Source organism: Streptomyces sp. NPDC104307 (assembly GCF_055584045.1).
Window position 1 is genome coordinate 1 of record NZ_JBVJMU010000012.1, and the last position, 229444, is coordinate 229444.

Annotated in this window: 193 protein-coding genes, 2 tRNA genes, 2 pseudogenes and 1 riboswitch (1 of these 198 cut by a window edge); of the genes and pseudogenes, 74 read left to right on the forward strand and 123 right to left on the reverse strand. The window is 71.4% G+C overall.

Annotated elements, in window-relative coordinates; genetic code table 11:
* Positions 1-394: 394 nt before the first annotated feature.
* Together ACZ601_RS26210 and ACZ601_RS26215 are read right to left on the reverse strand one after the other, a co-directional pair.
* The gene (locus tag ACZ601_RS26210) at positions 395-1762 is read right to left on the reverse strand and encodes a phosphomannomutase/phosphoglucomutase (RefSeq protein WP_469542246.1); all 1368 of its coding nucleotides are present in this window, start codon (positions 1760-1762) and stop codon (positions 395-397) included.
* Between the two features lie 111 nt (positions 1763-1873).
* Positions 1874-2254, reverse strand: coding sequence for a DUF3499 domain-containing protein (locus tag ACZ601_RS26215; protein WP_311305363.1), 381 nt, complete (start codon positions 2252-2254; stop codon positions 1874-1876).
* A gap of 323 nt (positions 2255-2577) precedes the next feature.
* On the opposite strand from ACZ601_RS26215, the gene ACZ601_RS26220 reads away from it, so the two are divergent.
* The gene (locus tag ACZ601_RS26220) at positions 2578-3006 is read left to right on the forward strand and encodes a metallopeptidase family protein (protein WP_440579292.1); all 429 of its coding nucleotides are present in this window, start codon (positions 2578-2580) and stop codon (positions 3004-3006) included.
* Between the two features lie 76 nt (positions 3007-3082).
* On the opposite strand, the gene ACZ601_RS26225 is transcribed toward ACZ601_RS26220, so the two are convergent.
* The 3 genes from ACZ601_RS26225 to ACZ601_RS26235 all read right to left on the reverse strand — a co-directional run bounded on the left by ACZ601_RS26225 (position 3083) and on the right by ACZ601_RS26235 (position 9311).
* Positions 3083-4618, reverse strand: coding sequence for a DUF5719 family protein (locus ACZ601_RS26225; RefSeq protein ID WP_469542249.1), 1536 nt, complete (start codon positions 4616-4618; stop codon positions 3083-3085).
* Complete coding sequence (locus tag ACZ601_RS26230) at positions 4615-8583, reverse strand: glycosyltransferase family 2 protein (protein WP_469542252.1); 3969 nt, start codon at positions 8581-8583, stop codon at positions 4615-4617. The genes ACZ601_RS26225 and ACZ601_RS26230 overlap by 4 nt, the downstream gene beginning before the upstream one ends.
* A gap of 464 nt (positions 8584-9047) precedes the next feature.
* The gene (locus ACZ601_RS26235) at positions 9048-9311 is read right to left on the reverse strand and encodes a WhiB family transcriptional regulator (protein ID WP_024494319.1); all 264 of its coding nucleotides are present in this window, start codon (positions 9309-9311) and stop codon (positions 9048-9050) included.
* Positions 9312-10034: 723 nt separating this feature from the next.
* On the opposite strand from ACZ601_RS26235, the gene ACZ601_RS26240 reads away from it, so the two are divergent.
* The 3 genes from ACZ601_RS26240 to ACZ601_RS26250 all read left to right on the forward strand — a co-directional run bounded on the left by ACZ601_RS26240 (position 10035) and on the right by ACZ601_RS26250 (position 12900).
* Complete coding sequence (locus ACZ601_RS26240) at positions 10035-10526, forward strand: cysteine dioxygenase (protein WP_469542255.1); 492 nt, start codon at positions 10035-10037, stop codon at positions 10524-10526.
* Positions 10527-10630: 104 nt separating this feature from the next.
* Complete coding sequence (cofD, locus tag ACZ601_RS26245; protein WP_440577895.1) at positions 10631-11587, forward strand: 2-phospho-L-lactate transferase; 957 nt, start codon at positions 10631-10633, stop codon at positions 11585-11587.
* Complete coding sequence (locus ACZ601_RS26250; protein ID WP_469542258.1) at positions 11584-12900, forward strand: coenzyme F420-0:L-glutamate ligase; 1317 nt, start codon at positions 11584-11586, stop codon at positions 12898-12900. Before cofD ends, ACZ601_RS26250 begins: the two co-directional genes overlap by 4 nt.
* A 164-nt stretch (positions 12901-13064) precedes the next feature.
* Here ACZ601_RS26250 and ACZ601_RS26255 read toward each other — a convergent pair whose 3' ends face one another.
* From ACZ601_RS26255 to ACZ601_RS26265, 3 genes are all read right to left on the reverse strand, one after another.
* Positions 13065-14045 (reverse strand): DNA-3-methyladenine glycosylase family protein, encoded by a 981-nt coding sequence (locus ACZ601_RS26255; RefSeq protein ID WP_469542260.1) that lies wholly within the window; start codon positions 14043-14045, stop codon positions 13065-13067.
* Positions 14046-14134: 89 nt separating this feature from the next.
* A complete protein-coding gene (gene manB / locus ACZ601_RS26260; protein ID WP_469542261.1) occupies positions 14135-15226 on the reverse strand; it encodes a mannose-1-phosphate guanylyltransferase in 1092 nt (363 codons plus the stop codon).
* A gap of 297 nt (positions 15227-15523) precedes the next feature.
* Entirely contained in the window at positions 15524-16861 is a 1338-nt protein-coding gene (locus tag ACZ601_RS26265) for a peptidoglycan recognition protein family protein (protein WP_469542264.1), read from the reverse strand.
* Between the two features lie 138 nt (positions 16862-16999).
* Here ACZ601_RS26265 and ACZ601_RS26270 point away from each other — a divergent pair, with 138 nt between their 5' ends.
* The 5 genes from ACZ601_RS26270 (at position 17000) to ACZ601_RS26290 (ending at position 24955) form a co-directional block, all read left to right on the forward strand.
* Complete coding sequence (locus ACZ601_RS26270; RefSeq protein WP_440578142.1) at positions 17000-17749, forward strand: TIGR03089 family protein; 750 nt, start codon at positions 17000-17002, stop codon at positions 17747-17749.
* 233 nt (positions 17750-17982) lie between these two features.
* Positions 17983-19503, forward strand: coding sequence for an LCP family protein (locus ACZ601_RS26275; RefSeq protein WP_469542267.1), 1521 nt, complete (start codon positions 17983-17985; stop codon positions 19501-19503).
* Positions 19504-19726: 223 nt separating this feature from the next.
* On the forward strand, positions 19727-21517 hold the full coding sequence (locus ACZ601_RS26280; protein ID WP_469542269.1) for an LCP family protein: 1791 nt from the start codon (positions 19727-19729) through the stop codon (positions 21515-21517).
* A gap of 49 nt (positions 21518-21566) precedes the next feature.
* Positions 21567-23285 (forward strand): LCP family protein, encoded by a 1719-nt coding sequence (locus tag ACZ601_RS26285; RefSeq protein ID WP_469542272.1) that lies wholly within the window; start codon positions 21567-21569, stop codon positions 23283-23285.
* Between the two features lie 206 nt (positions 23286-23491).
* Entirely contained in the window at positions 23492-24955 is a 1464-nt protein-coding gene (locus tag ACZ601_RS26290; RefSeq protein ID WP_469542274.1) for an LCP family protein, read from the forward strand.
* Positions 24956-25010: 55 nt separating this feature from the next.
* Here the strand turns inward: ACZ601_RS26290 and ACZ601_RS26295 are convergent, their stop codons facing one another.
* Positions 25011-25559: an acyl-CoA thioesterase gene (locus ACZ601_RS26295; RefSeq protein WP_073738542.1), complete on the reverse strand. Its 549-nt coding sequence runs from the start codon at positions 25557-25559 to the stop codon at positions 25011-25013.
* A gap of 119 nt (positions 25560-25678) precedes the next feature.
* Between ACZ601_RS26295 and ACZ601_RS26300 the strand changes: the two genes are divergently transcribed.
* The 4 genes from ACZ601_RS26300 to ACZ601_RS26315 all read left to right on the forward strand — a co-directional run bounded on the left by ACZ601_RS26300 (position 25679) and on the right by ACZ601_RS26315 (position 29943).
* A complete protein-coding gene (locus ACZ601_RS26300) occupies positions 25679-26992 on the forward strand; it encodes an LCP family protein (RefSeq protein ID WP_440578042.1) in 1314 nt (437 codons plus the stop codon).
* 102 nt (positions 26993-27094) lie between these two features.
* Positions 27095-27652, forward strand: coding sequence for a TetR/AcrR family transcriptional regulator (locus ACZ601_RS26305; protein WP_469542279.1), 558 nt, complete (start codon positions 27095-27097; stop codon positions 27650-27652).
* 115 nt (positions 27653-27767) lie between these two features.
* On the forward strand, positions 27768-29462 hold the full coding sequence (locus ACZ601_RS26310) for an alpha/beta fold hydrolase (protein ID WP_469542282.1): 1695 nt from the start codon (positions 27768-27770) through the stop codon (positions 29460-29462).
* A 46-nt stretch (positions 29463-29508) separates the two neighbouring features.
* The gene (locus ACZ601_RS26315) at positions 29509-29943 is read left to right on the forward strand and encodes a VOC family protein (protein WP_469542284.1); all 435 of its coding nucleotides are present in this window, start codon (positions 29509-29511) and stop codon (positions 29941-29943) included.
* Positions 29944-29985: 42 nt separating this feature from the next.
* Here ACZ601_RS26315 and ACZ601_RS26320 read toward each other — a convergent pair whose 3' ends face one another.
* The 3 genes from ACZ601_RS26320 to ACZ601_RS26330 form a co-directional block, all read right to left on the reverse strand.
* Positions 29986-30756, reverse strand: a complete 771-nt coding sequence (locus tag ACZ601_RS26320; RefSeq protein ID WP_469542286.1) for an MBL fold metallo-hydrolase — start codon at positions 30754-30756, stop codon at positions 29986-29988.
* Between the two features lie 160 nt (positions 30757-30916).
* Complete coding sequence (locus tag ACZ601_RS26325; protein WP_469542289.1) at positions 30917-31723, reverse strand: class I SAM-dependent methyltransferase; 807 nt, start codon at positions 31721-31723, stop codon at positions 30917-30919.
* On the reverse strand, positions 31720-32199 hold the full coding sequence (locus ACZ601_RS26330) for a hypothetical protein (RefSeq protein WP_440578045.1): 480 nt from the start codon (positions 32197-32199) through the stop codon (positions 31720-31722). The genes ACZ601_RS26325 and ACZ601_RS26330 overlap by 4 nt, the downstream gene beginning before the upstream one ends.
* Before the next feature lie 168 nt (positions 32200-32367).
* Between ACZ601_RS26330 and ACZ601_RS26335 the strand changes: the two genes are divergently transcribed.
* Positions 32368-33534 (forward strand): MFS transporter, encoded by a 1167-nt coding sequence (locus tag ACZ601_RS26335; RefSeq protein WP_469542667.1) that lies wholly within the window; start codon positions 32368-32370, stop codon positions 33532-33534.
* On the opposite strand, the gene ACZ601_RS26340 is transcribed toward ACZ601_RS26335, so the two are convergent.
* The 7 genes from ACZ601_RS26340 to ACZ601_RS26370 form a co-directional block, all read right to left on the reverse strand.
* On the reverse strand, positions 33500-33955 hold the full coding sequence (locus ACZ601_RS26340) for a hypothetical protein (RefSeq protein ID WP_469542291.1): 456 nt from the start codon (positions 33953-33955) through the stop codon (positions 33500-33502). The two genes, ACZ601_RS26335 and ACZ601_RS26340, sit on opposite strands and share 35 nt — an antisense overlap.
* 59 nt (positions 33956-34014) lie before the next feature.
* Entirely contained in the window at positions 34015-35643 is a 1629-nt protein-coding gene (locus ACZ601_RS26345; protein ID WP_469542294.1) for an ABC transporter substrate-binding protein, read from the reverse strand.
* A 32-nt stretch (positions 35644-35675) separates the two neighbouring features.
* Positions 35676-37802 carry an ATP-binding protein gene (locus tag ACZ601_RS26350; protein WP_469542297.1) on the reverse strand — a complete coding sequence of 709 codons (2127 nt, stop codon included), beginning with the start codon at positions 37800-37802 and terminating at the stop codon, positions 35676-35678.
* Between the two features lie 102 nt (positions 37803-37904).
* Positions 37905-38855 (reverse strand): hypothetical protein, encoded by a 951-nt coding sequence (locus ACZ601_RS26355; protein ID WP_469542299.1) that lies wholly within the window; start codon positions 38853-38855, stop codon positions 37905-37907.
* Positions 38856-39105: 250 nt separating this feature from the next.
* A complete protein-coding gene (locus ACZ601_RS26360) occupies positions 39106-39678 on the reverse strand; it encodes a DUF4276 family protein (RefSeq protein ID WP_469542302.1) in 573 nt (190 codons plus the stop codon).
* A gap of 8 nt (positions 39679-39686) precedes the next feature.
* On the reverse strand, positions 39687-40856 hold the full coding sequence (locus ACZ601_RS26365; RefSeq protein ID WP_469542305.1) for an AAA family ATPase: 1170 nt from the start codon (positions 40854-40856) through the stop codon (positions 39687-39689).
* A 148-nt stretch (positions 40857-41004) separates the two neighbouring features.
* Entirely contained in the window at positions 41005-42162 is a 1158-nt protein-coding gene (locus ACZ601_RS26370) for an acyl-CoA dehydrogenase (RefSeq protein ID WP_469542307.1), read from the reverse strand.
* 177 nt (positions 42163-42339) lie between these two features.
* On the opposite strand from ACZ601_RS26370, the gene ACZ601_RS26375 reads away from it, so the two are divergent.
* The gene (locus ACZ601_RS26375) at positions 42340-43683 is read left to right on the forward strand and encodes a UDP-glucose dehydrogenase family protein (RefSeq protein WP_469542310.1); all 1344 of its coding nucleotides are present in this window, start codon (positions 42340-42342) and stop codon (positions 43681-43683) included.
* Between the two features lie 228 nt (positions 43684-43911).
* Here the strand turns inward: ACZ601_RS26375 and ACZ601_RS26380 are convergent, their stop codons facing one another.
* Positions 43912-44424, reverse strand: coding sequence for a CGNR zinc finger domain-containing protein (locus ACZ601_RS26380; RefSeq protein ID WP_469542313.1), 513 nt, complete (start codon positions 44422-44424; stop codon positions 43912-43914).
* 112 nt (positions 44425-44536) lie between these two features.
* Here ACZ601_RS26380 and ACZ601_RS26385 point away from each other — a divergent pair, with 112 nt between their 5' ends.
* Positions 44537-44896, forward strand: coding sequence for a VOC family protein (locus tag ACZ601_RS26385; RefSeq protein WP_469542316.1), 360 nt, complete (start codon positions 44537-44539; stop codon positions 44894-44896).
* Between the two features lie 9 nt (positions 44897-44905).
* On the opposite strand, the gene ACZ601_RS26390 is transcribed toward ACZ601_RS26385, so the two are convergent.
* The 3 genes from ACZ601_RS26390 to ACZ601_RS26400 are packed head-to-tail and all read right to left on the reverse strand — an operon-like array spanning position 44906 to position 47774.
* Positions 44906-46093 carry a dipeptidase gene (locus tag ACZ601_RS26390; protein ID WP_469542319.1) on the reverse strand — a complete coding sequence of 396 codons (1188 nt, stop codon included), beginning with the start codon at positions 46091-46093 and terminating at the stop codon, positions 44906-44908.
* 5 nt (positions 46094-46098) lie between these two features.
* Positions 46099-46638: a 5-(carboxyamino)imidazole ribonucleotide mutase gene (gene purE, locus ACZ601_RS26395; protein ID WP_469542321.1), complete on the reverse strand. Its 540-nt coding sequence runs from the start codon at positions 46636-46638 to the stop codon at positions 46099-46101.
* The gene (locus ACZ601_RS26400; protein ID WP_469542324.1) at positions 46635-47774 is read right to left on the reverse strand and encodes a 5-(carboxyamino)imidazole ribonucleotide synthase; all 1140 of its coding nucleotides are present in this window, start codon (positions 47772-47774) and stop codon (positions 46635-46637) included. Before ACZ601_RS26400 ends, purE begins: the two co-directional genes overlap by 4 nt.
* A 164-nt stretch (positions 47775-47938) precedes the next feature.
* Between ACZ601_RS26400 and ACZ601_RS26405 the strand changes: the two genes are divergently transcribed.
* Positions 47939-48490 (forward strand): GtrA family protein, encoded by a 552-nt coding sequence (locus ACZ601_RS26405; RefSeq protein ID WP_469542326.1) that lies wholly within the window; start codon positions 47939-47941, stop codon positions 48488-48490.
* A gap of 115 nt (positions 48491-48605) precedes the next feature.
* On the opposite strand, the gene ACZ601_RS26410 is transcribed toward ACZ601_RS26405, so the two are convergent.
* A complete protein-coding gene (locus ACZ601_RS26410) occupies positions 48606-49871 on the reverse strand; it encodes an ATP-binding protein (RefSeq protein ID WP_440574402.1) in 1266 nt (421 codons plus the stop codon).
* Positions 49872-49886: 15 nt separating this feature from the next.
* Positions 49887-50564, reverse strand: a complete 678-nt coding sequence (locus tag ACZ601_RS26415) for a response regulator transcription factor (RefSeq protein WP_018104033.1) — start codon at positions 50562-50564, stop codon at positions 49887-49889.
* Positions 50565-51003: 439 nt separating this feature from the next.
* On the opposite strand from ACZ601_RS26415, the gene ACZ601_RS26420 reads away from it, so the two are divergent.
* Complete coding sequence (locus ACZ601_RS26420) at positions 51004-52500, forward strand: peptide MFS transporter (RefSeq protein ID WP_440574403.1); 1497 nt, start codon at positions 51004-51006, stop codon at positions 52498-52500.
* 81 nt (positions 52501-52581) lie between these two features.
* On the opposite strand, the gene ACZ601_RS26425 is transcribed toward ACZ601_RS26420, so the two are convergent.
* The 6 genes from ACZ601_RS26425 to ACZ601_RS26450 form a co-directional block, all read right to left on the reverse strand.
* On the reverse strand, positions 52582-53952 hold the full coding sequence (locus tag ACZ601_RS26425; protein WP_469542670.1) for a hypothetical protein: 1371 nt from the start codon (positions 53950-53952) through the stop codon (positions 52582-52584).
* Positions 53953-53990: 38 nt separating this feature from the next.
* Positions 53991-55127: a hypothetical protein gene (locus ACZ601_RS26430; RefSeq protein ID WP_469542331.1), complete on the reverse strand. Its 1137-nt coding sequence runs from the start codon at positions 55125-55127 to the stop codon at positions 53991-53993.
* Entirely contained in the window at positions 55124-56125 is a 1002-nt protein-coding gene (locus tag ACZ601_RS26435) for a COG1470 family protein (protein ID WP_469542334.1), read from the reverse strand. Before ACZ601_RS26435 ends, ACZ601_RS26430 begins: the two co-directional genes overlap by 4 nt.
* A gap of 45 nt (positions 56126-56170) precedes the next feature.
* A complete protein-coding gene (locus ACZ601_RS26440; protein WP_469542336.1) occupies positions 56171-56884 on the reverse strand; it encodes a peptidase in 714 nt (237 codons plus the stop codon).
* A 198-nt stretch (positions 56885-57082) separates the two neighbouring features.
* Complete coding sequence (locus ACZ601_RS26445; RefSeq protein WP_469542339.1) at positions 57083-57631, reverse strand: ATP-binding protein; 549 nt, start codon at positions 57629-57631, stop codon at positions 57083-57085.
* A 236-nt stretch (positions 57632-57867) separates the two neighbouring features.
* Positions 57868-58236 (reverse strand): STAS domain-containing protein, encoded by a 369-nt coding sequence (locus tag ACZ601_RS26450; RefSeq protein ID WP_440574408.1) that lies wholly within the window; start codon positions 58234-58236, stop codon positions 57868-57870.
* A gap of 282 nt (positions 58237-58518) precedes the next feature.
* On the opposite strand from ACZ601_RS26450, the gene ACZ601_RS26455 reads away from it, so the two are divergent.
* A complete protein-coding gene (locus tag ACZ601_RS26455) occupies positions 58519-59481 on the forward strand; it encodes an RNA polymerase sigma factor SigF (RefSeq protein WP_469542673.1) in 963 nt (320 codons plus the stop codon).
* Positions 59482-59604: 123 nt separating this feature from the next.
* Here the strand turns inward: ACZ601_RS26455 and hutI are convergent, their stop codons facing one another.
* Genes hutI through hutU form a run of 4 tightly spaced genes read right to left on the reverse strand, consistent with a single transcriptional unit; the run spans position 59605 to position 65172 of the window.
* Positions 59605-60792 carry an imidazolonepropionase gene (gene hutI / locus ACZ601_RS26460; RefSeq protein ID WP_469542342.1) on the reverse strand — a complete coding sequence of 396 codons (1188 nt, stop codon included), beginning with the start codon at positions 60790-60792 and terminating at the stop codon, positions 59605-59607.
* Positions 60793-60845: 53 nt separating this feature from the next.
* Positions 60846-62267 carry a formimidoylglutamate deiminase gene (locus ACZ601_RS26465; RefSeq protein ID WP_469542345.1) on the reverse strand — a complete coding sequence of 474 codons (1422 nt, stop codon included), beginning with the start codon at positions 62265-62267 and terminating at the stop codon, positions 60846-60848.
* A complete protein-coding gene (locus ACZ601_RS26470) occupies positions 62258-63469 on the reverse strand; it encodes an allantoate amidohydrolase (protein ID WP_469542676.1) in 1212 nt (403 codons plus the stop codon). The genes ACZ601_RS26465 and ACZ601_RS26470 overlap by 10 nt, the downstream gene beginning before the upstream one ends.
* 41 nt (positions 63470-63510) lie before the next feature.
* Positions 63511-65172: a urocanate hydratase gene (hutU, locus tag ACZ601_RS26475; protein WP_469542348.1), complete on the reverse strand. Its 1662-nt coding sequence runs from the start codon at positions 65170-65172 to the stop codon at positions 63511-63513.
* A 233-nt stretch (positions 65173-65405) separates the two neighbouring features.
* Between hutU and ACZ601_RS26480 the strand changes: the two genes are divergently transcribed.
* The 4 genes from ACZ601_RS26480 (at position 65406) to ACZ601_RS26495 (ending at position 67580) form a co-directional block, all read left to right on the forward strand.
* The gene (locus ACZ601_RS26480; RefSeq protein WP_469542351.1) at positions 65406-65828 is read left to right on the forward strand and encodes a hypothetical protein; all 423 of its coding nucleotides are present in this window, start codon (positions 65406-65408) and stop codon (positions 65826-65828) included.
* Positions 65825-66622 (forward strand): transcriptional regulator, encoded by a 798-nt coding sequence (locus ACZ601_RS26485; protein WP_469542354.1) that lies wholly within the window; start codon positions 65825-65827, stop codon positions 66620-66622. The genes ACZ601_RS26480 and ACZ601_RS26485 overlap by 4 nt, the downstream gene beginning before the upstream one ends.
* Before the next feature lie 38 nt (positions 66623-66660).
* Entirely contained in the window at positions 66661-67131 is a 471-nt protein-coding gene (locus ACZ601_RS26490) for a roadblock/LC7 domain-containing protein (RefSeq protein WP_469542356.1), read from the forward strand.
* A 74-nt stretch (positions 67132-67205) separates the two neighbouring features.
* Entirely contained in the window at positions 67206-67580 is a 375-nt protein-coding gene (locus tag ACZ601_RS26495; RefSeq protein ID WP_440579529.1) for a hypothetical protein, read from the forward strand.
* Positions 67581-68047: 467 nt separating this feature from the next.
* On the opposite strand, the gene ACZ601_RS26500 is transcribed toward ACZ601_RS26495, so the two are convergent.
* Together ACZ601_RS26500 and ACZ601_RS26505 are read right to left on the reverse strand one after the other, a co-directional pair.
* Positions 68048-68893 carry a MurR/RpiR family transcriptional regulator gene (locus ACZ601_RS26500; protein WP_440575329.1) on the reverse strand — a complete coding sequence of 282 codons (846 nt, stop codon included), beginning with the start codon at positions 68891-68893 and terminating at the stop codon, positions 68048-68050.
* A gap of 115 nt (positions 68894-69008) precedes the next feature.
* Complete coding sequence (locus ACZ601_RS26505) at positions 69009-69455, reverse strand: MarR family winged helix-turn-helix transcriptional regulator (protein WP_469542360.1); 447 nt, start codon at positions 69453-69455, stop codon at positions 69009-69011.
* A gap of 59 nt (positions 69456-69514) precedes the next feature.
* On the opposite strand from ACZ601_RS26505, the gene ACZ601_RS26510 reads away from it, so the two are divergent.
* The gene (locus ACZ601_RS26510) at positions 69515-69898 is read left to right on the forward strand and encodes a hypothetical protein (RefSeq protein WP_469542363.1); all 384 of its coding nucleotides are present in this window, start codon (positions 69515-69517) and stop codon (positions 69896-69898) included.
* A gap of 96 nt (positions 69899-69994) precedes the next feature.
* A complete protein-coding gene (locus ACZ601_RS26515) occupies positions 69995-70411 on the forward strand; it encodes a hypothetical protein (protein WP_469542365.1) in 417 nt (138 codons plus the stop codon).
* Between the two features lie 14 nt (positions 70412-70425).
* Here the strand turns inward: ACZ601_RS26515 and ACZ601_RS26520 are convergent, their stop codons facing one another.
* Positions 70426-71187, reverse strand: a complete 762-nt coding sequence (locus ACZ601_RS26520) for an SDR family oxidoreductase (RefSeq protein ID WP_440575333.1) — start codon at positions 71185-71187, stop codon at positions 70426-70428.
* A gap of 147 nt (positions 71188-71334) precedes the next feature.
* Between ACZ601_RS26520 and ACZ601_RS26525 the strand changes: the two genes are divergently transcribed.
* The gene (locus tag ACZ601_RS26525; protein ID WP_469542367.1) at positions 71335-72150 is read left to right on the forward strand and encodes a helix-turn-helix transcriptional regulator; all 816 of its coding nucleotides are present in this window, start codon (positions 71335-71337) and stop codon (positions 72148-72150) included.
* A gap of 269 nt (positions 72151-72419) precedes the next feature.
* On the opposite strand, the gene ACZ601_RS26530 is transcribed toward ACZ601_RS26525, so the two are convergent.
* A complete protein-coding gene (locus ACZ601_RS26530; RefSeq protein WP_469542370.1) occupies positions 72420-73829 on the reverse strand; it encodes a cystathionine beta-synthase in 1410 nt (469 codons plus the stop codon).
* Between the two features lie 164 nt (positions 73830-73993).
* Between ACZ601_RS26530 and ACZ601_RS26535 the strand changes: the two genes are divergently transcribed.
* From ACZ601_RS26535 to ACZ601_RS26545, 3 genes are all read left to right on the forward strand, one after another.
* Entirely contained in the window at positions 73994-75085 is a 1092-nt protein-coding gene (locus ACZ601_RS26535) for an SGNH/GDSL hydrolase family protein (protein WP_469542678.1), read from the forward strand.
* A gap of 147 nt (positions 75086-75232) precedes the next feature.
* Positions 75233-76453 carry an acetyl-CoA C-acetyltransferase gene (locus tag ACZ601_RS26540; protein ID WP_073738500.1) on the forward strand — a complete coding sequence of 407 codons (1221 nt, stop codon included), beginning with the start codon at positions 75233-75235 and terminating at the stop codon, positions 76451-76453.
* A 332-nt stretch (positions 76454-76785) separates the two neighbouring features.
* A complete protein-coding gene (locus ACZ601_RS26545) occupies positions 76786-77625 on the forward strand; it encodes a hypothetical protein (protein ID WP_440575348.1) in 840 nt (279 codons plus the stop codon).
* Positions 77626-77710: 85 nt separating this feature from the next.
* On the opposite strand, the gene ACZ601_RS26550 is transcribed toward ACZ601_RS26545, so the two are convergent.
* On the reverse strand, positions 77711-78028 hold the full coding sequence (locus ACZ601_RS26550) for a hypothetical protein (protein ID WP_073738498.1): 318 nt from the start codon (positions 78026-78028) through the stop codon (positions 77711-77713).
* Positions 78029-78131: 103 nt separating this feature from the next.
* On the opposite strand from ACZ601_RS26550, the gene ACZ601_RS26555 reads away from it, so the two are divergent.
* On the forward strand, positions 78132-78359 hold the full coding sequence (locus ACZ601_RS26555) for a DUF4287 domain-containing protein (protein ID WP_440575337.1): 228 nt from the start codon (positions 78132-78134) through the stop codon (positions 78357-78359).
* A gap of 87 nt (positions 78360-78446) precedes the next feature.
* On the opposite strand, the gene ACZ601_RS26560 is transcribed toward ACZ601_RS26555, so the two are convergent.
* Together ACZ601_RS26560 and ACZ601_RS26565 are read right to left on the reverse strand one after the other, a co-directional pair.
* Positions 78447-79307, reverse strand: coding sequence for a Bax inhibitor-1/YccA family protein (locus ACZ601_RS26560; protein WP_024491449.1), 861 nt, complete (start codon positions 79305-79307; stop codon positions 78447-78449).
* A gap of 111 nt (positions 79308-79418) precedes the next feature.
* Positions 79419-80423, reverse strand: a complete 1005-nt coding sequence (locus ACZ601_RS26565; RefSeq protein ID WP_469542374.1) for an ArsR/SmtB family transcription factor — start codon at positions 80421-80423, stop codon at positions 79419-79421.
* A 150-nt stretch (positions 80424-80573) separates the two neighbouring features.
* On the opposite strand from ACZ601_RS26565, the gene ACZ601_RS26570 reads away from it, so the two are divergent.
* Complete coding sequence (locus ACZ601_RS26570; protein ID WP_469542376.1) at positions 80574-81884, forward strand: MFS transporter; 1311 nt, start codon at positions 80574-80576, stop codon at positions 81882-81884.
* A gap of 1 nt (position 81885) precedes the next feature.
* Here ACZ601_RS26570 and ACZ601_RS26575 read toward each other — a convergent pair whose 3' ends face one another.
* A complete protein-coding gene (locus tag ACZ601_RS26575) occupies positions 81886-82479 on the reverse strand; it encodes a DinB family protein (protein WP_469542378.1) in 594 nt (197 codons plus the stop codon).
* 245 nt (positions 82480-82724) lie between these two features.
* Between ACZ601_RS26575 and ACZ601_RS26580 the strand changes: the two genes are divergently transcribed.
* A complete protein-coding gene (locus tag ACZ601_RS26580; RefSeq protein ID WP_469542380.1) occupies positions 82725-83198 on the forward strand; it encodes a carboxymuconolactone decarboxylase family protein in 474 nt (157 codons plus the stop codon).
* Between the two features lie 144 nt (positions 83199-83342).
* Here ACZ601_RS26580 and ACZ601_RS26585 read toward each other — a convergent pair whose 3' ends face one another.
* A complete protein-coding gene (locus ACZ601_RS26585) occupies positions 83343-83549 on the reverse strand; it encodes a superinfection immunity protein (protein ID WP_440575340.1) in 207 nt (68 codons plus the stop codon).
* A 68-nt stretch (positions 83550-83617) separates the two neighbouring features.
* A complete protein-coding gene (locus tag ACZ601_RS26590) occupies positions 83618-84292 on the reverse strand; it encodes a TetR/AcrR family transcriptional regulator (protein WP_469542384.1) in 675 nt (224 codons plus the stop codon).
* Between the two features lie 106 nt (positions 84293-84398).
* Here ACZ601_RS26590 and ACZ601_RS26595 point away from each other — a divergent pair, with 106 nt between their 5' ends.
* Positions 84399-85148: a hypothetical protein gene (locus tag ACZ601_RS26595; RefSeq protein WP_469542386.1), complete on the forward strand. Its 750-nt coding sequence runs from the start codon at positions 84399-84401 to the stop codon at positions 85146-85148.
* A gap of 7 nt (positions 85149-85155) precedes the next feature.
* Here the strand turns inward: ACZ601_RS26595 and ACZ601_RS26600 are convergent, their stop codons facing one another.
* A complete protein-coding gene (locus ACZ601_RS26600; RefSeq protein WP_469542388.1) occupies positions 85156-86304 on the reverse strand; it encodes a PP2C family protein-serine/threonine phosphatase in 1149 nt (382 codons plus the stop codon).
* Positions 86305-86591: 287 nt separating this feature from the next.
* A tRNA-Leu gene (locus ACZ601_RS26605) sits at positions 86592-86677 on the reverse strand.
* Positions 86678-87320: 643 nt separating this feature from the next.
* Here ACZ601_RS26605 and ACZ601_RS26610 point away from each other — a divergent pair.
* Together ACZ601_RS26610 and ACZ601_RS26615 are read left to right on the forward strand one after the other, a co-directional pair.
* Positions 87321-88091: an ABC transporter ATP-binding protein gene (locus ACZ601_RS26610; protein WP_440575344.1), complete on the forward strand. Its 771-nt coding sequence runs from the start codon at positions 87321-87323 to the stop codon at positions 88089-88091.
* A 105-nt stretch (positions 88092-88196) separates the two neighbouring features.
* Entirely contained in the window at positions 88197-90725 is a 2529-nt protein-coding gene (locus ACZ601_RS26615; protein ID WP_469542391.1) for an ABC transporter permease, read from the forward strand.
* Between the two features lie 72 nt (positions 90726-90797).
* Here the strand turns inward: ACZ601_RS26615 and ACZ601_RS26620 are convergent, their stop codons facing one another.
* A complete protein-coding gene (locus ACZ601_RS26620) occupies positions 90798-92102 on the reverse strand; it encodes a class I SAM-dependent methyltransferase (protein WP_469542393.1) in 1305 nt (434 codons plus the stop codon).
* Positions 92103-92464: 362 nt separating this feature from the next.
* On the reverse strand, positions 92465-93850 hold the full coding sequence (locus tag ACZ601_RS26625) for an NAD(P)/FAD-dependent oxidoreductase (RefSeq protein WP_440579102.1): 1386 nt from the start codon (positions 93848-93850) through the stop codon (positions 92465-92467).
* Between the two features lie 599 nt (positions 93851-94449).
* On the opposite strand from ACZ601_RS26625, the gene ACZ601_RS26630 reads away from it, so the two are divergent.
* Together ACZ601_RS26630 and ACZ601_RS26635 are read left to right on the forward strand one after the other, a co-directional pair.
* Positions 94450-94722 (forward strand): type II toxin-antitoxin system Phd/YefM family antitoxin, encoded by a 273-nt coding sequence (locus ACZ601_RS26630; protein WP_469542396.1) that lies wholly within the window; start codon positions 94450-94452, stop codon positions 94720-94722.
* Entirely contained in the window at positions 94719-94988 is a 270-nt protein-coding gene (locus ACZ601_RS26635; RefSeq protein WP_469542398.1) for a type II toxin-antitoxin system RelE family toxin, read from the forward strand. The genes ACZ601_RS26630 and ACZ601_RS26635 overlap by 4 nt, the downstream gene beginning before the upstream one ends.
* 231 nt (positions 94989-95219) lie before the next feature.
* Here ACZ601_RS26635 and ACZ601_RS26640 read toward each other — a convergent pair whose 3' ends face one another.
* The 7 genes and pseudogenes from ACZ601_RS26640 to ACZ601_RS26670 form a co-directional block, all read right to left on the reverse strand.
* Positions 95220-96191 (reverse strand): Ppx/GppA phosphatase family protein, encoded by a 972-nt coding sequence (locus ACZ601_RS26640; protein WP_469542401.1) that lies wholly within the window; start codon positions 96189-96191, stop codon positions 95220-95222.
* A 102-nt stretch (positions 96192-96293) separates the two neighbouring features.
* Positions 96294-96833 (reverse strand): DUF501 domain-containing protein, encoded by a 540-nt coding sequence (locus ACZ601_RS26645; protein WP_371772795.1) that lies wholly within the window; start codon positions 96831-96833, stop codon positions 96294-96296.
* A gap of 80 nt (positions 96834-96913) precedes the next feature.
* Positions 96914-97384 carry an FtsB family cell division protein gene (locus ACZ601_RS26650; protein ID WP_073738483.1) on the reverse strand — a complete coding sequence of 157 codons (471 nt, stop codon included), beginning with the start codon at positions 97382-97384 and terminating at the stop codon, positions 96914-96916.
* 98 nt (positions 97385-97482) lie between these two features.
* A complete protein-coding gene (eno, locus tag ACZ601_RS26655; protein WP_440577539.1) occupies positions 97483-98763 on the reverse strand; it encodes a phosphopyruvate hydratase in 1281 nt (426 codons plus the stop codon).
* A 320-nt stretch (positions 98764-99083) separates the two neighbouring features.
* Entirely contained in the window at positions 99084-99830 is a 747-nt protein-coding gene (locus ACZ601_RS26660) for a transglycosylase family protein (protein ID WP_469542405.1), read from the reverse strand.
* Between the two features lie 4 nt (positions 99831-99834).
* A riboswitch (cyclic di-AMP (ydaO/yuaA leader) is annotated at positions 99835-100006 on the reverse strand.
* Between the two features lie 334 nt (positions 100007-100340).
* The gene (locus ACZ601_RS26665) at positions 100341-101330 is read right to left on the reverse strand and encodes a transglycosylase family protein (protein WP_469542408.1); all 990 of its coding nucleotides are present in this window, start codon (positions 101328-101330) and stop codon (positions 100341-100343) included.
* A gap of 106 nt (positions 101331-101436) precedes the next feature.
* A pseudogene (locus tag ACZ601_RS26670) lies at positions 101437-101715 on the reverse strand (cytochrome P450); the annotation flags it as partial.
* A 46-nt stretch (positions 101716-101761) separates the two neighbouring features.
* Between ACZ601_RS26670 and ACZ601_RS26675 the strand changes: the two are divergent.
* Positions 101762-102997, forward strand: a complete 1236-nt coding sequence (locus ACZ601_RS26675; protein WP_469542411.1) for a cytochrome P450 family protein — start codon at positions 101762-101764, stop codon at positions 102995-102997.
* Positions 102998-103044: 47 nt separating this feature from the next.
* Here ACZ601_RS26675 and ACZ601_RS26680 read toward each other — a convergent pair whose 3' ends face one another.
* From ACZ601_RS26680 to ACZ601_RS26730, 11 genes are all read right to left on the reverse strand, one after another.
* Complete coding sequence (locus tag ACZ601_RS26680; protein ID WP_469542414.1) at positions 103045-104019, reverse strand: nucleoside triphosphate pyrophosphohydrolase; 975 nt, start codon at positions 104017-104019, stop codon at positions 103045-103047.
* A gap of 31 nt (positions 104020-104050) precedes the next feature.
* Positions 104051-104707 carry a SurA N-terminal domain-containing protein gene (locus ACZ601_RS26685; RefSeq protein ID WP_440577544.1) on the reverse strand — a complete coding sequence of 219 codons (657 nt, stop codon included), beginning with the start codon at positions 104705-104707 and terminating at the stop codon, positions 104051-104053.
* A gap of 157 nt (positions 104708-104864) precedes the next feature.
* Positions 104865-105266 carry a GtrA family protein gene (locus ACZ601_RS26690; protein ID WP_440577545.1) on the reverse strand — a complete coding sequence of 134 codons (402 nt, stop codon included), beginning with the start codon at positions 105264-105266 and terminating at the stop codon, positions 104865-104867.
* The gene (locus ACZ601_RS26695) at positions 105263-106231 is read right to left on the reverse strand and encodes a glycosyltransferase family 2 protein (RefSeq protein WP_469542418.1); all 969 of its coding nucleotides are present in this window, start codon (positions 106229-106231) and stop codon (positions 105263-105265) included. The genes ACZ601_RS26690 and ACZ601_RS26695 overlap by 4 nt, the downstream gene beginning before the upstream one ends.
* Before the next feature lie 160 nt (positions 106232-106391).
* Positions 106392-107924 carry a serine/threonine-protein kinase gene (locus ACZ601_RS26700; protein ID WP_469542420.1) on the reverse strand — a complete coding sequence of 511 codons (1533 nt, stop codon included), beginning with the start codon at positions 107922-107924 and terminating at the stop codon, positions 106392-106394.
* Positions 107921-108592 carry a hypothetical protein gene (locus ACZ601_RS26705; RefSeq protein WP_469542423.1) on the reverse strand — a complete coding sequence of 224 codons (672 nt, stop codon included), beginning with the start codon at positions 108590-108592 and terminating at the stop codon, positions 107921-107923. Before ACZ601_RS26705 ends, ACZ601_RS26700 begins: the two co-directional genes overlap by 4 nt.
* A 158-nt stretch (positions 108593-108750) precedes the next feature.
* Entirely contained in the window at positions 108751-109830 is a 1080-nt protein-coding gene (locus ACZ601_RS26710; protein WP_469542427.1) for an NlpC/P60 family protein, read from the reverse strand.
* Positions 109831-109839: 9 nt separating this feature from the next.
* Positions 109840-110322 (reverse strand): poly-gamma-glutamate biosynthesis protein PgsC/CapC, encoded by a 483-nt coding sequence (locus tag ACZ601_RS26715; protein WP_073738471.1) that lies wholly within the window; start codon positions 110320-110322, stop codon positions 109840-109842.
* Positions 110319-111980: a poly-gamma-glutamate synthase PgsB gene (pgsB, locus tag ACZ601_RS26720; RefSeq protein ID WP_469542431.1), complete on the reverse strand. Its 1662-nt coding sequence runs from the start codon at positions 111978-111980 to the stop codon at positions 110319-110321. Before pgsB ends, ACZ601_RS26715 begins: the two co-directional genes overlap by 4 nt.
* A gap of 6 nt (positions 111981-111986) precedes the next feature.
* On the reverse strand, positions 111987-114272 hold the full coding sequence (locus ACZ601_RS26725; protein WP_469542433.1) for a cache domain-containing protein: 2286 nt from the start codon (positions 114270-114272) through the stop codon (positions 111987-111989).
* A 383-nt stretch (positions 114273-114655) separates the two neighbouring features.
* Entirely contained in the window at positions 114656-115786 is a 1131-nt protein-coding gene (locus ACZ601_RS26730; RefSeq protein WP_469542682.1) for a CapA family protein, read from the reverse strand.
* A gap of 179 nt (positions 115787-115965) precedes the next feature.
* Here ACZ601_RS26730 and ACZ601_RS26735 point away from each other — a divergent pair, with 179 nt between their 5' ends.
* Entirely contained in the window at positions 115966-116886 is a 921-nt protein-coding gene (locus ACZ601_RS26735) for a hypothetical protein (protein ID WP_469542436.1), read from the forward strand.
* A gap of 27 nt (positions 116887-116913) precedes the next feature.
* Here ACZ601_RS26735 and ACZ601_RS26740 read toward each other — a convergent pair whose 3' ends face one another.
* Together ACZ601_RS26740 and ACZ601_RS26745 are read right to left on the reverse strand one after the other, a co-directional pair.
* Entirely contained in the window at positions 116914-117669 is a 756-nt protein-coding gene (locus tag ACZ601_RS26740; protein WP_440575447.1) for an HNH endonuclease family protein, read from the reverse strand.
* Between the two features lie 135 nt (positions 117670-117804).
* Positions 117805-118671: an SCO6745 family protein gene (locus tag ACZ601_RS26745; RefSeq protein ID WP_469542439.1), complete on the reverse strand. Its 867-nt coding sequence runs from the start codon at positions 118669-118671 to the stop codon at positions 117805-117807.
* Positions 118672-118776: 105 nt separating this feature from the next.
* Between ACZ601_RS26745 and ACZ601_RS26750 the strand changes: the two genes are divergently transcribed.
* Positions 118777-119352: a TetR/AcrR family transcriptional regulator gene (locus ACZ601_RS26750; RefSeq protein ID WP_469542441.1), complete on the forward strand. Its 576-nt coding sequence runs from the start codon at positions 118777-118779 to the stop codon at positions 119350-119352.
* A 101-nt stretch (positions 119353-119453) separates the two neighbouring features.
* On the forward strand, positions 119454-120761 hold the full coding sequence (locus ACZ601_RS26755; RefSeq protein WP_469542444.1) for an SGNH/GDSL hydrolase family protein: 1308 nt from the start codon (positions 119454-119456) through the stop codon (positions 120759-120761).
* Positions 120762-120846: 85 nt separating this feature from the next.
* Here ACZ601_RS26755 and ACZ601_RS26760 read toward each other — a convergent pair whose 3' ends face one another.
* Together ACZ601_RS26760 and ACZ601_RS26765 are read right to left on the reverse strand one after the other, a co-directional pair.
* Positions 120847-121626 (reverse strand): GntR family transcriptional regulator, encoded by a 780-nt coding sequence (locus ACZ601_RS26760; RefSeq protein ID WP_469542446.1) that lies wholly within the window; start codon positions 121624-121626, stop codon positions 120847-120849.
* On the reverse strand, positions 121623-122165 hold the full coding sequence (locus tag ACZ601_RS26765; protein ID WP_469542449.1) for a GntR family transcriptional regulator: 543 nt from the start codon (positions 122163-122165) through the stop codon (positions 121623-121625). The genes ACZ601_RS26760 and ACZ601_RS26765 overlap by 4 nt, the downstream gene beginning before the upstream one ends.
* A gap of 162 nt (positions 122166-122327) precedes the next feature.
* Between ACZ601_RS26765 and ACZ601_RS26770 the strand changes: the two genes are divergently transcribed.
* The gene (locus ACZ601_RS26770) at positions 122328-122735 is read left to right on the forward strand and encodes an ATP-binding protein (protein WP_469542452.1); all 408 of its coding nucleotides are present in this window, start codon (positions 122328-122330) and stop codon (positions 122733-122735) included.
* A gap of 8 nt (positions 122736-122743) precedes the next feature.
* On the opposite strand, the gene ACZ601_RS26775 is transcribed toward ACZ601_RS26770, so the two are convergent.
* Together ACZ601_RS26775 and ACZ601_RS26780 are read right to left on the reverse strand one after the other, a co-directional pair.
* Positions 122744-124084 carry an MFS transporter gene (locus ACZ601_RS26775; RefSeq protein ID WP_469542455.1) on the reverse strand — a complete coding sequence of 447 codons (1341 nt, stop codon included), beginning with the start codon at positions 124082-124084 and terminating at the stop codon, positions 122744-122746.
* Positions 124081-124701 carry an ArsR/SmtB family transcription factor gene (locus ACZ601_RS26780; RefSeq protein WP_469542458.1) on the reverse strand — a complete coding sequence of 207 codons (621 nt, stop codon included), beginning with the start codon at positions 124699-124701 and terminating at the stop codon, positions 124081-124083. The genes ACZ601_RS26775 and ACZ601_RS26780 overlap by 4 nt, the downstream gene beginning before the upstream one ends.
* Before the next feature lie 115 nt (positions 124702-124816).
* Between ACZ601_RS26780 and ACZ601_RS26785 the strand changes: the two genes are divergently transcribed.
* Positions 124817-126274, forward strand: coding sequence for an ATP-binding protein (locus tag ACZ601_RS26785; RefSeq protein ID WP_469542460.1), 1458 nt, complete (start codon positions 124817-124819; stop codon positions 126272-126274).
* A 71-nt stretch (positions 126275-126345) separates the two neighbouring features.
* Here ACZ601_RS26785 and mfd read toward each other — a convergent pair whose 3' ends face one another.
* Entirely contained in the window at positions 126346-129879 is a 3534-nt protein-coding gene (mfd, locus tag ACZ601_RS26790; protein ID WP_469542463.1) for a transcription-repair coupling factor, read from the reverse strand.
* Positions 129880-130265: 386 nt separating this feature from the next.
* Between mfd and ACZ601_RS26795 the strand changes: the two genes are divergently transcribed.
* Complete coding sequence (locus ACZ601_RS26795) at positions 130266-131276, forward strand: helix-turn-helix transcriptional regulator (RefSeq protein WP_469542685.1); 1011 nt, start codon at positions 130266-130268, stop codon at positions 131274-131276.
* A 371-nt stretch (positions 131277-131647) separates the two neighbouring features.
* Here ACZ601_RS26795 and ACZ601_RS26800 read toward each other — a convergent pair whose 3' ends face one another.
* On the reverse strand, positions 131648-132913 hold the full coding sequence (locus ACZ601_RS26800; protein WP_469542466.1) for an amidohydrolase: 1266 nt from the start codon (positions 132911-132913) through the stop codon (positions 131648-131650).
* A gap of 208 nt (positions 132914-133121) precedes the next feature.
* Here ACZ601_RS26800 and ACZ601_RS26805 point away from each other — a divergent pair, with 208 nt between their 5' ends.
* Positions 133122-133298, forward strand: a complete 177-nt coding sequence (locus ACZ601_RS26805) for a thiazolylpeptide-type bacteriocin (RefSeq protein WP_390089589.1) — start codon at positions 133122-133124, stop codon at positions 133296-133298.
* Between the two features lie 99 nt (positions 133299-133397).
* Here the strand turns inward: ACZ601_RS26805 and ACZ601_RS26810 are convergent, their stop codons facing one another.
* The 14 genes from ACZ601_RS26810 to ACZ601_RS26875 form a co-directional block, all read right to left on the reverse strand.
* On the reverse strand, positions 133398-135386 hold the full coding sequence (locus ACZ601_RS26810) for a TOMM precursor leader peptide-binding protein (RefSeq protein WP_469542469.1): 1989 nt from the start codon (positions 135384-135386) through the stop codon (positions 133398-133400).
* Positions 135383-136138, reverse strand: coding sequence for an ABC transporter permease (locus ACZ601_RS26815; RefSeq protein ID WP_440579049.1), 756 nt, complete (start codon positions 136136-136138; stop codon positions 135383-135385). Before ACZ601_RS26815 ends, ACZ601_RS26810 begins: the two co-directional genes overlap by 4 nt.
* Before the next feature lie 50 nt (positions 136139-136188).
* Complete coding sequence (locus ACZ601_RS26820; RefSeq protein ID WP_440579051.1) at positions 136189-137145, reverse strand: ABC transporter ATP-binding protein; 957 nt, start codon at positions 137143-137145, stop codon at positions 136189-136191.
* Positions 137146-137188: 43 nt separating this feature from the next.
* Positions 137189-138304, reverse strand: a complete 1116-nt coding sequence (locus tag ACZ601_RS26825) for a peptidase M50 (RefSeq protein WP_469542473.1) — start codon at positions 138302-138304, stop codon at positions 137189-137191.
* Positions 138301-139377: a lantibiotic dehydratase C-terminal domain-containing protein gene (locus ACZ601_RS26830; RefSeq protein ID WP_440578926.1), complete on the reverse strand. Its 1077-nt coding sequence runs from the start codon at positions 139375-139377 to the stop codon at positions 138301-138303. The genes ACZ601_RS26825 and ACZ601_RS26830 overlap by 4 nt, the downstream gene beginning before the upstream one ends.
* Positions 139374-142097, reverse strand: coding sequence for a lantibiotic dehydratase (locus tag ACZ601_RS26835; protein WP_469542476.1), 2724 nt, complete (start codon positions 142095-142097; stop codon positions 139374-139376). The genes ACZ601_RS26830 and ACZ601_RS26835 overlap by 4 nt, the downstream gene beginning before the upstream one ends.
* 47 nt (positions 142098-142144) lie before the next feature.
* On the reverse strand, positions 142145-143731 hold the full coding sequence (locus tag ACZ601_RS26840; protein WP_469542479.1) for a nitroreductase family protein: 1587 nt from the start codon (positions 143729-143731) through the stop codon (positions 142145-142147).
* 28 nt (positions 143732-143759) lie between these two features.
* On the reverse strand, positions 143760-145736 hold the full coding sequence (locus ACZ601_RS26845; protein ID WP_469542482.1) for a TOMM precursor leader peptide-binding protein: 1977 nt from the start codon (positions 145734-145736) through the stop codon (positions 143760-143762).
* Positions 145726-147948 (reverse strand): TOMM precursor leader peptide-binding protein, encoded by a 2223-nt coding sequence (locus tag ACZ601_RS26850; protein ID WP_469542485.1) that lies wholly within the window; start codon positions 147946-147948, stop codon positions 145726-145728. The genes ACZ601_RS26845 and ACZ601_RS26850 overlap by 11 nt, the downstream gene beginning before the upstream one ends.
* A 4-nt stretch (positions 147949-147952) precedes the next feature.
* The gene (locus ACZ601_RS26855) at positions 147953-149734 is read right to left on the reverse strand and encodes an AfsR/SARP family transcriptional regulator (RefSeq protein WP_440577744.1); all 1782 of its coding nucleotides are present in this window, start codon (positions 149732-149734) and stop codon (positions 147953-147955) included.
* A 284-nt stretch (positions 149735-150018) separates the two neighbouring features.
* On the reverse strand, positions 150019-152598 hold the full coding sequence (locus tag ACZ601_RS26860) for an ABC transporter permease (RefSeq protein WP_469542490.1): 2580 nt from the start codon (positions 152596-152598) through the stop codon (positions 150019-150021).
* Entirely contained in the window at positions 152595-153383 is a 789-nt protein-coding gene (locus ACZ601_RS26865; protein ID WP_440577746.1) for an ABC transporter ATP-binding protein, read from the reverse strand. The genes ACZ601_RS26860 and ACZ601_RS26865 overlap by 4 nt, the downstream gene beginning before the upstream one ends.
* A 353-nt stretch (positions 153384-153736) precedes the next feature.
* Complete coding sequence (locus ACZ601_RS26870; protein WP_469542493.1) at positions 153737-154615, reverse strand: aldo/keto reductase; 879 nt, start codon at positions 154613-154615, stop codon at positions 153737-153739.
* Between the two features lie 14 nt (positions 154616-154629).
* Positions 154630-155568, reverse strand: coding sequence for an NAD-dependent epimerase/dehydratase family protein (locus ACZ601_RS26875; RefSeq protein ID WP_469542496.1), 939 nt, complete (start codon positions 155566-155568; stop codon positions 154630-154632).
* Between the two features lie 70 nt (positions 155569-155638).
* Here ACZ601_RS26875 and ACZ601_RS26880 point away from each other — a divergent pair, with 70 nt between their 5' ends.
* Positions 155639-156541, forward strand: coding sequence for a LysR family transcriptional regulator (locus tag ACZ601_RS26880; RefSeq protein WP_469542498.1), 903 nt, complete (start codon positions 155639-155641; stop codon positions 156539-156541).
* A gap of 22 nt (positions 156542-156563) precedes the next feature.
* Here the strand turns inward: ACZ601_RS26880 and ACZ601_RS26885 are convergent, their stop codons facing one another.
* Entirely contained in the window at positions 156564-158018 is a 1455-nt protein-coding gene (locus tag ACZ601_RS26885; protein ID WP_469542501.1) for an MFS transporter, read from the reverse strand.
* Positions 158019-158230: 212 nt separating this feature from the next.
* Here ACZ601_RS26885 and ACZ601_RS26890 point away from each other — a divergent pair, with 212 nt between their 5' ends.
* On the forward strand, positions 158231-158686 hold the full coding sequence (locus ACZ601_RS26890) for a MarR family winged helix-turn-helix transcriptional regulator (protein WP_440578900.1): 456 nt from the start codon (positions 158231-158233) through the stop codon (positions 158684-158686).
* Between the two features lie 28 nt (positions 158687-158714).
* Here ACZ601_RS26890 and ACZ601_RS26895 read toward each other — a convergent pair whose 3' ends face one another.
* The 3 genes from ACZ601_RS26895 to ACZ601_RS26905 all read right to left on the reverse strand — a co-directional run bounded on the left by ACZ601_RS26895 (position 158715) and on the right by ACZ601_RS26905 (position 163429).
* Positions 158715-159608 carry a cellulose-binding protein gene (locus tag ACZ601_RS26895; protein ID WP_469542505.1) on the reverse strand — a complete coding sequence of 298 codons (894 nt, stop codon included), beginning with the start codon at positions 159606-159608 and terminating at the stop codon, positions 158715-158717.
* Positions 159609-159818: 210 nt separating this feature from the next.
* Positions 159819-162446, reverse strand: a complete 2628-nt coding sequence (locus tag ACZ601_RS26900; protein WP_469542507.1) for an SUKH-4 family immunity protein — start codon at positions 162444-162446, stop codon at positions 159819-159821.
* A 5-nt stretch (positions 162447-162451) separates the two neighbouring features.
* The gene (locus ACZ601_RS26905; protein ID WP_469542509.1) at positions 162452-163429 is read right to left on the reverse strand and encodes an SMI1/KNR4 family protein; all 978 of its coding nucleotides are present in this window, start codon (positions 163427-163429) and stop codon (positions 162452-162454) included.
* Between the two features lie 304 nt (positions 163430-163733).
* Here ACZ601_RS26905 and ACZ601_RS26910 point away from each other — a divergent pair, with 304 nt between their 5' ends.
* Positions 163734-164267 carry a YwqJ-related putative deaminase gene (locus ACZ601_RS26910; RefSeq protein ID WP_440576752.1) on the forward strand — a complete coding sequence of 178 codons (534 nt, stop codon included), beginning with the start codon at positions 163734-163736 and terminating at the stop codon, positions 164265-164267.
* Between the two features lie 10 nt (positions 164268-164277).
* Positions 164278-164811, forward strand: coding sequence for an SUKH-3 domain-containing protein (locus ACZ601_RS26915; protein ID WP_311305215.1), 534 nt, complete (start codon positions 164278-164280; stop codon positions 164809-164811).
* A gap of 27 nt (positions 164812-164838) precedes the next feature.
* On the opposite strand, the gene ACZ601_RS26920 is transcribed toward ACZ601_RS26915, so the two are convergent.
* A complete protein-coding gene (locus tag ACZ601_RS26920) occupies positions 164839-166146 on the reverse strand; it encodes a sensor histidine kinase (RefSeq protein ID WP_440576750.1) in 1308 nt (435 codons plus the stop codon).
* 192 nt (positions 166147-166338) lie between these two features.
* Between ACZ601_RS26920 and ACZ601_RS26925 the strand changes: the two genes are divergently transcribed.
* From ACZ601_RS26925 to ACZ601_RS26950, 6 genes are all read left to right on the forward strand, one after another.
* Positions 166339-166410, forward strand: a tRNA-Gln gene (locus tag ACZ601_RS26925).
* Between the two features lie 108 nt (positions 166411-166518).
* Positions 166519-167967, forward strand: coding sequence for a bifunctional UDP-N-acetylglucosamine diphosphorylase/glucosamine-1-phosphate N-acetyltransferase GlmU (gene glmU / locus ACZ601_RS26930; protein WP_469542513.1), 1449 nt, complete (start codon positions 166519-166521; stop codon positions 167965-167967).
* Between the two features lie 120 nt (positions 167968-168087).
* A complete protein-coding gene (locus ACZ601_RS26935) occupies positions 168088-169062 on the forward strand; it encodes a ribose-phosphate diphosphokinase (protein ID WP_024490433.1) in 975 nt (324 codons plus the stop codon).
* A gap of 201 nt (positions 169063-169263) precedes the next feature.
* On the forward strand, positions 169264-169842 hold the full coding sequence (locus tag ACZ601_RS26940; protein WP_469542517.1) for a 50S ribosomal protein L25/general stress protein Ctc: 579 nt from the start codon (positions 169264-169266) through the stop codon (positions 169840-169842).
* 105 nt (positions 169843-169947) lie between these two features.
* Complete coding sequence (gene pth, locus ACZ601_RS26945) at positions 169948-170541, forward strand: aminoacyl-tRNA hydrolase (protein WP_073738449.1); 594 nt, start codon at positions 169948-169950, stop codon at positions 170539-170541.
* A 110-nt stretch (positions 170542-170651) separates the two neighbouring features.
* Positions 170652-171122 (forward strand): hypothetical protein, encoded by a 471-nt coding sequence (locus tag ACZ601_RS26950; protein WP_469542520.1) that lies wholly within the window; start codon positions 170652-170654, stop codon positions 171120-171122.
* A gap of 26 nt (positions 171123-171148) precedes the next feature.
* Here the strand turns inward: ACZ601_RS26950 and ppc are convergent, their stop codons facing one another.
* On the reverse strand, positions 171149-173878 hold the full coding sequence (ppc, locus tag ACZ601_RS26955) for a phosphoenolpyruvate carboxylase (RefSeq protein ID WP_469542522.1): 2730 nt from the start codon (positions 173876-173878) through the stop codon (positions 171149-171151).
* A 343-nt stretch (positions 173879-174221) separates the two neighbouring features.
* Here ppc and ACZ601_RS26960 point away from each other — a divergent pair, with 343 nt between their 5' ends.
* Both ACZ601_RS26960 and ACZ601_RS26965 read left to right on the forward strand, forming a co-directional pair.
* A complete protein-coding gene (locus ACZ601_RS26960) occupies positions 174222-175196 on the forward strand; it encodes an acyl-CoA desaturase (RefSeq protein ID WP_440576745.1) in 975 nt (324 codons plus the stop codon).
* On the forward strand, positions 175193-175879 hold the full coding sequence (locus ACZ601_RS26965; RefSeq protein WP_440576744.1) for a TetR family transcriptional regulator: 687 nt from the start codon (positions 175193-175195) through the stop codon (positions 175877-175879). Before ACZ601_RS26960 ends, ACZ601_RS26965 begins: the two co-directional genes overlap by 4 nt.
* A gap of 75 nt (positions 175880-175954) precedes the next feature.
* Here ACZ601_RS26965 and ACZ601_RS26970 read toward each other — a convergent pair whose 3' ends face one another.
* Positions 175955-176752, reverse strand: a complete 798-nt coding sequence (locus ACZ601_RS26970) for a trans-aconitate 2-methyltransferase (RefSeq protein ID WP_469542525.1) — start codon at positions 176750-176752, stop codon at positions 175955-175957.
* A 103-nt stretch (positions 176753-176855) separates the two neighbouring features.
* Here ACZ601_RS26970 and ACZ601_RS26975 point away from each other — a divergent pair, with 103 nt between their 5' ends.
* Positions 176856-177350: a MarR family winged helix-turn-helix transcriptional regulator gene (locus tag ACZ601_RS26975; RefSeq protein ID WP_440577794.1), complete on the forward strand. Its 495-nt coding sequence runs from the start codon at positions 176856-176858 to the stop codon at positions 177348-177350.
* Here ACZ601_RS26975 and ACZ601_RS26980 read toward each other — a convergent pair.
* Positions 177312-178133, reverse strand: coding sequence for a LuxR C-terminal-related transcriptional regulator (locus ACZ601_RS26980; protein WP_469542528.1), 822 nt, complete (start codon positions 178131-178133; stop codon positions 177312-177314). The two genes, ACZ601_RS26975 and ACZ601_RS26980, sit on opposite strands and share 39 nt — an antisense overlap.
* Before the next feature lie 270 nt (positions 178134-178403).
* On the opposite strand from ACZ601_RS26980, the gene ACZ601_RS26985 reads away from it, so the two are divergent.
* Positions 178404-178850: a GNAT family N-acetyltransferase gene (locus ACZ601_RS26985; RefSeq protein WP_469542530.1), complete on the forward strand. Its 447-nt coding sequence runs from the start codon at positions 178404-178406 to the stop codon at positions 178848-178850.
* 19 nt (positions 178851-178869) lie between these two features.
* Here ACZ601_RS26985 and galK read toward each other — a convergent pair whose 3' ends face one another.
* Genes galK through galT form a run of 3 tightly spaced genes read right to left on the reverse strand, consistent with a single transcriptional unit; the run spans position 178870 to position 182074 of the window.
* On the reverse strand, positions 178870-180057 hold the full coding sequence (gene galK, locus ACZ601_RS26990) for a galactokinase (protein ID WP_469542532.1): 1188 nt from the start codon (positions 180055-180057) through the stop codon (positions 178870-178872).
* Complete coding sequence (gene galE / locus ACZ601_RS26995) at positions 180054-181034, reverse strand: UDP-glucose 4-epimerase GalE (RefSeq protein WP_469542534.1); 981 nt, start codon at positions 181032-181034, stop codon at positions 180054-180056. The genes galK and galE overlap by 4 nt, the downstream gene beginning before the upstream one ends.
* Positions 181031-182074: a galactose-1-phosphate uridylyltransferase gene (galT, locus tag ACZ601_RS27000; protein ID WP_469542537.1), complete on the reverse strand. Its 1044-nt coding sequence runs from the start codon at positions 182072-182074 to the stop codon at positions 181031-181033. The genes galE and galT overlap by 4 nt, the downstream gene beginning before the upstream one ends.
* 277 nt (positions 182075-182351) lie before the next feature.
* Between galT and ACZ601_RS27005 the strand changes: the two genes are divergently transcribed.
* Both ACZ601_RS27005 and ACZ601_RS27010 read left to right on the forward strand, forming a co-directional pair.
* Complete coding sequence (locus ACZ601_RS27005; RefSeq protein ID WP_469542539.1) at positions 182352-184022, forward strand: sodium:solute symporter family protein; 1671 nt, start codon at positions 182352-182354, stop codon at positions 184020-184022.
* Positions 184023-184037: 15 nt separating this feature from the next.
* Positions 184038-184334 (forward strand): hypothetical protein, encoded by a 297-nt coding sequence (locus tag ACZ601_RS27010; protein WP_469542542.1) that lies wholly within the window; start codon positions 184038-184040, stop codon positions 184332-184334.
* A 57-nt stretch (positions 184335-184391) separates the two neighbouring features.
* Here ACZ601_RS27010 and ACZ601_RS27015 read toward each other — a convergent pair whose 3' ends face one another.
* From ACZ601_RS27015 to ACZ601_RS27035, 5 genes are all read right to left on the reverse strand, one after another.
* On the reverse strand, positions 184392-185084 hold the full coding sequence (locus ACZ601_RS27015; protein WP_469542544.1) for a response regulator transcription factor: 693 nt from the start codon (positions 185082-185084) through the stop codon (positions 184392-184394).
* 221 nt (positions 185085-185305) lie between these two features.
* Positions 185306-187192 carry an outer membrane protein assembly factor BamB family protein gene (locus ACZ601_RS27020; RefSeq protein WP_469542547.1) on the reverse strand — a complete coding sequence of 629 codons (1887 nt, stop codon included), beginning with the start codon at positions 187190-187192 and terminating at the stop codon, positions 185306-185308.
* Positions 187193-187311: 119 nt separating this feature from the next.
* Positions 187312-189210: an outer membrane protein assembly factor BamB family protein gene (locus tag ACZ601_RS27025; protein WP_469542550.1), complete on the reverse strand. Its 1899-nt coding sequence runs from the start codon at positions 189208-189210 to the stop codon at positions 187312-187314.
* A 274-nt stretch (positions 189211-189484) separates the two neighbouring features.
* Positions 189485-191386, reverse strand: coding sequence for an outer membrane protein assembly factor BamB family protein (locus tag ACZ601_RS27030; RefSeq protein ID WP_469542552.1), 1902 nt, complete (start codon positions 191384-191386; stop codon positions 189485-189487).
* 172 nt (positions 191387-191558) lie between these two features.
* Positions 191559-193382 carry an ABC-F family ATP-binding cassette domain-containing protein gene (locus tag ACZ601_RS27035; protein WP_469542555.1) on the reverse strand — a complete coding sequence of 608 codons (1824 nt, stop codon included), beginning with the start codon at positions 193380-193382 and terminating at the stop codon, positions 191559-191561.
* Between the two features lie 171 nt (positions 193383-193553).
* Here ACZ601_RS27035 and ACZ601_RS27040 point away from each other — a divergent pair, with 171 nt between their 5' ends.
* Positions 193554-194219, forward strand: a complete 666-nt coding sequence (locus ACZ601_RS27040; RefSeq protein WP_469542558.1) for a lipoprotein — start codon at positions 193554-193556, stop codon at positions 194217-194219.
* Between the two features lie 94 nt (positions 194220-194313).
* Here the strand turns inward: ACZ601_RS27040 and ACZ601_RS27045 are convergent, their stop codons facing one another.
* The 5 genes from ACZ601_RS27045 to rsmI form a co-directional block, all read right to left on the reverse strand.
* On the reverse strand, positions 194314-195216 hold the full coding sequence (locus tag ACZ601_RS27045) for a 4-(cytidine 5'-diphospho)-2-C-methyl-D-erythritol kinase (protein WP_469542561.1): 903 nt from the start codon (positions 195214-195216) through the stop codon (positions 194314-194316).
* Positions 195213-196088, reverse strand: coding sequence for a 16S rRNA (adenine(1518)-N(6)/adenine(1519)-N(6))-dimethyltransferase RsmA (gene rsmA / locus ACZ601_RS27050; RefSeq protein WP_469542564.1), 876 nt, complete (start codon positions 196086-196088; stop codon positions 195213-195215). The genes ACZ601_RS27045 and rsmA overlap by 4 nt, the downstream gene beginning before the upstream one ends.
* A 74-nt stretch (positions 196089-196162) precedes the next feature.
* Positions 196163-197029 carry a TatD family hydrolase gene (locus ACZ601_RS27055; protein ID WP_469542566.1) on the reverse strand — a complete coding sequence of 289 codons (867 nt, stop codon included), beginning with the start codon at positions 197027-197029 and terminating at the stop codon, positions 196163-196165.
* A gap of 40 nt (positions 197030-197069) precedes the next feature.
* Positions 197070-197504 (reverse strand): hypothetical protein, encoded by a 435-nt coding sequence (locus tag ACZ601_RS27060; protein WP_469542569.1) that lies wholly within the window; start codon positions 197502-197504, stop codon positions 197070-197072.
* A 160-nt stretch (positions 197505-197664) separates the two neighbouring features.
* Positions 197665-198552, reverse strand: a complete 888-nt coding sequence (rsmI, locus tag ACZ601_RS27065; protein ID WP_440575510.1) for a 16S rRNA (cytidine(1402)-2'-O)-methyltransferase — start codon at positions 198550-198552, stop codon at positions 197665-197667.
* A gap of 61 nt (positions 198553-198613) precedes the next feature.
* Between rsmI and ACZ601_RS27070 the strand changes: the two genes are divergently transcribed.
* A complete protein-coding gene (locus ACZ601_RS27070) occupies positions 198614-200392 on the forward strand; it encodes a dolichyl-phosphate-mannose--protein mannosyltransferase (RefSeq protein ID WP_469542572.1) in 1779 nt (592 codons plus the stop codon).
* Positions 200393-200471: 79 nt separating this feature from the next.
* On the opposite strand, the gene ACZ601_RS27075 is transcribed toward ACZ601_RS27070, so the two are convergent.
* Positions 200472-200765 carry a hypothetical protein gene (locus ACZ601_RS27075; protein WP_469542575.1) on the reverse strand — a complete coding sequence of 98 codons (294 nt, stop codon included), beginning with the start codon at positions 200763-200765 and terminating at the stop codon, positions 200472-200474.
* Between the two features lie 334 nt (positions 200766-201099).
* Between ACZ601_RS27075 and ACZ601_RS27080 the strand changes: the two genes are divergently transcribed.
* The 3 genes from ACZ601_RS27080 to ACZ601_RS27090 all read left to right on the forward strand — a co-directional run bounded on the left by ACZ601_RS27080 (position 201100) and on the right by ACZ601_RS27090 (position 204255).
* The gene (locus ACZ601_RS27080) at positions 201100-202755 is read left to right on the forward strand and encodes a penicillin-binding transpeptidase domain-containing protein (protein WP_469542578.1); all 1656 of its coding nucleotides are present in this window, start codon (positions 201100-201102) and stop codon (positions 202753-202755) included.
* Between the two features lie 136 nt (positions 202756-202891).
* The gene (locus ACZ601_RS27085; RefSeq protein ID WP_440575517.1) at positions 202892-203407 is read left to right on the forward strand and encodes a YbaK/EbsC family protein; all 516 of its coding nucleotides are present in this window, start codon (positions 202892-202894) and stop codon (positions 203405-203407) included.
* The gene (locus tag ACZ601_RS27090; protein WP_469542581.1) at positions 203404-204255 is read left to right on the forward strand and encodes an EamA family transporter; all 852 of its coding nucleotides are present in this window, start codon (positions 203404-203406) and stop codon (positions 204253-204255) included. Before ACZ601_RS27085 ends, ACZ601_RS27090 begins: the two co-directional genes overlap by 4 nt.
* A 408-nt stretch (positions 204256-204663) precedes the next feature.
* On the opposite strand, the gene ACZ601_RS27095 is transcribed toward ACZ601_RS27090, so the two are convergent.
* The 5 genes and pseudogenes from ACZ601_RS27095 to ACZ601_RS27115 form a co-directional block, all read right to left on the reverse strand.
* Positions 204664-205851, reverse strand: a complete 1188-nt coding sequence (locus tag ACZ601_RS27095) for a PP2C family protein-serine/threonine phosphatase (protein ID WP_469542583.1) — start codon at positions 205849-205851, stop codon at positions 204664-204666.
* A 38-nt stretch (positions 205852-205889) separates the two neighbouring features.
* A complete protein-coding gene (locus tag ACZ601_RS27100) occupies positions 205890-207230 on the reverse strand; it encodes a glycosyltransferase (protein ID WP_469542586.1) in 1341 nt (446 codons plus the stop codon).
* 53 nt (positions 207231-207283) lie between these two features.
* Positions 207284-208432 (reverse strand): non-hydrolyzing UDP-N-acetylglucosamine 2-epimerase, encoded by a 1149-nt coding sequence (gene wecB / locus ACZ601_RS27105; RefSeq protein WP_469542589.1) that lies wholly within the window; start codon positions 208430-208432, stop codon positions 207284-207286.
* A 115-nt stretch (positions 208433-208547) separates the two neighbouring features.
* A complete protein-coding gene (locus ACZ601_RS27110) occupies positions 208548-209273 on the reverse strand; it encodes a response regulator transcription factor (protein WP_469542592.1) in 726 nt (241 codons plus the stop codon).
* A 146-nt stretch (positions 209274-209419) separates the two neighbouring features.
* A pseudogene (locus ACZ601_RS27115) lies at positions 209420-209775 on the reverse strand (transposase); the annotation flags it as partial.
* A 361-nt stretch (positions 209776-210136) separates the two neighbouring features.
* On the opposite strand from ACZ601_RS27115, the gene ACZ601_RS27120 reads away from it, so the two are divergent.
* The 3 genes from ACZ601_RS27120 to ACZ601_RS27130 all read left to right on the forward strand — a co-directional run bounded on the left by ACZ601_RS27120 (position 210137) and on the right by ACZ601_RS27130 (position 213650).
* On the forward strand, positions 210137-211246 hold the full coding sequence (locus ACZ601_RS27120; RefSeq protein ID WP_469542595.1) for a DUF1996 domain-containing protein: 1110 nt from the start codon (positions 210137-210139) through the stop codon (positions 211244-211246).
* Positions 211247-211426: 180 nt separating this feature from the next.
* Positions 211427-213184, forward strand: a complete 1758-nt coding sequence (locus tag ACZ601_RS27125) for a discoidin domain-containing protein (protein ID WP_469542598.1) — start codon at positions 211427-211429, stop codon at positions 213182-213184.
* Between the two features lie 19 nt (positions 213185-213203).
* Positions 213204-213650, forward strand: coding sequence for a DoxX family protein (locus tag ACZ601_RS27130; protein ID WP_469542686.1), 447 nt, complete (start codon positions 213204-213206; stop codon positions 213648-213650).
* Between the two features lie 107 nt (positions 213651-213757).
* Here ACZ601_RS27130 and ACZ601_RS27135 read toward each other — a convergent pair whose 3' ends face one another.
* From ACZ601_RS27135 to ACZ601_RS27155, 5 genes are all read right to left on the reverse strand, one after another.
* A complete protein-coding gene (locus ACZ601_RS27135) occupies positions 213758-214552 on the reverse strand; it encodes an SDR family NAD(P)-dependent oxidoreductase (RefSeq protein WP_469542601.1) in 795 nt (264 codons plus the stop codon).
* A complete protein-coding gene (locus tag ACZ601_RS27140) occupies positions 214549-215709 on the reverse strand; it encodes a serine hydrolase domain-containing protein (RefSeq protein WP_469542688.1) in 1161 nt (386 codons plus the stop codon). The genes ACZ601_RS27135 and ACZ601_RS27140 overlap by 4 nt, the downstream gene beginning before the upstream one ends.
* Before the next feature lie 74 nt (positions 215710-215783).
* Entirely contained in the window at positions 215784-216557 is a 774-nt protein-coding gene (locus tag ACZ601_RS27145) for an energy-coupling factor ABC transporter ATP-binding protein (RefSeq protein WP_440577339.1), read from the reverse strand.
* Positions 216554-217393, reverse strand: coding sequence for a cobalt ECF transporter T component CbiQ (gene cbiQ, locus ACZ601_RS27150; protein ID WP_469542605.1), 840 nt, complete (start codon positions 217391-217393; stop codon positions 216554-216556). Before cbiQ ends, ACZ601_RS27145 begins: the two co-directional genes overlap by 4 nt.
* A complete protein-coding gene (locus tag ACZ601_RS27155) occupies positions 217393-218457 on the reverse strand; it encodes an energy-coupling factor ABC transporter permease (RefSeq protein WP_469542608.1) in 1065 nt (354 codons plus the stop codon). The genes cbiQ and ACZ601_RS27155 overlap by 1 nt, the downstream gene beginning before the upstream one ends.
* 200 nt (positions 218458-218657) lie before the next feature.
* Here ACZ601_RS27155 and ACZ601_RS27160 point away from each other — a divergent pair, with 200 nt between their 5' ends.
* The gene (locus ACZ601_RS27160; protein ID WP_440577342.1) at positions 218658-219020 is read left to right on the forward strand and encodes an SsgA family sporulation/cell division regulator; all 363 of its coding nucleotides are present in this window, start codon (positions 218658-218660) and stop codon (positions 219018-219020) included.
* 197 nt (positions 219021-219217) lie between these two features.
* On the opposite strand, the gene ACZ601_RS27165 is transcribed toward ACZ601_RS27160, so the two are convergent.
* Entirely contained in the window at positions 219218-221446 is a 2229-nt protein-coding gene (locus ACZ601_RS27165; RefSeq protein WP_469542612.1) for an MMPL family transporter, read from the reverse strand.
* Between the two features lie 167 nt (positions 221447-221613).
* Entirely contained in the window at positions 221614-222186 is a 573-nt protein-coding gene (locus ACZ601_RS27170) for a TetR/AcrR family transcriptional regulator (protein ID WP_440577344.1), read from the reverse strand.
* Positions 222187-222365: 179 nt separating this feature from the next.
* Between ACZ601_RS27170 and ACZ601_RS27175 the strand changes: the two genes are divergently transcribed.
* The 4 genes from ACZ601_RS27175 to ACZ601_RS27190 all read left to right on the forward strand — a co-directional run.
* Positions 222366-225647: a S41 family peptidase gene (locus ACZ601_RS27175; protein WP_469542615.1), complete on the forward strand. Its 3282-nt coding sequence runs from the start codon at positions 222366-222368 to the stop codon at positions 225645-225647.
* Positions 225644-227500, forward strand: coding sequence for a glycoside hydrolase family 15 protein (locus ACZ601_RS27180; protein ID WP_469542618.1), 1857 nt, complete (start codon positions 225644-225646; stop codon positions 227498-227500). The genes ACZ601_RS27175 and ACZ601_RS27180 overlap by 4 nt, the downstream gene beginning before the upstream one ends.
* 90 nt (positions 227501-227590) lie before the next feature.
* Complete coding sequence (locus tag ACZ601_RS27185; RefSeq protein WP_469542621.1) at positions 227591-228979, forward strand: mycothione reductase; 1389 nt, start codon at positions 227591-227593, stop codon at positions 228977-228979.
* Positions 228980-229141: 162 nt separating this feature from the next.
* On the forward strand, positions 229142-229444 hold the 5' portion of the coding sequence (locus ACZ601_RS27190; protein ID WP_469542624.1) for a ferritin-like domain-containing protein. The gene runs 234 nt beyond the window's last position; only the first 303 of its 537 coding nucleotides appear in the window; it begins with the start codon at positions 229142-229144; its stop codon lies off the right edge, out of view.

A 229444-nucleotide genomic window follows, 5' to 3' on the forward strand; every position in this document is an offset into this window, starting at 1 on the left:
CGCGCCTCATACATCGGCAAGGCTGGAAGCGGGGGCGGCGAGGCTGGTGCGGGGCTGGGGTGACGCCCCGGTGGGCGGGCTCCCGCGCCTCATACATCGGCAAGGCTGGAAGCCGGGCTCGGCTGGACTCGCGCGGGGCTGGGGTGACGTACAAGTAGGCGGGCTCGCGCCTCATACATCGGCAAGGCTGGAAGCGGGGGCGGCGAGGCTGGTGCGGGGCTGGGGTGACGCCCCGGTGGGCGGGCTCCCGCGCCTCATACGTCGGCGAGGCTGGTCTTGCGGGAGGCTGCTTGTGTCGGGAGCGGTGGATCAGGGTGCTGATCCAGGCCTGCGGATTACGGCCGGGGTCTCCTTGGACGCGGGCACAGCTCAGCGCCTCCGGCCCGTTTGCTGATCACGGCCTGCGGATTACCGTCAGGGCCTCGTCGCGTACCGCTGCCATCGTCTTCTCGTCCCGGGCCTCGACGTTCAGGCGCAGCAGCGGTTCGGTGTTGGAGGCGCGGAGGTTGAACCACCAGTCCGGGGCCGTGACGGTCAGGCCGTCCAGCTCGTCGGTGCTCACGCCCTCGCGGTCCGCGAACGCGGCCCGGACGTCCGCCGTGCGGGCCGGCTGGTCGTCGACCGTGGAGTTGATCTCGCCGGAGCCGGTGTAGCGGTCGTACTGGGCCAGCAGGGCCGAGAGGGGCTCCTCCTGGCCGCCCAGGGCGGCCAGGACGTGGAGGGCGGCGAGCATGCCCGTATCCGCGTTCCAGAAGTCGCGGAAGTAGTAGTGCGCCGAGTGCTCACCGCCGAAGATCGCCCCGTGTGCGGCCATCTCCGCCTTGATGAAGGAGTGGCCGACCCTGGTGCGGACCGGGGTGCCGCCGTTCTCCCGTACGACCTCCGGGACCGAGTGGGAGGTGATCAGGTTGTGGATGACCGTGCCGCTGCCGCCGTTGCGTGCCAGTTCGCGGGCGGCGACCAGGGCGGTGATCGCCGACGGGGAGACTCCCTCGCCCCGCTCGTCCACCACGAAGCAGCGGTCCGCGTCGCCGTCGAAGGCCAGGCCCAGATCGGCGTCCTCGGCCAGCACGCGGGCCTGGAGGTCGACGATGTTCTTCGGGTCCAGGGGGTTGGCTTCGTGGTTCGGGAACGTGCCGTCCAGTTCGAAGTACATCGGGACCAGCTCGACGGGCAGGTCCGCGAAGACCGTGGGGACCGTGTGGCCGCCCATGCCGTTGCCCGCGTCCACGACCACCTTCAGCGGGCGGATCGCGGACAGGTCCACCAGCGACAGCAGGTACGCGGCGTAGTCGGTGAGCGTGTCCCGTTCGGTGACCGTGCCGGGGGTGGCGGCCGGCTGCGGGGCGCCGGTCTCGGACCACTGCTCGACCAGGGTGCGGATCTCGGCGAGGCCGGTGTCCTGGCCGACCGGGGCGGCGCCCGAACGGCACATCTTGATGCCGTTGTACTGGGCCGGGTTGTGCGAGGCCGTGAACATCGCGCCCGGCAGGTCCAGTGCCCCCGACGCGTAGTACAGCTGGTCCGTCGAGCACAGGCCGATCATCGTGACGTCCGCGCCCCGGGCGGCCGCACCGCGGGCGAAGGCGCCCGAGAGGCTCGGTGATGTGGGGCGCATGTCGTGGCCGATCACGATCGCGGCCGCGGCCGTCACCTCGACGAACGCCGCTCCGAACCGCTCGGCCAGGGCCTCGTCCCACTGGTCGGGCACGACTCCGCGCACGTCGTACGCCTTCACGAGCTGCGACAGGTCTGCAGTCACGGGACGGTCCTCCTGAGGGTTTCTGCGGACCGCCAAACTACCCGGCGGCCGGAGACCCCCCGCGCGCCGGGCGTACCGGCGCACGCTCAGGACCCGGCGTACCGCGACCGCTCAGGACTCGGGCGAGCGCAGCACCCGGAGGTGGCCCCGGCGGGCGACCTCCGCCGGATCCGCGGTACGACGGCCGCCGCCGCCCCTGGGCCCGTCGCCCCGGTCCTGCGGGCGCGCCGCTTCCCGTACGGCGTTGGCGAGCGCTTCGAGGTCGTCACCGCTGGGGCGCACGGGCGCGGAGGGGTCGGAGAGCCGGACGACCTCCCAGCCGCGTGGCGCGGTCAGCCGCTCGCTGTGCTCGGCACAGAGGTCGTAACAGTGGGGCTCGGCGTAGGTGGCGAGCGGGCCGAGGACCGCAGTCGAGTCGGCATAGACGTACGTCAGTGTCGCGACGGCAGGGCGGCCGCACGCGGTGCGCGAACAGCGACGTACAGGGCTCACGATGTTGGACGCTACCGCACTCTTGAGCGGGCTGCGACGACTCTCCCCCGGCTCACCCCACCGTGTCGCCCTGTGACCCGCGGTACGGCCACCCCCGGGAGAACCCTCCTGACCTGCGCGACAGCGGAAGATCGCAGGTCAGGAAGGCAACCGTTCCGGTCGCCGCGCACGGCAAAAGCTGTCATAGGACAAGCGGAGGACGGTCACGAGCGGGGCCGGAACCGGGCTCCCCCGTGGCCGGATTGTTCAAGAGCGGACAGGCCGGTTTCGTCCCCGCGCAGCCGCCGTCCACTCGTCGCGCGGAGCGTTACGCTGCGTCGGTGATGGACAGTCCCGTACCGCCCCACCCGTCCGAGCCGCGACCGCGGCGCCGAGACCGCCACGGCCGAGGCATGCGCGGGCCCGTCGCACCGCCCCAGGTGCCGCTCTCGGCCAGCCGGGCGGACAGCTTCCGTGATCTCGTCCAGGACTCCGTGGAACGGCTGGAGCGGCGCTGGCCGCAGCTGGCCGAGGTCGACTTCGTGGTCCTCGATGTGCCGAGCACCGGGGAGGAGACCGTTCCGCTGGGGAACGCGCTGTCCGCCGAGAAGGGGCGGCCGGCGCAGATCGTGGTCTACCGGCGCCCCGTCGAGATCCGTACCAAGAACCGCGACGAGCGCTCACTGCTGGTGCACGAGGTCGTGGTCGAGCAGGTCGCGGAACTGCTCGGACTCGCCCCGGAGTCGGTCGACCCGCGCTACGGGCAGGAGTAGGGGAAGAGGGAAGGGGCGCGTCTCCTCAGCCCCTGGGCCCCGTGCCCCTGCCCCCTGCCCCCTGCCCCCTGCGCGGTCAGTCGTCCAGGACCGACAGGTCCTGTTCGGCCGCCGGTACCTCGACCGTTCCGCCGTCGTCCGACAGGGTCTGCACCGTGAACATCGGGATGCCGTCCTGCGGGAGTGCGAGCGTGCGGGCGGCGTGGACCGGGCCGCCCGACTGCGTCTGAACCGTCAGCGCGTACGTGCCCTTGAGGCCGGACGGGACCGGCGGGGTGACCGCCAGCGTCGTGCCCGCCGCGACCTTGTACGTCTTGCTGACCGGGGTGCCCGCCTTGCTGCCCGCGGACGCCGTGACCTTCACGGTGCCGGCGGCGCCCGGTGCGGTGAGCGAGAGCGTCGAGCCCTTCGACCGGTTGTCGGCCACGGTCGCCTGCGCGCCCACCGGTCCGGTCGCCGGGATGTAGCCGACCTCCTGCTTGTCGCCCTTGCCCCGGACCACCCGCAGAGCGGCCACCACGGGAGTGGCCCGGTCCTTCTGGGTGGGGGTCAGCAGCAGGGAGCCCGCCTCGCCCCGGGTGAGGTTCTTCAGGTCGACCCCGGCCGTCATCCGCGACTTCACGTGGAGATCCTCGTTGCCCACCGGGGCGAACGGGCCGGTCTTGCCGAGCAGCCGCACGTTGAGGTCCGCGTCGTCCTCGCCGGGGGCGAAGGCCACCAGCCGGACCGAGGTCGCGTCCGCCGGGATGCCGGGCAGCACCAGGGTGCCGGCCGGGGCGGCGGAGGCGGTGAGCCAGTCGCTGCCGGTCTTGCTGTCGGCCGTCCTGACGACCGCGCCGACCCGCCCGGTGCGGGTGGTGACGTGGACGGTCACATCGTCGGCGGCCTTGCTGGTCAGCGTCGAGATCAGGACCCGGACGCCGGATCCGGCGGGGACCGTGATGCCCTCGCCGACATCGGACTTGAGCGTGCCGTCCGGTCCGTACAGCTCGATATCGGCCACCGCGGCGGTGTCGTCCGGGTTGGTGAGGTTGACGTAGTCCTCACGGGTCTTCGCGGTGCTCGCGGCCGGGAACCAGAAGTCGGTGTCGGGTGCCGTGCAGCTGACCCCGAGCACACCCCGTCCGTCGCCGGCCTCGACCGTGGTGGTCTGCTGGGCGCTCCAGCCGGGCGCGAGCCGGCCGGTGGCGGTACCGACGAGAGCGGGGGCGTCCGAACCGGACACGTCGGCGGTCACCGGCTTGCCGGGCTCCTTCAGGGCAACGACAGGCTTGTCCGAACCGGCCGCCTTGTCCTTGGACTTGTCCTTGCTCTTGCTCTTGTCCTCGGACTTGGACTTGTCCTTCTTCTTGCCGGCCGCGGGTGACTTCAGTTCGGCCGTACCGGCTTCGCCGTCGCCGTCCGCAGGCGGGGTGAAGGACGTGTACGCCGTCTCCGCGAGGTCCGAGAGACCGGGCGCCGGGCAGAGCAGGCTGGACCGCTCCACGGGCAGCCGGGAGGACGCCCCGGCCTCCGCCGCACCGTCGTCCCCGGGCACGGTGATCGCGGCGAATCCGGTGACTGCGGCGAGGGCGACGGCCCCCGCGATGAGGGACAGGCTGGTGGACTTCACTCGGACTCGCCTCGCGATGCGTTACCGGTCGGCCACGGGTTCTGGCCCGGGGCGGGGTTCTCGTCGGGATTCTGGTTCTGATCCCGGCTCTGGTTCTGGTTCTGGTTCTGGTCGTGGCCCTGTGGGTCGTACGGCTGCTGGTCCCCGTACTGGCCCGTGCCGTACTGGACGTTGGGGTCGTACGGGGTATTGGGGTCGTACGGGGCGTTGCCGTACTGCTCACCCGTGCCGTACTGGGCGTTGGGGTCGTACTGCGCGTACTGCCCCTGGCCGTACACCGTGTAGTCGCTCTGCTGCTGCGGATAGCCGTACTGGTCGTACGCGCCGGGGGCGTTCTGCTGCTGCCCGGCTCCGTACTGGCCGTCCTGGTACTGGCCTTCTTGGTACTGGCCCTCCTGGTACTGCGGGTAGTCGGCGCCCTGGTACTGCTGGGCGTCCCATTCCCCGTACTGCTGCTGCGGCACCGCCGCGTACTGGCCCGTGTCGCCGTCCGCCTGCTGCGGCACCGCCGCGTACTCACCGGTGTCGCCGTCCGCCTGCCGCGGTACGAAGACGTCCTGGCCGTCGTCGTCGGCGGCGGCGGGCGGTTGCGGTTCGGCGGACGGCTGCTGGGGCGGGGCGTACTCCGCCCGCTCCCCCGCGTCGCCGTCCTCGTCGACGTATTCGACGTCTTCGTCGCCGTCCTCGCCCTCCGCCTGGGCGGCCGCGCGCAGCCTGCGTGCCCGGCGGCCCTCGCCCGCGACCGGCTCGGCGGGGACCGGCACGGTCTCCTCCGGCAGGTCGTCGTCGATCTCCCGGCGGCGGCCCGGCAGGGCCAGGACCAGCAGGACCAGGCCGAGCGCGGCCTGGGCCCAGATCCACGCGGAGTGCGTGATCGACGCCTCGTACGTGAGGCTCAGCGAGCCGCCCCCGGTGGGGAGCTCGAAGCCCTGGGCCCAGCCGTCGACGGTCTTGCGGGTCAGCGGCCGGCCGTCGAGCGTGGCCTGCCAGCCGGGGTCGGCGGCATCGGCGATCCGCAGCACCCGGCCCGCGCCGCCCGCCGGGATCTCGGTGTGCGCCTCGACCGGGCTGGAGCCCACCGGCAGCGGCTCGGCGTCGGCATCGGCGGCGGGCGGGACGATCATGAGCCGGGCGACCTGCCGGTCGACGCGCCAGAGCGCGCTGCCGTCCAGCTGGCTGAGCCGGCTGAGACCGGGCGTCGCGTCGAGCACCCGGCTCATCTGCTTCGGGGCGCCGTCCCGTACGAGGACGTAACGGATCGCGAAGCCGCTGAGCTGGCTGCCCTGGTCGGCGCCGGAGCCCGCGACCAGGTTGCCGACGACCTTGTCGAGGTGGCTGTTGCCGCCGCCCGCCGCGGCGAGTTCGGCGTCGCCCAGGCGGGCGCCGGAGCCGCGGACCAGGGTGTACGCGACGCTGGAGGGCGATGTGCCGTCGAGCACCAGCGTGCGCGGCTGGTCGCGGGTGCCGCTCTCCTCCGCGACGAACGCGGGCACCTGCACCGGGTCGCGCCGCTCCAGCGGGCCCGCGGCGCCGCCGATCATCCAGCCGACGGCGGCCAGCACGGGTGCGATGCCCGCGGCGAGCGCGATCAGGACGGCGACCGGCTGGCGCCAGCCGAAGCTGAGTTCCGCGACCCGGATGCGCGCACCGTCCGCGCCGACCAGCGCGGCGGCGATGAGCGCGGCGCCGTAGACGAGGGTGGCGGGTCCCGCCCAGCCGGAGCCGTTGGCGAGCCCGGCGAAGGCCAGCCCGACCAGGGCCACGACCCAGGCGGTCCGCACCGCGAACTGCCGCTCCCCGCGCAGCAGCGCGGCCAGCGCCGCGAGCACGATGCCGAGCAGCAGGACGCCGCCCGCCGCCTTGGGCCCGCCGGGGCTGATGCCGAGCAGATCGAGGGCGGAGGCCGATCCCGTACCGGCCTCCAGGCCCGCTTCCTTCAGGAAGGACGAGGGGCTGGTCAGCAGGGAGAGCGACCAGGGCGCCAGGACGAGCAGCGGGGTGCCGACGGTGGCGAGGAAGCGGAGTCCGTAGGCCGTGATGTCGTTGCGGCGCAGCGCGAGGACACCGATGCCGAGGACCACCGCGAGCGGCCACACGATGGGGGTGAACGCCATCGTGAGGGTGAGGAGCAGGGTGTACGCCCAGGTGGCGCGCCAGCTGCCCCGGCTGTCACCGCTGCCGCGCATCCCGTGCGCCGAGACGGCGGCGCGGGCGATCAGGGGCAGCAGGACGAGCAGGACGGCGGTGCCGAGCCTGCCGGTCGCCAGGGCTCCGGTCGCGGCGGGCAGGAAGGCGTACGCGACGCTCGCCCAGGCCCGCAGCAGCCGCGAGGGGATCAGCGGGCGGGAGACGAAGTACGCGGTGAGTCCGGCCAGCGGGACCGAGCAGACCAGCAGCAGGGTGAGCGCGAATCCGGTGGAGCCGAGGAACAGCGCGGACAGCGCGGAGATCATGGCCAGGTAGGGCGGCGCGGTCTGGGTGCCGCCGGTGCCGACGGTGTGCCAGGCGTCCGCGTACCGGCCCCACAGCTCGGAGACGTCGCCGGGTGCGGGCAGCAGGGCGCCGCCGGCCAGCGCGCCGCCGCCGATGAGGCTGCGGCAGGCGACGAGCGAGACGAGGAGCAGGACGGCGAAGAGCACCGGTCCCGGCTTGCGGCCGACCTTCTTCAACTTGGCGAACTGGTCGATCTCCAGGAAGTCCGCGTCGTCGCCGCCCGGTCCGGACTCCACGGCGCCGTGCCGCGAGCCGCCGGACTCGGCCTCCGTGGAGCCGCCGAAGTTCCCGGCGACCTGTTCCACGGTGGCGCGGACGGTGGCGCCGGGCGCGGGGAAGAGCCCGCGCAGCTCCGCCGGGTCGATGGCCCCCTTGCCGCGTTGGCGGCGGGCCGCGAGGATCCTGCCCGGCCGCAGCAGCGTGCCGAGGAGCCCGGCGACCTCGTCGAGCGCCTGCCCCGGCACCTTGCCGACGAGGTAGGCGAGCGTACGCAGCAGAGTGCCGAGCACCAGCCGGAACAGCGCCCAGGGCAGCAGCTTGCCCCGGGCGTTGACGAGCATCGTGTAGACGGCGCCGGCCTTGTCGACGCGGTGCGGGCTGGAGACGGACCGCCCGGCGCAGTCGATGGGGCGCCGTTCGCGGGCGGACGCCTCGGCGTGCCGCAGGACGGCGTCGGGGGCGATCAGCACCCGGTGCCCGGCCATGTGGGCGCGCCAGCACAGGTCGACGTCGTCGCGCATCAGGGGGAGCCTGCGGTCGAAGCCGCCGAGCTCCTCCCACACGTCACGGCGGATGAGCATGCCGGCGCTGGAGACGGACAGCACGGTACGGACCTGGTCGTGCTGGCCCTGGTCCTGCTCGCGCCGGTCGAGACCGGTCCAGCGGCGCCCGCTGTTGGCGATGGAGACGCCGACTTCGAGGAGCTGCCTGCGGTCGTACCAGCCGCGGAGCTTGGGGCCGACGATCGCGGCGTGCGGGTCGTTGTCGACGACGCGCAGCATCTCGGCGAGCGCGTCGGGCTCGGGGGCGCAGTCGTCGTGGAGCAGCCAGAGCCACTGCACCGGTTCGCCGTGCGGCAGTTCGGGCAGGTCGTAATTGTCGTCACGCCAGGACCGGGTGACCGGGTCCCAGCCGCTGGGGCGTTTCAGGTACGGCAGGTCGTCCGGGGTGAGTACACCGGCGGTGCGGCTCGCCTCGTCGACTGCGGTGCCGAAGCTCGTACGTCGCGCGAGGTGCAGGACGCGGTCGGCGCCGAGCGCCTCCGTGACCAGCCGCGCGGAGTCGTCGGCGCTGCCGGTGTCGGCGGCGGCGACGCTCTGTACGGGACGTTCCTGCCCGAGCAGCCCGGCGAGTGCGTCGGGCAGCCAGCGTGCGCCGTCGTGGGAGACGAGCACGGCGGTGACGACATGCCTGGGGAACTCTGGGGCGGCGGCGGCCGCGTACGGCGCCGTCGAATGGCTGTGCACGGACATCGAGGTACGGGCCCTCCGGCCGGGTCCGGGGGAACGTACCCCCGGGGGCTGCATCGGTGTACACGCGCGCCCTGTCGGGTCGTTGGCGCGTCTCGGACGGGGCCCCACACTAACGGTACGGATAACCGGGGTGGCGCGGAGCGGTTGAACGAGAGCGACGGTACGGGGCCGGGGGCGGTGCACCGGGCACGGCGATGGCCCGCCGCCTGCGGGCAGGGTGCAGGCGGCGGGCCATGGGCGGGCCGGGTCGGAGGCAACTCCGGGGAGCGGTCCGCTCGCCGGAGTCCGGCGTCTTCCGGCCGGGCTCAGGGTCTTCTGGTCAGGCGCTTGTGATCAGGCGCTTCTGATCAGCGGCTGCGGATCAGCGGCTTCTGATCAGCGGCTTCTGATCAGCGGCTGCGGCTGCGGGCTTTCTTCGGGTTCCCCGGCCAGTGCGCGCCAGATCGCGGCCTCGGATCGCGCCCTCAGATCGCGGCCTTCTTCAGACGCCGTCGCTCGCGCTCGGAGAGACCGCCCCAGATGCCGAACCGCTCGTCCTTGGAAAGGGCGTACTCAAGGCATTCGGACCGGACTTCACAGGCGAGACAGACCTTCTTCGCCTCGCGGGTGGATCCGCCCTTCTCAGGAAAAAAGGACTCAGGGTCGGTCTGGGCGCACAGCGCGCGCTCCTGCCAGCCGAGTTCCTCGTCCGCGTCCTCGACCAGCAGTTGCTGGAACAGCTCGGTCATGTGCGCCCCTCGTCTGTCTCTTGCGTCCCCGTGATGCGGCCGTTATCGAATCGGCCGAACGACACGAGTGAAATTACAAGTGTGTAGCTTCGTGCCAGTCAAGCGCAGATCTGCTATTGGGCCCGGTATTCACTCTGCGGCACCAAGCCTATGCGGTAAGTGTTCAAATAACCAAAAACCTGACATATGCCATGGGCCTCTCGCGCGCCCATCGCGCGATCACCCGTCACGGAGAGGAACTCCCTGGAGGGCGGGCACGTTGCGATTCGATCACCGAAGCGATCAAGATCACAGTCGGGTCACGGAGCCGCAACCGCGTTTACGGGCACCTCTGCTGCGCCATGTCTCCCCGACGAGCGCTGCACAAACCTTTCTCCGCTCGGAGCAACCGGATGAGGTGAAACATTAGCCTCAAATCGGGCATTGGGTTGACAGTCCGAAGGTTCTCCGGCTCTCCTTGATGTCATGCCAGTGACCTCAGCGATGCGCGTCACCCACATCCGTGGGTTCCGTAGCGCTGTCCAGGCTCGCTGTTGCTGTTCCAGCTGTCTCAGCTGTTGAAGCCCTCGCGCTCCAGCCCGACACAGCTCATCCCGGACCCCCGGACCCTCCCCTGCGGCCTTCACGGCCCGTGGTCACCCGGTCCCCACGGTCCTCGCGACACCCCCGCACCCCCACCGGACCCGCACTCCCGTGCACTCCCGCCGAGGAACCACCGCACCCATGAACAGCGACAGCGACCTCCAGATCGCCGGCGACCTCCTTGAGGTCCAGCACCTCCTGCGCCCCGCCCGTGAGCACCCCGCCACGGTGGCGGAGTTCGCCGGGCTCGCCCGCTCCATCGCCGACGACCGCCCCCGCTGGGCCCCGCTCGTCCAGTACGACGCCACCACCCGCTGGTACCACCGGCTGCTCAGCCTCCCCGGGTACGACGTCTGGCTGCTCAGCTGGATCCCGGGCCAGGGCAGCGGGCTGCACGACCACGGCCCGTCCTCCGGTGTACTGACCGTGCTGGACGGCGAGCTGACGGAGCGTACGGACCGGGGGAAGCGGACGCTGGGCTCCGGCGCCCAGCGCGTCTTCGCCCCCGGCTACGCCCACGAGGTGGTCAACGACTCCCTCGAACCGGCCGTCAGCCTGCACATCTACTACCCGGGCCTGACCGACATGCCCATGCACGCCTCGCAGCGCGCCGCGTCGACGGTCACCGCCTGACGACGCACCACCACCCCGACAACGATCAGGCTTCGCCTGACAGCCCCACCCGTCGCCCGCCACCACCCCGACAACGATCAGGCTTCGCCTGACAGACTGTTTCCATGCGCATTGTGGTTCTGGCCGGCGGTATCGGTGGTGCTCGTTTTCTGCGTGGCCTCAAGGAGGCCGCGCCCGACGCGGACATCACGGTGATCGGCAACACCGGTGACGACATCCATCTGTTCGGGCTCAAGGTCTGCCCCGACCTCGACACCGTCATGTACACCCTCGGCGGTGGCATCAACGAGGACCAGGGCTGGGGGCGTACCGACGAGAGTTTCCACGTCAAGGAGGAGCTCGCGGCCTACGGCGTGGGCCCCGAGTGGTTCGGCCTCGGTGACCGCGACTTCGCGACCCATATCGTCCGCACCCAGATGCTCGGCGCGGGCTATCCGCTGAGCGCCGTCACGGAGGCGCTCTGTGCGCGCTGGAAGCCGGGGGTCCGGCTGCTGCCGATGTCCGACGACCGGATCGAGACCCATGTGGCGGTGGACGCCGACGGCGAGAGCAAGGCCATTCACTTCCAGGAGTACTGGGTGAAGCTCCGCGCCTCCGTCCCCGCCCAGGCGATCGTGCCCGTCGGTGCCGAGCAGTCCAAGCCGGCGCCGGGCGTCCTGGAGGCGATCGCCTCGGCCGACGTCATCCTCTTCCCGCCGTCGAACCCCGTCGTGTCCATCGGGACGATCCTCGCCGTGCCCGGTATCCGGGAGGCCATCGCCGAGGCCGGAGTGCCGGTCGTCGGCCTCTCCCCCATCGTCGGTGACGCACCGGTGCGCGGGATGGCCGACAAGGTCCTCGCCGCGGTGGGCGTCGAGTCGACAGCCGCGGCGGTCGCCCAGCACTACGGCTCCGGGCTGCTCGACGGCTGGCTCGTCGACACCGTGGACGCGGGCGCGGTGGACGAGGTGGAGTCCGCGGGCGTCCGCTGCCGCTCCGTCCCGCTGATGATGACCGATGTCGCCGCCACCGCCGAGATGGCCCGGCAGGCGCTCGCGCTGGCGGAAGAGGTACGGGCATGAGCACTGCCCCGGACGCCGCGCCCTCCTTCCGGCTGTGGGCGCTGCCCGGGATGCCCGAGGTGCGGGCCGGTGACGATCTCGCGAAGCTGATCGCCGCCACCGGACCCGGTCTCCTCGACGGTGACGTCCTCCTCGTCACCTCGAAGATCGTCTCCAAGGCGGAGGGCCGGATCGTCGAGGCCACCGACCGGGAGGCAGCGATCGACGCCGAGACGGTACGGGTGGTGGCGCGGCGCGGGGCGCTGCGGATCGTCGAGAACCGGCAGGGCCTGGTCATGGCCGCGGCCGGGGTCGACGCCTCCAACACCCCCGCCGGAACGGTCCTGCTGCTGCCGGAGGACGCCGACGCCTCTGCGCGGGCGATCCGGGACGGGCTGCGGGACGCGCTCGGCGTCAAGGTCGGCGTCCTGGTCACGGACACCTTCGGGCGGCCGTGGCGCAACGGGCTGACCGATGTCGCGATCGGCGCGGCCGGGGTGCGGGTGCTGGACGATCTACGGGGCGGGAGCGACGGGCACGGCAATCCGCTGAACGCGACCGTCGTCGCCACCGCGGACGAGCTGGCCGCTGCCGGTGACCTGGTCAAGGGCAAGGTGAACGGACTGCCCGTAGCGGTGGTGCGCGGGCTCGGCCACCTCGTGGACCCGGCGTCCGACGAGGGCGCGCGGGCGATGGTGCGGGTCGCGGCCGACGACATGTTCCGGCTGGGCACGTCGGAGGCGGTACGGGAGGCGATGACCCAACGGCGCACGGTGCGCGAGTTCACCGAAGAGCCGGTGGACCCGGGCGCGGTGCGGCGGGCCGTGGCCACGGCGGTGACGGCGCCCGCGCCGCATCACACGACGCCGTGGCGGTTCGTGCTGCTGGAGTCGCCCGAGTCGCGGACCCGGCTGCTGGACGCGATGCGGGACGCGTGGATCGCGGATCTGCGGCGGGACGGGAAGAGCGAGGAGTCGGTCGCCAAGCGGGTGCGGCGCGGCGATGTGCTGCGCCGGGCGCCGTACCTGGTGGTCCCGTGCATGGTGATGGACGGCTCCCACACGTACGGGGACGAGCGGCGGGACGGCGCGGAGCGCGAGATGTTCGTGGTCGCCGCGGGGGCCGGGATCCAGAACTTCCTGGTGGCGCTGGCGGGTGAGCAGCTGGGGTCCGCGTGGGTGTCCTCGACGATGTTCTGCCGCGAGGTCGTGCGGGAGGTGCTGGCGTTGCCGTCTTCGTGGGATCCGCTGGGGGCGGTGGCCGTGGGGCGGGCGGTGGAGGCGGCGGCGCCGCGGGTGGGGCGCGATGCGGAGGCGTTTGTCGTGGTGCGGTGAGAGGCGGTGGCCCGGTGGGTGGTTTCGGGGCTCTGCCCCGGACCCCGGTCCTCAATCGCCGGACGGGCTTGATTTTGCCCGGCCTCGGATGTGATGTGCCGGACAGGCTTGATTTTTCCCGGCTCGGATGTGATCCGCTGGGGCGGGCCTGAGTTCGCCCGGTCCTACAGGCGCGCGATGTCGCCCCGGGTCATCCGGGGTGCGTGGCGGGGCGGGGTGTTGCCCGAGAGCATGATCAGGCGGGTGGCCCGGTGGCGCTGGCCCTCGTACGGGGACAGCAGGGTCAGCATCTCCTCGTCGTCGGCGTTCCGGTTGCCGGCCAGCGCGTGGCCGACGATGCCGGGCAGGTGGAAGTCCCCGACCGTCACCGCGTCCGGGGCGCCGTTGGAGCGCTGCAGGGTCTCGGCGGCCGTCCAGGGGCCGATCCCCGGGATCACCTGGAGGCGGGCCATCGCCTCGGTCAGCTCCATGGTGGCGGCCTCCTCCATGCGGCGGGCCACCCGGACCGCGCGCAGGATCGTCGCGGAGCGCTTGCTGTCCACGCCCGCGCGGTGCCACTCCCAGGACGGGATCAGCGACCAGGTGCGGGCGTCCGGCATGACGTACAGGCCGTACTCCTGCGGGCCCGGCGCCGGCTCGCCGTACTTGCGGACCAGGAGGCGCCAGGCGCGGTACGCCTCGTCCGTGGTGACCTTCTGTTCCAGCACCGACGGGATCAGGGACTCCATCACCAGGCCGGTGCGCAGCAGCCGCAGTCCCGGTCGCCGGTGATGGGTCACGGCGAGCAGCCGGTGGCGCGGGGTGAAGGCCTCCGGTTCGTCACAGGCGCCCAGCAGCGTCGGCAGCTGGTCCAGCAGCCAGGCCGCGCCGGGCCCCCAGGCGGCCGCCTCGATCCGCCCTTCGCGGGCGACGACATGGAGGGTGCCGGGGCCCGCGGGGGTGCGGCTGGCGCGGCGGACGGAGCCGTCGGCGGACATCCGGAAGGTCGGGTCGGCGGGGCCCCGGCGCAGCGGGCCGAGGACGAGCCGCAGGTCGAACGGGCCCGGCGGGGTCCAGTCGCGGGTCAGCGCCGCCGGTTCGGGCGTCGTCACCTGGCGCGGGACGGCCGCGCGCGGGGCGCTGCGGGGAGCGAATCGTCCTGCCACGGGTGAGGTCCTCGGTAGTCGGGGGTGCCTGTCGAGGGTACGGCTGATTCCGGCCATTCGGGGTGTGCTGCGAGGAGCGGCTCGCCCGGTCATTCGTCCGAGGAGAAGCGCACCGACGCGGCGGGCAGGTGTGCCCCGCACCAGATCCGGACGCCGTCGCGCAGTTCGTTGTCGGCGCCGACCCTGGCCCCGTCCCCGATGACCGCGTCGGCCAGCACCGTACGGCTGCCGATCCTGGCGCCCGCTCCGACCAGGGAGTCCGTGATCACCGCGCCGGGTTCGACGACCGCGCCCGCCAGTACGGCGGAGCCCTCGATCCGGGCGCCCGCGCCGATGACGGCGTCGGCGCCGATGACCGTACCGCCGGTCAGTTTGGCGTCGGGGGCGACCGTGGCGGTCGGCAGCACGAGCCGGTCGCCGCAGCGGCCGGGGACGGCCGGGGAGGGTGCGCGGCCCAGCACCAGGTCGGCGGAGCCGCGTATGAAGGCCTGCGGGGTGCCGAGATCCAGCCAGTACGTGGAGTCGACCATGCCCTGGAGATGAGCGCCGGAGGCGAGGAGTCCGGGGAAGGTCTCGCGCTCCACGGAGACCGGGCGGCCGGTCGGGATGGTGTCGATGACGGAGCGGCGGAAGATGTACGCGCCCGCGTTCACCTGGTCGGTGACGATCTCCTCCGGGGTCTGCGGCTTCTCCAGGAACGCGGTGACCCGGCCGGTGTCGTCCGTCGGTACGAGGCCGAAGGCGCGCGGGTCCTCGACCCGGGTGAGGTGGAGTGAGACGTCCGCCCCGGAGTCGGCGTGCGAGGTGACGAGCGCCCGGATGTCGAGGCCGGTGAGGATGTCGCCGTTGAAGATGAGGACCGGTTCGTCCGGGCCCGAGGTGAGCCGTGCGGCGACGTTGCGGATGGCGCCGCCGGTGCCGAGCGGTTCGCGTTCGGTGACGTACTCGATGTGCAGGCCGAGCTCCGAGCCGTCGCCGAAGTACGGCTCGAAGACCTCGGCCAGGTAGGACGTCGCGAGGACGATGTGCTCGACTCCGGCGGCACGGGCACGCGCCAGCTGGTGCGTGAGGAAGGGGACGCCTGCCGCCGGAACCATGGGTTTCGGGGTGTGCACCGTGAGCGGGCGCAGCCGGGTTCCCTTGCCGCCCACCAGGAGGATCGCTTCTTTTGCCTCTGTCACAGCACTGTCTCTGCTTCCTGCTGGGGCCGGGCCTGGTGAGAAGCTGCTGTCCGATCTCCGCTGGATCAGCGCGGGGCGTCCGGCGCGGTCGATCGCAAGGCGCCGGAGTGTCCTCATGGCGGAGCCATTCGGGCACTTCTGCAACGCCGCGAGCGGCCGTGCCGGACGCCCCGCGCCCGGCGGAGATCGGACAGCAGCTTCTAAGGCTGGCCAGTGTATGCAGACCGGAGGGGGTGTCCTCGGTCAGCGGCCCGCAGCAGGACCCGGGGCGCTCTGCGTCCTTCGGCTCCTTCCGGGTCAGCGGCCCTGGAGCTTGGCCGAGCTGGTCCGGGTCGTGCCGAGCTTCTTGTAGAGACGTGCTCCGGGGCATTCGGTTGCGAAACCGTCCCGGTGGCCGGAGATGACGTTGAGTTTGACCTTCTTGCCCTTCTTGTACTTGTTGCTGCCGCCCGACACCAGGGTCACCTTGCCCTTCGGGTTGGCCTTGAAGAGCCCGAGCTTCCAGGCGGTGAGCTTGGCGACGGCGTTGACGGAGGCGGCGGGCGGGTTGGTGCCGCTGAAGGTCCCGAGCACCACGACGCCCATGGTGTTGGTGTTGAAGCCGAGGGTGTGCGCGCCCATGACGGCCTTCGTCACGCCGCCGGCCCGGCCCTCGTAGATGTTTCCGCACTTGTCGACGGCGAAGTTGTAGCCGATGTCGCGCCAGCCGTTGCTCTTGACGTGGTAGCGGTAGATGCCGCGCAGCACCGAGGGCGCCTGGGAGCAGGTGTAGTTGTTGCCGGTGGCGCTGTGGTGGACGAAGGCCGCCTTGACGGTCTTGGTGTAGGCGAAGGCCTTCTCGCGGATCTTCTCGTCGGCGCCCCAGCCCTTGCGGGTGATGATGCGCGGGCGGGGGCCGATGTACGGCTTGGCGCCCGGCGCGTATCCGGCGGCCGCGTCGGTCGCGGACCTGCTCAGGGCGGGGAGCTCGGTGGCGTTCCGGGCCGAGGCGCGGTCGGCTCCGGCCGCCCCGGTGGCGGGCGGCTCCTGCGGGTCCTTGCCGGGGTCGACGAGTTCGAGGTGCAGCCCGGCGGGCAGCGGTACGGGGGTGGCGGACGCGTCGCGGGTGGCTGAGGCGTCCGGGGCCTCGGGGTCCACCCGGACCTCGACGCCGTCGGACGCGCCGACCCAGAGCGGGGCGGTGGCGCCCCGGACCGCGCTCGACTCGCGTTCTGCGGTGCCGGGGTCGGCGGAGTGCTCGGCGTTGTGCGTCTCCAGGTCCTGCCAGCCGGACCAGCGGCCGGTGGCGGTGGAGCGGGTACGGACCTGGGCGGTGCCGTGGAGTTCGGTGTTCACGTCGTCCCAGACGACGCCGACCATGGAGAACGGGTGGACGTCGCGCTCGGTCAGCCCTTGTCCGGCGGCTGGTGAGGCGGGTTCACCGGGGGCCCGCGCGGAGGCGGTGGACAGGGGGGACAGGGCCAGCGACTGCGTCGAGCCGGGCAGTGCGGCGGGTTCGGACGCCTCGGCGGGTACGGAGCCCGCGGTGGCCGGGTGGACGGGGGTGTCGGAAGCGGCGCCCGCGGGCGCGGCGAGCGGCAGCGCGAGAGCTGCCGCGCAGGTGACACCGATGGAGGATGCAATGAAGGCACGCATACAGATGATCCTGAGCACAAGCGGACAACTCCGGCGACCGGTGTTTCCCGCGGCAATTGACGGCCCGTCTGCCGAACCGGTGTACGGCTCACCCGAGGCACCCGGTCCGGCCCGCCGCCGCCACGTAACCTTGCGCGGATGAACGCCAGCGACCGCACCCCTGCCGACCTGCTGCGTTCCGCGCTCGCCGCGGACCCGGCCCGCCCCATGGTCACTTTCTACGACGACGCCACCGGAGAACGCGTCGAACTGTCGGTGGCCACCTTCGCCAATTGGGTGGCCAAGACCGCCAACCTGCTCCAGGGCGACCTCGCCGCGGAGCCCGGTGACCGGCTCGCCCTGCTGCTCCCCGCGCACTGGCAGTCCGCGGTCTGGCTGCTCGCCTGTTCCTCGGCCGGCGTCGTCGCGGAGGTGGGGGGCGATCCGGCCGCCGCCGATCTGGTCGTCACCGGACCGGACACGCTGGAGGCCGCGCGGGCCTGCCGCGGTGAGCGGATCGCGCTGGCGCTGCGCCCGATGGGCGGCCGGTTCCCGCAGCCGCCGGAGGGCTTCGCGGACTACGCGGTGGAGGTGCCGGGCCAGGGCGACCGGTTCGCGCCGTTCGCCCCGGTGGACCCGGACGCGCCGGCGCTGACCGTGGGCGATGTGGCGCTCAGCTCGGCGGAGCTGGTCGCGCGGGCCCGCGCGGACGGTGCGGCGCTGGGCCTGGGCGCCGGGTCACGGCTGCTCTCGGGGCGTACGTACGACACCTGGGACGGCCTCAGCGCCGGGCTGTTCGCACCGCTGGCGACCGGGGGCTCCGTGGTGCTGTGCCGGCACCTCGGGGAGCTGGGTGAGGACGGGCTGGCGCAGCGCGTCGAGAGCGAGCGGGTCACCCTGACCGTGTGACAGCGGTCCGCGCGGCGGCGCTCCCGACGAGAGCCGGGGCGCCGCGGTACGACAAGCGGTCCGAGGGCCACCCGTCCGGCCCATCGTGGGCCGAGCCCTCCGGGCGATTCGTCAACTCCGGTACATGATCTGCGGTACAGACCACTCAAGGCACAACCAAGCGTGAGGTTCAGCCGTCTACTTCTGCAACCGGCGGCCCATCGCGCCGCCGAACGTGAAGGATGGACGCAGACGTGACCGAAAGCGCCGGCACTCCGGCCGACCCCGACGACTCGGCCGCGGGCGAGGACCAGACGCCGGACGGGTCGCCCGGCGCGGCGCCCGGCGGGAAGCGCGCGCCGGAGGACGCCCCGGGAACCGGAACCGCCCCGGAAAGCAACCCCGGGAACGCCTCGGAGAACGCCTCCGAGGACTCCCCGGCGAGCACCCCGGGCGGCGAGACCCGCAGCGGCTCCGGCAGCGGGCCGGGGGGCGGCTCCGGCAGCGGCTCCGCCGGCGGGGCCTCGGACGGGCCGCCGCCCGAGGGTCCCGGATCCGGTACGAGCCTCGACATCACCGTCAAGCGCAAGCGGCACTGGCTGCGCTGGACCGCGCTCGGGGCCTCGTTCGTCGTCCTCGTCGCGGCGGGCACCGGCTGGTGGCTGTACAAGAAGCTCGACGGCAACATCAAGGTGGACACCTCCGCGGCCGCCGAGCTCAAGGCGTACGAGAAGGAGCGCCCGCCCTCCGTCGTCCACAACGCGGAGAACATCCTGCTCATCGGCTCCGACAGCCGGGCCGGGGACAACCGCGAGTACGGCCGCGACGACGGCGGCAGCCAGCGCTCCGACACCACGATCCTGCTGCACCTGGCCGCGAACCGGAAAAGCGCCACCGCGATGTCCATCCCACGCGACCTGATGGCGAACATCCCGGCCTGCCACAACGCGGACAAAACTGTCAGCAGGCCACAATTCGCCCAGTTCAACGGGGCTTTCGAGCTCGGTGGAACCGCCTGCACCATCCGCACCGTCGAAAAGATGACAGGCGTCCGCATCGACCACTACATGGTCGTCGACTTCAACGGCTTCAAGGACATGGTCGACGCGGTGGACGGCGTGGAGATCTGTCTCAAGGAACCGATCAACGACAGCGCGGCCCACCTCAAGCTCCCGGCGGGCCGCAAGAAGCTCAACGGCGAGCAGGCACTCGGGTACGTACGGGTCCGCAAGTCGATCGGCAACGGCAGCGACACCGAACGGATGGACCGCCAGCAGCAGTTCCTGGGCGCGCTCGTCAACAAGGTGCAGAGCAACGGCGTCCTCCTCAACCCGACCCGGCTCTACCCGGTACTGGACGCGGCGACGAAGGCGCTCACCACGGACCCGGGCCTTGACACCCTGAAGGACCTGTACGACCTGGTACGCGGCATGCGCGACGTACCGACCGACAAGGTTCAGTTCCTGACCGTCCCCCGGCAGCCGTACTCGGCCAACCGGAATCGGGACGAACTGGTACAGCCCGATGCGGACAGGCTCTTCAAACAACTGCGCGACGACAAGCCGCTCACGGTGGTTCCCGCAGATCAGCTCAATGGTGACGACGGCAAGAACACCGACGGCGGGGAGGGCTCGGAACATTCACAGGATGAAGACAGCGACGGCCGGTCCGGTGAGCCCACGGATGGCGAATCGGGCGCGACAGGCGCCCCGGGACCCAGCCCCACGCCCACCTATTCGGGTAACAACGCCGCGACCGACCTGTGCAAGCAGTAAAGCAATTGCCAAGCAGCCATCAACGTTCGGCGTGCAATGGGAAGAATGCCCGGTTGTAAGGGCCGTGGAATATGTCACGCCCATCGCTCGGCGCCGAACCGGACGGATAGTGTGACGCGATCCGGTTGCTCCGGGCCCCAGGGCCGAGCACTTCCGGAGCGAAAGATTGAGCGCCTTTCGGGGGAGGCGCCTCGCGTGGCACCGACGGAGGACTCAAGCAACCGTGGATGCACAAGGCCGTGGGCGGGCGGAAGACATCGATCCCGCAGACCAATGGGTCCTCAACCCGGACACCGGCGATTACGAACTGCGACTGAACCAATCCGGAGGGGATTCGGGTGGCGGTCAGGCCTCTTCCGGGCCGCGCGGCGGCCGACGCCCTGACGCCGGCCGTGAGAACGCCGGCCGGCGGCGGGACTCCCCGCGCGACGCCGCCGGACGTGGCGCCGGGCCCGGCCGCGAGGTGCCCAGGCAGGGCGGTCGCCGGTCGACCCGCGGCCAGGAGACCCGCGCCAAGGAGGGTTCGGGCCCGTCCTCGAACGAGAACGGCGCCGGCCGCCGCAAGCGCAAGGCCCCCAAGGCCCGCCGCAAGAAGGCGCTGATCTGGACGGGCGGCGTGGTGGCCTTCCTGCTCGTCGGGGTCTCGGTCGGCGGTTACGCGCTGTACCAGCACTTCAACGGCAACCTGAACTCCGTGGACATCGGCGACGCCGGCAACAAGGACGTCATCACCGCCGACGCGCCCCTCAACATATTGGTCATCGGCACGGACAAGCGGACCGGCAAGGGCAACGAGGGCTACGGCGACAAGGGCAGTACCGGCCATGCCGACACCAACATCCTGTTCCACGTCTCCAAGGACCGCACCAACGCCACCGCGCTGAGCATCCCGCGCGACCTCATCACCAACATCCCGGAGTGCAAGTCGAGGCAGCCGGACGGCACCGACAAGGTCATCCCGGGCACGGAGAACATCCGGTTCAACGTCAGCCTCGGCCAGTCCGGCCGTGACCCGGGCTGCACGATGGAGACCGTCAAGGAGCTCACCGGCCTCAAGGTCGACCACTTCATGATGGTCGACTTCAACGCGGTCAAGGAACTGTCCACGGCGGTCGGCGGCGTCAACATCTGCCTCGCGAGGCCGATCAAGGACGCGGACTCCCACCTCGACCTCTCTGCGGGCGACCACAAGATCCAGGGCGAGGAGGCGCTGGCGTTCGTACGGACCCGGCACGCCTTCGCCAACGGGAGCGACCTGGACCGGATCAAGGTCCAGCAGCAGTTCATCGGCTCGATGATCCGGCAGATGAAGTCGGACGACACCCTGACCAGCCCGACGAAGCTCTTCAAGCTGGCGGACTCGGCGACCAAGGCCCTGACCGTCGACAAGGCCATCGGTTCGGTGCCGAAGCTGACCACGCTCGCCAAGGAACTCACCAAGATCGACACGAAGAACATCTCGTTCGTGACGCTTCCGGTGATCGACAACCCGGCGGAGCCGAAGCCGATCACGGTCGTCGTGGACCCGGTGAAAGCGCCGCAGCTGTTCTCGATGATGCAGGCGGACACCTCGCTGACCGAGGTGGCCGCGCAGAAGAAGGCGGCCAAGGGCAAGCAGGACTCCCTCCTCAAGGGCACCAAGGCGGCGGCGGGCGACGTGCGCGTCGACGTCTACAACGGCGGCGAGATCTCCGGAGCCGCTCAGCAGACCGTGACCTGGCTGCAGAACGAGAAGGGCGTCCTCAAGTCCACCAACAAGGCCAACGCCCCGGCGAAGGCCGCCAGGACGACGCTTGAGTACGCCCCGAACCAGGCGGACCAGGCACGGGCGCTCGCCGCGATGATGGGGCTCCCCGGATCGGCGCTCAAGAAGGGCACCACCGACGCCGAAGGGCTCCAGGCGATGGTCCTGACCCTCGGGAGGGACTTCAAGGGCGCGGGCACCCCGATCACCGGACCGGCCAAGATCGACATTCCGAAGGCCAGTGCCGACAAGGCAGAGTGCGCCAAGTGACACCGGGTCACTGCGCGATATCGCGAGACTGAGCAGCAGGGGGGTCCCGGTGGGACGGAGCAGCACACCAGGGGAGGGAACGCGACCACGGGTCCGGCATGCCGGTCAACTCGGCTGGGACGACGGCCTCTACGAGGACGGGAAGGGCGACGCCCCGACACCCGACGGCAGCGGGGACGACGCCGGTCGCGGTCGCTCCGAGGGGGGCGGGGGCGGCGGCCGCCGCGCCGCGGGCCACGGCGGGCGGCGCGGCCGGCCCCGCCGCGCCGGCCGGACGAAGAAGCGGCGGATACTGCGCTGGATCGCCTTCTCCCTCGCCTTCGTCATACTCGGCACCGGCGCGGCCGGTTACCTCTGGTACGAGCACCTCAACGGCAAAATCCGTAAGAGCGCGCGCAGTGCGGGCAACAGCGCGGCGGAGAAGACCGCTCCGAACGCCGCGGGCCAGACCCCGCTGAACATCCTGATGATCGGCTCCGACAGCCGCAACAGCGCGGCGAACCTCAAGCTCGGCGGCTCGAAGGAGAGCGTGGGCGGGACGCCGCTGGCCGATGTGCAGATGCTGCTCCACGTCTCGGCCGACCGGAAGAACGCCTCGGTCGTGAGCATCCCCCGGGACACCCGCGTCGACATCCCGGCGTGCAAGAACCCCGACACCGGCGAGAAGTTCGCCGCCACCAACGGCATCATCAACGAGACGCTGCGCGGTGGCGCCGGCTGCACCCTGGACACCTGGGAGAAGCTCACCGGGGTCTACATCGACCACTGGATGATGGTCGACTTCGCGGGTGTGGTGGACATGGCGGACGCCGTGGGCGGCGCCTGGGTGTGCGTCAAGCAGAACGTCAACGACGTGCCCAAACCCGGTGTGCCCGGTGGCTCCCATCTGCGGCTGACGGCGGGCAAGCACAAGATCAAGGGCGAGGACGCGCTGAAGTGGCTCCGGACCCGGCACGCCTTCGCGAGCGACATCGGCCGGTCCCAGGCGCAGCACATGTACCTGAACTCGGTCCTGCGTGAGCTGAAGAGCCAGAACGCGTTCACGGACTCCGGCAAGCTGTTGAACCTCGCCGAGACCGCCGTCGACTCGCTCCAGGTCTCCGACGAGATCGGCACGGTGAAGAAGCTGTTCGACCTCGGCATGCAGCTGAAGAACGTGCCGCTGGACAAGATGAACATGCTGACGATGCCCCGGATCCAGGACCCGGAGGACCCCGACGCCCACGTGCTGCCGAAGCCGGGTGCCGCGGAGAAGCTCTGGGCGCTGATCCGGGCCGACGAGTCGCTCGACCCCAAGGACCGCGCCAAGGCGAAGAAGAAGACACCGGCCGGACCGAAGGCCGGCGCCCCCGCCTCCCTCGGGGTGACGGTCGTCAACGGCACCTCCGGTGACGGCCAGGCCCCCACCACCGGCCGCGCCGCGCAAGTCCAGGAGCTGCTGAAGGCCAAGGGCTTCACCGAGGCGGACACCTCGACCGATCCCGGCTCCGCGCGGACGACCGAGGTGGCCTACCCGAAGAGCTCGGGCGCCCAGGGCAGGTCGGACGCGCTGTCGATCGCGAAGGCCCTGTCGATGCCGACGAGCGCCGTGAAGGAGACCCCGGACGGGGCCGGCCTGATGCTCACGGTCGGCTCGGACTGGCGGACGGGTTCCACGTTCCCGAAGGCCGCGGCGGACGACAGCGATCCGCTGGAGGACACCGAGTCGGTCAACGGTGCCAAGTCGGACGAGTGCATGGACGTGTACTGGCCGTACCGCCAGATGTAACGGACGCGCGGGACACGAATGAGGGGGCGCCGGGGGGTCAGAACCCCGGCGCCTGGGGCTGAGAACGGCACCGGGCGGCAATATTCGGCCTTCTTGTTACCGCGAATGGGGGAACCCGGAGCGCGCCGCCGGGTTGCGGGCCGGGATGCAGATCGTATGGGCCTACCGTGCGACAGGTCCCCCTTGCACCGCGGAGGTGTCCCCCCGTGCCCACGCCGCACCGCTCCCCCCGTCCGCCCCGGCCCCGCGCCGCTCCCCCGCAGCGCCGACGGCCCAGAAAGCAGGACGAGAGACCACGCTGGGGCATGCGGATGGCGACCGGTCTCTCCGTGCTGGTCCTCGGGGCCGGTGGCATCGGCCATGCCGTCGTGACCAACCTGGAGAACGGGATCGACCGGATCGACCCGTTCAAGGACATGAAGAACCGGCCCTCGGGCGGTCACGGCATGAACCTGCTGCTGGTCGGCACCGACGGGCGCGACAAGATCACCAAGGAGGAGAAGGCGAAGTACCGGCTGGGCGGCGCGCCCTGCCACTGCACCGACACGATCATGCTGGTGCACCTGTCGTCGGACAAGAAGCGGGCCAGCATCGTCAGCCTGCCGCGCGACAGCTACGCCGAGATCCCCGAGCACCGGGACCAGACCACCGGCGAGGAGCACGCGGCCCATCCGGTGAAGCTGAACGCCGCCTACGCCGAGGGCGGCCCCAATCTGACCGTGCGGACCGTCGAGCACATGACGGGCGTCAAGGTCGACCACTATCTGGAGGTCGACTTCACCAGCTTCATGACGACGGTCGACACCCTGGGCGGGGTGCGGATCTGCACCACCCGGCCGATGAAGGACTCCTACACGGGTCTCGATCTCGCGGCGGGCACCCATGAGCTGGACGGTGGCCAGGCGCTCCAGTACGTACGCTCCCGGCACATCGACGGCGCCGCCGACCTCGGCCGGATGCAGCGCCAGCAGAAGTTCATGGCCTCGCTGATCAAGCAGGCGACCAGCAGCGGGGTGCTGCTGAACCCGGTGAAGTTCCGCGAGGTCGCCTCGACGATGCTGAAGTCGGTACGGGCCGACAGGGGCTTCGGTACGCAGCAGATGCTGGACCTCGGCCAGGCGATGCAAGGTTTCTCCGCCGCCTCTTCGGAGTTCACCTCGGTGCCGATGAGCGATGTCGCCTACCCGGTCAAGGGCATCGGCTCGACGGTGAAATGGGACCCGGAGAAGTCGAAGCAGCTCTTCCAGGCGCTGCGCGAGGACAAGCCGCTCACGGTGAAGCGGCCCGAGCAGGCGCCGGCGAAGAAGGTGGACGTGCCGCCGCGGCAGATCCGGGTCCAGGTCTACAACGGGACCCCGAAGGACGGCCTCGGCTCCACGGTCGACGCCGCGCTGCGCGGCACCGGCTTCGACACCACCCGGGCCCCGCTCAACGGGGAGCAGCGCGATCTCAAGCACACCGTGGTCACGTACGACCCGCGCTGGGACCGGTCCGCGAAGTCGCTGGCGGCGGCGCTGCCGGGGGCGGAGCTGATGCCGGTGAAGGGCCAGGGCGCCACGATGAAGGTGACCGCGGGCACGGACTACGCCAAGGTGGAGCGGGTCCGCGCCGACGAGCCCGATCCGAGCGGGTTCGGGGCCGTCACGGGCGACGAGGTGACGTGCCCATGAGCGCCCGTACGTAACAGTTTCCGAGCCCCGGTCCTCAGCCCCCGGTCCTCAGTCCTCAGTCCTCGATGCCGTCGGCGGCGCGCTTCTCGCGCAGTTCCCTGATCGCGCGGCGCCGGGCCAGCCGGTGCGTACGGCGGATCTGTGCCTCCTGGTAGCGCCGGTTGTCCCGCTCGGTCTCCGGGATGACCTGCGGTACGGCGCGCGGGCGGCCGTCCGCGTCGACCGCCGCGAACACCAGGTAGGCGCTGCCGACCTGCTGCGCCGGGGTCGACTCGTTCCACCGCTCGGCCATGACGCGGACGCCGACCTCCATCGAGGAGCGGCCGGTCCAGTTCACCTGGGCGCGGACGTGAACAAGGTCACCCACGCGGACCGGCTCCAGGAAGACCATCTCGTCCATCGAGGCCGTCACGGCGGGGCCGCCGGAGTGCCGGCCCGCGACGGCGCCCGCCGCGTCGTCGACCAGCTTCATGATCACGCCGCCGTGCACCGTACCCAGCAGATTCGTGTCGCTGCCGGTCATGATGTGGCTGAGGGTGGTCCGGGAGGCTGCGGTCGGCTTGCCCGGAATGTCGCCCTCCGGGCGCGGGGCCTGATCTGTCATGCCCTCCACCTTATGCGGGGGCTTCGAGCCCGTCGCAATGCATCAGCTTCGCAACAGCCCAGGTCCGATTTCCCTTACACCCTGTAATAGCAGTGGGCCCGGCCTGCACACTGGACCGCATGAACGATTGGCCCGAGGGCTGGAACGACGACAACCGCGGCGGCAACCGCTACGGGCAGGGAAGCGCGAGCGACCGGCCCGAGAGCGCCCGCGCGATGCCGCACGTCCAGCGCCCCGTCCCGCCCCAGCAGTCCGCTCCCTCGCAGCGGCGCCCCGCGCCGCCGAGACAGCGGCAGGTGCCGCAGCAGCCCGGCGGCTACGACGAAGGACCGCAGTACGACAGTGGCTACAACACGGGCCAGGTCTACGGCGGCGGCAACAGCGGCGGGCACGGCGGCGGCCAGGGCGGCGGCCCCGGTGACGGCGGATACGTCCAGGGCCGACCGGCGGCCGCGCCCGACTGGCGGCGCCGGATCAAGATCGGCGCGCTGGTCCTGGTGGTCGTGGTGCTCGGTGTGTCCATCGGCACGTACTTCTGGGCCGACTCCAAGCTGAAGCGCGACGTCGACCTCTCCAAGGTCATCGAGCGGCCGAAGGCGGGCGACGGCACGAACTACCTGATCGTCGGCTCCGACAGCCGCGAGGGCATGACGGCCGAGGACAAGAAGAAGCTCCACACCGGCTCCGCCGAGGGCAAGCGGACCGACTCGATGATGATCCTGCACGACGGCGGCGACGGCCCGACGCTGGTCTCGCTGCCGCGTGACTCGAACGTCGAGATCCCGTCGTTCGTCGGCTCCGAGTCCGGCAAGAAGTACGAGGGCAAGGGCCGCACGACCAAGCTGAACGCCGCGTACGCCGAGGACGGGCCCGAACTGCTCGTCCGTACGGTCGAGTTCAACACCGGTCTGCACATCGATCACTACGTCGAGATCGGCTTCGGCGGCTTCGCCAAGATCGTGGACGCGATCGGCGGCGTCGAGCTGGACATCCCGAAGGCGTTCAAGGACAAGAACTCCGGCGCCGACTTCAAGGCGGGCAAGCAGACCCTGAACGGTGAGGAGTCCCTCGCCTTCGTCCGGACCCGGTACGCCTTCGCGGCCAGCGACCTGGACCGTACGAAGAACCAGCAGAAGTTCCTCGCGGCGCTGGCGAGCCAGACGGCGACGGCGTCGACGATCCTCAACCCGTTCAAGCTCTACCCGACGATGGGCGCCGGTCTGGACACCCTGGTCGTCGACAAGGACATGTCCCTCTGGGACCTGGGCCAGATGTTCTTCGCCATGAAGGGCGTCACGGGCGGCGACGGCACGTCGATGAACATGCCGATCTCCGGCTCCACGGGCGGCAACCTGGTCTGGGACAAGGCCAAGGTCAAGCAGCTGGTCGAGCAGCTCAACAACGACGAGAAGGTCACCGTCTCCAGCAACTGAGGCGGACACCCCGCGACGGCCCCGCCCACCGGGCGGGGCCGTTCGCCGTCTCCGCCCGCACACGGGGTTGTACGAATATGTAGATCGGTCTAGTTTGGCCCCATGGGACAGAAGGGCGCCGAGACGCGGGCACGACTGCTGGACGCGACACAGGATCTGATCGAGTCCGGGGGGTACTACGGCGCCGGGCTGAACAGGGTGATCGCGGCCAGCGGCACGCCACGCGGTTCGCTCTACTTCCACTTCCCCGAGGGCAAGGACCAGATGGTCGGCGAGTCCGTCCGGCGGGCCGGCCGGACCATCGCCGACGCGTTCGGCGGGCTGGCCGAATCCAAGCCGCCGGCGGCCGAGTTCGTGGCCGGGATGCTGAGCTACCTGGGTGACCGGCTGGAGGCGTCCCACTGGCACAAGGGGTGCCCGGTAGCCGCGGTGGCGCTGGAGACGGCGGCCACCAACGACGCCCTCCAGAAGGCCTGTTCTGACGTCTACGGGTCATGGGAGGACGCCCTGCGCACACAGCTGGCCGACCGCCCGGACGCGGAGGACCTCGCCGTCACGATCCTGGCCCTGATCGAGGGAGCGCTCCTGCTGGCGCGGGCGCACCGCAGCAGGAAGCCACTGGAGAGCGTCGCGCGCCAGGTCGGCGCGCTGCTGGGGTGAGGGCCCGGCCCGCCGCGACCGGCGGGCCGCCTGCCGTTCCGTCGTTCCGCTGTCCAAAAAATATGCAGACCGATCTATTAATTACTCGCTGGAAATGACTCGCTGGAGGAGAAACATGGACGCGATCGTCTTCGGTGCGACCGGATTCATCGGCCGCTCCCTCGTCGCCGAGCTGCTCACCCGGGGCCGGCGGGTGGCCGCCGCCGTGCGCGAGGACACCCTCACGCCGTGGCTGGACTCCCAGGGGGTCGGCACCGCCCGGCTGGAAGTGGTGACCGCCGACATCACGCGCCCGCTCTCGGGACTGCCCGAGGCGCGCGACGTCTACAACGCCGCAGCCCGGTACGCGTTCGGCCTCGGCCTTCAGGAGGCGCGGGCGGTCAACGTCACCGGGGCGCTCCATGTCGTCGAGTGGGCCGCGACGCTGCCCGGTCCGCGCCGGCTGGTGCACATCAGCGGGTACCGGGTGGGCGCGGCGGCCGAAGGAGGCCCCGACTACGCGACGCAGGGCGCCTACGAGGCGTCGAAGACGGAAGGGCATCTCGCGGTGCTGGACCGCGCCCTCGCCCTGGGGGTCCCCTTGAGCGTCGTCAATCCCAGCACCGTGATCGGGCCGGGGCAGTACCTCGGCCTGGGCTCGCTCGTCCAGGACCTGTGGAACGGCCGGCTTCCCGCGGTGCCCGGCGGCCCCGGCACCTTCCTGCCGGTCGTGACGGTCGGCCACTTCGCACGGTTCCTGGCCGAGGTCCCCGAGGCGCCGGCCGGTGAGCACTACTGGGTGCTCGACGACACCACTCCGCCCCTGCCAGAGCTGCTCGGTACGGTCGCCCGCCACACCGGGGTGAGGGCGCCCCGCCGGACCGTTCCCGTCGGCCTGCTGCGACGCCTGCCGCGCAGGCTGACCGGGGCAGACCCCGAGACCCTGTCGTTCCTGTCCGACGACCGCTACCCGACGGACTCCGCCCGCGCCCTCGCCGCGAAGGCCGGTCTGGAGATGCCTCCGGTGGCCGATGCCCTGCGCGCCTGGGCCGACGAACTGGTGGCCGCCCGCTTCGGTGCCGCGTCGCCCTGGCTGCGCCCCTACGGCTTCCGGACCGTGGCGGGCAGCCGCACGTGGGTGGCCGGAGAGCGGCACCGCCCCGGCCATGTCCTGCTGCACGGGCTGCCGATGAACGCCGACCTCTGGGCGCCCCTCACCGCGCACCTGCCCGGCCCGGTCCTGACCGCCGACCTGCCGGGCCTCGGCCGCTCGGGCGCCACGGACCGCTCCATGGACGCCTGGCTGGCCGGACTGATGGAGCCGGTCCGCACCCGCCCGGCGCTGGTCGCGCACTCGCTGGCCTGTGGGCCGGCCCTGCGCTTCGCCGTCGACCGTCCGGACCTCGTCGGCGAACTCGTCCTCATCGCCCCCGCGTTCCTCCAGGCGCCTTCGTCCCGGCTGACCCGCTCGGCACTCGCCGCGCCGCTCCTGCGCCGGATGTCCGCCGCCCGGCTGGCCCGGGTGCTGGGTGTCCCCGACGGGCCGGCGACGGAGAGTGCGGTGGCGGACCTGCGCCGTCGTGGGGCGGCGCGCCGGGTGGTGGCGGCCATGCGCACGGGGGCGGCCGCCCGCGAGGAGTCGCGGGCCCTGCTGGACCGGGTGACCGTACCGGTCCGGATCATCGTGGGCTCGGCCGACCCGCTGACGGCCGCCACCGGCCACCCGGTGACCGAGCTCCCCGGGGCCGGGCACTACCCGCAGCTGACGCACCCGTCCGAAGTCGCCCGGCACCTCATTGACGACAACGGCGCGCCCCCCGAACGGATGTGACACCCGTGCCCCTTGACCGTTCTCCCGGCGCAGTTAGGGTGAGCCGATGTCAACGATCAGGCAGTTCCAGGTCACCTTCGACTGCGCGGACCCCGAGCGCGTCGCCCGTTTCTGGTGCGAGGTGCTGGGGTACGTCGCCCCGACGCCGCCGGAGGGGTTCGCCACGTGGGACGAGTTCAACAGCACGCAGCCGGCCGAGAGCCGGGGCGCGTGGTTCGCCTGTTCCGATCCCTCGGGGGTGGGCCCGCGGCTCTTCTTCCAGCGCGTTCCCGAGGGCAAGGCCGTCAAGAACCGGGTGCACCTCGACGTACGGGTCGGCACCGGGCTGGTGGGGGAAGAGCGCCTCGCCGCGCTTGAGGCCGAGTGCGTCCGTCTGGTCGCGCTCGGCGCGGTCCGCGGGGAGCTCCTGCGGGCCGACGGCGAGAACGAGTCGTGCCAGCCGATGCAGGACGTCGAGGGCAACGAGTTCTGCCTCGACTGACCCGCCGGGCACGCCGGGCACGCCGGGCACGCCGGGCACGGCCTAGCCGATCCGGAACACCGCACCGGGGGCGGCGTGCTCGACGGGCCCGGCGAACCGTGCGGAGGCCCGTGCCACCGCCTGTCCCGGCGTGAGGAAGGGGCCGACGTGCGTGACGAGCAACCGGCCCGCCCCGGCCGCGGCGGCGGTGTCGCCCGTCTCCTCCGGTGTGTGGTGCACCTGTTCGCCCTCGGCGGGCGGCTGCGCGCTCTCGGCCTCGCACAACAGCACGTCGCATCCCCCGGCCAGCTCCGTGAGGGCCGCGCAGGGTGCGGTGTCCCCGGAGTACACCAGCGACCTGCCCGCCGCCTCGACGCGCACGGCGAAGGCGGGCATGCCGTGTGCCACCGCCCGGCTGGTCAGCCGGAGCGGGCCGGTGGTCACCTGATGCCCGTCGTACAACTCCGTTACGGCGAAGGCTGATTCGACCGGGCTGCGGTCCGGGCCGTTGGTCAGGAAGTGGGCCAGCCGGTCGGCGGTCCCGGGCGGGCCGTAGAGGGGGATCGGCGCTTCGAGGCGGATGTCCGCGTAGAGGGCGCCGTAGTACGCGGTGAGGAGGTCCGCGCAGTGGTCGGCGTGCAGATGCGAGATCCAGATGGCGTCGAGCTCGTCCAGCCGCGCGTGACGCTGCAGCGGGCCGAGCGTCCCGCTGCCCGCGTCGACCCAGACGCGGGTGCCGCCGCTCGACACGAGATAGCCGGAACACGGGTTGTCCGTAAGCGGGTACGGGGTCGCGCTGCCCAGGACCGTGAGGCTGAAAGACTCGTCACTCATCACACGATCATGTCAGCCCACCCCGGCTACCGGACGCGACCGCACCTTTCCGCACCGGCCCACCACGTCACCGGTTCCGCCCTCAAACGCCGGACGGGCTTGAGGGGTCGCCCCGGACCGGCTTGAGGGGTCGCCCGGACCGGCTGAACGCGGCTCGGCGCTACACCTTTCCCTGGGCCAGCAGGGCGAGGTGCGGCAGGGCCAACTCGCCGCCCTCCGAAGCGAATTCCTCGCACAGCACGTCGTACTCGCGCTTCGCCGCCGCCACGCCCTCCGGGCCCCGGCTGTTGACCAGCTGCCCGATCGCGGCGACTCCGGCGGCGGGGCCCGCCCACCAGTCCTCCGCGTCCGTGCGGTGGTCCCAGGACAGCGGATCGCTCCGTACGTCCCCGAGCCCGGCCGCCGTGAGCAGGGCCGCGAGGCCGGGTGCGGTGCGCGGGAAGTTGTGCTCCTCGTCGACCGTGGCCAGCCAGTCGGGCCGCACCAGTCCGGCCGCCTCCGCGGCCCGTCCGACCAGCCGCTGACCGGATCCTCCGGGCACCTGCCAGATGGTGACGGCGACCCTGCCTCCCGGGCGGGTGATCCGGCGCAGCTCGACGAGCGCGTCCAGCGGCCGGCCCACGTGGTTGAGCACGAAGTTCGCCACGACCGCGTCGAACTCGCCGTCGGGGTAAGGGAGCTGGGGCAACGAGCCGTTGCGCACGTCCACCCCGGGCGCCGCCTTCCGGGTGACGGCGACCATGCCGGGTTCGGCGTCCACGGCCCGTACGACCGCGCCCCGGCCGACGGCGGCGACCGTCACGCTGCCGCTGCCGCACCCCACGTCGAGCAGCCGGGTCCCGGGCCCCACGGCGGCGGCGTCCAGCAGGGCGGGCACCGTGCGGGCGCAGAGCAGGGCGAAGGTCCGGGCGTAGCTCTCGGCCCGCCCGTCCCAGATCCGCCGCTCACTCACGTCGAACGCGGTCATGCGATACCTCCTGCGCTCCGGCCTTGCGGCTCCACTTCGTCCAGATCCTCGTGGAGCGCGTCCAGAACCCGCCCCGTGCGCCGCCCCTCCGGCGACAGTTCGGCCAGACACCAGCCGGGCAGCCGGGCCTCGGTGCCGGGCGGCAGATCGCCGTCCGCCGGTCCGGCCAGTCCCTGGAGCAGACCGAACGCGGTGTCCTTCGCGATCTCCCGGGCTATCTCGCCCAGTTCGTCCGGGGTCAGCCCGAGCCGCAGGGCCCGGCCGACGGCCCCGGCCGCGGGCCCGTCCTCCCGGTAGGCCTCGACCCAGCCGGGCGCCGCCGCGCTCCAGGCGTCGATGTCCTGCCAGACCATGCGCAGGAACCGGAACCGGGCCAGCTGAGGAAGGTTCTCCTCGGCCTCCGACTCCGCCCAGCCCACCGCGTCTTCGGCACCCAGCGCCTCGAACAGGCCGATCAGCTCCGGCAGCTCGTCGATGTCCGTCATGGGTAGGGAAGGTACGCCACCGGCCCCGGGGCGGCGGAACCGCACCCGCCCCGGGGTCTTACGTTCGGACCGGGCGGCGTTCGCCTTGTCTGCCACACTGTTCGAGTGATCGTCGAGCTTGCCAGGAGACAGCGGGGGCCTGCGGTGCTCGCCGCCCTGATGCTGGCCGCGTTCACGTTCAACACGGCGGAGAACCTGCCGATCGGCCTCCTGGAGCTCATCGCCGAGGGCCTGCACGTGTCCCTGCCGTCGGTCGGCTACCTGGTCACCGGTTACGGCGTGACGGTCGCCGTCGCCTCCCTGCCGCTGGCCCACTTCACGCGGACGCTGCCCCGGCGCCATGTGCTCACCGGGCTGCTGGCCGCGCTCGTGGTGTCCAGCCTGGTCGCGGCGGCGGCCGGTTCGTACGGGACGCTGCTCGGGGCCCGGCTGTTGACGGCACTGGCCCAGGCGCTGTTCTGGGCGGTGATGGGGCCGGTCGCGGTGGGCCTGTTCCGGCCCGGGGTCCGGGGGCGGGTGGTCGGGGCGCTGTCCGTGGCCGGTTCGCTCGCCCTGGTGCTCGGTGTGCCCGCCGGTACGTGGCTGGGCCGGCAGAGCGGCTGGCAGGTGCCGGTCGCGGTGGTGGCGGCGCTCGGGGCCGTCTCGCTGGTGACGATCGCGGCCCTGCTGCCGACCTCCCGCCCGGAGGAGGGGCACGCCGCGTACGGGAGCGCGCCCGACGCGCGCCGGTTCGGCACGGTACTGGCGGCCGGAGTCCTCTCCGCCACCGGGGCGTTCGCGGGATACACGTACGTCGTCAAGTTCCTGGGCGACGTGGCCGGGTTCTCCGGGAGCGCGGTCAACGCCCTGCTCGTGGCGTTCGGCGTGGCGTGCCTGGCCGGGGTGAGCGTCACCGGAGTGCTGCTGGACCGCTTCCCGCAGTCGGTGCTGGCCGGCGCCGTCGCCACGCAGGCGGTGGGCATGCTCGGCCTGTACGCGACCGGCGGCAGCCCGGTGGCGGCGGTGGTGTTCCTGGCCCTGACGGGCGGTGCGCTCGGACCGGTGTTCATGGCCACCCAGAACGAGATGCTGCACTGCGCCCCGGGCCGTACGGACATGGCTCTGGCCGCCAACTCCGGTGGCTACAACGCCGGTATCGCGTCGGGCGCCGCGCTCGGCGGACTGGTCCTGACGCATTTCGACGTCCGGGGCACCTTCCTCATGGGCGGCCTGCTGACGGTCGCGGCCTGCGCGGTCCTGCTGGGCGAACGGCTGCTGCCCCGGGGCGCGGAGGGGAGGCGGGGCGGCCGCCTCAGCCGCGCGAGCTGCGGACGAGCCAGGGGCTGAGCATGGTGCGCGCGATGAGCTCCTTGTACGTCTCGTCCCCGGGCAGCGCCACGACGAGCCAGCGGCCGGCCGGGAAGCGCTTGACCTTGACGTGGGCCGTGCCGCCGTACACGGAGCGCAGGAACGCGGGTACGGAGTTCCGGGGGATGTCGTTGAACTCCACCCCCTCGACGGTGATCTTCGCGTCGTCCTCGGGAAACAGCTGAACGCTGACCACGGGCGTACCGCCCAGTTCGACGAACGCCTCGTGCGGCAGTGCGCCGTCCGCGTCGAGAACGGCGAAGGCGCCCGCCGAGGTGCGCCGGGAGGTCTGGTCCGCGCCGATGTCGTCGGTGACCGTCATCTCCAGTTCGTACGCGCGCGCGACCTCGCGGACAGCGGAGACGGCGGCCTCTGTGGTCGGCAGGTGTGGGTGTCCCATGCCGTCGATCATGCCTCAGCGGGAACGTACGGGGCGAAGCCGCCCGTGCCCGCGGCGCCTCATGGGCAGGAGCCGTCGAAGTTGTCCTCGTAGGTGCGGTAGACCCGGTCGGGCTTCTTCTCCTTCCCGTCCTTACCGGTTTCGCCGTCCTTCCCGGCGGAGGGTGCGGCCGGGTACTCGATGACGGGAACGGGCTTGCAGACGGCCCACTTCCGGGTGTCGGGGGAATCGTCGAAACCGAAGGTTCCGCTGGCTCCGCGCATGCAGTTCACGCAGCTCGCGCCCTTGTCGGTCCCCAGGATGTTCATGTTGATGACGGTGTTGTACACGTCGTCATGGCTGGGCAGTTCGACGGCGCCGGGCTTCTTCTGCCGGTCCCCGCCCTTCCCCTCTCCCTCTTCGCCGTTGATGTCGTCGTACGCCCGGTCGGTGGCCTGGGCGAGCACGGTGAAGGCGTCGTGGTACATCACCGCGTAGCCGTCGTCCAGGGGCTTCGCGCCCCAGGCCGGGTTGTCCGGCATGGTCTTGCGGAGCTTCTCGAATGTCTCCAGGAAGCCCTGGGGCCCGGCCGGGAGCCGCACGGGGTCCTTCCAGGACAGGGTGTCGACCGAGGCCGCGCCGACGAGGGTGATCCGGGCGGCACGCAGGTGCGCGGTGATCTCCGTCCCGGTCGACTCGGGGTCCATGCCGATCCCCACCTTGAGGATGCGGGTGGGCATGGTGTGGTCGCAGGAGGGTTCGCTCGCCAGCTGGTTCACCAGATGCGGCAGGTCGTGATCGCGGCCCGCGAAGAAGACCGTGTCCGCCTTGGTCAGGCAGATGCTCCGGGCCACGTCGGCGAAGCGCTGGGGGACGCCCTTGTCGTCACCGATGAGTCCCAGGTAGGACGCCTGGCGCTGCTTCAGTCCGTACTTCTTGCCGAAGTGCTTGAGGAAGACGTCCCGCAGGTCGGTGGAGTAGCTGTCCTGCTCCCGCCGGTCGGAGACCAGGAATCCGGTCTCGCCCCCCGGGTTCTTCTCCAGGTACGAGCCGAGCGCCCGCACCAGGAGGTCGTTCGAGGGGGAGGTCTTGAAGAAGTATCCGGCCTGCATCGTGGTCGACGTGAGTATCGGGCCGATCGTCGGAATCCGCTGCCCGGAAAGGGCCTTGGCCGCCGCGAGCGTGTCCGGGGTGCTGTTGGGCATGCCGAATACGCCGACCAGCGGCGCCTCCTTGTCGGCGGCCATCGGGGCGAGCCGCTCGACGACGGGCCCCCAGTGGTCGAGGTCCTTCCCGTCGTTGGCCAGCAGCAGCTGGTACCGGGGCCCGGCCTGCGCGTTGGCCCGGAGCTGTGCCACATGGGCACCGGCCAGCCCGCGGGCGATCTGCGCCGTGCTCATGGAGCTGGTGGCGTCCGTGGTGAACGGCATCATCAGGGCGATGCGCACGTAGGGGATACGCGCCGCGCCCCTCTCCGGGTCCTTCCATCCCTTCTCGACCCGGGCGTTCTCGTCCGCCACGTCGCGTATCAGGCCGTCCAGTTCCGGGTCGCCGTCCAGGACCCCCGCGGTGACGCCGACACATTCCTTCGCCGCTTCCTCGAAGCCGTCACCGCACTTCTCCGGCAGCGCCCGTACGACCACAAAGGCAACCGCCGCGAGCAGAACGACGACCACGATCAGGGCGATGACTCTGTCTCCCGGGCCCATGGCCCGGATTCTGAAACGGTCCAGCACAGTTCTCACTCCTCGCCGCGGAGAGGGCCGCGTCCGTAGTCGGGTCCGTGCGTCGGGCAGGGCCTGCGCTCACGTACGGCGGCCGGCCAGGAGCGGGCCGCCTCGTTGAGCGCCGCCCGGCCCGACGGATGACGCATCGACAGGAAGGCCAGCTCGGAGCCGATGTCCTGGCACAGGTCGTCCATCGGTTCCGCGTACGTCTCGGACAGGTACCAGAGGGCGTGCAGCAGCCGGTTGACGGACCGGTGTATGTCGTCGGCCTCCGCGTACAGGTGGTCATGGGCGCCCCGGGCGATCTCGGCGCGGTGGTCGGTCCACCGGTCCCGGGGCGGGTGCGGGGCCGAGGCGACGTGGGGCAGGGCGTCGAGCCAGCGGCCGGCCGGCCAGCTCCCGAAATACTCCGTCAGCCGGCTCACCACCGGTTCCGCCTCCCCGACGGCGAGCACGTGCCGCAGGACGTCCGGCTCGTGGCCGGCTCCGCGCTCCTCGTGATGCTGCCGCAGCAGTCGGTGCAGCTCCGCCCAGCCCCGCCCCGAGCCGGCCTCCGCGCAGGTCCGGCGGGCCTCGTGGACCAGGAGGGCCCGCAGGAAGGGGTCGGCCACGAATCCCGCCCGCGCACCGGACCCGTCGCCGCCCGCACCGCCCGCACCGTCCTGCCCGTCCTCCCCGGCCTGCGGACCGTCGGCCCAGTGCTCCTCCTCCAGATACCGGGCCGCGGTGGGAAGTCCCGCGCCGGGGAGTCCGCCGTCGGCGAGCACGGCCGCGGTGCTCAGGACCTGTGCGGCGGCCCGGTCGCGCGCCAGGGCGAGCGGCGCCAGGTGGGCGCGCAGCTGCGGCTGGGGCACGAGCCGCTCCAGCAGTACCTCGCCTGCGGGCCGGCCCTCCTCTGCGGGCAGGTCGAGCAGGGTCTCGGGGTCGACGGCCTGCCCGGCGCGGATGACCGCCTCGCACAGCACCCGGCTGCCCTGCGGATGCCCACGGGTGAGGGAGTACAGGGCGGACGGCAGATGGCGGGGCAGCGGGACCTGGGCCGCGTCGAGCATCAGCAGCAGGTCCGCACGGCCCAGCGGGGGCAGCGCGACCGTGAGCAGTCCGGCCGACGGCGAAGAGCCGACGGGGCGCTCCCAGCCGGACTCGTGGGTGAGCCCGGACAGTTCCCGGGCCGTCGCGTCCGGGTAGCGGGCCGCGTCGTCGCCCAGCCGGGTCGCCACGACGACCAGCGGGTCCTGGACGTCCGGTCCGGGCGCGGCCCGGTGGTCGAGGACCAGGCCGAGGAAGCGCCGCCCGGCCTCGGTGTGCGCGTTGTCCAGCAGGACCAGCGGCCGGGGCGCCCGGTTGACGCGCTGCCACCGCCCGTAGGCGTCGGCGAGGTCTTCGAGGAAGGCCGCGATCAGGGTGCGCTCGACGGCGTCCTGGAAGTCCCCGCCCTGGTGGAAGCGGAGACTCAGCCGGATCAGGGCGGCCTCCCCGTCCTCGGAGCCGCTGGACCGGTTCCGGTACCACTCCTGCACCGACTTTCCGGCGCGGGCCCGCGCGTGCCGCCCGAAGTACTGCTGGACGACCGCCTCCGTGACCGGTGCCAGATCGTGCTGCCGCCGGTCCGGGTCCGCGAGGCGCTCGCTGACGTCGTACGTCCAGTCCGTGCCGTCCCCCTCGGCCCCCTCCGACCCCTTCGCCAGCCCGCAGGCGACGAGCAGCCGCGCGATCCGGTCACGGGCCAGCGCCTGCTGCTCCTCGTCGCCCCGGTGCCAACTGGATACGGCGAACAGCCCCGGCAGCAGTCGGGAGAAGCGGAGCCGCACGGCTCCCGGCACCGCCGGCGCGAGTTCGCAGGCCAGTTGCTCCAGGATCTCGACCACCGCGGAGGTGTTGGCCGCCACGGGGCCGAGCCGGTGGGCCTGTTCGACCCGCGCGGCGTCCACCCTGCCGAGCGGGATCCGCCCTCGGTAGGACGCGTCCAGGGCGTCGAGGACCGCGGTCCTGCCCATTCCGTGGCCGCCGGAGAGCAGCGTCAGGGGAAGGTCGCCCCGGTGCTCCTGGGGCACCAGTTCCCGCCGGTCCGGCGCCATGCCGACCAGTCGGGGAACCAGCCCCCGCACGATCGGATCCCGTGCGTACAAAGGCGTCCGCATCGCCCTCCCCCGTTCCGCCGTCCTGCTCCGTCCTGCTCCGTCCGGTGCGGACCCCGCCCCACGTGCCCGCTGCCCCGCGCGTCCGCTGCCCCGCCCCGTGCGTCAGCCGCCGAGCATCCTGCCCAGCGCCTGGCCGACCGCGTCCATGAGGAGCTGCCGGCCGACCGTGTCGGGAGCGGAGGTGAGGCAGCCCCGAATCCGTTCCATCAGGCCGCGCTGCCGGTCCGGGGGCGGCTCGTCGTCGGGGACACCGCCGCCCGCCAGCGCGTTCGCGCTCCTCAGGAGGTCCGCGAGTGCCTCCGGATCGAGATGGAGAGCCGGGGCCATCTCCGTGATGAGGCTGGCCAGACCGGCGGGCTGGAGCGCGGTGTGCATCTCGATGGAGGTGTGCACGCTGTGGTCGGAGTCGCCCTGGGTGAGGTTCTCGATCGTCCCGGCCTCTATGTGGGTGTGCTGGGCGGGCCGGCGGTACTCACGCTGCTGTGCCACGTACGCCCCGATGTCCGTGACGCCCGCGAGCACGACCGCCACGCCCTGCGAGGTGAGCGCCACGTGTGAGCCGACGTCATGGTGGAACGGCGGTCCCTCGCAGGTGATCAGCTCTTCGTCGGCCAGGTAGGTGAGGGCTCGGGCGACCTCGCTCCGGGAGAGGGCGTCGCCGAGGAAGAAGACGTCCGGCGAATCGAGGAAGCCGCTGATCCGCAACGGCTGCCGGTGCGTGTTGGCGTGGATCCAGTGCAGTACGGCCCGCGCCGCGTGCCGGGTCCGCTCAGCGGCGTTCGCCCGCAGCGCCTGGAGCCAACGGGCACGCTCCGCCCCGGCGGCCCGCAGAACGACCACGGGAGCCCCGGTCACCGCCCCCGGCCCGTCGACCGTCTCGATCAGCTCCTCGGCGCACAGGTGGTCGACGAGAAGCCTCACCGCGCTCATGGGGATGCTCTGGAGAGAGCCGAACCCCGCGCAGGAGACGTGCCGGTGCAGCGCGCCCTCCGCCCTGTCCCAGACCCACAGCAGGAGGCGGGGACCGTACCTGTCGACGTATGCGTCAAGCACGTCGTGGCCGGGTAACGCCGGTATGGGATCTGACACAGACAAGGTCCTGTTCCTACTTGTTCTTCGAGGGCTCAGCTGCCGCACCTACCCCAGCTTCATCCCTCTAATCAGCTCGGCCCAAGAGAATGCGCGTCAACTTCGTTACGGATAAACGGAATTGATGGCTCACCCACCGGCCCTCGCCTCGCTCCTCCCCCTGCACCACGAAGGCGCGCAGGTCCAGAAGCCAGGCCGGTGGTGCAGTCCGGGGCTAACGGACCAGGAGCTCAACGGCATGGACCATCCGACGGAACGATCTGCTCCGCGCCGCCGCCACTCGCAGATCCATCACGCCGGAGAACTTCGCCTGATGCAGGGTCTCCTTGTACGACTCCCGCATCAGACCCTCCAGCTGACTCTTGGCTCCCCGCTTGGCTTCGGGGTCGCTCGGAGACAACGCGTCGTCCATCACCGCAGGATGCCCTCGCAGCGATTCGGCGGCCGCCAGGAACCATGCCTCGTATTCGTGCCGAGCGATCACGATCTCGACAGGAACCGTCACCAGGCCCTGTTCGGGAACAAGCAGGCCGGCCAGCTCTACCGGACAAGTGATGTCGCTGTCGTCACCGTCCCGGAGAACCAGTACACCGCCCCGGCCGCTCACCCGGGCAGCCTGGAAGCGGATCGCCTTGCTCAGCTCGTCGGGCTTGCGCATCTTCCCTGAGTCGAGGCGGAACGGCTGTGCGACCTCCGCATAGGTGCCGTTGAACTCTGCGGCGATCCGCGTGATGAGTTCGCGTACCGCTGTCACTTCTCCGTGGCCCTCCACGATCGGGGCCACCATGGGGACGGTCACTGGGCAGCCTCCGGCAGCAACTGGTCCGTACGCAGCAACTCCCCCGGCGTATAAAGGTGTTCTCGCATGGCCAGCGCCCCGGCTGCATCGAGCGGTCCGATCCTCGTCTCGCCGCCGACCGAACGGACCGCGCGCAGCTGGGAGAGTTCAAAATCATGGCGGTCCAGCAGATCGGGACTGTGACTCGTCACGATCACCTGACGCCGCTCGCTCGCGTCGCGCAGGGCATCCAGCAGAACACCGGCCGCAGCCGGGTGCAGGGCACTCTCGGGCTCCTCGATCCCGACTGTGCTGAGCGTGGAGCCCGTCCCGGCGAACAACGCCACCAGCACCCCGAGTGCTCGCAGTGTGCCGTCGGAGACCGAGTGGGCCTGGAATCGCCAGGGATTCTTCGCGCCAGGAACGTCCTGGGCGAACTCCAGCGTTTCCCAGTTGCCCAGATCGGAGCGGGACACCTCGTGCATGCCGGGCACGATCTGCTGGAGGTACGCCTCGATCCTGGCCTTGTCTGCCACCTCCAGCCGATGGAGGACACTCGCGATATTGGCACCGTCGCGCTGCAGGAACTCGCCTGTGTCCGGCGTCTGCGGCTGGCGCATGACATCGGGGTTCAGGCTGAACACACTGATTCCCGCAAGACCGTCGAAGACAGGCCGGAAGGCCTCCAGCCCCGCTGCGGACACGAGGTACAGGCGCTGCTCGCTCACCGGCGGCATCACCGGCTCCGAAGAATCCTTCAGTACGCCCTTCTCGACGCGGAACCTCGCGTCCGCGTGTCGGTTCCCCTCCTGATCCCTCGCGTCGAGCCACACTCGGCAGTCCTCACGGCTGACCCGGAATCCGCCACCTTTGACCGCGGCGACCTCGAACCCGTACTCGCCGGTATATCCCGGGCCCCGGAATTCCAGATCGATGGAGAAGTGCGTCGGATGCCCGGTGGATCGTCTCCGGACCTCCGCCACCCCTCCACGGCTTCGCAGCGCCTGGTCGAGCGAGGTCTGCAGCGCCTCGGAAAGCAGACGCAGTGCGTCCAGGAAGTTGCTCTTGCCCGATCCGTTGGGCCCCACGAGCAGCAGCAGCCGCCCCAGATCGACGTCGGCCTCCGCAATGCTGCGGTAATGCCGCAGCCGCACTCTGGTCAGCGAGAAATGGTTGTTGTCCTGCATCCGGTCAGTCTGACAGCAGGCGCTCCCAACCGGGACGTACGCGGTGCGGGGGCCGGGGCCGACCTTCCGGAACCGCGAAGCGCCCCGCACCCGGGACGATCGGGTTGCGGGGCGCTGTGCCCTGCGTCCACTGCCGACAGCGGTCCCGCTACGGCAGGTTGCGGGCCATCACAATCCGCTGGACCTGGTTCGTACCCTCGTAGATCTGGGTGATCTTGGCGTCGCGCATCATCCGCTCCACCGGGTAGTCCCGCGTGTAGCCGTAGCCGCCCAGGAGCTGGACCGCGTCCGTGGTGACCTCCATCGCGACGTCGGACGCGAAGCACTTGGCCGCGGCGCCGAAGAAGGTGAGGTCGCCGTCGAGGCGCTCGGACTTGGCGGCGGCCGAGTAGGTGAGCTGGCGGGCCGCCTCCAGCTTCATGGCCATGTCCGCGAGCATGAACTGGATGCCCTGGAAGTCGCCGATCGGCTTGCCGAACTGCTTGCGCTCCTGGACGTAGCCCTTGGCGTAGTCCAGCGCGCCCTGGGCGACGCCGAGGGCCTGGGCGGCGATCGTGATGCGGGTGTGGTCCAGGGTCTTCATCGCCGTGGCGAAGCCGGTGCCCTCCTCACCGATCATGCGGTCGGCGGGGATGCGGACGTTGTCGAAGTAGACCTCGCGGGTCGGGGAGCCCTTGATGCCGAGCTTCTTCTCCGGGGCGCCGAAGGAGACGCCCTCGTCCGACTTCTCGACGACGAACGCCGAGATGCCCTTGGAGCGCTTGGTCGGGTCGGTGACCGCCATGACCGTGTAGTACTCGGAGACGCCCGCGTTGGTGATCCAGCGCTTCACGCCGTTGAGGACCCAGAAGTCGCCGTCGCGGACGGCCTTGGTCTTCATCCCGGCGGCGTCGGAGCCCGCGTCCGGCTCGGAGAGGGCGTACGAGAACATCGCGTCGCCCTTGGCGAGCGGGCCCAGGTACTTCTTCTTGAGGTCATCGGAGCCGGAGAGGATCACCGGGAGCGAGCCGAGCTTGTTCACGGCCGGGATGAGGGAGGAGGAGACGCAGGCGCGGGCCACCTCCTCGATCACGATGACCGTGGCGAGCGCGTCGGCGCCGGCGCCGCCGTACTCCTCGGGTACGTGGACGGCGTGCAGGTCGGCGGCGGTGAGGGCGTCCAGCGCCTCCTGCGGGAAGCGGGCCTCCTCATCGACCGCGGCCGCGTGCGGGGCGATCTTCGCCTCGGCGAGCGCACGCACCGTCTCACGGAGCATCTCGTGCTCCTCGGCCGGACGGTACAGGTCGAAATCGGTCGAACCCGCCAAGACTCTCACTCCCCAGGATGCAGCTAACTACCGTTAAGTAACCTAATTTTAGGTGCCCGCCCCCGCAATGGCATACGAGCTGGGGCCGTGAGCTTCGCGACAGCCGGAATGGAGCGTTTCAGGGGCACGACTATGCTCGTTCACCGCACGTCTGTCCGCATCTCCCAGGAGCACTACATGGCCCTCAGGATCACTGTGATCGGCACCGGCTACCTCGGCGCCACCCACGCCGCGGCCATGGCGGAGCTGGGCTTCGAAGTGCTGGGGCTGGATGTCGTGCCCGAGAAGGTCGAGCTGCTCTCGGCCGGCCGGGTCCCGATGTACGAGCCGGGGCTGGAAGAGATCCTCAAGAAGCACGTCGCGGGCATCGAGGGCGCCAGCGGCCGGTTGCGCTTCACCACCTCGTGGGAAGAGGTGGCGGAATTCGGTGACGTCCACTTCGTCTGCGTGAACACCCCGCAGAAGCACGGCGAGTACGCCTGCGACATGAGCTACGTGGACAGCGCCTTCGCCTCGCTCGCACCGCTTCTGACCAGGCCCGCCCTGGTCGTCGGCAAGTCCACCGTGCCGGTCGGCTCCGCGGCCCGGCTCGCCGCCCGGCTCGCCGAGCTGGCGCCCGCGGGCGACGCCGCGGAGCTGGCGTGGAACCCGGAGTTCCTCCGCGAGGGCTTCGCCGTCAACGACACGCTGCACCCGGACCGGATCGTCGTCGGCGTGGAGAGCGAGCGGGCCGAGAAGCTGCTCCGCGAGGTGTACGCCGCACCGGTCGCGGAGGGCTCGCCGTTCGTGGTGACGGACTTCCCGACCGCCGAACTGGTGAAGACCTCGGCCAACTCCTTCCTCGCCACCAAGATCTCCTTCATCAACGCCATGGCCGAGGTCTGCGAGGCAGCCGACGGCGACGTCGTGAAGCTGGCGGAGGCCATCGGCCACGACGAGCGGATCGGGAAGAAGTTCCTGCGCGCGGGCATCGGCTTCGGCGGCGGCTGCCTGCCCAAGGACATCCGGGCCTTCATGGCACGCGCCGGTGAGCTGGGCGCCGACCAGGCGCTGACCTTCCTCCGCGAGGTCGACTCCATCAACATGCGGCGCCGCGGCCACATGGTGGAGCTGGCCAGGGAGGCCGTCGGCGGCGACTCGTTCCTCGGCAAGCGGGTGGGCGTCCTGGGCGCCACCTTCAAGCCGGACTCGGACGACGTACGCGATTCGCCCGCCCTGAACGTCGCCGGGCAGATCCACCTCCAGGGCGGCCAGGTCACCGTCTTCGACCCGAAGGGCATGGACAACGCCCGCCGCCTCTTCCCCACGCTCGGCTACGCGGACACCGCCCTGGACGCGGTGCGCGGCGCCGATGTGGTGCTGCACCTGACGGAGTGGAGCGAGTTCCGCGAGCTGGACCCGGTGGCGCTGGGCGAGGCCGCGGGGCGCAAGCTCATCCTGGACGGGCGCAACGCGCTGGACCCCGTGGTGTGGCGCGAGGCCGGGTGGACGTTCCGGGCGATGGGACGGCCGAAGGCCTGAGCGGCTAGGGGTGTCCGCAAAGTCCCGTCGTACGCCCGCAGGGCGTGGCCCGTGGCGTCTGGTGCTTCCCCAAGCTCTCGGCTTCGCTCGACCAGGGGAGACCCCATTTCTCGGCGTGCCGGCCGACATCCCTCGTACTGGATGTACTTGGGATTTCGGCCGGTGCGGCGAGAGTGCGTGCCAGGCGTCACGGGCCAGGCGGGACTTCGCGGACACCCCTAGGCCAGCTCAGCCCTGCCTCGCGCGGTACGCGCGCATCTTCGCGCGGGCCCCGCACACCGACATCGAGCACCAGCGGCGGCGCCCCGCCGGGCTGCGGTCGTAATAGGCCCAGCGGCAGTCCGCCGCCTCGCACACCTTGAGCCGGTCCCAGGTCCCGTCCGCGCAGGCGGCGGCGACGGCCGTCGCGACCCGGGCGGTCAGTCCGGGCGGCTCCTCCACCGCGCACAGCACCGCCGCACCCGACTCGTCCACCCGGACCCGCAGGGGCGCCGCCGCCAGCAGCCGGTCCAGCAGGGACACCGAGCCGCCCTCGGGCGGGCGGTGGCCCGCGTGGGCCAGGCAGACGGCGCGCAGGGCCTCGCGGAGCGCGCGGGCCGCCGGGACGTCCGGGCCTGCCAGGCCGAGTCCGGCGCGCCCCTCCGCCGTGTCGAGGGTGTCCGCGCCGGTCTCCACATCCAGGGTGTTGACCAGGGCCTCGATCAGCGCGAGCCCGCCGGGCGCGGAGTCCCTCTCATTCATGGTTGCGACGTTACCTCCATTGCGGGAGCATGCAGTAACGGTTACCGGTTGAGTCGGATTGCCGGTAACCACATGCCCACATCTGCCCGCATCTGCCCAAGGAGGAAGCGTCATGGCTGTAGCCGTACTGGGTGCCGTCGTCCTGGACTGCCCGGATCCCACCGCCCTGGCCAATTTCTACGCCGGACTGCTCGGCGGGAAGGTCGAGCAGCAGGAGGGCTGGGTGGATCTCACGGGCATCACCGGCACTCCGCTCGCCTTCCAGGCCGCGCCCGGCTTCGTACCGCCGCAGTGGCCGCGCCCGGACGGCTCGCAGCAGTTCCATCTGGATCTGACCGTGCCGGATCTGGACGCGGCGGAGCGCGAGGTGCTGGCGCTGGGGGCGACGGTGCTCGAAGCGGACGACCGGGAGCGGACCTTCCGGGTGTACGCCGATCCGGCGGGGCACCCGTTCTGTCTCTGCGCCTGCTGAACCGGCCGGTCAGCCGTCCAGCTGTTCGATCGTGGCGTGCGACGGGCCCCGGTCGGCGGACAGCTCGCGCGACACGTCCTCGGCCGCGCGCAGCACCCGTACCGCGTTCTGCCACGTGAGCCGGGCCAGGTCGGCGGCGGACCAGCCACGGCCGAGGAGCTCCGCGATCAGGTTCGGGTACCCCGCGACGTCCTCCAGGCCCTGCGGGAGGAACGCGGTGCCGTCGTAGTCGCCGCCGATGCCGATGTGGTCGATCCCGGCGACCTCGCGCATGTGGTCGAGGTGGTCCGCGATCGTCGCCACGGTCGCCATCGGGCGGGGGTTCGCCGCCTCGAAAGCGGCGTGGATCCTCATGCCCCGCTCGGTGGTGTCCAGGTGGTGCAGGCCCTGGGCGCGCATGTTCTCGTCGGCGGCCTTCGTCCAGGCGACGGCCGCCGGCAGGACGAACTTCGGTACGAAGGTCGCCATGGCGATGCCGCCGTTGGCCGGGAGCTGGGCCAGTACGTCGTCGGGGATGTTGCGCGGGTGGTCGCAGATCGCCCGCGCGGAGGAGTGCGAGAACATCACCGGCGCGGTGGAGGTGCGCAGGGCGTCGCGCATCGTGGTGGCCGCCACGTGCGAGAGGTCGACCAGCATCCCGGTGCGGTTCATCTCCCGGACGACCTCGTGGCCGAACGGGGAGAGCCCGCCGACGCCCGGCTCGTCGGTCGCGGAGTCCGCCCAGGCGATGTTGTCGTTGTGGGTCAACGTCATGTAGCGGACGCCGAGGGTGTGCAGGGCGCGCAGGGTGCCCAGCGAGCTGTTGATGGAGTGGCCGCCCTCGGCGCCCATCAGGGAGGCGATGCGGCCCTCGGCGCGGGCCGCCTCCATGTCGTCGGCGGTCAGCGCGCGGCGCAGGTCCGCAGGGTGCCGGGCCAGCAGCTCGGTGACCGCGTCGATCTGCTCCAGGGTGGCGCTGACGGCGTCCTCGCCCGCCATGTCGGACCGGACGTAGACGGACCAGAACTGGGCTCCGACGCCGCCCGCGCGCAGCCGGGGGATGTCGGTGTGCAGATGAGCCGACTGGTCGGTGGCGATGTCGCGCGCGTCGAGGTCGTAGTTGACCTGTTCGCGCAGTGCCCACGGCAGGTCGTTGTGCCCGTCGACCACGGGGTGCTCCGCGAGGAGTTCCCTGGCCTGCTCCAGCCGGTCCGTCATGGTGCCTACTTTCCGAAGCCGAAGGTGTCGGGGTTGCCGACCTTGGTGCGCAGCCGCTTGCCCTTCTCGGTGGCCTGGTCGTTGAGCTCCTGCTGGAATTCGACCATGCGGGCCTGGAGCTCGCTGTCGTGGGCGGCGAGGACGCGGGCCGCCAGCAGGCCCGCGTTGCGCGCGCCGGCGACCGAGACGGTGGCGACGGGGACTCCTGCGGGCATCTGCACGATGGAGAGCAGGCTGTCCATGCCGTCCAGGTACTTCAGCGGCACCGGTACGCCGATGACCGGCAGCGGGGTGACGGAGGCGAGCATGCCGGGCAGGTGGGCGGCGCCGCCCGCCCCGGCGATGATCGCTTTCAGGCCCCGGCCCGCAGCGTTCTCGCCGTACGCGATCATCTCGCGCGGCATGCGGTGGGCGGAGACGACGTCGACCTCGTAGGGGATCTCGAACTCGTCGAGGGCCTTGGCCGCCGCTTCCATGACGGGCCAGTCGGAGTCCGAGCCCATGACGATGCCGATGACCGGTGCGGCGGAGGCGGGCGAAGTCATTCTGTGATCGTTCCTCGCAGGTAGTCGGCCGCGTGCCGGGCGCGCTCGCGCACGTCCGCCAGATCGTCGCCGTAGGTGTTGACGTGGCCGACCTTGCGGCCGGGCTTCACGTCCTTTCCGTACATGTGGATCTTGAGCTGCGGGTCCCGGGCCATGCAGTGCAGGTACGCCTGGTACATGTCCGGGTAGTCGCCGCCCAGGACGTTGCTCATGACCGTCCAGGTGGCGCGGGGGCGCGGGTCGCCGAGCGGGAGGTCCAGGACGGCCCGGACGTGGTTGGCGAACTGCGAGGTGATCGCGCCGTCCTGGGTCCAGTGCCCGGAGTTGTGCGGGCGCATCGCCAGCTCGTTGACCAGGATCTGCCCGTCGCGGGTCTCGAAGAGCTCAACGGCGAGGTGGCCGACGACACCGAGCTCGGCGGCGATCCGCAGCGCGAGCTGCTGGGCCTCACCGGCGAGCCGCTCGTCCAGCTCGGGGGCCGGGGCGATGACCGTGTCGCAGACGCCGTCCACCTGGATGGACTCGACGACCGGGTAGGCCACCGCCTGGCCGTGCGGCGAGCGGACGATGTTGGCCGCCAGCTCCCGTACGAAGTCGACCTTCTCCTCCGCGAGGACCGGGACACCGGCCCGGAAGGGCTCGGCCGCGTCCGCCTCGGAGCGGACCACCCAGACGCCCTTGCCGTCGTAGCCGCCGCGCACGGTCTTGAGGATGACGGGGAAGCCACCGGCCTCGCGCGCGAAGGCCGCGGCGTCGGCCGGGTCCGCCACGATGCGGTGGCGGGGGCAGGGCGCGCCGATCTCGGTGAGCTTCGCGCGCATCACCCCCTTGTCCTGGGCGTGCACCAGCGCGTCGGGGCCGGGGCGCACGGGGATGCCGTCCGCCTCCAGGGCCCGCAGGTGCTCGGTCGGCACGTGCTCGTGATCGAAGGTGATCACGTCACAGCCGCGCGCGAAGGCACGCAGCGTCTCCAGGTCGCGATAGTCGCCCACGACGACTTCATTCACGACCTGCGCCGCCGAGTCCTGAGCGGTGTCGCTGAGGAGCTTGAACTTGATGCCGAGGGGGATGCCCGCCTCGTGGGTCATACGGGCGAGCTGACCGCCACCGACCATGCCGACTACCGGGAACGTCACTCATCCAGGGTATCCGCACGCCACGGGGGCTCCCGACGACGGTCCGAGGTGTCCGGTCCGCCACACCCGTACCGGTGCTCACGGGCGGCCGACGGGCGGGCTGGTTAGCATGGCCGGGTTGACGGAACCTGAAGACGAACCGACAGACGGGCTGAGCAATCACCATGAGTGAACGGGGCGCACTGCGGGCCCGGCTGGATCTGCTGGCCCGGGAGATCGCCAAGTTCGGCGTGGTCGGCGCGGTCGGTCTGGTCGTCAATATCGCGGTATCCAACCTGCTGTGGCGCTACACGGACATCCCGACGGTCCGGGCGGGCCTGCTCGCCACGTTCGTCGCCATCCTCTGCAACTACGTCGGCTTCCGCTACTGGACGTACCGGGACCGCGACAAGAGCGGACGGACCCGCGAGCTGACGCTGTTCCTGCTGTTCAGCGCGGTGGGGGCGGTCATCGAGATGGGTGTGCTGTACGCGGCGACGTACGGGTTCGGCTGGGACACCCCGGTGCAGAGCAATGTCTTCAAGATCCTCGGGATCGGGATCGCGACGCTGTTCCGCTTCTGGTCCTACCGGAGCTGGGTGTTCAAGGCGCTGCCTGACAAAGAGGGCGTGCTGAGCGAGGGGGAGGCGCTCGTGCCGTCTGCGGTCTCCGTGCCGGTGCCCGCGCCCGCGTCCCCGCCTGCGGTGCGGGTCGAGGCGGATACGGCGCAGCTGTAGGCCTCGGGCGCGTCCGGGGTGACGCCTTGTCCTCAATCGCCGGACGGGCTTGGTTTGGCCGTACGCGGCTTGATTCGGCCGGGATCAGCTTGGCCGTACGGATCGGCCTGTCCGGTTACCTCACCGGGCGTTCCGGTTCATTTCTGTTCAGGGCCACCCGGCTGAGGAACAGGGCGAAGACCGGGGGCTGCTGCTGGAGCAGTTCGAGGCGGCCGCCGTCCGCCTCCGCCAGGTCCCGGGCGACCGCGAGGCCGATCCCCGTGGAGTTGCGGCCGCTGATGGTCCGCTCGAAGATCCGCGCGCCCAGGTCCGCGGGGACTCCGGCGCCCTCGTCCGTCACCTCGATGACCGCCTGGTTGCCGGTGACCCGGGTGCGCAGGGCGACCGTGCCGCCACCGTGCATCAGCGAGTTCTCGATCAGCGCGGCCAGCACCTGCGCGACCGCGCCCGGGGTGCCGACGGCCCGCAGCCCCTGCTTGCCCGAGCGGACGATGGCGCGGCCCTCGCCCCGGTAGGCCGGGCGCCACTCCTCGATCTGCTGCTTGACCACCTCGTCGAGGTCGAAGACGACGGCGGAGCCGGTCCGCGGGTCGCGGGCGTTGGTCAGCAGCCGCTGGACCACGTCCGTGAGGCGCTCGACCTGGGTGAGGGCGATGTTCGCCTCCTCCTTGACCGTCTCCGGGTCGTCGGTGACCGAGATCTCCTCGATCCGCATGGAGAGCGCGGTCAGCGGCGTACGGAGCTGGTGGGAGGCGTCGGCGGCGAGCCGGCGCTCCGCCGTCAGCATCCGGGCGATCCGCTCTGCGGAGGAGTCGAGCACATCGGCGACCCGGTCCAGCTCCGGCACCCCGTACCGCTTGTGGCGCGGGCGCGGGTCGCCGGAACCGAGGCGCTCCGCCGTCTCGGCCAGGTCGGTGAGCGGCGAGGTCAGTTTGTTGGCCTGGCGCACCGCGAGCAGGACGGCGGAGACGATCGCCAGCAGCGCCACCGCGCCGATGATCATCAGGGTGCGGCCGACCTCGCGGGTGACGGCGGAGCGGGACTCCTCGATGGTGACCCGCTCGCCGTGCTCACCCACTTCTGTGGCACTGATCACGCTGCCGCTGGGGCGCTCGCCCACCTCGATCGGTTCGCGGCCGACCATCTTCACCAGGGCGTAGCGCTTGTCGTCGACCTGTTCGGCCAGCACTCCGGGGTTGATCCGCTCGGAGCCCAGCAGCCGGCTCTCGATGACGCTGATCACGCGCAGCGCCTCGGAGTCGACGCTCTCCTGGGCGCTGCTGCTGATGGTGCGGGCCTCGACGATGACGAGGGAGACGCCGAAGACGGCGATCACCACGAGCACCACGGCGAGGGTGGAGTTGATCAGTCTTCGGCGCATGAGTGTTTCTGTACGTCAGCTCTTCTCGAAGCGGAAACCGACGCCCCGGACGGTGGCGATGTAGCGCGGATTGGCCGCGTCGTCCCCGAGCTTCTTGCGGAGCCAGGAGATGTGCATGTCGAGGGTCTTGGTCGACGACCACCAGGTGGTGTCCCAGACCTCGCGCATCAGCTGGTCGCGGGTGACGACCCGGCCCGCGTCGCGGACCAGGACCCGCAGCAGGTCGAATTCCTTGGCGGTGAGCTGGAGTTCCTCCTCGCCCATCCAGGCCCGGTGCGACTCGACGTCGATCCTGACGCCGTGAGTGGCGGGCTGCGGGGCGGGCTCTGTGGCCCCGCGGCGCAGCAGGGCCCGGACCCGGGCCAGGAGTTCGGCCAGCCGGAAGGGCTTGGTGACGTAGTCGTCGGCGCCGGCGTCGAGGCCGACGACCGTGTCGACCTCGTCGGCGCGGGCGGTCAGCACCAGCACCGGCACGGTGTGGCCCTCGGCGCGGAGCCTGCGGGCGACTTCGAGGCCGTCCATCCCGGGCAGCCCCAGGTCGAGTACGACCAGGTCGATGCCGCCCTGGAGGCCGGCGTCGAGAGCGGTCGGACCGTCTTCGCGGACCTCGACCTCGTAACCCTCCCGACGCAGGGCGCGGGCCAATGGCTCCGAGATGGATGCGTCGTCCTCGGCGAGCAGTACACGGGTCATGGAGTGATGGTAGTCCGCGCGGCGGACCAGGAGTGAGGTGATCCAAAAGCCCTGCGGGTCTGCGCCCCATTCAGGTCCAGACCTTCGAATGTGGGAGTGTGGTTGCACTCCCACCTGTGATCCATGTCTCAAGTCCTTTCATATCCACTTCTGTCGTGTCGTATGGTGTCTCAACGCCTGTTGCACTACTCAAAGACCTTTGGGCAGCTATAAGCACCCAGGGTCTCTTTTGTGTGCGGGGCCGGTACCCGCCGGCCCGGAAGCCGAAGTCCCCATTGAACGACCCAGTGAATGACCTGTGGGCCGGGCCCGGAACGCCAATGAAGGCACCGGGCGTGGATCCCGACGCGGTGGGCGTACCCGCGTCGGTGCCGGCCTCCCCCCACCGGGCGCGTACCGCTTCACGAGGCGCCGCGTCCCGAGCAAGCAAGGATCGACCATGGCGTCCAGCCTGACGAAGGACCCTGCCGGCCCGACTGGCACGGAGAAGACCTTCTTCGGCCACCCCCGCGGCCTGGCCACGCTCTTCATGACCGAGATGTGGGAGCGTTACAGCTTCTACGGCATGAAGGCACTGCTCCCGCTGTACCTGATCGCGCCCGGCGGGCTGCACATGAACGCCGCCACCGCGACGACGATCTACTCCGCCTACATGGCGATGGTCTACCTGCTGACCATGCCGGGCGGCTGGCTCGCCGACCGCTTCTGGGGGCCGCGCAAGACGGTCGCCATCGGTGGCGGTGTCGTCATCCTCGGTCACATCACGCTCGCCGTGCCCAACTCGGCGACGTTCTTCGCGGGCCTCGCCCTCGTCGCGCTCGGCTCCGGCCTGCTGAAGGCGAACATCTCCACGATGGTCGGCCACCTCTACAAGGGGCCGAAGGATCCGCGCCGTGACGGTGGCTTCACGCTCTTCTACATCGGCATCAACGTCGGTGCCTTCCTCGCCCCGCTGACCATCGGCACCGTCGGCGAGAACGTCAACTGGCACTTCGGCTTCGCGCTCGCCGCGGTCGGTATGGCGCTGGGCCTCGCCCAGTTCATGCTCGGCACCCGCCACCTGAGCCCGGAGAGCGATGTCGTCGCCACCCCGGCGACGGAGGAGGAGAAGCGCTCCGCCCTGCGCAAGGGCCTGATCTGGCTGATCGTCGCGGTCGTCTTCTACGGCCTGCTCGCCGTCACCGGCAACTTCGTCGACTGGGCGGTGCTGCCGATCACCGTCGCCGGCCTGGTCATCCCGGTCGCCGTCCTGGTCCGCATGAAGCGCGACAAGGAACTGACGAAGACCGAGCAGTCCAAGCTGTCGGGCTACATCTGGTTCTTCGTCGTCGCCGCCGTCTTCTGGATGATCTACGACCAGAACGGATCGACCCTGTCGATCTTCGGTGAGAACTCGACGACGAACAGCCTGCTCGGCTTCGACTTCCCGACGTCCTGGTACCAGTCCCTGAACCCGATCTTCGTCATGGCAGCGGCCCCCGTGATGGCCTCGGGCTGGCTGTGGCTGAACAAGCGCGGCAAGGAGCCCAGCACCGCCGTCAAGTTCGCCTCCAGCCTCGTGCTGATCGGCGTCTCCTTCGTCGTCTTCCTGATCCCGCTGATGGACACCGCCGCCAACGGCGGCCGGGTCAGCCCGATGTGGCTGGTGGCGATCTACTTCATCCAGACCGTCGCGGAGCTCTGCCTCTCCCCGGTCGGCCTGTCGGTCACCACGAAGATGGCCCCGGCGAAGTACAGCTCCCAGATGATGGGCGTCTGGTTCCTCGCGGTCACCGCGGGCGACTCGGTGACCGGTCTGCTCACCTCCCCGCAGCTCGGCGTCGACCTGAACACCACGGCCGCCGTCGCGGTCGAGGCGGTCCTCGCCGTCATCGCCGGTGTCGGCATCTGGATGTACCGCAGGAAGGTCACCCAGCACATGAGCGACGAGAGCTGACCGCACCGCACGCACCGGGCAGGGGCCGCCGCACCGATTCCACGGTGCGGCGGCCCTTCCCGTATGCGTACCCGCCTCGGCTCAGCGGCCGGAGCGCAGCCTGCGCCACGGGGTGAACGTGAACACCGCGCCGCCCAGCAGGATCGCCGTACCGGCGACCAGGCCGAGTGCGCGCAGGGCGCCGTTGTCCTCGGCACCGGTGGCCGCGAGGCCGCCGCCGGAGGCCGTACCGCCGCCCGCCGCGGCCGCCGCCCCGCCGGAGCCGGAGCCCGAGGTGTCGCCGCCGCCGGACGCGCCGCCCTGCTGGGCGGTGGTGTCGAGTTCGAGCGACGCCTTGACGGCGCCCTTGACCGTGCACGGGATGTTGATCTTCGAGCCGCCGAGCGTGACGTCGATCGTCAGGGTGCCCGGAGTGAGCGTGGACTTGCCGGAGGCGCCCGGCTTGTACGTGCCGGTCATGTCGGGCAGGTCGACCGGCTTACCCGTCTTCAGCGGATCGGGGTTCCCCGGTCCGGTGACGGCGACGGAGCCCTTGTCGGCGCCGCCGACGACGATCTGCATGGACGGCTTGAGCGCCCCTGCGGGCAGGTCGGCCGGGCTGTCCATCACACCCTTGGCCGTCTTGACCGTGAGCCCGTAGCTGCCGCCGTTCTTCTTGGCGTTGACCGTCACCTTGGACTCGATGGAGGCGGGTCCCGGCGACTTGCAGGCGAAGTTGACGGCGACCTCCTTCCCCGGGAAGTCGGTGGCACCGCCGGTGCCGCCCGAACCCGCGGTGGCACCCCCGGCGTCCGTACCGCCGGTGTCGCCCCCGGTGGCCGTGCCCCCGGTGTCGGCGCCACCCGCGTCCGTACCGCCCGCGTCCGTACCACCGGCATCCGTGCCACCGTCGGTCGTACCACCGGCATCCGTGCCGCCGTCGGTCGTGCCGCCGGCTGTGGTTCCGCCGCCGTCGGTGACCTTGATCGTCGCGCCCGGCTTCACCGTCTCCTTCGGGGTGCACTTGGTGTCCGTGGAGATCGGCTTGGAGACGTTGATGTTGTACGCGTCCGGCGTCAGCGTCAGGTCACCGGCCTTCTCCAGCTTCAGCGATCCCTTCATGTCCGAGAGGATCATCGCGGAGTTCTTGGGGATCGGCGGGTTCTGCCGGGGTCCCTCCATCTTCAGGTCACCGGTCGCGGCGCCGCCCAGCTTGACGGTGCCGGTCGGCTGGACCGTGTCCTTGCTCAGGTCCAGGACATCGGGGTTCTTGGAGGCGGCCGCGACCGTCTTCCACACCACCTCGACGGTGTCCCCGACCTTCGCCTGCGCGGGTGCGGTCAGCTGCACCTGGGTGGTGCCCTCCACGGGCGGCAGTCCGGAGATGGCCGGGGGTATGCACTCCGTCTTGTACGAGATGTCGGCGGCCTGGGCAGGGCTCGCGGCCAGCAGCATGCCCGCCCCGCCGATCATCATCGCGACTCCCGCCGCGACCGTCCTGCGTTGCGTACTCACGAATGTCCCTTCGTCGTCGGTCTGTGCTCTGACGGTGCGGAATCAGGGGTGAACCACGGCAGCGCGGCCGTGGTGGTGCCGCCCGTGCCCGCCGCGGGCGCGGAGCCCTCGGACGGCGCGGGTGCCCGCCGCAGCCTCGGCAGCCGGGCCGTCACCTCGGCGAACCGCTCGGGGCGCCGGCGCGGCCGGGCCGCTGCGTGCGCGGAGCGCGGCCGGACCTTGTCGACGACCGCCATGCCGATACGGAACACGGCGGCGGGCACGACGAGGCAGAGCAGGATCCAGAAGAGCGTCACGCCCCAGGGGCGGCCGACGCCCCACGGCTGTTCGGCCAGCACCTTGGTGCCGTACTTCAGCGAGACCTGGTAGTCGCCGTGGGCGCCCGCCGTCAGCCCGACGGGCAGCTCGATCCGCGCCTTGCGGCCGGGCTCGACGGTGCCGCGCCACTGCCGCTCCTCCCACTGCGGGGCGTAGACGCCGTGTGCGGTGCCGACCTGGAAGACCGGGTCCTTGACCGGGGCGGAGCCCAGATTGCCCACGGTCAGGACGAGCCGGCGGGACGGCGGGGCGCCGAACCAGGTGAGGATCCCGCTGTCGCCCTCCAGCCGGGTGGTGGCGAGGACGGCGAGCTTCCCGTTCCCGTCCTGCTTGGGCAGTGCGGCGACGGGGTGTCCGGCGACGACGAATGCGGCGTCGGCCACGGACTGGTCCCCGGTGACCGTCGCGACGTGCACCACGCAGGGGCACGGTACGGGCGGCTCCGCGACCGGCAGCTTCTTGCTGAACGCGCCCTTGGAGTCGGTGGTGACGGCCCTGCCGTCCGCGTTGGCGCAGGAGTTGGTGCCGCCGATCACCCCCCGGTCCGGGCTGGACCGCCCGCAGACCAGCATCATCAGCAGGGTGTCCGGCCGCCAGCCGGTGCCCTTGACGGTGATCTCGCCACCCTTGCCCGCCTGCTTCCCGGAGAGGGTGACCGCGGGTCTCTGGTCCGCCGCGCTGCGACCGGTGGCGTGCGCGCCGGTCGCGGTCAGCAGCAGGGCGGGCAGTACCGCAGTCAGCAGGGCGGCGAGTAACAGAGCCGCCCGCGCGCGGCCGTCGCTCCGGAGTGCCGCCGGTCCGGTCCGTCCAGTCACGATTCCGCTCCCGCCTTCACCAAGTGCCTCTCGTCGGAGTGCTGTTGCCGGTCAGGGGACGGGGCGGCCCCGGTGGAGCCGTGCCCTTCGCGCCGTGCCGCTCGCCGCCTCCGGTGGGCGTACGTGCCCGCGGCGGCCCCGGCCAGGAGCAGCAGCGCGCCCCCGGTGAGCGGCAGCCACGGGACGAAGAGCGCGGAGGCCGTCGCCTCGCTGTGCGCGCCGCCGCCGGCGGTGACGCGCAGCCGGACGGTGGCGGAGCCGAGGGCGGGGGTGTCCCGCCACGGTTCGGTGAGCCGGACCCGCTGTCCGGGCAGCAGCTCGACGGGCAGAGTGCGGGCGTCGCGTCGCAGCAGGGCGGCGAACACCCCGTCGGCGCTGACGGTGAGCCGGGGCGCGAGGACCGCGTTGCCCCGGTTGACCAGCGTGTAGTGGATGGTGCCCCCGGACACCTTGACGTCCTCGACCGTGAGCGCGGCCAGCGTCGGCCCGCCGACCCGCAGCTGGACCCGGACGCCCACCGAGCGGCCGCCGCTCTCCGCGACGATCGCGCCCGGGTGGTCACCGGGCAGCGCGTCCTGCGGCACCGTGACGGAGACGGGCACCTCCGCGCGGGTGCGGGCGGGCACGGTCACCTTCTCCGCGGCCGTCCGCAGCCAGGCCCCGGTACCGGTGGAGCCGTGCGCGCCGCGTACCGCGAAGCCGCCCTTCGCGGTGTTGTACGCGTCGGCGCCGCGCAGTCGTACGGTCAGCGGGTCCGGGCCCGGGTTGGTGACCGAGAGCCGGTCCTGGAGGACGCTGCCGGGCAGGCCCTCCAGGTAGAAGTACGGTCTGCCGCCGTCCCGGCCCGCACCGTTCGCCGCGGGCCGCGCCGTCCACGCCGGGGCGGCCGGGTGCTCGGTGGCACCGGCCACCGTGGTCATGGCGGTGGTCCACCACAGGGCGGCGAGCAGCGGTACGGCAAGGGCGAAGCGGGTGAGGTGACCGGTCAACGGCGGCATGGGCGGGCTCCCTGGTGCGTGACGGCGGCTGCGGTTCGCGGGGAGTCAGCCCGTGGCCCGCTGCCCGCGCCTGGTCAGCCACAGCACCCCGGCCGCGCCGGACAGCAGCACCGTCCCGCCGAGCGTGCCGAGTGCGACCGCCGAGTCGAGCGGGCCGGTCTTGGGCAGCGAGGACCCGCCGTCCGGCGTGCTCTGCCCGCCGCCGCTCGCGCTTCCGCCGCTCGCGCTTCCGCCGCCGCTCGCGGTTCCGCCCGGGGCCGTGACGTCGAGGGAGAGCGAGGGGCCCGGGTTGTTGGACGGGGTGCAGGTCGTCGTCGTACCGAGTGCCTTGATGGTGAGCACTCCGGCGGTGAAGTCGACCTTGCCGCTCTTCTTCGGGGTGTACGTCCCCGACAGATCACTGATCTTGATGGGGCTGTTGGCGGGGATCGCGGCGGAGTTGGCAGCTCCGGTCACCTGGACCTGGCCCGGGTCCGCGCCGCCCACCTTGACCACCGCACTGGGGTTCATCGCGCCCTTGCCCAGTTCGACCGGGCTGGAGGAGACGCCCTTCTGGAAGGACATCGTGAGCTTGTAGCCGCCGCCGCTCTTGACGCTCTTGATGTCGATGGGCGACACGGCGGCCTTGTCCCCGATCGGGGTCTTGCACTTGTAGTTGACGTCGACGACCGTCGCGTGGGCGGCGGGCGCGGCCATCAGCACCACCGCCCCCGCCAGCCCGGACGCCAGCGCGAGAGCTGTTCGCTTCTGGTACGACACCTCGAATTCCCCTCATGCCGGGAGTCGCCGTGCGCCGCTTCCGTGCGACCCATATAGCTGACGACACATCAGATTTGGCGCTCAAGGTACGCCCGGGGCCTTGTGGAGGGAAGACAAAGAGCGCGCCGATCCGGCGCGCTCTTCGAGGTGCGTGGGGCCCGGGGTACGGCCCCGGGGCGGGCGGGAAGCCCGTGTCGGCTATGCGGGGGCGGCCAGCTCCGCCCAGACGGTCTTGCCGGGTTCGCCCGGCACCCGTACGACTCCCCAGTCCAGGCAGAGCCGCTGCACGATGAACATGCCGTGCCCGCCGGGCCGGCCGGCCCGGTGCGGGGTGCGCGGCGCGGGCTGTCCCGCGCCACCGTCGACGACCTCGACCCGCAGCGCCTTCGGCGTGCGCCCGATCCGCAGCTCGTCGGGGCCCTCCGCGTGCAGGCACGCGTTGGTGACCAGCTCGGAGACGACCAGCAGGACGTCCTCCGCGGCCGCCCGGCGGTCGGCGGTCGAGGCGGGCAGCCAGCCCCATTCCTGGAGCGCCGTGCGAGCGAAATCACGGGCCGTCGGCACGATGCCGCTCACCTGCCGCAGGGACAGCGTGCGCCACTGCCGCTCGCCCGGACCGGCCGGACCCTCGGAAGAAGCGCCGGGGCCCGCGTCCGCGCCGGGGCCCGCGTCGGCATGCGCACCCACGCCCGCGCCCTCCGGCTCGCGGCCGAGGTCGCCCGGTGGATGCTGCCGGGTGGTGCTCATCAGCGCTTCACCTCACCGATTCACCATGTCGCCATTGAACAGATACAGATACACATACGCATTACAGACAGGGACGCCGGTTCGGGCATCGGCCGGATATGGAGCTTGCGGCTCACCACGATGGCTCACCGGGGTGTCTCCTGCCCGGCGGAATCGTGACAACACCCACTTCGGCTACGCGGATCGCGTGACACGAGCAACACGCGGGGCGCACGGGGTGGCTGAACGCACCACGATCAGTCTTCCAGGGCCTCTTCGAGGGAGCCGTGAACGGTGAAAACCGCTTCGGCCCCGGTGATCTCGAATACCCGCGCCACCACCGGCAGCATTCCGGCCAAATGGACCCCTCCCCCGGCCGCCTCCGCCTTGAGGCGGGCACCGAGCAGCACGTTCAGCCCGGTGGAATCACAGAATTCGAGTCGCGAGCAGTCCACCACCAGGCGCGCACGCCCTTGCTCGACCGCGCTCTCCAAGGGCTCGCGCAGCAGATCCGCCGTGTGGTGATCGAGCTCACCCGCCGGTGTCACAACCTCGCTGCGGCCCACGGTGCGGGCCTCGACCTGAAGCCGACCCCGGTTCGCGCTGCCGACCGTCCCGCGGTCCATGCCCGTCCCTCTTCGCCGATCGTCACTCTCTGCATAACGATGCATGCAGATGCGTTGCAGCTGTCGCTGACGTTCCTGAAACACTACGCGTTCCGTGCGCCACGCGGTAGCCGAAGACCTCAACAAACCGGACATATAGCGGTAATTGGAGCTTGTAACGAGCCATACGGACCGGTAAGGGTAGGGGGACACCCAAAACACGGCCGGCTTTGGAGGCGCCGCTTCACCGCAGGAACACGTATAGGCATCGGCAGCCATATGCCGAGAACGATGGAGGAGACCATGTCACCCCGGCTCGACGAACCGCGTACCCACAACGCGACGTCAGCATGTCCTCAGGGACTGACCGAATCAGACTCCCCTGCCGCGACCGTCCTGGACGGCACGCGCTCAAGCCCCACCAGCAGTGATTACGGCGATACCGACAGCACCACCGGCGGACTCGTGGACCTTCCCGAGATCCCGCCCGCCTCCGAGATGGGGCCGCTGGACGCCAGGGCGCTCTCCAAGACGCTCTTCGCCCGGCTCGAATCCCTCGAAGAGGGCACCCACGAGTACTCCTACGTGCGCAACACGCTCGTCGAGCTGAACATGGCTCTGGTCAAGTTCGCCGCCTCCCGGTTCCGCTCCCGCAGCGAACCGATGGAGGACATCATCCAGGTCGGCACCATCGGCCTGATCAAGGCGATCGACCGCTTCGAGCTCAGCCGTGGCGTCGAGTTCCCGACCTTCGCGATGCCGACCATCGTCGGTGAGATCAAGCGCTTCTTCCGCGACACCAGCTGGTCCGTGCGCGTACCGCGCCGCCTGCAGGAGCTGCGGCTCGACCTGGCCAAGGCGGGCGACGAGCTCGCCCAGCAGCTGGACCGCGCGCCCACCGTGGGTGAGCTCGCCGACCGCCTGGGCATCAGCAACGAAGAAGTCGTCGAAGGCATGGCCGCGAGCAACGCGTACACCGCGAGTTCGCTGGACGCCAAGCCCGAGGAGGACGAGAACGACGGCGCGCTGGCCGACCGGATCGGCTACGAGGACCACGGACTCGAAGGCATCGAGTACGTCGAGTCCCTGAAGCCGCTGATCGCCTCGCTGCCCAGCCGCGACCGGACGATCCTCTCGCTCCGGTTCGTCGCCAACATGACGCAGTCGGAGATCGGCGAGGAGCTCGGTATCTCGCAGATGCACGTCTCCCGGCTGCTCTCGCGCACTCTGGTCAAGCTCCGCAAGGGCCTGACGCTGGACGAGTGAGCGGGCACCTCGCGGCGCGCCCGCGAGGACTGCCGGATCAAGGACCTGCCCCGCCAAGGGGCAGGTCCTTCCGCGTGATCAGGTCCTTCCGCGTGATGGGGGCTCTTGGCTGTGGGCCTCTGCTCAGCCGGAGCGGGGCAGGCCGGTGCGCTCGCCGCGCCGCCAGACCTCGTGCACCAGCGGTACACCGGGCCGGTAGGCGAGGTGGACGTGGCTGGGCGCGTCGAGGACCACCAGGTCGGCGCGGGCGCCGGGGGCGAGGCGCCCGATATCGGTGCGCCGCAGGGCCGCGGCGCCGCCCGCGGTGGCGGACCAGAGCGCCTCGTCGGGGGTCATGCCCATGTCGCGCACGGCGAGTGCGACGCAGAACGGCATGGACGAGGTGAACGAGGAGCCCGGATTGCAGTCCGTGGAGAGCGCCACGGTGGCCCCCGCGTCCAGGACGCGGCGGGCGTCCGGCCAGGCGGCGCGGGTGGAGAACTCGGCGCCCGGGAGCAGCGTGGCGACGGTGGCGGACTGGGCCAGGGCGTCGATGTCGGCGTCGGTGAGGTGGGTGCAGTGGTCGGCGGAGGCCGCGTCGAGTTCGACCGCGAGCTGGACGCCGGGGCCGTGGCCGAGCTGGTTGGCGTGGACGCGCGGATGCAGGCCCTTGGCCAGGCCCGCGGTGAGGACGGCACGGGCCTGGTCGCCGTCGAAGGCGCCGCGCTCGCAGAAGACGTCGATCCAACGGGCGTACGGGGCGCAGGCGTCGAGCATCGGGCCGGTCACCAGGTCGACGTATCCGGCCGGGTCGTCGGCGTAGTCCGGGGAGACGATGTGGGCGCCCAGGAAGGTGACCTCTTCGGTGTGGCGGGCGGCGATGCGCAGCGCACGGGCCTCGTCCTCGACGGTGAGGCCGTAGCCGGACTTGGTCTCGAAGGTCGTGGTGCCCTGGCGCAGCGCCTCGGCCAGGTAGCGGGCGACGTTGGCGTCCAGCTCGTCGTCGGTGGCGGCGCGGGTGGCGGCGACGGTGGTGCGGATGCCGCCCGCGCTGTAGGCCCGGCCCGACATCCGGGCGTTGAACTCCTGGGTGCGGTCGCCCGCGAAGAGCAGGTGCGAGTGGGAGTCGACGAAGCCGGGGATCACGGCCCGTCCCGCCGCGTCGACGGCGTTGTCAGTGGCGGGTGCTTTGCTGGATTCACCGGTCCAGACGACGCGGTCGCCCTCGATGACGACGGCCGCGTCCTGGATCAGTCCGAGGGGGGAACCGTCACCGAGGGAGGGGTCGTTGGTGACCAGTGCGGAGATGTGGGTGATGGCGGTCGTCGTCATCGGGGGACTGCTCTCCTTGCGTGGGGGCGGCGGAGTACTGCGCGCCGCGCTGCTCAGTGGTGCAGGGCGGCGATGGCCTTCGCGAGCGCTCCGGGTACGTCGTCGACCAGCGCGTGCCGCCCGTCGCGCACGATGTGCCGTCCGGCGACCACCGTATGGCGCACATCGGCCGCGGAGGCGGCGAATACGGCTGTCTCGGCGGCCAGTCGCGGCACCGGTCCCGCTGTTCTGACGGAGTCCAGGGCGATGGTCGCCAGGTCGGCGGGCGCGCCCGGTTCGAGGATGCCCGCTTCGGGCCGGCCGAGCGCGGCGTGGCCGTCTGCGGAGGCGGCCCGCAGCAGGGCCGCCGCGGTCCAGTGGCCGCGGGTCCTGGTGCGCAGGCGCTCGTTGAGCTCCATCGCGCGCGCCTCCTCGAAGAGGTCGATCACGGCGTGGCTGTCGCTGCCCAGCGAGAGCGGGGAGCCGGCGCGCTGGAGGGCGACGGCGGGGCCGATGCCGTCAGCGAGATCGCGCTCCGTGGTCGGGCACATGCAGGTGCCGGTGGCCGTGGAGCCGATCAGCGCGATGTCCTCTGCCGCGAGGTGGGTGTTGTGCACCCCGGTGGTGCGCGGGCCGAGCACCCCGTGGTCCGCGAGGAGCCGGGTGGGGGTGCGGCCGTGGGCGGCGAGGCAGGCGTCGTTCTCCGCGGTCTGCTCGGAGAGGTGGACATGGAGCGGCGCCCGCCGCTCCTGGGCCCAGGCCGCGACGGTGGCGAGCTGGTCTGCGGGCACGGCGCGCACCGAGTGGACGGCCGCCCCGATCAGGGCGTGTTCGTCGCCCTTGAGGAGGGAGGCGCGCTCGGCCCAGGCGTCCGCGGTGGTGTCGGAGAAGCGCAGCTGGTGGTGGTCGGGCTTCAGGTACTGGGAGGGGCGGCGGCCGAACCCCGCCGCGAGGTAGGCGGTGTCCAGCAGGGTGATCCGGATGCCCGCCTCGCGCGCGGCCTCGATCAGGGCGGCGCCCATCGCGTTCGGGTCGCTGTACGGGGTGCCGCCGGGCGCGTGGTGCAGATAGTGGAACTCACCGACCGCGGTGATGCCGGCCAGCGCCATTTCGGCGTACACCGCGCGGGCCAGTTCGTAGTACGTGTCGGGGGTGAGCCGGGCCGCGACCTGGTACATGGTGTCGCGCCAGGTCCAGAAGGTGCCGGAGCCGACCTGGACGGTGGAGCGCAGGGCGCGGTGGAAGGCGTGCGAGTGGGTGTTGGCGAGGCCGGGCAGGGTGAGCCCGCGCAGCACGGTGGCGCCGGGCGGCGGGGAGTCGACGCCGGTCCGTACTCCGGCGATCAGCCCGCCGGACACCTCCAGGACGACGCCCGGCTCGACATGGGTGCCGAGCCAGGCGTGGGAGAGCCAGTACGTCGCGGTGACGGGCTTGCCCGTCGGCTCCGTGGCCGGTTCCGTCGTGGACTCTGCCGGGGGCTGCGTTGTCAGCGGCACGCGAGACCTTCCAGTACATCGGCGAGTGCGATCACCCCGGCCACGCAGTCGTCCTCCGCGGCGTGCTCGGCCGGCGAGTGCGAGATCCCGGTGGGGTTCCGGACGAACAGCATGGCGGTAGGGGCCGAAGCGGACAAAATACCCGCATCGTGTCCCGCTCCGGTGCCGAGCACGGGGACGGCGCGGCCGTTGCCCCGGGTGGCGCCCTTGAGGATCGTGGACAGCTCGTCGCGCAGGGCGTGCTGGAACTCCACGACGGGCGTGAAGGACTCCCGTACGACGTCGAGATCGATTCCGGCCCGTTCGGCGTGTTCCCGGGCGGCCCGCTCGATCCCGGTGACGACGGTGTCCAGGGTGTCCTGGTCGGCGGCGCGGGAGTCGAGCCAGCCGCGTACGAGCGAGGGGATGGCGTTGACGCCGTTCGGCTCGACGGCGATCTTGCCGAAGGTGGCGAGGGCGCCGGCCAGCTCCGCCTCCCGGCGGGCGGCCAGCACCGTCTCCGCGTACGTGAGCATCGGGTCGCGCCGGTCGGCGAGCCGGGTGGTGCCCGCGTGGTTGGCCTCGCCCCGGAAGTCGAACCGCCAGCGGCCGTGCGGCCAGATCGCGGAGGCGATGCCGACGGGGTCGCCGCTGAGGTCGAGGGCGCGGCCCTGCTCGACGTGCAGCTCGACGAACGCGCCGATACGGGCGAGCCGTTCGGGGTCGGGGCCGATGGCGTCGGGGTCGTATCCGGCCGCCTCCATCGCCTGCGGGAGCGTGACACCGTCACCGTCCCGCAGCCGGTGCGCGGCCTCGACGGTCAGCTGTCCGGCGGCGAGCCGGGAGCCGACGCAGGCCAGGCCGAACCGGGCGCCTTCCTCGTCACCGAAGTTGGTGATGGCCAGCGGCCGGGTGAACTCCACTCCCCTGCGGCGGAGTTCGTCGAGCGCGGCGAAGGAGGAGACGACGCCGAGCGGCCCGTCGAAGGCGCCGCCGTCCGGTACCGAGTCGAGGTGCGAGCCGGTGACGACGGCGTCCCCGGCCAGCGGGTCACCGAGCCAGGCCCACTGGTTGCCGTTGCGGTCGGTCTCCAGGGCCAGCCCGCGCGCCTCGGCCTGTGCCCGGAACCACGTACGGCAGTCGGTGTCGGCGGCGGTCCAGGCGTAGCGGCGGTAGCCGCCGCTGTCCGGGTGCCGTCCGATGGGAGCGAGCTCCCGCCACATGTCCTGGAAGGACAGGGTGGGCCTCGGTGCGCCCGTGGCGCTCACGCCTCGCCCTCCCGCATCGGCACCCGCACGTCCTTGTCGGAGGCGACCGACTCCGCGATGTCGTAGCCCGCGTCCACGTGCCGGATGACGCCCATGCCCGGGTCGTTCGTCAGCACCCGCCGGATCTTCTCGCCGGCCAGCTTCGTGCCGTCGGCCACCGTCACCTGGCCCGCGTGGATGGAGCGCCCCATGCCGACGCCGCCGCCGTGGTGGAGGGAGACCCAGGAGGCCCCCGACGCCACGTTCACCATCGCGTTCAGCAGCGGCCAGTCCGCGATCGCGTCGGAGCCGTCGAGCATCGCCTCGGTCTCCCGGTACGGGGAGGCCACCGAGCCGCAGTCCAGGTGATCGCGCCCGATGGCCAGCGGCGCGGCCAGCTCACCGCTCGCCACCATGTCGTTGAACCGCTCACCGGCCCGGTCCCGCTCGCCGTAGCCGAGCCAGCAGATCCGGGCGGGCAGCCCCTGGAACTGGACGCGCTCGCCGGCCATCTTGATCCAGCGGTGCAGCGACTCGTTCTCCGGGAAGAGTTCGAGCAGCGCCTTGTCGGTCTTGCGGATGTCGGACGCCTCGCCGGACAGCGCCGCCCAGCGGAACGGGCCCTTGCCCTCGCAGAAGAGCGGCCGGATGTACGCGGGCACGAAGCCGGGGAAGTCGAAGGCCCGCCCGTAGCCCGCGAGCTGGGCCTCGCCGCGGATCGAGTTGCCGTAGTCGAAGACCTCGGCGCCCGCGTCCATGAAGCCGACCATCGCTTCGACGTGCTTCGCCATCGACTCACGGGCGCGCAGGGTGAAATCGGCGGGCTTCTCGGTGGCGTAGTCGGCCATGTCGTCGAAGTCGACCCCGACCGGCAGGTAGGCGAGCGGGTCGTGCGCGCTGGTCTGGTCGGTGACGATGTCGACCGGGGCGCCCTCCGCGAGCATCCGGGGCAGCAGCTCCGCGGCGTTGCCGAGCAGGCCGATGGAGAGCGGCTTGCGGGCGTCCCGCGCCTCGACCGCGAGCTGGAGCGCGTGCTCCAGGCTGTCGGCCTTCACGTCCAGGAAGCGGTGCTCGATGCGGCGCTCGATGGCGCGCGGGTCCACGTCGATACAGATCGCGACGCCGTCGTTCATGGTCACGGCGAGCGGCTGGGCACCGCCCATGCCGCCGAGTCCGGCGGTCAGCGTGATCGTGCCGGCCAGCGTGCCGCCGAACTTCTTCGCGGCGACGGCGGCGAACGTCTCGTAGGTGCCCTGGAGGATGCCCTGGGTGCCGATGTAGATCCACGATCCGGCGGTCATCTGCCCGTACATGGTGAGCCCGAGCGCCTCCAGGCGGCGGAACTCCTCCCAGTTCGCCCAGTCGCCCACCAGGTTGGAGTTGGCGATGAGCACGCGCGGGGCCCACTCGTGCGTCTGCATGACGCCGACCGGCCGCCCGGACTGGACGAGCATCGTCTCGTCCTGCTTGAGGGTGCGCAGCGTGCGGACCATCGCGTCGAACGAGCGCCAGTCGCGGGCCGCCTTGCCGGTGCCGCCGTAGACGACGAGCTTGTCGGGGTGCTCGGCGACCTCGGGGTCCAGGTTGTTCTGGAGCATCCGCAGCGCGGCTTCCTGCTGCCATCCCAGGGCGCTCAGCTCGGTACCGCGCGGTGCCCGTACGGGGCGGGGTCCTGACATGGCAATGCCTCCTCGCGACTGTGAATTTTCTATTCACATCTTGATCGGCTGAATAGCTCCAGTCAACAGGGTGGCGGGAACGGTCTCCGGAGGGCCTCCTTCCGGTGTGCGGCGAAGCATTTTCCACCGGCGACCTGCATGTACCTGTGGAAAATGCCAGAACCTCCACCAGTCCTGAGCACGTTGCGTAACCTCTGGGTCACAGCCGCATACCGCGTCGGAGGGGAATCCGCGTGCCCGGAATCGACGAGTGCCTGCTCGACGTCATGAGACTGCCCGGTGCCCGTGGCGCCGCCGTGGTCGACTGGACCAGCGGTCTCGCTCTCGGCACCATCGGTGACTCGCCCAACGGCGATCACGAGGCCACCGCCGCCGAGACGGCCGAGGTGGCACGGATGGCGGCCGAACAGTCCGTCTTCACCTCGGGAGCGGCCCAGCCGCCGGACACCGCGGACGGCACAGGGGTTACGGGGACGGAACCGCCGGTCGAGGACGTCATCGTCACCACCCGGTCCGGGTACCACATCCTCCGGTTCGTCGAGACGGACTTCGACAGCAGCGTCTTCCTCCACCTGTGGCTGGACCGCGCGGAGGGCAACCTCGCCCTCGCCCGGATACGGCTGGGCGAGACGGCCGAGCGGCTGGTCCTGGCATGAGAACGGCCGCCCCCTTACCCACCCCCTCCCCCGCCACCGTGCTCTCGCCGATGCTTGAGCGCCTTGCCGCGGAACGGGCCACCGGCGCCCTGATGCGCGACTGCGGCACCCTCTACCTCGCGGACGGCGAGGTGGTGCACGCCGAGAGCCCGGCGACGCCCGGGATCGACGTCCTGCTCACCCGGGGCGGCGCACTGCACCGCGACGGCTGGTGGGACGCGGTCGCCCGGGCGGGCGCGCATCGGCGGGTCGGCCGCTATCTGGTGGACAGCGGCCGGGTGGCGGGCGGCGCGCTGGAACTGTGCCACCTGGGGGTGCTGTACGACGCGGCGTTCTTCGCCCTCGCCCCGACCCGGACCCCGGCCCGCTTCCGTTACGGGGTCGCCCACTGGATCGGCCCGGTCCGCCCCGTGCCCGTGGACGCCGTGCAGCGCGAGACGCTCCGGCGCCGGGAGCTGCTGGACCGGATCTGGCCGGAGGCAGCGGGCGACAGCGCTCCGCTGGCCCGGACCGGCGGACCGGTCGACAGCCCGGTGCCGCCGCGCCAGCAGCGCGTCCTGGAGTGCGTGGACGGGGTGCGCACCGCGACGGACATCGCCCAGGAGCTGGGCAGATCCGCGTTCCACACCCTGGTCGACCTGCGGCGGCTGGCCGCCGCAGGGCTGGTCGAGACGGTCCGGCAGCCGATGGGCCCGGCCGCCTCCGCGACCGCCCGGATCGAGCTGCCCGAGATCACGCCCGACCCCGATGTCGCCCTGTTGCGCCGGCTCCGAGACGCATTGGAGGCCCTGTGATACGCGCGCTCAGACAGCGTGCCGGGAGGAGACAGCTGATGGTGCCCGAGGCCGAAGTGCGTGATGTCCTGGCCGAACTCCAGCGGCTGCGGGCGCGGGTTCCGATGCTCGCCGGCGCCCTGGCGGCCAGCACCGACGGTCTCGTCCTCGCCCATGACACCCCGGGGGTGGAGGCCGAAGGCGTCGCCGCACTGACCGCGGCCGCGCTCGGCGTCTCGATCCGGATGACGGAGGCGACCGGCCGGGGCGGCTTCCGCGAACTCCTCGTCCGGGGCGAGACGGGCTACATCGCGGCGTACGCCGCGGGCTCCTCCGCCGTACTGACGCTGCTGGCCGAGGACCGGATCAACGTCGGCAGGCTCCATCTGGAGGGCCGCCGGGCCGGGGCCAGGATCGGCCGGCTCGTCGACACCGCGCTGGAACGCGCACCGCAGCCCCCGCCCGGCGCACGCCCGCCCGCACCACGCACCCCGCAGCCGCCGGGCACGCTGCCCCACCGCCCGACCTGACCACCTCTCAGCCCATCGGACCCAGTAAACGGAACCGGCCGTCGCGGCCGGTCAGGGAAAGGAATCGAGCACTCATGGCGAACACCGAAGCGTCACTGAAGGAAGCGATGTCGAACATCGAGGGCACCCTCGGTGTCGCCCTCGTCGACTACACGAGCGGCATGGCGCTGGGCACCCTCGGCGGCGGCAAGGAGTTCAACCTGGAGATCGCGGCGGCCGGCAACACCGACGTCGTACGCGCGAAGCTCCGCACCATGGAACAGCTGGGCATCCAGGACGAGATCGAGGACATCCTGATCACCCTGGGCACCCAGTACCACCTGATCCGGCTGCTCAGAACCCGTGGCAGCAAGGGCCTGTTCCTCTACCTGGTGCTGGACGCCGGCCGAGCCAACCTGGCCATGGCCCGCCACAAGCTGAAGAAGATCGAGGCCGAGCTGGAGGTCTGACCGGGGCGCGGGTCCGCGGGGGCGCGGGGGTCCTTGGTGCGGGGTTCCGTCCTCAATCGCCGGACGGGCTTGAGTGCGGGTCCCCCGCGGGGCGCCCTGCCCGGTGGGTGGGGGTTCGGGGTCCCTCCGGGGCGTCTCCTCAAACGACGAACGTGCGGGGGGTCCGCATTGCGTACCCGGGTCTGTGTTCGTCGTTCTGCGGGGACTCCCCTGCACGCCCCCGAACCCGCCCGTCGCGCGTCTGCGACAGCACTCCGGCCGGTGTGCAGACGCGACTGGGCCTGGGGTGGGGACGTGCAGGGGAGTCCCCGCAGAAAATGGCGTACGACCCGGGTCCCTCACGTACCCGGGTGAACACGCCATTTTTGAGGAGACGCCCCGGAGGGGCACCACCCCCCACCCACCGGGCAGGCGCACCCCGCGGGGTACCCGCACTCAAGCCCGTCCGGCGATTGAGGACGGAACCCTCACTCGATGAACAGCCCCCGCGCCGCCGCCCTCGCGTCGAACTCCTCCAGCCGCGCCTGCGCCTCCGGCAGGGCGTCGCACATCGACTCCAGCAGCACCCGCCCGAGCAGCATCGGCGCGCACGCCGTGTCGAAGGCGAGCCCGGTCCCGACGGCCGCCGGGATCAGCAGATCGCTGTGCGCGGCCACCGGGGCGAACGCGGAGTCCGCGACCGAGACCACCGTCAGACCCTGTTCCCGGGCGTACGCGAGGGCGTCCACGACCTCCCGGGGATGGCGCGGCAGCGCGAAGCAGATCAGCGCGGTGGCCCCGGCCCGCCGGGCGGCGTCGATCCGGTCGTGGAGCATGCTGCCGCCCTCGTCGAGCACCCGGACATCGGGGTGGACCTTGGCGGCGAAGTACCCGAAGCCCCGGGCCTGCGAGGAGGCGGCGCGCAGCCCGAGCACGGGCAGCGGTCGCGAGCCGGCGAGCAGCCGGCCGGCCCGTTCGACGGGGCCCGGGTCCGCGAGCAGTTCCGCGAGGTGGCGCAGGTTCTCGATCTCGCCGAGCACGGCCTGCTGGTACTCGTTGTACGTGTCCTCCCCGGCCCCCGCCGAGGACCCGGCCGGGGAGACCTCGCGCAGGTGCCTGCGCAGCGCGGGGTAGCCGTCGAAGCCGAGCGCCACGGCGAACCGGGTGACGGAGGGCTGGCTGACGCCGGCGAGTTCGGCGAGCTCGACGCTGGACAGGAACGGGGCGTCACCGGCCCTGCGCACCATCGAGTGCGCGATGCGCCGCTGGGTGGGGGTGAGCCTGCGCCCCTCGAACAGCTGCTGCAACCTCGCGGCCGGGCTGCTCCCGCTCATCCTGTCCCCTCGCTGGATCCGTCGCGCCGCGGTCCGGCGCCGAGGAATCCATTCAGCCAGCAAGGCGTCTGCATGTCCATATGCAGACAGCCGTGATGACGCGCCCGAGCGCGCGCTATCCGGGCAGGCCCGCCCGCGCGGCCAGTACGGCGAGGGTCTGGCGCAGGTTCGTGCGGAAGGCGTCGTCGAGCCCGGCCGTCAGCTCCTCGTCGATGGCATTCGCCGTCTCCGTGCAGCGGGCGAGGAGTTCACGGCCCCGGACCGTGAGGGCGAGGATCTGGCGGCGGCGGTCGGCGGGGTCGCGCTCCCGGGTGACCGCGCCCAGCTCCTCCAGGTGATCAGCGAGGCCGACCACCAGGCTGGGCGTCACCCGCATGGTGTGGGCGATGTCCTGCTGCGAGGCCGCCGCGCCACTGTCCAGCAGGGCAAGCAGTCCGGCGTGCTTGGGCTTCAGGCCGTGGACGGCGAGCCGCTCGGCGAACAGTTCGGCGGTGATCGCGCCGAGCGTGCCGAGCCGGAAGGCCGCGGTGCCGGTGAGCGTCTCCTGCTTGACATCCTTCACGATCCGCACCGTATCATCGAGAAATCATTCATAGTGTTAATGATTCAAGAGGTGACGAGATGCGACGCACACTGGCCGGCCTCAACGTGGCCATGGCGGCGGGCTCGGCGGTCGCGGCCGTGATCGCGGTGGCACGCCCCACGCTCCTGCTGCCGGCGGGCACCGAGCCGACGGCCGGCCTCCAGGTGTACGCGGAGGCGTACGCGGTCCGCGCGGTCCCGCTCGCCGCCGCGCTGGTGTACGCGCTGAAGGGAGAGCGCCGGGCGCTGGTTCCGGTCCTGGCGGTGGCCGGGGCGGCGCAGCTGGGCGACGCGTACATCGGCGTCAGCCGGGGGGTCACCGGTATGGCCGTCGGCGGGACGCTCGCGGCGGCCACCCACCTCTGCACCGCCTGGTGGCTCATCCGTCGCACCGGCGCGCCCGCCCCGGGCAGCGCGGCGTGACGTCACTCGCCAGGAGGCCCGGAGGGTGCTTCCGCCCCCGCAAACCGGGGGGTTAGCCCCACTGACCCGGCCGACGCGGCTTCGTAACGTAGGACCATGGACGCATCCGACACGGAGCTCAAGAAGGAGCTCAACGCTACCCTTCAAGCCCGCAGCGAGCTGGGCACCGAGTACGAGTCCGCGCTCGTCGAGTCGTTTCTGGAGAAGGTCGAGCAGCGGCTCGACGGCACGCTCGACCGCCGGGTCAGGCGTCATCTCGCGGAGCAGCAGGTCAGGGGGGCGCGCTCGCCGGAGCGGTCCTCCGGGTATTTCGGTGAGCAGTACGGATTCGCGATCGTCTCGCTGATCCTGGCCATTCCGCTGTCCGCCGTCGGGGTGGCCAACGCGGGCATCCAGGGGCTGGTCGTCGCCTGGCTCGGGATCGTCGGCGTCAACGCCTTCCAGACCGCCCGCAGCGGGCGGCTCTTCGGCCGCCGGGCCGAGGAGCGGCAGAAGTCCGACTGGGAGGACTGAGCCCCGGACGCTTCTCACGCCTGACGGGTCGGCAGCACGACCAGCTGGCGCAGGTTGATGTGGCGTGCCCGGCTGGTCGTGTAGGCGATCAGGTCGGCTATCTCGTCGCTCGACAGCCCGCCGAGCGCGTCGAACATGCCGTCGAGCTGGCCGCTGAGTTCCGCGTTGTCGACGTGCCCGGCCAGTTCCGAGTCGGTGAGGCCGGGCTCGATGTTCGTGACCCGGACGTCGCGCGGGCCCAGTTCGGTGCGCAGCGAGGCCGAGAGATAGGTGAGCGCGGCCTTCGTCGCCCCGTACACCGCGTAGTTGGGGAACGTCACGTGCGCGCCGATCGAGGAGATGTTGACCAGGTCGGCGGTGCGGCCGTCGGCGGCGGCCGCCACCAGGTCCGCGGTGAAGGCCCGGATGACGCGCAGGGCGCCCGACACGTTGGTGTCCAGCATCCGCTGCCATTCGTCGGCGCGGCCCTCGTCCACCGGGTTCGGCAGCATCACCCCGGCGGCGTTGACCACCAGGTCCACCCGGCCGAACGCGGCGTGCACCCGCTCGGCCGCGGCGTCCACGGACGCCTGGTCGGTGACGTCGGTGACGACGGCGAGTGCCTGGCCGCCGTCGGCGGTGATCTTCCCGGCCAGCTCCTCCAGCCGCTCCGCGCGGCGGGCCAGCAGCGCCACCCTGACCCCCTGGGCGGCGAGCAGCCGGGCTGTGGCCTCGCCCATACCGCTGGCGGCTCCGGTGATGACTGCGGTGCGGCCTGCGAGTGTCCCGTACGACATGTCCGTACTCCCTGGTTCCGTGGGCCGGGGCTTCTCCCCGGCTCGGGAACGACTCTGCCGCCGCGGGCCGCCGCTACCCAGGGATGCGTCTTTCCTGGGTCTGCCAGTACCAGGCTGGGGAGCGGCCGGGTCTTCTACGATCACGGCATGGACGGCGACCTCGGAGACTTCCTCCGCTCACGACGTGCCCGCATACAGCCCGGTGACGTCGGGCTGAACTCCTACGGCCGCAGGCGCGTTCCGGGTCTGCGGCGCGAGGAGGTGGCGCAGCTCGCGGGGGTGAGCGTGGACTACTACATCCGGCTGGAGCAGGGGCGCGGCCCGAGCGTCTCGGACGCCGTGCTGGACGCGGTGGCCCGGGTGCTGGGTCTGGACGAGACGGAGCACGCGCATCTGCGCACGGTGGCTCGCCCCGAGCCGCGCCCGGCGGCCCCGGCCGCCGCCCAACGGGTGCGGCCCGGACTGCGGTTGCTACTGGACACTCTGGGCGGGGCACCGGCGTTCATCCTGGGCCGCCGGATGGACGTACTGGCGTGGAACGGGGCGGCCGACGCGCTCCTCGGCTTCTCGCGGCTCTCCCCCGGTGCGCGCAACGTCCCGCGCCAGGTGTTCCTCGACCCGGCCTCCCTGGAGCTCTATCCGGACTGGGCAGCCGTGGCGGCGGAGACGGTCGCCCATCTGCGCCTGGACGCGGGCCTGCACCCACACGACAAGCAACTGGCCGCACTGGTCGGCGAGTTGTCGGTGAAGAACGAGGACTTCCGGCGGCTGTGGGCGGATCACCAGGTGAAGGCGAAGGCGTACGGCGTCAAGCGGATCAGCCACCCGGTAGCCGGTCCGCTCACGCTCCCGTACGAGACGCTCGATGTGCCCGGGGACCGCGACCAGTGCCTGGTGGTCTACACCCCGGAGCCGGGTACGGAGTCGGCGGAGCGCCTCGCGCTGCTGACGGCTGCGCCGTGACGAGCTGTATCGCGGGGACCGCCGCACCCCCGGTTTCCCGGAGGGCGGGACGACGGCGGTCCCCGCGAGGGACGCGGTCCGGGTCAGGGCCGGTCTCGCGTCCTGACGACAGTGGAGGTCCGGGAGCCGCTCCGTAGTCCGTGTCGCCGTATCGGTGCCGGCGGGTTTCCCTGCCGACACCCATCAATCTGCCCGATCCGTGTTAAGCCGGTGCTGCGGGTACGTGTCGCGCTCGTACCGTTTTCGCGAAGCCCCCGGTCCGGTCCGCGCTACGGCTTGGTGACCGCCGCCGCGTCCTTGGCGAGGAACGCCAGCAGGTCCTGCCTGCTGACCACGCCCTTGGGCTTGCCCTCGACCAGCACGATCGCCGCGTCCGCCGCACCCGCGCCACCGAGCACCGCCATCAGGTCCTCGACCGGTTCGCCGGAACCGACCTGCGGCAGCGGCGGCGACATGTGCTTCTCCAGCGGGTCGGAGAGCGAGGCGCGCTGGGCGAAGAGCGCGTTCAGCAGCTCCCGCTCGACCACCGAGCCGATGACCTCCGCGGCCATCACGTCCGGGTGGCCGGCGCCCGGCTTCACGATCGGCATCTGCGAGACGCCGTACTCGCGCAGGACGTCGATCGCCTCGCCGACGGTCTCCTCCGGGTGCATGTGGACGAGCGTCGGGATCGGGCCCTCCTTGTAGTCGAGGACGTCCGCGACGCGTGCGGAGGGGCCGGTGTTCTCCAGGAAGCCGTAGTCCGCCATCCACTCGTCGTTGAAGATCTTGCTCAGGTAGCCACGTCCGCTGTCCGGGAGCAGGACGACGACCACGTCCTGCGGGCCCAGCCGCTTCGCGACCTCCAGGGCGCCCACGACCGCCATCCCGCAGGAGCCGCCGACCAGCAGGCCCTCCTCCTTGGCGAGCCGGCGGGTCATCTGGAAGGAATCCTTGTCGGACACGGCGACGATCTCGTCGGTGACCGTACGGTCGTACGCCGTCGGCCAGAAGTCCTCGCCGACGCCCTCGACCAGATACGGCCGGCCCGAGCCGCCCGAGTAGACCGAGCCCTCCGGGTCCGCGCCGATGATCTTGACCGCGCCGTCGCTGACGTCCTTCAGGTAGCGGCCGGTGCCGCTGATCGTGCCGCCGGTGCCGACCCCCGCCACGAAGTGGGTGATCTTCCCGTCCGTCTGCTCCCACAGTTCGGGGCCGGTGGTCTCGTAGTGGGAGCGCGGGTTGTTCGGGTTGGAGTACTGGTCGGGCTTCCAGGCTCCGGGCGTCTCACGGACCAGCCGGTCGGAGACGTTGTAGTAGGAGTCCGGGTGCTCGGGGTCGACCGCCGTCGGGCAGACGACGACCTCTGCCCCGTAGGCGCGCAGCACGTTGATCTTGTCCGTGGACACCTTGTCCGGGCAGACGAAGATGCACTTGTAGCCCTTCTGCTGCGCGACGATCGCCAGGCCCACGCCCGTGTTGCCGCTCGTCGGCTCGACGATCGTGCCGCCGGGCAGGAGCGCGCCGCTCTCTTCGGCGGCCTCGATCATGCGAAGGGCGATCCGGTCCTTGACCGAGCCGCCGGGGTTGAAGTACTCGACCTTGGCCAGGACCGTCGCCTGGATGCCGGCCGTCACACTGCGCAGCCTCACCAGCGGGGTGTTGCCTACGAGGCTGATCATCGAATCGTGGAATTGCACCGTGTACTCCGGGGTCTCCGTGATGGTGCGGCAAGAGTATGCGTACGGGGACCGGATTGGGTGAAGCGATTGAACGACGCCCCCTTGGGGGCAGTTAGCTCTGTGTACGGCGGTACGGCACGTACGGCGAAGAGGAGGTGGACCGGACTGTGTCGAGGGCAAGGGTGGCACGGCGGATCGCAGCGGGCGCGGCCTACGGTGGCGGCAGCGTCGGGCTGCTGGGGGCCGCGGCGGTGGGCGTCCTGCTGGCGGAGGTCCAGCTGGCGAAGCGGCTGGTGGGCGGCGGGGTCGCGCCGGTCCCGCCGAGCGCGGACGGGCGGTACGGGGTGGCGTTCGCCGGGCCGACGGACCCGCTGCGGCTGGGGCTGCTGGGGGATTCCACGGCGGCCGGGCAGGGTGTGCGGCGGGCCGGGCAGACACCGGGCGCACTGCTGGCCTCCGGGCTGGCGGCGGTCTCGGAGCGGCCGGTGGATCTGCGCAATGTGGCGCAGCCGGGGGCCAGGTCGGACGATCTGGAGCGGCAGGTCTCGCTGCTGCTGGCGGACCCGTCCGGGACCCCGGACGTCTGCGTGATCATGATCGGGGCCAACGATGTGACGCACCGGATGCCCGCGACCCAGTCGGTGCGCTGCCTGACCACGGCGGTACGCAGGCTGCGGACGGCGGGCGCGGAGGTGGTGGTCGGCACCTGCCCGGACCTGGGCACGATCGAGCCGGTCTACCAGCCGCTGCGGTGGCTGGCCCGGCGGGTGAGCCGGCAGCTGGCGGCGGCGCAGACGATCGGCTCCGTGGAGCAGGGCGGGCGCACGGTGTCGCTGGGCGACCTGCTGGGCCCGGAGTTCGAGGCGAACCCCCGGGAGTTGTTCGGCCCGGACAACTACCACCCCTCTGCGGAGGGGTACGCGACCGCGGCGATGGCGGTCCTGCCGACGCTCTGCGCGGTGCTGGGGCTGTGGCCGGAGTCCGATCATCTGGACGGCGCCCGGCGCGAGGACATCCTGCCGGTGGCCAAGGCGGCCTCCCAGGCGGCCAGGGAGGCCGGTACGGAGGTCACCGGGGCGCGGGCGCCCTGGGCTCTCCTCAAGCACCGCAGGCGGCGGCGCCTGCCCGCGGCCACGGAACCGCACCCTCATCCGCACTGGTACCAGCACCGTTCCCCGGGGGCTCCGGTGAAGGAGGAACACGGGGAACAGGGCGGTGCGACCCGGGTGGACCGGCGTCCGGGCAGCGACACGGGCACCGCCGCCGCCGGCTGAACGAGCGGTTGCCCGGACAGCTGACTGAGCGGTTGCTTAGAAAAGAGGCCCGCATCACACGCCGGTGCGGGTGACCTCCGCAGTACGTCCGGGTAACTTCCAGAGCAGTCCAGCCAGACAGCCTTCCAGCCCTCATGGAGCCGCGTGATGCCCGAAGCCGTGATCGTCTCTGCTGCCCGTTCCCCCATCGGCCGGGCCTTCAAGGGCTCGCTGAAGGACCTGCGGGCGGACGACCTGACCGCCACGATCATCCAGACCGCACTGGCCAAGGTCCCGGAGCTGGACCCCAGGGACATCGACGACCTGATGCTCGGCTGCGGCCTCCCCGGCGGCGAGCAGGGCAACAACCTGGGCCGCATCATCGCCGTACAGATGGGGATGGACCACCTTCCCGGCTGTACGGTCACCCGCTACTGCTCCTCCTCCCTGCAGACCAGCCGGATGGCGCTGCACGCCATCAAGGCCGGCGAGGGCGACGTGTTCATCTCGGCGGGCGTCGAGATGGTGTCCCGGTTCGCCAAGGGCAACTCCGACAGCTGGCCTGACACCCACAACCCGCTGTTCGCCGACGCCGAGGCCCGCACCGCGGCCCGCGCGGAGGAGTCCGGGGCGAGCTGGCACGACCCGCGCGAGGACGGCCTGGTGCCGGACGCGTACATCTCGATGGGGCAGACCGCGGAGAACCTGGCCCGGACCAAGGGCGTCACCCGTCAGGACATGGACGAGTTCGGCGTCCGCTCGCAGAACCTCGCGGAGGAGGCCCTCAAGAACGGCTTCTGGGAGCGCGAGATCACCCCGGTGACGACGCCGGACGGCACGGTGGTCGCGAAGGACGACGGTCCGCGTGCGGGCGTCACCCTGGAGGGCGTGCAGGGCCTGAAGCCGGTCTTCCGCCCCGACGGCCTGGTCACCGCGGGCAACTGCTGCCCGCTGAACGACGGTGCCGCGGCGCTCGTGATCATGTCCGACACGAAGGCGCGCGAGCTGGGCCTGACCCCGCTGGCCCGGATCGTCTCCACCGGAGTCTCCGGCCTCTCCCCCGAGATCATGGGCTACGGGCCGGTCGAGGCGAGCAAGCAGGCACTGAAGCGGGCCGGGCTGAGCGTCGGCGACATCGACCTGGCCGAGATCAACGAGGCCTTCGCCGCCCAGGTGATCCCGTCCTACCGCGACCTCGGGCTGCCGCTGGACAAGGTCAACGTCAACGGAGGCGCCATCGCCGTCGGCCACCCCTTCGGCATGACCGGCGCCCGGATCACCGGCACGCTGATCAACAGCCTCCAGTTCCACGACAAGCAGTTCGGCCTGGAGACGATGTGCGTGGGCGGCGGCCAGGGCATGGCGATGGTCATCGAGCGGCTGAGCTGAGCTGAGCTGAAGCGGGGCCGGAGCTCAAGCGGGACCCGAGCTCAAGCGGATCCCGCTCCTGAGCGGGATCCGGCGCCCTCAAGCCGGACGCGATGACCGGTTCCGAGCCCCGACCGTGACCGAATCTCCCCCAGGATGTGACCTATCTCCTGGGGGAGACCCATTCCCGCAGGTCACACCAGCATCAGGGTTAAACCCCGGGCACAAAGACCTGTCCAATTCGTGACGTAATGCACTGACACATGGTGCCGGTACGGGTCAAGCTGATGTAGGAAGTCGGGGGATCGATTGAAACCGGGAGTAAGTCAGTGAGCGCCATGCCTCTTGCCCTGTTGCTGACCACCGCCGCCGCCACGGCCGTGGGCGCTGCTGCTCTGCACGCCGCTCACGGGCTGCGTAAGCAGGTATCGGCCCTTCGAAGGGAGCTGGCCGACGGCCGCGCCCAGGCCGCCGCGGTCCCGGCCCAGAGCCGTAACGACGCCACACCTGCCTCGGAAATACGCGCGGCGGTGGCCGAGGCGCTGGCCGAGGAGCGGGAGCGGGAACTCGCCGAGGCGCGGGCCTTCTGGGCCACGCAGGAAGCGCGGGACGCCGCCGACGCCCCGTCCCTGCTGGGCGGACTGGCCGGAGTCGGTGAGGACACCCCGTTCTTCATGCCGCGCCAGGCGGACTTCGCCGGCCTCGAAGCGATGGACCTCGACGCCACGGAGGCGCTGGAGGAGCTGACGGAACTGGCCGAGCTGACCGAGCTGGCCGACATCACCGAGCTCCCCGAGATCGCGGAGTTCGCGGAGGACTCCCCCGAGCTGGCCGCGGCCCGTCGCCGCCACCCCTCGCACCCGGACTTCGTGCCGGTGCAGACCCCCGTCGTCACCGACCACGAGCGCACGGTGAACCGCCTGGAGGAGCTGGCCGACAGCCGTACGGAACTCTCCGACGTGCGCCCCGGCCCGCTCGGCACGCTCGACGTGTACGTCTTCGCCGACGGCACCACGCTCTGTATGACCCCCGGCCACCGCGAGACGGCCGAGCGGCTGGCCACATCGCTCCGGGACGGTGAGCACCCGGTGCTGCTGGGCGGTTCCGGCGTCTCCGGTGCGTACGCGCTGACGTTCTCGTGCGGCCGGGAGAACGTGTACATACTGGCCGACCGCGTCATCGCGAGCTTCTAGCCCGCCGACCGGTCGTCCGGATCTCTACACCCCCGGCACAGCGGCCCTCGCCGGCCGCTGCCGCAGCCCACCGTTCGCGTATCGCCTAGGCGAACGCTCGGGCGGCCGCTTCCTCGACGCATCGCACGGCCTCGTCCAGCTCCGCCGACGGGGCCTTTTCCAGTGCCACGGCCAGATCCCGGCCCGCGACCGCGAGTTGGTCCCCGACCGCGAACATCCCCGCGTCCGGCATGGTCCTCGGCTCCCGGTCCGGCGCCTCGACGCGCTGGGCCCGCACCGCCAACTGCCTGGCCACGGCCAGTCCCTCGGCCGCCGCACCCCGCCGCAGTCTGCTCTGCGGGGCGGCACGCAGCCGGTCGGCGAATCGGTCCACGGCGATGATCAGGGGCGTCGTATCGAGCACCCCGCGACCCTACGCGCCCCTGCCGGGATGGTTGCCAACGGGCCGACGCTCAGGCACGGTGTCGGGAAGGACCAGTACCGCGCACAACGCGTCGGAGGCGCCGATGTCCCAAGTCCTGTCCGAAGAGACCCATCGCAATCTGCTCGCCAGAATCCCGCAGTGCACCGGTCGTGAGATCTCCGACTGGCTCCGCACCGTCGAGGACGGCCCCGCTCTCCGCTTCGAGGAGAAGGTCAGCTGGCTGCGGGGCGAACACGACCTCGCCTATGGACACGCGAAGGCGCTCATCCACGAGTACGACCTGCGCAGAGCGGCCCGCAAGCTCCTGTAGCCCCCCGTCCCCGCGGCACGGAAACGGCCCGCAGGCTCCCGCGAAGGAGCCTGCGGGCCGCGTTCGGTCGCTGTGTCCGGCGGCTGACTAGTCGTCGCCGCTCAGGATGGAGAGCAGGCGCAGCATCTCCAGGTAGATCCACACCAGGGTCATGGTGAGGCCGAAGGCAGCCAGCCAGGACTCCTCGCGCGGAGCGCCGTACGCGACGCCGTCCTCGACCTGCTTGAAGTCCAGGGCCAGGAAGCACGCGCCGAGGATGATGCCGACGACACCGAAGAGGATGCCGAGGCCGCCGCTGCGGAAGCCGAGGCCGTCACCGCCACCGAAGGCGGCGAACAGCAGGTTGACCACCATCAGGAGCATGAAGCCCATGGCCGCGGCCATCACGAAGCCGTAGAACCGGCGGGTGACCCGGATCCAGCGCATCTTGTACGCGAAGAGCACACCGGCGAAGACACACATGGTGCCCATCACCGCCTGCATCACGACGCCCGGTCCGATGTACGTGCTGACCGCGCTGGAGATGACCCCGAGGAAGACGCCCTCGAAGGCCGCGTACGCGATGATCAGCGCGGGGACCGGGGTGCGCTTGAAGGACTGGACGAGCGACAGCACGAAGGCGATCAGCGCGGCGCCGATCGCGATGCCGTACGACTTGTTGAGGTTCGCCTCGTCGACCGGGAGCAGGGCCCAGGCGGCGGCGGCACCCGCCACGACCGTGCCCAGCGTCAGCGCCGTACGGGTGACGACGTCGTCGATCGTCATCGCACCGGAACGCGCGGGCGCCTGCGGGGCGCCGTACTGGGCGTCCGGCTGGGCGTAGGGGTTGGTGGCGTACGGGTTGGCACCCGCTACGGGGGCCCCGGCCTGCGGCGCCGCGTTGACGTTCGCGTAACCGTTGTCGCGGCTGAAGCCCCGTCGCGAGAAGACCGGGTTGCTGCTCCTCATCTCACTCCTCCATGGCCACCCAGCGCGGCCTTGCGACAAGAGTAATGGGTAGGCAAAACAAACTCCCTAGTGCCAGGGGAGGATCTTTCCGTCATCGCACCGATCACCTGATCACACCGATTCCGCTGAGCCGCCGGCCGGAGGGCCCCCGGCGAGGGCGTCGCCGGCCTCGGTGCGCCGGTAGACGACACGCCGGCCGACTCTCGTGCCCGCGACCAGGCCCGCTTCGCGCAGGACGGCCAGATGCCCGCCGACGGTGCCGAGCGACTGGTCGAAGTGGCGGGCGAGTTCTGTGCTGGTGGCGGGGCGTTCCAGTTCGTGGAGCACGGCAGCGCGGCCGGTGCCGATCAGCCGCTCCAGGGCGCGGTCCGGCCTCGGCCGCCCGGTGGCGGCGGCAGCGGACCCGCGGGCCGGATAGACCAGGGCGTACCGGGCGGGCGGTTCCTCGCAGAGCCAGGTGCCGCTCGTCACACAGACCGGCACGAACAGCATGCCGTCCGCGCCGACGACGCGGTCCGGTCCCGGCTGGTGGCTGAAGCGGATCGCGTCCGCGCCGACCCAGGCGCTGCGCCGGTTCATCCGCTGGAGGGCGCGGGGCCATCCGTAGGCGGCCAGCAGCCCGGCCCGGTGGCTGACGTCCCGTTCCAGCAGCGCCCGGCGGCGCGGCCAGTCCGGGAGGATGTGCGCCTGCCACGTGTTCCGGAACAGTTCGGCCGTACGGGCTCCCCATCCGTGCCCGGTCAGCCACCGCAGGTCGTGCCGTTTCCAGCTGTGCGCCACCGCCGCTTCGAGGTCGGCGCGCACGGCCGCGTCGGAGGCGGCGGCGACCGGCGCCAGCTCCTCGTCCAGGGTGGTGCGCATCCCGCCCGACGGCGGGAGGGTGATGAAGCCGGGGAGGTACTTGGTCGAGCCGATCAGCTCGACGAGCCCCCTGGCGAAGGGGTCCGCGTCGAGGACGGCGCGGAAGGCGTCGTGGTGCCGGGTGTACCAGGGCCCGAGCCACGGATCGGCGCACGGCTTGGTCAGCACGCTCATAGAGCCCAGCGTCTCGGCCAGCGGCGACAGCGCGAACCTGGACCGGGACAGAGCCATCGGACTCAGCCGCAGCAGCACCATCTTTCGCCTCCTGCCTTCGCCTGCTGCTTTCGCCTGCTGCCTTCGCCTCTTGCTTTCGCCTGCTGCTTTCGCCTGCTGCTTTCGCCTGCTGCTTTCGCCTGCTGCCGAAACGTTAGCGCGCGCCGGGGGCGGCTCCGCAGAATCCTGCCGGTGCAGCCACCTCTCGACCCGTCTCTCCCTCCGTCTCCCCCCTCCCTTCTCCGTTCAGGTTCGCTGTTCAGGCAGCCTCGGTTCCGCACGTTCTACGCCGGGCGTCTGGTGTCCCTGCTCGGCAGTTCGATGGCCCCGGTCGCACTGGCGTTCGCGGTCCTGGACGCCTCCGGCAGCTCCCAGGACCTCGGCGTCGTGCTGGCCGCCCACATGCTGCCGCTGCTGGCGCTGCTCCTGGTGGGCGGGGCCGTCGCGGACCGCTCCTCGCGCCGGAACGTGCTGGTCGCCGTCCATCTGGGCTCGGCGCTCACCCAGGGCGGCGTCGCGGCGCTCCTGCTGACCGGCCACTACGCACTGGCTCCGGTGGCCGTGCTGGAGTTCCTGAACGGCGCGCTCGGCGCGTTCACCGCCCCCGCCCTGCGCGGAGTCCTGCCGCAGTTCGTCGACCGGACCCGGCTCCAGCAGGCGAACTCCCTGCTGGGTACGGCCCGCAACGCCACGAAGATCCTCGGGCCGAGCCTGTCGGGGGTCCTCGTCGTGGCGGTGGGCAGCGGCCCGGCCATCGCCTTCGACGCGTTCACGTACCTGCTGGCGGCGGGGTTCCTCGCGCGGCTCACGTTCACCGGCACCACGGAACCGGCCCGGCGGCCGACGGGCCTGGCCGCCGACATCCGCGACGGGTGGGCGGAGTTCCGCGCCATCCGCTGGGTGTGGATCGGCACGCTGGCGTTCTGCCTGGTGAATCTGGTCCAGACCGGCACCTGGCAGATCCTGGGCCCCCAGCTCACCCAGCGGCTGAGCGGTGAGGAGACCTGGGGTCTCGTGCTCAGCGTCCGCGGCATCGGGCTGCTGGTGTCGGGACTGCTGATGTACCGGCTGGTGGTCCGGCACCTGCTGCGCCTCGGGCAGCTGACGAGCGTCCTGGCCGCACTCCCCCTGCTCGCCCTCGGCGCCCGGCTGGACGCCCCGTGGCTGCTGTCCGCCGCGTTCGCCGCGGGGCTGGGCTCCGCCGTCACGGCCGTCGCCTGGGACACCTCGATGCAGGAGCACGTGCCGCCCCACGTGCTCTCGCGCGTCGCCTCGTACGACGAACTGCTCTCGTACGTCGCGATCCCGGTCGGCCAGCTGTGCGTCGGCCCGCTGGCCCAGGCGTACGGCGCGTTCCGCGTCGCCTCGGTCGCCGGTGCCGTCTCGGCGGCGGCAGCGGCCCTCCCGCTGGCCTCCCGCGCCGTACGCCGCCTGCCCCACGCCGCAGCCCCGGCTTCCGCAGCGGAACCGGCACCGGCAGCGGGCCGGGCCGGTGCGGCGTAGTTCAGGCCCTCGGCGCGTCCGGGGCCTGCCGGGCCGCGCGCTCCACCCGGTCCCGGTGGCCCGCCCACCACGCCGCGTCGCCGGAGGCCATGTTGTCGCTCCCGGCGCGCAGGCCCGTGGTCCCGTCGACGAGCTCCCGGACGATGTCGGCGTGCCCGGCGTGCCGCTGCGTCTCGGCGACCATGTGGACGAGGATCCGGTGAAGCGTCAGCTCGGTTCCCGCTCCCCCGGGGAGCCGGCCGACGGCGTCCAGCTCCAGCGAGTCGATCGTCGCGTCCGAGTGGGCCCACACCCGGCGGTACCCCTCGACGATCTCCGCACGCGACTCGTCGGCCGTGGCCCACAGACCCCCGTTCGGCTCGGCGTCACCCGCGATCCAGAGCTCCGGCGCCTCGACCGGCCGGCCGAAGGCGGCACCGAGGTAGAACGCCTCGGCCCCGGTCACGTGCTTGACCAGCCCCAGCAGGTTGGTGCCGGTGGGGGTCAGCGGGCGCCGGATGTCGTACTCGCAGGCCCCTTCGAGCTTCCACAGGAAGGTGTCGCGGGCGTCCTGCAGATACAGGTGAAGGTCTCGCTTGTGGCCCGTCGCGGTCATGGGCCCAAATCTGCCAGGCGCGCGATCCTCGGCCAACCGCTTATCCCAAGCAGGCCACCAGCAACGGCTGGAAGAACCCGATCCGCTGCGGAGCCGTCTAGGCGGAGGACTGGCGGCGCTCGTGACTGCCCGGAAACGAGCGGGATGCGCGACAGTGAGACGCAGGTCACAGTCACCGCTGTCACATCGTGCCGGGCTGATCGGTCAAAGAGGTACAGGCACCAAAAACCGCAAGGGAGTGCACCATGAACGCCCGATTGAAGCTCCTCGAAAGCCCGGTCGCGGGCAAGGCCCTCAAGCACATCATCGCGGCAGGCAGCGCGCTCGCGGAGTCGACGCTGCCGCTCGCGACGCAGGAGCTGGTCAGGCTCCGTGCCAGCCAGATCAACGGCTGCGCCGGCTGCATCGACATGCACACCAAGGAGGCCGCGCACGCCGGGGAGACCGCGGTGCGCCTCAATCTGGTCGCGGCCTGGCGGGAGGCCACCGTCTTCACCGACGCCGAGCGCGCCGCCCTGGAACTGGCCGAGCAGGGCACCCGCATCGCGGACGCGGCCGGTGGCGTCCCGGACGAGGTCTGGGCGAACGCCGCCAAGTACTACGACGACGACCAGCTCGCCGCCCTGGTCTGCGTCATCGCCGTGATCAACACCTTCAACCGGCTGAACGTGATCACCCAGCAGCCCGCCGGTGACTACCAGGTCGGCATGTACGGATAACGGGAGGCACCGCCGGACGTGTGCGGGAGGCCTCCGGAGCCTCCCGCACACGTCCGGCGAACAGGCCCTCCGGAGCGCCCGTCGCAAGCGTCGCCTCACCAGCACGAACACCAACAGCACCAACACCAGGACCGGGGCGGTGACTCACATCCGCGTGCGCGGCTCGGTGCTGCGCGCCGCCATGGCCAGCGCCACGACCCAGCCCACCACGGTCCAGCCGAGGAACAGGTTCAGCACGAACACGGAGCCGCTGTTCGACACCCCTCGCGTGAAAGCGACGACAGTAGGCACGAAATAGGCCAGCACGATGACAACTATCAGCGCTAACCCGCCGATCGACACAACGCTCACGTGACCCCCCAGTACGTCCGTATGAGGAGGTCCATTCTCCACAGCCCCGACCCGATGTCCACAGTGCGTCAGCCATGATCACCGGAGGGTGACCGGGCGGGTCGAGCGGCCGCCGCCGACCCCGACTCGTCCAGCGCCCCGATTCCGGCGCAGAGCAGCCGCACGCTGCGGATGAACTTCTCCTCCTGATCCCCGCCGGCCGCCGCCACGGTCAGCGGGAAGCGCCGGTGGAGTTCGGCGACATCCTCGGGGCCGACCTCGATGGCGGGCGGCTCGCCCTGCTCCTGGAGGACGTACCCGGTGATGTGACTGAGCACCACGTCACCGGCGATACCCAGGTGCTCGTCCCGGATACCGGCATCCTTCAGTGTCCGCAGCAGCCGCTCCATGAGGGAGAGCGCTCCGGTGCTGAGCACCTTGGGGCTGTCCGCGAACATGACCGCGCCGCCTGGGTGCCTCAGCAGGCTCCGCCGGAGCGAGACGGCCTGGGCCTCGACCCGCTCCGGCCAGCCGGCCCCTTCGGGCAGTGCGGCCAGGGCGGCGGTGCCCGCGTCGTACGCCTGCTGGGCCAGCCGGTCGGCCATCAGCTGGAGCAGGGCGCTCTTGTTGGGCACGTGGTAGTACATGCTGCCGGCGTGCGCGTCGAGCCGCTTCGCCACCTGTCGCATGGACAGCCCGTGGTAGCCGGCTTCGGCGAACACCGCCATGCCCGCCTCGATGATCCGGTCGGTGCTCAGCTTCATGGAACCCACTGTAGCCGACTTTCGAACATCGTTTGAAAACTGCCGGAGACACGTCTACTGTCATCACCGACGGGAATCAAACAGCGTTTGAAGGGGGGTGGTGACGATGGGCGGACTGCTGTTCAACGTGACCACGGCGGCACTGATGATGTTGATGCTCAACGGCGGACTGACCCTGCTGGGCCAGGGCACCCTGCGAGGACGCCGCATCCCGTGGGCGGCGGTGGGGCTCACCTCGGTCGCCGTCGCCGGGGTGATCACCCAGCTCTGCTGGTCCGGCGCGATGGACGCGTTCGACAGCGACCCGGCCAGGTCCGGCTGGTGGCGGATCGTCACCTCGACGTTCATGCAGAACGGCGGCCTGCTCGGCGGGGCGTGGAACATCGCCACCCTCGCCGTCATCGCCGCCCTGGCCGACTGGTTCTGGGGCACGCCCCTCACGCTGGGCCTGTTCCTCGCCGGCATCCTGCTGCCCGGGTACGTCGACACCCTGTTCGGCGAGAGCGGCCACAGCACCGACCCCCGCAACTTCGCCGGCAGCTCCGGCGCCACGTACTTCCTCGCCGCGACCCTGTCCGCGGCGCTGCTCCTGCGCGTCCTGCGCACCGGACGCGGCGCCGGACGCAGCACCGACGAACGCGGCACTGCGGAACGCAGCCCCGGCCGGGAGCGCCCGAAGGAGGCCCTGCTGGCGGCCGGCGTACCGGTGCTCGGCCTGGCGGTCTGGTTCGCCCAGTCCAACGGCCACGGCCTGGTGTCGGTCTACGGCTTCGCCCTGGGCGCCGCGGTCTGCGCCCTCACCCGGCGCACCTGGGACCGCCCGGCACCGGCCGCCCGCGCCGCGACGGCCGAGTAGGCCCTGCCTACTCCGCCCCGTGCGGCGCCCGGCGTACCGCGAGGACCGCCAGGTCGTCCTGCTGCACCCCCGCGGTGAAGTCCCGCACGTCGTCGACGAGCGAACCGACCAGCCGGCCCGCGGTGATGTCGACGCGGCCGCCGAGACGCTCCTCCAGCGGATAGAAGGCGCCCTCGCGCGAACGGGCCTCGGTCAGGCCGTCGGTGCACAGCAGCAGCGTGGCCCCGGCGGGGAAGGCGAACCACGCCACCGTGCGCGGTTCGTCGACCAGAGCCGCCAGACCCAGCGGTACGTGCTCGTCGCCCGCGCCGACGACGGTGACGGCACCCTGGTGCAGCAGGTAGGGCGGGATGTGGCCGCACCCGACGACCTGGGTGTCGGCGGTGCCCGCGTCCACCCCCAGCACGAGCGCGGTGACGAACCGTTCGGGCTCGCCGCGCTGTCCGGCGTAGTCGTTGTGCCGGACCACCGCCGCCTCCAGCGCGTCGACCAGCGCGGTCACCGTCGGCTCCCGGTGGGCGGCCTCCCGGAACGCCCCCACCACGTCGATGGCCATCCCGATGGCGGCCAGCCCCTTCCCCTGGACATCACCGATCAGGACCCGGGTGCCCCAAGGAGTGGCCGCCACGTCGTAGATGTCGCCGCCGACGAGCTTGTCCTCCTGGAGCGGCTCGTACACGCCGTCCACCAGCACGTCGTCGGTGAGCAGCGGCAACGGCCGCAGGATCTGCCGCTGCATCGCCGCCGCGGTCGACCGCAGCCGCACCAGGGCGTCCTCGCGCACGATGCGCATCCGGGCACCGAAGACGGCCAGCGCGCCGAAACTGACGGCGAACAGCAGCAGGATCACCCGGTCGAGGATCCTCTCACCGTGCTGGAAGATCACGGGCTCGACGACGACGAGGCCCACCCAGGCGGAGACCAGCGCCGTCTGACCCGGGCTGCACAGACCGGCGGCGAACGCCGGCAGGAACACCAGCAGCCCGAGGAGGAGCACCGCGGTCCCGGTCAGCAGACCGAAGACGACCACCACGGCCGTCGTCGCCAGGGTCGCCAGGACGACGTCACGGTTGGCGGGCGTACGGATGGCGATGCTGTCGTCGTGGTCCGTCTCACCCCGTGCCGAGGACATCGCGGCGCGCAGCGGACGGAACATGCGGGCATCCTCCAGCGGCGATGTGATCGCGCACGCGCATGCCGCTCGTGGTGACGGACCGGAAGGGCATGATCATCCACTGCCGCCCCGGAGTCGCCGGGAGGCTGGCCGACGCCCCGCTGAAGTAGGTCCGTACGAGTGTTGCCCATGAACGGTGACGCAGTGCGCTCGACGGCCGTCCGCTCGCCCCGAAACCGGAATCCCCTGCCGACGCCGGAATCCTCGAACGACGCCGGAAATCCTCGAACGGATTATCGCCGGCCGGCCCCCCAGGGATGAGATCGCGGTGGTGCCCGGAACCGGACTTGAACCGGTACGCCCCCGAGGGGCAGCGAGGTTTAAGCTCGCCGTGTCTGCATTCCACCATCCGGGCTTGTCGCCGCTCTGCGTTGGCACATGACCCTATCCGGGGGGCTCCCCCCATCACCCGAACAGTGGCTCGATGTTGTCTTATTTTATTGACCGCTTGAGGGTGCGTCAGCACACCCGAGAGGCATAGTCACACGCCTGCCCGGGTTGTGAGCGCGGCGACCGGCAATCCGAATTGACGTGAATTCGCCGCACCCACACAGCCGATTCGCCAGGGGCGCGCCATGGATCGCCAGGGGCGCGCCACCCCTGCCGGCCGACGGGGTCGTTCACACGGCGTGGGACGGGGCGCGGGACGGGGTGCCCGCCCGGGGGCTCCGGTCCGCCGGGGCCCTGTCTGTGATCATGAACACGGTGCTGTACCCCCTCCGGCGGCGTCCCCGCCTCGGGGTCGGTGTCATACCGCAGGAGGACGCGGACGCCCTTCGGTGCGACTCAAGGCGGCCCCGGGAACGGGCACCGGGAGTGACGATCCGCGGCGAGACGGCGGAGACGATGGAGCAGTGCCTCCGAGGAGGGCGCCGCGTCACGCGGTGCCTGCCTCAGGGCCTCGGACCGAACGGTCACCCGGACCGAACGGTCCACCGGACCGAACGTCCCCGACCGCACGTCCCCCGTCCCGTACGCACCCCACCCTGGAGCCTCCCGTGACCACCATGACCACCGCTCACCGCGCCACCGCGGTGGCTGCCCGCGCCACGGAACTGTCGAAGGTCTACGGAGAGGGCGAGACCAGGGTGACCGCGCTGGACCGGGTCACCGTGGACTTCCCGCAGGGCGAGTTCACCGCGATCATGGGCCCGTCGGGTTCCGGCAAGTCCACGCTGATGCACTGCGTGGCCGGGCTCGACAGCTTCAGCAGCGGATCGGTGCGGATCGGGGAGACGGAGCTGGGGTCCCTCAAGGACAAGCAGCTCACCCAGTTGCGGCGGGACAAGATCGGGTTCATCTTCCAGGCGTTCAACCTGCTGCCGACGCTGACGGCGCTGGAGAACATCACGCTGCCGATGGACATCGCCGGCCGCAAGCCCGACCAGGACTGGCTGCACAAGGTCATCGAGATGGTGGGCCTCACCGACCGTCTCAAGCACCGGCCCACCGAGCTCTCCGGCGGCCAGCAGCAGCGCGTCGCGGTGGCCCGCGCCCTGGCCTCGCAGCCGGAGATCATCTTCGGTGACGAGCCGACCGGCAACCTGGACTCGCGCTCCGGCGCCGAGGTCCTCGGCTTCCTCCGCAACTCGGTGCGCGAGCTGGGCCAGACCGTCGTCATGGTGACCCACGACCCGGCGGCCGCCTCCTACGCGGACCGGGTCATCTTCCTCGCGGACGGGGCGATCGTCGACCAGATGATGCACCCCACCGCGGACGGCGTGCTGGACCGGATGAAGGCGTTCGACGCCAAGGGGCGCACCAGCTGAGCTGAGCCCCCGGGCCGCAGCCCCGGCCCCGACGTCGCACCGCCCCGCGCCGTGCGACGCCCGAACCGTGCCCCTTTCCGGAACCCCTCCCTCCAGGACACAGCCATGTTCCGTACCGCCCTGCGCAATGTGCTCTCGCACAAGGCCAGGCTGCTGATGACCGTCCTCGCCGTGATGCTCGGCGTGGCCTTCGTCTCCGGCACCCTGGTCTTCACCGACACCCTCGGAAACGCCTTCCGCAACCAGTCGGCCAAGAACTACGACGACGTCGCCGTCGCGGTCACCACCGACGCCGACCAGCGCGACGCGGAGTCGCGCGGGGTGGATGCCGCCACCCTGAAGAAGATCCGCGCCCTGGACGGGGTCGAGAGCGCCACCGGCCGGGTCTCCGGCTTCGCCGGGGTCGCGGACCCGGACGGCAAGCTGATCGGCAACGGCTGGTCCAACACCGGCGCCAACTTCGCCCCGGGCAAGGGCGGCAAGGACGCTCAGTACGCCTTCACCGACGGCACGGGACCGGCCTCGGACGGCCGGATCGCCCTGGACGAGGACACCGCGAAGAAGGGCGAGTACAAGGTCGGTGACACGGTCCGGGTCGCCACGAACGGTCCGGTGAAGGAGTACACCCTGTCCGGGGTCTTCACCACGGAGGACGGCGCGGTCAACGCCGGCGGCAGCCTGGTCCTCTTCGACACCGACGTCGCCCAGAAGCTGTTCCTGCGGCCCGGCGAGTTCCAGGACGTCTCCGTCACCGCCGCCCCCGGCGCCTCCGACCAGCAGGTGCTGGCCGCGGTGAAGCCGCTGCTGCCCAAGGACGCGGAGGCCAAGACCGGCCAGGTGCGCGCCGATGAGCAGGCCAAGGACATCGAGTCCGGCCTGAGCAGCCTCAACAAGCTGCTGCTCGGCTTCGCGGGCATCGCCCTGTTCGTCGGCATCTTCCTGATCGCCAACACCTTCACCATGCTGGTCGCGCAGCGCACCAAGGAGCTGGCGCTGCTGCGTGCCGTCGGCGCCTCGCGCCGTCAGGTCAAGCGCTCGGTGCTGCTCGAAGCGGCCGTGGTCGGTCTGGTCGCGTCCGTCATCGGCTTCGCGGTGGGCCTCGGCCTCGCCGTCGGGCTGCGCTCCGCGATGAGCCTGATCGGCGGCAAGATCCCGGCCGGTCCGCTGGTGGTCGCGCCGAGCACGGTCGTCGCCGCCCTCGGGGTCGGCGTCGTGATCACCGTGCTGGCCGCCTGGCTGCCCGCCCGCCGGGCCGCGAAGATCCCGCCGGTCGCGGCGATGAACAGCCAGTACGCGGTGGCCACCGTGAAGTCCCTGGTGGTGCGCAACTCGATCGGCGCGGTCATCACCCTGCTCGGCGCGGCGGCGGTCGTGGCCGGTGCGGCGCGGTCCGGCAACTCGGCCCAGGCCGCCATCGCGGCCGGTGCCTTCCTGGCGCTGATCGGCATCATCATCCTCATCCCGCTGCTGTCCCGTCCGGTGATCGCCCTGCTCCGCCCGCTGCTGCGACGGCTGTTCGGGGTCTCCGGCAAGCTCGCGGCGCAGAACGCGGTGCGCAACCCCCGGCGCACCGGTGCCACCGCCTCCGCGCTGGCCATCGGCCTGACCCTGGTCACCGGCATCTCGGTCCTCGGCGTCACGCTCGGCCAGGCGGTCGACCGGATGACGACGGACAACGTCAGGGCCGACTACATGGTGTCGATGGCGAGCGGGGACTCGCTCGACGAGTCGGCGCTCACGGCCCTGGAGAAGGCCGACGGCGTCACCGCCGTCTCGCCCCAGCAGTCCGTCTGGCTGACGGTCGGCAAGGCCAATCTGTCGGCGTCCGGCGTCACCCCCGGCGATGTGCAGAAGGTCTTCAGCATCGACACCACCTCGGGCTCGATCGACTCCCTGGGCGGCGGCACGATCGCCGTCTCCGAGAAGACCGCGAAGTCGAACGGCTGGAAGACCGGGGACAGCGTCCCGGTCACGTACGAGGACCACAAGAAGGAGAACCTGAAGGTCGGGGCGCTCTACAAGGACAACGAGTTCCTGTCGCCGGTCCTGATCCCCCGCGAGAAGGTCGCCCCGCACGAGGGGCGTGCGGACATCCGCGAGATCTGGGTGAAGACGGACGGCGGCGCTAGCGCGGCCAACGAGAAGTCGGTGGTGGACGCGCTGGGCGACAACCCGGGCATGAGCGTCATGGACCGCCAGGACATCCGGGACATGTTCGGCGGCACCATCAACCTGATGATGAACATCATGTACGGGCTCCTGGCGATGGCCCTGATCATCGCGGTGCTCGGGGTCGTCAACACCCTGGCCATGTCGGTGTTCGAGCGGCAGCAGGAGATCGGCATGCTGCGGGCGATCGGCCTGGACCGGCGCAAGGTCAAGCGCATGATCCGGCTGGAGGCCGTGGTCATCTCGGTGTTCGGCGCGCTGGTCGGTATCGGGCTCGGCCTGTTCCTCGGCTGGGCGATCGGCAACGCCGCCTCGTCCTCCATCCCGCAGTACGCGCTGGTCGTGCCGTGGGGCCGGATCGCGCTCTTCCTGCTGCTGGCCGGACTGGTGGGGGTGCTGGCCGCGATGTGGCCGGCCCGCAACGCCGCGAAGCTCAACATGCTGACGGCCATCAAGACCGAGTAGCGCCGGACGGCACACACACGCGTGGGCCGGTATCCGCAACCGCGGATACCGGCCCACGCGTGTGTGCACGGCTCAGCCGGTCGCGGACGCCTTCCAGTCGCGGGCGCGCAGCGGCATCCGGGCGGCTCCGCCCTCCGCCGGCCGCACGGCCAGGATCTGGTTGACGCCGATCTTGTTGTGCTCGAAGGAGAGCGCGGAGGCGGCCATGTACAGGCGCCAGACCCTGGCCCGGCCGGGCGAGGTCATCTTCACCGCGCGCGGCCACTCCTTCTCCAGGTTGGCGACCCAGCGGCGCAGGGTCAGCGCGTAGTGCTCGCGGAGCGATTCGACGTCGCGGGCCTCGAAGCCGGCTTCCTCAAGGGTGGCGACGGTCCGGCCCAGCGGGGCCAGCTCACCGTCCGGGAAGACATAGGCGTCGATGAACTCGTCCACGTGGTAGGCGGACTCGTCCTTCTCCGGGCGGCGGGCGATCTGGTGGTTGAGGAGGCGCCCGCCGGGCTTGAGGAGTGCGTAGACGTCGTCGGCGTACTCGCGGTAGCGGACCGCGCCGACGTGTTCCGCCATTCCGATGGAGGAGATGGCGTCGTACGGGCCGTCCCTGACGTCCCGGTAGTCCTGGACCCGGATCTCGATCCGGTCGGTCAGCCCTTCCTCCGCGATGCGCTTGCGGGCGAAGGCGGCCTGTTCGGTGGAGAGGGTCACGCCGGTGACCCGGGCGCCGTACTCGCGGGCGGCGTGGATCGCCATGGAGCCCCAGCCGCAGCCGACGTCCAGGAGGCGGTCCCCCTCCTTCAGCGCGAGCTTGCGGCAGACCAGGTCGAGCTTGTCGCGCTGGGCGTCCTCAAGGGTGCCGCCGTCCTCCCAGTAGGCGCAGGAGTAGACCATGGACGGGCCGAGGACCAGTTGGTAGAAGTCATTGCCCACGTCGTAGTGGTGGCTGATGGCCTCCTTGTCGCGGCGCTTGGTGTGCAGGGCGCCGGTGCGGCGGCGTACCTCCTCCGGCGGCGGCGGGGGCGGCGGCCACGGACCGGCGAGTTGCAGCAGCCCCTTGGCGGCCGCACGCACCTTCGGGTCGCGGACCGGGTGGATGCTGTCCTTCGCCTCGACCCCGCGTTCCCAGATCAGCCCGGCCACCAGGTCCAGGGCCTCGTACAGATCGCCCTCGATATCGAGCTCCCCGGCCACCCAGGCGCGGGCGAGGCCCAGTTCGCCCGGCTTCCACAGCAGCCGTCGCAGGGCGCGACGGCTCCTGAAGACGAGGGCGGGGGCCTCGGGCGGTCCGGATTCGCTGCCGTCCCAGGCCCGGATCCGGACCGGTAGGGGTTCTCCCAGCAACTCCTGGGCGAGAGCGGTCAGCCGCAACGCGGCGTCTGCCATGGCGCACACCTCCGTGATGGTGTTTCCCAACGTGCCCAGACATGCCCACACATGTCTCGGACCACGCCCCGGCACCCGTTGGCGCCGCGGCGAGGTACACCCCCCACAACAGTCTCCGGCGGCCGGGCCATCCCGCTACCGCGCAATGGATCGGCAAAATAACTGTATGGACCATGCATCCGCCGGGCCACTGGCCCCGCTCCCCCTGTACCGTGCCCCGCCCCGCCCCGCCCCGATACGCCGAAGGGGCCGCCCGCACCACGGATGGCGGACGGCCCCTTCGGGCGTTGTGCGACTGCTGTACGCGGATACGGGTATCCGCGGGCGGACCGGGAGGTATTGGGCCCCCGGCCCGGGGCGCGCTAGGAGGCCTTGGCCTTCTCCGCCACCGGCTGGGCGGCGGCGGGGGCCGGAGCCGGCTTGGCGGCCTCGTAGAACTCCTCGCGCGGCGTCTCCATGGCGCCGAGCGAGACGACCTCGCGCTTGAGGAACATCGCGAGCGTCCAGTCCGCGAAGATCCGGATCTTGCGGTTCCAGGTCGGCATCGCCATGCCGTGGTAGCCACGGTGCATGTACCAGGCGAGACGGCCCTTGAACTTGATCTTCATCTTGCCGACGACGATCATCGCGACGCCCTTGTGCAGGCCCAGACCGGCGACCGCACCCTTGTTGGCGTGGCTGTAGTCGGCCTGCGGGAAGCCGCGCATCCCGGAGATGACGTTGTCACCGAGGACCTTGGCCTGACGCAGCGCGTGCTGGGCGTTCGGCGGGCACCAGGCGTTCGGGTTGCCGGCCTTGCGGCCGACCATGTCCGGGACCTGGGCGTTGTCGCCCGCGGCCCAGATGTAGTCGGTGCCCTGCACCTGGAGCTTCTCCGAGGTGTCCACGTGACCGCGCGGACCGAGCGGCAGGCCGAAGCGGGCCAGCGCCGGGTTCGGCTTCACGCCGGCCGTCCACACGATGGTGTTGGAGTCGACCTCAAGGCCGTTCTTCAGCACCACGTGACCGTCGACGCAGGAGTCCATGGAGGTCGAGAGGAAGACCTCGACACCACGGGACTCCAGGTGCTCCCGGCCCCAGGTGCCCAGCTTCGGGCCGACCTCGGGAAGGATCTTGTCGGCGGCGTCGACGAGCACGAAGCGCATGTCCTCGCGCTTCACGTTCGTGTAGTACTTCGCCGCGTCGCGGGCCATGTCCTCGACCTCACCGATGGTCTCCGCACCGGCGAAACCGCCGCCCACGAAGACGAAGGTGAGCGCCCTGCGGCGGACATCCTCATCGGTCGTCGAGTCAGCCTTGTCCAGCTGCTCCAGTACGTGGTTGCGCAGGCCGATGGCCTCCTCGATGCCCTTCATACCGATGCCCTGTTCGGCCAGGCCGGGGATCGGGAAGGTGCGCGAGACGGCGCCCATCGCGATGACCAGGTAGTCGAAGGGCAGCTCATAGGCCTCGCCGACGAGCGGCGCGACCGTGGCGACCTTGCGGTCCTGGTCAATGGTCGTGACGCGGCCGGTGAGAACCTCGGCCTTCGGCAGCACGCGTCGCAGCGGGACGACGACGTGCCGGGGCGAGATGCTGCCGGCAGCAGCTTCGGGGAGGAAGGGCTGGTAGGTCATGTACGACCGGGGGTCGACGACCGTGACGGTCGCCTCTCCGTAGCGCATCTTCTTGAGGATGCGCCGAGCTGCGTACAGGCCTACGTACCCACCGCCTACTACGAGGATCCTGGGACGCTCCGTGGTGCTCATGCCATCGAGTATCCACCCCTTCCCGGGGGTGAGCTCGTGAGCCCCTTCACAAGGTATGGCCCACCCTCTGCTACACTTCGCCGCCCACGTGACCCAGGTCATGGCCCCGGAAGGGAACCACAACGCCGTGGCGAACGTTGTTCACCGCTTGTGAGCTGGCCCTTGATCCGCCGGGCGAGGTGAACCACCCCCTCGGTTCACACTCCCGCAACACCCCCGGAACCGCCCCGTTCGCGCCGCGAGTGACCCCGCACACGCTCCCGGGGGCCCGTCCGGAGCAGAAGTCCGCCCCCAGGGACCCAATTCCTTGTGAAGAAGTTCACGAACTTCGTCGCGGCGTGTCCCGGAAGGACTCCCCCGGGTGGCCCTGAGCGGCTCAGAGGTGCAGGCAGGAGTGCGTATGAGCAACGTTTGCGCGCCCGCCCGCACGCGGCCTCCCGGGCCTCGCGCGCAGCCCCCAGGAGGCCGCTGAGCGGCGCCGCCCCTCCGGGGCACGCCCACAGGGCCGCACCACACGAGAGGCCGCCCAATCCCGTCGGGCGTGCCTTCGAAATCCAACTCCACCAGCATGTGTACACGACTTTGCGTACACTTCACTCATGGCTGAGAGCACTGTGACTGTACGAGAAGCGCGCGCACACCTGGCGGACCACATCAATCGCGCCGAGGAAGGCACACCCACGGTGATCACCCGCAACGGCATGCCCGTGGCAGCCGTGGTGCCGATCGCGGATTTCAACGCGCTGGAGGAAGCGGCCGACGTGTTGCTGGCCCGGGAGGCCGAGGCGGTCCTGGCCCGCGGAGGCCCGACTGTCACCATGGCCGAGCTGCTGGCAGACCTGTTTACCGAACGCACCGGAAGCGCGGCGTGAAGTACGCGTTCCGGTTCACCACAGCGGCACAGCGCCAGCTTCGCGCCATCGACCGGCCTGCCGCCATGCGAATCCTGGCCGCGCTGACCACACTCGGCGACGATCCGTACCGCGAGGATGCCGACATCAAGAAGCTCACCGGCTTCTCTGACCTCTACCGGCTCCGGGTCGGCAGCTACCGGGTCGCTTACCAGGTAGAAGATGGTGAGCTCATCGTTCTCGCCGTCAAGATCGGCGACCGGCGCGACGTCTACCGCAACATCTGAGGCAGGTGGGACGCACCACCATCTACGCCGCCGTGCCTTGTTCACCCATGCGCCGCAGAAGATGCTGCACCCTCGAATGATCACCACGTGAGCAATCGCGCCCATACCGGAGACTCTCGCATCACGGCCTGCACGATGGGGCAATACAGCTGGCGCATACCCCCGGTCACAGCCGGTCCCCAGTACCGTCAGAGGTACCGGGGACACTGCGCATCAGCTCATCACCGCAGGTCAGTCACTTTTTCGGCCTGCTTCAACGGCTTCTGCCACCTTGTAGGCGATCCCGTCGAGGATGTCGTGCTCGCTGACGACCACCTCGCGGGCCCCGGTCCGCTCCATGACGGCCAGCAGGATCAGCGCCCCGGAGGCGATCACATCGACCCGTCCCGGATGCATCGCGCCGATCGCGGCACGCTCCGCGTGGGTCGAGGACAGCAGCCGCCCGGCGATCTCCCGGACCCGCTCCAGGGAGACCCGGGAGTGGTGGATCGCCGAGGAGTCGTACTCCTCCAGGCCCAGCGCGATCGCGGCCACCGTGGTGACCGTGCCGGCCAGCCCGACGAGCGTGCCCGCCCCGGTGAGCGGGACGGTCTGCCCGGCCAGGTCCAGGGCGGCGGCGACGTCCGCGCGGATCGCGTCGGCCGCGTCCCGCGTGGGCGGGTCGATGACCGCGCCGTCCCGCGAGAGATGGCGCTCGGTCATCCGGACGCAGCCGATGTCCACGGACCGGGCGGCCCGCACCCGGTCGTCGCCGACGACGAACTCGGTCGAGCCGCCGCCGATGTCCACCACGAGATACGGCTTCGCGAGGTCGTCGCGCCCCGCGAGCTCCTTGGTGGCCCCGGCGAAGGAGAACTCCGCCTCCTGGTCACCGCTGATCACCTCGGGCTCGACGCCCAGGATGTCCAGCACCCCCCGGACGAAGTCGTCCCGGTTCTCCGCGTCCCGGGAGGCGGAGGTCGCGACGAAGCGGACCTTCTCCGCACCGTGCTCCGCGATCACCGCCGCGTACTGCCGGCACGCGGCGAACGTCCGCTCCAGCGCCTCGGGAGCGAGCCGCCCGGTCCGGTCGACCCCCTGGCCGAGCCGGACGATCTCCATCCGCCGGTCGAGCTCGGTGAACTCCCCGGTGGCGGGGTCGGCATCCGCCACCAGCAGCCGGATCGAGTTGGTACCGCAGTCAATGGCGGCCACACGCGTCATACCTTCAAGCCTCTCTTCATCAAGCCCCTCTTGATCAAGCCCCTCCGGCGATTGAGGAGCGGGGGTCCGGGGGCGGAGCCCCCGAAGGGCGAGCCTCAGCCCTCAGCCCTCGTCCCCGTCAGCCGCACCGCACGGCGACACGCACGGACCCTTGCGCCACCACTCAGGCAGCATCGCGATCGCCTCGTCCCCCAGCGGATTCACCCCAGGACCCGCCGCCAGCGAGTGCCCCACGAGCACGTGCAGGCACTTCACCCGGTCCGGCATGCCGCCCGCGCTCGGGAAGCCCTCCAGCACCTCGATCGCGTCACGCCGCGCGATGTAGTCCTCGTGCGCGGCCCGGTACGCGGCCGCCAGCTCCGGGTCCGTACCGAGGCGCTCGGTCATCTCCCGCATGACCCCGTTCGCCTCCAGCGTGCCGATCGCGGACGCCGCACGCGGGCACGTCAGGTAGTACGTCGTCGGGAACGGCGTACCGTCCTCCAGCCGGGGCTGCGTCTCGACCACGTCCGGGTTGCCGCACGGACAGCGGTGCGCGATGGCGCGCAGCCCGCGCGGCGGGCGCCCCAGCTGCTGCTGGAACGCGGCGATGTCCGCGTCGGTGGGCGCGGTGGACTCGGTCTGGGGAGGGGGCGTTTCCATGCCTGCCTAGGTTCTGATCGGGCCGCCCGGACCGCGGTGCCGCGGCCGGACGGTGAAATGCGAGATGACGGGAACGCGGGTCAGCCCCGGTCGGCGCTGTCGACGCCGTCCCACAGGTTGGAGTGCCACGGCCGGCCGGACTCGTCCGGCACTCCGTTGCGCTCCTTGACCGCGTCGGGATCGACCACGGTGTAGCTGGTCTCTCCCGGAAGAAGGTAGTGCAGGTGCTCGCGGGCCAGCCGCTTGATGTACGCGTCGTCCTGGAGGCGCGCCTTCTCGTCGCGCAGCTCCTCCGTGCGCGCCTCGGCCTCCTGCGCGAGCCGCTCCTGGTCCGCGATCTCGTCGCGCTGCGACACGTACTGCCGCATCGGGTACGCGAGGGCGACGACCAGGGAGCAGACGACCAGGGCCAGGAAGGCCGCCCGGCCGGTGAGTCGGGAGCGGCGGGCCTGGCGCTTGCTCTGGGACCGGTAGACGCGGGCTGCGGTCTGCTCACCGAGCAGCCTCAGCCGGGTCGCGGTGGAGAACCGGTCCCGGTCCTTCGCGGCCATGTCTCCGCCTCCCCATTACGCACGTCCGTCCCCGCACACGGTACGGGACCGAGTGCAGGGACGGACGGAGGCCGGGTCGCTGGACCCGGTCGGGCTTGTCAGCCCTTGAACCGCGGGAACGCCGAACGGCCCGCGTACACCGCGGCGTCGTCGAGGATCTCCTCGATGCGCAGCAGCTGGTTGTACTTGGCGACGCGGTCCGAGCGGGCCGGGGCGCCGGTCTTGATCTGGCCGCAGTTCACGGCGACCGCGAGGTCGGCGATGGTGACGTCCTCGGTCTCGCCGGAGCGGTGGGACATCATGCACTTGAAGCCGTTGCGCTGGGCCAGCTCGACGGCGTCCAGGGTCTCGGTCAGCGAACCGATCTGGTTGACCTTGACGAGCAGGGCGTTGGCGGAGCCCTCCTCGATGCCGCGGGCCAGGCGCTCCGGGTTGGTGACGAAGAGGTCGTCGCCGACGATCTGCACCTTGGCGCCGATCTTCTCGGTGATGACGTTCCAGCCGGCCCAGTCGTCCTCGTACAGCGGGTCCTCGATGGAGACCAGCGGGTACGCGTCGACGAGCTCCTCGTAGTACTCGGTCATCTCGGCGGCCGAGCGGGACTTGCCCTCGAACTCGTACGTGCCGTCCTTGTAGAACTCGGACGCGGCGACGTCGAGCGCGAGCGCGATGTCCTTGCCGGGGGCGTAACCGGCTTCCTTGATGGCCTCGACGATGAGGTCGAGCGCGGCGCGGTTGGACTCCAGGTTCGGCGCGAAGCCGCCCTCGTCACCGAGACCGGTGGACAGGCCCTTGGTCTTCAGGACCTTCTTCAGCGTGTGGTAGACCTCGGCGCCCCAGCGCAGGGCCTCGGAGAAGGACTCCGCGCCGATCGGGGCGATCATGAACTCCTGGATGTCCACGTTGGAGTCGGCGTGCGACCCACCGTTGAGGATGTTCATCATCGGGACGGGCAGCAGGTGCGCGTTCGGGCCACCGAGGTAGCGGAACAGCGGCAGGTCCGAGGCCTCGGACGCGGCGTGGGCGACGGCGAGCGAGACGCCGAGGATGGCGTTGGCGCCGAGCGAGCCCTTGTTCTCCGTGGCGTCCAGGTCGAACATGGCCTGGTCGATCAGCCGCTGCTCGGTCGCGTCGTAGCCGACGAGCTCCGGGCCGATCTGCTCGATCACGGCGAGGACCGCCTTCTCGACGCCCTTTCCGTGGTAGCGGTTGGGGTCACCGTCGCGAAGCTCAATGGCCTCGAAGGCACCGGTGGAGGCTCCGGACGGAACGGCAGCACGGCCCGTGCTGCCGTCGTCGAGGCCAACCTCGACCTCGACCGTGGGGTTGCCCCGGGAGTCGAGGATTTCCCGGGCTACGACGACGTCGATGGACGGCACGAGGCATCTCCTTCTGGGATATGACGCTGTTTGTGCAGGGTCGCTTTGGCCTTGCGACAAGAGCCTAACCGGCCCGGCCGTCTCAGTCGGCCGCCCGCCCGTCCCCTGGGACGAAATAGGACCCAAGAGCAGTCATAGCGGGACGGAAGACCAGAAATTTACTGGCCGGTAACTACAACAGTTGAACAGTCGGTACGCGATCGCGCGAGCCGCGCCACGCGCCACCGGGCCACCGGACCGGCGACCGACAGACCCCGGCCCGGCACGCGTGGGGGGAAGACGCGAACCGGGCCAGGGAGATCGGCGAGGAGAGTGCCGGACTACTTCACCAGGTGGAGCTGCTGACCCGGGAAGATCATGTCGGCGTCCTGGACGATGTCCTTGTTCAGCTTGAACAGCTGCTGCCAGCCGCCCTTGACGTGGCGGTCGGCCGCGATCTTGCTCAGCGAGTCGCCGGTGACGACCTTGTACTCACCGTCACCCTTCTTGACCTTCTCGCCGGTCGGGGTGGTAACGGTCTTCTTCTGGCCGGCCTCGGGGGCGGTCGAGCGGTCCGAGCGGTTGGTGGCCGGGGCCTCGGTGCGCTCGGCCTTCTTCGGCTCGGCCTGCTGCTTGGGAGCGGACTCCTGCTTGGGAGCGGCCTCCGCCTTGGGGGCGCTGGAGCCGGTGTCGACGCCCGGGTCGACACCGTCGTTGCTCAGGTTGCCGGCACCGGCGCAGGACCAGGCGCCCGGTCCCTGCATGTCGAGGAGCTTCTCGGCGACCGCGATCTGCTGGGCCTTGCTGGCCAGGTCGGCGCGGGCCGCGTACTGCGTACCGCCGGCGGCGGCCCAGCTGGACTGCGAGAACTGCAGACCGCCGTAGTAGCCGTTGCCGGTGTTGATGGACCAGTTGCCGCCGGACTCGCACTGGGCGACCGCGTCCCACGTGGAGACGGAGGCGGCGGAGGCGCCGGTGGCACCCATCAGGGGCACGGCGATGGCGGCACCGGTCACACCGGCGAGCGTGGCGATACGGACGGCCTTGGACGGGCGGCGGTGCTTGTTGCCCTTGCTGTTGAGCAGCATCGAGACTTCTCCTCACCGACGCCTGCGAGGTGAGCTGTCGGGTTCGGGCCAAGTGAGTTGCCCGGTCGCACGTCCTAGCGCACGACTTCACCCCAAGCCGGTCCTGATGCGTCCTGCGACGATCGGGCCCGGCACTTACCTGGGTCCCCCGCTCCTGCCTACGGCGCTTTACGCGTCTGTTCCCTTCGACCGACGGCAGGATTCGGCGTGACGATCGACGGGGCCCGCGGTGCGAGCGGTTCTGACCGTAAACACACCGAACCCCTACATTCAAAGAAGGACATACCGGATAAACAGCTCTTCCGAGCATCGGATTAACACCTGTTTGCGCAGGTCGGAACGGATGCGGGGGGACCTCCCGGACAAGGCGCGCCAGTTCACACGAAGAGACCCATGTCTCACTTAGTCAAAAGTGGGACATAGGCCTCTTAAGTACCCCAGGTGCGAGGTGTCTTCAGCTGTTGATCAGACCGTTTCCACGGTCGCCGCCAGGACGGCCCTGACTGGGTCTCAGCCCGCCTTCACGCCGAGGTCGAGGTCGAGGTGCTGACCGGGCAGGATGAGGTCCGGGTCGGAGCCGACGGTCGCCTTGTTGGCCTCGTACAGCCCGGTCCAGCCGCCGGGCAGCTCCTGCGCGTCCGCGATGGCCCAGAGGTTGTCGCCGGGCCGGACGGTGTACGTGCCGTCGGCGGCCGGCGCGCCCGTGCCGCGTCCGTCCGCATCCCCGCGCGAGGCGTGCCGCCCCGCGTCCCGGCCGTCACCGGCCCGCTCCGGAGCCGGCGCGCCGCGATGCTTGCCGCCCGCCTCAGCGGCCGGGGAGGACCCGTCCGGGGTGCCGGAGGGGTCACCCGCGCCGGAGGAGCCGGACGCCGGGGGCGTGGCGCCCGGGGAGGACGAGGCGTCCGCCTCGCGGTCCTTGCGGTCCTTGCCTGCCGGCTCTGACGTGGCGTCGTCCGATGGGGCCTTCGTGGCATCCCCGGCCGCGTCGTCCGCCGGGTCCGCGCTCTCTGACGGATCGGCAGTCGCGGACGGGTCCGCACTCTCGGCCGGGTCCGCGCTCTGCGTCGGGTCCGCGGACGGGGTGGCGGCCGGATCGACGCCCGGGTCGACACCCGGCAGGGAGCCGTCCGGGGTGAGGCCGGAGATGACGGCGCAACTGGGCCACGCCTTCGGCCCCTGATCGCCCAGCACCTTCTCCGCCACGGCGATCTGCTGCGAGCGGCTGGCGAGGTCCGCGCGCGGGGCGTACGCCTCACCGCCGTAGGACTTCCAGACCTCCTGCGAGAACTGCAGGCCGCCGTAGAAGCCGTTACCGAGGTCGGCGCTCCACATCCCACCGCTCTCGCACTCCGCGACCCGGTCCCAGGTCGACGCGTCGGCGGCGTGCGCGCCGGCCGCGCCGAGCAGCGGGATGGCGATGGCCGAGCCGGTCACGCCTGCGGCGACGATGATCGCGGGTGCCTGACGAGGGCGACGGTGTCTGCCGTTCGCGGAGCCCATGGGAATGCCTTCCGTGTGACTGACAAGGTGACTGGTGAGTCGAACGGTGAACCTAGCGGGACTCGAACGTGTGTCACAAGTCGATGCAGCGGAGATCACGCCGAAGTCACAGAGTTGACAGAGTGTCACCTTCCTTGCCGGTGGCCCCGGGGGTGAACTCGACCGGAAGCGTCCGCAGTCCGCGCATGATGAGCCCGCCGCGCCAGCGCAAATCGGCAGCTTCCCCCGCAAGTCGCAGATCCGGAAGGCGTTTCAGCAACGTGGCGAGCGCGGCCTGCCCCTCCAGCCGGGCGAGCGGTGCTCCCAGGCAGTAATGGATGCCGTGCCCGTAGCCGAGGTGCTGGTTGTCACGCCGCGAGAGGTCCAGCGTGTCGGGAGCGCGGAACGAGGACGGAGGCGGCTCGCCGGCAGGCGCCCGATACCGTCGTCATGTGAACCACATCCCGTCGCCCGAGCTCTTCACCTGGGAGTTCGCCACCGACCCCTACCCCGCCTACGCCTGGCTGAGAGACCACAGCCCCGTACACCGGACGACATTGCCCAGCGGCGTCGAGGCGTGGCTCATCACCCGGTACGCGGACGCACGTCAGGCCCTCGCCGACAGCCGCCTGTCGAAGAACCCGGCGCACCACGCGGAGGACGCCCGGGGGAAGAGCAAGACCGGCATCCCCGGCGAGCGCAGCGCCAACCTCATGACGCATCTGCTGAACATCGACCCGCCCGACCACACCCGGCTGCGCCGGCTGGTGTCCAAGGCCTTCACGCCCCGGACGATCGCCACATTCGGGCCCCGTGTGCAGGAGCTGGCGGATCGGCTCATCGACGATTTCGCGGAGAAGGGGGAGGCCGACCTGATCCATGACTTCGCCTTCCCGCTCCCCATCTACGCCATTTGCGATCTGCTCGGCGTACCGGAGGAGGACCAGGACGACTTCCGAGACTGGGCAGGCATGATGATCCGGCACGGCGGCGGCCCGCGGGGCGGGGTCGCACGGTCCGTGAAGAAGATCCGGGCCTACCTTGCCGAGCTGATCCACCGGAAGCGGGAGGACCCCGGTGACGACCTGATCTCCGGTCTGATCCGGGCGAGCGACCACGGCGAGCACCTCACCGAGAACGAGGCCGCCGCGATGTGTTTCGTGATCCTCTTCGCGGGTTTCGAGACGACCATCAACCTGATCGGCAACAGCGCCCACGCGTTCTTTCGCAACCCGTCGCAGCGTGCTGTCTTCCAGAGTGCTGTCCAGCAGGGCGACGACCGACTCCTGGACACCGCCATCGAGGAGCTGTTGCGTTTCGACGGCCCGGTGGAACTGGCCACCTGGCGCTACGCCACGGAAGCCCTGGAAATCGGTGGCGAGCAGATCGGTGAGGGTGATCCCGTGCTCGTGGTCCTCGCGGCGGCCGACCGCGATCCTGCCCGGTTCGCGGAGCCGGACACGCTCGACCTCTCCCGGCGGGACAACCAGCACTTGGGGTACGGCCACGGCATCCACTACTGCCTGGGCGCTCCACTGGCGCGGCTGGAAGGCCGCACGGCACTGGAGACGCTGTTCCGGCGTCTGCCGGACCTTCAGCTCGCTGTGAACCCCGCCGATCTACGGTGGCGGGGCGGCCTCATCATGCGTGGTCTGCGGACCCTCCCGGTGGCGTTCACGCCGCGTTGACGTCGGTTCGCGCCCCGGCTCCGCGACCGCGCCCGCCCGGACGAACGTCAGCCGAGGCCCTCCGCCGCCCTGATGGCGTCGCGGTAGGCGCGGCCCGCCGCGCGCAGGGCGGCCTCCGGGTCGGTGCCGTCCTCCTGGGCGCGGACGGCCAGGGCGAGGAGCCGGTAGCCGAGGTCGTCGCCCTCGCCGTCGCCCCCGGGGAGCGGTACGTCGAGGCCGGCGGTGGCGGCGCGGCCGGCCAGCTTCGCGGCGAGGGCGAGGGCAGGCTGGCCGAGGGGGACGCCGTCGGTGACGGACTCGCGCTGCTTCTCGATGGCCTTGGTCCGCAGCCAGTGCGCGTGGACGTCCTGTGGGGTCTCGGCGGTCTCGTCGCCGAAGACGTGCGGGTGGCGGTGGATCAGTTTCTCGACGAGCGTGGCGGCGACGTCGTCCACGGAGAACGGCTCCTGCTCGTCCTCCTCCGCGATGCGCGCGTGGAAGACGACCTGGAGCAGTACGTCACCGAGCTCCTCGCGCAGTTCCTCGCGGTTGCCGTCCTCGATCGCCTCGACGAGCTCGTACGCCTCCTCGATGGCGTACTTGGCGAGGCCCTTGTGGGTCTTCTGCGAGGTCCAGGGGCACTCGATCCTGATCCGGTCCATGACCTGGACGAGATCGAGGAGGCGGGCACCCGGCAGATCGTAGGAACCGGGCAGCAGCTCCAGGTCCGGCATCCGCACCCGCCCGGAACCTGCCAGCCTCGCCAGCCCGTCGGTCAGCGGCTGGTTGCCCTCGCCCCCGGTGAGGACGACCGCGGTCCGGCCCCCGGCGCAGGAGGCGACGAGCTCCTCGGCGTCGGGCACCGCCGGTTCGACGGTGATGCCCGCCTCGCGCAGATACGGCAGCTGCGGCTGGCCGGGCTCCCCGCAGAGCACCCGGTCCGCGGCGTGCAGCGTCTGCCAGGCGGGCCAGGACAGCAGTCCGGGGGCGACGCGGTGGCTGGCGGTGAGCAGGACGATACGGCCGGGGTCTTCAGCGTTCACGCTGCGAATCTACCCGGCCGCCCGGCCGCTGCTACGCCCCGGCCTCCGCCGGTGCCCGGTCGGGCTTGGTCACCTGGTTGATCCAGGGGGCCTTGTAGTCCGCGAGCTGGATCTGCTTGTTGTCCCAGCTGCCGTAGCGCGGGTTGACGTCGACCTTGAGGGCCTTGGAGGCCTTCGTCAGCGCGTCGCCGAGGGCCTTCGTACCGGCGGGAGTCGACGGGTCCGCGCCGAGTGCCTGGGAGAGCTTGGTCAGCTGGATCTGCTCGCGCAGGAAGGAATCGATCTGGCCCGGGGAGATCCAGCGTTCCTGGAGCACCGCGGCCCGCAGCCCCGTCTCCCCCTTGTACTGGGCGACGGCCGACTGGCGCATCTGCTGGATCTCGGCGCGGCTGACGGTGACCCCGGCGTCCGCGGAGGCCCGGTCCAGGACCCGGTCCAGGATGATCCCGTGCAGCTTGGCGCGGACGAGCTGGCCGGACTGGTCGGCGGCCTGGGCCGCCTGCTTCGAGGTGCCCTGCGCGTCGCGCACGTCCGCCACCTGGGCCTGCACGGTGGACACCGCGATCCGGTCGCCGCCCACGACGGCTGCCGCGCCGGGGTGGGCCTGGCTGCCGCAGGCGGAGAGGAGCGGCGCTGCGACGAGGGTCACGGCGGAAACGGTGAGCGCGGTGCGACGGCGGCGGTGCAAAGGAGCCTCCCGAGGAGATTGTGCGGCGGTGCACAAGGCCTTGCGATGATCGATGTTAGGCATGGGAACCGGTCCCGGCCACTGATTCGGCTGATTCGACCAACGATTCGGGAGGAGTTGGGGATGTGGGCTCCCCGGGGCCCGGTCGGCGCACCGGTCAGCGGGCCGGTACGGAGGGTTTCCGGGGTGCTTCCGGCCGCAGCATGATCGTGCGCGAGACCACGAAGGTGATCGGGACGGCGGCCGCCGCCGCGACCAGCGGGGCGTACCGGCTGCTGAATCCGGCCAGGTCGACGAGCAGGTAGACGCCGCCGGTCGTGATGACGAAGTTGGCGGCGTTGGTGAGCGGGAAGAGCAGGAACTTCCGCCAGGTGGGCCGGGTCCGGTAGGTGAACCAGCAGTTGAGGAGGAACGAACCGGCCATGCTGAGCGCGAAGGCGCCCACGTGCGCGGCTATGTAGGGCAGCCGGGTGAGCAGGGCGAGGTAGCAGCCGTAGTAGGTGCCGGTGTTCACGACGCCCACCAGGGCGAAGCGGACCAGCTGGGCCTTGACCGTCATCGGCGTACGAACTCCAGGGGTTCCGGCTCCGCTGCCGGGCCGAGGGCAGCGGTGTTGGTGGACTGCACCAGGTAGTGCGGGCGGCGCTTCACCTCGTAGTAGATCCGGCCGACGTACTCCCCGACCACCCCGACCATCACCATCTGGACCCCGGCGAGGGCGGTGACGGCGACGAGGAGGGTGACGTATCCGGGGGTGTCGATGCCCTTCACCAGGGCGACGCCGACGATCCACCCGGAGTAGACGAGGGCGAGGGAGAGCAGCAGCAGGCCGAGGTAGAGCGCGGCGCGCAGCGGCTTGTTGTTGAACGAGAGGAGTCCGTCGAGTCCGTAGTTGAGCAGTTTCCCGAAGGTCCAGGCGGACCGGCCCTCCTCGCGGACGGCGTTCTCGTAGCTGAACGTCGTGGTGGGGAAGCCGACCCAGGCGAAGAGGCCCTTGGAGAAGCGGTTGTACTCGGTGAGTTCGAGTACGGCGTCGGCGGCCCGCCGGGAGAGCAGCCGGAAGTCCCCTACTCCGTCGACGAGTTCGACGTCGACGAGCCGGTTGATGAGCCAGTAGTAGGCGCGTGCGGTGAGGGTGCGGGTGACGCGGTCGCCCTTGCGGGTGCGCCGGGCGATGACCTGGTCGTAGCCGTGCGCGTGTTCCTCCAGCATGCGGCCGACGAGTTCCGGCGGGTGCTGGAGGTCGGCGTCCATGATGACGACGGCGTCGCCCTCGGCGTGCCGGAGGCCGGCCAGCATGGCGGCCTCCTTGCCGAAGTTGCGGCTGAAGGAGACGTAGCGGGCCCGTGGGTCGGCGGCGGCCAGCTGCCGCAGGATGGGCAGGGTCCGGTCCGCGCTCCCGTCGTCCACGTACACGAGCTGGAACTCATGACCCAGCCGGGTCATCTCGTCCGTCACGCGTTCATGGAAGCGTTCGAGTATGTCTTGCTCGTTGAAGCAGGGCACCACCAGCGAGATCAGCACCCATGCAGATCAGCCGGTCAATGTGTCGGGCGCGGATGCCGGGTGTGGCCCGGGGGCGGACATTGGGTGAACTGGTCGGCGGAGCCCAGGATTCGGCTGTCCCGGCCGTTCCGTGGAACGAGGTGCTCAGCCGCCCCGGCCGTTCCGCGGAACGAGGTCCTCAGCCGCCCCGGACCTTGCGGCGGCGGTCCAGCTGGCGGCGCAGTTCGGCGGGGAGCGGGTGGTTCGGGCCGTATCTGCGCTCGGTGTCGTAGAGCAGCGACTGGAGTCCGCCGATGGCCGCCGCGTGGTCCCCGAGCGCGAGCAGGAGGTGGCCGATGCGGTGGCGGATCTCGTAGGAGCGGGCCGGGTCGTCGCCCGTGGCGTAGCGGTTCTCGTAGTACGGGAGGACGGCGCGGTACTCCGCGAGCGCGGCGGCGGGCTCGCCCAGTTGCTCCAGGCACTGCGCGGTGTCCTGGCGGAACTGGAGGGTCTGCGGGTCGGCGGGGCCGGCCTCCGCGGCGCGGTCGTCCGCGAGGCGGCGCAGTTCGGGCAGGGCGCGGCGGTACTGGCCGTCGTCCATCAGGGTCGCGGCGTACTGCTTGCGCAGGATGCGGACGACCGGGGAGCTCTCGCCGTGCTGTTCCGCGGCGGCCGGGAGGATGCCGCCGAGCAGGTCGACGGCCTGGGTAATGCGGCCTTCGCCGAGGAGTTTCTTGACCTCGTCGACGGCGGCGGCGACATCGGGCCGTGCGGGCACCGGAGCGGGGGCGGCGGCGGGCGGGGTGGTGGCGCGGTCCGGCCACGGGGCGTGCGGGCGCAGGAAGGGGCGGGTCGGGTCGAGCGGCCCACCGGGCAGTCCGCCGCCCCGGACGGGGAGCAGTGGGGCGAGGCTCTCGTAGACGTCCTGGACGCCGGACGGGCGGTGCTGCGGGTCCTTGGCGAGCAGCCGGAGCACGAGCGCTTCGAGTGCCTCGGGGATGTCGGGCCGGAGCCGGCGGACGGGGACGGGCGCTTCGTAGAGGTGGCGGTGGAGCACGCCCAGTGCGGTGGAGCCGGCGAACGGCACGTCGCCGGTGAGGAGTTCGTGGAGCAGGACGCCGAGTGCGTACAGGTCGGTGTAGGGGCCGACGGCGCCGCCCATCGCCTGCTCGGGGGCCATGTAGGCCGGGGAGCCGATGGGTGTGCCGGTGTGGGTGAGGCGGGTGGTGTCGGTGTCCAGGACGGAGGCGACCCCGAGGTCCAGGACGAGGACGGTGCCTTCGGGGCGCACCATCACGTTGCGGGGCTTGAGGTCGCGGTGGACGATCGGCACCGCGTGTACGGCGCTCAGGGCGGCGCAGAGCTGGGCGGCGACGGCGACGGCCCACTGCCAGGGGTACGGGGTGTGTTCGGCGAGATGGTCGGCGAGGTCGGCGCCCTCGACGTAACTCATGACGAGGAAGAGCTCGTCGCCGTCGCTGCCCGCGTCGTGGACGGTGACCAGGCCGGGGTGGTCGACCTGGGCGGTGACCCGGCACTCGCGGACGAAGCGGCTGCGCAGTTCGGCGGCCGCCTCGCTGCCCATGGGCCCGGTGACCCGGTCCGGGCGCAGCAGCTTGACGGCGACCCGGCGGTCCAGTCGCTGGTCGTAGGCCGTCCAGACCTGGCCCATGCCGCCCTGGCCGAGGATGGCCGCCAGCTCGTACCGCCCGCCGATGACGCGACCGCTCACCGGCCTTCCTCCTTGCGGAGGTAGTCGCTCAGCTCGTCGAGTTCGGCCCGGACCTGGTCGATGCGCTGGGGCTGCGGGTGGGACTGCGGGTGGGACTGCTGCGGGTACGGGGTGTGCGGCGCGGACGGGGTGTGCGGAGCGGCCGGGGTGTGCGGCGGGGTCTGCTGCTGCACGTACTGCTGTTGCGTGAGGGGCTGTTGCGGGAAGGTCTGCTGCTGGTGCGGGGGGTGCGGGGCGGGGCCCGGGTTGCCGGTCACCGGGGTGGTGGTCGCGTACGCGTACCCGGGCGTCGGCGGCACGTATCCGCCCATGGCGTGCTGCTTCGCCGCGTGCGGCCCGTAGTGGCGGATGTCCGCGACGAGGTAGTAGACGGGAGCGGCCACCATGCCCGCGAACAGCAGGGGTATGAGGACGAAGTCGATGCCGTGGGCGTCGTGCTCGTCCCGGCCGAGGACCAACAGGATCGCGAAGACCGCCGCGAACGCGCCGACGGTCAGCCACCAGTCGAAGGCCCTGCGGCGCACGAACGCCAGCCGGAGCAGCGGGGCCCAGAGCAGTATCCCGATGGAGAACACCGAGAGCGCGCAGAACAGCACCCGCATCGACACGATCCAGGCCCGCCCCGGGACTCTGGGCGGAACGCTCTGCGGATAACCCGGCGCGTACATGGCTGCTCCTGGACACCTGGTGGTGGAAGGTCCGCGCACACGGGCGTACGCGCAGCTCCGAGGGTAGAGGGCGGCACCGGCCGGTGGACCGGGGATATGCGGAACCGTTGTGGTTCCGCACACCCCGCGTCCGCTTCCGGACACCGTCAGGCAGTGTCCTAGAGCCGCTTCGCGCTGCGCAGGGTCGCCGCGTAGTAGCCGTTGCCGTCGAGGCGTGAGGTGCCGCCCTTGTCGCCGATGGTCGGGCCGTTCACTTCCTCCCGGCTGGAGACGAAGATCAGGTGGCCGTCCGAGTCGTGGCCCATGTACATGCCGATGTGGTCCAGCCGCTGTCCGGTGCGCTGGTCGAGCTTGAAGAAGACCAGGTCGCCCGGTTGCAGCACGTCGATCGAGGTGGGCCGGTCCGCGGCCGAGATGCCCTTGAGCGGGATGACGTCGGCGCCGAGCTTGGAGCGGGCGATGCCGTTGGCGGTGCGGGGCAGTCCGTCGCCCTGGCCGTCGAGGGGGGCGAGCGGGTAGCGGGCGCGGTAGCCGAAGATCGTCCGCATGAAGCCCGAGCAGTCGATGGACCGGTAGCGGGCCTTGTCGGGCTGGCGGGTGACGCCGTTGCGGAAGGTGTACGGGATGCCCAGGTAGTCGAAGAAGTCCGACTGCTCCAGGCGCAGGTCGTTGCCCTCGCTGCCGACCGGGTTGATCGGTCCGAACTGGGCGTCACCGGCGTAGGGGACGCCCTCGTCGTCCTTCTTGAGGGGCGCGCCCTCGACGTACTGGAAGGCGAAGGCGAACAGGTCGTCCTCCTCGCTGCCGAAGGAGGTCTTGAACCAGTCCTTGAACCACTGCTGCTTCTCGGAGCCCTTCTTCCACTTCTCCGGCATCAGCCGCACCCAGTTCTCCGTGACCACCCGGGACTTGGTGTTGGTGGGCTCGGCGAAGGTGCGGGAGGGGCCGGTGAGTGTGGCGGTGCGGGCGTGGTCGGTGAAGGTGGCGAGGACCTTGCCGCCGGCGTCGCGCAGGACCGAGCGGGCGGGGGCGTTCAGCCGTTCCCAGGTCTCCTTCCCGGACTTCAGCGCGGCTCCCGCCGGCTTGTCCGTGATGGCCTGGACGGCGGGCGCCTTGGCCTGTTCGTCCTTGCGGAGCTCGACGGTGAAGTACGCGCTGGCGGCGAGCAGGGCGACCACCGTGACGCCGTGCAGGATCTGGCGGGGGCGCTTGGACTGCTTGGTACGGGGAGCGGTCATGAGATCACCTCAGGCAGACGGGAGGGCGCCGAGCAGGATGCCGGCGGTCAGGACGACGTAGGCGAGCAGCGAGACCGAGCCGGTGGCCAGCAGCGTCGCGCCCTTCGGCTGGCGGACCAGCTGGTAGGCGATGAGACCCGGGACGATGAAGCCGAGGGTCTGGTTGGCGTACATCAGGGGGAACTCCACCTGGAGCACGATCATCACGGTCGCCTGGAGGATGACCCCGGTCAGCACCACCGCGGAGAACAGCCGCTTCCCGTAGAGGATGACGACCTTCTGGAGCAGCAGCACGGACACGTAGGTGAGGACGGTGACGCCGACCACCATGGCCGCGCGCTGGAGGTCCTCGACGAGGGTCAGCGCCAGCCAGCCGGGGGTGATCATGCCGCCGGGCGAGAGGTTGGTCGTCAGGTAGCAGACCAGGGAGAACATCAGGCCGAGTGCGATGCCGATGGCGGCGATCTCGGGCGTCAGGACGGTGGGGATCAACGGGGGTCTCCTGCGCTGTGCTGCCGGCTCTGCTGGTCTGGGTCCTGCGGTGGGTACGGGGCCGGGGGCTGCTGCCCGTCCGGATGCTGCTCCCCGTGCCGGTGGTTCTGCTGGTGCTGCGGGTCCGGGTGCACGGCGGGCTCGAACATGCCGCGCGGCCGGGCTCGGGCCGGTACGCGAGCCATTGCCTGTGTCTGTTCTACTGCCGGTTCCGGTTCCGGTTCCGGTGCCGGTGCCGGGGTCTGGACCGTGGGGTGCGGCTGGTAGCGGGTCTCGTACGCCTCCGGGTAGGGCGCGTACGGGTCCAGGTGCGGCCGGTACTGCTGGAGCGGCAACGTCTCGTCGTGGCGGACGTGCTGCGGGGCGGGCGGCTCCGGCCGTTCGTCCGGGGTCTCCCGCGTCCACTCCTGCGGGGTCTCGCCGGGCTGCTCGTGGCCGGTCTCGCCGGACTGCTCGTCCGGGGTCTCGTCGGGGGTCTCGTCGGGCGGCAGTTCGCTGAGGTGCTCCAGCAGCAGTTCGCCCTGGCCGTGGATGTTGCCGATGGCGATCAGCGAGGAGTCGGGCCCGAGGCCGCCGAGCAGCTCGCGCATGAACTCCTCGGGGTCGCGCCGGTCGCCGCCCAGGTCCACCGCGCGGCCGCGCCACTCGGCGGGGATCGCGTCGATGGCGCTCTTGGCCGGGTGGCCGATGACGAAGACCTTGTCGGGCTGGAGATCGGGGATGATCTCACCCATCTGGCCGTTGCGCTCGACCCGGTCGGGGCGGCAGTTGATGACGACGTTCAGCGGGCGGTGCACGGCGCCCAGGTCCAGCAGCTGGTTGACGTTCATCAGCGTGGACTCGGGGTCGTTGGCCGCGAAGACGTTGGCGAACCGCAGCTTCTTGCCGTCCGGCGTCACATAGCGCTCGACGGAGAGGACGCCCGGGTCCGGCGGCGCGTCGTACATGCCCTGGAGCGCGGTCTCGCGCTCCACGCCGAGGAGTTCCGCGACCTTCAGCGCGATGGCCACGTTCTCCTTGAACGTGAACCAGCTGAAGCCGCGCAGCTCCGCGTCGCTCACGGTCTCGGGGTCGGCGTAGATCAGCTCGCAGTCGCGGGCGTCGGCCTCCTCCTGGAGGATCGCGAACCGGTCGACCTCTGCGGTGACGCAGATGCCGCCCTCCGGCATCGAGCGGCAGAGCGAGCGCGCCACGTCGTCCAGGGTCGGGCCCATCTCGGCCAGGTGGTCCTCGCGGACGTTGCAGAGCACGCCGATCGTGGAGCGGATCAGCTTGGACTGGTTGATCTCCTGGAGCGCCGGCATCACCGCCATGCACTCGATGACCAGCGCCTGCGGGTCGTACGAGGCGGCGCGGCGCACGATGCCGATCTGCTCGACGACGTTGGCCAGCCCGAACTTGCGGTAGACGGGCTCCTCGGTGGCGTCCGGGTGGATGAACCGGGCCGCCGTACCGGTGGTCTTGGCGACGGTCACCAGATCGCCGCCACGCAGTGCGCCGGCGCAGAGCCGGGTGATGGAGGACTTACCGCGAATGCCGTTCACCAGGACCCGGGCGGGTATGCGCTCCAGGTTGATGAAGTGGCGTCGCTGCTCGACGATGCCCGCTATGAGCAGGATCGCGCAGCACACCACCAGCACGGTGTAAAGGAACAGCACGGCCGGTCAGGTCCTTTCGGCGTAGGTCGCGGGCGCCGTCGGCGCGGGTTCGCGCTTCTGCTGCGCCGGGAGCTGCTGGCGTACCAGCTCCAGGGAGCGGGTGACGGCGCCGACCTCGTCGTGGTGGCGCGGATAGAGGACGGTGCGCCGGTCGCCGCCGGCGAGCGCCTCCGCCTGGTCGGCGAGGGCGCGCAGCGGGCGTACGACGACGATGTGCAGCCAGCCCAGGCAGGCGATGGCCGCGGCCATCCCCAGCAGCCCGGCCAGGACCGTGAGGTTCTGCCTGCGGTATTCGGGGATGGCGAGGGAGCTCGCGGGCTGCCGGCTGACCACGGTCCAGCCGAGGCTCTTGGCCGCCCCGCCGCCGGCGAAGGGCGCGGCCGCGGCGATCTGCACCTTGCCGCCGTCGCGGTACAGGATGCCGCTGGGGTGCATGCTCACGCCGGTCTTCTGGTTGGTGCCGGCGACGAGCGTGCGCAGCCGTTCGCCGGGCAGCTCCTGGAAGGCGCGGTAGCCGGTGTTGCCGCCGATGATCCGCTGCTTGTCGTCGACGATGCTGACCTGGCCGAGGCCGGGCCGCTTGAGCAGTCCGTTGATGAACTCGATGCGGAACTCGCCGACGACGCTGGCGCCGTCGCGGCCGGGTATTCCGGCGTCAGCGACGACGACGGGCTTCTTGCCGGAGTCGTTGAGCACCTGGATCGGGCCGCCCTCCGCGGCCTTGCCGACCGGCTGGTGCGGGGTGTCCCCGGCGTGCGCGACGACCTTTCCGGTCGCGTCGACGACGTACAGGGACTGGTAGCGGTCGTGCTCCAGGCGGGTGCGTTCCAGGACGGTGCGCATGTCGGCGGGCGAGGTGTCCGCGCCGATCAGGGTGGCTACGGAGAGCAGGTCGGCCTGGCCTTCGTTGAGGGCCCGGCGTACCCGGTCGGTGAGGGTGTCGGTGCGCTCGCGCTGGTCGTTGACGAGCTGCTGGGGGACGACGGCGGTGGCGTCGGCCCGGTTGAGGAGCAGCAGCATCGGGGCGCACCAGGCGAGTACGAGGACGCCGCAGACGACGAGCAGTCCCCGGGTGCCGACCCGGCCGCGACGGGGCGGCTCGGTGGACCGGGGCTCACCGAGCAGCTGGCGGCGCAGCCGTTCCAGGGAGCGCCCGATCCGGGCGGCCTCGCCGTACGAGGGGGCGCTGACGGGCCGGGTGAGGTCGCCCCGGGTCAGCCGCCGGCTCTCCAGGAAGAGCCGGATCAGCGGCCGTTGGACGGTGCCCAGGAGCAGTGCGACGGCGAGCGCGCCGACGAGGACCAGGGCGCCCGCGGCGACCAGGCCGAAGAGGGGGCCGGCGACGGCGGTGGGGTTCTCGGCCACCGGGACCATGGCGACGACGCTGAGGCCGAGGCCGGTGGCGATGGTGGGCTCGCCGGGCTGGGGGCCGGCGAGCGAGGCGTATCCGGCGACGTTCCGGTCGCCCGCGTGCACGCTGCCGAGCAGGCTGCCGCTGACGCCGGGGAAGCCGCCGGAGCCGGGCTCCTTGGCGGAGAGGGGGTGCTTGCGGACCTTGACGGAGGCGGTCTTCGCGAAGCTTTTCAGCTGCTTGTTCGCGCGTTCGGCGTCGGCGCGCTGGGTGTCGGTGAGCAGCTGCTCGGGCTGCGGGATGCCGTCGCTGGAGAGGATGGCGGCGTCCCCGTCGATGACGGCGATGGAGCGGAACTGGCCGAGGCTGATGCCGGGGAACCGCAGGTTGCTGGAGGCGACCAGGAGCTGTTGCGGGGTGCCGGGCCAGGAGAGCAGGGCGAAGGAGAGCAGCCGGGTCTCGCCGTTGGCGAGCCGCACCATGCGGGGGCCGAGCGCGTCCTTGCCGCTGAGCTCGGAGGTGTCGATCGCGGTGAGGGGGACGTTCTCGCCTCGGGCGGCGAGCAGCTTGCCGGAGGAGATCTCGACGACCGCGGTGCCGGTCCACTTCTGGTAGACGCTGCTGATCTTGTCGAGGACGGCGTCGGGCGAGACCGGGTCCGCGGCGTTGAACAGTCCGGCGGTCCGCCCCAGGTCGGTGAAGCTCTCGTCGATGGAGGCGCGCAGCGCGATGGCGCCGTCCTCCGCGAACTGCTGCTGGGAGGTGAGCACCGCTTCGGGGATCCGGTCCTGCACCGTGCGGCCGAGGCCGAGCGCGGTGATTCCGGCCAGCGCGAGCAACAGGGCCGAGAGGACCGCGATGGGCGGCCGTATACCACCCAGCAGCGACATATCGGCCCGGCGGCGGACCTTGTGTCGCCGCTTCACAGGCGAGGCGGCCATGGTGGATCCCTTCTGGAACTTCTTGCGGTTCTGGTGCTGGTGCTTCGGCGCCGCAGGGGCTGTCGACACTGCGGGGCGGACGGGACTTCCGTTGTGATCTCGGCTCGATACGGAAGTTCCGGGACTTCTGCTTCTCTCAGGAGGATTCAGGGCTTCGGTGTATGCGGACACACCCGAAGAATCGAACGTCTACGCGGAAGATCATGACTCGTTCGTATTCCGAACGGTTGTAGCGAAAGGAGTGGTTGTGACACAGGCCACTCGAATCAGGCCATGGGGGCGGTCGGGTGAACCAAGCGGACATCCGGAGTTCACCGAACCGTCATCGCTGACGGCCGGTCAGCCGGTCAGCCGTGCGACGAGCCGGTCTGCCCGGGAGCCCGTCAGCCGGGCAGGCTCTCCAGGGGTTCCAGTCCGTCCTGCGCGGCGCCCCGGTTGAGCATCGTGCCCTGCGTGCGCTCGAACGCCAGCCGGTAGCGGGCCCGTTCCTCCGCCGTGAGGTTCTTGTCGTCGCGCAGCGCCTCGGCCACGTCGATGAGCCGATGGTCCTTCACCGCGTCCTCCGGCGCCGGGTTCGCCGGGTCCGACTCGGGCGGAATGGAGACGAGCGTCGGCACGTACCGGGCCCGTACGTCCCACGACTTGCCGCTCCGGTGGAACTCGAACCAGCCGATGATGCCTTCCTCGGTCAGTCCGGACGGCACCTCGTGCCGGGCGACCTGGTTGCCGAGTCCGTACGCGATCCAGGTCCCGTTGATCTTCTCCATCGGCTGCACGACATGGGCGTGGTGGCCGATGACCAGGTTGATGCCGGTCTCCCGGGCGATCCTGCGCGCCAGCTTGATCTGCCCGGAGCTCGGCTCCGGGTGGTGCTCGCGCCCCCAGTGGATGCTCAGGATGACGACCTCCGCGCCGGCCGCTCGGGCCCGCTTCTCGGCGTCCTTGATCCGGGCGAAGTCGTTCTGGTTGACGATCCAGGGCGTGGCCTTGGGGACCTCGCGCCCGTTGAAGCCGAAGGCGTAGGAGAGTTGGGCGACCTTGACGCCCTTCACGTCCATGATCAGCGGCTTGTCGGCCTCGGCCTGGGTGCGCGCGGAGCCGGTGTGCTTCAGCCCGGCCTTGTCGAGGGCGTCGAGGGTGCGCTTCACACCCGCCTTGCCGTGGTCGAGGGTGTGGTTCGACGCGGTCGAGCAGGTGTCGTACCCGATCTGCTTCGCCGCGGTGGTGATCTGCGGCGGCACCAGGAAGTCCGGGAAGCTGCGGAACGGCCCGTTGGGCTTGCCCACGACCGGCTCGAAGTGGCAGATCGCCAGGTCGGCGCGGGAGATGACGGGCTTCACCCCGGCCATCAGCCGGTAGAAGTCGAGCCCCTGCTTCCCCTCGGCCTTCGCGTCCTTGCGGGCCTGCTCGATCAGCGGCGGATGGATCAGGATGTCGCCGGCCGCGGCAACCGTGAACGTCGTCCCGCCGCCCTTGTCCTGGCCTCCCTCGTCGGCCCCGGCGTCGCCGCCCATGAGGGAGCAGCCCGTGGCCGCCAGTGCGAGGAGCACGGCCACGGCAGCGCGAGAGGTGAAGGGAACATAAGGACGTCGGGTCACCCATGTATTTTTACTTGAATATGACGAGCAAATGGGCCAAAAGTTCGACCATCTCTGCAACATTGCTGGTCACAGCTGTTGTAGCCGCTGTTGTGGTGCTCGTCACTTCCTCCGGAGGAGGGGGTTCGGACGGGGACCGGCCGCAGCGTGCCCGCCCCCGCGACGGTGTCGACCTGGCGGCCCGGATCGACACGTTCACCCGGGACACGATCCGCCGCAGCGCGTTCCACCCGCCGACGGCCCTGGACCGCCGCACCATCGCGGACGGCGTCGGGCTCTACCTCGACGGCCGCCACGAGGACGCCGCCGAGCGTCTCTCCGAGGTCGATTTCGGGGTGGCCACGTTCACGGACACCGCCACCGGCCGGCGCTTCGCGGAGATCTCCGACCGGGCCCGGGAGTCCGCCCGGGGCTGGGGCCGCGTGTACATCGACCTGTCCCGCCCGGCCGCGACCTGGTCCGTCCAGGTCCCGCACCCGGTCGCGGACGCCGACAGCGAGAAGCTGGGCATCGGCGCCTGGCGGGCCACACCGGGCGGGGTCATGGTCCTGGCGGGCGCCAACCGCAGGGCGGGCGAGGGCGACGCGGCGGACGTGGCCCACCGCAGGGACACCGTCTTCCACGCGGTCTGCGCCGAACTGGTCGCCCACCGGCTGCCCGGCATCCAGCTCCACGGCTACGCCGACTCCACCGAACCGGACTACGACGTGATCGTCTCCACCGGAAAGGGCGACCACGGCCGCTCCTGGGGCGAGGGCCTGTCGTCCGCGCTGCGACGGGAGGGCTTCGAGGTCTGCCGGGTCTGGGTACGCCGCTGCTCCCTGGAGGGCCGCACCAACGTCCAGGGCCGGACCGCCGCTTCGGCCGAACTGCCCTTCCTGCACGTCGAGTTCAGCCGCTCCATCCGGGAGTCGGAGAAGCGGACCGCGCGTGCGGTGACGGCGATCGGCGAGGCGGTGGGGCAGTTGGCGCACAGCGCCCGGCCCAGCGGCTCGGAACCGGCGACCGCCCGCTGACGAGGACGGGGACGGCGACGGGGACCGTCAGCCGCCGCACAGCTCCAGCATGACCTTCTTGTCGGCCGTGGTGACCGGCAGCCGGTACTTCAGCGAGACCTGGGCGAACCGAAGCGCGTACGAGCACCGGACCGGCTTGTACGGCGGCAGCCAGGACGCCGGACCCGAATCACGCTTGGCGTTGTTGGCCGGCCCGTCCACCGGGATGAGGTTGAGCGGGTCGTTGGCGATCTGCTGCCGCTTGGCCTCGTTCCAGTGGGCGGCGCCCATCTGCCAGTCGTACGACAGCGGCATGACGTGGTCGATCTGGACCTTGGTGGCCTGCTGCTTGCGCCACTCGATGGTCTTGCCGGTGTACGGGTCCTTGAGGGTCATGGAGGCGACCACGCACTTCGAACCCGACCGGAGCTCGACCTTCTTTCCGTCCCTGGCCAGCAGGTCGTTGCGGGTGTCGCAGCCGTTGTGGGAGAGCGGTACGCCGTCGACGGAGTCCTTCCAGGCGTACCCGAACTTGTCCCGCTCGTATCCGGTCTTCGGGCCGCGCCCCTTGGTGGCCACCTTCTCGATGACCTTCCGGGCCGCCGCCCGGTCCTTGTCGGAGGTGAGGGGCGCCAGGCCTGCCTTCGTGCCGTCGGCGTTGTCGAGCGGCCTGGCGCCGAAGCCGGTGACCGGCCCGCCGCCACCGTTCGAGCCGGTGCCCGGCGACTCGGCACCGGAGGCGATCTTCTCGGGGTCGCAGCCCGTCAGGGCCAGCACAGCGGCCATGCCGAGGGCGGGCACCATCACTCGGTATGCGCGGGGAGATATCACTCGAAGCCGTCCTGACGGGGAGAAAGCCGAACCAACTCGGGAATTCTACGGACGTCTTCCCCGTCACGACGTGTTCATGACCGCCGTTCACCCCGGATGCGGCCCGAATCACACCTTTCCGATGCCCAGCGTCGTCTCGGACGGCAGCATCCCGGACTGGAGCGCCGCCACCCACAAGGGTCCGAGCAACTCCACGAGCCGCTCCCGCTCCTGACTCCCGAGCTCCCGCCACGGGGCGGCGGCCGCCTCGTCCGTACGCCGCTCGACCTCGGCGCGCAGCGCCCGGCCCGCCTCCGTCGCCGTACCGTCCTGCGTCAACAGTCCGCGCTTGAGCAGCCGCTGACCGGCCGCCTGCCACTCCTCCCCGCTCCACCCCCGGCTCGCGAACACCTCGGGCGGCGCCGCGCCGACGGCCGCGAAGGAGACCAGCGACTCGACCGGGTCGAGCTCCGCGTGCGCGAGCGCCGTGAGGTGGCCGTCGCCGCGGTGCTCGCGCAGGACGGTCGCCGCCCGCCAGAGCGCGAGGTGGGGTTCGTCCGGCCAGGGCAGTGCGGCGTTGGCGGCGGCGAGCGGGCGGTCCGCCGTGTCGGCCGCATCGGTGACGCGGCGCAGCAGCGCGGCGGCCTCTGCCGTGTCCGGGGCGGTGCACGCCTCCCCCAGCAGCGTCCGGTACGTGCGGTCCACGGCCCTGGTGCGGGCCGCGAGGACGGCGGCGGACGACGCGACGGACCAGGCGGCGGGCACGTGCTCGTCCACCATGGCCGGGCTGAAGCTGTGGAAGACCCCGGCGACCCGGACGGCGCTCGCGTCCCCGAGCGGGGCCGCCCGCCAGGCGAAGTAGCTCGGCCAGCGCTCATCGGTCCGGTAGCCGAGCGCGGCGGCCTCCTCGAAGGCCTCCGGCGCGTAGTAGAGAACAGCGTGCAGGGGCTCCAGGAGGTGCCACATCTGCCGCGTGCGCCCCAATTCCTCGGACATGTCTCCGCCTTCCCCGTTCCCACGAATCTTGCCAGTGACTAGATCCCATAGGCTGCCCCTCCCCCGCCAACTTGTCAATGCCTAGATTCCGCGTAACCTGCTGCCATGACGAGCACCCGCACCTACCACCACGGCGATCTGCGGCGGGCCGTCCTCACCGCCGCGCTCGACGTCATCCGCACCGAGGGCCCCGGCGCGCTGAGCCTGCGCGACCTGGCCCGCCGGGCGGGCGTCTCCCACGCCGCCCCCGCCCACCACTTCAAGGACCGCACGGGTCTGCTCACCGCCATCGCCACCGAGGGCTACGAGCTCTTCGCCGACGCCCTGGCCGACGCCCCGGACCTGCGGGAGCGCGGCGTGCGGTATGTGCGGTTCGCCACCGAGCACCCGGCGCACTTCCAGGTGATGTTCCAACCGGAGCTCTGCCGCCCGGACGACCCGGAGCTGGTGGCGGCGAAGGACCGGGCCTCGACGGAACTGCGGGCCGGGGTCAGCGGACTCCCCGCCGTCCGCCGCGGCGAGGACCCCCGGCTCGCGGGCACGGCCGCCTGGTCCCTGGCCCACGGCTTCGCCACGCTGCTGCTGAGCGGCAACCTGGGCGGCGCGGTGGGGGAACGGGACCCCGAGGATGTGTTCCGGGCGCTCACCGCTCTGACGTTCGAGGCGGACGGGACCAACTGAGCCCCACCCCACGGGAATAGCCCGAAGCCTGTCAACGCTTGACCGTGTCGTGCGCACGTGATCGACGACATGGACTTCGGAAGACGACAGGGTGGGGAACCATGAGAACCATGCACAGAACACGGCGCACGGCTGTCACGATGCTGACCGCGGCCGCGCTGACGCTCCTGCCGGTCGCCGGCGGGGAAGCCCTCACCGGACCGGCACACGCCGCGACGGCCGGGCCCCACGGCACCGCTTCACAGCGGGACCACGACCACTGGCAGGGCGGCTGGGCGACCTCGCCGCAGGCCCCGGCCGCGCCCTTCGCGCCGAACTGGTCGCAGCAGGGCTTCGCGGACCAGACGGTACGTCAAGTGGTACGGGTCAGCACCGGCGGGACCCGGGCCCGCGTCGAACTGTCCAACCGCTACGGCGGCACCCCGCTGCGGATCACCGGCGCGACCGTGGGCCGTACGGACAACGGGGCCTCGGTCAGGGCGGGTTCACTCCGGCAGCTGTCCTTCGGGGGGCACCGCTCGGCGACCATCGCGGCTGGGTCCGAACTCACCAGTGACGCGCTGCCGTTCAGGACCGAGGCGCTTGAGTCACTGACCGTCACGCTGTACCTGGCCGAGCCGACCGGCCCGGCCACCTTCCATCTGATCTCCTCGTCCACGAGCTACCGGGCGCAGGGCGACCACCGCTCCGACCGCGCGGGCACGGCGTTCACGGAGACCAGCGACTCCTCGTACTACCTGACCGGCGTCGAGGTCAGCGGCGGCCGGACGGCGGGCGGCAACGGGGTGGTGGCCTTCGGTGACTCCATCACCGACGGAGTCGGGTCCACCCTGGACGCGGACAACCGCTACCCCGACGAACTGGCCGAGCGCTTCGCGGCCACCGGCAGGCCGCGCAGCGTCGTCAACCAGGGGATCGCCGGCAACCAGGTCACCCAGGACACGGACTGGGCCGGGGAGAAGGCGGTGGCCCGCTTCCGCAAGGACGTGCTCGGTGAACCCGGCGTCGGCACGGTCATCGTGCTGGAGGGCATCAACGACATCGGCGCCGGCAGCACGGGCGCCGTGGGCACCCCCAGTCCCGAGGTCTCCGTCGCCCAGCTGATCGCCGGACACCGCTCACTGATCCGCCAGGCCCACGCCAAGGGCATCAGGGCGATCGGCGCGACCCTCACCCCCATCGGGGGCTCGGCCTACGACAGCCCCGCCAACGAGGCGAAGCGCGTAGCCGTCAACCACTGGATCCGCACCTCCGGCGAGTACGACGCGGTGGCCGACCTCGACCACGCCACGGCCGACCCCGCGGACCGGACCAGGATCGCCCCCGCCTACGACTCGGGCGACCACCTGCACCCGAACGACGCGGGCTACCACGCGATGGCCGGGGCGCTGGACCTGAGCAGGCTCTGACAGGGCCCGTTGCCGCGTCCCGGTCCCGTCGGCGGGACCGGGACGCGCCGGGTGACGGGGCCGTGGCACAGCCCCCCGCCCCCGCTCACTCGGGCGGGAACTCGTACTGCAACTCGTAAAGATGACCGGCCTTCACCATGACGGTCGCCTCAATGGGCCGTTCGGCCTCGCTGTAGACGACACGCAGAGTCCGCAGAACCGGCAGATCGCCGGGCAGCCGCAGCGCCTGGTACTGATCCTGGGTGGGCACCCGCGCCGAGACCCGGTCCACGCTGAGCCGGGGCGGGTACCCCAGGTCCGCGAGCAGGGTGGGCGTCCCGCCGGGGATCTTCCGGCGCCCCGTGATCGCCGTACCGGCGACGATCTCCAGCGGGTAGTACGACGCCACGAGCTCGACCGGTTCGTCGTCGACCACGAGGAGTTGGCGCCGCAGGAGCGCGGTGCCCGAGCCCGGCAGACGGAGGGCCTCCGCAACATCCGCCGGAGGTTCGCACTCGGCCACCTCAAGCAGTGTGCTGTGCGCGCGGGAGCCCGTGGCGGCAGCCTCGGTCAACCAGCGGTAGGGCTCTCCCGAACCTACCGGTGCCATGTACGAGGCCGGGCGGACGGTTCGCTGGCGGTGCTCGCGGACCGTTACGGCGGCACCGGCCCTGCCGATCACCAGCTGTTCCTCCTTGAGCAGTCGCAAGGCCTTCTGCACGGTCGCGTTCGAGGCGCCGAACCGTTCCTTGAGGTGCACGGTGGACGGCAGGCTGGCGCCAGGAGCGAGATCCCCGCCCATGATCTCGTCCCTGAGGTCGGCCGCGATCCGTTCGTGCAACGAGCGGCGGTCGGCGGCATCCGCTTCGGGTCTGAGCACAGTCATCCGATCCTGATCTCGTACCGCAGCTTCTGACGTCGCGGCGGCATCGCCATGATGTCCACCTGGATGGGCCGGTCCGCGTCGTCCAGCGTGAGCCGGGTCAGTTGCAGCACGGGTTCCCCTGCCGCCAACCGCAAGTGCTCCCGCTCATCTGCGGTCGCCGCCCGCGCGGTCACGTCCTCGCGCACCCTGACGCCCACATGCCCCAGATCCGCAAGCAGTCTGATCGCCCCGCCCCGGATCTTGGCGGTACCGGCCAGACCGGTCCCGCCCGCGATGTCCAGGGGATAGTACGTATCCGTCAACTCGCACGGCTCACCGTCGAGATACATGATCCTGCGGCGAGCGACGACGCGCTGCCCGGCGGGCAGTCCCAGCAGCTCCGCGACTGCTTCCGACGCCTCCACCTCACCCGCCTGGACGATGCGCTGACTGCCCCGGCGCCCCTCGGCGGCGGCCTCCGCAGCCCACGCGTCAACTGGAGCCCCTGGAGACGCGGCGAGATAGGGCACCGACGTGCTGGTCCATCCACTGCCGCCCATGTCGTTTCTCCTTCGCAGCCAACATCAAGACCTGCACCAGCCTGCCGCATCACACGGTAGGCGACTCAGGCGTTCCCTCCAGCAGTCCCACCTTGCCGCTTTTCGCGAATAGCAATACAGTCACCATCACACTACGTTCCGCGAGCAAGGCGGTGAACCACCGTGTCCCTGTCTCAGCAACGACGTTTCCCCCGCAGGCGCACCTCTGTTGGTGCCTCACGCGACTTCGTCACCGATGCCCTCCTCACGTGGGGGCTCCACTCCCTGGTCGAAGACATAAAGCTGTGCGTGTCGGAGCTCGCCACCAATGCGTTGCTGCACGGGGCACCACCCGGCCGCGAGTTCAGCGTCGACATCCACCGGACCGAGGATCTGGTGCGCTTGGAGGTCCGCGACAGCGGGCCCGGCCGACCGGTGGTTCAGCAGCCGGGCGAATACGCCTGCTCCGGACGCGGGTTACACCTCGTACGCGAGCTCGCCGATGACTTCGGGGTCGATGATCACGTCGTAGGCAAGACCGTGTGGCTGGTCTTCACGACCTCGAACGCGTCCGAGTCCGCGCCCTCGTGACCGCCGGATCAGCGGGCCACCGGCCGGCTCTCGTCCTCCCCGTCCCCGTCACCGACCGCTCTCGCAGCGGTGTCCGGCCCCAGCGAGCGGATGCCCGGTATCGGGGAAGGCAGTAGCCAGAGCACCGACAGGGCTCCGCCGACGGCGGCGACGAGCAGGGTCGGCCTCAGGCCGACCACGGTGGCGAGCAGGCCGCCCGCGACGGCACCGAGCGGGCGGACGCCGTAGTTGATCGTGCTGTACGCCCCCGCGACGCGGCTGCGCATCCGGTCGGGGATCACCGAGGCCTGGAGGGAGTTGAGGTTGATGTCGAACAGCATGACGCCGAATCCGGAGAGGAACTCCGCCCCGGCCAGGGCGCCCGCGCGGAGCCAGACGGGGCCGTCCGCCGCCGCCGCGATGGCGATCGGCGCCGGGAAGAGGACGGCGCCCGCGACGATGCTGCGCCCCACGCCCAGTCGCCGTGAGATCGCGGGGGCGCACACCGCGCCGAGCAGGGCGCCGGTCGCCCCCACTCCCAGTGCGAGGCCGATCGTGCCCGCCGAGAGGTCCAGACTCCGGCTGGCGAACAGCACGAGCAGGCCACTGCCCGCCACGAACGTGAAGAAGTTGACGGTGGCCGCGCAGCCGAGCGAGGCCCGCAGCACCGGGTGACGCACGACGAACGCCAGGCCTTCCCCGGCGCGCCGCGCCAGGGAGGGCGCATCCTCGTCCTTGGCGGCCGGCGGCGCTTCGTCGTCCGGGATCCTGCCGATCAGCACCGCCGAGGCCAGGAAGGTCAGCGCGTCCACCACGATGGCCACGGGTGCGGTGAGCGCCTGGACCAGAGCGCCGCCGATCGCGGGGCCGACGACGTAGGACGCCGAACGGCTCGTGCTGAGCTTGCTGTTCGCGTCCACGTAGGAGGAGCGCGGGACCAGACGTACGAAGAACGGCGGATAGGAGGTGTTGAACAGCACCCCCGCCGCGCCCGCCAGCACCGCCACGGCGTACAGGTGCGCGAGCGTCACCGCGCCGAGCACGTAGGCGGCCGGCAGGCTCAGCAGGACCGCCGCGCGCAGGAGGTCCGCGAGGATCATCAGGCGGCGCTTTCGGGGCTGTTGGTCGACCCAGGCGCCCAGAAGTATCGCGAGCAGGTTGGGGGTCCAGATGAGCGCGGTCAGCCAGGCCACCTGGTTGGCCGAGGCGTTCAGCGCGCCGACGGCGATCAGGGGCAGCGCCAGTTCGGTGATCCGGTCACCGAACTGCGAGACCGTGTTCCCGGCCCAGAAGAGGGAGAACCGACGGTCCCGCCAGAGCGACGACGGTGGCGACGGTGATATGACGGGTGTCCCGTCCGCGCCGCTCACGGCGTCCGCTCCGCCGGGCCCGCTTCCGGTTCCCCGTCGCCCTCCGGCAGGGCGTAGCGCATCAGTACGACATCACGGGCGTCGTCGGGCCGGTCGGTCGGCTCGCGGGTGACGTACGGCGCGAGGACGCGCTCGATCCCGTCCTGGATGGCGGCGAGTTCCTCTACGGAGACCCTGATCCGGGTGTTGGCGAGCCCGGCGGCCCTGCGCCATACGGGATCGAGTCCGGGCTCGACCTCGGCCGACCAGCGGACCGGGGCATCCGCGTAGCGCAGGAACATCTGCCGTGAGAGCTCCCGGGCGGCGGATCGGCCCTCGTCGTCCGCCGGGTCCTGCGATTCCTCGAACCGGAACCCGCGCGCCACCGCCTCCCAGCGCCGGCTGCGGCGGTCCGGTCCGGGGGCGCTGTCCCGGACCAGCCCGAAGGCCGCCAGATGGCGCAGGTGCCAGCTGGTCACCGAGGGCGTGGCGCCCACGTCCGGTGCCAGCTCGGTCGCGGTCGCCGGCCCGTTCCGGTGCAGGTGGTCGAGGATCGCCAGCCGCACCGGGTGCGCCAGCGCCCGCATCGCCTGCGGATCGGTGATCTCGACATCGCCCAGGGGGTTACTGAAGTCCATGACGTGAGAGCATCCTCTCACAATTCGTGAGAGTCAACTCTCACAACTGGATCCCTCAACAGTCATCTACGTATGATTCACCCATGTATGTTTAGCAACGCAGAGAGGCAGACCCATGAGTTTCTACGGCCGCCGACGCACGCTCAGCGAGCTGGAGCAGCGCATGCTGCGCATCCGCGAAACCGGAACCGGGCAGCTGCTCGCCGTACGCGGGCGTCGGCAGGTGGGGAAATCCCGGCTCCTCACCCGCTTCGTCGAGCAGTCGGGGCTGCCCTACCTCTACTTCTCCGCCGTGAAGAACGCGACAGCGGCCCAACAGCTGCGGACATTCACCGCCGAACTGCACACGTCGACCACTCCGCTCACCGACGCCGGTTCGCTCTTCTCCGCTCCTCCCACCGACTGGCGGGACGCTCTGGGCCGGATCGCCGTCGCCTGCCGCGACACCCCTTCGGTCGTCGTCATCGACGAGTTCCCCTGGGCAGCCGCAGCGGATCCGGCCCTGGAGGGGCAGCTCCAGAACGCCTGGGACCGGCATCTGGAGCACACTCCCGTCCTCTTTGTGCTGATCGGCTCCGACGTCACGATGATGGAACGGCTGACCGAGCACGACAGGCCGCTCTACGGCCGGGCCAGGAGCGTCACCGTGGCGCCCTTCGACCCGGCCGAATGCGCCGAGGCACTCGGGGACGGCGGAGACAGCAGGGACGGCGGTCATGCGCTGGCCGCTTTCGATACCGCACTCATCACCGGCGGCTATCCGCGCCTCGTGCTGGACCGCGCACGCGCGCGCGACACCCGGGCGTTCGTGCACGAACAGCTGAGCGACGAGAACAGTGACCTGTCGGTCATGGGACAGCGTTCCCTCGACGCGGAATTCCCCGACGCCCAGCAGGCCCGGCGCGTCCTGTCCGCGATCGGCGGCACCGAGGTCGGGCTCAGCACCTTCACACAGGTCACCGGAAGGATCCCGGAGGAGGGGGTGAGCGCGCACACGGCGGTCACCAGGGCCATAAAAGTGCTCGCCGACAAGAGGGTGGTCAGCGTGGACGTGCCCGTGGGGGCGCCCGCCAACAGCAAGCTCCGGCGCTACCGCATCTGCGACCCGTACCTGCGCTTCTGGTTCCGCTTCATCGAGGAACAGCAGGCCCACATCGCCCGCGGCCGGGCGGACATCGCCCGTACCGCCTTCGACCGGGGCTGGCCGAGCTGGCGGGGCCGCGCCATCGAACCGCTCGTCCAGGAGGCGGTGTACCGGCTGAGCCCCGGGCTGCCGGGGCTGGAGGACGGCGGGCCGGTCGGAAGCTGGTGGAACCGCGACAACAGCCGGGAGTACGACGTCGTCGTCCCCGCCGCCTCGGGAAAGCGCGTGCTCCTCCTCGGCTCGGTCAAGTGGCGCGAGACCAAGCCCTTCGGCGAGCGTGAGCTCTCCAAGCTGGCCGAGGCCCGGTCCGCCGTACCGGGCGCCTCTGCGGCCCCGCTGCTGGCCGTGTGCCCGGCGGGTGCGGAGGAGGGTGTACGAGCGGACCTGATGCTCACTCCTGCGGATCTGCTGGCCGCCTGGCGCACCTGAGGAGTCCCGGCGGGGTGCGGCCCCGCAGCCCGCCCGTGAGGAGGCGGGCTCCGGCCCCGCAGTCCGACCCCTCACGACCCCAGGATCGTCGTCAGGAACTCCCCCGTCCACGCCAGGAGTTCGCGGCCCACCACCGGCTTGCCGCCGATCCGGCCGGCCGTCGGGCGCGGGACCAGGATCTGGTGGAGGGCCGGCTTGATGATCGTCTTGGGGTGGAGGCGCTTCAGGCGCAGCTCCTGCGACTCGCGCAGCTCCACCGGGGCGAAGCGGATGTTCTGGCCCTGGAGCACGATGTCGCTGACGGCGCAGGCGCGGGCCAGCATGCGCAGGCCGGCCACCAGGAGGAGGTTCTCGACCGGCTCCGGGAGCTTGCCGTAGCGGTCGGTCAGCTCCTCGCGGACCGCCCGGATGTCGTCCTCAGAGGTGGCGGAGGCGATCGAGCGGTAGGCCTGGAGGCGGAGCCGCTCGCCGGGGGCGTAGTCGTGCGGGATGTGCGCGTCGACCGGGAGCTCGATCTTGACCTCCGGCGGCGCTTCCTCCTCCTCCGCGCCGCCCTCCAGCGCGGACCGGTAGCCGGCGACCGCCTCACCGACCATGCGGATGTACAGGTCGAAGCCGACGCCCGCGATGTGGCCGGACTGCTCGCCGCCCAGCAGGTTTCCGGCGCCTCGGATCTCCAGGTCCTTCATGGCCACGTACATGCCCGCGCCCATCTCGGTGTGCTGGGCGATCGTGGCCAGTCGCTCGTGGGCCGTCTCGGTGAGCGGCTTCTCCGGCGGGTAGAGGAAGTAGGCGTAGCCCCGGTCGCGGCCACGGCCGACGCGGCCGCGCAGCTGGTGGAGCTGGGAGAGGCCGAAGTTGTCGCCGCGCTCCACGATCAGGGTGTTGGCGTTGGAGATGTCGATGCCGGACTCGACGATCGTGGTGGAGACCAGCACGTCGAACTTCTTCTCCCAGAAGTCCACCACCACCTGTTCCAGGGCCTGTTCGGACATCTGGCCGTGGGCCGTCGCGATGCGGGCCTCCGGGACGATCTCGCGCAGCCGGGCGGCGGCGCGGTCGATCGACTCGACGCGGTTGTGGATGTAGAACGCCTGCCCCTCGCGGAGCAGTTCGCGGCGGATGGCCGCGCCGATCTGCTTCTCCTCGTACGGGCCGACGAAGGTGAGGACGGGGTGGCGCTCCTCGGGCGGGGTGGTGATCGTCGACATCTCGCGGATGCCGGTGACCGCCATTTCGAGCGTACGGGGGATGGGCGTCGCGGACATGGTGAGGACGTCCACGTTGGCGCGGAGCTTCTTCAGCTGCTCCTTGTGCTCGACGCCGAAGCGCTGTTCCTCGTCGACGATGACCAGGCCGAGGTCCTTGAACTTCGTCTCGGAGGAGAAGAGCCGGTGGGTGCCGATGACCAGGTCGACGGAGCCCTCGCGCAGCCCTTCGAGCGTCGCCTTGGACTCGGTCTCCGACTGGAAGCGGCTCAGCGCCCGTACGTTGACGGGGAACTGGGAGTACCGCTCGGTGAACGTGCCGAAGTGCTGCTGGACCAGGAGGGTAGTGGGGACGAGGACGGCGACCTGCTTGCCGTCCTGGACCGCCTTGAAGGCCGCGCGCACCGCGATCTCCGTCTTGCCGTAGCCGACGTCACCGCAGATCAGCCGGTCCATGGGCACGGACTTCTCCATGTCCTCCTTGACCTCGGCGATGGTGGAGAGCTGGTCGGGCGTCTCCGCGTGCGGGAAGGCGTCCTCCAGTTCGCGCTGCCAGGGGGTGTCCGGGCCGAAGACGTGGCCGGGGGCCGCCATCCTGGCCGCGTACAGCTTGATCAGGTCGCCGGCGATCTCCTTGACGGCCTTCTTGGCGCGGGCCTTCGTCTTGGTCCAGTCGGCGCCGCCGAGCCGGTGCAGGGTGGGCGCCTCGCCGCCGACGTACTTGGTGACCTGCTCCAGCTGGTCGGTCGGGATGTAGAGCCGGTCACCGGGCTGGCCGCGCTTGGCGGGGGCGTACTCGACGAGGAGGTACTCGCGGGTGGCGCCCTGCACCGTGCGCTGCACCATCTCGATGTAGCGGCCCACGCCGTGCTGCTCGTGGACGATGTAGTCGCCGGTCTCCAGTGTCAGCGGGTCGATGCTCTTGCGGCGGCGGGCCGGCATCCGGCCCAGGTCCTTGATGGCGGTGCGCTGGCCGGTCAGGTCGGTCTCGGTCAGGACGGCGAGCTTGAGCTCGGGGTCGACGAAGCCGTAGTCGATGGCCCCGCAGGAGACGTGGACCAGGGCCGGCGAGATCTCGCCCAGGTCCGGATCGAGACGGGCCGGGATGCCCTCGCCGCCCAGCACCTCGACGGTACGGGAGGCGAGGCCCTGGCCCTCGGTGACGTACACCGTGCGCCAGCCGTGGGACAGCCAGCCCTTGGTGTCCGCGAGCGCGCGGGCGGTGTCGCCCCGGTACGACTCCGGGGCGTGCATCCGTAGCTTGAGGGTGTCCTCGTCCACCTCGTCGTCGGCGGCGAACGGGGAGATCGACCACCACATCATCTCCAGCTCGCGAGCCCGGTCGCGGACGTCAGCGATGCCGCGCAGCGAGGCCGCGCCGACGTCGATCGGGGCCTCGCCGCCGCCCGCGGTGGCCGCCCACGACGCCTGGAGGAACTCCTGGCTGGTGGCGACCAGGTCCGCGGCCCTGGTGCGGACCCGCTCGGGGTCGCAGACCACGGCCATCGAGCCCTCGGGCAACACGTCGATCAGCAGTTCCATGTCGTCGACGAGGACCGGGGCGAGCGACTCCATGCCCTCCACCGCGATGCCCTCGGCGATCTTGTCGAGGAGTTCGCCCAGCTCGGGGTGGCGTTCCGCGAGCGCGGCCGCCCGCTCGCGGACCTGGTCGGTCAGCAGCAGCTCACGGCAGGGCGGCGCCCACAGTCCGTGCTCGGCGATCTCCAGGGACCGCTGGTCGGCGATCTTGAAGTACCGGATCTCCTCGACGTCGTCGCCCCAGAACTCCACCCGAAGGGGGTGTTCCTCGGTCGGCGGGAAGACGTCCAGGATGCCGCCGCGCACCGCGAACTCGCCGCGCTTCTCGACCAGCTCCACCCGCGAGTACGCGGCGGCCGCGAGCGCCTCGACCGTCTCCCCCAGGTCGGCGCTCTGGCCGATCCGCAGCGCCACGGGCTCCAGGTCACCGAGCCCCTTGACCTGCGGCTGGAGCACGGAGCGCACCGGTGCGACGACGACGGAGACCGGCCCGGTCTCCGGGTCGTCCTGCCGGGGGTGCGCCAGGCGCCGCAGCACGGCGAGGCGGCGGCCCACGGTGTCGGAGCGGGGCGAGAGCCGCTCGTGCGGCAGCGTCTCCCAGGACGGGTACTCCGCGACCGTGTCCGGCGGCAGCAGCGTGCGCAGCGCCGCCGCGAGGTCCTCGGCCTCGCGTCCGGTCGCGGTGACGGCGAGCACGGTCCGCCCGGCGTCCTTGGCCAGCGCCGCCACCGCGAAAGGCCTGGCGGCAGGCGGTCCCACCAGGTCGATGTGCATCCGGTGGCCGTCCCCGGCGGCCTTCACCGCTTCGGACAGCGCCGGGTCACGTACGACGACATCCAGCAGACCGTGCAGGCTCATGAAGGGCTTCCGTCCGGGGTAACGAGGTCGAGGGTCCGGCAGCCGGCTGCTGCCAGGGGCAACGCGAAGGGCCCGACACGTGTGAGGGGCGGTCTCCGGACTGATCCGGACAGCACCCCACGGGCGGGCCGGGGTGCTGTCCAGCCTACGGCTCCGGCCGGACAGCCGCTTCCACGACCGGGGACGGGCGGGGCCGTACGGCGGGATTACGCCACTCGTGGACGGGCATGGACACTGCCGCGGCGCGTGTGGCAGCGGGTACGCTACCGACCCCGTGAGCCGTTGCCCGAGCAGGGCGGACGGCCCTCGTGGACACGCTCTCGATCAACGGCAATACCCGAAATGTCGGCTGCACATGGACCAGGGACCAGGCAGTGGGGGTATACGTGGGCAAGAACGAGATGTACGTACTCGGGGTTTCCGAGGCCGAGGAAGATGTCTACCGGCACTTCCTGCGCAACCCCGGCGCCGGCACCGACGGCCTGCACCTGCTGCTGCACCTCGACGCGCGGACCTTACACGCCTGCGTCGCCCGGTTACGGGAGCTCGGACTGCTCCACCCCGAGAGCCGCGACGGCAGTCACGATCCGGGGATCTTTCCGACGAATCCGGATATCGCGCTGACCCGGCTGGTCGATCTGCGGCTGAACATCCTCCACCAGGAGCTGCAGCAGGTCACCCGATCACGCCACCTCATTGACGGTCTACGCGCGGAGCAGAGCGGCCGAAGACCGGCCCCTGCGGGGATCGAACAGCTGGAGGGGGTCGACCGGATACGTGACCGGATCGACGACCTCGCCTTCTTCGCCCGGGACGAGATCCTCTCCGTGGAACCGCACACCAGGCTCTCCCCCGAGAGCATCGCCCGCTCCCGCCCCATGGACCTGCGATGTCTGCGCCGCGGCGTACGCATCCGCTCCGTCGTCGCGCGGGCCGCGCTGGAGGATCCGCCGACCGCCGCCCATCTGCGGGAGCTGGCCGCGCACGGCGCCGCGATCCGGGTCACGTCCGACACCACGGAACGGCTGCTCGTGTACGACCGCCGGACCGCCCTCGTCCCGCTGGACCCGCGCGACCCCCTGCGCGGCGTACTGCTCGCCCAGCGCACCGGCCTGGTCTCCAACATCGTCGCCCTCTTCGAGAAGATCTGGGACCAGTGCGTGGACCTCGCACACGCCGATGACGAGGGCGGCGACCCGGCGGACACGGCGCTGTCCGGAGCCGAGCGGCGGGTGCTCGTATCGATGTGCACCGTGGGAAAGGACGAGGCGGGCGCCCGTGAGCTGGGCGTCTCGGTACGGACGTACCGGCGTCATGTCGCCGAGCTGATACAGATGCTCGGCGCGTCGAGCCGGGCCCAGGCGGCGCTGCTGGCGCGGGAGCGCGGGTGGGTATGACACTCCCCCGGACCGTTCGCCCGGCCCTCCTCCGCCCAGCCCCCCTTCCCCCGGCTCCCCCACCGTCCAGCCCGCCAGTGCCCGGTCGGCCAGGGCTCCGCGTACCGCGCGGCGGACCTCGCCCCGGTCCGCCGACGGCCCCGGCGCGATCCGCAGCACGATCCGGTCCGACGTGACGGACCGCGGCGCGCAGTCCCAGTGCGGCGGCAGCAGGCTCAGCAGGCGCAGGACGGTGGTGCCGCCGGCCGGTGCGGTGCGGTCGACGCGCACGGCCACCAGGTCGGCATGGGCGGGTGCGTCTTCCGGGACATGGCCGCGGACCGGGTCCGTACGGTCCGTGCCGTGGCCGTGCTCCCGCCCGGCCCCGCCCATCACCGGGCGCCCCCCTCGCCGTCCAGGATCCGCCGGGCGGCCGACGCCATCGCCGCGATCCCGGCCGGCAGCGCGGTACTGAGGTCGGGGGCGAACTCCGGTGCGTGGTTGGCCGGTACGGGCGGTCCGCCGGCTCTGGCCGCACGCCACGGCCCGGCCCCGGTGACCCCGAGCATCCAGTACACCGTCGCCACCCCCTGTTCCCCGAACCACGCGAAGTCCTCCGTGGCCGTGAGGGGCCCGCAGTCCAGGACCCGGACCGGCCCGAAGAGGTCCTCGTGCGCCCCGCGCACGACGGCCGTGGCGGCGGCGTCCGGCGACAGCGCGGGCGACCGCGAGGTGACCGCCAGATCGGGTTCCCGCACACAGCCCGACGCGGCGCACTCCGCCCGCACGATCCGCTCCGCGGCCGCCGCCATCCGGTCCACCACCTGACCCGACAACGCCCTTATACAGAGCGCCAGTTCGGCGGTGTCCGGGATCACGTTGCCGCGCTCACCCGCATGCAGGGAGCCGACCGTCAGCACCGCGTGCTCAGCCGGGGACGTCTCCCGGGACACCACGGACTGGAGCCGCGTGACGGTGGCGGCCGCCAGCAGCACCGGATCGACGGCGAGGTGCGGGGTCCCCGCGTGACCGCCCCTGCCGTACAGCGTGACGTCCAGCGCCGTACTGGCCGCCAGCAGCGGGGTGCGGAAGTCCGCCGCGTGCGCCAGGGTGCCGGCCGGGGCGGGCGAGGTGTGCTGGGCGAGGACGGCGTCCGGGGTGCCGAACCGTTCGTACAGCCCGTCCGCCAGCATCGCCCGCGCACCGAGGAGGGTCTCCTCCGCCGGCTGGCCCACCACCAGCACGGTGCCGCGCCACTCGGAGCGCGTACGGGCCAGCTCGGCCACCGCACCGCCGGCCGCCGCGAGATGGAGGTCGTGGCCGCAGGCGTGCATCACACCGGGCACGGTGCTCGCGTAGGCCAGGCCGGTCCGCTCGGTCACCGGGAGGGCGTCGAGCTCGGCCCGGATCATCACCGTGGGCCCCTCTCCGTTGCGCAGCACGCCGACGAGACCGTGGCCGCCGCCGACCCCCCGGGTGACCGTGCAGCCGCTCGCCGCCAGCCGGGCCGCGAACCGGTCCGCGGTGTGCCGCTCGGCCCCGGAGAGCTCGGGGTTGGCGTGTACGTCGAGACAGAACTCCAGCGCGGGGCGCAGCACCTCACGGGACACGGCCGGGGGCCGGGGCGGGGCGGGGATCTCCTTCACACGGGCTGGCACAGGGGCTCGCCTCTTCCGCTCGGTAGGTCTCGGTACCGAGCCTGCGCCGCCCGTGCGGCACGAGTCCGGCGTTCCGCTGTCACCGGGTGCCAGCGGGGTGACAGCGAAACCGCGGCCGATCCGACAGCGGCCGGGGCTGGAATGCCAGCAGCGCACGGGAACGGTGCCGGAGAAGCCGGTCCACCCCCATGAACCCGAGGAGAACACCATGGCCCCCAAGACCGAGCTCGCCACCCTCGCCAGCGAGATCCTGGAGCTGGAGTCGGAGACCTTCGAGATCTCGGACTACTCGGACGACGCGGAGGTCGTGCTCGCGGGCTCCACGTCCTGCTCCTCGACGTCGACCTGTTCCAGCACCACCAGCACCACCTCCTGCTGCGCCTGATCCACGCCCGGCCGGCACACACGGCAGCCCCCTCGCGAACCTTGTGCGAGGGGGCTGCCGATGTCATGGGAGATGTCACGGGGGAAGTCGCGGCAGGCGTCACGGGAACGGGTGCGGCACGCGCTTGACCGCGGCCTCCGGAAGTTCGTCCGTGCGCCGGCCGGCCGCCCGCAGCGCGGTCCGCAGCCGGGGCATCAGCAGCGCCCGCTGCCGCGTCCAGCCGAAGTCGAGCGGCAGCAGGCCCGGCACGATCGTGGCGACGGTGTGCAGCCCCATCCGGCGCTGCTCCGGGGTGGTCTGGTCGACGGCGATGACATCGTGCCCGGCGGCGACGAGCCCGTCCCGCAGCAGGTGCAGATCGTCCAGCAGGTCCCCGGTGCGCGGCCGCCGCACCTGCCAGTCGGCGAAGGTCTCGTCCAGGGTCCGTACGCCTGCGGGCTCCAGGTACTCACGGGCATGGGCGGACATGGCGGGCAGCCCGTACAGCTGGGCGTGGTCCTTCAGCTGCCGAACCAGAGTGAAGTCGTCGGCCATGGCGGTGAGTTCACCGATGCGCTCGGTCACCTGGTAGGGCAGGTGCGGGATGTACGTGAGCACTTCGGACAGGGCCGACTCGACGGCTCCCTCCGGGTCGAATCCGGCCGCGGCGGCGAACGAGAGCGTTCCCGGGCCGCCGTCCCGGCGCACGGCGAGCGCCGTGACGACGGGGATGTCCAGGTCCATCCGGGTATCGAAGGCGTGGACGTCGTACCCCTGGAGCCCGGCCCGGTCGATCATGCTGCGGACGGCGGCGGAGCGGCAGCTGTCGAGGTCGATCGCGGTCAGCGGGGTGCGGCCGTACCAGGCGAGGAGGAAGGCGTCCCGCTCGACGAGTTCGAGCAGCCCGAACAGGATCGCCTCGTGCAGACTGCCGCCGGTGGCGCACCCGTTGGAGCATTCGAAGACGAAGTTGTCGGCCTCCACACCGGCGCTGTAATGGGCCAGCCTGGCGGGTACGAGGACGGGGCGGTCGCCGCGCAGGGAGTGCGCCCACACCCACGGGATGGGCCGGTCCGGGTCGAACGGGGAGACCATCGGGTCGTCCGCGTAGGTCCGCGGGTCGTAGAAGCCGCAGTCGGCGGGGTTCAGGGCCCGGTCCGCGAGGTTGTTCCAGCTGTCGAGCACCGGTGAGGTGCCGCGTCGGCGGGTGGTGCCCGCGTACCGTTCCAGGCCCTCCAGGTGCGCGAGGACGCGGCTGGTGGCATAGCTGTTGGCCTGGCCGCTCCACGTCACGTCGTTGAGACCGGCGTAGCCGCGTACGAAGTGCGTACCGGCGACCGGGGCGGTGGTGGTGGACGTCGGGTTGATCCAGGTGTCGGCTCCGAGGGCGCCGCACACCGGGTTGGCGAGCGCGGCCGTGGGCAGCGCGTAGGAGCCGAGGGAGCGCAGCCGGTAGCCGTCCGGGTCCGGTTTGGGCGCCGGGCCCAGCGTCATCCGGGCCGCGTCCGCCGTGTCCGGGACCTCGTGGACGCAGTGCGGGCACAGGGGTTCGGGCAGCAGCGGGAAGGTGGCGGTGGCCAGGGTCACCAGATCGATCCGGGTGACCCTGGGCAGCGCCCGGTCGGCGGCGGCCGCCTCCGGGGTGTCGTGGCCGCCGCCCAGGACCGCGCGGTAGACGGCCCAGGCCGCGTCCACGGCGTACTCCGTGAGTACCGGCCAGTGCGCGGCGCCGTGCGGTGCGCGGCCGAGTTCCAGCGCCTCGCGCTCCGAGCGGCTGCGCAGCCGCTGCCAGCGCATGGCGAGGCACTGCCCGCAGGCGGTGGCGTTGGCGTCGCCGCCCCAGGGGCCGATGAGGACGGCCCGTGAGGTGAGCTGGACGTTGGCGGCCGGGCGGCTGTCCGCGTACGGGTCGGGGAGTCCGTGCCCGAGGGTGTCGGCGGCCCCCAGCGGGACGACGAGTGGGGCGGGGAGCGTTCCGGGCCCGGGGTGCCGGGCGGACAGCCCGTGCTGGAGTGCGGCGCGGGCCGACTCCAGCGGGCTCTGTCCGGGCAGCGGGCGCGCGGTGGCCGGTGCGGTGGTCACGGTGGTGGTCGCGGTGGCTGTGTTCATGACTTGTTGCTCCAGCGGAAGGTCCGCGCCGCGACCACGCACAGGACGACGGCGAATCCGGCCAGCACTCCGCAGGAGAGCGCGATGTGGCCGGTGGTGCCGTCGCCGGTGAGTGCTCCGGAGATCCCGTCGTTGAGGTAGCGCAGCGGCAGGACGTACGACAGGTTCTGCATCCAGGCCGGCATGGAGTCCAGCGGGAAGAACGAGCCGGACAGGAACGCCATCGGAACCATCAGGCAGTTGGCCACGGCGGCGACCGCCTCCGGGGTGCCGGCGCTGCTGCCGACGATGACCCCGATCGCGAGGAAGGCCGTGATGCCGATGACCAGCACCGGCAGGACGAGCGGCCAGCGGGCGGCCGGCTGGAGGCCGAACACCGGCAGCAGGGAGACCGAGACGAAGAGCACGGCCTGCACGGCACCGATGCCGGTCGCCAGGACGTAGCGGGAGGCGAGGACGGCGGAGAGCGGGGTCGGGGTCATCCGGATGAGCCGCAGGACGTCGTCGCGCCGCCACTGCATGAGCGTGAAGCCGACGCTGAAGACGGCCGCGTTCCCGATGCCCCAGGACAGCACCCCGGGGGCGATGTAGTTGATGTACGGCCTGCCGCTCTCCTCGACCGTCTGGCCGTGGAAGATCAGGCCGAAGACCACCAGGAAGACGAGCGGGAAGGCGAACGTGAAGAAGAGGGTGGTCTTGTCGCGTGTGCAGGCCCGGTATCCGGCCGTGGTCAGCGCGGCGTATGCGCTCATCGGGGTCTCCGTATCGCTGGGAACGGGGTGGCGGGGGGCTGGGCGTCAGGTCAGGGCCGGTTCTCGCCCGTGAGCTTCAGGTAGACGTCCTCAAGGCTCGCCGTGCGGGTCTGTACGCCCTGGAGGCCGATGAGCCGGTCGATCGCGGACAGCACCCGGCCCGATTCGAGGGTCTCCAGGACGAGTGCCTCGGGTTCCTCCGTGACCCGGTCGACGCCGTCGATCCCGCGCGCCGTCTCCGCGTCCAGGCGGCCCGGCGGGATCAGCAGCCGGGTGGTGGGGCTGGAGCCGGCGATGAGCCGGGCCGGGCTGTCCAGCGCGGCGACGGAACCGTCCACGATGATGGCGACGCGGTCGCAGAGCGCCTCGGCCTCGTCCAGGTGGTGGGTGGTGTAGATGATGGTGCGGCCCGCCCCCTTGAGCTCGCGCAGCACCTGCCACAGATCCCTCCGGGCCTGCGGGTCGAGGGCGGCGGTCGGCTCGTCGAGGAAGATCAGTTCCGGTTCGTGGACCAGCGCGGAGGCGATGGCGAGCCGCTGGCGCCGGCCCCCGGAGAGGTCGCCGACCCGGGTGTCGCCGTGTTCGGTGAGGCCCACGGAGGCCAGGGCGCGTTCGGCCGCCGCGTCGTCCGTCCGGTACAGCGCCGCCACCGTGCGCAGGTGCTCGCGGGCGGTGAGCCTCACGAAGAACGCCGAGCTCTGGGTCTGTACGCCGATCCGGGGCAGCAGCGCGGCGTTGCGCGGCCAGGGGCTGCTGCCGAAGACGGTCACGGTCCCGGAGTCGGCCTTGCGCTGGCCCTCCATGATCTCCACGAGCGTGGTCTTGCCGGCCCCGTTGGGGCCGAGCAGTCCGAAGAACTCGCCGCACGGCACGGTGAGTGACACCCCGTCGACGGCACGGGTCTCGCCGTACCGCTTGTGCACGCCCTCCAGGACGACGGCGGCCGGGTGGTCGCGGTCCGGGCCGGCCTGGGCTCCGGAGGCGGTGGACGGGGCGGTGGGGGTCATGGGCTTCTCCTTGTCCGCCACTGGTCGGCGGGTCGGGCGGCGGTCAGGCGGGGAGCAGGTGGACGACGGCCGCGACGACGGCGGCCGCGACCAGGACGAGCGCGAGCACCGCGCACGTCGCGTAGCCGAGGTAGGCGGTCCGGGCGCGCCTCGGATAGCTCGCGGCGGCCGGGTCGCGGCGTGCGGCCAGGCGCAGGTACGTGGCGGTCGAGGCGGCCAGCTCGGTGGCCCCGAACAGCTGCCCGGCGATCCGGTAGCCGTCGAGCGGCGGCAGGGGCACCAGCATGGCGAGGGCCTGGACGCTGCCGAGGAGCAGCAGCGCGCCGAACGCGTCGTGGGTGGCGTCGTCGAGCGGGGCGGACAACCACAGGACGGAGAACGGCAGCAGGAACAGCAGGTTCATCACCGCCCCGGCGAGCGCGGTGCTGACGCGCTGCCGACGGGCGCCCAGATAGAGGTAGTTGTCCACCGTGCAGTACATGATGACCACGGGGAACCGCCAGCGCAGGCCGATCTCCGCGACCTTGCCGCCGTGGTGCCGGGCGACGACGGCGTGGGCCAGTTCGTGCAGGGCGGTGCTGAACCAGAGCAGTGTGGCCAGTCCGGTCAGCAGTACGGGGTTGCCGAACACCTCGCGGGTGGCCCGGAGGAGTTCGCCGGCCCGCAGGGCGATCACCGCTTCCATCGCCACCAGGGCGGTGAGCAGCGGCACCGTCCATGCCGGGGCGAGGAGGAAGCCCACGGCCCGGTGCAGCCGGGTCGCGGTGGCGTCCGCGTCGGCGACCAGCCGGATGCTGCCGCGCAGGACGCCGCGCGGGGGCGGCGCGGAGGCGGCTTCGGCGGTCGTCCGGGCGGGGGCCCCGGTCAGCAGGCCGCGGGCGCCGAGCATCCGGAGGATCTGCTGCCAGCGGGCGTCGTCGAGCCGGCGGCCGAAGGCCTGGGCGTAGGCCTCACCGATCTCCCCGAGGGTGTGCTCGCCGTCCATCCGGGCGATGAGGAAGTGCTCCTTGGGGCCGACCTTGAACGAGCTGTCGCTGCCGGTGTCCTTGATCAGGTGCACCGTGGCGGGGCCGTGCAGCAGCGCTTCGCTGAGCAGCACCCCTGGCCGCAGTTCCGGCCGGTACGCGGCCAGGTCCTGTCTGGAGGCCGGGGCACTCATCCGGACTCCCGCAGGGCGCGGCCGAGCACGTGCGAGAGGTAGGCCTCGTCCCTGATCGTCACGTGCAGCCGGTTGTTGGTCATATGCATGTACGGGGAGAGGAGCATCGGCAGCGCGGCGGACGGGGCGGCGGCCTGCTCCTTCCCGCCCCCGGTCCCGTCCCCGTCCTCGTCGCGGGACGGGAAGACCAGATCGCCGTCGCGGGCCAGCGCGACCACCCGGTCCCGGAGTTCGGCGCAGTGCTCGGCCCAGCCCGCGAGGAAGCCGGGCAGCCGGGCGGCGCCCGGCTCACCGGACGTGGCGGCGCGGACGCGGTCGAAGCGGTCGGTGAGCCCGGCGGCCATCGAGGCGTAGTTGCTGTCGTACTCCTCGCTGCCGATGAAGCCGGTGCCGGGGAACGCCCGGTGCCAGAACTCGTAGTAGCCGTCGAGGTAGTCGGCCAGCTTCCCCCGGTCGGGCAGGAAGGTCGCCGACATCACCATCATCAGCTGGGCGGAGGTGCCCAGCAGTACGGTCCGCAGGTGCAGGTTCTTCGTGCGGAAGGCGTCGATGACCAGATCGCTGGAGTGCCGGAAGTGCCATTCGGCCAGCTCGATCCCGGCCGGGCCGCCGTACTTGGCGTACTCGGGCTCGTAACGCTCCTGGCTGCGCGAGTTGTTGGGGCGCAGGTTCATCCGGCCCCGTTCGTCCATGTACGGGCCGCGCTCCGCGCCGGGGAACTCGATGTCGAACAGGGCGTTGTAGAACTCGTTGAGGAACCCCGAGTCCACCTCGTACAGGGCGGGGCGTTCGGTCAGGAACGCGTCGAGGGCCTCCTCCGTACGGCGCCGGACCTCCGCCTCGGCGTCCGGGGTCGAGGGCCTGATCCGCAGCCTCACATGCGGGCCCTCCAGCCAGTAGTTGATGAAGAAGTACCCCGCGAGCAGCCCGTCGGCCTCCAGTCCGGCGATCAGGGGGCGGACGCAGTGCGTGAGCATGGGGCGGGGGTTGGCGGCGTAGAAGATGTGGGTGGCCTGCCAGGCTCCCGCCCGGCGGGTGTCCGCGGGGGCGGGGCCGGTGAGGGCTGAGCTCATGGGTGGTTCCTCTCTCGGGCGGGGGCGAGGGTCTCCAGCGCGAGCTCGGCGACGTGGTGGCCGTGGGCGGAGACGGTGTGCAGGGAGTCCTCGTCGGGCAGCATTTCCCGGAACACGACCCGCGCCGCCGGGTTCCTGACCAGCGCCTCGAACGCCGCCAGCGAGAGCGGGCTGTCGAAGTCCAGGTAGCTCGGCTTGGCCCCGGTCGCCCCGCGCGCCCCGCTGTCCGAGACGGTGACGAACACCCGGTCCGGCAGGGCGTGGGCGCGGCGGAACGCGTGCCAGTCCAGGAACCACGTGTCGTCCGCCGTGCCGGGCCCGCGCAGCGGCAGGGCCGGGGCGTGCGCGGTCCAGCTGCGCCGGCTGAGCACCACGCTGCCGTGCCGGACCCTCGGTCTGCTGGTCACCCCGTCGACGGGGGCGCTCTCGGGAACGCCGCCCCAGACGTGGAGCGGGGACATCGAGGTCGGGGAGAGCAGCAGCAGGGTGCGGGGCAGTTCCGGCAGGGCGAGCGGGACCAGGTAGCCGAGGTAGACCGGGATGACCTCCTTGTCCAGGCGGGTGGAGCGCAGCGTGAGCCGGTCGCTGTCCGGGTCGTGGACGAGGTACAGGTCGTCCAGGTGGATGCGGCGGTCCGGGGGCAGGGTGCCGCGCTCGCCGGGGCAGACGATCTCGTACCCGGTGAGCCGGTCGTGCAGGTTGAGGTTGCTGGTGACGGGTCCCCCGGTGACCTCGGCGAGGACGGCGCCCTCGGGCACCAGGGGGGTCACGGCGTCGAGGAGTTCCTCGCCCAGGCCGTCGAAGAGATGGGTGAACCGGCTGAACGGGAAGGAGAGCCCGCCGTAGGACCGGTTCAGGACGACCAGCGGGTCGACGGGCCGGTCCACGATCTGCACGTGGTGGGTGAGCGGGGTGAAGTCGGCTGCCAGCGGTTCGAGTTCTGCGGCGACCTCGGCGAGGAAGCCGTCGTCGATCCGGATCTCGTCCGGTACCGGGCCGGGGGCGGCGGTGGTGTCCGCCCACAGGGCGCGCATCCGCTCGACGAAGGCGAGCCGGGCGGTGTCCAGGGCCTTGAGCTGCGGCAGGGAGAGCCAGTTCTCCTCCGGTACGTAGTTCCCGTCCGCGTCGAACGTGGTGTGCTTCGAGGTGAACGAGATGTACTGGTCGAAGAAGTCCTCGTGGAAGTCGTGGACCAGTTTCAGCAGGTCGTCGCAGCGCCCGCCCCGCCCGTACCGGGCGAGGAAGAACCCCTTGAACGTGACGCGCTGCGGCAGCGTGAGGTCGAAGGCGGGCAGGACGCGCTCCACGGCCCCGAGCGGACCGGCCGCCAGCCGCTCCCAGTCCGGGGCGGAGAGCCGGGCCGTGTGCCCGGCCGCCACGTCCTCGTAGAGCAGGGTCTGCGGGATCTTCGCGGCGGCGACGCCGAGCTCCTCCTCCTGGAGGGTGCGCAGCGAGCCGCGCACCTCTTCGAGCAGTGCCCGCCGCCCGGCCGGGTCCGCGTCCGCGAACCGGTCGACGCAGGACACCGGGGTGTCCAGGCGTGCGGCCAGCCGGTCCGCCCAGGGGCGGCCGACATCGCGCAGGGAGGACCGGAAGGCGCCCAGCGGGTCGGTGTCGTGGACCTCGGTGCGCAGGCACGGGACCTGCACCATGCCGAGGTCCAGGAGTGCCTTGAGGTACTGGGCACACTCCTCCTCCCCGGCGCCCCGGTCCGCTGCCAGCCGGCTCACCAGCTCGCCGTAGCGCAGGGTGCCGTGCTCCTCGAACATGGCGAGGATCCGTTCCAGGGTGCCGCTGCGGTGCAGGAAGAACAGCCGGTCCTTCACCGCGTCGAAGGTGACGGCGTTGTCCTCGTCGCCCTGGGTGACCCAGCGGCGCACGTAGCGGACCCGGTCGTCGTCGCGGCCCCAGCCGGAGGCCGGGGCGACCGGCAGGTCCGCGCGGCGCACCGGATCGGCGATCACCGCTTCGGCGAGCCGGCCGACGGCCACCACGTTGAGCCGGATGCGCCCGCTCCAGACGTCGTCGACGCGGACGCCGAGCCCGCCGCCGTCCGCGTCCGGTTCGCCGAGGGTGCCCAGTGCCACCCCGGTGAACGTGGAGAAGGGGCTGGTCTTGCAGGCCGTGCGGTACACGTAGGAGAGCAGCGAGCGTTCGATCTTGCGCTGTTTGCGGCCGGGGTTCGGGCCGCCGCCGTCCCTCACGTACGCGTCGAGCTGGGCGTCCAGCGTGGGGGACGCCAGCAGCAGCCCGTCGCGCAGCCGCTCCTCGCCCGCCGTCCGGCGCAGCGCCTCGCGGGCCCGGCCGGTCTCCGCCGCGAGCAGCCCGGCGCCCGCGGCCCGTCGGCCGTCCAGCCGGCGTCTGGTGGTCAGCCAGTCGGACAGCGCGTCGGCCGTCGCCGGGTCGAGGTCCCGCACCGCGGCGAGGGACCGCTCGGCGGCGTCCGGGCGGGGCAGCCGGTTGTTGAAGACGTCGCGGCGCAGCTTGAGCAGCGTCCGGCGCAGCGCCTCGTCCTCGCTGCCGCCGACCAGGCCGTGGATCAGGTCGCCGAGCGCCTCGCCCCCGGCCCGCAACCGCTCGGTGGCCAGGAGGACTTCATCGGCCCAGCGGCGGCTCTCCGGGCAGCGCAGCGCCTGCACGCTCTCCACCGGCAGCCCGGCGACCCGCAGCATGAAGCGGGGCCGGGTGACGGCGGGGGTGGGTGGGTTGTCCGGGGTCATTTCGGGGCTTCCCCTTCCGGTTACGGGCATCGTCGACGGGGTGGGGTTCAGGCGATCTCGTACCGGAAGTCGGCCGGGGCGGGCCGCTCGTTGCCGACCATCATGATCAGCAGCGGTGCCTCACCGGTCGCTCCGAGTCCGAGCTCCTCGGCGTAACTGAGGTTGTCGAAGCCGAGCGCCACCCCGCAGCCGGTGTGCACGGCGGACGCGGCGGTGTACACGGTCTGGGCGATCGCCCCGACGACGGCGTTGACCAGCCGGTATCCCCGGTCGCCGACAGCGTCGAGCACGGCGTGGGTGCGGACGGTGGGCACCAGGACGGCGGCCGCCTGTTCCAGGTTGTAGTTCGTCAGGAAGTAGTTGCGCTGGAGGAAGTCGCCGGGCCGGCCCGCCTTCACCAGGCGCAGGCTGTGTGCCTCCGCGTCGTACTCGTACGCCCCGGGAGTGAGCGACTCGACATGGCCGACGAACGCGTACAGCTTCGCCAGCCGCTGCCCGCCGTCGTCCCCGCCGATCCGTGAACCGGCTGCGGCGGCTGCCAGGCAGGACGCCAACTGCTCCGCTGTCAGCGGGTGCTGGGCGTCGAAGCGGCCGAAGCTGCTGCGCCGCTCGCGCAGGGCGGTGCGTACGTCGGTGCCGAGCGGCCCGGCGGGCGGCAGCGCCACCTCCGGGCGGGTCCGGTCCACGGGGTGCGCCGCCGCGGGGGCGAGGTCCGAGGGGCCCGGCCGGTCGGCGGCGTGCCCGGCGGTGACCGCCTGCATCCGGCGCAGCGCGTCGAAGGTGAGTACGGTGCGCGAGCGCTCCTGGTCCCGGTGGCGCACGGAGATCCCGGCGGTCGGGGCGGGGGCGGGCTCCCGGCGGGGGGCGGTGGCCGCCCACTTCAGCGGGACGACGGCGAAGAGGCCCTCCTCCCGCGTGTCCACACCGAGCAGCCGCCCGAGCCGCTCCTCGTCGAACCAGAGCGCGGGCTCGACGGACAGCCCACGGGCGCCCGCCCACATCCGCCAGGTCTGGAGGCACGCGCCGAGGTCCATGGAGACGGCGTGGAAGGAGAAGTTGTTGTACTTGAAGGCGTTCTGCCAGTACTTGACGCCCAGGACCAGGTACTGATCGGTGTCGGGGCCTGGCGCCCCGTCCCCGAGCGCCGCCCGTACCTCCCGCGACACCTCGCCGGTCAGCAGCCGCTGCATGGCGTGGTGGCGGGTGGAGTAGTAATGGACACCCGGCGGTACGGGCCCGCTCGCCCCGGACACCCAGTACACGCTGACCGGGTAGAGGCCGCCGCCGGAGGCGGAGCCGCGGGACCAGTTGGCGAGCGGGTAGTGCGGCAGGGCGCTCAGGTCGGTGTTGGCCTGGACGCCGAGCCTGCGGCCGGTCAGCCCGTAGGAGTCACGGAGCATCCCGGAGAGCGCCGGAAGGTCGAACTCCCTGTCCCTGGGGGCGTCCTGGTCCAGTCCCCGGCCGAGCGAGGCGTCAGCCGGGTAGCCGGACGCGGGCAGCGGCATGCTGTCGACGCCCGGGTAGTGCTTGCCCTTGCGCGGGCCGTCCGCCCAGTTCGGCACGTAGTCCACCGGCTCCATCGGGACCCGGTTTCGCTGGAGGATCGCGTCGGCGTATTCATGGGCGTACCCCATGGCAGGCTCCTTGGTCACGGGTGACGGATCACGGGAAGGGGTGGGGGGCCATGTTGAGATCGGCGTCGGTGAGCACGCCAGGACGCAGCCCGGCGGCGCCCAGCGCGGTACGCAGCCTCGGCATGCCCAGCGCCCGCTGCCGCGTCCAGCCGAAGTCGATCGGCAGCAGCCCCGGCACGATGACGGAGACCGTGGTCAGGCCCAGTTCACGCTGTTCCGGCATGGTCTGGTCGACGACGACCACGTCGAACCCGGCGGTGGTGACCGCGTCCACGCAGCGCGCCAGGTCCTCCCGCAGGTCGTCGGAGACGGCGGGCACGGAGCCGTCCCCGTACAGCTCGTCGAAGGACCGGGCGCGCGGGCGCGGGGCTCCCGGTTCGCCGATCAGGAAGCGGGCGTGGCCGCCCATCTCGGGGACTCCGTAGGCCAGCGGGTGGTCGTGCAGCGCCTCGACCCGGCCGAAGTCGTCGGCCATGGCGCGCAGCCGGGGCAGCTCGCGCTCGGTGCGGCGGCGGAGGTTCACCGCGTCGGTGGCGATCTCGCAGAGCGCGCCGGACAGCGCCGCCTCCGGGTCGAGTCCGGCGCCCGCCCCGAAGCACATCAGGCCGAGGCCGCCGTCGGGCCGCACCGCGACTCCGGTGACGACGGGGACGGGGAAGGAGATCCGGGTGTCGAAGAAGCGGGCCTCGTAGCCGTACATCTCCAGCCGGTCGACCATCTGCCGGGTGGCCGGGCGGCGGCTGGTGCGCGGATCGATCTCGGGCAGGGCGGCCCGCCCGTACCAGGTCAGCAGGAACGCGTCGCGTTCGATGACCTCCATCAGGCCGAAGTACACGGCCTCCTCCAGGCAGCCGCCGGACGCGCAGCCGTTGGAGCTCTCCTGCACGAAGCGGTTCTCCAGGCCGGGTGCGTGGTAGTACGTGAGGACCTCCGGGACCAGGACCGGCCGGCTGTCGCGCAGCGAGTAGCCGTGCACCCAGGGGATCTCGCGGTCCGGGGAGAACGGCGGGACGTGCGGGTTGGCGCGGTGGAAGGCGTCGGAGTACAGCCCGCAGACGCGCGGGTCGAGAGCCCGCTCGCCCCGGCCGCGCAGCGCGTCCAGCGAACCCCGGATCTGGGCGCGCTTGGCCCGCGAGCGCATGCCCGCGTACCGCTCCAGGCCTTCGAGCACCCCGATCCGCATGCTCTCGGCGAAGGTGTCGGCGTGACCGCCCCAGTACGTCTCGCGGAGGTACTCGCCCGAGCGCATGGAGAAGCAGCCGATGGTGGCGGAGGTCGACGTCGAGGAGACGTCCTGCACGACGGAGGGGCCGAGCGAGCCGCAGACGGGATTGGCGTACGGCTCGACGGGCAGTTCGTACGTCCCGATGTCCCGGACCCGGAAGGTGCCGGGCCTCGCCTTGGGGGCGGGCCGCAGGGTGAGCACGGCGGCCGCCGCGGTGTCCGGTTCGACGTGTCCGCAGCGCGGGCACTCCGGATCGGGCACGAGCGGGTAGTGCCGGACCGTCAGGGTCTCCAGGTCCACCAGGTGCACGGCGGCGAAGGCACCGGTGTCCGGCCCGTGCCCGGCGGTCACGGCGGCGACCAGCCCGGCGAGGGTGTCGGCGGTGAACGGGGTGACGTAGGGGGATTCCCCGGCCGCCCTGGTACCGGAGCCGAGCTCCAGGGCCTCGCGCAGCGCGACGGACCGGACGGCCTGCCAGCGCCGCTCCAGGCAGTGCGCGCAGGGCCGCGGGCCGCTCCCGCGCGCGGTCGTGAAGGGGCCGACGACGGCGTGCCTGCCGTAGAGGCGGACGGGCACGGGCGTGGTGGTGCCGGGGGCGGGCGCGGGTCCGGCCGGGGCGGGCGCGAACGCGTCGCTCACGCCCAGCGGCGCCACGTCCAGCGGCGGCGGTGTGCCGTGCCGGCCCAGCGCCTCGCGCAGGAGTCCGGTGAGCAGGCGCGCGGACTCCCGCACCGGGCCCGCGACACGCACGGGTGCCTCGACGGGCGTCTCAACGGGCATCGGGGGCACCCGCACCGTCCACCGTGAGCAGCACCCTGGCCGTGGCGATGCCCGCCGCCGCCAGGTCCGCCGGGGTGGTGTCCACGTACAGCGCGTCGCGTCCGGCGCTCCGCAGCCGCTCCAGCACCGCGTCGAACGTGGTCTCCGGGCCGCCCGCGGCGACCGGGGCGCCGGTCACCGCGACGGCCGCGGCGGCGAGGTCGCGGACCAGCGGGTCGCCCAGGTCCACGACGCCGCCCGGCTCCTCCGCGGCCAGCTGCGCCTGTCCCAGGAGATCCCGCAGCGCCGCGCAGACGGCCGCCCGCCGGGTGAGGCCCGCCCCGAGCGCCCAACGCCCGTGCCCCGAGGGCCCGTCGGCTTCCCGGGCCAGCACCGCGTGGGCCGAGGTGCGCTCCGCCTCACCGAGGTCGAGCAGCTCCACCGCGAGGTCCAGGTTGGCCGCGGACTTCAGCAGGAACACCAGCTCCGGATCGTCCCCGCCGGCGGCGACCGGGCTGACGACGGTGGTGCCCCGGACCGCCCGCAGCAGCGCGTCGTGTGCCAGGGCCGACATCAGGCCGGTGCCCGCGGCCTCCCGCGCACCGGGGCCCGCACCCGATCCGGCGGAGGTCGCGAGGTGCACCCGGTGGTGGTTGCCCGGACCGAAGGTGCGCACCGCCTCCGCGGGCACCCGCACGGGCTCCTTGGTGAGCAGCGAGGTCGCGAGGGTCCAGGCGGCCGGGGCCGCGCCGCTGCCGCCGGAGGTGGTGAACGCCTCCGCACCCAGCACCCGGTCCGCCGCAGCCGTTCCCGCAGCCGTCGCGGCCGGTGGCGGGACGACGTGCTCGACGTACGCCGCCGCCGCGGCGTACAGCGCCCGCATCCGCGCACCGGCCAGATGGTGCACGTCGAAGGCGGCGACCAGCCGCCGCACCCCCGCGCCGAGCGCCACCTCGACCCGGCTGACCTTCAGCGGGGTCTGGGTCAGCGCCTCGTCGTCGTACCGGCTGAAGACGCCGGTGTACGGGCGGACCAGCGCGGTGCTGATCCGGTTCAGCTCCTCGACCATCGCCTCCGCGTCCCGGGCCGTCTCCACCGTCGCGGTGACCGGCAGCGCCAGTCCTTCCGGCGGAGCGGCGGGCGGCTGCCCGTCGTCGGGCGCGGCGCAGCGGACGCAGCGCGGGTGGGGGCGCACGGGTTCGGCCCGCACGTCGAGCGAGGCCAGGTCCTGGATCAGTACCTGTCCTTCCGTCTCCGCGGGCAGCGCTCCGGTGGTGAGGCGGAAGATCTCGTAGCCGATGAGGTTGCCCACCATCGCGGCGACCGGCCCGGACACGGTGGCGCCGGACTCCGGGGTGGCGCCCGCGGCCTCGCCCCACAGCGCGGCGGCCTCCGCGGCGGACACGTTGCCGCCCAGCCGCAGCACCGCGCAGGACCAGCAGCCGGTGGAGGCGGCGGTGGCGAGCGGGCCGACGACGACCCGCTCGCCGAACATCCAGGCGGGTATCAGGGTTCGGCCCTCGGGTATCCCGGCGGCGAGCAGCCGGTGGGTGCGCGCCCCGGCCCCGGTGCCGCTCACCACGACGACGTCGTACCCGTCGAGCGCGTCCCAGTCCGCGTCCGCGCCGAGGCGGTCGGCCCGCGCACCGGCCGGTGCCGCCTCCGCCGTGACCTCCTCGGACTCCGTCACCGTGCCGATCCGCGCGCAGCCGTTGCGCAGCAGGCTCAGCGCGCACCAGCGGGCGGTCTCGTCGTCGCCGAGCACGGCGACCCGGGTGGCGCGGAAGCGGGCGAAGCGTTCGGCCGCGCCGTCGGCGTAGTGGTCGACGTACGCGATCTGCGCCGCGAACCGTTCGGCGGCGGCCGCGTCCAGTACCGGTTCCGCCTCGCTCGGCGGCTCGGGCACGTCACGGGCGAAGCCGCGCCCGTACAGCGCCTTGACCAGTTCGGCGGCCATCGCGCGCTGGGCGGGCCCGAAACCGGCGCAGAGGTCCGCGAGCCGGTGGTGGCCGGTCAGGTGCGGGACGACGAGGGAGGCGAAGCGATAGGCGGTCCGGCCGGTCAGGTGGAAGCCGCCGTCGGCGTTGTGGAAGAGCACCCCGCCGGGGGTCTCGGTGAACAGCACGTCCCGCCGGACGCGCGGCCGGGTCGCGGCGAGCGCGTCGAACGTACCGGTCACGGCCGGGTCGGCAACGGCGGTCGCTGGTGCGGCAATCGGGGTGTTCGCGGCCATGGGGTCACACCTTCTCTGTGCGGCGGATGTGTTCCGGGGCGGTTCTGCGTACGTAGCTGCGGAGCAGTTCGTGGACCCGGTACGGGCCCGGCGGGCCGTCCTCCAGCAGTCCGGCGTCGGCCAGCTGTTCCAGGACCGCTTCGGTCACGGCCGGGCTGTCGTCGGGGCCGAAGGTGTCCCCCGGTGCCGCCGCGACCAGCTGGAACGCCTCGGACAGCCGGGGTTCCAGCCGGTTCAGCGCACCGTCGAGCAGGGCCCGTACGGAGATGTCGGGCGAGTCCGTCAGGGTGAGCCGGGCCAGCGGGTCCTCGCCCAGCCAGCCGACGGCGTCGGCGAGCCGCAGCCCCGGCCGGGTCAGCAGCCGGGCCGTCAGGATCCGCAGCGCGAAGGGGAAGTGCCCGCACAGCCGGGCGAGGCGGTGTGCCGCGTCCGGCTCCTCCTCGACCCGCTCGGCGCCGAGCACCGACAGCAGCAGGGCGTACGACTCCGCCTCGGTGAAGGCGGTGAGCCGGTGCACCCAGCCGCCGTGGGTGGCGATGAGACCGGCGAGCCCCATCCGGCTGGTCGTGATCACGGCCCCCCGCGCCCCGGCGACCGGGGGCAGCAGCGGGCGCACCTGACCGGCGTCCACCACATCGTCCAGGACCAGCAGGACGCGTCCGCCGTCCGGCCCGGCCCGCAGGGCGTGGGACACCTCCGCCGCGATCTCCTCCGAGCGGCGCGCCCCGCCGTCCGGACGGGTCATCGGCACCAGCCACCGGCCGCCCGGAAAGGCGTCCCGCACGAGGTGGGCGACATGGTGCGCGAGGGCCGACTTGCCGATGCCGGGCGGCCCGGAGACCAGGAGGGTCAGCGGGTGCGGGGCCTCTTCGCCGGGTTCCGCGGGGGCGGTGAGCCGGGCAGCCATGGCGGCGGTCTCGGCTTCCCGGCCGGTGAAGTTGGGCACCACGGGCACCGGACGGGCGGCGGGGCACACGGGTGTTCCGGCCTCGGCGGTGGCCACCGGGGCGGCGGCCGGGAGCGCGGCCGGGCCGTGCCCGGTGCCGAGGTCCTCGCCCCGCAGGATCGCCAGCTCCAGCTGCTGTAGGGCGGGCGAGGGGTCGACCCCCAGCTCGTCCAGCAGGAACTCCTTGACCCTCCGGTACTCGGCAAGGGCCTGCGTCTGGCGCCCCGTCCGGTACAGCGCCTCGATCAACTGCTCGCGGAGCCGCTCGTTGTCCGGGTACGCCCGGGTGGCCGACCAGAGTTCGACCAGCGCCTCCCCGCAGCGCCCCAGCCGCAGCAGCAGGTCGCAGACCCGCTCCACGCTGCGCAGCCGCTCCTCCGCGAGGCGGGGGACCTCGTCCCGGTGCAGCAGGTCGGAGCGCACATTGGTCAGCAGCGAGCCCTGCCAGAGCGACAGCGCGTCCTTCAGCGTGCTGAGTTCCGCGTCCGGATCGTCCGAGAGGGCCACCGCCCGGCGGACCTGGTCACGGAAGCCGAGCAGGTCAAGCGTGTCCGGGGCGGCGGTGATCCGGTAGCCGCCGGGCACGGCCTCGATCACCGTGCCGGTCACCCCGTGCCGGGTGAAGAGCCGGCGCAGCCGCAGCACGCAGGTCTGGAGGGCGGCCTTGGCGGTGACGGGCTGTTCCTCGCCCCACACGGCCCGCTGGAGGTATTCGGCGGAGACCACGGTGTTGGCGTGCAGCAGCAGCGCGGCCAGCAGGACGGTCGGCTTCGACGGCTGGAGCACCACGGCCTCGTGACCGTCCGCCAGGGTCAGCGGCCCGAGCAGCTGGAACCGCATCACGGCCGCCACACGGCCGCGGGGTGTGCGACACCGTCCGGCTGCCGCGAACGCGAGGACCTGGACACGATTCCCTCCGGCGGTTGCGTGACGCCGGGGGTTCCCGGCAGCACGACGATGCCAGCGGGCGGCGGGCAGGAGTCGGTGCGGCCGTGTCAGCTTGCTGCACGGCCGCGGCAGCTTCGTGCAGCCCCGTCCGGGTTTCCGCGGGAACGGATCCGGCCCCGGGGCGTCTGGAGGGACGTCCCGGGGCCGGAGGTTCTCAGTCTACGGTGAGCGCTGCCTCACCCGTCCGTGGCGATGGCGTTCAGGACGTTCATCCGGCCGGCCCGGAACGCGGGGACCAGGGCGGCGAACAGTCCGACGAAGGCCGAGGCGACGAAGACCGTGATGATGGTCGGCCACGGGATCTCCAGGACGCCCAGGCCCTCCAGGGCCAGCAGCTTCTGGGCCGAGGTGCCCCAGCCCATCCCCAGGCCGAGGCCGAGCAGGGCGCCGAACAGGGCGATGACCACGGACTCCAGCCTGATCATGCGGCGCAGCTGGCGGCGGGAGAGGCCGATGGCGCGCATCAGGCCGATCTCGCGGGTCCGCTCGACGACCGAGAGGGCCAGGGTGTTCACGACCCCGAGGACCGCGACGATGATCGCCAGGGCGAGCAGTCCGTACACGATGTTCAGGAGCTGGCCGATCTGGTCCTTCAGGTCCTGCTTGAAGTCGGCCTGGTTCTGCACCTTGTACTGCGGGTACTCGGCGAGCGAGCTCTTGAGGGCGGCGTAGGCCTCCTTCTCCTTGCCGTCCTGCGCCTTGGCGAACATGATCACGTTCGCCGGCATCCTGTCCGCGGGGACGTACTTCTCGGCGGTCGAGGTGTTCAGGTACATCGCGCCCTGGTCCACGCTCGTGTCGTCCGAGGTGATCGCGGCGACCTTGAGCTTCGCCGGGGTGCCCGCCTTGAACGCGACGGTGATCGTGTCACCGACCTTGATGCCGTGCGCGGTGGCGTACTCGTTTCCGACCGACATGGCGTTCTTGCCGTAGGCCGCGGGCAGGTCGCCGGCGACGGTCTCGCGCCGCAGGTCCTGCGGGTACGTGGGGTCGGCGGCGGTGACGTGCTCGTCCGCCGTCGAACCGTCGGGGTTGGTGAGCTTCGCGCCGAGGACCTTGTAGTTGGTGACGTGTTCGATGCCGGGTGCGGTCGTCAGCGCCTTCGCGGCCTGCGGGACGACCAGCCGGCCGTCCGGCGCCTGCACGATGAAGTCGGCGCCCACCGACTTGTCCAGCTCGTCGGTGGCGGAGGCGACCATGGAGGAGCCGACCACCGAGAGGCAGGCCACCAGCGCGAGGCCGATCATCAGGGCCGCCCCGGTGGCTCCGGTGCGCCGCGGGTTGCGCAGCGCGTTGCGCTCCGCCAGCCGGCCGACCGGTCCGAAGAACCGGAGGACGACGACGCTGAGCGCCCGTACGACGACGCCGGCGAGCAGCGGGCCGATCACGATGAAGCCGATGAGGGTGAGGACCACGCCCAGGCCGAGGAAGGCCGAGCCGTCGCTCGACTTGTCCGCCTGGGTGGTCGCCCACAGGGCCGCCGCACCCGCGCCGGTCAGGACCAGGCCGATGCCGGCCCTGATCCAGCCGGACTTGGCGTCCGCCGGGGTGCCGGAGTCGCGCAGGGCGGCCATCGGGGAGACCTTGCCGGCCCGGCGGGCCGGGATGTACGCGGCGAGGACGGTCACGATGATGCCGAGCGCCAGCCCGGTCACCGGGGTCGTCCAGGCGATGGTGAGGTCCTGGGTGGACAGCTCCATGCCCACCGCGCCCATGACCTTCATCAGGCCGACGGCGAGGCCGACCCCGGCGGCGACGCCGAGGAGCGAGCCGACGATGCCGAGGAGCACCGCTTCCAGGAGCACGGACCGGTTGACCTGCTTGCGGCTGGAGCCGATGGCCCGCATCAGGCCGATCTCGCGGGTGCGCTGGGCGACCAGCATCGAGAAGGTGTTGACGATCAGGAAGATGCCGACGAGGAAGGCGATCCCGGCGAAGCCGAGCATCGCGTACTTCATGACGTCGAGGAAGGAGCCCATGGAGTCCTTGTTGGCGTCCGCGGCCTCCTTCTGGGTCTGGAGCTTGTACGTGGCGGAGCCGTCCAGGGCGGTGGCGACGTTCTTCTTCAACTGGGTGTCGCTGACGCCCGGTTGTGCGGTGACGGAGATCTGGGTGAAGGCGTCGGGGCTGCCGAGGAGCTTCTGCTGGGCGGTGGCGGTGTCGAGGTAGACGATGGCCGCGCCCGGGTTGGTGACCTTGAAGGTGGCGATGCCGCTGATCTTCGCGCGGACGTCGCCGGTGACGGCGATGGTGCGCAGTTCGTCACCGATCTTGAGGTGGTGCTTGTCCGCGGTGTCGGCGTCGACCATGACCTCGGTCGGGCCGCGCGGGGCGTGGCCGGAGGTGATCTCCATGGACCGCAGGTCGTTGCTCGTCCAGTTGCCGGCGAGCGTGGGGGCCCCGGTGTCGGAGCCCATGTTCTTGTTGTGGCTGTCGACGACGGTGACCGCGGAGCTGGAGACGGCGCCCTCGGCCTTCTTCACCCCGTCGGCCTTCTCGACCTGTGCGACGACGGAGGCGGGCAGCGACTCGGGCTTGCCGTTCTCCGGGGTGTCGTCGACCTTGGCCGTCTTCGGGCTGACCGTGACGTCGGCCGACGTCGCGGCGAAGAGCTTGTCGAACGTGGTGTTCATCGTGTCGGTGAAGACGAGCGTGCCGCAGACGAACGCCACCGACAGCAGGACGGCGACGGCGGAGAGCGCCATCCGGCCCTTGTGCGCGAAGAAGTTGCGCATCGAGGTCTTCCAGACGGTCATGAGGTCCGCCCGCGCGCGTCGAAGTCCTTCATCCGGTCCAGCACCTGGTCGGCGGTCGGGTTGAGCATCTCGTCGACGATGCGCCCGTCCGCGAGGTACAGCACCCGGTCCGCGTAGGAGGCGGCGACCGGGTCGTGGGTGACCATGACGATGGTCTGGCCCAGCTCGTCCACGGACTTGCGCAGGAAGTCGAGCACCTCTGCGCCGGCCCGCGAGTCCAGGTTCCCGGTCGGCTCGTCACCGAAGATGATCTCCGGCTGGGCGGCGAGCGCCCGCGCCACCGCGACCCGCTGCTGCTGGCCGCCGGAGAGCTCGGTCGGCCGGTGCTTCAGCCGCTCCGAGAGGCCCACGGTCTCCACGACCTGCCGCAGCCAGGCGGCGTCCGGCTTGCGGCCGGCGATGTCCATCGGCAGCGTGATGTTCTCCAGCGCGTTCAGCGTCGGCAGGAGGTTGAACGCCTGGAAGATGAACCCGATCCGGTCGCGCCGGAGCTGGGTCAGCTTCTTGTCCTTGAGGCCGGTGATCTCGGTCTCGGCGAGGTGGATCTGCCCGGAGGTGACGGTGTCGAGCCCGGCCAGGCAGTGCATCAGCGTCGACTTGCCGGAACCGGACGGGCCCATGATCGCGGTGAACTGGCCGCGTGCGATGTCCACATCGACATGGTCGAGGGCGACGACCCGGGTCTCTCCGACCCCGTACGCCTTGACGACCTGCCGCGCCCGCGCAGCAACAGCCGTACGCCCTCCAGTGCCCTCGTGCCTGGGAATGGTCACAGCCGTTGTCACGGTTTATCTCCTATGTCGGTCAGCTATGTCGGTCAGCGCCGGGCGGTCGCCGTCTGCGCCGAGTGGTCGCCGTCTGCTCTGAAGTCTGTCGGCCCGAGGGGGTCCGGCGCGCTGGTGCCCAGCGCAGTCTTCGGGTGGGGTTTTCCCCACCCCGCTCCCTGAGGTCTGCCGCCATCGCGGTGTGTGAACCACGCTACGGAGAGGACGGCACCGGCCACGTCCTCCGCCGGGAGGAACGATCCCTGGGCAGATATAAGGAGCTACCCCTAGGGGTCTGGGCCCCCGGGCGGAGAGGTCTCTCAGGGACTGGTCCCAAGGGTGCACACCCTTCGGGCCCTTCGGAGCAGCCGCGACTACCGGGCGCCCTCCAGTCGCGTCAGCTCCGCCTCGCTCAGCTTGAGCCCCGCGGCCCGTGCCGAGTCCTGGACGGAGGCCGGACGGCTGGCTCCGGGTACCGGGATCACGGCCAGGGAGCGGGCCAACAGCCACGCCAGGGCGATCTGTTGGGGGCTGACCCGGTGATCGGCGGCGATGTCGTGGAAGGCGGTGCCCGCGGAGGTGGGACCCGCCGGGCCGTCCAGCGAGCTCCGGGTGATGCCGCCCAGCGGGCTCCAGGGCAGGAAGGCGAGGCCCAGTTCCGTACTCAGCCGGAGCTCGGGCTCGCCGCCGCGCACCGCGGGTGAGTACTGGTTCTGTACGCAGACCAGCGCGTCGCCCAGGATCGCGTGCGCCTCCCGGATCTGACCGGTGGTCACGTTGGAGATCCCCGCGGCCCGGATCGTGCCGGCATCGAGCAGCTCGCGCAGCGCGCCGACGGAGTCGGCCCAGGGCACGGCCGGATCCGGCTTGTGCAGCTGGTAGAGACCGATCGCTTCAACACCCAGGCGCCCGGCGGAGGCCTCGGCGGCGCGCTTGAGGTGGGCGGGGGTGCCGGTGACCGTCCAGCTGCCGTCCCCGGGCCGGCCGCGCCCGCCCTTGGTCGCGACCAGGACGCCGGAGGTATCGCCGCCGTAGCTCCGCAGGGCGCGGGCGACCAGGAGTTCGTTGTGGCCCCTCTCGCCGGCGTGCCAGTGGTAGCTGTCGGCGGTGTCGATGAGCGTGATGCCCGCGTCGAGGGCGGCGTGGACGGTGGCGACGGCCCGCTGTTCGTCCGGGCGCCCCTCGGTGGAGAGCGGCATGGCGCCCAGACCGATGGCGCTGACCTTGCTGTTTCCGATGGACCGGTAGTGCATGGTGCGCGGGCTCCTCAGGCGGTGGGGGCGGCGGCGGCAAGGGCTTCGGTGACGGCACCGGGCAGCCAGTCGCCGGTGCGGGAGAAGACAAAACCCAGTTCCTTCGCCCGGCCGTTGCTCATGGCGTAGTGCCGGTCGAAGGAGAACGGGCCGGCCTGCTCGCCGTCGGCGACGGTCCGGAAGACGGGCCGGCGGCCGGACCGGGCCGCGATGGCGGCCGCCAGTTCGCGTACGTCGAGCAGGCCGTCGGAGCAGGCGTTCAGCGGGCCGGTGAAGCCGGTGCCGGTAGCCGCCCACAGGAGCAGGTCCGCAAGCTCCTCGTAGTGGATGAAGACCGTGGGCAGCTCCCGTGCGTGCACGGGGATCTCGCTCCCCCCGGCGATGCTGTCGACGTAGTGCGCCAGCCGGCCGGTGAACTCCCGGGTTCCGCCGCCCAGTACGTGGGCGCTGCGCACGGAGGCGAACGCGAACGCGGCGTCCCGGGTGAAGACGGCCTCCGCCTGGCGCTTGCCCTCGGCGTAGTGGTCCTCCAGGTAGGCCTCGTCGTGCCAGGGCAGGTCGGTGCGCACCGTCCAGGTGGCCGGGTCCACGAGTTCCTCCGGCACCGGGGTGTGCCGCGCGACGTCCGGCAGGGCGGCGGATGCCGGATCGTAGACCTCGATGGTGGACGTCATGACGTACCGCAGGGTGCGGCCGGAGAAGGCGCGGACGGCGATCGCGGCCTGCACCGGGGTGTAGCAGACCTGGTCGACGACCACGTCGAAGGTGCGCGTACCGAGGGCGGCGGCGAGGGCGGCCGCGTCGTCGCGGTCGACGACGAGGTGCTCGACGCCGGGAGGCGGCGGGGTGGAGCCGCGGTTGATGACCGTGACCCGGTGTCCGGCGGCATGCAGCCGCTCGACCAGGAGCTTTCCGAAGTAGCGGCTTCCGCCGATGACGCAGATCCTTTGCATGCCCCCATCCTGGAGACGTAGCGTCATCAGCAGAAGTATCGGCTTACTGGACGGGTATTAAGGAATACTGTTGATCGATGTGCAGCGGCTCCGGGTCCTGCGGGCGGTGGCGGAGCACGGCAGCTTCAACCGGGCGGCGGCCGCCCTGCGCCTCACTCCCTCGGCCGTCTCCCAGCACGTGGCCGCCCTGGAGCGCAGCCTCGGCAGCCAGGTCTTCGCGCGCAGCACGCGCGGCGTCACCCTCACCGCGGCCGGCCGCATCATGGTCGGTGCGGCCGAGTCGGTCGCCGCCGAACTCGAACACGCGACACAACAGGTCACCGAGCTGGGTACGGGCCGGACCCAGCTCACCGTAGCCACGTTCACCAGCGGTGGCAGGCTCCTGCTCCCCGGCGCCCTCACCGAGCTGACGGCGGCTCATCCCGAGACCGTCCTCCATGTCAGGGAGTTCGAGCCGGAGGACAGCCTGCCCCTGGTCCGGCAGGGCGCCGTGGACCTCGCGCTCGCCTACCGCTTCGACGGCCCGCTGCCCGGCCGGCCGGGCAGCGGCCCCGCGCTGGAGTGGACGGCTCTCATGGACGACCCGCTGCACGTCGTCCTGCCCGAGGGGCACCGCCTGGCCGGCCGGCCGGCGATCGACCCGGCCGAGCTGGCGGCCGAGCCCTGGGTGCTCGGCTGCCTCAAGACCGAGGCATACCTGCGGCGTTACGCCGAGCGGGCGGGCTTCGAACCGGAGGTCCGCGGCACGACCAGCGACTACTTCTTCGCCCGCTCGCTCGTCGCCGCGGGCGTGGGTGTCTCGCTGATCCCGTCCATCGCGCTGGCACCCGAGGTGCCGGGCGTACGCGCCGTCCCGGTCCGGCCACCGGCTCCGGCGCGGCACATCGGCGTGGCCACGCTCGGCCACCGCCGCACCCGCCTCCAGGTCACGGCTCTGGTCCGGGCCCTCCAGAGGCAGGCGGCGGCAGTTTGAAGACACGACTCGAAGACCCGACCTAGGACCTGGCCGGGGCCACCTCGGGCGAGGCGGCCGCGTCCGTCTTCTCGCCGACGGCCGGACCGCGGACGGCCGGGATGAACGTCGAGATCACCGCCGCGATGACGGCGACGGCGCAGCCGAACATCAGGCCCGTACGGAACCCGGCCTCCGAGGTGAGGCTGAAGCCACCCGTCTCCGTCGTCATCTGCGAGAGGACCGCACCGATCACGGCGGCGCCGATCGAGGTGCCGAGCGCGCGCATGAGGGTGTTGAACCCGTTGGCGGCGGCGGTCTCCGACGCGGGGACGGCGCTCATGATCAGGGCGGGCATCGCGCCGTAGGCCAGGCCGACACCGCTGCTGCTGACCATCAGGAACAGCATCAGGCCCCAGGCGGAGCCCATCAGGAGGATGCCGAGACCGTAGGCAGCCGCGATCACCAGCACCCCGCTGATCAGGGTGAACTTCGGCCCGCGGGCGTCGGTGAGCTTCCCGCCCAGCGGGGAGACGATCATCATCATGATGCCGCCGGGGGCCATCCACAGGCCTGCCGCGAGCATCGACTGGCCCAGTCCGTAGCCGGTGGTCTCGGGGAACTGCAGCAGCTGCGGCGCGATCAGCATGCCCGCGTACATGCCGAAGCCGACGAAGAGCGAGGCGAGGTTGGTGATGAGCACCCGGGGGCGGGCCGTGGTGCGCAGGTCGACCAACGGGTCCCTGGTGCGCAGTTCCCAGAATCCCCAGGCCAGGAGCACCACGACGGAGGCGACGAACAGGCCGACCGTCGTCGTGGAGGTCCAGCCCCACTCGGCGCCCTTGGAGACGGCGAGGAGCAGACAGACCAGGCCGACGGCGAGACCGAGGGCGCCGGGCACGTCGAACCGCTGCCCCTTGGCGCCCGCCGGGACGTCCGGGATCAGGAACCAGATCAGTGCGGAGATGCTGAGGGCGAGGGCCGCGGAGCCCCAGAACAGCACCCGCCAGCTCGCGTACTGGGCGACCGCGGAGGCGATCGGCAGGCCGAGGGCGCCGCCGATCCCGAGGGAGGCGCTCACCAGGGCGATGGAGGAGCTCAGCTTCTCCTTCGGCACCACGTCACGCAGCAGGGCGATGCCGAGCGGCACCATGCCCATGCCCATGCCCTGCAGACCGCGTCCGATGATCATCGGGACGACGGAGGACGCGAGGGCGCACACCACGGAACCGACGAACAGCGGCACCGAGCACACCAGCAGCATCCGGCGCTTGCCCAGCAGGTCGCCCAGCCGCCCGGAGACCGGCACGCACACCGCCGAGACCAGCAGGGTGACGGTGATCACCCAAGTGGCGTTGGAGCTGGACGTGTTGAGGAGCTTCGGCAGCTCCGCGATGAGCGGCGTGACCAGGGTCTGCATGACGGCCGCCACGGTTCCGGCGAACGCGAGCGTCGCGACCACACCGCCCGTTCTGGCTGTCGGCTGGGGGGCATCCATGAGGAGGAACTCCTAAAAGGGTCGTCGTCCGGTCCGCCGGGACGTCGGCCGGACCGTTCGCCGGACGGCCGGCTGGACAGTTCGCCGGGCAGCCCGCCTGATATAGCGATGTGCATCGTACATGCCTAATGTGTCATACACACCACGTGTCAGATGCACGCCGCGTGAGAGCATGATCCCGAGCCCATCGGAGAGCAGGAGGCCGCAGAGACATGGCCAGGCCCACGGACCAAGTGGAGTACGAGCAGATGCTGCTCGGGCGGCACGACCTCGCCCACCAGAGGGGCGGACGGCATAAATACGCACTCATGGACCGCAGCGCCTACATCCTGCTGAGCCGCATCCGGATCCAGGGCCCCATGTCCAACGGCGAACTGAGCGAGGCGTTCGGCCTCGACGCCTCCACCCTCAACCGCCAGACCGCGGCGGCGACCCGCGCCGGACTGGCCGAACGCATCGCGGACCCGGGCGGCGGCATGGCCCGCAAATTCCGCATCACGGCGAAGGGCGCCGACCTCCTCGACCAGGAGCGCGAACGCGTCGTACGCGCCCTGGACCAGGTCATGCACGACTGGCCGGACGACGACATCGCCGCCTTCGCCGGTTACCTCAAACGCTTCAACAGCGGCATCGAGCAGCTCTCCAAGCAGCCCTGGCCGCGCCCCTGACCCCGGCCTCCCCCCTCTCGGTACGGCCTCAGTCCCCCGCCGGGGCCACCCGCCCGGTGAGCGCCGCCAGCGAGTTACGCACATGCGCCATGTGCGCCTGCACGCCCTCGCGCCCCTCCTCGTGCTCCCGCAGCACCCGCTCCGTCTCCCGCTCCACCCGCTCCTCGCGGACCCGGGCAGCCGCGATCAGCTCCGCACCCCGCGCCTCCGCGTCCTCCTGCCCGTGCCGCGCGGCCTCCTCCGCCTCGGCCAGCGCCCGGCGCGCCCCGTCCAGCACCGCGTCCGCCCGGCCGGCCAGCTCCGTGTGCTCCGCCAGCTGCCCCGCCTCGGCGTCCGCGAGCTGCTGCCCGTCCGCCTTCCACCGCTCGGCGTGCTCCTGCTCCTGATGCGCCAGCACACTCGCCGTCCGGCTGCGGGTCGCCTCCATCGCCGCGTCCGCCTCCTCGCGCACCGCCGCCGCCTCCAGCCGGGCCGCCGTCAGCGCCTCACCGGCCTCACCCCCGGCCGACGCCACCAGCTGCTCCGCACGGTCCGTCGCGGCCGCCCGCATCGCCTCCGCGTCCGCACGGGCCGACTCACGCACGGACCGAGCCGCCGCGTCCGCCGCGTCCCGCACGGACTGCGACTCCTCCGTCGCGGCCGCCCGCAACGCCTCCGCCTCGCCCTCGGCCAGCGCCAGGATCCGCTGCGCCCGCTCCCCCAGCGACGCGTAGTCCTGCGGTGCCAGCGCGGCGACGGCCTCATCCAGCCGGGCCGACTCCGCGATCAGCGTCTCCGCCAGCGCCGTCAGCCGCGCCACCCGCTCCTGAGCCTCGTCCCGCTCGGCGGACAGCCCCGCCACCATGCGGTCCACCTGCTCCGGACGGTAGCCACGTCCGCGCGCACCGGCGAAGCCGTGCGCGGACACCGGTGCAGAACTCATCCTTGACGCCTCTTTCCGACTCTCCGGGCCCGACCATCGAGCAATACGTCAAGGATGCGGCAATTGGCTGAGAAGTCGGAATCCTTTCGATGCTTTCCGGACGGAAGCGACCGGCATCACAGCCGGCAAAAGCGCGGTGCCCCGTTCCCAGCAGGGATTCTGCCGGGAACGGGGCACCACACCCGCTGACGTGCTACGGATGTTCGACGATCAGATCAAGCCGTCCCACATCTGCTCCAGCAGCACCGACCACCAGCTCTCCGGCGACGCCAGCGCGGCCGGGTCCAGCGCGACCAGCTGTGCCTGGAAGTCGACCGTCCAACGGCCGGCCTGCTCCGGATTGAGCCCGAACCGCAGCCGCCACATCCGGCCCAGCAGGGCCAGCGACCGGGTGAACTCCGGCAGCCCGGTGTTCACGAACTGCGGCGCCACCGACTGCCCGCCGGGCCCCGCCTCCACCGGCACGGCCACGATGTTCGCCGTCCCGTACTGCACACAGATCGCCCGGCCGAAGTCCGAACCCATCACGAGGTAGGACCCCGCGTCGGGCGCAGGCCGCACCTGACGCTGCGCCGCCAGCTCGGCCAGCGTCGGCACCACGGGCTGACCCGGCTGCGCCCAGAAGAACGGCCCGAAGTCGGCGGGCAGCCCGGCCCAGACCAACGTCCGCGCCACGATCTCCGGCACCCCCTGCCGGGACACCGCACGCTGGTCGAAGCGGAGCACACCCTGCGGGCCGAACGTCTGGAGCAGCTCCTCCGCGACCGCCTCCGGCGACACCGGCATCGCGGGCGGCAGCTGCGGCAACGGCGCCCGGACCGGCGCCGGACGCGCCGGACCGTCCGCCACCTGGTGCAACTCGCCCTGATGGGTGAGCAGATGCTGCATGCCCTGCTGCCGGCTCGCGTGATCGGTGCCGTACGGGGCCACGCTGGTGATCCGCACCTGCGGCCAGGTCTCCCGGATCATCCGGGCACAGTAACCACCCGGCAGCTCGCAGGACTCCAGCTCCGTGTGCAGCTCGATGACCTGCTGCGGCGGTACGTTCATGGCCCGCAGCTCGTGCAGCATCTGCCACTCGGGGTGCGGGGTGCCCGGCGCCGAACGCCGGATCAGCTGCTGCTCGCTGCCGTCGGGGCCCCGGTAGCGCAGCACGGCCTGGTAGCCGGGGCCGACGATCGGCTGGCCGGGGGGCGCCTGCGGATACCCGTACGCCGCCGGCGGCGGGGTGTGGCCGGGCGGCGGCAGCTGTCCGGGGACACCTCCCATCGATCCACCGGGCGGACCGGGCGGACCGGGCGGCTGCGGCGCACCGGGCGGACCCACCTGGGCGGGGGTCGCGAACATCGTCGCCGCATGATGCACACCGGCACCGGGCGGCGGCGTCGCACCAGGAGGACCGGGCGGGCCGGGCGGAGCGGGAGGGCCCGGCTGACCCGGCTGACCGGGCGGGCCGGGCGGGCCGGGCGGGCCGGGCGGCTGAGGCGCACCGGGGACACCGGGCCGGCCGGGCGGACCGGGCGGCTGCGGCGCGCCGGGCGGACCCACCTGGGCGGGGGTCGCGAACATCGTGGCCGCCTGATGCACGTCACTGCCGGGCGGCGGCGTCGCACCGGGCGGAGCGGGCGGGCCGGGCGGGCCGGGCGGCTGCGGAGCACCGGGCGGGCCCTGCTGCGGGGCGAGCTGCGTCGGCATGTACCCGCCCGCCGGGGCGCCGGGCGCACCCGGTCCGGAGGGCGGCGGCACCGGCGCACCCGGCAGCGCACCCGGAACACCGGGGGCGCCGGGCGGCGGCGGAGTCGTCGAACCCCCGCCACGCGCACCCCGCGGCGAAACGGCCGCCTTGCTGGTGGCCTCCTGCGAGATGTCCGCCGCACCGGGCGCACCAGGAACACCAGGGGCGCCGGGAACACCAGGAGCAGCGCCGGGAACACCGGGAGCGCTGGGAACACCCGCCGCACCCGACACACCAGACGCACCAGGCGCACCGGGCCCCTGAGGTCCGGGGCGCTGCGAGTCGAGGCCGGGCACAAGCGCCGTCCGGGGCAACTGGCTGCCCCCGGACATCAGCGCGGTCGGCGCCTCGGCCGACACCACCCTGGGCGGCTCCTCATCGTCGTCCGCACCCGAGAGCGGCGGCGCGAACACCGTCGCCGGCAGCCCCACCTCCCCCTCGTCGGAACCCGCGTTGGTATCGGTCCCCGCCCACGGCGTGGCCCCCACCGGCGGCTGCGGCGAGGACGCCTGAACCCCCTCGTACGCGGTGGGCTCGTACGCGCCCCGCCCGTCCGACGGAGCAGCGGGAGCAGCGGGACCGGAAGAGTAAGGAGACTCGGGAGGGGACGCGGGAGAGGGAATCGCAGCGGGCGCGGCAGGAACAGCGGGCGCGGCGGGAACGGCCGGGGGCGACGCCTGCGGCGGCACCTGGTCCCCCGCACCCTCCGCACCCTCTGCCCGCCGGTCCGGGATGCCGAGCTTGTCCGCCGCCTCCTGGAGCCACTCCGGCGGGCTCAACAGGAACGACGTCTGATTGAGATCGATGCGCTGCGGCGGCTCCGGAGCAGCCTGCGCCACCTCCGCGGCGCCGTACTCCTCCTCGTACCGCCGGATCACCTCACCGACCGGCAGTCCGGGCCACAACGTCGCCTCACCGCTGTCCCGGGCGATCACCAGCCGCTGCCGGCCGCCGTCGGAGACCGGACCGTTCGCCCGGTCCTCGGCCCACACCACGAAACCCAGCTCGAACTCACGCACCCGCACCTCGCGGTGCTGATACGCCGGAACGTCGCCGTTGACCCACTCGTCCGCGCGCTCCTGCGCCTGTGCAAAGGTCACCATCGCGCTCACCCCTCCACCGGGACGGCGCGCGCGAAGCCGCCGTCCACCATCAGGTTCGCCACCGTCTCCAGCTCCGGCGGGTTGCCCGCGAGACGCTGGAGAAAGGCGTCGAAGTCCACGCCGCACGGCAACAGCAGCCGGTCCACCCGCTCCTGGACACTCCAGCCGTCCTGATCCCGCGCGTCGTCGTACGCGCAGAACCAGACGGAACCGACGCCCTGGCCCCGGACCTTCACCGCGAGAATGCCGCCCTGGACGAAACCGACCCCCAGGTAGTCCTTGGTCAGATGGTCCCGCAAACACTTGTTCACATAGACCAGATCGTTCACGGCCGCCTCGTCGCGCACCGTGAAGAACGGCTGGTCGACCAGCAGCCCCAGCTCCGCGTCGAGCGCCGCACCCACCGGGGCCGAACCGCCGGCCGCTTTCAGGAACGTGCGGTACGCACCCGGCAACCGGTAACCGAGGTCCTCCTCGACACCCTGGATCTGCTGCTCGCTCACCGCCACGGCCCCCTTCGGGAGCCGGAAGTGGGCGGGCCGGGTCTCCTGGAGCGGACGCGTGCCCCGCTTGTTCTGGTCCACCGCGGTCGTCGCCAGACCGCCGTGGTGCCGCAGCAGCGCCTTCACCTCGACCGGGACCAGCTCCATCCGCCGGCCGCCCGGCACGTGGTGCCAGGTCCAGCCGTGCGGGGTGGCCACCGCCGGGATCGTGTCCCACAGCTCATGCCCACTGGCCGCCAGCGCCGCGTTCGCCGACACGTAGTCCGTGAGCCGCAGTTCGTCGACGCCGAAGCCCTGCGGGGGCTCCGCGATCTCGGCGGCGGCGCGCGCGTACGGCGCGAACTCCGGACACCCGTTCCCGTCCATGCGCACACCTCTGGGGTGGCGGGACGCCCGGACAGGATCCGGGAAGTGCACGAGCTGCCCGGCGTAGGCCCCGTTCGGTGGCGCGGCTTGCTGCCCGAGCCGACCTGTCGTCATGGCGGTTGCCCCCTGCTGCGTCTGGCTGATGAGGACCGACCTGCCCATGGGGGCGGTCCAGGCACAGCCTATGCGGTGCCGCAAGAGCCGGTCCCGCCCCACCGGCCCCCGGCCACATCCGTCACGAACCGTTACAACGCTGTGCCGGATGAGCGACGGACGGGCCACCATCGGGCGACACGCACACACGTTTTCCCGACCCAGCTTTCACACGACCCGACACATTTGGCAGGCTGTCACCCGCATACACGGGGGCGTGCACATTCGGCAGCGGCCGCTGCGGGCACGGGAGGGACAACGCACCATGCACACCGCACACTCTGCACACACCGTCACATCCGGGGACCCACGACTCAGCTGGAGCAGCACAGAGACGAGCCACGCGCCCGGCCTCACCCACCGCCGCGACGGCATCCTGCCGGCGGTGGCCGCAGCGCTGTCCGTCCGCGGCGACACACTCACCTGCACCGCGGGCAAGGGCGACCAGCCACCCGTACTGCACCACCTCGTCCAGGACTTCCTGGACACCCTCACCAGCGGCCAGCGGGAACGCTTCACCGGCCGCTGCCCCGAAGCGATACTGCTCTCCCGGCACCTCACCGCCGCCGAGGCCGGCCGCTCCAAGCGCGCCCAGCGCAAGCCCCTCACCAACGGCGAGGCCCGCCGCGCGCTCAAGCACGCCCGGCTCACCGCACGCCGCATCCGCGAGGACGGCGACCCCCTGCACGGCAGCTACGCACCGCCCTGCCGCTCCTGCTCGGTGATGCTCGCCCACTTCGGCGTACGACCCGTCGACCTCACCACCACCGGAGCGGCGACCACCGCAGAGAAGGGCTGACCGCGCCCCCATGGCCGACCGACACGACCTCCCCGAACAAGCGAACCCGGCGAACCACGACCGCCAGGCCTCCACCCGCTTCCCCGTCGCCGTCGACGCCGTCCTGCGCGCCGCCGGCTGGCAGCCCGGCCGCTGGGACATCCGGCAGGCCGAGGAGTGGGCCGACGCGCTGCGCTCGCACGCCTCACCGGCCGGCCACCAGCACGCCGTCTTCCCCTCGGCCGTGGAGGCCTGGGCCGAATTCGGCGGCCTCCACCTCACCCCCACCGCACCCGGCCGCCAGATCGCACCCGCGACCGTGCGGATCGACCCGCTGCGCGGACTGCACCTGGCCCGGACCCTGGCGGACCTGGGCCGCGCCCTGGAGACCGAGGTCGCCCCGCTGGGCGAGGAGGGGGACGGGCAGGCGGTGCTCGCGATCGACACGGAGGGGCGGATCTACAGCGTCGACCACACCGGCGACTGGTACCTCGGCCCCGACATCGACCGGGCCCTGTCCACCCTGGTCACCGGCGCCCAGCCGGAACGCCTCACCTCGGCCTGAGCGCTGGGGCGCCTCCGGGCCCGGGGGTCAACGCGCCGGGCCGGAGGCGTCCGGCAGCACCGCGGAGACCCGGAAGCCGCCCGCGTCCGTCGGCCCGGAGACGAAGACGCCGCCCAGACCGAGCACCCGCTCCCGCATGCCCACGAGCCCGTTGCCGCCGCTGGGCAGCCCCGCGTCCGCCATGGCCGAGTCGGAGGGGCCGTTCTCCACCTGCATGGCGACCTCCGCGCCCCGGTGCGCGAGGCGCACCCACGTCTTCGCGCCGGCCGCGTGCTTGTGCACGTTCGTCAGGGCCTCCTGCACGACCCGGTACGCCGTCTGCTCGACCTCGGGCGGGTACGGCCGCGTCTCGCCCTCCACCGAGAGCTCCACCGTCATCCCCGCCGCCCGTGACTCCCCGACGAGCGTCTCCACCTCGTCCAGCCGGGGCCCGTCCTCCGCCGCGACCGGGGCCGTCCGGCCGACGGAGGCGAGCGGTACCTTCGTCACCCGCGCCACCATCGGCTCCCCGGTGCGCAGCACCCCTAGCATCTCGCGCAGCTCGGTCAGCGCCTGGCGCCCCATGTCACCGACGAGCGCCGCGTTGCGCACGGCCTTCGCCGGGTCCTTGGGCGCGACGGCCTGAAGCGCCGCGGCATGCACGACCATCAGGCTCACCCGGTGGGCGACCACGTCGTGCATCTCGCGGGCGATCCGGGTCCGTTCCTCCGTACGGGCCCACTCGGCCCGTTCCTCGGCCCGGTCCGCGAGCAGCGACAGCTCCCGCTCCAGCGAGTCGGCCCGCTCCCGCAGGCTCTCCATCAGCCGGCGCCTGGCCCCTATGTAGAGGCCGAACAGCACGGGCGGCGCGGTGAGCCCCACCGCCATGAAGAGGGACAGCATCGGGACGTACCAGTCGCCCGGCCCGAAGTCGGCACTGGCCGACACCCCCTGCCGCAGCCGTACGTACGTGACGATGAACGTGCCGACCAGCGACATGCTCATCAGCACCACGGTGATCCGCCGTGGCACGTCGGACGCGGCCAGCGTGTACAGGCCGACCAGGCCCATCAGGAAGCCCATCTCGGCCGGAGTCGTGGCGACGGACACCAGCACCACGGCGATCGGCCACCGCCGGCGGACCAGCAGCACGGCCCCCGCCAGGAACCCGAAAACCACCCCCAGCGGCACCGGCAGCCCGGTGTCCCCCGCGAATTCCACCCCTTCCAGCGCACACTCCAGCGCCGAGAACAGCGCCAGTCCCACATCCAGTGCGACACTCCGTCGCCGTTCCCACCACCAGTAGCCGCGGGTGGTCGGTCCCGCCGCTTCCCGGTCTGCCCCCGTTGCGGTCATGGCATCCAGCGTACGGGCGGGCGCACCTCAATTTCGGGTGACCTGGACAGCACGTCGCGCGTTCGAACGGAGACGGAATCCGCGTGACCGAAAGCGCCGGGCTTTATCGTCGCGTCGAAGGGGCTCGGTACGGCATAGTGTTGGGTGCCGATCCGGCCGACCTGGACCAATGTCCGGTTCAGTCGGCATTAATCCCCCATGGTGTAATTGGCAGCACAGTAGCTTTTGGTGCTATTTGTCCGGGTTCAAGTCCTGGTGGGGGAGCCCAAACAGCGGGCCCCGACCCAAGCGGTCGGGGCCCGCACTCATGCCCGGTCGAACACCCCCCGGTATCCTGCGGATGTCCACCACCCGAAGCCGAAGGGCCAATCCGTGAGCTCCGAACGCCCGGCAGCCGTCGTCGTCCTCGCAGCGGGTGAGGGCACCCGCATGAAGTCGAAGACCCCCAAGGTTCTGCACGAGATCTCCGGGCGCTCGCTCGTCGGACATGTCGTCGCGGCCTCCCGCGAGCTGGCGCCCCAGCACCTCGTCGTGGTCGTCGGCCACGCGAGCGAGCAGGTCACCGCCCACCTCACCGCCGCGGACGCCCAGGTACGCACCGCCTACCAGGCCGAGCAGAAGGGCACCGGGAACGCGGTGCGCGTCGGCCTCGACGAGCTGGGCGGGACCGTCGAGGGCACCGTCATCGTGGTCTGCGGCGACACCCCGCTGCTGTCCGGCGGGACGCTCGCCGCGCTCGCCGCCACCCATGCCGCCGACGGCAACGCGGTCACCGTGCTCAGCGCCGAGGTCCCCGACTCCACCGGGTACGGGCGGATCGTCCGGGACGCGGCGACCGGTGCGGTCACCGAGATCGTCGAGCACAAGGACGCCACAGAGGCGCAGCGCGCGATCCGGGAGATCAACTCCGGGGTGTTCGCGTTCGACGGGCAGCTGCTCACGGACGCGCTCGGCAAGGTGCGCACGGACAACAGCCAGGGCGAGGAGTACCTCACCGATGTGCTCTCGATCCTGCGTGAGGCGGGGCACCGGGTCGGCGCCTCGGTCGCCGGTGACCACCGGGAGATCCTCGGGATCAACAACCGGGTCCAGCTGGCGGAGGCCCGCCGGCTGCTGAACCAGCGGCTGCTGGAGCGGGCGATGACCGCCGGGGTGACCGTGGTGGACCCGGCGTCGACGCTGATCGACGTGACGGTGACGTACGAGCGGGACGCGATCGTGCACCCGGGTACGCAGCTGCTGGGTGCGACGCATCTCGGGGAGGACGCCGAGGTGGGCCCGAACTCGCGGCTGACGGACACCGTCGTGCACGCGGGCGCCCGGGTGGACAACACCGTGGCGGACGGGGCGCAGGTGGGTGCGGGTGCGCTGGTCGGCCCGTACGCGTATCTGCGGCCGGGTACCAGGCTGGGCGCGAAGGCGAAGGCCGGTACGTACGTGGAGATGAAGAACGCCACGATCGGTGAGGGCACGAAGGTTCCGCACCTGTCGTACGTCGGTGACGCGACGATCGGTGATCACACCAACATCGGTGCCGCGAGCGTGTTCGTGAACTACGACGGTGTGGCCAAGCACCACACGACGATCGGCTCTCACTGCCGTACCGGGTCGGACAATATGTTTGTGGCGCCTGTCACGGTCGGGGACGGTGTCTACACCGCGGCCGGCTCCGTCATCACGAAGGACGTGCCGTCCGGTTCGCTGGCCGTGGCCCGTGGCCAGCAAAGGAATATCGAGGGTTGGGTGGCCCGGAAGCGTCCGGGCAGCGCGGCCGCACAGGCGGCTCAGGCCGCGTCGGAGGAGGCCGGCGGCGAAAGCTGACCGGAATCAGGTGCGTCGCGCACGGCGTACCGTGATAGATGCTCACCCCATTTCGGCTGGCTCGTTGCACATCGGGACATCTGCGTGCAGCGCCAGGAACACGTCTGAGGAGACTGTGCTGTGACCGGGATCAAGACGACCGGCGAGAAGAAACTGATGTTCTTCTCCGGCCGCGCCCACCCCGAGCTGGCCGAGGAGGTTGCGCACCAGCTGGGTGTGGGCCTCGTGCCGACGAAGGCCTTCGATTTCGCCAACGGTGAGATCTACGTCCGCTTCCAGGAGTCCGCCCGCGGCGCCGACTGCTTCCTGATCCAGAGCCACACGGCTCCGATCAACAAGTGGATCATGGAGCAGCTGATCATGCTGGACGCGCTGAAGCGCGCGTCGGCCCGCTCCATCACGGTGATCGTGCCGTTCTACGGCTACGCCCGTCAGGACAAGAAGCACCGCGGCCGCGAGCCGATCTCGGCGCGTCTGATCGCGGACCTGATGAAGACGGCGGGTGCGGACCGCATCCTCACCGTCGACCTGCACACCGACCAGATCCAGGGCTTCTTCGACGGTCCGGTCGACCACCTCTTCGCGCTGCCGATCCTGGCCGACTACGTCGGTGCGAAGGTCGACCGCTCGAAGCTGACGATCGTCTCGCCGGACGCGGGCCGGGTCCGGGTCGCGGACCGCTGGTGCGACCGGCTGGACGCCCCGCTGGCGATCGTGCACAAGCGCCGCGACAAGGACGTGCCGAACCAGGTCAGCGTCCACGAGGTCGTGGGCAACGTCGAGGGCCGCGTCTGTGTCCTGGTCGACGACATGATCGACACCGGTGGCACGATCTGCGCCGCCGCGGACGCGCTGTTCGCGCACGGTGCGGAGGACGTCATAGTGACGGCGACGCACGGTGTGCTCTCCGGACCGGCGGCGGACCGGCTGAAGAACTCGAAGGTGAGCGAGTTCGTGTTCACGGACACCCTGCCGACGCCGGGTGAGCTGGAGCTCGACAAGATCACGGTGCTCTCGATCGCGCCGACGATCGCCCGCGCGGTGCGCGAGGTCTTCGAGGACGGTTCGGTGACGAGCCTCTTCGAGGAGCAGTAGGCACCTCCCCTCCGGGGGAAAGCGTCACAGAAGATCCACTTTGGGGTGCGGCCTCCCCGCCGGGTAGACTCAGCGAGTTGCTCGGCGAGGGAGGCCGTACTCATAGGTACGGCGGTCCGTTATCGACGCGCTCTTCGTAGCAGGCCTGTCGTGGGCCGGGTGACCATCCGCAGTTTTTGTCACCTTACGAGGAGTGCAGTCATGGCCGAGATCAAGCTCAACGCCGAGGTCCGTTCCGAGTTCGGCAAGGGCGCCGCCCGCCGCACCCGTCGCGCCAACCTCGTCCCCGCCGTCATCTACGGCCACGGCGCCGAGGCTGTCCACATCACGCTGCCGGCCCACGAGCTGCAGCTCGCGCTCCGCACCGCCAACGTGCTGATCGGTCTGGAGATCGACGGCAAGGACGCGCTGGTCATCCCGAAGGCCGTGCAGCGCAACGCCCTCAAGGGCAACATCGAGCACGTCGACCTGCTGACCGTGAAGCGCGGCGAGAAGGTCAACGTCGAGGTCGCGGTGCACGTCGAGGGCGAGCTGGCCCCGGGCGGCAACCTGCTGGAGTACGTGCAGAACACCCTGCTCGTCGAGGCCGAGGCCACCCACATCCCCGAGTCCGTCACGGTCTCGATCGCGGGCCTTGACGCCGGTGACTCGATCCTCGCCAAGGACGTCCCGCTGCCCAAGGGTTCCGTCCTGGCCGGTGACGAGGACGCCGTCGTGCTCCAGGTCGTCTCCGCCCAGGTCGAGGAGGCCCCCGCGGAGGAGGCTCCGGCCGAGGCCTGAGCCTCACCGCACCTGCTTGACTGACGGGGTGGCGGATCTCCGCGAGGAGGACCGCCGCCCCGTTCCCCTTTCGCCGCCCGCCCGTACCCGAGGAGACCCAGCGCGATGTCCGACGCCACCGACCCCTGGCTGATCGTGGGCCTGGGCAATCCCGGTCCCGAGTACGCGGCGAACCGGCACAACGTGGGCTTCATGGTGGCCGATCTGCTCGCGGAGCGGATCGGCGGGAAGTTCAAGCGGGCGCCGAAGGCCCAGGCGCAGGTGCTGGAGGGCCGGGTGGGTCCGCCGGGGCCGCTGAGCCGCCGGGTGGTGCTGGCGAAGCCGATGTCGTACATGAATCTGTCGGGTGGCCCGGTGACGGCGTTGCGCGACTTCTACAAGGTGCCGCTCGACCATGTGGTGGCGGTCCATGACGAGCTGGACATCGATTACGGGTCGCTGCGGCTGAAGCTGGGCGGTGGCGACAACGGTCACAACGGGCTGAAGTCGATGACGAAGTCGATGGGGCCCGACTACCACCGGATCCGGTTCGGGATCGGGCGTCCGCCCGGCCGGATGCAGGTTGCCGATTTCGTGCTGAAGGACTTCTCCTCCACGGAGCGCAAGGAGCTGGGTTTCCTGGTGGACCGGGCGGCGGATTCGGTGGAGTGCCTGTTGGCGGAGGGTCTGGAGCGCGCGCAGAGCGCGTACAACTCCTGAGCCGCGACAGCGGAGAACCCTGCGGCGAATCCCGACATACCTGCCGGTAACCCTGCTGTTTTCAGCCACGGCTTGACCCGGCGTGGGGCGCTGGCCAAGGATCGGCCCCCATGAAGCGCAGCTCCTCCCAACGTGCCCTGCACCACGGCCGCACGGCCGCGCTCGGCTGTGTCGTCCTGTTGTTGCTGGTGGCGGGTGTGCTGGCCTCCTGGGACTCGGCGCAGCACATCGTGCTGGCCAAGGGGCGTGAGCACGGCACGATGACGGTCACCGGGTGCGGCAGCGAGGTGTGCACGGGGCCGTATGTACCCACGGACGGCGGGTCCGGACGGTCGCGGGTGTCGGTCGACAAGTCCGTGGCGGCGAAGAAGGGGGACCACTTCCCCGTCGTCGTGAAGCCGGGCACCTTCGAGGTGGTGCGGACGGGCACGCCGGGTCTGCTGCACGCGTGGGTGCCGCTGGGCGGTGCGCTGGTGCTCGCGGCGCTGGTGATCGGTGGTGGGATGCGGCTGCCCCGGATCGCGTGGGGTGCCGGGATCGCGGGTGCGGTCCTGCTGGTGGCGACGTTCTTCGCCCTGTGACGGGACCGCACCCGCGGTGGCTCTGATCAGCCGGTGTTGCGGAGTCCTGCGGCTACGCCGTTGACGGTGAGCAGCAGGGCGCGGGCGAGCAGCGGGTCGGGCTCCTCGCCGCGTTCCGCGGCCTGGCGCTGGCGGGCCAGCAGGGATACCTGGAGGTAGGAGATCGGGTCCAGGTAGGCGTCCCGGATGGCGAAGGTCTGCTGGAGCACCGGGCTGGTGCCGAGCAGTTCGGTGTTGCCGGTGATCTTGAGGACTTCGCTGACGGTCAGTGCGTGCTCGGCCTCGATGGCGTCGAAGACGTGCTTGAGCTCGTCGGGGACGAGGGTGTCGACGTAGTGGCGGGCGATGCGCAGGTCGGTCTTGGCGAGGGTCATCTCGACGTTGGAGAGGAAGTTCTGGAAGAAGTGCCAGTGTTCGTGCATCTCTTCGAGGACGGTGTCGAGACCGGCTTCGCGCAGGGCCTTGAGGCCTGAGCCGACGCCGTACCAGCCGGGGACGATCTGCCGGGACTGGGTCCAGCCGAAGACCCAGGGGATGGCGCGCAGTCCGTCGAGCGAGACGCCGGAGCCGGGGCGGCGGGAGGGCCGCGAGCCCAGGTGCAGGTCGGCGAGCTGGTCCACCGGGGTGGAGGCGACGAAGTACGTCGGCAGGTCGGGGTCCTCGACCAGCTTGCGGTAGGCGGCGTGGGCGGCGTCGGAGACGGTGTCCATGGCCGCGTCCCAGCGGGCGAGGGCCTCGTCGGACTGGCGGGGTGCGGTGTGCAGCGCGGAGGCCTGGAGGGTGGCCGCGACGGTCAGTTCCAGGTTCTCGCGGGCGAGCGCGGGGATGAGGTACTTGTCGGAGATGACCTCGCCCTGCTCGGTCACCTTGATCTCGCCCTCCAGGGTGCCCCAGGGCTGCGCGAGGATCGCGTCGTGCGAGGGGCCGCCGCCCCGGCCGACGGTGCCGCCGCGGCCGTGGAAGAGGCGCAGGCGTACGCCGTAGCGGTGGGCGACGTCGCGGAGCCGGCGCTGGGCGCGGTGGATCTCCCACTGGGAGGTGGTGATGCCGCCGAACTTGGAGGAGTCGGAGTAGCCGAGCATGACCTCCTGGACGTCGCCGCGGAGCGATACGAGGCGGCGGTAGGAGGGGTCGGCGAGCATCTCGTCGAGGATGACGTCGGCGGCCTTGAGCTCGTCGGTGGTCTCCAGGAGCGGGACGATGCCGATCTTGGCCCAGCCGGCGTGCAGGTCGAGGAGGCCGGCTTCGCGGGCGAGGACGGCGGCGGCGAAGACGTCGTCGGCGCCCTGGCACATCGAGATGATGTAGGACTCGATGACTTCGGGGCCGAAGCGCTCGAAGGCCTGGCTGATGGTGTGGAAGACGCCGAGGGTCTTCTCTCCGGCGGCGTCCAGCGGGGCCGGGGTCGGGGCGAGCGGGCGGCGGGAGCGGAGTTCCTTGGCGAGGAGCTTCTGCCGGTAGTCGCGCGGCATGTCGGCGTAGCGCCAGGACTCCTCACCGAGGCGGTCGAAGAGCTGGCCGAGCGCGTGGTGGTGGGCGTCGGCGTGTTCGCGGACGTCCATGGTGGCGAGCTGGAGGCCGAAGGCGGCGAGGGTGCGGATGGTGCGGTCCATCCGGCCGTCGGCGACGATGCCGCCGCGGTGCTCGCGCAGCGAGGTCTGGATGAGGGCCAGGTCGGCGATGAGCTCGGCGGTGCCGAGGTAGTCGCAGCCGGGGCGGTGCGGGGTGCCGGAGGCGAGGCGCTCGCGGGTGTTGACGAGCTTCTGCCGGATGCAGGTGGCCTTGAGGCGGTAGGGCTCCTCGGCGTTCAGCCGCTTGTAGCGGGGGCTGATCTCGGGGAGGCGTTCCAGGTCGGCCTGGAGGGAGGTGAGGAGCTCGTCGGTGGCTCCGGTGTAGCGGATGGAGTTGGAGAGGAGTCCGCGCAGCTGGTCGACGAGTTCGAGGGCGTCGGTGATGCCGTGCTCGTGCTGGAGGATCAACACGTCCCAGGTGACGGCGGGCGTCACGTTGGGGTTGCCGTCGCGGTCGCCGCCGATCCAGGTGCCGAAGGTGAGGGGACGGGTGCCGGCGGGCAGTTCGACGCCGACGCGCTCCAGTTCGGCGGCCAGGTCCTCCAGGACGTCGCCCACGGCGTTGGCGTGGAGTTCGTCGAGGTAGTAGATGGCGTTGCGGGCCTCGTCGGCGGGCTCCGGGCGGACGACGCGGAGTTCGTCGGTCTGCCAGATGAGGTCGATGTTCTCGGCGAGCCGGATGTCCTGGCGGCGCCGGTCGGCCTCGATGACGGGGGTTTCCAGGAGTGCGGCGATGCGGCGGAGCTTGTTGAGTACGGAGCGCCGCGCGGCCTCCGTGGGGTGCGCGGTGAAGACGGGCCGTACGTTCAGGTTCTTGACGGTCTCGCGCAGGTGCTCGGGGTCCGCGTCCTTGAGCCGGTCGGCGGTGCGGGCGAGGAGGCCGCCCTCCGCGGCGCGCCGGTCGCGCATCTCGTGGGCGCGGTGGACCTGCTCGGTCACGTTGGCGAGGTGGAAGTAGGTGGAGAAGGCGCGCACGAGCTGTGCGGCGGTCTCCAGGTCCGTGTCGCCGAGGAGTTCGGCCGCGGCCTCGCCGTCGGTGCGGGTCAGGGCGCGGACCCGTTCGACGAGGTCGAGAAGTTCTGGGCCCTCCTGGCGTACGAGGGTCTCGCCCAGCAGGTCACCGAGGCGGCGGATGTCGGCGCGCAGCTCGGGGCTGGCGGCAGGGGTCTGGTCGGCACTGCTCACAGTGTGCGGCTCCTTGCAGTGGTTGAGCACGGGATCCGGGGCCCGCGGCTGGCAGCGGGTGCCACGCCACCCCCGGGAAAGCAGAGTGCGGACCGCGCTGTCCGACCTCTCCAGGATAGGTGTCCGTGCTTTGGGTGCTGTTCGCGCCCCGACAGGTGTCCGCACTTCAAGACGGGTGCCCTCGGGGTACGCGTTCTGTCCCCTACCCCGTATGACGCCACTCTGTGCGGGGTAGGCCGCTCCCTCTTGTGGCGGGGCTCCGCACTGCCATACTTACGACGCCGTAGGTTACGGATGCGTAGCCCACGCATTCCGTCGCGTTCTCACCCACAGGGGACTCCCCATGAAGACCAGCCCCGATGTGATCGAGGCCGCTCCGGCGGCCGACAGTCCTCCCTCCGCCACGCTCGGCGGGGACAACAAGCGGTCGATCGAGCAGTTCGCGCTTCTGCTGTTCATCGTCGTGCCGTTCCTGGCCCTGGTCGCGGCGGTGCCGCTGGCCTGGGGCCGTGGTGTCAGCTGGCTCGATCTGGTTCTGCTGGTGGCGATGTACTTCATCGGCTGCCACGGCATCACGATCGGCTTCCACCGTTATTTCACCCATGGCTCGTTCAAGGCGAAGCGTCCGCTCCGTATCGCCCTGGCCGTGGCCGGTTCGCTCGCGGTGGAGGGTCCCCTGGTGCGCTGGGTGGCCGATCACCGCAAGCATCACCGTTTCTCGGACGCCGAGGGCGATCCGCATTCCCCGTGGCGTTTCGGTGAGACGCTGCCGGCCCTGATGAAGGGGCTGTGGTGGGCGCACATCGCATGGATGTTCGACGAAGAGCGGACGTCGCAGCAGAAGTACGCCCCCGATCTGATCAGGGACCCCGCGATCCGCGGGATCTCGCGTCACTTCCTGTCCTTCACGATCGTCTCGCTGGCGATCCCGCCGCTGGTCGGCGGTCTGGTCACGATGTCGTGGTGGGGGGCGGCGACGGCGTTCTTCTGGGGCTCCCTGGTCCGGGTCGCGCTGCTGCACCACGTGACGTGGTCGATCAACTCGATCTGCCACGCGGTCGGCAAGCGCCCGTTCAAGTCCCGTGACAAGTCCGGCAACGTGTGGTGGCTGGCGGTCCTCTCGTGCGGTGAGTCCTGGCACAACCTGCACCACGCGGACCCCACGAGTGCGCGGCACGGTGTGATGCGCGGTCAGATCGATTCGAGTGCCCGGCTGATCCGCTGGTTCGAGAAACTGGGCTGGGCGACGGATGTGCGCTGGCCCGACTCCGCCCGTATCGAGTCCCGGCGCCACCCGGCGGAGGCCGACGCGGCATGATTGACGATGTGGCGACCGACGGAAGCACAGGCAGCGAGAAATCCCGCACACCCTCCACCCGGCGGGCCCGCCGGGTGCGGATGACGGGCAAGGAACGCCGCGAGCAACTGTTGGACATCGGTCGCACCCTCTTCGCCGACAAGGGGTTCGAGGGCACTTCGGTGGAGGAGATCGCGGCGCGCGCCGGGGTCTCCAAGCCGGTGGTCTACGAACACTTCGGCGGCAAGGAGGGGCTGTACGCGGTGGTGGTGGACCGGGAGATGCGCCAGCTCCTGGAGATGGTGAACACCGCCCTCACCGCCGGACACCCGCGTGAGCTGCTGGAACAGGCGGCGTTCGCGCTGCTGGACTACATCGAGACGTACACGGACGGGTTCCGGATTCTGGTGCGTGATTCGCCGGTCGCCCAGTCGACCGGCACGTTCGCCTCGCTCATCAGCGATATCGCCACGCAGGTGGAGGACATCCTGGGGCTGGAGTTCAAGGCCCGGGGCTTCGATCCGAAGCTGGCTCCGCTGTACGCGCAGGCGCTGGTCGGCATGGTGGCGCTGACCGGGCAGTGGTGGGTGAACGCCCGTAAGCCGAAGAAGGCCGAGGTGGCGGCGCATCTGGTGAATCTGGCGTGGCACGGGCTGGAGAACCTGGAGTCGAAGCCTCGGCTGATAGGCCACCGCAGGAGCTGACGGGGCCCGCAGCACAGCACCGGAGCGCCCCGCCCCCGGTTCCTCGGGGGGCGGGGCGCTCCGGTGTCCGGGCCCTCACTCCTCCCGGTGGGTGACGGCGAAGATGCGGCGGAACGGGAAGACGGTGCCGTGCGGGCCCGCGGGGTACGCGGTGCGCAGCAGGTCGCGGTATTCGGCGAGGAAGGCGCTCCGGGCCTCCTCGTCATCGGCCAGGGCGGTGAGGACGGGGCGCAGGCCGGTGCCCTTCACCCAGTCGAGGACGGCGTCCTCGCCGGGCAGCAGGTGCAGGTAAGTGGTCTCCCAGACGTCCGGGGTACGGCCGGGGCCGGTGAGCCGGTCCAGGTAGCCGGCGGGGCTGAGCACCGCGTCGGCGTGGCGCAGCAGGCCGCCGAGGCGGGAGCGCCAGCGCGGGGAGGCGGCCAGTTCGCGCATCAGGACGTGGCTGGGCTGGTCGAAGTTGCCGGGTACCTGGAAGGCGAGGGTGCCGCCGGGGGCGAGACCGTCCAGCCAGTCGGGGAAGCGCTCTGCGTGGTGGGGCACCCACTGGAGCAGGGCGTTGGAGACGATGAGGCCGTAGGGCTCTTCGGGGGTCCAGGTCGCGGCGTCGGCCTCCGCGAAGTCCAGCAGTGCGGTGGCGTGGGCGCGGGCCCGTTCCAGCATCTGGGGTGAGTTGTCGTAGCCGGTGATCCGGGCGCCGGGCCAGCGTTCGGCCAGCAGGGCGGTGACGTTGCCGGCTCCGCAGCCGAGGTCGGCGATCCGGGGGGCGGGGGCGTCCGGGAGCGGAGGGACGCGGGCCAGCAGATCGCGGAAGGGGCGGGCGCGGTGGTCCGCGTGGCGCAGGTACTGCTGCGGATCCCAGATCGGTGCGGTCATGGGACCAGGATCATCCCGAAAGTATCTTGATGTCAAGACACTCGATCCCAAGAGACTCGAATTCAAGAGACTTCATGTCGACAGACCCTCTACACTGATCCACATGGAGGACGAGGTAGACCGACTGGTCGCTGCATGGCGCCGAGAGCGCCCCGACCTCGACGTGGAACCACTTGAGGTCCTCAGTCGCGTCTCCCGGCTGGCCCGCCACCTCGACCGGGCCCGCAGGATCGCCTTCTCCGAGCACAGCCTGGAGCCGTGGGAGTTCGACGTCCTCACGTCGTTGCGGCGCGCCGGTGACCCGTACCAGCTCTCCCCCGGCCAGCTGCTCACCCAGACCCTGGTCACCTCGGGCACGATGACCAACCGCATCGACCGGCTGACCAAGAAGAACCTCGTCGAGCGGCTCCCCGACCCGAGCGACCGCCGGGGGGTGCTGGTCCGGCTCACCGCGGAGGGCCGTGACAAGGCGGACCAGTCGCTGGCCGGGCTGCTCGCCCAGGAGCGCGCCATCCTGGGCGAACTCTCCCGCCAACAGCGCGGCGAACTGGCCGGTCTGCTACGCCAGTTGACTGCCCCGTTCGACAACATCCCCTAGGGCGGGGCCGGGCCGGGCCGCCTCCGGATCGACCGGGCCCACGCCCGCCCGTCTGGCCAGCGCGACCGCCGCCAGCGTCGAGTGCACGCCCAGCTTGCCCAGCACGTTCTGCATATGGGTACGCACCGTGTGCGGCGAGAGGAACAGCCGCTCCGCCACCGCCTTGCGGCCGAGCCCGGCCACCATGCAGCGCAGCACCTCGCGTTCGCGCGGGGTCAGCGACTCGACGAGCTGCTCGCTCTCGCTGCGGTGTTTGCGGTCCGCCAGCATTTCCCGCAGCACCCCGGTGAGCAGCGCGGGAGGCAGATGCGTCTCGTCGCGCAGCACCCCCCGGATGACCGCGAGCAGGCGTTGGAGCGAGCAGTCCTTGGCGACCCAGCCGCAGGCCCCGGCCTGTAGCGCGAGCGCGGCCCGGCGCGGGTCGTCCTTCTCCGCGAGCACCACCGTGCGCACCGAGGGCCGGTTCGCGCGGACCCCGGCGACCAGCGAGATGCCGTCGGCCTGCGCCCCGCCTCCGGCCGGCCGGTCGGGCACCGCCACCGGGCCGGTGGCCCTGCTGCCGCCCGCCGGGGCCAGGATGCCCAGCTCGGCGTCGACCAGCATCACGTCGTAGCCGCGCCCCTCCGCGGCGGCCCGCTCCAAGCAGCGCAGGGCGGCCGGGCCGCTGCCCGCCGCCGCGACGTCGACGTCGGGCTCGGCCGCGAGCGCCGCGGCGAGCGATTCGGCGAAAATACGGTGGTCGTCGACCACGAGAACCCGGATACGGACCACAGGCACCCCCATGCTGTGCGTTCTGGGGCGCCCCGTAGCGTGCGCCCCCCGTCAGCGACGGACCAGCACGGGTGCGGCACCCGGAACGGGGAACGGACCGCGGTGCCACGGCCGCCGCCGTGCACCGACTCGCCACCCCCACCCGGATGTCGCACCCGGCTGTCTCGTACCCCTGAATCAGCACCGGCCCCCACCGGTGCTGTGCATCAGCGTACGGGCGGCCGCCCGGAGCGGGAGGGGATTCGCGGAACTGGGGAGCCGGGTGACCCTAGGGTGTGATGCATGTTCCGTCTTGAGACAGAAGTGGACAGGGAACGTCGTCAGTTGCTGAGCAGACGGCTCCGTGAGGACGACACCGCCGCTTCGCCGGAGATCCGGGCGCTCCGGGGCGGCCCCGCCGCACGCGAACTCCCGCTGGAGGTATGGGCGCTGGACGCCCACGGGCAGGTCGCCGCGGGGCTGACCGGGCGCACCTGGGCACACTGGCTCCATGTGGACATGCTCTGGGTCGACGCCGGACACCGGGGCCGCGGCCTCGGCTCGCGGCTGCTCGCCGAGGCGGAACGGGTGGCCCGCGCGGACCGGGACTGCACCCGCTCCCGGCTGGAGACCTGGGACTTCCAGGCCCCGGACTTCTATCGGGAGCGGGGTTACGAGGTGACGGGCCGGGTCGAGGACTACCCGCCGGGCGTAACGGAGTTCACCCTCACCAAGCGGCTCTGCGGGTAGTCCTCGAATCCGTCCTCGGTCAGGCGATCCGGCGGGCGCCCGCCGACGGGACGGCGGGGAAGACCCGGGGTGCCGCGTAACCGGCCGAAGTGAACGCCTCCAGAACCGACTTGGTGACCGTGTCCGCCTGCGCCTCCTCCAGGAGCACGATCGCGGAGCCGCCGAAGCCGCCGCCGGTCATCCGGGAACCGAGCGCCCCGGCCGCGTTCGCCGCCTCGACCACCAGGTCCAGCTCCACGCAGGAGACCCGCAGATCGTCCCGGAGCGAGACGTGGCCCGCCGTGAGGACCGGGCCCGCCGCGCGCACCTCGCCCGCGTCGAGCAGCGCGATGACCTGCTCGACGCGCTGGTTGTCGCTGACCACGTGGCGCACGCAGCGCACGACGGACTCGTCCGCACCGGCGGCGGCCAGCGTGTCGAGCCCGGCGCCCAGGCCCTCGTACGGGAGCTCGCGCAGGGTGCGGATACCGAGCAGCCGGGCGCCCTCCTCGCAGGCCGCGCGGCGTTCCGCGTAGGCGCCGTCGCCGAGTGCGTGCTTGACGCGGGTGTCGACGACGAGGAGCTGGAGGCCGTGGGCGGCCAGGTCGAAGGGGACCTGGCGCTGGGTGAGGTCGCGGGCGTCCAGGTGCAGGGCGTGGCCCTCGGTGCAGCAGGCGGAGGCCATCTGGTCCATGACCCCGCAGGGGACGCCGACGAAGGCGTTCTCCGCGCGCTGGGCCAGTACCGCCAGCTCGGCGTGGCTGAGCCCGAGCCCGAACAGGTCGTTCAGGGCGAGACCGGTGACCACTTCGAGGGCGGCGGACGAGGAGAGCCCGGCGCCGGTGGGGACGGTGGAGGTCAGCTGGATGTCGGCGCCGGTGACCGGGTGGCCGGCCTCGCGCAGCGCCCAGACGACACCGGCCGGGTAGGCGGCCCAGCCGTGGCCCTCGTTCGGGGTCAGCTCGTCCACGCGGAGCTGGACGACGCCGCCCGGCACATCGGTGGAGTGCAGCCGCAGGACGCCGTCGGTGCGGCGGGCGACGGCGGCCCGCGCGGTGTGCGGGAGCGCGAGCGGCATCACGAAGCCGTCGTTGAAGTCGGTGTACTCACCGATCAGGTTGACCCGGCCGGGGGCGGCCCAGACTCCCTCGGGCGCGGTCCCGTACAGCTCGGTGAAAGAGCGGGTCAGCTCGGTGGGGGCGGCGGTCGGCTCAGCGGTGTCGGTCATGGTGCGGTGGGCTCCTCTCGGCGGGCGAACGTCCAGGCGTCGGAGACGATTCCGGCCAGGTCCGCGCGGGACGGCTGCCAGCCGAGGCGCTCCCTGGCGGTGGTGGCGGAGGCGACGAGGACGGCCGGGTCGCCGCCGCGGCGCGGGGCCGCGGTCTCGGGGACCGGGTGGCCGGTGACCTCGCGGACCGTCTCGATGACCTCGCGGACCGAGAAGCCGTTGCCGTTGCCGAGGTTGCAGATCAGGTGCTCGCCCGAGGTGGCGGCGTCCAGGGCGAGCAGGTGCGCCTCGGCGAGGTCCGCGACGTGGATGTAGTCGCGGACGCAGGTGCCGTCGGGGGTGGGGTAGTCGTCGCCGTACACCGAGATCGACTCGCGCTGCCCCAGGGCCACCTGGAGGACCAGCGGGATCAGGTGCGACTCGGGGCTGTGCCGCTCGCCGCAGTCGCCGTAGGCCCCGGCCACGTTGAAGTAGCGCAGCGAGACGGCGGCGAGCCCGTGGGCGGCCGCCTCGCCGGTGATCATGTGGTCGACGGCGAGCTTGGTGGCCCCGTACGGGCTGGTCGGGGCCGTGGGGTCGGCCTCGGTGATGGGGCTGGAGACGGGTTCGCCGTAGGTGGCGGCGGTGGAGGAGAAGACCAGGGTGCGCACCCCGGCCTCGCGCATGGCGGCGAGCAGCGCGGTGGAGCCGCCGACGTTGTTGACCCAGTACTTCTCCGGGTCGGTGACGGACTCCCCGACCTGGGAGTACGCGGCGAAGTGCAGCACCCCGTCGTAGGAGGGGTCCAGCCACTTCGCGGCGTCCTGGATCCGGCCCTCGATGAACTCGGCGCCGGCCGGGACGCCCGCGCGGAATCCGGTGGAGAGGTCGTCGAGGACGGTGACGGTGTGGCCCGCCTCCAGCAGGTGCTGGGCGACCACGCTGCCCACGTATCCCGCGCCGCCTGTCACCAGGTACTTCTTGGGGGACTTGCTCACTCGCTCGCTACCTCTCGCAGTCGCGCGGCCGCGGCCTCCGGCGGCACATCGTTGATGAACACACTCATGCCGGATTCGGAACCCGCGAGGAACTTCAGCTTGCTGGTGGTCCTTCGCACGGTGAAGAGCTCAAGGTGGAGAGCGAACTCCTCCCGGTCCGGGATGCCGAACGGTGCCTGGTGCCAGGCCGAGATGTACGGCGTCGGAGGGTGGTCGGGGCCGAATATCCGGTCGAACCGCCTCAAGAGTTCCAGATAGACCTGTGCGAACTCCGTGCGCTCCGCGTCATCGAGCTCCCGCAGGTCGGGGACGCGGCGGAGCGGGTAGAGGTGGACCTCGTACGGCCAGTGGGCCGCGTACGGGACGAACGCCACCCAGTGCTCGCCGGAGAGCACGATCCGGTCGCCGTCGGCGATCTCGCGGGCGACGATGTCGTCGAAGAGGTTGCCGCCGGTCTCCGCGCGGTGCTCCTCCATCGAGCGGAGCATCAGCTCGGTGCGCGGGGTGACGAACGGGTACCCGTAGATCTGCCCGTGCGGGTGGCCGAGCGTCACGCCGATCTCGGCGCCCCGGTTCTCGAAGCAGAACACCTGCTTGACCTGGTCGAGCCCGGCGAACTCGGCCGTCCGGTCGGTCCAGGCCTCCAGCACGAGTCCGGCCTGCTCCTCCGTGAGGTCCGCGAACGATGCGTCGTGGTCGGAGGTGAAGCAGACGACCTCGCAGCGGCCGGAGTCACCGGCCAGCGAGGGGAAGCGGTTCTCGAAGACGACGACGTCGTAGTGGTCGTCGGGGATCTCGCTGAGCCGCCCCTCCTGGGACGGGCAGAGCGGGCACTCGTCGGCCGGCGGGTGGTACGGACGTCCCTGGCGGTGCGAGGCGACGGCGACGCTGTCCCCCAGCAGGGGGTCCCGGCGGATCTCGGAGGAAGTCGCCACGGCGTCGAGCGGGCGCCCGTCGACGGCATCCCGGACCTCGTCGTCACGGCTGTCGAAATAGAGCAGCTCCCGGCCGTCGGCGAGCGTCGTAACCGTCTTCTTCACCAGACTCCTCCCAAACATAACCCAACACAATGAACCACAAATCAACAGGCGCGTCAATGAGTCCAGGCCAACCAAGTGCGGCCGGATGTGAGCTGCATCTCGCACAGCCAACTGACAGGATCTGTTGGACTCTCGCGGGGTTCTCGTGGATTAGGGCCGAGTTTTCGGGCCATACGATCACAATCAAACAAAGATGCTCAATGGAACTGTTCATTTTCTGAACACAAGGGCGTAGTTTCCTTCGGGTTCAGTACACGCAACGAAGCGAGTTCCCCCCATGCACCCTCTGGCATCCGGGCTCCGGCTCCCCACGAACGGGCTCGATTACACGATCCTGGCGATCTACTTCGCCGTCGTTCTCGGCATCGGCTTCGCCGCCCGGCGAAGCGTGAAGACGAGCCTCGACTTCTTCCTCTCCGGACGGTCACTGCCCGCGTGGGTGACCGGTCTGGCCTTCGTGGCGGCCAACCTCGGCGCCACCGAGATCCTCGGCATGGCGGCGACCGGCGCCCAGTACGGCGTCGCGGTCGTCCACTGGTACTGGATCGGCGCCATCCCCGCGATGGTCTTCCTGGGCCTCGTGATGATGCCCTTCTACTACAAGTCGAAGGTCCGCTCCGTACCGGAGTTCCTGCTCCACCGCTTCGACAAGTCGGCACACCTGCTGAGCTCCATACTCTTCGCCTTCTCCGCGGTCCTGATCGCGGGCGTCAACCTGTACGCCCTGTCGATCGTGGTGGAGGCGCTCCTCGGCTGGCCGCAGTGGGTCGCGATCGTCGTCGCGGGCCTCTTCGTCCTGATCTACATCACCATCGGCGGGCTCTCCTCCGCCATCTACAACGAGGTACTGCAGTTCTTCGTCATCCTCGCCGCGCTGATTCCGCTGACCATCCTGGGTCTCAAGCGCGTCGGTGGCTGGGACGGGCTGAGCGACTCGCTGACGTCGAGCCACGGCTCGAACTTCATGAGCGCCTGGGGCGGCACCGGCATCGGTGACGCCAACCCGCTCGGCGCCAACTGGCTGACGATCGTGCTCGGCCTGGGCTTCGTGCTCTCGTTCGGCTACTGGACGACGAACTTCGCCGAGGTGCAGCGCGCCCTGTCCGCGAAGAACCTCTCGGCCGCCCAGCGCACCCCGCTGATCGCCGCGTTCCCGAAGATGTTCATCGTCTTCCTGGTGATGATCCCCGGCCTGGTCGCCGCCGTGATCGTGCCGAACATCGGCGCCGCGGGCTCCGGCACCACGTACAACGACGCGATCCCGCTGCTGATGCGCGAGCTGCTGCCCAACGGTGTCCTCGGCATCGCGGTCACCGGTCTGCTGGCCGCGTTCATGGCGGGCATGGCCGCCAACGTCTCCTCGTTCAACACCGTGTTCACCACGGACATCTGGGCGCGGTACGTGAAGAAGGACCAGTCGGACGCGTACTACCTGCGCTTCGGGCGGGGCATCACGGTGATCGGAGTGCTGGCCTCCATCGGCACGGCGTTCATCGCCGCCAGCTTCTCCAACATCATGAGCTACCTCCAGACGCTGTTCTCCTTCTTCAACGTCCCGCTCTTCGTCGTCTTCATCATCGGGATGTTCTGGAAGCGCGCCTCGATGAAGTCCGGTGTCTGGGGCCTGCTGGCCGGTACCACGGCCGCGATGGTCAACTACTTCGTCATCTACAAGCAGGGCATCATCGACATCCCGAGCGACCAGGGCGCCAACTTCGTCTCCGCGATCGTCGGGTTCGTCGCGGGCGCGGTCGTGATGGTCGCCGTCACGCTCTTCACCGCCCCCAAGCCGGAGGCCGAACTGGCCGGTCTCGTATACGGAACCGAGTCACCGGGCCTCGAAGAGGCGCCCGCGGAGGGCGACGACGCCTGGTACCGCAGGCCGGCCCTGCTGGGCTGGGGCGCGATCGTGCTCGCCGCCCTGTGCTACGTCCCCTACTCGTTCTGATCGGAGCAACTCACCATGTCCGACATGCACAAGGAAGTCTCCGATCTGGAGCAGAAGTCCGCCACGGCGGCCCGTCTCTTCGACATCAGGCGGATCATCGGCGGTCTCTTCGTGGTCTACGGAGTCATCGTCACCATCGCCGGGATCAGCCCGTCCGACGCCGACCTGAAGAAGGCGGAGGGCGTCCACATCAACCTGTGGACCGGACTGGCCATGCTGGTGCTCGGGCTGTTCTTCCTGGTCTGGCTGAAGCTGCGCCCGGCCCAGCCGCCGGCCGCCGCGCCGGACACCACGGACGCGCCCGACAGTTGAGGCGCTGAGAGGCTGAGGCGCGGGGGCGCCCGCACCACCGGCAGGGGCCGGACACCGTCAGCCGACGGGGTCCGGCCCCTGCCGCGTGCGGGCCGCCCGGTCCAGCAGGCCGGTGCGGGCGGCCAGCGCCGCCGCTTCCAGCCGGGAGCCGACACCCAGCTTCATCAGGACCCGCTGCACATGGGTACGGGCGGTGCTCGGCGCGATCCGCATCCCGGCCGCGATCAGCCGGGTGCCCTCCCCCTCCGCGACCCTGACCAGCACCTCGACCTCGCGCGGGGTGAGCAGCTGGAGCAGCCGCTGCCCCTCGTCGTCCGGCTGGACGGCCGGGTTGAGCAGCTCCGCGAAGGCGCCCTGGAGCAGTTGCGGCGCGATCGCCGCCTCACCGGCCCGCGCCTTGACGATCGCCCGCTCGACGCCCTCGATGCGCTCGTCGTGACGTACGTAGCCGGCGGCGCCCGAGGCGAAGGCGGCCGCGATCCCCAGCGGGCTGGGCACCGGACCGAGCACCAGCACGGCGATCTGCGGGCGCTCGCGCCTGATCCGCGCGATCGGCTCGAAGGCGCCCGGCTCCGCGGGTGCGGCGGTGCCGAACAGGCAGACCTCCGGAGCCCGGCTCACCACCAGGTCCGCCGCCCCGGCGGTGGGAGCGGCGGCGGCGAGCACCCGGTGACCCCGTAGTTTGAGCGCCGAGGCGAGCGCCTCGGCGAGCAGTCGGTGGTCATCGACCACCATCAGCCGCACGCCCATCGAGCAAACCCCCGTAACACCGGCACCGGCCCCCGGCCGTCTAGGGCCTGCAAGTTACACGCATGTTCGACGCCGCGTGCGTCTTCGCCGGCAGAAGACCCCTGGAACGAGCGCGGATTACCCAATCGTGGGTTGTTCCGGCCCACTTGACGGCGCAAAAGCACCCGGCCCTGTCGGTCGACGGATCGACCGGCAGGGCCGGGTGCGGTGTTGACGTCGGGTCAGTTCGTACCGAACGAGACGACGAGGTACTCCTTGTCGTCCAGCGAGCTCGTACTCGGCTTGCTGATCATCGTCTCGGAGATGTACAACCGGCCGCCGCTGTAGCGGTATTCGGCGTACTCCGGGGAGAAGCTGGTCTCCGCGTCCCGGACCGTCTCGTCGCTCGGGTTCTCCATCAGCACGGTCTGCTTGAAGGTACTGCCGTCGATGGAGACGATCTGGCCGCCCTTGTCGTACGGGGGCTCCTTGTACGCGATGATGTTGCCGCCGTCCATGCGGAGCGGGAACATCGTGTAGTCGTCGCCCGCGTCGGCCCGGTCGCCGGTCTGCTTGCCGGTGGTCAGGTCGAAGGAGACGATCTCGTTGGTGTCGCTGTTGTCCTCGCTGCCGTCGTGCTCCTCCGTGGGCAGGTAGAGCCGGTTGTTGCCGACCGCGAGCTGCTGGCAGGTCTCGACCTCGGTGGACTTGCAGTTGGCCGCGTACTTCTCGGCGTCGGCCGGGATCCGGACGAGCAGCTTGCCGGTGGCGGCGTCGATCGAGAAGAAGTCGGAGATCCCGCTGCCGTCACCCGCGGTGTCGCCGACGTCGGCCGCGACGACCAGGGGCTTGGTGGAGACGATGCTCGCGTACTCGACACCGGGCGGCATCTTGTACGAGGAGAGCGGGGCGCCCGTGGTCGGGTTCAGCGCCTGGATGGTGAGCTGGGGGTCGTCGTACGAGCCGCACTTGCGGACCACGGCGAGGGCGTCGCCGCCGCCGTACCCGGTGTCGTAGCAGCGGTCGGTGCTCACCTTCGGCTTCCAGCGCTCGGCGCCGGTGTTCAGGTCGAACGCGGCGCCGCCCTCGGAGCCGGCCGCGGCGACCGTGGTGCCGCTGAGGGTGACCTCGGTGAACCGGACGGGGGCGTCGCCGCCGGTGGCGGCGGTCACCGACTTGCTCCACATGAGCTTGCCGGTGGCGAGGTCCAGGGCGCCCACGTGGTCGCAGGGCTGGTACTTCTTCGCCGCGGTCCGCTTGCCCGCCTCGAAGACGATGGCCGTCTTGAAGTCCTTGCTCATGTGCCGGGAGGCGGCGCAGAGCTGGCCGGGCAGCGGGATCGACCAGAGCTTGGTGCCCTTGGCCGGGTCGTAGCCGATGATCTCGTTGACGCCCGTCTTGACGTACGCCTTGTCCGTGAGCCAGGAGCCGTCGACCGTGGTGACGTCGGTGACCTTGGGCTGCGGCAGCTGGAAGGCGACCGAGGCCTTGGTGTTGGCCGGGGCCTTCTCCTTGCTCCCGCCGCCGGCGTCCTTGCCGTCGCCGCCCTTGCTCCCGCCGTCGGTGCCGGCGGAGGTGGACGCCTCGTCCTTCTTGTCACCGCCGTCGTCACCGCTGGAGGCGTACCAGAGGCCGCCGCCGACGATGAGCGCCACGGCGACCACCGCGGCGACGATGATCTGTGCCTGGGTGGAGAACTTCTTCGGCCCGTTCCCGTTCTGCGGCGGCTGGGGCGGCTGCTGCATCGGGGCGGTGGGGTACCCGTAGCCCTGCGGCGGCTGGCCCTGCTGCGGGTAGCCGTAACCGGGCTGCGGCGGCTGGCCCTGCGGGTAGCCGTAGCCGGGCTGCTGCGGCTGACCGGGCGGGAACCCGTAGCCGGGCTGCGGCGGCTGACCCTGCGGAGGCGTCTGCGGGTAGCCGTAGCCGGGCTGCTGCTGGGGCGGGCCCGCGGGCGGCGGGGTGCCGTAGCCGCCCGGGGGCGGGGTGGCCGGCGGGGTGGCCGGCGGTTTGCCGAATGGGTCTGCGGGCGGCGGTGTCGGGGCGCCGAAACCACCGGGCGGCGGGTCCTGCGGTGCGCCGAACCCGCCCTGCGGCGGTTCGTTGGGGGGCGGCTGGGGCGGCTGCGTCATGGCGTGGGTACCTCTGGGGAAGGAGAAGAAGAGTCAGTGGGGGTGGGCCGGAGCCGGCCGCGGGCGGGTCTGCCGCCGTCCACGGCCGGGTGGGGTCCTGCGGGTGCCGTGGTGAGCCGTTACTTGCCGAAGGCCATCATGGTCTTCGTCTCCAGCTCTTCCTTGTCGTTGCTCGCGCTGACCCGCCCGCTCACGACGAACGAACGGCCGCCCTCGTAGAGGATCTTCTCGTTGTAGAAGGAGCTCTCGATCTCCGACGTCGAGTCCGGGTGCTGGAGCACCATCTGCGGGGAGCCCCCGGTCGGCGCGAGGCTGGCGATCCCGCCGCCCTTGCCGTACCCGGCGTCCACGTAGAGCAGCAGGTTGCCGCCCTCCATCCGCAGCGGCCGCATCGTCTGCTCGGCCGGTGCGGCGGCCTTCCACTTGGTCTTGCCGGTGTTCAGGTTGAACGCCACGACCTTGTTGGTCCGGGCGGAGCCGCTGGTGTCGTCCTGCGTCGCCATGTAGAGCGTGTTGGGGTCGGTCGCGACACCCGCGCAGCCGTCGACGGACTTGCCGAAGATGGCGAACATGCCGCCGCAGTTGGTCGCGAACGAGTCGCCCTTGTCACTGACGATCTGGGAGCGCAGCGAGCCGTTCTCCTTGAGCGCGAGGATGCTCCACTTCTTCGCGTCGCCGCTGCCCTTGGTCAGCGAGACGATGAGCGGGCTGACCGAGTAGAACCGGTCGATCTCCCAGCCGCGCGCGGGCTTGTACGTCCACTTGGGCTTGCCCGTGACCGGGTCGATCTCCTCGACCTCGTGCTGCGGGTTCTCGACGTCCCCCGTACGGCAGTTGGTGGCGGCGATCAGCTTGGCGCCGCCCGCGAAGGAGAACGGCTGGCAGTTGCCGGCGCGCTTGCCGAACAGTGTCTTGCCGTCGCTCACCCGGAAGGCGTTGGAGGCGCCGGTGCGGCCGACCGTCACGGTGTTGCCGCTGATCGCGAGGGAGATGTCGGACAGCATGTCGAACAGACCACTGCTCTTGATCGACTTCTTCCAGCCGGTCTTGCCGGTGTTGAGGTCGATCAGCTGGAGGTCCGCGCAGTCCGCCTTGTCCGTGGTGCCGTCCTTCACCCCGATGACGATCTTGCCGTCGGTGGTGGTCTGCGCCGGTGCGGAGCAGATGTCCGTGCCCAGCTTCAGCGTCCACTTCTGCTTGCCGTCGGCCACCGAGTAGCCGGAGACGGTGCGGTACATGCCCTTGACGAGGGTGTCGCCGACTATCCAGGGGCCGTACACGTCGGCGCCGTTGCGCGGCAGGTCGACGTCGTTCTTCTGGAGCCAGAGGACCTTGGCCTCGCCGTCCTTGCGCCCGGCGTTCAGGTCGTCGTTGCCCTCACGGCCCGTCCCGTTACCGTCGCCCTCGTCCACGGAGGGCGAGACGGACGGCTTCGCGTCGCTGGTGCTCTCCTTCGCGACGGGCTTCTTGTCGTCGTCACCGCCGCTCGCGGCCAGGTAGACACCGCCGCCTATGACCAGCAGCGCGGCGACCGCGGCGGCGATGATGATCGCGGGCTTCCCCTTGAAGGGGCCGCGGCCGCCGGGACCCGCCGGGCCGCCGGGGACGGGTGCGCCGGGGTACTGCTGCTGCGGATAGCCGTAACCGGGCTGCTGCGGCTGACCGTACGGGCCCGGCTGCTGCGGCTGACCGTAGGGACCGGGCTGCTGGGCGTACGGGCCCGGCTGCTGCTGACCGTACGGACCGGGCTGCTGGCCGTAGGGCCCCGGCTGCTGCGGCTGACCGTACGGGCCCGGCTGCGGCTGACCCGGCTGCTGCGGCTGGCCCGGCTGCTGCGGGTAGCCGTAGCCCGGCTGCGCGGCCGGCGGTCCCGGCGGGGTGGCCGGTGCCTGGGGCGGCTGCGCGGGCGGCGGCGGCGTCTGCGGCGGGCCCTGGGGCGGCTGCGGGACCCCCTGCGGCGGCTCCTGCGGAGCGCCGAAGCCTCCCTGCGGCGGTTGCTGGCTGGGCGGCTGGGTCATCAGCGCGTCCCCCTTCGTGCGGTCCGGTGCCCGTTCCGGACTCCCCCGCGATTCCACCGGGGCTCCAGGGAGTCGGCGTAGACCCCCTGAATCCCCAGTGAAATGGAGCGAATCGGGCATGGATCCCGCAGTGTTACGACAGTCGAGCGGGGCTTCTTTCTACCACCCGTCCCGCCACCGGCCCCGGTTCGGTCCACCTCTGTGCCCAAGGGAGAACCGGCCTGTGATGCTGCCGTTACGCCTACGCCGGTCCGACGACAGGCCTTACGCCCCGTCAGTTCCCGAAGGCGACCATCGACCGCGTCTCGACCTCGTCCCCGTCCTCGATGCCGGTGATCCTCGCCTGCGAGAGGTAGGAGCGTCCGCCCACGTAGACGATACGCGAGAGGGAGAAGCCGCGCTCGGTGGGTACGCCCGAGACCGGATGCCGCAGCACCGGGCTCCAAGTGCCTCCGGTACTCGGTACGGAGACGATGCCGCCCCCCTTGTTCTTGGCGGCCCCGAGATACATGAACAGCTTGCCGCCCTCCGTCCGCAGCGGGGTGAGGGACTGCTTGGCCGGTGAGGCGACGGACCACTTGTACTTGCCGGTGGTCAGGTCGAAGGCGGCGACCTTGTTGCCGTCACCGGTCTTGAGGTCGACGGCCGCGGTCGCCATGTAGAAGGTCTTCGCGTCGGCGGCCACCCCTGAGCAGTTGTCGAGGTTGGGGCCCTGGACGATCACGTCCGCGTCGCACGAGACGTCGTAGTTGGCCGGTCCGCCGGAGAGCTGGGTGCGGTAGGTGCCGTCGGCGTTGAGGACGAGGATGCCCCACTTGTCGTCCGACTGCTTGAGCGAGACGACTATGGGGTCCGCCGAGTAGATCTGCGCGACCTGCCAGCCCTTCTTGACCTTGTACGTCCACAGCCGCTTGCCGGTGGCGGGGTCGATCCGCTGCACCTGGTGTTCCTTGTGGTCGTCGGCGGCGGTCTGGCAGCTGGCCGCCGCGATGGCCACCTCGCCACTGGCGAACCCGAACGGCTGGCAGTTGCCCGGCAGTTTCCCGAACACCACCTTTCCGTCACTGACCCGGAAGGCGTCGGACCTGGAGGTGCGCCCCACGGTCACGGTGCCGCCGTTGGTGGACATCCTGAGGTCGGAGAGCCCGTCCCAGACGCCCTGGCGGGCGTACGTCTTGTGCCAGCCGGCCTTGCCCGTCGTGAGGTCGACCATCTGGAGGCCGTTGCACTCCGAGTCGCCCGAGGTGGTGCGCTTGACGCCCAGGACGATCTTGCCGTCGGCGGTGGGCTGCGAGGGCGCCGCACACGCGTTGGTGGCCAGCCGCAGGCTCCACTTGAGCGAGCCGTCCGCGGCGTCGTAGCCGGTGACGGTGTGGTACATCGCCGTGACGACGGTGTCGCCGGCGAACCAGGGGCCGTACACGTCCTCGCCGCCCTCGGGCAGATCGACGCCGCCCTTCTGGAGCCAGAGCATCTTCGCCTCGCCCGGCTTGCGCTCGGCGTTGACGGCGGCGGCCTCCGCGGCGGGGCTGATCGTGTCGGGGCCCCCGGTACCGGTCGGCACGGGCGAGGGGGACGAGGAGGAGTTGTCCGGCGGCCCCGAACTGTGCACGGGTCCGGCCGTGGGCTTCCCGCTCCCGCCGTCCCCGTCGAGCGCGAACCAGATGCCGGCGCCGGCCAGCAGCGCCACCGCGAGCACGGCGCCGACGACCGTCCCGGTCCCGCCCCGGAACCGCCCGCCGCCCCGGGACCCGCCGGACCGCGGCGGCTGGGACTGCGGCGGCTGCCCCGGGTAGCCGTAACCGGGCTGCCCCGGCTGCGCGTACGGGCCGGGCTGCGGCGGGTAGCCGTAACCGGGCTGGGCCGGCTGCGCGTACGGGCCGGGTTGCGGCGGGTACCCGTAACCGGGCGCGGGCTGCGGCGGATGTCCGTAACCCGGGACGGGCTGCACGGGCGGGGCGGGATATCCGGGCTGGGCGGGCTGTCCGGGCTGTCCGGGCTGTCCGGGCTGTCCGGGCTGGGCAGCCTGTCCGTACGGGCCCGGCTGTGCGGGCGCCGCGTACGGGCCGGACGGCTGCGCCGTGCCCTGGCCCGGTGGCGGGAACGTCTCGGGCGGCGGGCCGTACGGGGCCCCGAACTCACCCTGCGGCGGCTGCTGTCCGGGCGGCTGGCTCATCGGCCCGTCCCCCTGTTCCTGGTGTCACCTGCGGTGTGGCACGGTCCGGCTACCGGTCTACCGCGCGCGGGCAAGATCTCTTTCTACCATCTGCCCCACGAGCCCCACAGGCCCCCACCGACCCCACCAGCCGCACCGACCGCATGAGTTATGCGGCGGTGCGGCTCAGCGGTCAGGCGTCCTCGGCCAGTTCCAGCCAGCGCATCTCCAGCACATCGCGCTCCGCGACCAGTTCACGCAGCTCCGCGTCCAGCTTCGCCACCTTCTCGAAGTCCGTCGCGTTGTCCGCGATCTGGGCGTGCAGCGTCGTCTCGCGGGTCGACATCTTGTCGAGCTGCCGCTCGACCTTCTGCAGTTCCTTCTTCGCCGCGCGTGCCTCCTGCGGCGAAACGCCGGGGGCCGGTGCGGCGGCGGGCTGCGAGGACGAGGTGGGCGCCACGGCGGCGGGGGTACCGGCCGCCGCCATCTGCCGCCTGCGCTCCAGGTACTCGTCGATGCCGCGCGGCAGCATCCGCAGCGAGCGGTCGCCCAGCAGCGCCAGCACCCGGTCCGTGGTGCGCTCGATGAAGAACCGGTCGTGCGAGATCACGATCATCGAGCCGGGCCAGCCGTCGAGCAGGTCCTCCAGCTGGGTCAGGGTCTCGATGTCGAGGTCGTTGGTGGGCTCGTCGAGGAAGAGGACGTTGGGCTCGTCCATCAGCAGCCGCAGGATCTGGAGCCGGCGCCGCTCACCGCCGGAGAGATCACCGACCGGCGTCCACTGCTTCTCCTTGGTGAAGCCGAACTGCTCGCAGAGCTGCCCCGCGGTCATCTCCCGGCCCTTGCCGAGGTCGACCCGGTCACGCACCTGCTGCACCGCTTCGAGCACCCGCAGGTTCGGGTTCAGCTCGGAGACCTCCTGGGAGAGGTAGGCCAGCTTGACCGTCTTGCCGACGACCACCTTCCCGGCCGCGGGCTGCGCGTCGCCCTCGGTGCGGGCCGCCTCGGCCAGGGCCCGCAGCAGGGAGGTCTTGCCCGCACCGTTGACCCCGACCAGGCCGATCCGGTCGCCGGGGCCGAGCTGCCAGGTGAGGTGGGTGAGCAGCGTCTTGGGTCCGGCCTGGACGGTCACGTCCTCCAGGTCGAAGACCGTCTTGCCGAGCCGGGCGTTGGCGAACTTCATCAGCGCGCTGGTGTCGCGGGGCGGCGGCACGTCCGCGATCAGCTCGTTGGCCGCCTCGATGCGGTAGCGCGGCTTGGACGTGCGGGCGGGGGCGCCGCGCCGCAGCCAGGCCAGCTCCTTGCGCATCAGGTTCTGCCGCTTGCCCTCCTCCGTGGCGGCGATCCGTTCCCGTTCCGCGCGGGCGAAGACGTAGTCGCTGTAGCCGCCCTCGTACTCGTGGACGGTGCCGCGCTGGACGTCCCACATGCGCGTGCAGACCTGGTCGAGGAACCAGCGGTCGTGGGTGACGCAGACCAGTGCGGAGCGGCGGGCGCGCAGGTGGCCGGCCAGCCAGGAGATCCCCTCGACGTCGAGGTGGTTGGTCGGCTCGTCGAGGACGATCAGGTCCTGTTCCGCGATGAGCAGCTTGGCGAGCGCGATCCGGCGGCGCTCCCCGCCGGAGAGCGGGGCGATGACGGTGTCCAGTCCGTGCTCGAAGCCCGGCAGGTCGAGACCGCCGAAGAGCCCGGTCAGCACGTCGCGGATCTTGGCGCTGCCCGCCCACTCGTGGTCGGCCAGATCGCCGATGACCTCGTGGCGGACGGTCGCCTTCGGGTCGAGGGAGTCGTGCTGGGTGAGGACACCGAGGCGCAGCCCGCCGTTGTGGGTGACGCGGCCGGTGTCCGCCTCCTCCAGCTTGGCGAGCATCCGGATGAGGGTCGTCTTGCCGTCCCCGTTACGACCGACGACACCGATCCGGTCCCCCTCGGACACACCGAGGGACACACCGTCGAGCAGCGCACGGGTGCCGTACACCTTGCTGACCTGCTCGACATTGACGAGGTTGACGGCCACGAACGCTCCAGCTCGAAGGGAGAACACTGAACCTTCAGCGTAGTCGCCACGGCGCGGAGCTCCTTACGAGCGCCCGCTCACCCCGGTCCCCTGCGGTACCTTGCCCGAATTGATCAAGATCCGGGCGGTTCCCGGGTCTCACAGGGGTGGGGAACTTCAGTGGGGAACTCAATGACACGACGTACGGTTCGCGGGCCCGCGCCCGTTCTGCTGGCATCCGTCGCGCTGCTGGCATCCGTCGCGCTGACCGGCTGTTCTTCGGAGTCCGGCGGCGGTACGGAGGCGGACACGAAGCCGGGCGGCGGGGCGGGCGCGCACGGGGCGGGCGAGAAGGCCGCGGCCAGGGGCGGCACGGTCGGGGGCGCCGGTTCCGGCTGCGAACTGCCCGTCGTCTTCGACCTGGCGAAGCACTGGAAGGCGAAGGCCGTGGTGCCCGACGAGCCGGACGGGGAGTTCGCCGCGCTCAGCCGACAGGGCCCGGTCGCGATGGTGTGCGAGATCGACGCGAAGCCGGCCGGTCACATCGGATTCCTGCGGGTGTGGCAGGGCGACGGCAAGTCCGGCACGCCGCGCCAGGCGCTGGAGGGCTTCGTGAAGGCCGACGGGAACGCCTCGAAGGTCACGTACACGACGTCCACGGCCGGGAAGCTGTCGGTGGCCGAGGCCGGCTACACCGTCTACAGCAAGATCATGGAGGAGTCGCGCCCGGCCCGCGCCTTCGCCGTCGCCACCCCGGACGGGCCGGTGGTGGTGCACCTGGGCGGTCTGGACGCGCAGGAGCACGCGGGAATGCTCCCGGCGTTCGAACTGGCGAAGCGGAGCATCCGGCTCGGCTGAGGGGGCCGTAGCGGCGTTGCCCACCGACCATCCCGCTCATACGGAATCCTGTACGCACAGGACTCCGTTACCGCATCGTTTCGTGCCGCTACCACTACGGGCGCTGAACCACCGTCGCCCCCGCCGCCGGGGACGTCGCGATCCGGGCGGTGCGGCAGGTCGCGGAGGCGGTCAGGGCGTCCGCGATCTTCCTGGCCGACGCCTCGTCCTCGGCCAGGAACGCGGTGGTCGGGCCGGAGCCGGAGACCAGCGCGGCCAGGGCACCCGCTCCGGTGCCCGCCGCCAGGGTGTCGGCCAGCGAGGGCCGCAGCGACAGCGCGGCGGGCTGGAGGCCGTTGCTCAGGGCGGCGGCGAGGGCCGTGGCGTCGCCGGTCCGCAGCGCCTCCAGGAGCACGGGGGACGCGACGGGCTCCGGTACCGCCATCCCCGCCGTGAGCCGGTCGAACTCGCGGTAGACGGCCGGGGTGGAGAGACCGCCGTCCGCGACGGCGAAGACCCAGTGGAAGGTGCCACCGGTCTCGACCGGGGTCAGCTGCTCGCCCCGGCCGACGCCGAGGGCCGCGCCGCCGACCAGGCTGAACGGGACGTCGCTGCCCAGGTCCGCGCAGATGGCCAGCAGCTCGTCGCGGGTGGCGCCGGTCGACCAGAGCGCGTCGCAGGCCAGCAGGGCGCCGGCCCCGTCGGCGCTGCCGCCCGCCATTCCGCCCGCGACCGGGATGTCCTTGTCGATGTGGATGTGCACCCGGGGCTCGACGCCGTACCGCCCGGCCAGCGCGATCGCGGCGCGGGCGGCGAGGTTGGTGGCGTCCAGCGGGACCTGGGCGGCGTCCGGCCCGGCGCAGGTGACACGCAGTTCGTCGGCGGGGCTGACGGTGATCTCGTCGTAGAGGCCGACCGCGAGGAAGACGTTGGCCAGGTCGTGGAAGCCGTCGGGGCGCGCGGCGCCGACGGCGAGCTGGACGTTGACCTTCGCGGGTACCCGGGCGGTGATGCTCACTCGGCGCTCCCGGCGGGCTTGTTCTCGGCGATGGCGGCGAACTCCTCGACGGTCAGCGCCTCACCCCTGGCCTGCGGCGAGATCCCGGCCGCGACCAGGGCGGCCTCCGCGGCGGGCGCGGAGCCCGCCCAGCCGGACAGGGCCGCGCGCAGGGTCTTGCGCCGCTGGGCGAAGGCGGCGTCGACGACCGCGAAGACCTCGGCCTTGCTCGCCGTGGTCGCGACCGGCTCGGCCCGGCGCACCAGGGAGACCAGCCCGGAGTCGACGTTCGGGGCGGGCCAGAAGACCTTGCGGCCGATGGAGCCGGCGCGCTTGACGTCCGTGTACCAGTTGGCCTTGACCGACGGCACTCCGTAGACCTTGTTGCCCGGCCGCGCGGCCAGCCGGTCGGCGACCTCCGCCTGGACCATGACCAGGGTCCGCTCGATGGTCGGGAAGCGGTCGAGCATGGTGAGCAGCACCGGCACGGCGACGTTGTACGGAAGGTTGGCGACCAGTGCGGTCGGCGGCGGGCCCGGCAGTTCCCGTACCAGCATCGCGTCCGAGTGGACGAGGGCGAACCGGTCCGCGCGCTGCGGCATCCGGGCGGCGACCGTGGCGGGCAGGGCGGCGGCGAGCACGTCGTCGATCTCGACGGCGACGACCCGGTGCGCCGCTTCCAGCAGCGCCAGGGTCAGCGAGCCGAGGCCGGGGCCGACCTCGACCACCACGTCGTCCGGACGGACCTCGGCGGTCCGCACGATCCGGCGGACCGTGTTGGCGTCGATGACGAAGTTCTGGCCGCGCTGCTTCGTGGGGCGTACGCCCAGCGTCGCGGCCAGCTCGCGGATGTCTGCGGGGCCCAGGAGGGCGTCGGGCTCTGTGGTGCTCACCCGTCAAGCCTACGGCCGCGCGGCGCCGGGCCCGCCGCCCGTCCCGTACCGCGTGGTGAACCGTCCGGTACGGGTCAGTAGTCGAACGCCCGCGCCGTGTTGTCGGAGACCGCAGAGGCCAGGGTGGTCTCGTCGACGCCCTTCACCGCCGCCATCGCCCGCAGCGTGACCGGAATCAGATACGGCGCGTTGGGCCGTCCTCGGTACGGGGCCGGGGTGAGGAACGGGGCGTCCGTCTCGACCAGGACCAGTTCGAGGGGCGCGACGACGAGCGCGTCGCGCAGCGGCTGGGCGTTCTTGAACGTCACGTTGCCCGCGAAGGACATGAAGTACCCGGCGTCCGCGCAGATCCGGGCCATGTCCGCGTCGCCGGAGTAGCAGTGGAAGACGGTCCGCTCGGGGGCACCCGCGTCGGCCAGGACGCGCAGCACATCGGCGTGCGCCTCGCGATCGTGGATGACGAGCGCCTTGCCGTGCCGTTTGGCGATCTCGATGTGGGCCCGGAAGGACTCCTCCTGGGCCGCCACGCCCTCGGGGCCGGTCCGGAAGTAGTCGAGCCCGGTCTCCCCGACACCGCGTACGTGGTCCAGCGCGGCCAGTGCGTCGATCTCGGCGAGGGCCTCGTGGAGCGCAGCCGTGCCACCGGCCTCGCGTGCGCCCTGCCGCGAAGAGCCCTCCGGATCGCCGTGCACGATCCGGGGCGCCTCGTTGGGGTGCAGGGCCACCGCCGCGTACACGCTCGGGTGGGCGGCGGCGGTCTCGGCGGCCCAGTGCGAGCCCTTCACGTCGCAGCCCACCTGGATCACGGTGGTCACGTTCACCGCGGCGGCCCTGGCCAGGCCCTCCTCCACGGTGCCGTCCTGCATGTCCAGGTGGGTGTGCGAGTCAGCGACCGGCACCTCAAGGGGTTCGGGCAACGGCGGGGCTTCGGTACGGCTCATGGTCACGATGGTACGAGGACAGGGGCCCGGGGCCCGGGGCTCACCTGCGGTGGAAGGGGTGCAGCAGGTCCGCGAGGTGCCAGTGGTGCTCGCCCGCGGGGACGGCGGTGGCGGCCACGGCCTCCGCCTTCCGGTCGCGGGCGTCGGCGGCCGCGTCGGCGGGGCTGCCGGCCGGGGACCCGGCGGGCGTCCCGACGGGGTTGCTGTCGACGGGCAGGGGGTTGCGCATCAGCTGCTGGACGGTCGAGACGCGGCCGGATCGCATGATGCGCACGACGTGCCCGCCGCAGTTGGCACAGGTGGGCGTGGAAAGCGGGGAGGGCACGCGCTGGCCGTCCGCCTTGTAGACCACGAAAGCGTTGTTGGAGGCGTCGACGTGGTGCTCTATCTCGTAGGCCTGTTCCCAGCCGTGTCCGCACCTCATGCACGCGAAGGAATACGCCTCGTGCACGGTGGCTGCTGCGATCTCACTCATGCCTGCTCCTCTTGTCCGCCGGACAAGCACTCCGGGGAATGCGTCCTGTTATCCAGTGGACGCCTTCACCGGCACAAGCGCACCGGGCCCTGTCGAGTGTTGGAGCGGTCTTGGCCTTCTCGTGGCAAAAGGGGCCGGTACGCGGCTTTCGCTTTGCCTTTCACGATAGTCCTTTGCCCTCCGGCGGGCCGGTCCGAGCCGCGTTCTTTGCCGCGACCACCGCGTCGAACACCTCGCGTTTGGGCAGGCCGGCGGCGGTGGCGACGGCGGCGATCGCCTCCTTCCGCCGCTCCCCCGCCTCCTCTCGCACCTGCACCCTGCGTACCAGCTCGGCGGCGTCCAGTTCCTCGGCTCCGGAGTCGGCCGCGCCCTCGACGACGACGGTGATCTCGCCGCGTACGCCCTCGGCCGCCCAGGCGGCCAGTTCGCCCAGCGGTCCGCGCTTCACTTCCTCGTAGGTCTTGGTCAGCTCACGGCAGACGGCGGCGCGCCGGTCCGTCCCGAACACCTCGGCCATCGCGGCGAGGGTGTCGTCGAGCCGGTGCGGGGCCTCGAAGAAGACCATGGTGCGGCGCTCCGCGGCGACCTCGCGCAGCTTGCCGAGGCGCTCGCCGCCCTTGCGCGGCAGGAAGCCCTCGAAGCAGAACCGGTCCACCGGCAGCCCGGACAGGGCGAGCGCGGTGAGCACGGCAGAGGGGCCCGGCACCGCGGTGACCCTGATGCCCTGCTCGACGGCGGCGGCGACGAGCCGGTAGCCGGGGTCGGAGACGGACGGCATCCCGGCGTCCGTGACCAGCAGTACGCGGGCCCCGCCGGTCAGCGCCTCGACGAGTTCCGGCGTACGGGCGGACTCGTTGCCCTCGAAGTACGAGACGACACGCCCCGTGGTGTGGATGCCCAGCGCCTGGGTCAGCCGGCGCAGCCGGCGGGTGTCCTCCGCGGCGACGACGTCCGCCGTCTCCAGTTCGGTGGCGAGGCGTGGCGGGGCGTCCGCCACATCGCCGATGGGTGTCCCTGCGAGTACCAGCGTTCCAGTCGTCTCCGTCACAAGTCCATTCTCCCAGCACGGGCGGCACCACTCGCACAGATGCGTTCCCTACGATGGCGCGGTGACGAGTACAGCGCCCGATGCCCGGCAGGGCCAAGACGCCGGGGATCAGTACGGCCCGGAGCCGACTTCCTGGCAGCAGCGGCTGCGCCGCTTCGGCCATTCACCGCGGCCCGGGACCGGGTTGCGGGAGCGGCTGGTTCCGCCGTACACCCGCCCCGGGAACCGGCTGTGGGCGGTGCTCGGGGTGCCTCCGGTCCTCGCGGACCGGCTGCTGCGCTGGTCGGCCTGGGGCGGTCCGCTGCTGGTGGCGCTGGTCGCCGGGGTGCTGCGGTTCTGGAACCTGGGCAGCCCGCACGCGGTGATATTCGATGAGACGTACTACGCCAAGGACTCCTGGGCGCTGATCAACCAGGGCTACGAGGGGGCCTGGCCCAAGGACGTCGACAAGCTGATCCTGGACGACCCGTCCAAGGTGAACATTCCGGTCGACCCCGGCTATGTGGTGCACCCGCCGGTCGGCAAGTGGATCATCGGGATCGGCGAGCAGATCTTCGGCTTCACGCCGTTCGGCTGGCGGTTCATGGTCGCGGTGCTCGGCACGCTGTCGGTGCTGATGCTGTGCCGGATCGGCCGCAGGCTCTTCCGCTCGACGTTCCTGGGCTGTCTGGCGGGCGCGCTGCTCGCGGTGGACGGGCTGCACTTCGTGATGAGCCGCACGGCGCTGCTCGACCTGGTGCTGATGTTCTTCGTGCTGGCCGCGTTCGGCTGCCTGCTGGTCGACCGGGACTGGGGGCGGCGCCGGCTCGCGGCAGCGTTGCCGGTCGACGCGGAGGGGGTGCTGCGGCCGGACGTCGTCGTGGCGGAGCGGCTGCGGCTGGGCTGGCGGCCGTGGCGGATCGCGGCCGGGCTCATGCTGGGGCTGGCCTTCGCCACCAAGTGGAACGGGCTGTACATCCTGGTCGCGTTCGGCCTGATGACGGTCCTGTGGGACGTGGGCGCGCGGCGTACGGCGGGCGCGATGCGGCCGTACACGGCGGTGCTCAAGCGGGACCTGGTCCCGGCGTTCGTCTCCACGGTGCCGGTGGCGATCCTGACCTACGTCGCCTCGTGGACCGGCTGGATCATCCACAACTCCCCCGCCCGGCACGGCTATTACCGGGACTGGGCGGCGACCGACGGCAGGGGCGGCAGCTGGACCTGGCTGCCGGACTGGCTGCGCAGCCTGTGGCATTACGAGTACCAGGTCTACGAGTTCCATGTGAACCTGACGTCCGGGCACACCTACCAGTCCAATCCGTGGAGCTGGATCGTGCTGGGCCGGCCGGTGTCGTACTTCTACGAGGAGCAGAACGGCTGCGCCGCCTCCGAGACCGGCAAGTGCGCCCGCGAGGTGCTGGCGCTCGGGACCCCGCTGCTGTGGTGGGCCTCCTGCTTCGCGCTGGTGTACGTGCTGTGGCGCTGGGTCTTCCGCCGCGACTGGCGGGCGGGCGCGATCGCGTGCGGGGTGGCGGCGGGCTGGGTGCCGTGGTTCCTGTACCAGGAACGCACCATCTTCCTTTTCTACGCGGTGGTGTTCGTGCCGTTCCTCTGTCTCGCGGTCGCGATGATGATCGGGGCGATGCTGGGGCCGGCGGCGGGCACCGGGGCCAAACACGAACTGGGCCTGACGGCCGGTGACCCCTCGGGCGAACGGCGCCGGACGCTGGGGGCGGTCGCGGCGGGCGTACTGGTGCTGCTGATCGTCTGGAACTTCATCTACTTCTGGCCGCTGTACACGGGCACCCCGATTCCGGAGGGCTCCTGGCGCGACCGGATGTGGCTGGACACCTGGATCTGACCGGGCGGACGGACGTCTGGAGGCCGTGGCAGGTGGCCGCGGCCCCCAGACGTCTACCGGCCGCTGAGGGCGGAGGGCGTCAGGACAGCCTGATGCTTCCACCGGGGCTGACGTCTCCGGAGTCACCGGTGCCGATGACGTTCACAGGCCCGTCCGCGCAGGCCGCGTCGGCGAAGACTTCGGCATTCGAGTCGGTCAGGTTGTCGACCTGGGCGCCCTCGTCGCCCGCGGCGTAGCAGCCGGCGCCGGGGTTCTCGTACTCCACTCCGTTGACGACCAGCGTGCCGCTCGCGGCGAATGCCGACTGGGTCCCGGCGAACGCGAGCAGGCCGGCAGCGGCGATGCTGCCGAGGGAAATCAGGGTCCGACGCATGTGGGGGGTCCTCCTGTGTCAGGTATGTCAGGCATGTCAGGGGCACTTTCTGGCTGCCCCCACCAGCAATGATCACCATCAGTCATGCTTGATAAACGGAGAGTCATCACAACGAGTGGGCCCGCACGCTTCCTTGACGGCGGAGCTTGACCAGGAGGATCGAAGGACAAGAAAGGGAAAGAGCCGGATGCCCGTATATGGCCGCCCTGTTCGCGCCCTGACGGATCGCGTTCCGATAACAACCGGCTCCGCTGTCACTACCGTCCCGTAAAGTGCCGGGAAATGCCTCCTTGAACATGTTCAAGGAGGCCTCCTGGGGAGGGGGACTGCAGGAATGCGCAGTGGAGTGAAGATAGGCATAGTCGGCGGGGTGTTCGCGGTCGTGGTCGGCGGGGTGGGCTACGGCGCGTACAACATCCTGGATGGGCTCGGGGACAGCGGCGTCGGGGGCGGATCGGACACCGAGACCACCTCGCAGGAGGTGCGGACCGGGCCGGTCACCAAGCAGGAGATAGCCGACACGTCGAAGAAGTTCCTCGCGGCATGGGCGAAGGGCGACGCGGCGGTCGCGTCCCACCTCACCAACAACGAGGGCGACGCCGGACCGGCGTTGACCGGCTACCGCGACACGGCCCACGTCGCCAAGGCCGTGATCACGCCCGGCCCGGCGGTCGGCGCGAAGGTCCCGTACACCGTCGAGGCGACCGTCTCGTACAAGGGGACGACGAAGCCCTGGTCGTACAAGTCCGAACTGACCGTGGTGCGCGGCCAGTCCACCGGCCATGCGCTCGTCGACTGGAAGCCCGCCCTCCTCCACCCGGACCTGGCCAAGGGCGAGTCGCTGGAGACGGGCGAGGCGAAGACCGCGCCGATCGAGGCGGTCGACCACAACGGCCAGGTGCTCACCAAGGAGAAGTACCCCTCGCTCGGCACCATCCTGGACGAGCTGCGCAAGAAGTACGGCGGGAAGACCGGCGGCACCGCGGGCGTCGAGACCTGGATCAACAGCGCGAACGAGGACGGCGCGAACAAGACGCTGCTGACCCTCGTCAAGGGGAAGCCGGGCAAGCTCCGGACCACGCTGGACGCGAAGATCCAGGCGGCGGCAGAGCGGGGCGTGAAGAAGTTCGAGGAGTCGTCCGTGGTGGCCGTCGAGCCGTCGACCGGCGCGATCCGCGCCATCGCCAACAACCGCGCGGACGGCTACGACGCGGCCCGGAAGGCCTCGGTGGCCCCCGGTTCCACGATGAAGATCGTGACGGCCGCGATGATCATTCAGAACGGCCTGGGCAGCGCGAACGGGCCGGTCAAGTGCCCGTCCAGCGTGACCTGGAAGGGCGTGCCCTTCCACAACCTCGACAACTTCGAGATGACGGACGGTCCCACGTTGAAGCGGGCCTTCGCCAAGTCCTGCAACACCGCGTTCATCAAGCCGGTGCTGCCGCTGGGCGACGGCAAGCGCGACACCGCGCTCGGCGTCGAGGCGGCGCAGTACTTCGGGATCGGCCGCAACTGGCAGACCGGCATCGTGACGGTCGACGGCAGCGTGCCCGAGTCCCACGACGCGGAGACGGCGGCGTCGTTCATCGGCCAGGGCAAGGTGCAGATGAACCCGCTGAACATGGCCTCCGTCACCGCCACCGCCATCACCGGCCAGTTCCGGCAGCCCTACATCGTCCCGCAGAACCTGGACAACCGGACCTTCGCCGTCGCCAACCCGCTCCCGGGCGGGGTGTCGGCGCAGCTGAAGGAGATGCTGGAGTACACCGCCACCGCCCAGGAGGGCACCGGCACCGAGGCCATGGCGCGGGTGGGCGGCACCAAGGGCGCCAAGACGGGCTCCGCGGAGATCGACGGCCACGCCTCGTCCGACAGCTGGTTCACCGGCTTCAGCAACGACCTGGCAGCGGCCGCCCTCGTCCAGTCCGGCGGCCACGGCGGGACCGCGGCAGGACCGGTCGTAGCGGAGGTCCTGCTCGCGGGGCCGTGACGGCGGGACGTGATCACAGCTGGTCCGGGGCTCCCGCCGCGATCGTCGCGATCGTGGTGGGAGCCTTCGCCGTAGGCCGGCCGCCTCCGGGAATCCGGCTCGCACGCCCGCGACCACGGCCGATAGCGTGCGGGGCATGAGCACTTCCGACACCAACGTACCGGCGGGCGGCGACACCGCCGCCGCCCATCCCCGATTCGCCGAGGCGCTGCGCGAGCTGGGTCTCGATGTCGAGATCCGCCGTTTTCCGGAGGCCACCCGGACCGCCGCAGAGGCGGCTGCCGCGGTCGGCTGCGCGCTGAGCGAGATCGTCAAGTCGCTGGTCTTCGAGGCCGACGGGGTGCCGTTCCTGGTGCTGATGGACGGCTCGTCACGGGTCGACATGGACCGGGTGCGGGCGGAGTTGGGCGCGGTGAAGGTCCGGCGGCCCGGCGCTGACGTGGTGCGCGAGGCGACCGGGTACGCGATCGGCGGGGTGCCGCCGTTCGGGCACCGCACCCGGACCCGGGTGCTGGCCGACCGGGGGCTCCTCGCGCACGAGGTGGTCTGGGCGGCGGCCGGCACCCCGTACACGGTCTTCCCGCTCGATCCGGGGACGCTGATCGAGCTCGCGGGCGGCACGGTGGTGGACGTGCGCGAGCAGACCGCATGACACCGCTCGTCGCCACGGCCGTCCTGATGGCCGCGTTCACCCACGCCGGCTGGAACGCCATCGCACACGCGATCAAGGACCAGCTGGTCTCGTTCACCCTGATCTCCGGCGGCGGACTGCTGATCGGCGCGGCCGCCGCCGCCTTCGTCCCGTTCCCGGCCGCGGACGCCTGGCCGTACCTGGCCCTGTCCGCCGCCCTGCACGTGACGTACATGCTGCTGCTGATGCGCTCGTTCACCTTGGGCGACTTCGGCCAGATGTACCCGATCGCCCGGGGCACCGCCCCGCTCGTCGTCACCGTCCTGGCCGCCGTCTTCGTCGGCGAACGCCCGGACGGCTGGGCCGCGGCGGGCGTCGCGGTGGCCTCCGCGGGGCTGGTCGGGATGGCCCTGTGGGGCATCAGGGGCTCCGGCAAGCGCCCGCACTGGCCCGCGATCCTCGCCGCGCTGGCGACCGGTCTCGCCATCGCCGGCTACACGACGGTCGACGGCGTGGGCGTCCGCGCCTCGGGCAGTTCGCTCGGATACATCGCCTGGCTGATGATCCTGGAGGGCGTGGCGATCCCGGTCTACGCCCTGTACCGCCGCCGCTCCGCTCTGCCCGCCCAGCTCCGCCCGTACGCCCTGCGCGGACTGCTCGGCGCCGCCCTCTCGGTCACGGCGTACGGACTCGTCCTCTGGGCCCAGACCCGCGCCGCACTCGCCCCGGTGGCCGCCCTCCGCGAGTCCTCGATCATCGTGGGCGCGGCCATCGGCACGGTGTTCTTCAAGGAACGGTTCGGCGCCCCGCGCGTCGCGGCGGCGGGGCTGATGGTGGTGGGCATCGGGCTGATGCTGCATACGAGTTGAGGGGACCCCAGCGACCCGGCCCTGCGCCCGGCCCTGCGTGAGGCGTTCGCGGACGAGACCAACCGGCGCCGCAGCGGCGGGACGCGGTACTTCTCGATCAAGGAGAGAGCGGTCTCCGGCCACGACGATGCGAGGGTGCTGGTCGGCCTGCGGGCAGTAGCCGTTGGCGCTTCGGACGAGGTCGCCGGGCGGGGCGGTGGGCTCGTTCCCGATGCTCACGTATGCGGCGTCTGTAGTGACAGTGCGCCGTCCTGGTTCGCCACGCCCGCTGTTGCCGCGCCCTCTTCGCAGGGGTACAGGGTCAGGTGCTCGACGGGCAGGCGCGTGACGCGGGGGTCGTCGCGGATCTCCTCGACCTTGTACGCGTCCGCATCCGGGTAGGCGACGAGCAGGTGTGTTCCGGCCGGGTCATTCCGTCGGGTTGTGGTGGGGGCGGAGCCGGGGAGGTATCGGGCAGTCGGTGACCGCGCACTTTTCGCATGCCGACCGGGTGACTCCGAGGAGAGGTCCCGGTCGCCGCTGTGGGGAGGCGTTGTGCCTCCCGGTGTATTCGAGCAGGAGCAGCGCGGAGTCGTCCGCCGGGGAGGCGGGTGCGGTGTGCCGGTGCACGTCGGTGCGGAGTGCTTCGAGGCCGGTGGCCAGGGTGCCGACCCGGAGGAGGTCGGTGTGGGTGGCCAGGGGGTAGAACCGGCCGGTGGCGTCACGGGCCTCGTCGAGGCCGTCGGTGTGGAAGAGCATGCGGTCTCCGGGCGCGAGGGTACGGAGGTATCGGCCCGGCCTGCCGTCGCCCAGCGCGTCCAGACCGAGAGGCATGCCGGGGTGGTCGGGGGCCGCCTCTGCCATTCCGCCGGGCGCGGGCAGCACCAGTGGTGCGGTGTGGCCGTAGTTGACGAGGACCAGGGTGCCGTCGTCGGACAGCTCCGCGAGGACCGCAGTGACGAACCGGTCCTCGGCACCCCGCCGGGCCAAGGCGCAGGACATCTTCAGACCGACCGTCTCCAGGCGGGAGGAGATCGGGGCGCTCTCGCGGAAGGCGGCCAGGGCAGTGGCGGCCGTGCTCAAGGCGTCGAGGCCCTTGCCCTGGACGTCTCCGACCACCAGGCGCACGCCGTCGCGGACCGGGGTTACGTCGTAGAAGTCGCCGCCGACCTGCGCGCCGTTCGCGGCGGATTCGTAGGAGGCCGCGATGCGCGCGGGACCGGAGGTGGCGGGCAGCGGCCCGAGGATGGTCTGCTGCGCGGCCCCGGCGACATCGCTCACCTGCGTGAGCTGGTGCTGCTGGCGGGTCCTGGTGCGGGCGGTGGCGGCGGAGAACACGGTGACGATTCCCAGCACCAGCAGCGGCAGGAAGCCTTCCGGGGAGCCGAGCAGGCGGTCATGGAGTCCGACCAGCCCGGCGATCACGGCAGTGAACAGCCCGATGCCGACAACGCCGTGCGCCGTGGTCCGGGAAGCCGCGATAGCGGGTACGGCTGCGAAGAGGGCCAGGAGAGTCACGTTCGGCCCCAGGAGCACGTCGGTCACGGCGATGGCGAGCAGGGCGCCCACCCACGCACCGTCGGCGTGCCGGGGGGCAGGTATGGCGGGAGTGTTCACAACTGCTCCTTGTCCAGGGTTTCGGTTTCGGGCACGGATCAGGCTTCGGTGGCGGTGGGGCCGGTACCGGCTGTTTCGGCGTTGCGTCGGGTCTTGGCCCAGCCGGTCCTGCCGCGCAGGAGGCGTACGGAGCCGCGGGCGGAGACGATGAACAGGTGGTAGGCGTACAGCCACAGGGCGATGCCCCACAGCACCCCTGTGAGGCGCGAGCGATCCGGGGCGAACTCCTTCCGGTAGACCGGGCCCCACAGCACGAAGGGCACGACGGACAGGATCCCGAGCGCCAGCGCGAGAGGCCAGGCGGCGAACAGCACGGCGCCCGTGACGCCGGTGAGGAGAATGAAGACCAGGACCGCGGTCAGGGCGAGGACCGTGAGGTGCGCGATCGGCTGGAAGAACGTGTAGAACGACTCCAGGACCCCGCGGGCGCGGTAGTGGCGTGAGCCGACGATCCGGCCCGCGTACCGCACGCACTGGATGTTGCCCTGGGCCCAGCGGGTGCGCTGGGTGAGAAACCGGCGGGTGCGGGGCAGGGCCTCCTGCGTCACCCAGGCGTCGGGAACGTGGGTGACCCGGTAGCCGGCCAGGCGCATCTGCATACCGAGCTCGTAGTCCTCCAGCAGGGCGTCCTGCTTCCAGGGCCGGCGCTCCGCGGCGGCGATCCGGTCGAGTGCGGTGAGCCGGGTGAACTGCCCGTTGCCGCCCAGGCCCACCGATCCGGTGCGGCGGCGCAGCAGCTGCATCCCGGTGTTGGAGACGGCGAACTCCGCGTCCTGCATCCGGATCAGCAGACGCGCGTAGGCGTTGGCGAGCCGGCCGCGCTCGGGCAGCGGACGTCCGTCCTCCACATTCCGCATCCGTACGCCGATCTGCACACCGCCCGTCTCCGGATCCCCGAAGCCGTCCGGGCCGCTGACGTACGCCGGGGCGTCGGGGGACAGCCGGCCGTCGGCGTCGACCACGCACACGATGACGCGGGAGCGGTCCACGTCGCCGAGGTGGGCGTTCATCGCTTCGTACGCGGCGTTGAGCGCGGCGCCCTTCCCGATACGGGCGTCGGGGCGGCGGCGGGAGACGAGACGCACATAATTGTCCTCGGCGGCGAGGGCCGCCGCGATTTCACCGGTGCGGTCGTCGCTGGCGTCGTCGATGACCCAGACGTGGGAGGCGGGGAAGTCGGTCCGCAGCCGGGTGACCGTGGTCGCGATCACGACTTCCTCGTCCCGGCACGGAACGAAGAAATGCCAGTCGTGTGCGCCGGGATCGCCCGCCTCGGTGGGGCGGCGACGGGCGTAGGCGTGCCGGGAGCCGGCCCAGTAGAGCAGGAAGCAGCCCAGGAGGACGAACGGGAAAACATAGAGGAAGAACTCCGGGAGCATGTGATCCCTCCAGAAGGGGGCGGTGGTCGGCTTCCGCGCATGGCCGTTGCCGGTCAGGCGGCGATCAAAGAACCTCGGGCGGCGCCCAGCGGCGTGTCGCGCAGGATCGTCGCGGTCGCCAGGTCCGCTATCCGGCGCGACGCGGTGCCGTCGCCGTACGGGCTGGGGAGGGACGCCAGGTGGTCCAGTCCCTCGGGGCCCTCGGCGAGGCGGCGGTGCCCTGCGGCGTCGATGCCGGGGCCGGGTGCGACAAGTTCGGCGAAGTCGGCGAACGCCTCGGGCCGCTCGGTGGACCGGCGGACTACGATCAGGGGGCGGCCGAGGACGGTCGTCTCCTCCTGGATCCCGCCGCTGTCGGAGACGAGGAGCGCTGCGTGCCGGGCCAGGGCGAGGAACGTGCCGTACGCGGTCGGGTCGATCACCGTCATCCCGTCGAGGAGCGGCCGCAGACCGGCGCCCTCGACCCGGGACCGGGTGCGCGGGTGAAGGGGAAGGACGACGGGAAGCGTACGGCCCAGAGCGGCCAGTTCGCGGAGGATCACGGCCAGTACGGCGGGGTCGTCGGTGTTCTCCGGGCGGTGCACGGTCGCCAGCACGTACCCGTCCGCTTCCAGGCCGAGGCCGCCGAGCAGCCGTGCCCGTTCCCGACGCGGCGGCAGGTTGTCGCGTACGGCCTCCACGACGGTGTTGCCGGTCACCTCGATGCGCTCGTCGGCCACCCCCTCGGCCAGCAGCAGGTTCCGGTTCTGCGCGGTCGCCGCGCACAGGACGTCCGCCAGCCGGTCGATGAGCACCCTGTTGTGCTCCTCGGGCATCGCGCGGTCGTGGCTTCGCAGCCCCGCCTCGACATGGATCAGCGGGACCGACCGCGCGTTCGCGACGAGAGCGCCGGAGAGCGCGGCGTTGGTGTCACCCTGGACGACCACGGCGAGCGGCCGGTCGGCCGCGAACCGCTCGTCGAGCGCGGCCAGAGCGGCTGCGACCTGCACCGCCCGCGGCTGCCCGCCCACACCGGTCAGATACTCCGGTTCGGGCAGCCCCAGCTCGTCCAGGAAGTCGGCGGACAGCGCGTCGTCGTAATGCTGGCCGGTGTGGATGACCCGGGCGGCGGGGCCGAGCAGGCGGATCACTCCCGCGAGCTTGACCAGCTCCGGGCGGGTCCCGAGGACGACGGCGACAGTACGTTCTGCGGAGAATGTCATGACCGGAGCTTCGCCCCCGGCGGTTGCTGCGATCGGTGCGCCCCGGTTGCCCAACGGTTGCTAAGTGTGATTTCAGACAATTTGGGACCTTGGTCCCAGCCTTTCGCCCCAGAAGTCAGGGGCCCTTGTCCCCGTCGGTCCCGGATTCCTCTGCGGGGACGAAGCGATACCCCAGCCCCCGTACCGCCTCGACCGGGTCCCGGCCCTGCTGCGGACCGGCCGCCCCACGCAGCTTCCGGCGCAGCCGCAGCACCGCGAACTTGACCCGGTCGCCACCCACGGCACTCTCGTCGTCCCACACCCGGGTCAGCAGCTGCTGCGTGGTGACGACACGGCCCCGGTTGCGGACAAGGATCTGCAGGAGCCGGTACTCGATCTCGCTGAGCGGCACCTCGCCGCCGTACCACACCACGGCCCGCCGCTCAGGAACGAGCCGCAGGTGCTCGCCCACCCGCTCACCGGCCCACTGTCGGCGTCCCGCCCTGCGCAGCAGCGCCCCGACCCGCGCCACCAGCTCCTCGCCGTCACAGGGCTTGACCAGATAGTCGTCAGCACCCGCACGCAACGCCCTCACCCGGTCCGCCACGTCGCCCCTGCCGGAGAGCACCAGCACCGGCAGGTCGCTCATGTCACGGACCCGCGCCAGCACCCTCCAGCCGTCCAGCCCCGGCACCACGAGATCCAGTAGCAACAGGTCGGGCCGCTGCGCGAACAGCAGCCGCAGTCCCTCCCGTCCGTCGGCCGCCGACACCACGTCGTACCCACACGGCCCGAGCAGCCCTTCCAGCGTCACGACCGTCGCGTCGTCGTCGTCCACAATCAGCAGCTTGGGCACATCCACCGCCGGACTGGATAGCGGGCCGGGCCCACTCGTGGGACAGGGCCGCCCTCACGTCCAGTCAAACAGGAAGAACGCCCTCCCGCAGCGCGGCGGCGCTCGTCGTCGGAGACCTTCGCGTAGTCGTAGCCGCGGTCGGCGAACAGTCACCGGGGCCGGTGGCGTGGCCGGTGGCGCAGGCCACGGATGCGGGGTATGGCGTCCAGTAGCGGCATGAGCTGGGTGACGTCGTGGCGGTTTCCGCTGGTCAAAGAAACGGCGAGCGGGGTTCCGTGCCGGTCGACGATCAAGTGGTGCTTGCTGCCGGGGCGGGCCTGGTCGACTGGTGAAGGTCCGGTGTGAGCACCCCACTTGAGAGCCCTGATGTGCGAGCCGTCGATCGCGGCGTCGTCCACTCCGGCAGGCCCTCTTTGCGCAGTTCTGCTAGCAGGACCTCGTGCTAGCGGGGCCGTACTCCGGCCTCGGTCCAGTCCCGCAGGCGCCGCCAGGCCGTCACCCCGCAACCGGGCGGACGCTGACGCTCTCCCGGCCCAACCGCCCGTGGTGGATCTCGGGAGTTGACGGAGCGGTCCCCCGGGTCCGTGAAGTGCGCCGACCACCCCCGCGCACCGCCTGACGTACACGGTCCCCGAGTCCACCTCTCAGATACGTGGCGTCCAGCGAATGGCTACGCAGATCGGGCGATCCGCGAACCGGCCCAGGCCACAGCCTGTTACCGAGGGTAACTCGCCCCGCTCCGCCAACTCCGCCCGGCGCGACGGTCGTTCACGAACTATTGACACGCTCTTGTCAGGAGCGGAACACTCCGAAACGGGAGAGCGCTCTCCCACCTTCATGCACCCCCACCCACGCAGCAGGAGGTCTCCATGCCACGGAGGTCGAGAACACTCACCGGACTGCTCTTGTTCACCTCGCTAACCCTCACCACCGCAGGGATCGCGGGGATCGCCGCGACGGCGAACGCGTCGACCGAGAAGCCGGTCGCGGCGGCGGGCGCGCACACCGAGCACGCCGCGTACTCCATGCCGGGGATGCCCGGAATGCCCGCCTCCACCAAGACCTCGGGCGACGACCCGGACGGGGACGGCTACATCATGGCCGACCCGCCGGTCACCGGGGTCACCCCCTCGATGGAGGTGCCGCCGTCGGCGTACTTCCACGAGTTCCAGGCCAAGTGCGCCCCGACCCACACGGCTCCGGACGACCCGATCGTGTATCCGGGCCAGCCCGGCAAGTCCCACGACCACACGTTCATGGGCAACACCACGACCGACGCCTACACCACCGCCGCCTCGCTGGAGACCGGTGACACGACGTGCCTGGCGCCCGGCGACAAGTCCGGGTACTGGATGCCGAGCCTCTTCAAGGGGGACACGAAGATCCTCCCCGAGGGCGTCCAGACGATCTACTACAAGTCCGGAGTCACCGACTACCGGAGCGTGCGCCCCTTCCCCAAGGGACTGCGGTACGTCGTCGGCAGCCCGATGCAGTCCCAGGACGAGTTCAAGAACCTCAAGGGCACCGTCGAGGGCTGGGAGTGCGGTGAGTCGTTCAAGAACTTCGACTTCCCGGCCAACTGCCCGACCAGCCGGGACACCTACCTCAACCTGCGTCTCCAGGCGCCGAGTTGCTGGGACGGCATCCACCTGGACACGCCCGACCACAAGAGCCACATGGCGTACCCGGTCGCCGGCGGCGCCAACTACAACTCGTGCCCGGCCGACCACCCCGTCGCCCTGCCGATGATCGAGTTCAAGATGGCCTGGCCGGTCAACGGCGACATGTCGCAGGTGAAGCTCGCCAGCGGCAAGGGCTTCTCGTTCCACTACGACTTCATGAACGGGTGGGACACCGCCACGCTCGACGCGATGGTCACCCACTGCGTCAAGGGCGGGCTCCAGTGCGACCCGCACGGCTACGACGAGAACCACCCCGAGAAGGGCGCGGTACTCAACGGGGACTACGAACTCCCTTAGCCCGCAGGGCCGGACGGTCGAGCGACCGGACGGCCGCACCCCGGGTGGGGGTCTTTTTTCGGACCATCTTGGAGAGCGCTCTCCAAGATCACCCGGGGTCACTCCTCCCCCACCTGTCTTCCCGCTGTCTCCCCCATCACTTACCACCCCGCCTCCTTCCCCACCCTCAAGGAGATCGACATGCACCACCCCCCCACCCGTACGGCCAAACGTCTCGTGGCCCCCTTCGCGGCGGCGGCCCTGCTGGCCGGCGCGATGGTGGCTCTCCAGGCCCCCGCCGCCCAGGCGGCCGGCAGCGTCGTCAAGGTCACCGGTTCACAGGGTGCCTGGCAGCTGACCGTCGACGGTTCGCCGTACACCGTCAAGGGTCTGACCTGGGGCCCCTCGGTCGCCGACGCCGAGAAGTACATGCCGGACGTGGCGTCCATGGGCGTGAACACGATCCGCACCTGGGGCACCGACGCCACCAGCAAGCCGCTCTTCGACACGGCGGCCGCCAACGGCGTCAAGGTGATCGCCGGATTCTGGCTCCAGCCGGGCGGCGGGCCGGGCAGCGGCGGCTGCGTCAACTACCTGACGGACACCCAGTACAAGGACGACATGCTGGCGGAGTTCCCCAAGTGGGTGGACACCTACAAGGACAACCCCGGCGTGCTGATGTGGAACGTCGGCAACGAGTCGACGCTCGGCCTGCAGAACTGCTACAGCGGTGACGAGCTGGAGGCCCAGCGCAACGCGTACACCACCTTCGTGAACGACATCGCGAAGAAGATCCACACGGTGGACCCCAATCACCCGGTCACCTCGACCGATGCCTGGACGGGCGCCTGGCCGTACTACAAGAAGAACGCGCCGGACCTCGACCTCTACGCCGTCAACGCCTACAACGCGGTGTGCAACATCAAGTCCGACTGGGAACAGGGCGGTTACGACAAGCCCTACATCGTCACCGAGACGGGCCCGGCCGGTGAGTGGGAGGTCGACGACGACGCGAACGGCGTCCCGACCGAGCCGACCGATGTCGCCAAGGCCGAGGGGTACACCAAGGCGTGGGGCTGCATCACCGGCCACACCGGGGTGGCGCTCGGCGCCACGATGTTCCACTACGGCACCGAGGACGACTTCGGCGGCGTCTGGTTCAACCTGCTGCCGGGCGGCGAGAAGAGGCTCTCGTACTACGCCGTGAAGAAGGCGTACGGCGCGGACACCTCGGGCGACAACACCCCGCCGGTCATCACCGACATGAAGGTGGACGACGCCACCGAGGGCGTCCCCACCGGGGGCGAGGTGAAGGTCAGCGCCAAGGTGTCCGACCCGGACGGCGACGCGGTCACCTCCCAGGTGCTGTTCAGCAGCAACTACATCGACGAGAACAAGGCGCTCGTCCCGGCCGAGACCAAGGACAACGGTGACGGCACTCTGACCGCGAAGGCGCCCAGCAAGACGGGCGTCTACAAGGTCTACGTGAAGTCCACGGACGGCAAGGGCAACGTGGGCATCGAGACCACGTCCCTCAAGGTGATCCCGCCGAAGGTGGACGGCACGAACGTGTCCCAGGGCAAGACCGCCACGGCGTCCTCGTTCCAGACCGACCCGACCGGCGGCTGCCCGTGCGGTGCGGAGAACGCGGTGGACGGCAAGTTCGACACCCGCTGGGCCAGTGACTGGAGCGACCCGCAGTGGGTCCAGGTCGACCTCGGCGCCTCGACGGCCTTCAAGCACGTGCAGCTCGCCTGGGACCCGGCGTACGGCAAGGCGTACGACATCCAGACGTCCGAGGACGGACAGAGCTGGACGACGGTGAAGTCGGTGACCGACGGCAACGGCGACATCGACGACATCGACGTCAACGGCACAGGGCGCTACGTGCGGATCAACGGCACGGCGCGCGGCTCCGGCTACGGCTACTCGCTCTACGAGTTCGGCGTCTACAGCTGACAGGAGAAGGGCCCTCATGATGATCAACAACCTGGGGCGGGCACAGCCCTACGCGCTCAGCCTGTTCCGCATCGTCATCGGGTTGCTCTTCACCTGCCACGGAGTCGCCTCGCTGTTCGGGCTCCTGGGTGACGCGCGGGTGCCGGCGGGCACCTGGCCGGGCTGGTACGCGGCCGTCATCCAGCTGGCCGGTGGCGCCCTGGTGCTCCTCGGCCTCGGTACGAGAACGGCCGCTCTGGTGGGCTCCGGCTCCATGGCGTTCGCGTACTTCGACGTGCACCAGCAGCGGGGACTGCTCCCGATGGAGAACGGCGGCGAGGCGGCGGTCTTCTTCTGCTGGACCCTGCTGCTGATCGTCTTCTCCGGTCCGGGCGCGCTCGCCGCCGACCGGCTGTTCACCTCCCGGGGAGCCAACCGGGAGGAGACGGAGGCCGGACGCGGGCAGCGCCTGCGGGTACCCGCCTGAGGGGACGGGTACCCCCGCACACCGGCCCTCCCGGGCTGCCCCCCGGGAGGGCCGGTGCCGTCCGTTGCACCGGCACGTGGCGGCGGACGGCGCTTTCAAAACCCGCCCTAGTCCTTCGCGACGGCCTGCCGGAAGCCGGTGTTCACCGCGGTCAGTCCGCCGTCCACGCACAGCGTCGTGCCCGTGACCCAGGCCGCGTCGCGGGAGGCGAGGAAGGCGACCGCCGAGGCGATGTCCTCGGGCTCACCGACCCGGCCGAGCGGGTAGAGGCCGCCGACCCGGGACAGTTCGTCCTCACGGCCGGACCAGGCATCCGTGCGGACCGTGCCGGGCGTGACCAGGTTGACCCGCACCCCGCGCGGTCCGGCGTGGCCCGCAAGGGTACGGGTGAGGCTCGCCAGGCCCGCCTTCGCGGCGCTGTAGGCGTGGTTGCCGAAGTCCTGCACCCCGTTGACCGAGCCGATGCTGACGATCGCGCCCCGGCCGGACGCCGCGAGGTGCGCCATCGCAGCCCGCGCGCACCGGTAGGCGCCGCTGAGGGTGACGTCGAGATCGCGCTCCCAGACGTCGTCCGGCTCGTCCTCGAACAGCGCCTCGTCGGGGGCGCACGCGTACGCGTTGTTCACCAGTACGTCGAGCGCCCCGAACTCCGCGACCGCGTGCGCCACCGCCGCCTCGACCGCCGCCCGGTCCGTCACGTCGCAGGCCAGCGACTCGGCCCGGCCGCCCGCCGCGACGATGTCCGCCGCCACCCGGGCGGCCCGCTCCGGGTCCAGGTCGGTGACCAGGACGCGGGCGCCCTCGGCCGCGAGGCGGTGGGCCGTGGCGGCGCCGATGCCCTGGCCCGCACCGGTGATGAGGACGCAGTATCCGTCGAAGCGCGCGAGCGCGGCAGCAGTCATAGCACCGACCGTACTGCCCGGACCAGGGCCTGGGCACGGGGATCGGCGGTAACTCCCTTCTGCAGACCGTTCGTCACATAGCCGAGCGCGATGCCTGATTCGGGGTCCGCGAAGCCGAGCGAACCGCCCCGCCCCGGGTGGCCGAAGGAGCCGGGGGCGAGGAGCGGGGAGGCCGGTCCGTGCAGCATGTAGCCGAGTCCGAACCGGGTGTTGACGACCAGCACCCGGTCCGGCCCCGCGGACTCCTCCGTGCGGGCCAGGGTCAGCGTGGCGGGGGCGAACAGCCGGTGGCCGTCGACCGGCCCGATCATCGCGGCATAGCAGCGGGCGAGGCCCCTGGCGGTGGCGATCCCGTTGGACGCGGGGAGTTCGGCGGCCTGGTAGCCGGGGTCGTTCTCGTCGGGGAACGGGTCGATCGCGCCGAACGCCCGGCGGGTCAGCGAGTCCGGGTCGCGGTAGGCCTCGACGACCGAGCGCTTGGGCCGCATCCGCAGCGCGCCCGTCTCCTCGCCCGCGGGCGCCTCGGCCGGGCCGATCCGGCCCACCCGGTGGGCCTCGTCCGCCGGGATGCCGAACCAGAAGTCCAGGCCGAGCGGGCGGGCGATCTCCTCCGCGACCCAGCGGCCGACCGTGCGGCCGGTGACGCGTCGCACCAGTTCACCGATGAGCCAGCTGTAGGTCTGCGCGTGGTAGCCGTGCTCGGTGCCGGGCTCCCACTGGGGGCGCTGGGCGGCGACGGCGAGCGGCCCGCTCACCCCGTCGGCGGCCTCCTTGGGGGTCAGCGTCCGGTCCAGGGCCGGGATGCCGGCCCGGTGGGCGAGGAGGTGGCGGACGAGGACGCGCTCCTTGCCGTTGGCCTTGAACTCCGGCCAGTAGGTGCCGACGGGGGCGTGCAGATCGATCTGGCCGCGCTGGTGCAGCAGCAGCGGTACGGCGGCGGCGATGCCCTTGCCCGCCGAGCGGACGACCTGCACGGTGTCGACCGCCCACGGCTCCGCGCCGTCCACGTCTCTGGTCCCGGCCCACAGGTCGACGACCTTGTGCCCGTGCCGGTAGACGGTGACCGCCGCCCCCCGGTCGCCGCGCTGTTCGAAGTTACGGATGAAAGCATCCCGGACCGGTTCGAATCCGGGCACTACCGCGCCCCGTACGTCCACGCCTGTTCCCGCGCTCCCGCTCATCCCCCCATGGTGCATTGCCGCGCAGGTCGCGGGTGGGGCGGGTGAGGTTGTTACCTCGTGTTCACCGTCACGGAGCGCGGGTCGAATCCGAAGGGGAGCTCCAGCCGGTGGGCGCGCATCAGTTGCTCGTCGCAGAGGAGGTCCTGGGTGCGGTCGTCGGCGGCGATGACGCCTTCGCTGAGGATGACCGCGCGGCCGCACAGCTCAAGGGCGTACGGCAGATCGTGCGTGACCATCAGCACGGTGACGTCCAGGGAGCGGAGAATGTCGGCCAGTTCGCGGCGGGAGGCCGGGTCCAGGTTGGAGGAGGGCTCGTCCAGGACGAGGATCTCCGGCCGCATCGCGAGGACCGTGGCGACGGCGACGCGGCGGCGCTGCCCGAACGAGAGGTGGTGCGGAGGCCGGTTGACGAACTCCTCCATGCCGACCTGCTTCAGCGCGTCGGTGACCCGCTCCTCCAGCTCTGCGCCGCGCAGCCCGCCGGACGCGGGCCCGAAGGCGACGTCCTCGCGGACGGTGGGCATGAAGAGCTGGTCGTCGGGGTCCTGGAAGACGATGCCGACGCGGCGCCGGATCTCGGCGAGGTTGCGCTTCTCGACGGGGAGCCCGGCGACTCGGACGGTGCCGGCGCCCGCGTCGAGGATGCCGTTGAGGTGCAGGACGAGGGTGGTCTTGCCGGCCCCGTTCGGGCCGAGCAGGGCGACGCGCTCGCCGCGTGCGACGGTCAGGTCGACGCCGAAGAGCGCCTGGTGGCCGTCGGGGTAGGCGTAGGCGAGACCGCTGACTTCGAGGGACGGCGGTACGGGGCCGGGCTCTGTGCTCATACGGTCCATCCCAGCAGACACACGGCGAGGGCGAGCAGGGGGAGTGCCGAGGCGTATGCCCACTGGGTGCGCGAGGCGGTCACCTCGTCGATGACCGGCATGGTGCCGGTGTAGCCGCGGCTGACCATCGCGAGGTGGACGCGCTCCCCGCGCTCGTAGGAGCGGATGAAGAGCGCGCCCGCCGATTTGGCCAGTACGCCCCACTGCCGCACCCCGTGCGCCTCGAAGCCGCGTGAGCGGCGGGCGATGGACATCCGGCGCATCTCGTCGGTGATCACATCGCCGTATCGGATCATGAAGGAGGCGATCTGGACGAGCAGCGGCGGCAGCCTCAGCCGTTGCAGGCCGAGCAGCAGGGAGCGCAGTTCGGTGGTGGAGGCGAGGAGTACGGAGGCGGCGACGCCGAGGGTGCCCTTGGCCAGGACGTTCCAGGCGCCCCAGAGGCCGGGGACGCTGACGGAGAGCCCGAGTACGTGGGTCTGCTCGCCGGGCACGACGAACGGCATGAGCAGCGCGAAGGCGACGAACGGCACCTCGATCAGCAGCCGCTTGAGGAGGAAGCCGGCCGGGACGCGGGCCACCGCGGTGACGCCCGCCAGGAGCAGCGCGTACAGCCCGAAGGCCCACACCGCCTCGCGCGGGGTGGTGACGACGACCACGACGAAGCAGAAGACGGCGGCGAGCTTGCAGTGCGGCGGCAGGTCGTGAACCGGCGAGTGCCCGTGCCGGTAGAGCTTGTGGGCGTGCCCGGCCGCACCCTGCCCCGGGGCGGGCCCGAGCCGGGGGCGTGGGTGGTTGCTGTCTGTGGTGGGCTTCCACCGAGCGCCGGCGCCCATCAGACCTTCGCGTCCGTGCTCGTGACGGTCTCGGGCTCTTCGCCCTTGCGGCGGCGGCGGGTGACGACGTAGAACGCGCCGCTGCCGACGACGAGGGTGGCGCCGACGCCGATCACTCCGGCCAGTCCGCCGGAGATCCGGGCGTCGGAGATGTCCTTGACGCCGTAGTCCGCGAGCGGGGAGTCCTTGGCGGCGTGGTCCTCGGCCTTCTTGTCGATGCCCTTGTCGGTGGCGACCTTCTCCAGGCCGTCGGGGTTGGCGGAGGCGTAGAAGGAGACGAATCCGGCCAGGACCAGCGCGGTGACCAGGCCGGTGGCCCACAGGCCCCGGTTGGAGCGGGCGGCGGGTGCGGCGGCGACGGGTTCGCGGGCGGGCGCGTCGACGAGTTCGCCGTCGACCCGGAGCTTGAGGGGGGCGGTGAGTCCGCGGGCGCCGTGCACGAGGTCGGGGCGTACGGCGATGACGGCGCCGACCGTCAGCGCGGTGATCACCGCCTCACCGATGCCGATCAGGACGTGGACGCCGACCATCGCGGTGAAGACCTTGCCGATCGGGATGTCGGTGGTGCCGCCGATCCAGTACATCAGCGTGAAGGCGCAGGCCGCGGCCGGTACGGAGACGAGCGCGGCGACGAAGGAGGCGGCGGTCATCGAGCGGCGGGTGCGCGGCAGCAGCCCGGTGAGCCCCCGGAAGAGGGCGTACGCGACGACGGTGGTGACGATGCCCATGTCCAGGATGTTCACGCCGAGCGCGGTCAGCCCGCCGTCCGCGAACAGGATGCCCTGCATCAGCAGGACGACGGAGACGCAGAGGATTCCGGTGTACGGCCCGACCAGGATCGCGGCCAGCGCCCCGCCCAGCAGATGGCCGCTGGTACCGGCGGCGACCGGGAAGTTCAGCATCTGCACGGCGAAGATGAAGGCGGCGACCAGACCGGCCAGTGGCGCGGTCCTCTCGTCCAGTTCCCGGCGGGCCCCCTTCAGGCTGACGGCCACGGCACCGGCGGCCACGACTCCGGCGACGGCGGAGACGGGCGGGTTGATGAATCCGTCGGGCACATGCATGGGGGAGGCTCCGCTTCCTGCGTTACTGCGTGACTGCGCGGGGTCATGAACCTCTCAATAATAGAACCTTGTTGCGAACGGTTTGCAAGAGCGCCGTCGTCACAACTGCCCAGGGTTCTCAAAGTGCTCTTTACGTAAAATATGCGACATTAGAGGGCGAAGACGTATACAAGAGACGTATACACAGGAGGAGCCGGCCCATGTCCCCCGTGATCAAAGAACATGCCAGAGCCCGGCTCGTCACCGACGCCCGCGATATGCCCGTCGTCCCGGTCGAGCTGCGTCACGACACCGCCGACACCCCGCCCCTGATCCGGATCGCCTTCCCCAGCGGTACGGAATGGGCTCTCGAACGTGAGCTGCTGGAGCGCGGGCTGCGTGCCCCGGTCGAGCGCGACAGCTACCGCGTCTGGCCCTGCGGCCGGGCCCAGCTGGTCGTCGAGCTCCATTCGGCGGCCGGTGTCGAGGTGGTGCAGTTCGACAGCGCCCCCCTGATCCGCTTCCTGCGCCGCACCCACGCGGAGGCCAGGACCGGTCCCAGGCCGGAGGCCGCCCCCGCCTGACCCGCTCCACGCACTGACCCGCTCCATGCCGAGAGCCCCCGTGCACACCAGGCGCACGGGGGCTCTCGTCGCTCCGGTCCCCCGTCCCCACAGGTAACCGGCGCTTCCGGGGCCGCGCTCCGCTCAGACGCGGCTCCGGAGATCTGCGGCTCGAAGAGCGGCTCGGTGAGCGGCTCGATGAGCGGCTCAGGAGCGGCTCAGACGCGGGTCAGCTCGCGCTCACCGCCGTGGTCCGGACCGGCCCCGTCATCGGTGGCGGCGCCGAGCTCCTTGCGCAGCCCCTCACCCTCCACGTCGACGTTCGGCAGCACCCGGTCCAGCCAGCGCGGCAGCCACCAGGCGCGCTTGCCCAGCAGGGCGAGCACGGCGGGCACGATGGCCATCCGCACGACGAACGCGTCGAAGAAGACGGCGATGGCCAGCGAGAAGCCGATCATCTTGATCATCTGCTCGCTGGAGCCGATGAAGCCGGAGAAGACCGCCATCATGATCACGGCGGCGGCCGTGACCACCCGGGCACCGTGCTTGAAGCCGGTGACGATCGCCTGGCCGGGCTTCTCGCCGTGGACGTACGCCTCGCGCATCCGGGTCACGAGGAAGACCTCGTAGTCCATCGCGAGACCGAAGACGACGCCCACCATGAAGATCGGCATCATCGACATGATCGGACCGGTCTGCTCGACCCCGAAGAGCGAGCCGAGCCAGCCCCACTGGAAGACCGCGACGACCGCGCCCAGGGCCGCGACGACCGAGAGCAGGAAGCCGAGCGCCGCCTTCAGCGGTACCAGGACCGACCGGAAGACCACCATCAGGAGTAGGAAGGCGAGGCCGACGACGAGCGCCAGGTACGGCAGCAGCGCGTCGTTCATCTTCTGCGAGAAGTCGATGTTCATCGCGGTGGAGCCGGTGACCAGGACCTCGGCGCCGGTGTCGGACTTGATGTCCTTGCCCGCGTCGCGGATCGCGTGGACCACGTTCTCGGTCTCGACCGAGCTGGGCCGGTCCTTCGGGACGACGGTGATCATCGCCGCGTCGCCGGCCTTGTTGAAGTTGGCCGGGGTGACGGCGACGACACCCTTCATGTCGGAGATCTCGTCACCGACGCGCTTGGCGGCGGCCTTGCCGTCCGAGCTGTTCTCGGTGTCGACGACGACCATCAGCGGGCCGTTGAAGCCGGGGCCGAACCCGTCGGAGAGCAGGTCGTAGGCGCGGCGCTGGGTGGTGCTGGTGGGCTGGGAGCCGTCGTCCGGCAGGCCCATCTCCAGCGAGGCGGCCGGGATCGCGATCGCGCCCAGGCCGAGGACGCCGACGAGCAGCACCCACACCGGCTTGCGCAGCACGAACCGGGCCCAGCGGGTGCCCATGTTCGGCTTGGCGTCGGGCTTGTTCTCGTCGTTCGCCGCCTTGCGCGCCTTGCGTCCCATGACCCGCTTGCCCGCGAAGCCCATCATCGCCGGGACGAGGGTGAGCGCGATGAGGACGGCGATGGCGACCGTGCCGGCCGCCGCGAAGCCCATCTTCGACAGCATCGGGATGTTGACGACGGCGAGGCCGACCAGGGCGATGACCACGGTGAGCCCGGCGAAGACGACCGCGGAACCGGCCGTGCCGACCGCCCGTCCCGCCGCTTCCTCGCGCTCCCGGCCCTCGGCCAGTTCGGCCCGGTAGCGGGAGACGATGAAGAGCGCGTAGTCGATGCCGACCGCGAGGCCGATCATCATCGCGAGCGTCGAGGTGGTGGAGCCGAGGTCCAGCACGTTGGCCAGGGCCGTGATCGTCGAGACGCCGATGCCGACCCCGATCAGCGCGGTGAGCAGTGGCAGCCCGGCCGCGATGAGCGAGCCGAAGGTGATGACGAGCACCACCGCGGCCAGCGCGATGCCGATGACCTCGGTGGCGCCGGTCTCCGGCATCACCTGGAGCGCGTCACCGCCGATCTCCACGGTCATCCCGGTCTTCTGCGCCGCCTCGCCCGCGTCCTCCAGGGCGTCCCGGGTGTCGTCGGTCAGCTCCATCGAGTTGACCTTGTAGGTCACCGAGACGTACGCGGTCGAGCCGTTCTTGGAGACGGCGTTGCCGGTGTACGGGTCGACGACCGAGGCCACCTGGTCCGAGCCGGACTTCAGCTGGGCGGTGATCTTCTTGACGTCGGCCTTGTTGGCCGGGTCCGTCATCTTCTCGTTCTCGGGGGCCTTGAAGACGATGCGCGCGGTCGCGCCGTCGGCGCTGGCCGCGGGGAATCGCTGTTCCAGCAGGTCGAAGGCCTTCTGCGCCTCCGTGCCCGGGATCGAGAAGGAGCTGGAGGTGGCGGTGGACGCGGAGGCCGCGCCGAATCCGGCGAGCGCCAGCAGGGCCACCCAGATCAGGGCGACATAGCGGCGGCGACGGAAGGCGAGCCGCCCGATTTTGTAAAGGAATGTGGCCACGGGGGCGTACTCCCGGTCGGGTCGTTGAGTGGAAAAAGGCGTGAGGAACCAGCCCGACGACGAGAGCGGCGTGTCAGGTGGAGCTTTTGGGGAGAGGGCCGTGCGGGCGCCGTGGGGACGGCTGTCAGATTCCGGTGGGGGCTGGAGAGCCCCGCCGGGATCTTCGGTCAGACTCCGAGAGCGGGGAGGATCACGGAGTCGACGTAATCGGTGAGGAACGCGTGATCGACCGGGCGGTCCTCGATGAGCTGCCGAGCGGTGAACGCGCCGATCAGCATGTGGGGTACGTACTTCAGCGCCGGGTTGTCCGGACGCAGCTCACCCCGGTCCAGGGCTCGGTTCAGCAGCACTTCGAGGCCGGAGAGCTCCGGCTCGACGAGCAGTGCGCGCAGGGCCTGGAGGAGGTCGGGGTTGTCGTGGACGGCATGGCTCAGACCCCGCATCAGCGCGGCGTCCTTCTCCATCTGACAGTCATCGGTACGGCTCAGGACGGCGTGGAAGTCACCGCGCAGCGAGCCGGTGTCGACGTCGCCGAGGGACACGGGCTTGTTGCGCCGCAGAGCCGTGACGACGAGCTCGGGCTTGCTCCCCCACTGGCGGTAGAGGGTGGCCTTGCTGGAACGGGTGCGGGCGGCGACGGCGTCCATGGTCAGGGCGTCGTAACCGACCTCACGGAGCAGGTCGAGCACGGCGGCGTACAGCTCGCTCTCGCGTTCGGGCGTGAGCCGTGTGCGTGCCATGTGTCGACCCCCGTTCCCGAGCTCGCGGTGTCCAGCCCGTCCGATCGAACATGCATCAATCGAACGAAACTGTTTCGTACACCTCGACGGTACCCCGGCCACCCAGCGAAACGAAATCGTTTCGCTTGTGTTCCGCGCCACAAGTTGCCGCACCCCTCCCGCGCGGAAAGCATTGGGGGGTGAGTGACGACGTCTCGTATCTCCGGTTCCCGCACCTCCACGAGGATCTCCTCTGCTTCGCGGCGGAGGACGATCTCTGGGTCGCCCCGCTCGCCGCGGAGGGCGAGCGGCCCGGACGCGCCTGGCGGCTGACGGTCGACCGCACCCGAGTCAGCCATCCGCGCTTCTCGCCCGACGGGACCAGGATCGCGTACACGACCTGGCGCAGCCTCGACCCGGAGATCCACCTCGCCCCGGTCGCCGGCGGCCCGGCCCGCCGGCTCACCTACTGGGGGTCGACGGACGCCCGGGTCTGCGGCTGGACCCCGGACGCCGGGGACGGCGCGCAGATCCTCGCCGTCTCCTCGCACCGGCAGCCGTTCTCGTACTTCTCCTGGGCCTACAGCGTGCCCACGGACGGCAGCCCCGGCGGCAGGCTGCCCTGGGGCCCGGTCTCCGACATCGCCGTCGCGGACATCGACGGCGAGCGCCGCACCCTGCTGCTGTCCGGCACCCCGCCGCACGAGCCCGCCGCCTGGAAGCGCTACCGGGGCGGGGCGACGGGACGGCTGTGGCTGCACGGCGAACGGCTGCTGCCGGACATCGGCGGGCACCTCGGCTCACCGATGTTCGTCGGCGGCCGGATCGCCTTCCTCTCCGACCACGAGGGCGTCGGCAACCTCTACTCCTGCCTGCCCGACGGCACCGGTCTGCGCCGCCACAGCGACCACGACGCGTTCTACGCCCGGCACGCCTCCAGCGACGGGCGGCGGGTCGTCTACCAGTGCGCGGGCGAGCTGTGGCTGGCCGACGACCTGGAGTCGCCCGACGCCGTGCCGCGCAGGCTGGAGGTGCGGCTCGGCGGACCGCGCGCCGGGCGGCGCCCGTACCAGGTGGCGGCCGCCAGCCACGTCGACGCGCTCTCCGTGGACGAGACCGGCCGGGCCAGCGCCGTATCGGTACGCGGCAGCCTCTACTGGCTCACCCACCGCGACGGCCCCGCCCGCACCATCGCCGACACCCCCGGCGTCCGGGTCCGGCTGCCGGAGATGCTCGGCAGCGGCGGCCAGGTGGCGTACGTGACGGACGCGGCGGGCGAGGACGCGATCGAGATCGCCTACCTGCCGCGCGCCAGCGGCGACCGCGCCCCGCGCCGGCTCGCCCCCGGGCGGATCGGCCGGGTCCAGGAGCTGGTCGCGGACCCGGACGGCGAGATCCTCGCGATGGCCTCGCACGACGGGCGCCTCCTGCTCCTGGACGTCGAGGAGGACACGAGCGGCGAACCGGTCGAGCTGATCCGCTCGCTCAACGGCCCGGTCCGCGATCTGGCGTTCTCCCCGGACGGGGCCTGGCTGACCTGGTCGCACCCCGGCATCGGCCGCACGCTGCGCCAGATCAAACTGGCCCGGATCACCGGCGCCGGCTCGCCCGTGATCGTCGATGTCACCAACGGCCGCTTCGAGGACGAGAACCCCGTCTTCACGGGCGACGGCCGCTACCTCGCGTTCCTCTCCTGGCGCGGCTTCGACCCGGTGTACGACGTGCACACCGGGGACCTCTCGTTCCCGCTCGGCTGCCGCCCCTACCTGGTCCCGCTCTCCTCCGCGACCCCCTCCCCCTTCGCGCTCTCCCCCGACGGCCGCCCGGCCGCGGGCGGCCTCGACCCGGTGGACACGGCGGAGGCGGGCGCCGCCGAGGGCTCCACGGTCACCGTCGAGTTCGAGGGCCTGGAGAGCCGGGTCACGCCGTTCCCGGTCGCCGCCTCCAAGTACTCCGCGCTGTACCCGGTCAGCGGCGGCGGCCTGGTCTGGCTGCGCTGGCCGATCTCCGGCGCGCTCGGGGAGACGTTCGCCAACCCTGCCGACATGTCGGGCCGCCCGACCCTGGAGCACTTCAACATCGCCAAGGCGAGGAAGACCCAACTCGTCGACCACCTCGACTGGTTCGCCGTCAGCGGCGACGCCTCCCGGCTGGTCGTCATGGACGACGGCGAACTGCGCGCCGTCCCCGCGACCGAGCCCGGCGACAACGACTCCACGGTCTACCTGGACCTGCGCCGCATCCTGCACGACGTCGACCCGGCGGCCGAATGGCGCGGTGCCTACGACGAGGCGGGCCGCATCATCCGCTCCTACTTCTGGGAGCCGGACATGTGCGGCATCGACTGGGACGCGATCCTCGACCAGTACCGCCCCCTGCTCGAACGGGTCTCCACCCCCGACGAGTTCGCCGATCTGCTTCGCGAGGTCCTCGGCGAACTGGGCACCTCGCACGCCTACGTCGCCCCCGCCCGCCGCAACGAGGGCCCGCCGCACTACCAGCGCGCCATCGGCCTCCTCGGCGTGAACTTCCTGTGCCGGGACGGCGACTGGACCATCGGGCGCATCCTGCCCGGCGACTCCTCCGACTCCAGGGCCCGCTCCCCGCTCGCCGGTACGGGCATCAGGGAGGGCGCGGTCCTCACCCACGTGGACGGCCGCCCGGTCGACCCCGTCGCCGGCCCCTACCCGCTGCTCGCCGCAGCGGGCGGCACCACGGTCGAGCTGACCTTCCGGCCGCCCGGGGAAGAGGGCCGCTCCCGCCGGGTAGCGATCGTCCCGCTGGTCGACGAACGCCCCCTGCGCTACCAGGACTGGGTGGCCAAACGCCGCCAGGTGGTACGGGAGTTGAGCGACGGCCGCTGCGGCTACCTGCACATCCCCGACCTGGGCGGCTCCGGCTGGGCCCAGTTCAACCGTGACCTGCGCCTGGAGGTCTCCCGCGAGGCCCTGATCGTGGACGTACGCGGCAACGCGGGCGGCAACATCAGCGAACTCGTCATCGAGAAGCTCACCCGCACCATCCTCGGCTGGGACCTCACCCGTGACGCCCAGCCCGTCAGTTACGCCTCCAACGCCCCGCGCGGCCCGGTCGTCGCGCTGGCCGACGAGGCGACGTCCTCCGACGGCGACATGATCACCGCCGCGTTCCGGCTGCTCAAGCTGGGCCCGGTGGTGGGCCAGCGCACCTGGGGCGGCGTCGTCGGCATGACCGGACGCCACCAGCTGGGCGACGGCACGGTGATCACGGTCCCGATGAACGCCGCGTGGTTCGACGCCTACGGCTGGACGGTGGAGAACCACGGCGTCTCCCCCGACGCGGAGGCCCTGCGCACCCCCCTGGACTGGGCGGAGGGCCGCCACGCGGTCCTGGACGACGCGGTCTGGATGGCCCTGGACCTCCTGGCGGCGACCCCGGCCGCGACGCCACCGACGTACGACGCGGTCCCGGACCTGAGGCGTCCGCCGCTGCCGCCGCGGTGAGCGCGGACCGCGGCGGGGCGTCCCCCGAGGCGTACCTGCCCATCGGGGAGCACGGCCTGATCGGGGATCTCCGCACCGCCGCGCTGGTCGGCACCGACGGGCGCATCGACTGGTTCTGCGCGCCGCGCTTCGACTCCCCGAGCATCTTCGGCGCACTCCTGGACGCGGAGCGCGGCGGCGTCTGGGAGATCGGCCCGAGCTGCGAAACGGCGTCCCGCCAGCAGTTCTACTTCCCCGACACCGCCGTCCTGATCACCCGGTTCCTCACCGAGGACGGCATGGTCGAGGTGCAGGACTTCATGCCGGTCCTGCGGCCCCACGACGCGAACCACCGCCAGCGGCTGGTGCGCCGGGTGGTATCGGTGCGCGGGAGCATGCGGATGCGCACCCGCATCGCACCGCGCCTCGACTACGGCCGGGCCCCCCACCGCGCGGTGGCCTGCGAGGGCGGGGTCCGGTTCGTCTCCGACGGCCTCACGCTGCTCGTGCGCAGCGGCAACGGCCTGTCCGTGGCGGACGGCGAGGCCCACGGGACGTTCGAGCTCGACCAGGGCGATGAGGTGCTCTTCGTCCTGGAAGTCGAGGAGCCTGGGGCCGCCGACGCGGAGCCGTGCCCCCTGGACCCGGACGCCACCTCGGGGCTGTTCGACGCCACCGTGGCGTTCTGGCGCACCTGGCTCGGCCGGTCCACGTATCAGGGGCGGTGGCGGGAGATGGTGCACCGATCGGCCCTCACCCTGAAGCTCCTGACCCACGAACCCACCGGGGCGGTCGTGGCCGCTCCGACGCTCGGGCTGCCGGAGCGCATCGGCGGTCCTCGTAACTGGGACTACCGGTACGTCTGGATCCGGGACGCGGCCTTCTCCCTGTACGCCCTGCTGCGGCTCGGGTTCACCGAGGAGGCCGAGTCCTTCGTGGCGTGGCTGACCCGCTGCCTCAGCAGGGCCTGCGGCGACGGCGCCACCGGCCCCCTGCACGCGATGTACACCATCGACGGGGAACCGGAGCTGCCCGAGTGCGAGCTCCGGCACTTCGAGGGGTACCGGGGTTCCGCGCCGGTCCGCACCGGCAACGGAGCGGCGCAGCAGCTCCAGCTCGATGTCTACGGCGAACTCATCGACTCCATCTACCTGTTCAACAAGTACGGGGCAGGCATCTCCTACCGCGCCTGGCAGGACCTGACGACCATCATCGACTGGCTGCTCGAACGCTGGGACAGTGCCGACGAGTCGGTCTGGGAGACGCGGGCGGGCCGGCAGCGCCACACCTACTCGCGGATCATGTCCTGGGTCGCGGTGGAGCGCATGGTGCGGATGGCGCGCCAGCGCGGGCTTCCGGCCGATCTGGTCCGGTGGACCCGTGCGCGGGACGACATGTACCGGCAGGTCATGGAGGACGGCTGGAACGAGGAACTGGGCAGTTTCGTCCAGCGCCTCCGCGACGCGGACGGGCCGCCCTCCCAGGTGCTGGACGCCTCGTTGCTGATCATGCCGATGGTCAAGTTCCTCTCGCCGCGCGACCCCCGCTTCCTCGGCACGATGGAGGCGATCAGGAAGGCGCTGGTCGCGGACTCCCTCGTCTTCCGGTACGACCCGGCCGAGGCGCCGGACGGGCTGGACGGGACGGAGGGGACGTTCACCATCTGCTCGTTCTGGTGGGTCGAGGCGCTGACCCGCAGCGGCCGGATCGACGAGGCGCGGCTGGCGCTGGAGAAGATGTTCACCTTCGCCAACCACGTGGGCCTCTACGCGGAACAGATCGGGACCACGGGCGAGCAGCTGGGGAACTTTCCGCAGGCCTTCACGCACCTCGCGCTGATCAGCGCGGCGGTCAATCTCGACCGGTCCATGTGACGCCGAGTTATTGGCACGGGGCGCCCCCTCGGGTGTGAAGCCGGGTATGGAGCCGGGTATGGAGTGGCGTCGGGCGGCTATGAGTACCGCATGCCACACCATGATCTCGTCGTGATCGGAGCCGGAACGGGAAACGCGGTCGTCGACGACCGCTTCTCGCATCTGGACGTCGCCATCATCTCGGAGGGCCCCTTCGGGGGCACCTGTCTCAACGCCGGTTGCATTCCCAGCAAGATGCTGGTGGCGACCGCCGACATCGCCGACACGGTCCGCGACAGCGACCGGCACAACGTCAGGGCCCGGCTGGAGGAGGTCTCCTGGCCGGCCGTGCGGGAGCGCGTCTTCGGCCGCCTCGACGCCCAGGCCGCCGAGGGGGAGAGCGGCCGCCGCTCGACCGGCTGGGTGACGGTCTACCGGGGGCGGGCGCGCTTCGTCGGGGAGCGGGAGCTGCTGGTCTCGACGGACTCCGGGGACGAGCACGTCACCGCAGACCGCATCGTCGTGGCGGCGGGCGGACGGCCTGCGGTGCCGCCCCCGATCGCGGACGCGGGTCTCCCGTACGAGACCTCGGACACCGTGATGCGGCTGAGTGAGCCACCGTCCCGGCTGGCCGTCGTGGGCGGCGGCTACATCGCCGCAGAGCTGGCCCACGTCTTCCACTCGGCGGGCACAGAGGTGACGGTGATCGAGCAGTCGGACGGCCTGCTGGCGCAGCAGGACGAGGAGGTGGCCGAGGCGTTCACCGGCATCGCGGCAGACCAGTGGGACGTACGCCTGGGCCGGGAGGTCACCGGGCTGAGCGGCACCCCCGGCGATCTCACACTGCGGCTCGACGACGGTACGACGGTCCGGGCGGACACGGTGCTCGTGGCCGTGGGACGCCGCCCCAACACCGACATGCTGGACGTCGAGCGGGCCGGTATCGCCTGTGACGACCACGGCCTGATCGAGGTCGACGCCCAGCTGCGTACCAGCGCAGAGGGCGTGTGGGCGCTCGGGGACGTCTGCGACGGCGGACCGCCGCTGAAGCATGTGGCGAACCGCCAGGCGGCGGTGGTCGCGCACAATCTGCTGCATCCGGGACGCCCGCGCGAGATGTCGTACGCCGTCGTGCCCTCCGCCGTCTTCGCCCACCCGCAGATCGCCCAGGTCGGTCTCACCGCGCAGGAGGCCCGCGAGCGGTCCATCGACATCGTGACCGGCCGCCGCCGCTATCAGGATGTCGCCTTCGGCTGGGCCCTGGAGGACACCGAGGGCTTCTGCAAGGTCCTGGTCGACCGGGCCTCCGGGCAACTGGTCGGAGCCCATGTCTTCGGCCCCCAGGCGGCCACCCTCATCCAGCCGCTCGTCCTGGCCATGTCCTTCGGGCTCACCGCACGTGAGGTGGCCGAGCGCCCGATGTGGATTCACCCGGCCCTCACCGAGGTCGTGGAGAACGCCCTGCGCGACGCGGCCGGGCAGACGGACGACGGCTCCTGAGCCCGCGAGCCGGATGACCGGCCCGGGTGAACAGACCCAAACCCGCGGGGCGGCCCTGGTTCCCTGGCGTGGATCAGGGAACGCGTTGCACAGGGCGCGCCGAACCGGGTCATTTCCGGACTGATGGACGAACGGCGTACCCGACGACGAGGAGGATGTGCAGTGGCCGACTTTCTGACCGACATCAAGACCCTTCGCCAGCGTGCCCGAGAGGAGATCGGCAAGGGCCCGGTGACCGACGCGTACGGCGCGGACCTGCCGCGCGTGCTCCAGGTGCTCAACGAGGCACTGGCCACCGAGATCGTCTGCACCCTGCGCTACAAGCGCCACTACTACACCGCGACGGGCATGTACTCGGAGCCCGTGGCGGCGGAGTTCCTGGAGCACGCGCAGGAGGAGCAGCAGCACGCGGACAAGCTCGCCACCCGCATCGTGCAGCTGGGAGGCGAGCCGGACTTCGACCCC

Coding starts and splice junctions, on each gene's coding strand:
- ACZ601_RS26220 (WP_440579292.1), top strand. CDS start 2,578: ATGGACAGTCCCGTACCGCCCCACCCGTCCGAGCCGCGACCGCGGCGC.
- ACZ601_RS26230 (WP_469542252.1), bottom strand. CDS start 8,583: ATGTCCGTGCACAGCCATTCGACGGCGCCGTACGCGGCCGCCGCCGCC.
- ACZ601_RS26235 (WP_024494319.1), bottom strand. CDS start 9,311: ATGACCGAGCTGTTCCAGCAACTGCTGGTCGAGGACGCGGACGAGGAA.
- ACZ601_RS26240 (WP_469542255.1), top strand. CDS start 10,035: ATGAACAGCGACAGCGACCTCCAGATCGCCGGCGACCTCCTTGAGGTC.
- cofD (WP_440577895.1), top strand. CDS start 10,631: ATGCGCATTGTGGTTCTGGCCGGCGGTATCGGTGGTGCTCGTTTTCTG.
- ACZ601_RS26250 (WP_469542258.1), top strand. CDS start 11,584: ATGAGCACTGCCCCGGACGCCGCGCCCTCCTTCCGGCTGTGGGCGCTG.
- ACZ601_RS26265 (WP_469542264.1), bottom strand. CDS start 16,861: ATGCGTGCCTTCATTGCATCCTCCATCGGTGTCACCTGCGCGGCAGCT.
- ACZ601_RS26270 (WP_440578142.1), top strand. CDS start 17,000: ATGAACGCCAGCGACCGCACCCCTGCCGACCTGCTGCGTTCCGCGCTC.
- ACZ601_RS26295 (WP_073738542.1), bottom strand. CDS start 25,559: ATGACAGATCAGGCCCCGCGCCCGGAGGGCGACATTCCGGGCAAGCCG.
- ACZ601_RS26300 (WP_440578042.1), top strand. CDS start 25,679: ATGAACGATTGGCCCGAGGGCTGGAACGACGACAACCGCGGCGGCAAC.
- ACZ601_RS26305 (WP_469542279.1), top strand. CDS start 27,095: ATGGGACAGAAGGGCGCCGAGACGCGGGCACGACTGCTGGACGCGACA.
- ACZ601_RS26310 (WP_469542282.1), top strand. CDS start 27,768: ATGGACGCGATCGTCTTCGGTGCGACCGGATTCATCGGCCGCTCCCTC.
- ACZ601_RS26315 (WP_469542284.1), top strand. CDS start 29,509: ATGTCAACGATCAGGCAGTTCCAGGTCACCTTCGACTGCGCGGACCCC.
- ACZ601_RS26320 (WP_469542286.1), bottom strand. CDS start 30,756: ATGAGTGACGAGTCTTTCAGCCTCACGGTCCTGGGCAGCGCGACCCCG.
- ACZ601_RS26325 (WP_469542289.1), bottom strand. CDS start 31,723: ATGACCGCGTTCGACGTGAGTGAGCGGCGGATCTGGGACGGGCGGGCC.
- ACZ601_RS26335 (WP_469542667.1), top strand. CDS start 32,368: ATGCTGGCCGCGTTCACGTTCAACACGGCGGAGAACCTGCCGATCGGC.
- ACZ601_RS26340 (WP_469542291.1), bottom strand. CDS start 33,955: ATGGGACACCCACACCTGCCGACCACAGAGGCCGCCGTCTCCGCTGTC.
- ACZ601_RS26345 (WP_469542294.1), bottom strand. CDS start 35,643: ATGGGCCCGGGAGACAGAGTCATCGCCCTGATCGTGGTCGTCGTTCTG.
- ACZ601_RS26350 (WP_469542297.1), bottom strand. CDS start 37,802: ATGCGGACGCCTTTGTACGCACGGGATCCGATCGTGCGGGGGCTGGTT.
- ACZ601_RS26360 (WP_469542302.1), bottom strand. CDS start 39,678: ATGGTGGCCCCGATCGTGGAGGGCCACGGAGAAGTGACAGCGGTACGC.
- ACZ601_RS26365 (WP_469542305.1), bottom strand. CDS start 40,856: ATGCAGGACAACAACCATTTCTCGCTGACCAGAGTGCGGCTGCGGCAT.
- ACZ601_RS26375 (WP_469542310.1), top strand. CDS start 42,340: ATGGCCCTCAGGATCACTGTGATCGGCACCGGCTACCTCGGCGCCACC.
- ACZ601_RS26380 (WP_469542313.1), bottom strand. CDS start 44,424: ATGAATGAGAGGGACTCCGCGCCCGGCGGGCTCGCGCTGATCGAGGCC.
- ACZ601_RS26385 (WP_469542316.1), top strand. CDS start 44,537: ATGGCTGTAGCCGTACTGGGTGCCGTCGTCCTGGACTGCCCGGATCCC.
- ACZ601_RS26390 (WP_469542319.1), bottom strand. CDS start 46,093: ATGACGGACCGGCTGGAGCAGGCCAGGGAACTCCTCGCGGAGCACCCC.
- purE (WP_469542321.1), bottom strand. CDS start 46,638: ATGACTTCGCCCGCCTCCGCCGCACCGGTCATCGGCATCGTCATGGGC.
- ACZ601_RS26405 (WP_469542326.1), top strand. CDS start 47,939: ATGAGTGAACGGGGCGCACTGCGGGCCCGGCTGGATCTGCTGGCCCGG.
- ACZ601_RS26410 (WP_440574402.1), bottom strand. CDS start 49,871: ATGCGCCGAAGACTGATCAACTCCACCCTCGCCGTGGTGCTCGTGGTG.
- ACZ601_RS26415 (WP_018104033.1), bottom strand. CDS start 50,564: ATGACCCGTGTACTGCTCGCCGAGGACGACGCATCCATCTCGGAGCCA.
- ACZ601_RS26420 (WP_440574403.1), top strand. CDS start 51,004: ATGGCGTCCAGCCTGACGAAGGACCCTGCCGGCCCGACTGGCACGGAG.
- ACZ601_RS26425 (WP_469542670.1), bottom strand. CDS start 53,952: ATGATCGGCGGGGCGGGCATGCTGCTGGCCGCGAGCCCTGCCCAGGCC.
- ACZ601_RS26435 (WP_469542334.1), bottom strand. CDS start 56,125: ATGCCGCCGTTGACCGGTCACCTCACCCGCTTCGCCCTTGCCGTACCG.
- ACZ601_RS26445 (WP_469542339.1), bottom strand. CDS start 57,631: ATGAGCACCACCCGGCAGCATCCACCGGGCGACCTCGGCCGCGAGCCG.
- ACZ601_RS26450 (WP_440574408.1), bottom strand. CDS start 58,236: ATGGACCGCGGGACGGTCGGCAGCGCGAACCGGGGTCGGCTTCAGGTC.
- ACZ601_RS26455 (WP_469542673.1), top strand. CDS start 58,519: ATGTCACCCCGGCTCGACGAACCGCGTACCCACAACGCGACGTCAGCA.
- hutI (WP_469542342.1), bottom strand. CDS start 60,792: ATGACGACGACCGCCATCACCCACATCTCCGCACTGGTCACCAACGAC.
- ACZ601_RS26470 (WP_469542676.1), bottom strand. CDS start 63,469: ATGTGGCGGGAGCTCGCTCCCATCGGACGGCACCCGGACAGCGGCGGC.
- hutU (WP_469542348.1), bottom strand. CDS start 65,172: ATGTCAGGACCCCGCCCCGTACGGGCACCGCGCGGTACCGAGCTGAGC.
- ACZ601_RS26485 (WP_469542354.1), top strand. CDS start 65,825: ATGAGAACGGCCGCCCCCTTACCCACCCCCTCCCCCGCCACCGTGCTC.
- ACZ601_RS26490 (WP_469542356.1), top strand. CDS start 66,661: ATGGTGCCCGAGGCCGAAGTGCGTGATGTCCTGGCCGAACTCCAGCGG.
- ACZ601_RS26495 (WP_440579529.1), top strand. CDS start 67,206: ATGGCGAACACCGAAGCGTCACTGAAGGAAGCGATGTCGAACATCGAG.
- ACZ601_RS26500 (WP_440575329.1), bottom strand. CDS start 68,893: ATGAGCGGGAGCAGCCCGGCCGCGAGGTTGCAGCAGCTGTTCGAGGGG.
- ACZ601_RS26510 (WP_469542363.1), top strand. CDS start 69,515: ATGCGACGCACACTGGCCGGCCTCAACGTGGCCATGGCGGCGGGCTCG.
- ACZ601_RS26515 (WP_469542365.1), top strand. CDS start 69,995: ATGGACGCATCCGACACGGAGCTCAAGAAGGAGCTCAACGCTACCCTT.
- ACZ601_RS26520 (WP_440575333.1), bottom strand. CDS start 71,187: ATGTCGTACGGGACACTCGCAGGCCGCACCGCAGTCATCACCGGAGCC.
- ACZ601_RS26525 (WP_469542367.1), top strand. CDS start 71,335: ATGGACGGCGACCTCGGAGACTTCCTCCGCTCACGACGTGCCCGCATA.
- ACZ601_RS26540 (WP_073738500.1), top strand. CDS start 75,233: ATGCCCGAAGCCGTGATCGTCTCTGCTGCCCGTTCCCCCATCGGCCGG.
- ACZ601_RS26555 (WP_440575337.1), top strand. CDS start 78,132: ATGTCCCAAGTCCTGTCCGAAGAGACCCATCGCAATCTGCTCGCCAGA.
- ACZ601_RS26560 (WP_024491449.1), bottom strand. CDS start 79,307: ATGAGGAGCAGCAACCCGGTCTTCTCGCGACGGGGCTTCAGCCGCGAC.
- ACZ601_RS26565 (WP_469542374.1), bottom strand. CDS start 80,423: ATGGTGCTGCTGCGGCTGAGTCCGATGGCTCTGTCCCGGTCCAGGTTC.
- ACZ601_RS26575 (WP_469542378.1), bottom strand. CDS start 82,479: ATGACCGCGACGGGCCACAAGCGAGACCTTCACCTGTATCTGCAGGAC.
- ACZ601_RS26580 (WP_469542380.1), top strand. CDS start 82,725: ATGAACGCCCGATTGAAGCTCCTCGAAAGCCCGGTCGCGGGCAAGGCC.
- ACZ601_RS26590 (WP_469542384.1), bottom strand. CDS start 84,292: ATGAAGCTGAGCACCGACCGGATCATCGAGGCGGGCATGGCGGTGTTC.
- ACZ601_RS26595 (WP_469542386.1), top strand. CDS start 84,399: ATGGGCGGACTGCTGTTCAACGTGACCACGGCGGCACTGATGATGTTG.
- ACZ601_RS26600 (WP_469542388.1), bottom strand. CDS start 86,304: ATGTTCCGTCCGCTGCGCGCCGCGATGTCCTCGGCACGGGGTGAGACG.
- ACZ601_RS26615 (WP_469542391.1), top strand. CDS start 88,197: ATGTTCCGTACCGCCCTGCGCAATGTGCTCTCGCACAAGGCCAGGCTG.
- ACZ601_RS26620 (WP_469542393.1), bottom strand. CDS start 92,102: ATGGCAGACGCCGCGTTGCGGCTGACCGCTCTCGCCCAGGAGTTGCTG.
- ACZ601_RS26625 (WP_440579102.1), bottom strand. CDS start 93,850: ATGAGCACCACGGAGCGTCCCAGGATCCTCGTAGTAGGCGGTGGGTAC.
- ACZ601_RS26630 (WP_469542396.1), top strand. CDS start 94,450: ATGGCTGAGAGCACTGTGACTGTACGAGAAGCGCGCGCACACCTGGCG.
- ACZ601_RS26640 (WP_469542401.1), bottom strand. CDS start 96,191: ATGACGCGTGTGGCCGCCATTGACTGCGGTACCAACTCGATCCGGCTG.
- ACZ601_RS26645 (WP_371772795.1), bottom strand. CDS start 96,833: ATGGAAACGCCCCCTCCCCAGACCGAGTCCACCGCGCCCACCGACGCG.
- ACZ601_RS26650 (WP_073738483.1), bottom strand. CDS start 97,384: ATGGCCGCGAAGGACCGGGACCGGTTCTCCACCGCGACCCGGCTGAGG.
- ACZ601_RS26660 (WP_469542405.1), bottom strand. CDS start 99,830: ATGCTGCTCAACAGCAAGGGCAACAAGCACCGCCGCCCGTCCAAGGCC.
- ACZ601_RS26665 (WP_469542408.1), bottom strand. CDS start 101,330: ATGGGCTCCGCGAACGGCAGACACCGTCGCCCTCGTCAGGCACCCGCG.
- ACZ601_RS26690 (WP_440577545.1), bottom strand. CDS start 105,266: ATGACGGTCAAGGCCCAGCTGGTCCGCTTCGCCCTGGTGGGCGTCGTG.
- ACZ601_RS26705 (WP_469542423.1), bottom strand. CDS start 108,592: ATGTACGCGCCGGGTTATCCGCAGAGCGTTCCGCCCAGAGTCCCGGGG.
- ACZ601_RS26710 (WP_469542427.1), bottom strand. CDS start 109,830: ATGACCGCTCCCCGTACCAAGCAGTCCAAGCGCCCCCGCCAGATCCTG.
- ACZ601_RS26725 (WP_469542433.1), bottom strand. CDS start 114,272: ATGGCCGCCTCGCCTGTGAAGCGGCGACACAAGGTCCGCCGCCGGGCC.
- ACZ601_RS26730 (WP_469542682.1), bottom strand. CDS start 115,786: ATGGGCGGCGACGCCGGGGCCGACGAGGGAGGCCAGGACAAGGGCGGC.
- ACZ601_RS26740 (WP_440575447.1), bottom strand. CDS start 117,669: ATGGTGCCCGCCCTCGGCATGGCCGCTGTGCTGGCCCTGACGGGCTGC.
- ACZ601_RS26745 (WP_469542439.1), bottom strand. CDS start 118,671: ATGTCCGAGGAATTGGGGCGCACGCGGCAGATGTGGCACCTCCTGGAG.
- ACZ601_RS26750 (WP_469542441.1), top strand. CDS start 118,777: ATGACGAGCACCCGCACCTACCACCACGGCGATCTGCGGCGGGCCGTC.
- ACZ601_RS26755 (WP_469542444.1), top strand. CDS start 119,454: ATGAGAACCATGCACAGAACACGGCGCACGGCTGTCACGATGCTGACC.
- ACZ601_RS26760 (WP_469542446.1), bottom strand. CDS start 121,626: ATGACTGTGCTCAGACCCGAAGCGGATGCCGCCGACCGCCGCTCGTTG.
- ACZ601_RS26765 (WP_469542449.1), bottom strand. CDS start 122,165: ATGGGCGGCAGTGGATGGACCAGCACGTCGGTGCCCTATCTCGCCGCG.
- ACZ601_RS26780 (WP_469542458.1), bottom strand. CDS start 124,701: ATGGACTTCAGTAACCCCCTGGGCGATGTCGAGATCACCGATCCGCAG.
- ACZ601_RS26785 (WP_469542460.1), top strand. CDS start 124,817: ATGAGTTTCTACGGCCGCCGACGCACGCTCAGCGAGCTGGAGCAGCGC.
- mfd (WP_469542463.1), bottom strand. CDS start 129,879: ATGAGCCTGCACGGTCTGCTGGATGTCGTCGTACGTGACCCGGCGCTG.
- ACZ601_RS26805 (WP_390089589.1), top strand. CDS start 133,122: ATGGCCCCCAAGACCGAGCTCGCCACCCTCGCCAGCGAGATCCTGGAG.
- ACZ601_RS26810 (WP_469542469.1), bottom strand. CDS start 135,386: ATGAACACAGCCACCGCGACCACCACCGTGACCACCGCACCGGCCACC.
- ACZ601_RS26815 (WP_440579049.1), bottom strand. CDS start 136,138: ATGAGCGCATACGCCGCGCTGACCACGGCCGGATACCGGGCCTGCACA.
- ACZ601_RS26820 (WP_440579051.1), bottom strand. CDS start 137,145: ATGACCCCCACCGCCCCGTCCACCGCCTCCGGAGCCCAGGCCGGCCCG.
- ACZ601_RS26825 (WP_469542473.1), bottom strand. CDS start 138,304: ATGAGTGCCCCGGCCTCCAGACAGGACCTGGCCGCGTACCGGCCGGAA.
- ACZ601_RS26830 (WP_440578926.1), bottom strand. CDS start 139,377: ATGAGCTCAGCCCTCACCGGCCCCGCCCCCGCGGACACCCGCCGGGCG.
- ACZ601_RS26835 (WP_469542476.1), bottom strand. CDS start 142,097: ATGACCCCGGACAACCCACCCACCCCCGCCGTCACCCGGCCCCGCTTC.
- ACZ601_RS26840 (WP_469542479.1), bottom strand. CDS start 143,731: ATGGGGTACGCCCATGAATACGCCGACGCGATCCTCCAGCGAAACCGG.
- ACZ601_RS26845 (WP_469542482.1), bottom strand. CDS start 145,736: ATGCCCGTTGAGACGCCCGTCGAGGCACCCGTGCGTGTCGCGGGCCCG.
- ACZ601_RS26850 (WP_469542485.1), bottom strand. CDS start 147,948: ATGGCCGCGAACACCCCGATTGCCGCACCAGCGACCGCCGTTGCCGAC.
- ACZ601_RS26855 (WP_440577744.1), bottom strand. CDS start 149,734: ATGCGGTTCCAGCTGCTCGGGCCGCTGACCCTGGCGGACGGTCACGAG.
- ACZ601_RS26860 (WP_469542490.1), bottom strand. CDS start 152,598: ATGACCGTCTGGAAGACCTCGATGCGCAACTTCTTCGCGCACAAGGGC.
- ACZ601_RS26870 (WP_469542493.1), bottom strand. CDS start 154,615: ATGCACTACCGGTCCATCGGAAACAGCAAGGTCAGCGCCATCGGTCTG.
- ACZ601_RS26875 (WP_469542496.1), bottom strand. CDS start 155,568: ATGCAAAGGATCTGCGTCATCGGCGGAAGCCGCTACTTCGGAAAGCTC.
- ACZ601_RS26885 (WP_469542501.1), bottom strand. CDS start 158,018: ATGGATGCCCCCCAGCCGACAGCCAGAACGGGCGGTGTGGTCGCGACG.
- ACZ601_RS26890 (WP_440578900.1), top strand. CDS start 158,231: ATGGCCAGGCCCACGGACCAAGTGGAGTACGAGCAGATGCTGCTCGGG.
- ACZ601_RS26895 (WP_469542505.1), bottom strand. CDS start 159,608: ATGAGTTCTGCACCGGTGTCCGCGCACGGCTTCGCCGGTGCGCGCGGA.
- ACZ601_RS26900 (WP_469542507.1), bottom strand. CDS start 162,446: ATGGTGACCTTTGCACAGGCGCAGGAGCGCGCGGACGAGTGGGTCAAC.
- ACZ601_RS26905 (WP_469542509.1), bottom strand. CDS start 163,429: ATGACGACAGGTCGGCTCGGGCAGCAAGCCGCGCCACCGAACGGGGCC.
- ACZ601_RS26910 (WP_440576752.1), top strand. CDS start 163,734: ATGCACACCGCACACTCTGCACACACCGTCACATCCGGGGACCCACGA.
- ACZ601_RS26915 (WP_311305215.1), top strand. CDS start 164,278: ATGGCCGACCGACACGACCTCCCCGAACAAGCGAACCCGGCGAACCAC.
- ACZ601_RS26920 (WP_440576750.1), bottom strand. CDS start 166,146: ATGACCGCAACGGGGGCAGACCGGGAAGCGGCGGGACCGACCACCCGC.
- ACZ601_RS26940 (WP_469542517.1), top strand. CDS start 169,264: ATGGCCGAGATCAAGCTCAACGCCGAGGTCCGTTCCGAGTTCGGCAAG.
- pth (WP_073738449.1), top strand. CDS start 169,948: ATGTCCGACGCCACCGACCCCTGGCTGATCGTGGGCCTGGGCAATCCC.
- ACZ601_RS26950 (WP_469542520.1), top strand. CDS start 170,652: ATGAAGCGCAGCTCCTCCCAACGTGCCCTGCACCACGGCCGCACGGCC.
- ACZ601_RS26960 (WP_440576745.1), top strand. CDS start 174,222: ATGAAGACCAGCCCCGATGTGATCGAGGCCGCTCCGGCGGCCGACAGT.
- ACZ601_RS26965 (WP_440576744.1), top strand. CDS start 175,193: ATGATTGACGATGTGGCGACCGACGGAAGCACAGGCAGCGAGAAATCC.
- ACZ601_RS26970 (WP_469542525.1), bottom strand. CDS start 176,752: ATGACCGCACCGATCTGGGATCCGCAGCAGTACCTGCGCCACGCGGAC.
- ACZ601_RS26975 (WP_440577794.1), top strand. CDS start 176,856: ATGGAGGACGAGGTAGACCGACTGGTCGCTGCATGGCGCCGAGAGCGC.
- ACZ601_RS26980 (WP_469542528.1), bottom strand. CDS start 178,133: ATGGGGGTGCCTGTGGTCCGTATCCGGGTTCTCGTGGTCGACGACCAC.
- ACZ601_RS26985 (WP_469542530.1), top strand. CDS start 178,404: ATGTTCCGTCTTGAGACAGAAGTGGACAGGGAACGTCGTCAGTTGCTG.
- galK (WP_469542532.1), bottom strand. CDS start 180,057: ATGACCGACACCGCTGAGCCGACCGCCGCCCCCACCGAGCTGACCCGC.
- ACZ601_RS27005 (WP_469542539.1), top strand. CDS start 182,352: ATGCACCCTCTGGCATCCGGGCTCCGGCTCCCCACGAACGGGCTCGAT.
- ACZ601_RS27010 (WP_469542542.1), top strand. CDS start 184,038: ATGTCCGACATGCACAAGGAAGTCTCCGATCTGGAGCAGAAGTCCGCC.
- ACZ601_RS27015 (WP_469542544.1), bottom strand. CDS start 185,084: ATGGGCGTGCGGCTGATGGTGGTCGATGACCACCGACTGCTCGCCGAG.
- ACZ601_RS27020 (WP_469542547.1), bottom strand. CDS start 187,192: ATGACGCAGCCGCCCCAGCCGCCCCCCAACGAACCGCCGCAGGGCGGG.
- ACZ601_RS27025 (WP_469542550.1), bottom strand. CDS start 189,210: ATGACCCAGCCGCCCAGCCAGCAACCGCCGCAGGGAGGCTTCGGCGCT.
- ACZ601_RS27030 (WP_469542552.1), bottom strand. CDS start 191,386: ATGAGCCAGCCGCCCGGACAGCAGCCGCCGCAGGGTGAGTTCGGGGCC.
- ACZ601_RS27040 (WP_469542558.1), top strand. CDS start 193,554: ATGACACGACGTACGGTTCGCGGGCCCGCGCCCGTTCTGCTGGCATCC.
- ACZ601_RS27055 (WP_469542566.1), bottom strand. CDS start 197,029: ATGAGCCGTACCGAAGCCCCGCCGTTGCCCGAACCCCTTGAGGTGCCG.
- ACZ601_RS27060 (WP_469542569.1), bottom strand. CDS start 197,504: ATGAGTGAGATCGCAGCAGCCACCGTGCACGAGGCGTATTCCTTCGCG.
- ACZ601_RS27075 (WP_469542575.1), bottom strand. CDS start 200,765: ATGCGTCGGACCCTGATTTCCCTCGGCAGCATCGCCGCTGCCGGCCTG.
- ACZ601_RS27080 (WP_469542578.1), top strand. CDS start 201,100: ATGCGCAGTGGAGTGAAGATAGGCATAGTCGGCGGGGTGTTCGCGGTC.
- ACZ601_RS27085 (WP_440575517.1), top strand. CDS start 202,892: ATGAGCACTTCCGACACCAACGTACCGGCGGGCGGCGACACCGCCGCC.
- ACZ601_RS27090 (WP_469542581.1), top strand. CDS start 203,404: ATGACACCGCTCGTCGCCACGGCCGTCCTGATGGCCGCGTTCACCCAC.
- ACZ601_RS27100 (WP_469542586.1), bottom strand. CDS start 207,230: ATGCTCCCGGAGTTCTTCCTCTATGTTTTCCCGTTCGTCCTCCTGGGC.
- wecB (WP_469542589.1), bottom strand. CDS start 208,432: ATGACATTCTCCGCAGAACGTACTGTCGCCGTCGTCCTCGGGACCCGC.
- ACZ601_RS27120 (WP_469542595.1), top strand. CDS start 210,137: ATGCCACGGAGGTCGAGAACACTCACCGGACTGCTCTTGTTCACCTCG.
- ACZ601_RS27125 (WP_469542598.1), top strand. CDS start 211,427: ATGCACCACCCCCCCACCCGTACGGCCAAACGTCTCGTGGCCCCCTTC.
- ACZ601_RS27130 (WP_469542686.1), top strand. CDS start 213,204: ATGATCAACAACCTGGGGCGGGCACAGCCCTACGCGCTCAGCCTGTTC.
- ACZ601_RS27135 (WP_469542601.1), bottom strand. CDS start 214,552: ATGACTGCTGCCGCGCTCGCGCGCTTCGACGGATACTGCGTCCTCATC.
- ACZ601_RS27145 (WP_440577339.1), bottom strand. CDS start 216,557: ATGAGCACAGAGCCCGGCCCCGTACCGCCGTCCCTCGAAGTCAGCGGT.
- cbiQ (WP_469542605.1), bottom strand. CDS start 217,393: ATGGGCGCCGGCGCTCGGTGGAAGCCCACCACAGACAGCAACCACCCA.
- ACZ601_RS27155 (WP_469542608.1), bottom strand. CDS start 218,457: ATGCATGTGCCCGACGGATTCATCAACCCGCCCGTCTCCGCCGTCGCC.
- ACZ601_RS27160 (WP_440577342.1), top strand. CDS start 218,658: ATGTCCCCCGTGATCAAAGAACATGCCAGAGCCCGGCTCGTCACCGAC.
- ACZ601_RS27170 (WP_440577344.1), bottom strand. CDS start 222,186: ATGGCACGCACACGGCTCACGCCCGAACGCGAGAGCGAGCTGTACGCC.
- ACZ601_RS27185 (WP_469542621.1), top strand. CDS start 227,591: ATGCCACACCATGATCTCGTCGTGATCGGAGCCGGAACGGGAAACGCG.